General features: G+C 62.7%; 202 protein-coding genes, 7 tRNA genes, 3 rRNA genes and 7 pseudogenes (2 of these 219 only partly in view). 78 read left to right on the forward strand and 141 right to left on the reverse strand.

From position 1 onward, the window contains the following. Both istA and istB read left to right on the forward strand, forming a co-directional pair. Positions 1–560, forward strand: the final stretch of a protein-coding gene (istA, locus tag C3F42_RS14535; RefSeq protein WP_081273177.1) for an IS21 family transposase. Its footprint begins 961 nt before the window's first position; only the last 560 of its 1,521 coding nucleotides appear in the window; its start codon lies beyond the left edge, outside the window; it ends in the stop codon at positions 558–560. Further along, positions 557–1,297: an IS21-like element helper ATPase IstB gene (istB, locus tag C3F42_RS14540; protein WP_064491510.1), complete on the forward strand. Its 741-nt coding sequence runs from the start codon at positions 557–559 to the stop codon at positions 1,295–1,297. The genes istA and istB overlap by 4 nt, the downstream gene beginning before the upstream one ends. A gap of 60 nt (positions 1,298–1,357) precedes the next feature. On the opposite strand, the pseudogene C3F42_RS14545 reads toward istB, so the two are convergent. The 3 genes and pseudogenes from C3F42_RS14545 to C3F42_RS14555 all read right to left on the reverse strand — a co-directional run. Then, a pseudogene (locus C3F42_RS14545) lies at positions 1,358–1,774 on the reverse strand (site-specific integrase); the annotation flags it as partial. 132 nt (positions 1,775–1,906) lie between these two features. Beyond that, the gene (locus tag C3F42_RS14550) at positions 1,907–2,455 is read right to left on the reverse strand and encodes a single-stranded DNA-binding protein (protein WP_023629920.1); all 549 of its coding nucleotides are present in this window, start codon (positions 2,453–2,455) and stop codon (positions 1,907–1,909) included. A 9-nt stretch (positions 2,456–2,464) separates the two neighbouring features. Then, positions 2,465–3,859 carry an MFS transporter gene (locus tag C3F42_RS14555; protein WP_023629919.1) on the reverse strand — a complete coding sequence of 465 codons (1,395 nt, stop codon included), beginning with the start codon at positions 3,857–3,859 and terminating at the stop codon, positions 2,465–2,467. A 129-nt stretch (positions 3,860–3,988) separates the two neighbouring features. Here C3F42_RS14555 and uvrA point away from each other — a divergent pair, with 129 nt between their 5' ends. After that, a complete protein-coding gene (gene uvrA / locus C3F42_RS14560; RefSeq protein ID WP_177182944.1) occupies positions 3,989–6,823 on the forward strand; it encodes an excinuclease ABC subunit UvrA in 2,835 nt (944 codons plus the stop codon). Between the two features lie 72 nt (positions 6,824–6,895). On the opposite strand, the gene bfr is transcribed toward uvrA, so the two are convergent. From bfr to tyrS, 56 genes are all read right to left on the reverse strand, one after another. Beyond that, positions 6,896–7,360 (reverse strand): bacterioferritin, encoded by a 465-nt coding sequence (gene bfr / locus C3F42_RS14565; protein WP_028690240.1) that lies wholly within the window; start codon positions 7,358–7,360, stop codon positions 6,896–6,898. A 163-nt stretch (positions 7,361–7,523) separates the two neighbouring features. Beyond that, the gene (locus C3F42_RS14570; RefSeq protein ID WP_104444574.1) at positions 7,524–8,963 is read right to left on the reverse strand and encodes a catalase; all 1,440 of its coding nucleotides are present in this window, start codon (positions 8,961–8,963) and stop codon (positions 7,524–7,526) included. A gap of 170 nt (positions 8,964–9,133) precedes the next feature. After that, complete coding sequence (rplQ, locus tag C3F42_RS14575; RefSeq protein WP_003255451.1) at positions 9,134–9,520, reverse strand: 50S ribosomal protein L17; 387 nt, start codon at positions 9,518–9,520, stop codon at positions 9,134–9,136. Positions 9,521–9,562: 42 nt separating this feature from the next. Next, complete coding sequence (rpoA, locus tag C3F42_RS14580) at positions 9,563–10,564, reverse strand: DNA-directed RNA polymerase subunit alpha (protein WP_003255452.1); 1,002 nt, start codon at positions 10,562–10,564, stop codon at positions 9,563–9,565. Between the two features lie 22 nt (positions 10,565–10,586). Beyond that, on the reverse strand, positions 10,587–11,207 hold the full coding sequence (gene rpsD / locus C3F42_RS14585; protein ID WP_023629185.1) for a 30S ribosomal protein S4: 621 nt from the start codon (positions 11,205–11,207) through the stop codon (positions 10,587–10,589). 15 nt (positions 11,208–11,222) lie between these two features. Next, on the reverse strand, positions 11,223–11,612 hold the full coding sequence (gene rpsK, locus C3F42_RS14590; RefSeq protein WP_012270237.1) for a 30S ribosomal protein S11: 390 nt from the start codon (positions 11,610–11,612) through the stop codon (positions 11,223–11,225). 18 nt (positions 11,613–11,630) lie between these two features. After that, positions 11,631–11,987, reverse strand: a complete 357-nt coding sequence (rpsM, locus tag C3F42_RS14595; protein ID WP_003255457.1) for a 30S ribosomal protein S13 — start codon at positions 11,985–11,987, stop codon at positions 11,631–11,633. A 131-nt stretch (positions 11,988–12,118) separates the two neighbouring features. After that, the gene (gene rpmJ, locus C3F42_RS14600) at positions 12,119–12,235 is read right to left on the reverse strand and encodes a 50S ribosomal protein L36 (protein ID WP_002555468.1); all 117 of its coding nucleotides are present in this window, start codon (positions 12,233–12,235) and stop codon (positions 12,119–12,121) included. A 30-nt stretch (positions 12,236–12,265) separates the two neighbouring features. Continuing rightward, a complete protein-coding gene (secY, locus tag C3F42_RS14605; protein WP_003257108.1) occupies positions 12,266–13,597 on the reverse strand; it encodes a preprotein translocase subunit SecY in 1,332 nt (443 codons plus the stop codon). After that, complete coding sequence (gene rplO / locus C3F42_RS14610; protein ID WP_011531896.1) at positions 13,598–14,032, reverse strand: 50S ribosomal protein L15; 435 nt, start codon at positions 14,030–14,032, stop codon at positions 13,598–13,600. Positions 14,033–14,035: 3 nt separating this feature from the next. Beyond that, on the reverse strand, positions 14,036–14,212 hold the full coding sequence (gene rpmD, locus C3F42_RS14615; RefSeq protein WP_011531895.1) for a 50S ribosomal protein L30: 177 nt from the start codon (positions 14,210–14,212) through the stop codon (positions 14,036–14,038). A gap of 2 nt (positions 14,213–14,214) precedes the next feature. Then, entirely contained in the window at positions 14,215–14,715 is a 501-nt protein-coding gene (gene rpsE, locus C3F42_RS14620) for a 30S ribosomal protein S5 (RefSeq protein WP_023629184.1), read from the reverse strand. Positions 14,716–14,718: 3 nt separating this feature from the next. After that, positions 14,719–15,069, reverse strand: a complete 351-nt coding sequence (gene rplR / locus C3F42_RS14625; protein WP_023629183.1) for a 50S ribosomal protein L18 — start codon at positions 15,067–15,069, stop codon at positions 14,719–14,721. A gap of 10 nt (positions 15,070–15,079) precedes the next feature. Then, on the reverse strand, positions 15,080–15,613 hold the full coding sequence (gene rplF / locus C3F42_RS14630) for a 50S ribosomal protein L6 (RefSeq protein WP_038707244.1): 534 nt from the start codon (positions 15,611–15,613) through the stop codon (positions 15,080–15,082). Positions 15,614–15,625: 12 nt separating this feature from the next. After that, entirely contained in the window at positions 15,626–16,018 is a 393-nt protein-coding gene (gene rpsH, locus C3F42_RS14635; RefSeq protein ID WP_023629182.1) for a 30S ribosomal protein S8, read from the reverse strand. A 210-nt stretch (positions 16,019–16,228) separates the two neighbouring features. Beyond that, complete coding sequence (gene rpsN / locus C3F42_RS14640) at positions 16,229–16,534, reverse strand: 30S ribosomal protein S14 (protein WP_023629181.1); 306 nt, start codon at positions 16,532–16,534, stop codon at positions 16,229–16,231. Between the two features lie 13 nt (positions 16,535–16,547). Next, complete coding sequence (gene rplE / locus C3F42_RS14645; RefSeq protein WP_003255474.1) at positions 16,548–17,087, reverse strand: 50S ribosomal protein L5; 540 nt, start codon at positions 17,085–17,087, stop codon at positions 16,548–16,550. Between the two features lie 20 nt (positions 17,088–17,107). After that, positions 17,108–17,422 carry a 50S ribosomal protein L24 gene (rplX, locus tag C3F42_RS14650; protein ID WP_023629180.1) on the reverse strand — a complete coding sequence of 105 codons (315 nt, stop codon included), beginning with the start codon at positions 17,420–17,422 and terminating at the stop codon, positions 17,108–17,110. Between the two features lie 11 nt (positions 17,423–17,433). Next, a complete protein-coding gene (rplN, locus tag C3F42_RS14655) occupies positions 17,434–17,802 on the reverse strand; it encodes a 50S ribosomal protein L14 (RefSeq protein WP_008089810.1) in 369 nt (122 codons plus the stop codon). A 23-nt stretch (positions 17,803–17,825) separates the two neighbouring features. Beyond that, positions 17,826–18,092 carry a 30S ribosomal protein S17 gene (gene rpsQ, locus C3F42_RS14660; RefSeq protein ID WP_104444575.1) on the reverse strand — a complete coding sequence of 89 codons (267 nt, stop codon included), beginning with the start codon at positions 18,090–18,092 and terminating at the stop codon, positions 17,826–17,828. A 2-nt stretch (positions 18,093–18,094) separates the two neighbouring features. Next, positions 18,095–18,286 carry a 50S ribosomal protein L29 gene (gene rpmC, locus C3F42_RS14665; protein WP_002555481.1) on the reverse strand — a complete coding sequence of 64 codons (192 nt, stop codon included), beginning with the start codon at positions 18,284–18,286 and terminating at the stop codon, positions 18,095–18,097. Further along, positions 18,286–18,699: a 50S ribosomal protein L16 gene (gene rplP / locus C3F42_RS14670; protein WP_009397508.1), complete on the reverse strand. Its 414-nt coding sequence runs from the start codon at positions 18,697–18,699 to the stop codon at positions 18,286–18,288. The genes rpmC and rplP overlap by 1 nt, the downstream gene beginning before the upstream one ends. A 12-nt stretch (positions 18,700–18,711) precedes the next feature. Further along, complete coding sequence (gene rpsC / locus C3F42_RS14675; protein ID WP_011531889.1) at positions 18,712–19,398, reverse strand: 30S ribosomal protein S3; 687 nt, start codon at positions 19,396–19,398, stop codon at positions 18,712–18,714. 13 nt (positions 19,399–19,411) lie between these two features. Further along, a complete protein-coding gene (gene rplV, locus C3F42_RS14680; protein WP_003103908.1) occupies positions 19,412–19,744 on the reverse strand; it encodes a 50S ribosomal protein L22 in 333 nt (110 codons plus the stop codon). Between the two features lie 11 nt (positions 19,745–19,755). Continuing rightward, complete coding sequence (gene rpsS, locus C3F42_RS14685) at positions 19,756–20,031, reverse strand: 30S ribosomal protein S19 (protein WP_003255482.1); 276 nt, start codon at positions 20,029–20,031, stop codon at positions 19,756–19,758. 16 nt (positions 20,032–20,047) lie between these two features. Further along, entirely contained in the window at positions 20,048–20,872 is an 825-nt protein-coding gene (gene rplB / locus C3F42_RS14690) for a 50S ribosomal protein L2 (protein WP_003255483.1), read from the reverse strand. A 14-nt stretch (positions 20,873–20,886) separates the two neighbouring features. Continuing rightward, positions 20,887–21,186: a 50S ribosomal protein L23 gene (gene rplW, locus C3F42_RS14695; RefSeq protein WP_003255484.1), complete on the reverse strand. Its 300-nt coding sequence runs from the start codon at positions 21,184–21,186 to the stop codon at positions 20,887–20,889. Further along, a complete protein-coding gene (gene rplD, locus C3F42_RS14700; RefSeq protein WP_003255485.1) occupies positions 21,183–21,785 on the reverse strand; it encodes a 50S ribosomal protein L4 in 603 nt (200 codons plus the stop codon). The genes rplW and rplD overlap by 4 nt, the downstream gene beginning before the upstream one ends. A gap of 12 nt (positions 21,786–21,797) precedes the next feature. Further along, positions 21,798–22,433, reverse strand: a complete 636-nt coding sequence (rplC, locus tag C3F42_RS14705) for a 50S ribosomal protein L3 (RefSeq protein WP_011531887.1) — start codon at positions 22,431–22,433, stop codon at positions 21,798–21,800. 80 nt (positions 22,434–22,513) lie between these two features. Further along, positions 22,514–22,825, reverse strand: a complete 312-nt coding sequence (rpsJ, locus tag C3F42_RS14710) for a 30S ribosomal protein S10 (protein WP_003186070.1) — start codon at positions 22,823–22,825, stop codon at positions 22,514–22,516. A 141-nt stretch (positions 22,826–22,966) separates the two neighbouring features. Continuing rightward, the gene (tuf, locus tag C3F42_RS14715) at positions 22,967–24,160 is read right to left on the reverse strand and encodes an elongation factor Tu (protein ID WP_038707241.1); all 1,194 of its coding nucleotides are present in this window, start codon (positions 24,158–24,160) and stop codon (positions 22,967–22,969) included. A 27-nt stretch (positions 24,161–24,187) separates the two neighbouring features. Continuing rightward, positions 24,188–26,335 carry an elongation factor G gene (fusA, locus tag C3F42_RS14720; protein ID WP_023628751.1) on the reverse strand — a complete coding sequence of 716 codons (2,148 nt, stop codon included), beginning with the start codon at positions 26,333–26,335 and terminating at the stop codon, positions 24,188–24,190. Between the two features lie 30 nt (positions 26,336–26,365). Next, on the reverse strand, positions 26,366–26,836 hold the full coding sequence (rpsG, locus tag C3F42_RS14725; RefSeq protein WP_023628750.1) for a 30S ribosomal protein S7: 471 nt from the start codon (positions 26,834–26,836) through the stop codon (positions 26,366–26,368). 106 nt (positions 26,837–26,942) lie between these two features. After that, positions 26,943–27,314: a 30S ribosomal protein S12 gene (rpsL, locus tag C3F42_RS14730; RefSeq protein ID WP_003255492.1), complete on the reverse strand. Its 372-nt coding sequence runs from the start codon at positions 27,312–27,314 to the stop codon at positions 26,943–26,945. A 211-nt stretch (positions 27,315–27,525) separates the two neighbouring features. Further along, entirely contained in the window at positions 27,526–31,725 is a 4,200-nt protein-coding gene (rpoC, locus tag C3F42_RS14735; protein WP_038707242.1) for a DNA-directed RNA polymerase subunit beta', read from the reverse strand. A 62-nt stretch (positions 31,726–31,787) separates the two neighbouring features. Further along, a complete protein-coding gene (gene rpoB / locus C3F42_RS14740) occupies positions 31,788–35,861 on the reverse strand; it encodes a DNA-directed RNA polymerase subunit beta (RefSeq protein WP_031314438.1) in 4,074 nt (1,357 codons plus the stop codon). Positions 35,862–36,081: 220 nt separating this feature from the next. After that, positions 36,082–36,447 (reverse strand): 50S ribosomal protein L7/L12, encoded by a 366-nt coding sequence (rplL, locus tag C3F42_RS14745; protein WP_003255496.1) that lies wholly within the window; start codon positions 36,445–36,447, stop codon positions 36,082–36,084. Positions 36,448–36,524: 77 nt separating this feature from the next. Continuing rightward, positions 36,525–37,025, reverse strand: coding sequence for a 50S ribosomal protein L10 (gene rplJ, locus C3F42_RS14750; protein ID WP_023628748.1), 501 nt, complete (start codon positions 37,023–37,025; stop codon positions 36,525–36,527). Positions 37,026–37,223: 198 nt separating this feature from the next. Next, positions 37,224–37,919 carry a 50S ribosomal protein L1 gene (rplA, locus tag C3F42_RS14755; RefSeq protein ID WP_023628747.1) on the reverse strand — a complete coding sequence of 232 codons (696 nt, stop codon included), beginning with the start codon at positions 37,917–37,919 and terminating at the stop codon, positions 37,224–37,226. Further along, positions 37,919–38,350, reverse strand: coding sequence for a 50S ribosomal protein L11 (gene rplK / locus C3F42_RS14760; protein WP_011531881.1), 432 nt, complete (start codon positions 38,348–38,350; stop codon positions 37,919–37,921). The genes rplA and rplK overlap by 1 nt, the downstream gene beginning before the upstream one ends. Before the next feature lie 119 nt (positions 38,351–38,469). Then, positions 38,470–39,003: a transcription termination/antitermination protein NusG gene (nusG, locus tag C3F42_RS14765; protein WP_023628746.1), complete on the reverse strand. Its 534-nt coding sequence runs from the start codon at positions 39,001–39,003 to the stop codon at positions 38,470–38,472. 9 nt (positions 39,004–39,012) lie between these two features. Beyond that, the gene (secE, locus tag C3F42_RS14770; protein ID WP_023628745.1) at positions 39,013–39,381 is read right to left on the reverse strand and encodes a preprotein translocase subunit SecE; all 369 of its coding nucleotides are present in this window, start codon (positions 39,379–39,381) and stop codon (positions 39,013–39,015) included. A gap of 44 nt (positions 39,382–39,425) precedes the next feature. Continuing rightward, positions 39,426–39,501, reverse strand: a tRNA-Trp gene (locus C3F42_RS14775). Positions 39,502–39,555: 54 nt separating this feature from the next. Further along, a complete protein-coding gene (gene tuf / locus C3F42_RS14780; protein WP_038707241.1) occupies positions 39,556–40,749 on the reverse strand; it encodes an elongation factor Tu in 1,194 nt (397 codons plus the stop codon). A 79-nt stretch (positions 40,750–40,828) separates the two neighbouring features. Beyond that, positions 40,829–40,904 (reverse strand) — tRNA-Thr (locus C3F42_RS14785). A gap of 28 nt (positions 40,905–40,932) precedes the next feature. Then, positions 40,933–41,006 (reverse strand) — tRNA-Gly (locus tag C3F42_RS14790). A gap of 24 nt (positions 41,007–41,030) precedes the next feature. Then, a tRNA-Tyr gene (locus C3F42_RS14795) sits at positions 41,031–41,114 on the reverse strand. Positions 41,115–41,266: 152 nt separating this feature from the next. After that, positions 41,267–41,692: a hypothetical protein gene (locus C3F42_RS14800; RefSeq protein WP_023631086.1), complete on the reverse strand. Its 426-nt coding sequence runs from the start codon at positions 41,690–41,692 to the stop codon at positions 41,267–41,269. Positions 41,693–41,703: 11 nt separating this feature from the next. Continuing rightward, entirely contained in the window at positions 41,704–42,453 is a 750-nt protein-coding gene (locus C3F42_RS14805; RefSeq protein ID WP_023631085.1) for a pantothenate kinase, read from the reverse strand. Next, entirely contained in the window at positions 42,443–43,402 is a 960-nt protein-coding gene (birA, locus tag C3F42_RS14810) for a bifunctional biotin--[acetyl-CoA-carboxylase] ligase/biotin operon repressor BirA (protein ID WP_023631084.1), read from the reverse strand. Before birA ends, C3F42_RS14805 begins: the two co-directional genes overlap by 11 nt. A gap of 178 nt (positions 43,403–43,580) precedes the next feature. After that, positions 43,581–43,696: ribosomal RNA gene (gene rrf / locus C3F42_RS14815) — 5S ribosomal RNA — on the reverse strand. A 133-nt stretch (positions 43,697–43,829) separates the two neighbouring features. Continuing rightward, positions 43,830–46,723: ribosomal RNA gene (locus C3F42_RS14820) — 23S ribosomal RNA — on the reverse strand. 245 nt (positions 46,724–46,968) lie between these two features. Further along, positions 46,969–47,044 (reverse strand) — tRNA-Ala (locus tag C3F42_RS14825). 24 nt (positions 47,045–47,068) lie between these two features. Next, positions 47,069–47,145: transfer RNA gene (locus tag C3F42_RS14830), tRNA-Ile, on the reverse strand. 86 nt (positions 47,146–47,231) lie between these two features. After that, positions 47,232–48,768, reverse strand: a 16S ribosomal RNA gene (locus C3F42_RS14835). The 16S, 23S and 5S rRNA genes sit together here with 2 tRNA genes alongside, the layout of an rRNA operon. Before the next feature lie 624 nt (positions 48,769–49,392). Further along, positions 49,393–50,592, reverse strand: a complete 1,200-nt coding sequence (tyrS, locus tag C3F42_RS14840; RefSeq protein ID WP_023629315.1) for a tyrosine--tRNA ligase — start codon at positions 50,590–50,592, stop codon at positions 49,393–49,395. Between the two features lie 213 nt (positions 50,593–50,805). On the opposite strand from tyrS, the gene C3F42_RS14850 reads away from it, so the two are divergent. Both C3F42_RS14850 and C3F42_RS14855 read left to right on the forward strand, forming a co-directional pair. Next, positions 50,806–52,221 (forward strand): peptidoglycan DD-metalloendopeptidase family protein, encoded by a 1,416-nt coding sequence (locus C3F42_RS14850; RefSeq protein WP_094011451.1) that lies wholly within the window; start codon positions 50,806–50,808, stop codon positions 52,219–52,221. Positions 52,222–52,225: 4 nt separating this feature from the next. Beyond that, positions 52,226–53,317 carry an anhydro-N-acetylmuramic acid kinase gene (locus tag C3F42_RS14855; RefSeq protein ID WP_104444576.1) on the forward strand — a complete coding sequence of 364 codons (1,092 nt, stop codon included), beginning with the start codon at positions 52,226–52,228 and terminating at the stop codon, positions 53,315–53,317. A gap of 46 nt (positions 53,318–53,363) precedes the next feature. Here C3F42_RS14855 and erpA read toward each other — a convergent pair whose 3' ends face one another. Further along, a complete protein-coding gene (gene erpA, locus C3F42_RS14860) occupies positions 53,364–53,714 on the reverse strand; it encodes an iron-sulfur cluster insertion protein ErpA (RefSeq protein WP_023629312.1) in 351 nt (116 codons plus the stop codon). Positions 53,715–53,859: 145 nt separating this feature from the next. Continuing rightward, on the reverse strand, positions 53,860–54,894 hold the full coding sequence (gene argC, locus C3F42_RS14865; RefSeq protein WP_023629311.1) for an N-acetyl-gamma-glutamyl-phosphate reductase: 1,035 nt from the start codon (positions 54,892–54,894) through the stop codon (positions 53,860–53,862). Between the two features lie 140 nt (positions 54,895–55,034). Between argC and hemJ the strand changes: the two genes are divergently transcribed. From hemJ to C3F42_RS14900, 7 genes and pseudogenes are all read left to right on the forward strand, one after another. Further along, positions 55,035–55,460, forward strand: coding sequence for a protoporphyrinogen oxidase HemJ (gene hemJ / locus C3F42_RS14870; protein WP_023629310.1), 426 nt, complete (start codon positions 55,035–55,037; stop codon positions 55,458–55,460). Positions 55,461–55,490: 30 nt separating this feature from the next. Beyond that, positions 55,491–56,447, forward strand: a complete 957-nt coding sequence (locus tag C3F42_RS14875; protein ID WP_094011452.1) for a nitronate monooxygenase family protein — start codon at positions 55,491–55,493, stop codon at positions 56,445–56,447. Between the two features lie 51 nt (positions 56,448–56,498). Then, on the forward strand, positions 56,499–57,281 hold the full coding sequence (locus C3F42_RS14880) for an SDR family oxidoreductase (RefSeq protein WP_023629308.1): 783 nt from the start codon (positions 56,499–56,501) through the stop codon (positions 57,279–57,281). 64 nt (positions 57,282–57,345) lie between these two features. Next, entirely contained in the window at positions 57,346–57,684 is a 339-nt protein-coding gene (locus C3F42_RS14885; RefSeq protein WP_003255518.1) for a histidine triad nucleotide-binding protein, read from the forward strand. Between the two features lie 66 nt (positions 57,685–57,750). Next, entirely contained in the window at positions 57,751–58,398 is a 648-nt protein-coding gene (gene coq7 / locus C3F42_RS14890) for a 2-polyprenyl-3-methyl-6-methoxy-1,4-benzoquinone monooxygenase (protein ID WP_023629307.1), read from the forward strand. A gap of 10 nt (positions 58,399–58,408) precedes the next feature. Beyond that, positions 58,409–59,445: pseudogene (locus C3F42_RS14895) on the forward strand (DUF2157 domain-containing protein). A 2-nt stretch (positions 59,446–59,447) separates the two neighbouring features. Next, positions 59,448–59,873: a hypothetical protein gene (locus tag C3F42_RS14900; RefSeq protein WP_094011454.1), complete on the forward strand. Its 426-nt coding sequence runs from the start codon at positions 59,448–59,450 to the stop codon at positions 59,871–59,873. Between the two features lie 20 nt (positions 59,874–59,893). On the opposite strand, the gene C3F42_RS14905 is transcribed toward C3F42_RS14900, so the two are convergent. Next, positions 59,894–60,316: an OsmC family protein gene (locus C3F42_RS14905; protein ID WP_023532673.1), complete on the reverse strand. Its 423-nt coding sequence runs from the start codon at positions 60,314–60,316 to the stop codon at positions 59,894–59,896. Between the two features lie 190 nt (positions 60,317–60,506). Between C3F42_RS14905 and crp the strand changes: the two genes are divergently transcribed. Then, a complete protein-coding gene (gene crp, locus C3F42_RS14910) occupies positions 60,507–61,151 on the forward strand; it encodes a cAMP-activated global transcriptional regulator CRP (RefSeq protein WP_094011629.1) in 645 nt (214 codons plus the stop codon). A 138-nt stretch (positions 61,152–61,289) separates the two neighbouring features. On the opposite strand, the gene C3F42_RS14915 is transcribed toward crp, so the two are convergent. The 4 genes from C3F42_RS14915 to C3F42_RS14930 all read right to left on the reverse strand — a co-directional run bounded on the left by C3F42_RS14915 (position 61,290) and on the right by C3F42_RS14930 (position 64,626). Further along, positions 61,290–61,994 carry a lipoate--protein ligase family protein gene (locus C3F42_RS14915; RefSeq protein WP_094011455.1) on the reverse strand — a complete coding sequence of 235 codons (705 nt, stop codon included), beginning with the start codon at positions 61,992–61,994 and terminating at the stop codon, positions 61,290–61,292. Between the two features lie 149 nt (positions 61,995–62,143). After that, on the reverse strand, positions 62,144–62,977 hold the full coding sequence (trpC, locus tag C3F42_RS14920) for an indole-3-glycerol phosphate synthase TrpC (RefSeq protein WP_023629302.1): 834 nt from the start codon (positions 62,975–62,977) through the stop codon (positions 62,144–62,146). Next, positions 62,974–64,023: an anthranilate phosphoribosyltransferase gene (gene trpD, locus C3F42_RS14925; RefSeq protein ID WP_094011456.1), complete on the reverse strand. Its 1,050-nt coding sequence runs from the start codon at positions 64,021–64,023 to the stop codon at positions 62,974–62,976. The genes trpC and trpD overlap by 4 nt, the downstream gene beginning before the upstream one ends. 9 nt (positions 64,024–64,032) lie before the next feature. After that, a complete protein-coding gene (locus C3F42_RS14930) occupies positions 64,033–64,626 on the reverse strand; it encodes an aminodeoxychorismate/anthranilate synthase component II (RefSeq protein WP_023629300.1) in 594 nt (197 codons plus the stop codon). A 373-nt stretch (positions 64,627–64,999) separates the two neighbouring features. On the opposite strand from C3F42_RS14930, the gene estP reads away from it, so the two are divergent. Beyond that, positions 65,000–66,901, forward strand: coding sequence for an esterase EstP (gene estP, locus C3F42_RS14935; RefSeq protein WP_094011457.1), 1,902 nt, complete (start codon positions 65,000–65,002; stop codon positions 66,899–66,901). A 32-nt stretch (positions 66,902–66,933) separates the two neighbouring features. On the opposite strand, the gene trpE is transcribed toward estP, so the two are convergent. The 9 genes from trpE to C3F42_RS14980 all read right to left on the reverse strand — a co-directional run bounded on the left by trpE (position 66,934) and on the right by C3F42_RS14980 (position 77,824). Continuing rightward, positions 66,934–68,415 (reverse strand): anthranilate synthase component I, encoded by a 1,482-nt coding sequence (gene trpE, locus C3F42_RS14940; RefSeq protein WP_094011458.1) that lies wholly within the window; start codon positions 68,413–68,415, stop codon positions 66,934–66,936. Positions 68,416–68,485: 70 nt separating this feature from the next. Continuing rightward, positions 68,486–69,304, reverse strand: a complete 819-nt coding sequence (locus C3F42_RS14945; RefSeq protein ID WP_094011459.1) for a phosphoglycolate phosphatase — start codon at positions 69,302–69,304, stop codon at positions 68,486–68,488. Beyond that, complete coding sequence (gene rpe / locus C3F42_RS14950) at positions 69,301–69,975, reverse strand: ribulose-phosphate 3-epimerase (RefSeq protein WP_031315131.1); 675 nt, start codon at positions 69,973–69,975, stop codon at positions 69,301–69,303. Before rpe ends, C3F42_RS14945 begins: the two co-directional genes overlap by 4 nt. A 195-nt stretch (positions 69,976–70,170) precedes the next feature. Continuing rightward, positions 70,171–70,998, reverse strand: a complete 828-nt coding sequence (locus C3F42_RS14955) for an ABC transporter permease (RefSeq protein ID WP_023630658.1) — start codon at positions 70,996–70,998, stop codon at positions 70,171–70,173. 11 nt (positions 70,999–71,009) lie between these two features. Continuing rightward, positions 71,010–72,257, reverse strand: a complete 1,248-nt coding sequence (locus tag C3F42_RS14960; RefSeq protein ID WP_094011460.1) for an ABC transporter permease — start codon at positions 72,255–72,257, stop codon at positions 71,010–71,012. Positions 72,258–72,383: 126 nt separating this feature from the next. Beyond that, entirely contained in the window at positions 72,384–73,418 is a 1,035-nt protein-coding gene (locus C3F42_RS14965; protein WP_023630660.1) for an ABC transporter substrate-binding protein, read from the reverse strand. 40 nt (positions 73,419–73,458) lie between these two features. Next, positions 73,459–74,571: an ABC transporter ATP-binding protein gene (locus tag C3F42_RS14970; protein WP_046857370.1), complete on the reverse strand. Its 1,113-nt coding sequence runs from the start codon at positions 74,569–74,571 to the stop codon at positions 73,459–73,461. A 224-nt stretch (positions 74,572–74,795) separates the two neighbouring features. Further along, positions 74,796–75,428: a response regulator transcription factor gene (locus tag C3F42_RS14975; protein WP_172670942.1), complete on the reverse strand. Its 633-nt coding sequence runs from the start codon at positions 75,426–75,428 to the stop codon at positions 74,796–74,798. Next, complete coding sequence (locus C3F42_RS14980) at positions 75,422–77,824, reverse strand: PAS domain S-box protein (RefSeq protein ID WP_094011462.1); 2,403 nt, start codon at positions 77,822–77,824, stop codon at positions 75,422–75,424. The genes C3F42_RS14975 and C3F42_RS14980 overlap by 7 nt, the downstream gene beginning before the upstream one ends. 95 nt (positions 77,825–77,919) lie before the next feature. On the opposite strand from C3F42_RS14980, the gene C3F42_RS14985 reads away from it, so the two are divergent. Beyond that, positions 77,920–78,924, forward strand: a complete 1,005-nt coding sequence (locus C3F42_RS14985; RefSeq protein WP_094011463.1) for an alpha/beta hydrolase family protein — start codon at positions 77,920–77,922, stop codon at positions 78,922–78,924. A 51-nt stretch (positions 78,925–78,975) separates the two neighbouring features. Here the strand turns inward: C3F42_RS14985 and C3F42_RS14990 are convergent, their stop codons facing one another. From C3F42_RS14990 to C3F42_RS15000, 3 genes are read right to left on the reverse strand one after another with little or no spacing between them, the layout of a single operon-like run. Then, on the reverse strand, positions 78,976–79,740 hold the full coding sequence (locus C3F42_RS14990) for a TerB family tellurite resistance protein (protein ID WP_038707236.1): 765 nt from the start codon (positions 79,738–79,740) through the stop codon (positions 78,976–78,978). Position 79,741: 1 nt separating this feature from the next. Beyond that, the gene (gene murU / locus C3F42_RS14995) at positions 79,742–80,413 is read right to left on the reverse strand and encodes an N-acetylmuramate alpha-1-phosphate uridylyltransferase MurU (RefSeq protein ID WP_023632128.1); all 672 of its coding nucleotides are present in this window, start codon (positions 80,411–80,413) and stop codon (positions 79,742–79,744) included. Next, positions 80,410–81,429 carry an aminoglycoside phosphotransferase family protein gene (locus C3F42_RS15000; RefSeq protein ID WP_094011464.1) on the reverse strand — a complete coding sequence of 340 codons (1,020 nt, stop codon included), beginning with the start codon at positions 81,427–81,429 and terminating at the stop codon, positions 80,410–80,412. The genes murU and C3F42_RS15000 overlap by 4 nt, the downstream gene beginning before the upstream one ends. Before the next feature lie 132 nt (positions 81,430–81,561). Here C3F42_RS15000 and C3F42_RS15005 point away from each other — a divergent pair, with 132 nt between their 5' ends. The 11 genes from C3F42_RS15005 to C3F42_RS15055 all read left to right on the forward strand — a co-directional run bounded on the left by C3F42_RS15005 (position 81,562) and on the right by C3F42_RS15055 (position 95,486). Continuing rightward, a complete protein-coding gene (locus C3F42_RS15005; protein WP_094011465.1) occupies positions 81,562–84,372 on the forward strand; it encodes an LPS-assembly protein LptD in 2,811 nt (936 codons plus the stop codon). Beyond that, a complete protein-coding gene (locus tag C3F42_RS15010; RefSeq protein ID WP_023630735.1) occupies positions 84,353–85,672 on the forward strand; it encodes a peptidylprolyl isomerase in 1,320 nt (439 codons plus the stop codon). The genes C3F42_RS15005 and C3F42_RS15010 overlap by 20 nt, the downstream gene beginning before the upstream one ends. Beyond that, a complete protein-coding gene (gene pdxA, locus C3F42_RS15015; RefSeq protein WP_104444577.1) occupies positions 85,669–86,658 on the forward strand; it encodes a 4-hydroxythreonine-4-phosphate dehydrogenase PdxA in 990 nt (329 codons plus the stop codon). The genes C3F42_RS15010 and pdxA overlap by 4 nt, the downstream gene beginning before the upstream one ends. Beyond that, positions 86,655–87,446, forward strand: coding sequence for a 16S rRNA (adenine(1518)-N(6)/adenine(1519)-N(6))-dimethyltransferase RsmA (gene rsmA, locus C3F42_RS15020; RefSeq protein ID WP_094011468.1), 792 nt, complete (start codon positions 86,655–86,657; stop codon positions 87,444–87,446). The genes pdxA and rsmA overlap by 4 nt, the downstream gene beginning before the upstream one ends. A 137-nt stretch (positions 87,447–87,583) precedes the next feature. Further along, on the forward strand, positions 87,584–87,964 hold the full coding sequence (gene apaG, locus C3F42_RS15025; protein ID WP_104444578.1) for a Co2+/Mg2+ efflux protein ApaG: 381 nt from the start codon (positions 87,584–87,586) through the stop codon (positions 87,962–87,964). Next, a complete protein-coding gene (locus C3F42_RS15030) occupies positions 87,964–88,821 on the forward strand; it encodes a symmetrical bis(5'-nucleosyl)-tetraphosphatase (RefSeq protein ID WP_104444579.1) in 858 nt (285 codons plus the stop codon). The genes apaG and C3F42_RS15030 overlap by 1 nt, the downstream gene beginning before the upstream one ends. Positions 88,822–88,834: 13 nt before the next feature. Further along, the gene (gene glpE / locus C3F42_RS15035; protein ID WP_094011470.1) at positions 88,835–89,164 is read left to right on the forward strand and encodes a thiosulfate sulfurtransferase GlpE; all 330 of its coding nucleotides are present in this window, start codon (positions 88,835–88,837) and stop codon (positions 89,162–89,164) included. Positions 89,165–89,446: 282 nt separating this feature from the next. Then, on the forward strand, positions 89,447–91,369 hold the full coding sequence (locus C3F42_RS15040; RefSeq protein ID WP_104444580.1) for a PrkA family serine protein kinase: 1,923 nt from the start codon (positions 89,447–89,449) through the stop codon (positions 91,367–91,369). Positions 91,370–91,494: 125 nt separating this feature from the next. Beyond that, on the forward strand, positions 91,495–92,766 hold the full coding sequence (locus C3F42_RS15045; RefSeq protein WP_023629259.1) for a YeaH/YhbH family protein: 1,272 nt from the start codon (positions 91,495–91,497) through the stop codon (positions 92,764–92,766). After that, on the forward strand, positions 92,763–94,331 hold the full coding sequence (locus C3F42_RS15050; protein ID WP_023629258.1) for a SpoVR family protein: 1,569 nt from the start codon (positions 92,763–92,765) through the stop codon (positions 94,329–94,331). Before C3F42_RS15045 ends, C3F42_RS15050 begins: the two co-directional genes overlap by 4 nt. A 60-nt stretch (positions 94,332–94,391) precedes the next feature. Beyond that, positions 94,392–95,486 (forward strand): multifunctional CCA tRNA nucleotidyl transferase/2'3'-cyclic phosphodiesterase/2'nucleotidase/phosphatase, encoded by a 1,095-nt coding sequence (locus tag C3F42_RS15055; RefSeq protein WP_104444581.1) that lies wholly within the window; start codon positions 94,392–94,394, stop codon positions 95,484–95,486. 47 nt (positions 95,487–95,533) lie between these two features. On the opposite strand, the gene folK is transcribed toward C3F42_RS15055, so the two are convergent. Together folK and folB are read right to left on the reverse strand one after the other, a co-directional pair. Continuing rightward, on the reverse strand, positions 95,534–96,043 hold the full coding sequence (gene folK / locus C3F42_RS15060; protein ID WP_023629256.1) for a 2-amino-4-hydroxy-6-hydroxymethyldihydropteridine diphosphokinase: 510 nt from the start codon (positions 96,041–96,043) through the stop codon (positions 95,534–95,536). After that, positions 96,034–96,390: a dihydroneopterin aldolase gene (gene folB / locus C3F42_RS15065; RefSeq protein WP_046857386.1), complete on the reverse strand. Its 357-nt coding sequence runs from the start codon at positions 96,388–96,390 to the stop codon at positions 96,034–96,036. Before folB ends, folK begins: the two co-directional genes overlap by 10 nt. Positions 96,391–96,464: 74 nt before the next feature. On the opposite strand from folB, the gene plsY reads away from it, so the two are divergent. Continuing rightward, positions 96,465–97,034 (forward strand): glycerol-3-phosphate 1-O-acyltransferase PlsY, encoded by a 570-nt coding sequence (gene plsY / locus C3F42_RS15070; protein ID WP_046857387.1) that lies wholly within the window; start codon positions 96,465–96,467, stop codon positions 97,032–97,034. Between the two features lie 25 nt (positions 97,035–97,059). On the opposite strand, the gene tsaD is transcribed toward plsY, so the two are convergent. Then, the gene (gene tsaD / locus C3F42_RS15075; RefSeq protein WP_023629253.1) at positions 97,060–98,085 is read right to left on the reverse strand and encodes a tRNA (adenosine(37)-N6)-threonylcarbamoyltransferase complex transferase subunit TsaD; all 1,026 of its coding nucleotides are present in this window, start codon (positions 98,083–98,085) and stop codon (positions 97,060–97,062) included. A 205-nt stretch (positions 98,086–98,290) separates the two neighbouring features. Between tsaD and rpsU the strand changes: the two genes are divergently transcribed. From rpsU to C3F42_RS15115, 8 genes are all read left to right on the forward strand, one after another. Continuing rightward, the gene (rpsU, locus tag C3F42_RS15080) at positions 98,291–98,506 is read left to right on the forward strand and encodes a 30S ribosomal protein S21 (protein WP_003255575.1); all 216 of its coding nucleotides are present in this window, start codon (positions 98,291–98,293) and stop codon (positions 98,504–98,506) included. Between the two features lie 278 nt (positions 98,507–98,784). Further along, positions 98,785–100,773 (forward strand): DNA primase, encoded by a 1,989-nt coding sequence (gene dnaG, locus C3F42_RS15085; RefSeq protein ID WP_094011473.1) that lies wholly within the window; start codon positions 98,785–98,787, stop codon positions 100,771–100,773. 67 nt (positions 100,774–100,840) lie between these two features. Beyond that, positions 100,841–102,691 carry an RNA polymerase sigma factor RpoD gene (gene rpoD / locus C3F42_RS15090; protein ID WP_094011474.1) on the forward strand — a complete coding sequence of 617 codons (1,851 nt, stop codon included), beginning with the start codon at positions 100,841–100,843 and terminating at the stop codon, positions 102,689–102,691. A gap of 120 nt (positions 102,692–102,811) precedes the next feature. Then, positions 102,812–106,555 carry an EAL domain-containing protein gene (locus C3F42_RS15095; protein ID WP_104444582.1) on the forward strand — a complete coding sequence of 1,248 codons (3,744 nt, stop codon included), beginning with the start codon at positions 102,812–102,814 and terminating at the stop codon, positions 106,553–106,555. A 17-nt stretch (positions 106,556–106,572) separates the two neighbouring features. Beyond that, a tRNA-Ile gene (locus C3F42_RS15100) sits at positions 106,573–106,649 on the forward strand. 158 nt (positions 106,650–106,807) lie between these two features. Next, positions 106,808–107,062: a type II toxin-antitoxin system RelE/ParE family toxin gene (locus C3F42_RS15105; protein WP_104444583.1), complete on the forward strand. Its 255-nt coding sequence runs from the start codon at positions 106,808–106,810 to the stop codon at positions 107,060–107,062. Further along, entirely contained in the window at positions 107,046–107,372 is a 327-nt protein-coding gene (locus tag C3F42_RS15110) for a helix-turn-helix domain-containing protein (protein WP_094011513.1), read from the forward strand. Before C3F42_RS15105 ends, C3F42_RS15110 begins: the two co-directional genes overlap by 17 nt. A 130-nt stretch (positions 107,373–107,502) precedes the next feature. Continuing rightward, entirely contained in the window at positions 107,503–107,874 is a 372-nt protein-coding gene (locus tag C3F42_RS15115; protein WP_094011514.1) for a hypothetical protein, read from the forward strand. 54 nt (positions 107,875–107,928) lie between these two features. Here the strand turns inward: C3F42_RS15115 and C3F42_RS15120 are convergent, their stop codons facing one another. After that, positions 107,929–108,624 (reverse strand): CatB-related O-acetyltransferase, encoded by a 696-nt coding sequence (locus tag C3F42_RS15120; RefSeq protein WP_094011515.1) that lies wholly within the window; start codon positions 108,622–108,624, stop codon positions 107,929–107,931. A 146-nt stretch (positions 108,625–108,770) separates the two neighbouring features. Between C3F42_RS15120 and C3F42_RS15125 the strand changes: the two genes are divergently transcribed. After that, positions 108,771–109,232 carry an Lrp/AsnC family transcriptional regulator gene (locus C3F42_RS15125; protein WP_094011516.1) on the forward strand — a complete coding sequence of 154 codons (462 nt, stop codon included), beginning with the start codon at positions 108,771–108,773 and terminating at the stop codon, positions 109,230–109,232. A gap of 5 nt (positions 109,233–109,237) precedes the next feature. Here C3F42_RS15125 and C3F42_RS30095 read toward each other — a convergent pair whose 3' ends face one another. Then, positions 109,238–109,528, reverse strand: coding sequence for a DUF3077 domain-containing protein (locus tag C3F42_RS30095; RefSeq protein ID WP_094011517.1), 291 nt, complete (start codon positions 109,526–109,528; stop codon positions 109,238–109,240). 453 nt (positions 109,529–109,981) lie between these two features. Here C3F42_RS30095 and C3F42_RS15135 point away from each other — a divergent pair, with 453 nt between their 5' ends. From C3F42_RS15135 to C3F42_RS15185, 11 genes are all read left to right on the forward strand, one after another. Then, positions 109,982–110,344 carry a toxin gene (locus tag C3F42_RS15135; protein ID WP_094011518.1) on the forward strand — a complete coding sequence of 121 codons (363 nt, stop codon included), beginning with the start codon at positions 109,982–109,984 and terminating at the stop codon, positions 110,342–110,344. After that, positions 110,322–110,636, forward strand: a complete 315-nt coding sequence (locus C3F42_RS15140) for a DNA-binding transcriptional regulator (RefSeq protein WP_094011519.1) — start codon at positions 110,322–110,324, stop codon at positions 110,634–110,636. The genes C3F42_RS15135 and C3F42_RS15140 overlap by 23 nt, the downstream gene beginning before the upstream one ends. Positions 110,637–110,796: 160 nt before the next feature. Beyond that, positions 110,797–112,479 carry an NAD(P)/FAD-dependent oxidoreductase gene (locus tag C3F42_RS15145; RefSeq protein WP_094011520.1) on the forward strand — a complete coding sequence of 561 codons (1,683 nt, stop codon included), beginning with the start codon at positions 110,797–110,799 and terminating at the stop codon, positions 112,477–112,479. Positions 112,480–112,495: 16 nt separating this feature from the next. Beyond that, positions 112,496–113,278 (forward strand): carbon-nitrogen hydrolase family protein, encoded by a 783-nt coding sequence (locus C3F42_RS15150; protein ID WP_094011521.1) that lies wholly within the window; start codon positions 112,496–112,498, stop codon positions 113,276–113,278. 52 nt (positions 113,279–113,330) lie between these two features. Continuing rightward, entirely contained in the window at positions 113,331–115,646 is a 2,316-nt protein-coding gene (pqqF, locus tag C3F42_RS15155) for a pyrroloquinoline quinone biosynthesis protein PqqF (protein ID WP_104444584.1), read from the forward strand. Between the two features lie 170 nt (positions 115,647–115,816). Then, a complete protein-coding gene (gene pqqA / locus C3F42_RS15160) occupies positions 115,817–115,888 on the forward strand; it encodes a pyrroloquinoline quinone precursor peptide PqqA (RefSeq protein ID WP_003243383.1) in 72 nt (23 codons plus the stop codon). Between the two features lie 73 nt (positions 115,889–115,961). Further along, positions 115,962–116,873 carry a pyrroloquinoline quinone biosynthesis protein PqqB gene (gene pqqB / locus C3F42_RS15165; RefSeq protein ID WP_104444585.1) on the forward strand — a complete coding sequence of 304 codons (912 nt, stop codon included), beginning with the start codon at positions 115,962–115,964 and terminating at the stop codon, positions 116,871–116,873. A gap of 27 nt (positions 116,874–116,900) precedes the next feature. Continuing rightward, positions 116,901–117,638: a pyrroloquinoline-quinone synthase PqqC gene (gene pqqC, locus C3F42_RS15170; RefSeq protein ID WP_177182920.1), complete on the forward strand. Its 738-nt coding sequence runs from the start codon at positions 116,901–116,903 to the stop codon at positions 117,636–117,638. Further along, the gene (pqqD, locus tag C3F42_RS15175) at positions 117,635–117,910 is read left to right on the forward strand and encodes a pyrroloquinoline quinone biosynthesis peptide chaperone PqqD (protein WP_023629204.1); all 276 of its coding nucleotides are present in this window, start codon (positions 117,635–117,637) and stop codon (positions 117,908–117,910) included. The genes pqqC and pqqD overlap by 4 nt, the downstream gene beginning before the upstream one ends. Continuing rightward, positions 117,882–119,030, forward strand: a complete 1,149-nt coding sequence (gene pqqE / locus C3F42_RS15180; RefSeq protein WP_038707229.1) for a pyrroloquinoline quinone biosynthesis protein PqqE — start codon at positions 117,882–117,884, stop codon at positions 119,028–119,030. The genes pqqD and pqqE overlap by 29 nt, the downstream gene beginning before the upstream one ends. Further along, complete coding sequence (locus tag C3F42_RS15185) at positions 119,011–120,822, forward strand: S9 family peptidase (protein WP_094011524.1); 1,812 nt, start codon at positions 119,011–119,013, stop codon at positions 120,820–120,822. The genes pqqE and C3F42_RS15185 overlap by 20 nt, the downstream gene beginning before the upstream one ends. A 93-nt stretch (positions 120,823–120,915) precedes the next feature. Here C3F42_RS15185 and C3F42_RS15190 read toward each other — a convergent pair whose 3' ends face one another. After that, complete coding sequence (locus C3F42_RS15190) at positions 120,916–121,074, reverse strand: YqaE/Pmp3 family membrane protein (RefSeq protein ID WP_003177654.1); 159 nt, start codon at positions 121,072–121,074, stop codon at positions 120,916–120,918. 154 nt (positions 121,075–121,228) lie between these two features. Further along, positions 121,229–122,506 carry an aspartate aminotransferase family protein gene (locus C3F42_RS15195; RefSeq protein ID WP_094011525.1) on the reverse strand — a complete coding sequence of 426 codons (1,278 nt, stop codon included), beginning with the start codon at positions 122,504–122,506 and terminating at the stop codon, positions 121,229–121,231. Positions 122,507–122,716: 210 nt separating this feature from the next. Here C3F42_RS15195 and C3F42_RS15200 point away from each other — a divergent pair, with 210 nt between their 5' ends. Continuing rightward, complete coding sequence (locus tag C3F42_RS15200) at positions 122,717–123,640, forward strand: LysR family transcriptional regulator (RefSeq protein ID WP_023629202.1); 924 nt, start codon at positions 122,717–122,719, stop codon at positions 123,638–123,640. A 379-nt stretch (positions 123,641–124,019) separates the two neighbouring features. On the opposite strand, the gene C3F42_RS15205 is transcribed toward C3F42_RS15200, so the two are convergent. From C3F42_RS15205 to bioB, 9 genes are all read right to left on the reverse strand, one after another. Continuing rightward, the gene (locus C3F42_RS15205; RefSeq protein WP_104444586.1) at positions 124,020–125,798 is read right to left on the reverse strand and encodes an acyl-CoA dehydrogenase C-terminal domain-containing protein; all 1,779 of its coding nucleotides are present in this window, start codon (positions 125,796–125,798) and stop codon (positions 124,020–124,022) included. A gap of 130 nt (positions 125,799–125,928) precedes the next feature. Then, entirely contained in the window at positions 125,929–127,215 is a 1,287-nt protein-coding gene (locus C3F42_RS15210; protein WP_094011527.1) for a diguanylate cyclase, read from the reverse strand. 278 nt (positions 127,216–127,493) lie between these two features. Further along, positions 127,494–129,299: a phenylacyl-CoA dehydrogenase gene (locus C3F42_RS15215; protein WP_094011528.1), complete on the reverse strand. Its 1,806-nt coding sequence runs from the start codon at positions 129,297–129,299 to the stop codon at positions 127,494–127,496. Between the two features lie 250 nt (positions 129,300–129,549). Next, positions 129,550–129,846, reverse strand: a complete 297-nt coding sequence (locus C3F42_RS15220) for a hypothetical protein (protein ID WP_038707227.1) — start codon at positions 129,844–129,846, stop codon at positions 129,550–129,552. A 109-nt stretch (positions 129,847–129,955) separates the two neighbouring features. After that, on the reverse strand, positions 129,956–130,636 hold the full coding sequence (bioD, locus tag C3F42_RS15225; RefSeq protein WP_094011529.1) for a dethiobiotin synthase: 681 nt from the start codon (positions 130,634–130,636) through the stop codon (positions 129,956–129,958). Position 130,637: 1 nt separating this feature from the next. Further along, a complete protein-coding gene (gene bioC, locus C3F42_RS15230) occupies positions 130,638–131,462 on the reverse strand; it encodes a malonyl-ACP O-methyltransferase BioC (RefSeq protein WP_038707226.1) in 825 nt (274 codons plus the stop codon). Beyond that, positions 131,455–132,186 (reverse strand): alpha/beta fold hydrolase, encoded by a 732-nt coding sequence (locus C3F42_RS15235; protein ID WP_023633172.1) that lies wholly within the window; start codon positions 132,184–132,186, stop codon positions 131,455–131,457. Before C3F42_RS15235 ends, bioC begins: the two co-directional genes overlap by 8 nt. After that, on the reverse strand, positions 132,179–133,351 hold the full coding sequence (gene bioF, locus C3F42_RS15240) for an 8-amino-7-oxononanoate synthase (protein WP_094011530.1): 1,173 nt from the start codon (positions 133,349–133,351) through the stop codon (positions 132,179–132,181). Before bioF ends, C3F42_RS15235 begins: the two co-directional genes overlap by 8 nt. 2 nt (positions 133,352–133,353) lie before the next feature. Continuing rightward, entirely contained in the window at positions 133,354–134,412 is a 1,059-nt protein-coding gene (gene bioB / locus C3F42_RS15245; protein ID WP_094011531.1) for a biotin synthase BioB, read from the reverse strand. 89 nt (positions 134,413–134,501) lie between these two features. On the opposite strand from bioB, the gene C3F42_RS15250 reads away from it, so the two are divergent. The 4 genes from C3F42_RS15250 (at position 134,502) to rarD (ending at position 138,066) form a co-directional block, all read left to right on the forward strand. After that, positions 134,502–135,239, forward strand: a complete 738-nt coding sequence (locus tag C3F42_RS15250; RefSeq protein ID WP_094011532.1) for a ComF family protein — start codon at positions 134,502–134,504, stop codon at positions 135,237–135,239. Between the two features lie 57 nt (positions 135,240–135,296). After that, positions 135,297–136,061, forward strand: a complete 765-nt coding sequence (locus C3F42_RS15255; RefSeq protein WP_094011533.1) for a TOBE domain-containing protein — start codon at positions 135,297–135,299, stop codon at positions 136,059–136,061. A 78-nt stretch (positions 136,062–136,139) separates the two neighbouring features. After that, positions 136,140–137,114 carry a serine/threonine protein kinase gene (locus tag C3F42_RS15260; protein WP_094011534.1) on the forward strand — a complete coding sequence of 325 codons (975 nt, stop codon included), beginning with the start codon at positions 136,140–136,142 and terminating at the stop codon, positions 137,112–137,114. A gap of 64 nt (positions 137,115–137,178) precedes the next feature. Continuing rightward, on the forward strand, positions 137,179–138,066 hold the full coding sequence (rarD, locus tag C3F42_RS15265) for an EamA family transporter RarD (protein ID WP_104444587.1): 888 nt from the start codon (positions 137,179–137,181) through the stop codon (positions 138,064–138,066). Between the two features lie 252 nt (positions 138,067–138,318). On the opposite strand, the gene C3F42_RS15270 is transcribed toward rarD, so the two are convergent. After that, the gene (locus C3F42_RS15270; RefSeq protein WP_023630882.1) at positions 138,319–138,837 is read right to left on the reverse strand and encodes a glycine cleavage system protein R; all 519 of its coding nucleotides are present in this window, start codon (positions 138,835–138,837) and stop codon (positions 138,319–138,321) included. A 461-nt stretch (positions 138,838–139,298) separates the two neighbouring features. Here C3F42_RS15270 and C3F42_RS15275 point away from each other — a divergent pair, with 461 nt between their 5' ends. Further along, a complete protein-coding gene (locus C3F42_RS15275; protein WP_023630881.1) occupies positions 139,299–141,476 on the forward strand; it encodes a malate synthase G in 2,178 nt (725 codons plus the stop codon). 67 nt (positions 141,477–141,543) lie between these two features. On the opposite strand, the pseudogene C3F42_RS15280 reads toward C3F42_RS15275, so the two are convergent. Further along, positions 141,544–142,000: pseudogene (locus C3F42_RS15280) on the reverse strand (response regulator). 205 nt (positions 142,001–142,205) lie between these two features. Between C3F42_RS15280 and C3F42_RS15285 the strand changes: the two are divergent. From C3F42_RS15285 to C3F42_RS15315, 8 genes are all read left to right on the forward strand, one after another. Next, the gene (locus C3F42_RS15285; protein ID WP_104444588.1) at positions 142,206–144,143 is read left to right on the forward strand and encodes a putative nucleotidyltransferase substrate binding domain-containing protein; all 1,938 of its coding nucleotides are present in this window, start codon (positions 142,206–142,208) and stop codon (positions 144,141–144,143) included. Next, positions 144,140–144,850 (forward strand): PolC-type DNA polymerase III, encoded by a 711-nt coding sequence (locus C3F42_RS15290; protein WP_094011537.1) that lies wholly within the window; start codon positions 144,140–144,142, stop codon positions 144,848–144,850. Before C3F42_RS15285 ends, C3F42_RS15290 begins: the two co-directional genes overlap by 4 nt. Positions 144,851–144,974: 124 nt before the next feature. Beyond that, the gene (locus C3F42_RS15295) at positions 144,975–145,493 is read left to right on the forward strand and encodes an RNA polymerase sigma factor (RefSeq protein ID WP_038707220.1); all 519 of its coding nucleotides are present in this window, start codon (positions 144,975–144,977) and stop codon (positions 145,491–145,493) included. Further along, positions 145,490–146,434: a FecR domain-containing protein gene (locus C3F42_RS15300; protein WP_094011538.1), complete on the forward strand. Its 945-nt coding sequence runs from the start codon at positions 145,490–145,492 to the stop codon at positions 146,432–146,434. The genes C3F42_RS15295 and C3F42_RS15300 overlap by 4 nt, the downstream gene beginning before the upstream one ends. A gap of 148 nt (positions 146,435–146,582) precedes the next feature. Further along, positions 146,583–149,009 carry a TonB-dependent siderophore receptor gene (locus C3F42_RS15305; protein WP_104444589.1) on the forward strand — a complete coding sequence of 809 codons (2,427 nt, stop codon included), beginning with the start codon at positions 146,583–146,585 and terminating at the stop codon, positions 149,007–149,009. Positions 149,010–149,119: 110 nt separating this feature from the next. Continuing rightward, positions 149,120–150,232: a PepSY domain-containing protein gene (locus tag C3F42_RS15310; RefSeq protein ID WP_104444590.1), complete on the forward strand. Its 1,113-nt coding sequence runs from the start codon at positions 149,120–149,122 to the stop codon at positions 150,230–150,232. After that, the gene (locus C3F42_RS29635) at positions 150,229–150,405 is read left to right on the forward strand and encodes a hypothetical protein (RefSeq protein ID WP_177410838.1); all 177 of its coding nucleotides are present in this window, start codon (positions 150,229–150,231) and stop codon (positions 150,403–150,405) included. Before C3F42_RS15310 ends, C3F42_RS29635 begins: the two co-directional genes overlap by 4 nt. 65 nt (positions 150,406–150,470) lie before the next feature. Then, the gene (locus tag C3F42_RS15315; RefSeq protein WP_104444591.1) at positions 150,471–153,257 is read left to right on the forward strand and encodes a dermonecrotic toxin domain-containing protein; all 2,787 of its coding nucleotides are present in this window, start codon (positions 150,471–150,473) and stop codon (positions 153,255–153,257) included. On the opposite strand, the gene C3F42_RS15320 is transcribed toward C3F42_RS15315, so the two are convergent. From C3F42_RS15320 to glnE, 8 genes are all read right to left on the reverse strand, one after another. Beyond that, positions 153,218–154,660 (reverse strand): lipopolysaccharide kinase InaA family protein, encoded by a 1,443-nt coding sequence (locus C3F42_RS15320; protein ID WP_104444592.1) that lies wholly within the window; start codon positions 154,658–154,660, stop codon positions 153,218–153,220. The genes C3F42_RS15315 and C3F42_RS15320 overlap by 40 nt on opposite strands. Next, positions 154,660–155,412, reverse strand: a complete 753-nt coding sequence (locus tag C3F42_RS15325; RefSeq protein WP_104444593.1) for a lipopolysaccharide kinase InaA family protein — start codon at positions 155,410–155,412, stop codon at positions 154,660–154,662. Before C3F42_RS15325 ends, C3F42_RS15320 begins: the two co-directional genes overlap by 1 nt. Then, the gene (locus C3F42_RS15330; protein WP_094011544.1) at positions 155,409–156,143 is read right to left on the reverse strand and encodes a lipopolysaccharide kinase InaA family protein; all 735 of its coding nucleotides are present in this window, start codon (positions 156,141–156,143) and stop codon (positions 155,409–155,411) included. Before C3F42_RS15330 ends, C3F42_RS15325 begins: the two co-directional genes overlap by 4 nt. Further along, a complete protein-coding gene (rfaP, locus tag C3F42_RS15335) occupies positions 156,143–156,949 on the reverse strand; it encodes a lipopolysaccharide core heptose(I) kinase RfaP (RefSeq protein WP_094011545.1) in 807 nt (268 codons plus the stop codon). The genes C3F42_RS15330 and rfaP overlap by 1 nt, the downstream gene beginning before the upstream one ends. After that, positions 156,946–158,070 (reverse strand): glycosyltransferase family 4 protein, encoded by a 1,125-nt coding sequence (locus C3F42_RS15340; RefSeq protein ID WP_104444594.1) that lies wholly within the window; start codon positions 158,068–158,070, stop codon positions 156,946–156,948. Before C3F42_RS15340 ends, rfaP begins: the two co-directional genes overlap by 4 nt. After that, on the reverse strand, positions 158,070–159,128 hold the full coding sequence (waaC, locus tag C3F42_RS15345) for a lipopolysaccharide heptosyltransferase I (protein WP_038707212.1): 1,059 nt from the start codon (positions 159,126–159,128) through the stop codon (positions 158,070–158,072). The genes C3F42_RS15340 and waaC overlap by 1 nt, the downstream gene beginning before the upstream one ends. Further along, a complete protein-coding gene (waaF, locus tag C3F42_RS15350) occupies positions 159,129–160,178 on the reverse strand; it encodes a lipopolysaccharide heptosyltransferase II (protein WP_094011546.1) in 1,050 nt (349 codons plus the stop codon). Positions 160,179–160,395: 217 nt separating this feature from the next. Next, the gene (glnE, locus tag C3F42_RS15355) at positions 160,396–163,329 is read right to left on the reverse strand and encodes a bifunctional [glutamate--ammonia ligase]-adenylyl-L-tyrosine phosphorylase/[glutamate--ammonia-ligase] adenylyltransferase (protein ID WP_104444595.1); all 2,934 of its coding nucleotides are present in this window, start codon (positions 163,327–163,329) and stop codon (positions 160,396–160,398) included. A gap of 383 nt (positions 163,330–163,712) precedes the next feature. Here glnE and aceE point away from each other — a divergent pair, with 383 nt between their 5' ends. The 5 genes from aceE (at position 163,713) to C3F42_RS15380 (ending at position 172,356) form a co-directional block, all read left to right on the forward strand. Continuing rightward, a complete protein-coding gene (gene aceE / locus C3F42_RS15360; RefSeq protein ID WP_023630463.1) occupies positions 163,713–166,358 on the forward strand; it encodes a pyruvate dehydrogenase (acetyl-transferring), homodimeric type in 2,646 nt (881 codons plus the stop codon). A gap of 13 nt (positions 166,359–166,371) precedes the next feature. Then, on the forward strand, positions 166,372–168,003 hold the full coding sequence (aceF, locus tag C3F42_RS15365; protein ID WP_094011548.1) for a dihydrolipoyllysine-residue acetyltransferase: 1,632 nt from the start codon (positions 166,372–166,374) through the stop codon (positions 168,001–168,003). Positions 168,004–168,256: 253 nt separating this feature from the next. Next, positions 168,257–170,950, forward strand: coding sequence for a bifunctional diguanylate cyclase/phosphodiesterase (locus tag C3F42_RS15370; RefSeq protein WP_038707208.1), 2,694 nt, complete (start codon positions 168,257–168,259; stop codon positions 170,948–170,950). A 119-nt stretch (positions 170,951–171,069) separates the two neighbouring features. After that, complete coding sequence (gene msrA, locus C3F42_RS15375) at positions 171,070–171,738, forward strand: peptide-methionine (S)-S-oxide reductase MsrA (protein ID WP_023632108.1); 669 nt, start codon at positions 171,070–171,072, stop codon at positions 171,736–171,738. A 3-nt stretch (positions 171,739–171,741) separates the two neighbouring features. After that, positions 171,742–172,356, forward strand: coding sequence for a glutathione S-transferase (locus C3F42_RS15380; RefSeq protein ID WP_104444596.1), 615 nt, complete (start codon positions 171,742–171,744; stop codon positions 172,354–172,356). Between the two features lie 177 nt (positions 172,357–172,533). On the opposite strand, the gene creD is transcribed toward C3F42_RS15380, so the two are convergent. The 4 genes from creD to C3F42_RS15400 all read right to left on the reverse strand — a co-directional run bounded on the left by creD (position 172,534) and on the right by C3F42_RS15400 (position 176,714). Continuing rightward, the gene (gene creD, locus C3F42_RS15385) at positions 172,534–173,862 is read right to left on the reverse strand and encodes a cell envelope integrity protein CreD (protein WP_023632663.1); all 1,329 of its coding nucleotides are present in this window, start codon (positions 173,860–173,862) and stop codon (positions 172,534–172,536) included. Between the two features lie 129 nt (positions 173,863–173,991). After that, positions 173,992–175,425 carry a two-component system sensor histidine kinase CreC gene (creC, locus tag C3F42_RS15390; protein WP_094011549.1) on the reverse strand — a complete coding sequence of 478 codons (1,434 nt, stop codon included), beginning with the start codon at positions 175,423–175,425 and terminating at the stop codon, positions 173,992–173,994. Next, a complete protein-coding gene (gene creB, locus C3F42_RS15395) occupies positions 175,425–176,105 on the reverse strand; it encodes a two-component system response regulator CreB (RefSeq protein ID WP_104444597.1) in 681 nt (226 codons plus the stop codon). The genes creC and creB overlap by 1 nt, the downstream gene beginning before the upstream one ends. A 108-nt stretch (positions 176,106–176,213) precedes the next feature. Next, positions 176,214–176,714 (reverse strand): ATP-dependent zinc protease, encoded by a 501-nt coding sequence (locus C3F42_RS15400; protein WP_023630860.1) that lies wholly within the window; start codon positions 176,712–176,714, stop codon positions 176,214–176,216. Positions 176,715–176,896: 182 nt separating this feature from the next. Between C3F42_RS15400 and C3F42_RS15405 the strand changes: the two genes are divergently transcribed. Beyond that, complete coding sequence (locus C3F42_RS15405) at positions 176,897–177,784, forward strand: acyltransferase (RefSeq protein WP_094011551.1); 888 nt, start codon at positions 176,897–176,899, stop codon at positions 177,782–177,784. A gap of 170 nt (positions 177,785–177,954) precedes the next feature. Then, the gene (locus tag C3F42_RS15410) at positions 177,955–179,304 is read left to right on the forward strand and encodes an APC family permease (RefSeq protein ID WP_104444598.1); all 1,350 of its coding nucleotides are present in this window, start codon (positions 177,955–177,957) and stop codon (positions 179,302–179,304) included. Positions 179,305–179,357: 53 nt separating this feature from the next. Here C3F42_RS15410 and C3F42_RS15415 read toward each other — a convergent pair whose 3' ends face one another. Together C3F42_RS15415 and C3F42_RS15420 are read right to left on the reverse strand one after the other, a co-directional pair. Then, positions 179,358–179,921 (reverse strand): DUF2780 domain-containing protein, encoded by a 564-nt coding sequence (locus C3F42_RS15415; protein ID WP_104444599.1) that lies wholly within the window; start codon positions 179,919–179,921, stop codon positions 179,358–179,360. 209 nt (positions 179,922–180,130) lie between these two features. After that, positions 180,131–180,322: a hypothetical protein gene (locus tag C3F42_RS15420; RefSeq protein ID WP_104444600.1), complete on the reverse strand. Its 192-nt coding sequence runs from the start codon at positions 180,320–180,322 to the stop codon at positions 180,131–180,133. A gap of 517 nt (positions 180,323–180,839) precedes the next feature. Here C3F42_RS15420 and C3F42_RS15425 point away from each other — a divergent pair. After that, positions 180,840–181,691: an RHS repeat-associated core domain-containing protein gene (locus C3F42_RS15425; protein WP_104444601.1), complete on the forward strand. Its 852-nt coding sequence runs from the start codon at positions 180,840–180,842 to the stop codon at positions 181,689–181,691. 325 nt (positions 181,692–182,016) lie between these two features. Here C3F42_RS15425 and fdhA read toward each other — a convergent pair whose 3' ends face one another. The 7 genes from fdhA to C3F42_RS15460 form a co-directional block, all read right to left on the reverse strand. Beyond that, positions 182,017–183,216 carry a formaldehyde dehydrogenase, glutathione-independent gene (gene fdhA, locus C3F42_RS15430; RefSeq protein ID WP_104444602.1) on the reverse strand — a complete coding sequence of 400 codons (1,200 nt, stop codon included), beginning with the start codon at positions 183,214–183,216 and terminating at the stop codon, positions 182,017–182,019. Between the two features lie 207 nt (positions 183,217–183,423). Continuing rightward, positions 183,424–184,281, reverse strand: a complete 858-nt coding sequence (gene purU, locus C3F42_RS15435; RefSeq protein WP_023631289.1) for a formyltetrahydrofolate deformylase — start codon at positions 184,279–184,281, stop codon at positions 183,424–183,426. A gap of 11 nt (positions 184,282–184,292) precedes the next feature. Beyond that, the gene (locus tag C3F42_RS15440; RefSeq protein WP_038707202.1) at positions 184,293–184,925 is read right to left on the reverse strand and encodes a sarcosine oxidase subunit gamma; all 633 of its coding nucleotides are present in this window, start codon (positions 184,923–184,925) and stop codon (positions 184,293–184,295) included. A 144-nt stretch (positions 184,926–185,069) separates the two neighbouring features. Continuing rightward, on the reverse strand, positions 185,070–188,087 hold the full coding sequence (locus C3F42_RS15445) for a sarcosine oxidase subunit alpha (RefSeq protein ID WP_104444603.1): 3,018 nt from the start codon (positions 188,085–188,087) through the stop codon (positions 185,070–185,072). After that, a complete protein-coding gene (locus C3F42_RS15450; RefSeq protein WP_023631299.1) occupies positions 188,084–188,419 on the reverse strand; it encodes a sarcosine oxidase subunit delta in 336 nt (111 codons plus the stop codon). Before C3F42_RS15450 ends, C3F42_RS15445 begins: the two co-directional genes overlap by 4 nt. Positions 188,420–188,436: 17 nt before the next feature. Beyond that, positions 188,437–189,687 carry a sarcosine oxidase subunit beta family protein gene (locus tag C3F42_RS15455; RefSeq protein WP_094011556.1) on the reverse strand — a complete coding sequence of 417 codons (1,251 nt, stop codon included), beginning with the start codon at positions 189,685–189,687 and terminating at the stop codon, positions 188,437–188,439. 15 nt (positions 189,688–189,702) lie between these two features. Next, positions 189,703–190,956 (reverse strand): serine hydroxymethyltransferase, encoded by a 1,254-nt coding sequence (locus C3F42_RS15460; protein ID WP_023631298.1) that lies wholly within the window; start codon positions 190,954–190,956, stop codon positions 189,703–189,705. A gap of 294 nt (positions 190,957–191,250) precedes the next feature. On the opposite strand from C3F42_RS15460, the gene C3F42_RS15465 reads away from it, so the two are divergent. Then, positions 191,251–192,291 carry a low specificity L-threonine aldolase gene (locus tag C3F42_RS15465; protein WP_094011558.1) on the forward strand — a complete coding sequence of 347 codons (1,041 nt, stop codon included), beginning with the start codon at positions 191,251–191,253 and terminating at the stop codon, positions 192,289–192,291. Between the two features lie 70 nt (positions 192,292–192,361). On the opposite strand, the gene C3F42_RS30285 is transcribed toward C3F42_RS15465, so the two are convergent. The 4 genes and pseudogenes from C3F42_RS30285 to C3F42_RS15480 all read right to left on the reverse strand — a co-directional run bounded on the left by C3F42_RS30285 (position 192,362) and on the right by C3F42_RS15480 (position 194,980). Next, complete coding sequence (locus tag C3F42_RS30285) at positions 192,362–193,099, reverse strand: methyl-accepting chemotaxis protein (RefSeq protein ID WP_371920594.1); 738 nt, start codon at positions 193,097–193,099, stop codon at positions 192,362–192,364. 174 nt (positions 193,100–193,273) lie between these two features. Further along, a pseudogene (locus tag C3F42_RS30290) lies at positions 193,274–194,392 on the reverse strand (cache domain-containing protein); the annotation flags it as partial. 58 nt (positions 194,393–194,450) lie between these two features. Then, the gene (locus tag C3F42_RS15475; RefSeq protein WP_023630184.1) at positions 194,451–194,753 is read right to left on the reverse strand and encodes a cell division protein ZapA; all 303 of its coding nucleotides are present in this window, start codon (positions 194,751–194,753) and stop codon (positions 194,451–194,453) included. Continuing rightward, positions 194,750–194,980 (reverse strand): hypothetical protein, encoded by a 231-nt coding sequence (locus C3F42_RS15480; protein ID WP_104444605.1) that lies wholly within the window; start codon positions 194,978–194,980, stop codon positions 194,750–194,752. The genes C3F42_RS15475 and C3F42_RS15480 overlap by 4 nt, the downstream gene beginning before the upstream one ends. A gap of 342 nt (positions 194,981–195,322) precedes the next feature. On the opposite strand from C3F42_RS15480, the pseudogene C3F42_RS30295 reads away from it, so the two are divergent. Further along, positions 195,323–195,979: pseudogene (locus C3F42_RS30295) on the forward strand (MCP four helix bundle domain-containing protein); the annotation flags it as partial. A 306-nt stretch (positions 195,980–196,285) separates the two neighbouring features. Further along, positions 196,286–196,882 (forward strand): annotated as a pseudogene (locus tag C3F42_RS30300) (methyl-accepting chemotaxis protein); the annotation flags it as partial. An 87-nt stretch (positions 196,883–196,969) separates the two neighbouring features. Here the strand turns inward: C3F42_RS30300 and gbcB are convergent. After that, a complete protein-coding gene (gene gbcB / locus C3F42_RS15490; RefSeq protein WP_031314933.1) occupies positions 196,970–198,070 on the reverse strand; it encodes a glycine-betaine demethylase subunit GbcB in 1,101 nt (366 codons plus the stop codon). 297 nt (positions 198,071–198,367) lie between these two features. On the opposite strand from gbcB, the gene gbcA reads away from it, so the two are divergent. Then, the gene (gbcA, locus tag C3F42_RS15500) at positions 198,368–199,660 is read left to right on the forward strand and encodes a glycine-betaine demethylase subunit GbcA (protein ID WP_104444606.1); all 1,293 of its coding nucleotides are present in this window, start codon (positions 198,368–198,370) and stop codon (positions 199,658–199,660) included. Between the two features lie 142 nt (positions 199,661–199,802). On the opposite strand, the gene C3F42_RS29945 is transcribed toward gbcA, so the two are convergent. The 8 genes and pseudogenes from C3F42_RS29945 to C3F42_RS15535 form a co-directional block, all read right to left on the reverse strand. Further along, the gene (locus C3F42_RS29945) at positions 199,803–200,150 is read right to left on the reverse strand and encodes a hypothetical protein (RefSeq protein WP_256586327.1); all 348 of its coding nucleotides are present in this window, start codon (positions 200,148–200,150) and stop codon (positions 199,803–199,805) included. Between the two features lie 183 nt (positions 200,151–200,333). Beyond that, positions 200,334–200,585, reverse strand: a pseudogene (locus tag C3F42_RS29950) (RHS repeat-associated core domain-containing protein); the annotation flags it as partial. Between the two features lie 738 nt (positions 200,586–201,323). Continuing rightward, positions 201,324–202,094, reverse strand: a complete 771-nt coding sequence (locus C3F42_RS15510; RefSeq protein WP_104444608.1) for an electron transfer flavoprotein subunit beta — start codon at positions 202,092–202,094, stop codon at positions 201,324–201,326. A 10-nt stretch (positions 202,095–202,104) separates the two neighbouring features. Further along, positions 202,105–203,337 (reverse strand): electron transfer flavoprotein subunit alpha/FixB family protein, encoded by a 1,233-nt coding sequence (locus C3F42_RS15515; protein ID WP_104444609.1) that lies wholly within the window; start codon positions 203,335–203,337, stop codon positions 202,105–202,107. Beyond that, positions 203,337–205,289 carry a dimethylglycine demethylation protein DgcB gene (dgcB, locus tag C3F42_RS15520; protein ID WP_104444610.1) on the reverse strand — a complete coding sequence of 651 codons (1,953 nt, stop codon included), beginning with the start codon at positions 205,287–205,289 and terminating at the stop codon, positions 203,337–203,339. Before dgcB ends, C3F42_RS15515 begins: the two co-directional genes overlap by 1 nt. 176 nt (positions 205,290–205,465) lie before the next feature. After that, positions 205,466–207,526, reverse strand: a complete 2,061-nt coding sequence (dgcA, locus tag C3F42_RS15525) for a dimethylglycine demethylation protein DgcA (RefSeq protein ID WP_038707195.1) — start codon at positions 207,524–207,526, stop codon at positions 205,466–205,468. Between the two features lie 15 nt (positions 207,527–207,541). Then, positions 207,542–208,072: a DUF5943 domain-containing protein gene (locus C3F42_RS15530; RefSeq protein ID WP_012316656.1), complete on the reverse strand. Its 531-nt coding sequence runs from the start codon at positions 208,070–208,072 to the stop codon at positions 207,542–207,544. Positions 208,073–208,149: 77 nt separating this feature from the next. Further along, positions 208,150–209,127 carry a dipeptidase gene (locus C3F42_RS15535; protein WP_094011566.1) on the reverse strand — a complete coding sequence of 326 codons (978 nt, stop codon included), beginning with the start codon at positions 209,125–209,127 and terminating at the stop codon, positions 208,150–208,152. A 274-nt stretch (positions 209,128–209,401) separates the two neighbouring features. Between C3F42_RS15535 and C3F42_RS15540 the strand changes: the two genes are divergently transcribed. Continuing rightward, complete coding sequence (locus tag C3F42_RS15540; RefSeq protein WP_023629701.1) at positions 209,402–209,803, forward strand: lysozyme inhibitor LprI family protein; 402 nt, start codon at positions 209,402–209,404, stop codon at positions 209,801–209,803. A 55-nt stretch (positions 209,804–209,858) separates the two neighbouring features. Here C3F42_RS15540 and C3F42_RS15545 read toward each other — a convergent pair whose 3' ends face one another. Further along, on the reverse strand, positions 209,859–211,535 hold the full coding sequence (locus C3F42_RS15545; RefSeq protein ID WP_094011567.1) for a DUF4153 domain-containing protein: 1,677 nt from the start codon (positions 211,533–211,535) through the stop codon (positions 209,859–209,861). A gap of 461 nt (positions 211,536–211,996) precedes the next feature. Here C3F42_RS15545 and ilvD point away from each other — a divergent pair, with 461 nt between their 5' ends. Continuing rightward, positions 211,997–213,838, forward strand: a complete 1,842-nt coding sequence (gene ilvD / locus C3F42_RS15550) for a dihydroxy-acid dehydratase (RefSeq protein WP_104444611.1) — start codon at positions 211,997–211,999, stop codon at positions 213,836–213,838. A gap of 65 nt (positions 213,839–213,903) precedes the next feature. On the opposite strand, the gene C3F42_RS15555 is transcribed toward ilvD, so the two are convergent. After that, complete coding sequence (locus C3F42_RS15555; protein WP_023629699.1) at positions 213,904–214,962, reverse strand: phosphorylcholine phosphatase; 1,059 nt, start codon at positions 214,960–214,962, stop codon at positions 213,904–213,906. Between the two features lie 244 nt (positions 214,963–215,206). Between C3F42_RS15555 and C3F42_RS15560 the strand changes: the two genes are divergently transcribed. Continuing rightward, positions 215,207–216,598: an L-cystine transporter gene (locus tag C3F42_RS15560; RefSeq protein WP_038707193.1), complete on the forward strand. Its 1,392-nt coding sequence runs from the start codon at positions 215,207–215,209 to the stop codon at positions 216,596–216,598. 33 nt (positions 216,599–216,631) lie between these two features. Here the strand turns inward: C3F42_RS15560 and C3F42_RS15565 are convergent, their stop codons facing one another. After that, positions 216,632–217,147, reverse strand: a complete 516-nt coding sequence (locus tag C3F42_RS15565; RefSeq protein WP_038707192.1) for a dihydrofolate reductase — start codon at positions 217,145–217,147, stop codon at positions 216,632–216,634. A gap of 54 nt (positions 217,148–217,201) precedes the next feature. Between C3F42_RS15565 and C3F42_RS15570 the strand changes: the two genes are divergently transcribed. Together C3F42_RS15570 and C3F42_RS15575 are read left to right on the forward strand one after the other, a co-directional pair. After that, the gene (locus C3F42_RS15570; protein ID WP_094011571.1) at positions 217,202–218,593 is read left to right on the forward strand and encodes a DUF2868 domain-containing protein; all 1,392 of its coding nucleotides are present in this window, start codon (positions 217,202–217,204) and stop codon (positions 218,591–218,593) included. Then, on the forward strand, positions 218,586–219,950 hold the full coding sequence (locus C3F42_RS15575; RefSeq protein ID WP_038707190.1) for a GTPase/DUF3482 domain-containing protein: 1,365 nt from the start codon (positions 218,586–218,588) through the stop codon (positions 219,948–219,950). The genes C3F42_RS15570 and C3F42_RS15575 overlap by 8 nt, the downstream gene beginning before the upstream one ends. Before the next feature lie 7 nt (positions 219,951–219,957). Here the strand turns inward: C3F42_RS15575 and C3F42_RS15580 are convergent, their stop codons facing one another. The 8 genes from C3F42_RS15580 to C3F42_RS15615 form a co-directional block, all read right to left on the reverse strand. Next, complete coding sequence (locus C3F42_RS15580; protein WP_052062237.1) at positions 219,958–220,371, reverse strand: hypothetical protein; 414 nt, start codon at positions 220,369–220,371, stop codon at positions 219,958–219,960. Then, positions 220,368–220,802, reverse strand: a complete 435-nt coding sequence (locus tag C3F42_RS15585) for a hypothetical protein (protein ID WP_094011574.1) — start codon at positions 220,800–220,802, stop codon at positions 220,368–220,370. Before C3F42_RS15585 ends, C3F42_RS15580 begins: the two co-directional genes overlap by 4 nt. Continuing rightward, a complete protein-coding gene (locus C3F42_RS15590; protein ID WP_052062269.1) occupies positions 220,799–221,659 on the reverse strand; it encodes a hypothetical protein in 861 nt (286 codons plus the stop codon). Before C3F42_RS15590 ends, C3F42_RS15585 begins: the two co-directional genes overlap by 4 nt. Before the next feature lie 164 nt (positions 221,660–221,823). Then, positions 221,824–222,750: a type VI secretion system-associated lipoprotein TagQ gene (tagQ, locus tag C3F42_RS15595; protein ID WP_038707189.1), complete on the reverse strand. Its 927-nt coding sequence runs from the start codon at positions 222,748–222,750 to the stop codon at positions 221,824–221,826. 78 nt (positions 222,751–222,828) lie between these two features. Next, entirely contained in the window at positions 222,829–224,595 is a 1,767-nt protein-coding gene (locus C3F42_RS15600) for an SUMF1/EgtB/PvdO family nonheme iron enzyme (RefSeq protein WP_038707188.1), read from the reverse strand. After that, on the reverse strand, positions 224,588–225,790 hold the full coding sequence (locus C3F42_RS15605) for an FtsX-like permease family protein (protein WP_094011575.1): 1,203 nt from the start codon (positions 225,788–225,790) through the stop codon (positions 224,588–224,590). Before C3F42_RS15605 ends, C3F42_RS15600 begins: the two co-directional genes overlap by 8 nt. Continuing rightward, entirely contained in the window at positions 225,790–226,494 is a 705-nt protein-coding gene (locus tag C3F42_RS15610) for an ABC transporter ATP-binding protein (RefSeq protein WP_038707186.1), read from the reverse strand. Before C3F42_RS15610 ends, C3F42_RS15605 begins: the two co-directional genes overlap by 1 nt. Then, positions 226,494–228,630, reverse strand: partial view of a serine/threonine-protein kinase gene (locus tag C3F42_RS15615; protein WP_104444612.1) — the 3' portion only. It continues 866 nt past the right edge of the window; only the last 2,137 of its 3,003 coding nucleotides appear in the window; the start codon falls outside the window, past its right edge — the gene reads right to left on this strand; its stop codon occupies positions 226,494–226,496. The genes C3F42_RS15610 and C3F42_RS15615 overlap by 1 nt, the downstream gene beginning before the upstream one ends.

Here is a 228,630-nt window from a genome sequence, read left to right on the forward strand (position 1 = left end):
CCGGCTTGATCTCATGGCAGGCCAACAAGTACTCGGTACCCATGGCCTGGCAGCAAGCCCGTGTCGGTGTCAGCGCACAGGACAACCAGTTGCTGATCCATGACCTGGAGAGCGGTGAACTCATAGCCACCCATGACCTGTGCAAGGCCAAGGGCCGGATGATCAAGAACAACAACCATTACCGAGACCATGCCCAGCGCATTACCGACCTGGAGCGCGGCATCGACTCGATCCTGCCCGATGCCCTTGGGGCAACCCTGTGCCAACTGCTCAAGCGTACTTCGCCGCGTATCTACAAGGATCAGCTGGTTGCTGCACGCGACCTGCTCATGGCCCATGCGCCGGTTGATACGGCGTTGCTCGGCGAGTTGTGCGAGCGCAGTGAACTGACCGCCACCGGGCTCAAGCGCTACCTCGAAGCATGGCAGCAAGCCAAGGCGCGGGGCCGGATCATCGGCGACCATGACTATGCGCCAGAGGCCGGTAGCCAGGTTAGTCACGCCGACCTGAACGCTTATGCCCGCATTGGCCAGTCGACTGGCCACGGGGTGACCCAATGAGCCTGCTCGACAGCACTATCGCGCAGTACCGAAGCCTGCGCCTCAGCGCGACCGCGGGTGAGCTGGCCACCCTGCTGGCCAGAGCCGAAGCCAATGAACTGTCCTACCTGAGCTTCGCCCAGTCACTGGTCGAGCATGAGCTTAACGCCCGCTCCAGTAGCCGCGTAAGCCGCAACCTCAAGCAGGCGCAGTTCCCCTCGGAGAAGCATCTGGAGGCCTTCGATTACCGGCACCAGACCACCATCACCAAGCGCCAGGTCAGCACCTTGCTGGACTTCAGCTTTATCGACAACCGCGACAACCTGGTGTTCATCGGACCACCGGGTGTGGGCAAGACCCACTTGGCCATTGGGATTGGCCACAAGGCGGTTCAGGCGGGCTACAAGGTGCTGTTCCGCACGGCTCTGGCGTTGGTCGAGGATCTGGAGCTGGCGGAAATGAAGGGCGAGCTGAAGAAGCGCCTTAATCAGCTGAGCAAATACGACGTGCTGATCATCGATGAGCTGGGCTACCTGCCGATGACGCGCCAAGCCCGGTACAACCTGTTCCAGTTAATCAACAACCTGTACGAGTACCGCTCGGTCATCCTGACCACCAACAAGGACTTCACCAGCTGGGGCGAGTTCTTCCATGACGACAACGTGGCCGTGCCCATCATCGACCGCGTGATCCACCATTCACACATCTTTATGCTGGGAGGTGAGAGCTATCGTTTGAAGCAGAAAACCGGCGGTTAGCGGTGAGCAAGTGGGTCAATTCTATTGGCCAAAAGTGGGTCAAAATTAATGGCCATTGACAGTATGACCCGCCACCTCAGCGGGAACAGGTTGTCGTTGAAGAAGTCGCACACTTTCTGCGGAGGTTTTACGAATGGATTGCGGAGAAGGACAAAGTGAACTGTGCTTCAGCTGATCCGCGACAGGCCGCCTGCAGTGCCGGACAAGTTCGTCGAGCTCGCTTAGACGAAAAACCCCGCCCTGTCGGATCCGATGCTCAATATCAATCCCGCTCGAGTCGAGGAATAGCTGCAGTACCATGATCGACCGCAAGACCTGGTCAATCGTATTGCTTGCTCTGTTGGTAGCTCGAATCTCGCTGAGCACGTAAACAGATGGCTCGAATAGGGGAGCACCCGTGGCCAGTGCAATGAGCACCGGCAAGCGCTCCCCGGACGTCAACAAGAGCGTCTTTACCGCGTAGGAATTGAGGGCCATTTGTTTACACCTTCGAAAGGTAAACACTTAACAAATGTAGCCCTTACGCCACAAAAATCTGTTAACAACAAAAAAGCGAAGCCAAATCAATGGCTTCGCTTTTATTGTTTACAGTTCTGAAAAAGCTGGGTTTCAGAACGGAATATCGTCGTCGAAGCTGTCGAAGTCAGCGGCAGGCTGCGGAGCCGGCTGTTGCGGCGCTGGGCGCTGCGGCGCTTGTTGCGGGCGCTGGGCCTGCTGACGCGGAGCCTGGTTGTACTGTTGCTGCTGACCGCCCTGGTTGTAGTTGTTGCCACCACCCTGGTTGTACTGGTCGCCACCGCCCTGCTGGCCCTGCGGACGACCGCCGAGCAGCTGCATGGTGCCGTTGATGTCGACGATGATCTCGGTGGTGTAGCGCTTGATGCCGTCCTTTTCCCACTCGCGGGTCTGCAGCTTGCCCTCGATGTAGCACTGCGAACCCTTGCGCAGGTATTCGCCGGCGATTTCGGCGACCTTGCCGAACAGCGAGACACGGTGCCACTCGGTGCGCTCGACCTTCTGGCCCGACTGCTTGTCGGTCCACTGCTCGCTGGTGGCCAGGCTCAGGTTGGTCACGGCGTTACCGTTGGGCAGGTAGCGGACTTCGGGATCCTGACCGCAGGTACCGACCAGAATGACTTTGTTAACCCCACGGGCCATAACGTTCTCCTAGGCTTCGCACGCCGCAGAGGCTGGGTTCACCAGACGCTCGAGGGTCGCACGGTCCAAAATTTTCGTATCCAGTTTGATATAGATGGCGGCTTCTTCTGCCACCACCACAGCGTCGGTCACACCCGGCACGGCCATCAGGCGCTCGGTCAGCCCGGCTTCCCGGACCGCTTCCGGCGTCAGCGGCATGCGCAGGCTGGTCACGTACGGCGGCTCGTTCATGCGCAACGCCGTCAGCAGCCAGAAGGCGCACAAGCCAGCGCAGCCGAGGAACACCATGCTCAAGCCACCGTGCTGGAACAACCAGCCACCGAGGATGCCACCCAGTGCCGCGCCAAGGAACTGGCTGGTGGAGTACACCCCCATCGCCGTGCCCTTGCCGCCGGCAGGCGACACCTTGCTGACCAGCGAAGGCAAGGATGCCTCCAGCAGGTTGAATGCAGTAAAGAATACCACGGTGCCGATCACCAGTCCGCGCAAGTTGTCAGCCCACTGCCAGAAGAACACCTCCACCAGCAGCAGGACACTGACCGCGCCGAGCAACACGCGTTTCATCTTGCGCTTCTTTTCCCCGTAGATGATGAAGGGGATCATTGCAAAAAATGAAACCAGCAGCGCGGTCAGGTACACCCACCAGTGCTGCTCCTTGGGCAGCCCGCCTCGCTCGACGAAGGCCAGGGGCAGCGCCACGAAGCTGGCCATCAGGATGGCGTGCAGCACGAAAATACTGATGTCCAGGCGCAGAAGGTCCGGATTGCGCAGGGTCGGGCCGAGGGCCTGGCGGGCGACACCGGACTCGCGATGGCTCAGCACACTGTGCGAGCTGGGCACGACGAAGGCGATCAGCGCGATGCCGACCAGGGCAAGTCCTGCAGTGGCCAGGAATAATCCTGACAAACCAAAGGCGCGGGTCAACAGCGGGCCGACCACCATCGCCACGGCGAACGACAAGCCGATGCTCATGCCGATCATGGCCATGGCCTTGGTCCGGTGCTGTTCGCGGGTCAGGTCGGACAACAGCGCCATGACCGCCGCGGAAATCGCCCCCGCGCCCTGCAGGATGCGCCCGGCGATAACGCCCCAGATCGAGTCGGCCTGGGCCGCCAGCACACTGCCCAGGGCGAAGATCACCAGCCCCACATAGATCACCGGTCGGCGACCGATGCGGTCGGAAACCACCCCGAACGGAATCTGCAGCACCGCTTGCGTCAGACCATAGGCGCCGATGGCCAGGCCGATCAGGGCCGGTGTGGCGCCGGCCAGGTCCATGCCGTAGGTGGCCAGCACCGGCAGCACCATGAACATGCCCAGCATACGAAAGGCAAAGACCAGGGCCAGGCCGCTCGCGGCGCGGGTTTCGCTGCCACTCATGCGCTCGTTGTGGGTGTCGTGCATGGATTAACCTCGTGTGAACCGGCGGCGATTCTAACAGTCCGACGCCTTGACGGCATATACGCGACGCTTTGCCGCGTACTGGCAGCGCGCCGTATACTGCTTTGTTTATGCCCGCCGAGCGAGGCCGTAGTGGACAAGATCCTGATCCGTGGGGCGCGTACCCACAACCTGAAGAACATCGACCTGACCCTGCCCCGGGACAAACTGATCGTGATCACCGGCCTGTCCGGGTCCGGCAAGTCCTCGCTGGCGTTCGACACGCTTTACGCCGAAGGCCAGCGACGCTATGTCGAGTCGCTGTCGGCCTATGCCCGGCAGTTCCTGTCGATGATGGAAAAGCCCGACGTCGACACCATCGAAGGATTGTCGCCGGCCATCTCCATCGAGCAGAAGTCGACCTCGCACAACCCGCGCTCGACCGTCGGCACCATTACCGAGATCTACGACTACCTGCGCCTGCTCTATGCCCGCGTCGGCACCCCGCGCTGCCCGGACCATGACATCCCGCTTGAGGCGCAAACGATCAGCCAGATGGTCGACCTGGTGCTGGAAAAGCCCGAAGGCAGCAAGCTGATGCTGTTGGCGCCGGTGATCCGCGAGCGCAAGGGTGAGCACTTGGCGGTGTTCGACGAGCTGCGCGCCCAGGGTTTCGTACGCGCCCGGGTCAACGGCAAGCTCTACGAGCTCGACGAGTTGCCCAAGCTCGACAAACAAAAGAAACACAGCATCGATGTGGTGGTAGACCGCTTCAAGGTCCGCGCCGACCTGCAGCAGCGCCTGGCCGAGTCCTTCGAGACCGCGCTCAAGCTGGCCGACGGCATCGCCCTGGTGGCGCCGATGGACGACGAGGAAGGCGAAGAAGTGATCTTCTCGGCGCGCTTCGCCTGCCCGGTGTGCGGCCATGCGATCAGCGAGCTGGAGCCGAAGCTGTTCTCCTTCAATAACCCGGCTGGCGCCTGCCCGACCTGCGATGGCCTGGGGGTCAAGCAGTTCTTCGACACCAAGCGCCTGGTCAACGCCGAGCTGACCTTGGCCGAAGGCGCGATTCGCGGTTGGGACCGGCGCAACGTCTATTACTTCCAGATGCTCGGCTCGCTGGCCGCGCATTACGGCTTCAGCCTGGAAGAACCATTCGGCGAGCTGTCCGCCGAGCACCAGAAGGTCATCCTGAACGGCAGTGGCAAGCAAAGTGTCGACTTCAAGTACCTCAACGACCGTGGCGACATCGTCAAGCGCTCGCACCCGTTCGAAGGCATCGTGCCGAACCTTGAGCGTCGCTATCGCGAGACCGAGTCGGCCACCGTGCGTGAAGAGCTGGCCAAGTTCCTCGGCACCCAGCCCTGCCCTGATTGCCGCGGCACCCGCCTGCGCCGCGAAGCGCGCCATGTCTGGGTGGGCGAGAAGACCCTGCCGGCAGTGACCAACCTGCCGATCGGCGAAGCCAGCAACTACTTCGGCGCGCTGACCCTCACCGGTCGGCGTGGCGAGATCGCGGCGAAGATTCTCAAGGAGATCTGCGAGCGCCTGCAGTTCCTGGTCAACGTAGGCCTCGACTACCTCACCCTCGACCGCAGCGCCGATACCCTGTCTGGAGGCGAGGCCCAGCGCATCCGCCTGGCCAGCCAGATCGGCGCAGGCCTGGTGGGCGTGATGTACATCCTCGACGAGCCCTCGATCGGCCTGCACCAGCGCGATAACGACCGCTTGCTGGCGACGCTCAACCACCTGCGCGACCTCGGTAACACGGTGATCGTGGTCGAGCACGACGAGGACGCCATCCGCCTGGCCGACTACGTGGTGGACATCGGCCCGGGCGCTGGTGTGCATGGCGGGCAGATCGTCGCCGAGGGCTCGCCCGAGGAGGTGATGGCGCATCCCGACTCGCTGACCGGCAAATACCTGTCCGGGCGCAAGAAGATCGTCGTGCCGGCCAAGCGCACCCCGCGCAACAAGAAACTGTCGCTCAAACTCAAGGGCGCGCGCGGCAACAACCTGCAGAACGTCGACCTGGAAGTGCCGATCGGCCTGCTGACCTGCGTGACCGGTGTGTCCGGCTCGGGCAAATCGACGCTGATCAACAACACCTTGTTCCCCCTGGCCGCCACCGCCCTCAACGGCGCGAGCAGCCTGGAAGCGGCGCCGCACGCCAGCGTCGATGGCCTACAGCACCTGGACAAGGTGGTCGATATCGACCAAAGCCCGATCGGCCGTACGCCACGGTCGAACCCCGCGACATACACCGGCATCTTCACGCCGATCCGCGAGCTGTTCGCCGGCGTGCCGGAATCGCGCTCGCGCGGATACGGTCCGGGGCGCTTCTCGTTCAACGTCAAGGGTGGTCGCTGCGAGGCCTGCCAGGGCGACGGCCTGATCAAGGTCGAGATGCACTTCCTGCCTGACATCTACGTGCCGTGCGACGTGTGCAAGAGCAAGCGTTACAACCGCGAGACCCTGGAGATCAAGTACAAGGGCAAGAACATCCACGAAGTGCTGGAAATGACCATCGAGGATGCCCGCGAGTTCTTCGACGCAGTACCTGCCCTGGCGCGCAAGCTGCAGACCCTGATGGATGTGGGCCTGTCGTATATCAAGCTGGGGCAATCGGCGACCACGCTGTCGGGCGGCGAAGCGCAGCGGGTCAAGCTGTCTCGCGAGCTGTCCAAGCGCGACACTGGCAAGACCCTGTACATCCTCGACGAACCCACCACTGGCCTGCACTTCGCCGACATCCAGCAACTGCTGGATGTACTGCACCGCCTGCGTGACCACGGCAATACCGTGGTGGTGATCGAGCACAATCTGGATGTGATCAAGACCGCCGACTGGCTGGTGGACCTGGGGCCGGAAGGCGGGTCCAAAGGCGGCCATATCATTGCCTGTGGCACCCCAGAGGAGCTGAGCAAGATGAAGCAGTCGTACACTGGCCACTACCTCAAGCCGCTGCTTGAGCGTGACCGGGCCTGAGTGCCGCCGGCGACATGAAAAAGCCCCTGGTACCATCGGTGCCAGGGGCTTTTTCGTAGGGCTGTGGATAACTTACATCTGCGACTGCAGATAGTTCTCCAGGCCGATGGCCTTGATCAGACCCTGCTGCTTCTCCAGCCAGTAGGTATGATCTTCTTCGGTGTCGGCCAGCTGCGCGCGCAGGATGTCGCGGCTGATGTAGTCCTTGTGCAGTTCGCACAGCTCGATGCCCTTGCACAGCGCGGCACGTACCTTGTACTCGAGCTTGAGGTCGGCCTCGATCATTTCCGGCACGGTGCTGCCCACTTCCAGGTCGTCGGCGCGCATGTCCGGAGTACCTTCGAGCATGAGGATACGGCGCATCAGGGCATCGGCGTGCTGCGTCTCTTCTTCCATCTCGTGGTTGATACGCTCGTAGAGCTTGGTCAAGCCCCAGTCTTCGTACATGCGCGAGTGGATGAAATACTGATCGCGTGCTGCCAGTTCGCCCTTCAGCAACGTGACGAGATAGTTGATTACGTCCGGGTGACCTTGCATCGCCCTGCTTCTCCGTGTGAATACATCAATAGGGCCTAGTGTGAACCAGGTTTTGCTCGCGGTCACTGAAAAACGCGCAATTAGAAGCAAAAAATCGGCTAAACAGTAGTGATATTCATTGAAAAACCGCCCAAATGAGGGCGGTTCTTCTTATCACTTCGACTTAGGCGAGATTCACACCCAACGCCTTCGCGATCCCTTCTCCATAGGCCGGATCAGCCTTGAAGAAGTACTGCAGCTGACGCTGGATGACATCGTCGCTGACACCGGCCATGGTCCCGGCGATGTTGTTGATCAACAGCGCCTTTTGTTCATCGCTCATCAGGCGGAACAGTGCCCCGGCATGGCTGTAGTAATCGTTGTCCTCACGGTGATCGTAACGATCCGCCGAGCCGTTCAGCGCCAGAGCGGGCTCGGCATGCCGCGGATATTGCTTCGGCGCGCTCGCATGGCTGTTGGGCTCGTAGTTGGGAGCGCCGCCGTATGCGCCGATGGCCATGGAGCCGTCGCGCTGATAGCTGTTCACCGGGCAGCGCGGCGCATTGACCGGCAGTTGCTGGTGGTTGGTGCCTACGCGGTAGCGATGCGCATCGGCATAGGCGAACACACGGCCCTGCAGCATGCGGTCTGGCGACAGGCCAACCCCGGGGATCATGTTGCTGGGCCCGAACGCCGCCTGCTCGACCTCGGCGAAGTAGTTGAGCGGGTTGCGGTTGAGCTCCAGCACACCGACTTCGATCAACGGGTAGTCCTTCTGCGACCAGGTCTTGGTCACATCGAACGGGTTTTCGTCGCGGCTGGCCGCCTCGGCCTCGCTCATCACCTGGATGCACACGGTCCAACGCGGGAAATCGCCGCGCTCGATGGCCTCGAACAGGTCACGCTGGGCGTAGTCCGGGTCGCTCCCGGCCAGGCGTGCGGCATCGGCCGGCGCCAGGTTCTTGATGCCTTGCTGGGTCTTGAAGTGCCATTTGACCCAGCTCCGCTCGCCCTGGGCGTTGATCAGGCTGTAGGTGTGGCTGCCGAAGCCGTGCATGTGGCGGTAGCCATCGGGAATGCCGCGATCGGAGAACAGGATGGTGACCTGGTGCAGTGCCTCGGGCGAATGCGACCAGAAGTCCCACATCATTTGCGCGTTCTTCAGGTTGGTCTGTGGGTGGCGCTTCTGGGTGTGGATGAAGTCGGGGAACTTCAGCGGATCACGAATGAAAAACACCGGGGTATTGTTGCCGACGATGTCCCAGTTACCTTCCTCGGTGTAGAACTTCACCGCGAAACCACGTGGGTCTCGCTCGGTGTCCGCGGAGCCGCGCTCACCACCCACGGTGGAGAATCGCAGGAACGTCTCGGTCTGCTTGCCGATAGCCTCGAACAGCCTGGCACTGGTGAGCTCGGTGATATCACGAGTGACGGTGAAGGTACCGTAGGCGCCGGAGCCTTTGGCGTGAACGCGACGCTCCGGGATGTTCTCGCGGTTGAAGTGGGCAAGCTTCTCGAGCAGGTGGAAATCGTCGAGCAGCAGCGGGCCACGGGGGCCTGCGGAACGGGAGTTCTGGTTGTCGGCTACGGGTGCACCGCTGGCGGTAGTGAGAATCTTGCTCATGGGCTCTCCTGATCGGTCTTGAATTGCCGGCTAATCGGCTTGAGGAGAGTATTGTCGAGCGAAGTTACAAGAACAAATTCATTAGATGACTTACATCAATAGAAAATAACAATTCACCAGACAACAAAAAACCGGGCCTAGGCCCGGTTTCTTGTAGCAGACAGAACGTCTTACTCGGCAGCTTCTACAGCACCACCGACCGGACGATCAACCAGCTCGACGTACGCCATAGGCGCGTTGTCGCCAGCGCGGAAACCGCACTTCAGGATACGCAGGTAGCCGCCCTGACGGGTGGCGTAGCGCTTGCCCAGGTCGTTGAACAGTTTGCCAACGGCGGACTTCGAACGGGTACGGTCGAAGGCCAGACGACGGTTGGCAACGCTGTCTTCCTTGGCCAGGGTGATCAGCGGCTCGGCAACGCGGCGCAGTTCCTTGGCTTTCGGCAGGGTGGTTTTGATCAGCTCGTGCTCGATCAGCGACACAGCCATGTTCTGGAACATAGCTTTGCGGTGAGAGCTGGTACGGCTCAGGTGACGTCCACTTTTACGATGACGCATGATTCATTCCTTACCAAACACAACGTTCGGTGATTACGACGATCAGGCAGTCGCCTTGTCGTCTTTCTTAAGGCTTGCAGGCGGCCAGTTGTCGAGGCGCATGCCGAGAGACAGACCACGGGAGGCCAGGACGTCCTTGATTTCAGTCAGGGACTTCTTGCCCAGGTTAGGAGTCTTCAACAGCTCTACTTCGGTACGCTGAATCAGGTCGCCGATGTAGTAGATGTTCTCCGCCTTGAGGCAGTTGGCCGAACGTACGGTCAGTTCCAGGTCGTCAACCGGGCGCAGCAGGATCGGATCGATCTCGTCTTCCTGCTCGACCACAACCGGCTCGCTGTCACCTTTGAGGTCGACGAACGCGGCCAGCTGCTGTTGCAGGATGGTCGCGGCACGACGGATGGCCTCTTCAGGATCCAGGGTACCGTTGGTTTCCAGATCGATGACCAGCTTGTCCAGGTTGGTACGCTGCTCAACACGGGCGTTCTCGACCACGTAGGCGATACGACGCACCGGGCTGAACGAAGCGTCCAGCTGGAGACGGCCAATGCTGCGGCTTTCGTCTTCGTCGGTCTGACGGGAGTCGGCCGGCTCGTAACCGCGACCACGAGCTACAGTGAGCTTCATGTTCAGGGCGCCGTTGGACGCCAGGTTCGCGATTACGTGATCGGGGTTGACGATCTCGACATCGTGATCCAGCTGAATATCGGCAGCGGTAACCACCCCCGAACCCTTTTTCGACAAGGTCAGCGTAACTTCGTCACGACCGTGCAGTTTGATAGCCAGGCCTTTCAGGTTCAACAGGATTTCAATGACGTCTTCCTGTACACCTTCGATCGCGGAGTACTCGTGGAGTACGCCATCGATCTCGGCCTCGACTACTGCACAGCCAGGCATGGAGGACAACAGGATGCGGCGCAGCGCGTTGCCCAGGGTATGGCCGAAGCCACGCTCGAGAGGCTCGAGCGTGATCTTGGCGCGGGTTGGACTGACAACCTGCACGTCGATGTGACGGGGTGTCAGAAACTCATTTACCGAAATCTGCATGGATGCACCTATTTTCTAGCCCTTACTTGGAGTAGAGCTCGACAATCAGGTTTTCGTTGATGTCGGCGGACAGGTCGCTGCGAGCAGGAACGTTCTTGAAAACGCCCGACTTTTTAGCAGCATCCACATCAACCCACTCAACGCGGCCACGCTGGGCGCACAGTTCAAGGGCTTGAACAATGCGCAGCTGGTTCAGCGACTTCTCGCGAACCGAGACCACGTCACCCGGACGAACTTGGTAGGATGGAATGTTTACGGTTTTACCGTTGACGCTGATAGCTTTGTGCGAAACCAGCTGACGGGACTCGGAACGAGTCGAGCCGAAGCCCATACGGTAAACGACGTTATCCAGACGGCACTCGAGCAGTTGCAGCAGGTTCTCACCAGTTGCGCCTTTTTTCGAGGCAGCAGCTTGGTAGTAACCGCGGAACTGACGCTCCAGAACACCGTAGATACGACGAACTTTTTGTTTCTCGCGCAGCTGGGTACCGTAGTCGGACTGACGGCCACGGCGCTGGCCGTGGATACCTGGGGCTGCTTCGATGTTGCACTTCGATTCCAGAGCGCGAACGCCGCTCTTCAGGAACAGGTCAGTGCCTTCACGGCGAGACAGTTTGCATTTTGGACCAATGTAACGTGCCATTTATCTGTCTCCTGATTACACGCGACGCTTCTTCGGCGGACGGCACCCGTTATGCGGGATTGGCGTCACGTCGGTGATGCTGGCGATCTTGTAGCCGCAGCTGTTCAGTGCACGAACGGCGGACTCACGACCTGGACCTGGACCCTTGACGTTCACGTCGAGGTTCTTCAGACCGTATTCCAGCGCAGCTTGACCAGCACGCTCAGCAGCGATCTGTGCTGCGAACGGGGTGGATTTGCGCGAACCACGGAAACCCGAACCACCGGAAGTAGCCCAGGACAGCGCGTTGCCCTGACGGTCGGTGATGGTCACGATGGTGTTGTTGAAAGACGCATGGATGTGGGCGATGCCATCAACCACTGTCTTTTTGATTTTTTTACGAGGACGAGCAGCAGGTTTTGCCATGTCTATATTCCTGGGCGATTACTTGCGGATCGGCTTACGCGGGCCCTTACGGGTGCGTGCGTTGGTCTTGGTGCGCTGACCGCGAACCGGCAGACCTTTACGATGACGCAGGCCGCGGTAGCAACCCAGGTCCATCAAGCGCTTGATCTTCATGTTGATGTCACGGCGCAGGTCACCTTCGGTGGTGAACTTCGCGACTTCGCCACGCAGGGTTTCGATTTGCTCGTCGCTCAGATCCTTGATCTTAGCGGCTGGGTTTACACCAGCATCTGCACAGATTTTCTGTGCAGTTGTGCGACCGACACCATAGATGTAGGTCAGCGAGATAACAGTATGCTTGTTATCTGGAATGTTGACGCCTGCAATACGGGCCATTCAGTGGGACTCCAATTGACAGCTACCTACGCCCCGGAAGCCAAGAAATAGGGCGCGAGATAATATCGCTGTAGAAACGAATAATCAACCCAGCAGCACACTAGCTGCTGGGTTTGAAGCGCGGATCACACTCAGCCTTGGCGCTGCTTGTGACGCGGTTCCGCGCTGCAGATCACGCGCACGACACCTTCGCGACGAATGATCTTGCAGTTGCGGCACAGCTTTTTCACCGATGCACGAACTTTCATTACCGACTCCTCGAACCTTAAGGGGCTAAATCAGCGCAGCAGACCGCTGCCGCCGTAGCCTTTCAGGTTGGCTTTCTTCATCAGGGATTCGTACTGGTGCGAAACGAGGTGCGATTGTACTTGGGACATGAAGTCCATCACAACCACTACCACAATCAGCAACGAGGTCCCGCCAAGGTAGAACGGCACGTTTGCTGCTACCACCAGGAACTGGGGCAGAAGGCACACGGCCATCATGTAAAGAGCACCGAACATGGTCAAACGGGTCAGAACGCCATCAATGTAGCGCGCCGACTGCTCACCAGGACGGATGCCCGGAATAAAGGCACCGGACTTCTTCAGGTTTTCCGCTACGTCTTTCGGGTTGAACATCAACGCTGTGTAGAAGAAGCAGAAGAAAATGATCCCTGCACTAAACAGCAGAATGTTCAACGGCTGACCAGGAGCGATCGACTGCGAGATGTCCTGCAGCCAGCCCATACCTTCAGACTGACCGAACCAGGCACCCAGCGAAGCCGGGAACAGCAAGATGCTGCTCGCGAAAATGGCCGGGATTACCCCCGCCATGTTCACTTTCAGCGGCAGGTGGCTGGTCTGCGCAGCGAAGACCTTGCGGCCCTGCTGACGCTTGGCGTAGTGAACGGCGATACGACGCTGACCACGCTCGATGAACACCACGAAGCCGATAATCGCTACTGCCAGCAAACCGATTGCGACCAGGGCGAAGATGTTGATATCGCCTGTGCGTGCAGACTCGAAAGACTGCCCGATTGCTCTCGGAAGACCGGCAACGATACCTGCGAAGATCAACATCGAGATACCGTTGCCCACACCGCGCTCGGTGATCTGCTCGCCCAGCCACATCATGAACATCGCGCCCGCCACGAAGGTGGAGACGGCGACGACATGGAAGCCGAGGCCAACAGAAAACGCCACGCCCTGGTTGGCCAGGCCAATGGACATGCCAATGGCTTGGACCAGCGCCAGGATAACGGTGCCGTAGCGGGTGTACTGGCTGATCTTGCGACGGCCAGCTTCACCTTCCTTCTTCAACTGCTCCAGCTGCGGGCTGACAGCGGTCATGAGCTGCATGATGATCGATGCCGAGATGTACGGCATGATCCCCAGTGCAAAGATGCTCATGCGCTCCAGCGCGCCGCCGGAAAACATGTTGAACAAGCTAAGAATGGTCCCCTCATTCTGCCGGAACAGATCCGCGAGACGGTCCGGGTTAATGCCTGGTACCGGGATGTGCGCGCCAATCCGATAGACGATGATCGCCATGAACAGAAAACGCAGACGAGCCCAGAGTTCCGACATCCCGCCCTTACCGAGCGAAGAGAGAGCACCTTGCTTAGCCATTTATTCCTCGAACTTGCCGCCAGCTGCTTCGATAGCCGCACGTGCACCTTTGGTGACGGCGATACCCTTGAGGGTGACTGCGCGAGTGACTTCGCCCGACAGCATGATTTTCACACGCTGTACGTGCTGGCCGATCACGTTTGCGTCCTTCAGGGACTGAACGGTGATCAGATCGCCTTCCACCTTGGCCAGCTCGGACAGACGCACTTCAGCGCGGTCCATGGCTTTCAGGGAAACGAAGCCGAACTTCGGCAGGCGACGGTGCAGCGGCTGTTGACCGCCTTCGAAGCCTGGAGCGATGGAACCACCAGAACGGGAGGTCTGACCTTTGTGACCACGGCCACCGGTCTTACCCAGACCGCTACCGATACCACGGCCCGGACGGTGCTTCTCGCGACGGGAACCCGGCGCTGGACTCAGATCATTGAGTTTCATCGATTAACCCTCGACCTTCAGCATGTAGTAAGCCTTGTTGATCATCCCGCGGTTCTCGGGAGTATCCTGGACTTCTACAGTGTGACCGATACGACGCAGACCCAGACCCTTCACGCACAGTTTGTGGTTAGGGATACGGCCCGAGACGCTCTTGATCAGCGTAACTTTTACGGTTGCCATGATCAGATGATCTCCTCAACAGTCTTGCCGCGCTTGGCAGCAATGGACTCAGGGGATTGCATGGCTTTCAGACCCTTGAAGGTGGCGTGAACCACGTTCACCGGGTTGGTCGAACCGTAGCACTTGGCCAGGACGTTCTGAACGCCAGCAACTTCCAGGACGGCACGCATTGCGCCACCGGCGATGATACCGGTACCTTCCGAGGCAGGCTGCATGTAGACCTTCGAGGCGCCGTGGGCGGCCTTGGTGGCGTACTGCAGGGTGGTGCCCTTCAGGTCAACCTGAATCATGTTGCGACGAGCAGCTTCCATGGCTTTCTGGATCGCGGCAGGTACTTCGCGCGATTTGCCACGGCCAAAGCCAACACGACCCTTGCCATCACCTACCACGGTCAGCGCGGTGAAGGTGAAGATACGGCCGCCTTTAACGGTTTTGGCTACGCGGTTAACTTGAACCAGCTTCTCGATGTAGCCTTCGTCGCGCTTTTGATCGTTATTTGCCATAACTTAGAACTCCAGCCCGCCTTCACGAGCAGCATCAGCCAGCGCCTTGACGCGGCCATGGTACTTGAAGCCGGAACGGTCAAAGGCAACTTGAGATACACCGGCGGCTTTCGCGCGCTCAGCTACCAGCTTGCCAACCTTAGTGGCCGCGTCGATGTTGCCAGTGGCGCCATCACGCAGTTCTTTGTCCAAGGTCGAGGCGCTTGCCAGAACCTTGCTGCCGTCGGCCGAAATGACCTGGGCATAGATGTGCTGCGAGGAGCGGAACACGCACAGACGCACGGCTTCGAGCTCGTGCATTTTCAGGCGTGCTTTGCGAGCGCGACGCAGTCGAATAACTTTTTTGTCGGTCATTTGCTAGGCCCTACTTCTTCTTGGCTTCTTTACGACGGACTACTTCGTCCGCGTAACGCACACCCTTGCCCTTGTAAGGCTCTGGCGGACGGAAACCGCGGACTTCAGCGGCCACCTGACCCACCAGCTGCTTGTCGATACCCTTGATCAGGATGTCGGTCTGGCTTGGGGTTTCAGCGGTGATACCGGCTGGCAGTTCGTAATCCACTGGGTGCGAGAAGCCCAGAGCCAGGTTCAGGACGGTGCCTTTGGCCTGAGCTTTGTAACCAACACCGACCAGCTGGAGCTTGCGCTCGAAGCCTTGGCTTACGCCGTGGACCATGTTGTTCACCAGGGCGCGGGTGGTACCGGCCATGGCGCGAGCTTGCTGGTCACCGTTGCGAGCGACGAAACGCAGCTCACCAGCTTCTTCGGTAACTTCAACAGACGAGTGAACGTTCAGTTCGAGAGTGCCCTTGGCACCCTTTACCGAAAGCTGCTGACCGGCGAATTTGACTTCGACGCCTGCTGGCAGCTTAACGGGGTTCTTAGCGACGCGAGACATGCCTATCTCCCCTTAGAACACTGTGCACAGAACTTCGCCGCCGACACCGGCAGCGCGCGCAGCGCGGTCAGTCATCACACCTTTGTTGGTGGAGACGATAGACACGCCCAGGCCGCCACGTACTTTCGGCAGCTCAGAGACGGCCTTGTACTGGCGCAGGCCAGGACGGCTGGTACGCTTCAGTTCCTCGATGACCGGACGGCCTTCGAAGTACTTGAGTTCGATCGACAGGGAAGGCTTGGCTTCGCCGTTGACTTCGTAGCCGGCGATGTAACCTTCGTCTTTCAGTACTTTGGCAACCGCGACCTTCAGGGTAGAAGAAGGCATGCTTACGACAGACTTTTCAGCCATCTGGGCATTACGGATGCGAGTTAGCATGTCCGCTAACGGGTCCTGCATACTCATGGGCTAGATGCTCCTGATACAAGAATTATTAGCCTTGCGGCTATCACAACCACCCGAGCAGGCAGGGCAAAAAACCCGGGCTCAGGTGAGCCGGTCATTCTAGACACAAGGCAGAAACGAAACAAGCCCCATATAGGGGCTTGTTTCAATGCGAGGTCACCGGCGGTCGGAAGATCACTCCCCTTCCACCGGTGGTCACGCCAACCGGGATTACCAGCTGGCCTTGACCAGACCTGGCACGTCACCACGCATGGCGGCTTCGCGCAGCTTGTTACGGCCGAGGCCGAACTTGCGGTACACGCCGTGCGGACGACCGGTGATGCGGCAACGGTTACGCATGCGCGAAGCGCTGGCGTCACGTGGTTGCTTCTGCAGGGCGACAACGGCAGCGAAACGCTCTTCTGGAGAGGCGTTCAGGTTGACGATGGTCGCTTTCAGCTCGGCACGCTTTTTGGCGTACTTGGCTACCGTGAGCTGACGCTTCAGCTCGCGGTTTTTCATGCTCTTCTTGGCCATTTTCCTACTCCAATCAGTTGCGGAACGGGAACTTGAAAGCACGCAGCAGAGCGCGGCCTTCGTCGTCCGAACGAGCAGTGGTGGTCAGGGTGATGTCCAAACCGCGCAGAGCATCGATCTTGTCGTAGTCGATTTCCGGGAAGATGATCTGCTCTTTCACGCCCATGCTGTAGTTGCCACGACCATCGAAGGACTTGGCATTCAGGCCGCGGAAGTCGCGAACCCGAGGCAGGGAGATCGCCAGCAGGCGGTCCAGGAATTCGTACATCTTGTCGCTACGCAGGGTCACCTTGACGCCGATCGGCCAGCCTTCACGGACTTTGAAGCCCGCGATGGATTTACGAGCGAAAGTCACGACCGGCTTTTGACCGGTGATCTTTTCCAGGTCGGCAACAGCGTGCTCGATGACTTTCTTGTCGCCGATCGCTTCGCCCAGACCCATGTTCAGGGTGATTTTGGTAACGCGCGGAACTTCCATCACGTTCGACAGCTTAAGTTCTTCCTTAAGCTTGGGAGCGATTTCGTTCCGGTAAATCTCTTTCAGTCGTGCCATGGTCTTCTACCTAGCAGTGTTCAAGCATCAACCGCTTTTTGGGTCGACTTGAAGACACGAATTTTCTTGCCTTCTTCTACTTTGAAGCCAACGCGGTCAGCCTTGTTGGTTTCGCTGTTGAAGATGGCAACGTTGGAAGCGTGCAGTGGCGCTTCTTTTTCGACGATACCGCCCTGAACGCCCGCCATCGGGTTAGGCTTGGTATGACGCTTGACCAGGTTCACACCACCGATGACCAGACGGTCATCAGCCAGAACCTTCAGCACCTTACCGCGCTTACCCTTGTCTTTGCCGGCGATCACGATGATCTCGTCGTCACGACGAATCTTTTGCATGTCGGATCTCCTTAGAGCACTTCAGGGGCGAGCGAAACGATCTTCATGAACTTCTCGGTACGAAGTTCACGGGTCACTGGCCCGAAGATGCGAGTACCGATCGGCTCTTGCTTGGTGTTCAGCAGAACAGCAGCGTTGCCGTCGAAACGAATGATGGAACCGTCAGCGCGACGTACACCGTGACGGGTACGGACGACAACAGCGGTCATCACCTGGCCTTTTTTGACCTTACCGCGAGGAATTGCTTCCTTGACGGTAACTTTGATGATGTCACCGATACCGGCGTAACGACGGTGGGAACCGCCGAGCACCTTGATGCACATGACGCGACGAGCGCCGCTGTTATCGGCCACATCGAGCATGGATTGAGTCTGAATCATAAAATTTCTCCGACCCCTAGCCCTTAGACTTCAACAGCGCGTTCGAGGACTTCAACCAGTGCCCAGGACTTGGTCTTGGCCAGCGGACGGGCTTCACGGATGGAAACCTTGTCGCCGATCTTGCACTGGTTGGCTTCGTCGTGCGCGTGCAGCTTAGTCGAACGCTTAACGTATTTACCGTAGATCGGGTGCTTTACGCGACGCTCGATCAGAACGGTGATGGTCTTGTCCATTTTGTCGCTGACGACACGGCCAGTCAGCGTACGGACGGTTTTTTCAGCTTCAGCCATGATCACTTACCTGCCTGCTGGTTGAGCACAGTTTTCACGCGAGCGATGTCACGCTTAACTTGCGAGAGCAGGTGCGACTGCCCCAACTGGCCAGTTGCTTTCTGCATGCGCAGATTGAACTGGTCGCGCAGCAAGCCGAGCAGTTGCTCATTCAGTTGCTGTGCGGATTTTTCACGAAGTTCATTCGCTTTCATCACATCACCGTCCGCTTAACAAAGGAGGTGGCGAGTGGCAGCTTTGCAGCAGCCAGGGCGAAAGCTTCGCGCGCCAGCTCTTCAGAAACACCCTCGATCTCGTACAGGACTTTGCCTGGCTGAATCTGGGCAACCCAGTATTCCACGGAACCCTTACCTTTACCCATCCGCACTTCGAGAGGCTTCTTGGTAACCGGCTTGTCCGGGAACACACGGATCCAGATCTTGCCGCCACGCTTAACGTGACGGGTCAGGGCACGACGTGCCGACTCGATCTGGCGAGCGGTGAGACGACCGCGGGCGACAGCTTTCAGAGCGAACTCGCCGAAGCTGACCTTGCTACCGCGCAGTGCCAGACCACGGTTGTGGCCGGTCATCTGCTTGCGGAATTTTGTACGCTTTGGTTGCAACATTTGGCGTACCCCTTACTTAGCAGCTTTTTTACGAGGCGCTGGTGCTTGCGGCTTCAGCTCTTCCTGGCGACCACCAATAACTTCGCCTTTGAAGATCCAAACCTTCACACCGATCACACCGTAAGTGGTGTGAGCTTCGTAGGTGTTGTAGTCGATATCGGCACGCAGGGTGTGCAGGGGCACACGACCTTCGCGATACCACTCGGTACGTGCGATCTCGGCACCGCCGAGACGACCGCTCACCTGGATCTTGATGCCCTTGGCACCAATACGCATGGCGTTCTGCACGGCGCGCTTCATGGCGCGACGGAACATTACGCGGCGCTCCAGCTGCTGGGCTACGCTCTGAGCAACCAGCATGGCGTCGAGTTCCGGCTTGCGGATCTCTTCGATGTTGATGTGCACAGGCACACCCATCTGCTTGGTCAGGTCCTGACGCAGCTTCTCAACATCTTCACCTTTCTTGCCGATAACGATACCGGGACGAGCGGTGTGGATGGTGATGCGTGCAGTTTGAGCCGGGCGATGGATATCGATACGGCTAACGGACGCGCTTTTTAGTTTGTCTTGGAGGTACTCGCGAGTTTGCAGATCCTTCAGCAGGTAATCTGCGTAAGTCGCGCCGTCTGCGTACCAGACGGAGGTGTGCTCCTTGACGATTCCCAGGCGAATGCCAGTGGGATGTACTTTCTGACCCATCTGATCGACTCCGTTACTTGTCCGCAACCTTGACAGTGATATGGCAAGACCGCTTGACGATGCGATCAGCACGGCCTTTGGCACGTGGCATGATGCGCTTCAGCGAACGCCCTTCGTTGACGAAGACGGTGGAGACCTTCAGGTCATCAACGTCTGCGCCTTCGTTGTGTTCGGCGTTGGCAACGGCCGACTCGAGGACTTTCTTCATGATTTCAGCGGCTTTTTTGCTGCTGAAGGCCAACAGGTTGAGCGCTTCGCCCACCTTCTTCCCGCGGATCTGGTCGGCGACCAAGCGGGCTTTCTGGGCGGAGATGCGAGCGCCCGACAACTTAGCGGCTACTTCCATTTCCTTACCCCTTAACGCTTGGCTTTCTTGTCAGCCACGTGCCCGCGGTAGGTGCGGGTACCGGCGAACTCGCCCAGTTTGTGGCCGACCATGTCTTCGTTCACGAGAACTGGGACGTGTTGGCGACCGTTGTGTACCGCGATGGTCAGACCGACCATTTGTGGCAGGATCATCGAACGGCGCGACCAGGTTTTAACTGGCTTGCGATCGTTCTTCTCCACCGCCACTTCGACCTTCTTCAACAGGTGAAGATCGATAAAAGGACCTTTTTTCAGAGAACGTGGCACTGTCGTATCCCTCTAGTTACTTGCGACGACGGACGATCATGTTGTCGGTACGCTTATTACCACGGGTTTTAGCACCCTTGGTTGGGAAGCCCCATGGCGATACCGGATGACGACCACCGGAGGTACGACCTTCACCACCACCATGCGGGTGGTCAACCGGGTTCATGGCAACACCACGAACGGTTGGGCGAACGCCGCGCCAGCGTTTGGCACCAGCTTTACCCAGCGAACGCAGGCTGTGCTCGGAGTTCGAGACTTCGCCCAGGGTCGCACGGCACTCAGCCAGGACTTTACGCATTTCACCAGAGCGCAGACGCAGGGTCACGTAGACACCTTCACGAGCGATCAGCTGAGCCGAAGCACCAGCGGAACGAGCGATCTGAGCACCTTTACCCGGCTTCAGTTCGATGCCGTGAATGGTGCTACCTACTGGAATGTTGCGCAGTTGCAGGGAGTTACCGGCCTTGATTGGGGCCAGGGCACCTGCGATCAGCTGGTCGCCAGCGCTCACGCCTTTAGGGGCGATGATGTAGCGACGCTCACCGTCTGCGTAGCACAGCAGGGCGATGTGAGCAGTACGGTTTGGATCGTATTCGATACGCTCGACAGTGGCTGGGATGCCATCTTTGTCGTTGCGACGGAAGTCGACCAGACGGTAGTGCTGCTTATGACCACCACCCACGTGACGCGTGGTGATGCGGCCATTGTTGTTACGACCACCAGACTTCGATTTCTTCTCGATCAGCGGTGCGTGAGGAGCGCCTTTGTGCAGCTCCTTGTTGACCACCTTGACCACGAAACGGCGGCCAGGGGAAGTCGGTTTGCATTTAACGATTGCCATGATGCACCCCTTCCTTACTCAGCACTGCTGCTGAAATCGAGATCTTGGCCTGGCTGAAGGGAGACGATCGCCTTCTTCCAGTCATTACGCTTGCCCAGACCACGTGCGGTACGCTTGGTTTTACCCAGAACGTTAACGGTCGACACGTTTTCAACTTTTACGTTGAACAGGCCTTCGACAGCTTTCTTGATTTCCAGCTTGGTTGCATCGGTAGCAACCTTGAATACGAACTGGCCTTTTTTCTCAGCCAGAACGGTAGCCTTCTCGGAAACGTGCGGGCCAAGGAGGACTTTGAATACGCGTTCCTGGTTCATCCCAGCAGCTCCTCGAATTTCTTCACGGCCGAGACAGTGATCAACACTTTCTCGTATGCGATCAGACTGACCGGGTCGGAACCTTGAACGTCACGTACGTCGACGTGCGGCAGGTTACGAGCAGCCAGGTACAGGTTCTGATCAACAGCGTCCGAAACGATCAGTACGTCGCTCAGACCCATGCCGTTCAGCTTGTTCAGCAGGTCTTTGGTTTTCGGTGCTTCAACAGCGAAGTCCTGAACCACGACCAGACGGTCGCTACGCACCAGCTCGGCGAGGATGGAGCGCAGGGCTGCGCGGTACATCTTCTTGTTGAGCTTCTGCGAGTGATCTTGAGGACGAGCTGCGAAGGTTACACCACCGCCACGCCAGATCGGACCACGGGTAGTACCGGCACGAGCACGGCCAGTACCTTTCTGACGCCATGGGCGCTTACCGCCACCGGCTACGTCAGAACGGGTCTTCTGCTGCTTGGTGCCCTGACGGCCGCCGGCCATGTAGGCCACGACTGCTTGGTGTACCAGCGTCTCGTTGAATTCGCCACCGAAAGTCAGTTCGGAAACTTCGATCGCCTGAGCGTCATTTACATTAAGTTGCATGTCAGTTTCCCCTTACCCGCGAGCCTTGACAGCTGGACGCACAACCACGTCGCCGCCAGTAGCGCCTGGAACGGCACCCTTGATCAGCAGCAGGTTGCGTTCAGCGTCTACGCGTACTACTTCCAGGGACTGCACAGTCACGCGCTCAGCGCCCATGTGACCGGACATTTTCTTGCCCTTGAATACACGACCAGGAGTCTGGCACTGGCCGATGGAGCCAGGGACACGGTGCGATACGGAGTTACCGTGGGTGTTATCTTGACCACGGAAGTTCCAGCGCTTGATGGTACCGGCGAAGCCTTTACCTTTGGACTGACCGGTTACGTCTACCAGCTGGCCTGCAGTGAAGAGTTCAGCTTTGATCAGATCGCCAGCCTGGAAATCGCCTTCTTCAAGACGGAACTCCCAGACACCGCGACCAGCGGCAACGTTGGCCTTGGCAAAGTGGCCTGCCTGAGCGGCGGTCACACGCGAAGCACGACGCTCGCCGACAGTGACTTGCACTGCACGGTAGCCATCAGTTTCTTCGGTTTTGAACTGGGTGACGCGATTCGGCTCGATCTCGATGACCGTGACCGGAATGGAGACACCTTCTTCGGTGAAAATACGGGTCATGCCCGCTTTCCGACCGACTACACCAATAGTCATGTTGTAAACCTCATGAGTGTACGGGGCTTTCACCCGCTATGGCCGCCCATTTCAGAGCGTTACACGACCAGACCGAAGTCTTAGCCGAGGCTGATCTGTACTTCCACGCCGGCCGCCAGATCGAGCTTCATCAGCGCGTCAACGGTTTTATCCGTTGGCTGGACGATGTCCAGAACACGCTTATGAGTGCGGATCTCGTACTGGTCACGCGCGTCTTTGTTGACGTGCGGGGAGACCAGAACGGTGAAACGCTCTTTGCGGGTAGGCAGTGGAATTGGACCACGCACTTGTGCACCAGTACGTTTCGCGGTTTCCACGATTTCCTGGGTGGATTGGTCGATCAGGCGATGGTCGAAAGCCTTCAACCTGATACGGATTTGCTGATTTTGCATTGGATTTCAGACTCCAGGCTGTTCCCAACGGACGCACTACGCCCGCTAAAAGGAGGCGTGATTCTATAGACGCCCCAATTTAGTGTCAACCCAATAAAAAAAGCCCCCGCTGAGCGGGGGCTTTTTCAATCGGTCGAGTGATTACTCGATGATTTTGGCTACGACGCCGGCGCCGACGGTACGACCGCCTTCACGGATGGCGAAACGCAGACCGTCTTCCATTGCGATGGTCTTGATCAGGGTGACAGTCATCTGGATGTTGTCACCTGGCATTACCATTTCAACGCCTTCCGGCAGTTCGCAGTTACCGGTCACGTCAGTGGTACGGAAGTAGAACTGAGGACGGTAGCCTTTGAAGAACGGAGTGTGACGGCCGCCTTCTTCCTTCGACAGGACGTAGACTTCTGCGGTGAACTTGGTGTGCGGCTTGACCGAACCTGGCTTGACCAGAACCTGGCCACGCTCAACGTCGTCACGCTTGGTACCACGCAGCAGAACGCCGCAGTTCTCGCCAGCACGACCTTCGTCCAGCAGCTTGCGGAACATCTCAACACCGGTGCAGGTGGTGGTGGTGGTGTCACGCAGACCAACGATTTCCAGGGCGTCTTGAACGCGGACGATACCACGCTCGATACGACCGGTAACAACGGTACCACGACCCGAGATCGAGAATACGTCTTCGATTGGCATCAGGAACGGCTGGTCGATGGCACGAACTGGCTCAGGGATGTAGGCATCCAGAGTTTCTACCAGCTTCTTGACAGCGGTAGTGCCCATTTCGTTGTCGTCTTTGCCTTCCAGCGCCATACGAGCCGAACCGATGATGATCGGGGTGTCGTCGCCTGGGAAGTCGTAGGTGGACAGCAGGTCGCGAACTTCCATCTCGACCAGTTCCAGCAGCTCAGCGTCGTCTACCAGGTCAGCCTTGTTCAGGAAGACCACGATGTACGGAACGCCAACCTGACGGGACAGCAGGATGTGCTCACGGGTTTGTGGCATCGGACCATCGGCGGCCGAGCAAACCAGGATCGCGCCGTCCATCTGGGCAGCACCGGTGATCATGTTCTTCACGTAGTCAGCGTGACCTGGGCAGTCAACGTGAGCGTAGTGACGAATGTTCGAGTTGTACTCGACGTGCGCGGTGTTGATGGTGATACCGCGAGCTTTTTCTTCCGGAGCCGAGTCGATCTTGTCGAACTCAACGACGGCCGAACCGAAAACTTCGGAGCAGACGCGGGTCAGAGCTGCGGTCAGAGTGGTCTTACCGTGGTCAACGTGGCCGATGGTGCCGACGTTAACGTGGGGAAGGGAACGATCAAATTTTTCTTTAGCCACGACAGTGAACCTCTTGCCTAAAGGGGATTAGCCTTGTTTTTTAACGAGTGCTTCGACGATGTTCGACGGAGCTTCGGCGTATTTGGAGAATTCCATGGAGTAGCTTGCGCGACCCTGAGACATGGAACGAACGTCGGTTGCGTAACCGAACATCTCTCCGAGCGGTACCTCAGCAGTGATTACCTTGCCGGACACCGAGTCTTCATTACCCTGGATCATCCCGCGACGACGGCTCAGGTCACCCATCACGTCACCCAGGTAGTCTTCCGGGGTTACAACTTCGACCTTCATGATCGGCTCAAGGACCACGCCACCACCCTTCTGGGCCAGTTGCTTGGTCGCCATCGAAGCGGCGATCTTGAACGCCATTTCGTTGGAGTCGACATCGTGGTACGAACCGTCGAATACCGTAGCCTTCAGGCCGAGCAGCGGATAGCCGGCAACAACGCCGTTTTTCATCTGCTCTTCGATACCCTTCTGGATCGGGGCGATGAATTCCTTAGGAATCACACCACCAACGACTTCGTTGGTGAACACCAGACCTTCGGTGATGTTGCCCTTGTCGTCGACGTCCGGCTCCGAGAAACGGATCCAGCAGTGACCGAACTGACCACGACCACCCGACTGACGAACGAACTTGCCTTCGATCTCGACGTTGGACTTGGTGATCTTCTCGCGGTACGAAACCTGCGGCTTGCCGACGTTGCACTCGACGTTGAACTCGCGCTTCATGCGGTCAACGAGGATGTCCAGGTGCAGCTCACCCATACCGGAGATGATGGTCTGGCCGGTTTCTTCGTCGGTCTTGACGCGGAACGACGGGTCTTCCTGGGCCAGCTTGCCCAGCGCGATACCCATCTTCTCCTGGTCAGCCTTGGTTTTCGGCTCTACGGAGAGCGAAATTACAGGCTCAGGGAAGTCCATACGCTCGAGGATGATCGGCTTGTCGGCGTTGCACAGGGTGTCACCGGTAGTGACGTCCTTCATGCCGATCAGAGCAGCGATGTCGCCAGCGCGCACTTCCTTGATCTCTTCACGCTGGTTAGCGTGCATCTGCACCATACGACCAACGCGCTCTTTCTTGCCCTTGACCGAGTTGATGACGGAGTCACCGGAGGTCAGGAAGCCCGAGTAAACGCGGACGAAGGTCAGAGTACCAACGAACGGGTCGGTAGCGATCTTGAACGCCAGAGCCGAGAACGGCTCGTTGTCGTCAGCAGGACGCTCGTCGTACTGTTCTGCAGTGACTTCGTCCTTCGGCACGTCGATCAGATCAGGGTGGATACCCTTGATCGCAGGGATCTCGGTTGGCGCAGGCAGGAAGTCGATAACGGCGTCGAGAACCAGGGGAACGCCCTTGTTCTTGAACGAGGAACCGCAGACAGCAGGAACGATCTCGCTCGCCAGGGTACGGGCGCGCAGACCAGCCTTGATGTCTTCGACGGACAGGTCACCTTCTTCAAGGTACTTGTTCATCAGCTCTTCGTTGGCCTCGGCAGCAGCCTCGACCATGTTGCTGCGCCATTCGTTGGCCAGGTCCACCAGCTCGGCAGGAATTTCTTCCTCGCGGTAGGTAGTACCTTTGTCGTCGTCGTTCCAGTAGATGGCTTTCATCTTGATCAGGTCAACCTGACCCTGGAAGTCGTCTTCCGCACCGATAGCCAGCTGGACCGGAACCGGGGTGTGACCCAGACGGTTCTTGATCTGACCGACAACGCGCAGGAAGTTGGCACCAGCACGGTCCATCTTGTTCACGTAGACAACACGTGGAACGCCGTACTTGTTGGCCTGACGCCATACGGTTTCGGACTGCGGCTCAACGCCGGAGGTACCGCAGAACACAACGACCGCGCCGTCGAGTACGCGCAGCGAACGCTCAACTTCAATGGTGAAGTCAACGTGGCCGGGGGTATCGATGACGTTTACGCGGTAGTTGTCGTACTGACCACGGGAACCCTTCCAGAAGGTGGTAACGGCAGCGGAGGTAATGGTGATACCGCGCTCCTGCTCCTGCACCATCCAGTCGGTGGTCGCGGCGCCGTCATGCACCTCGCCCATCTTGTGGCTCAGACCTGTGTAGAACAGGATCCGCTCGGTAGTGGTGGTCTTGCCCGCGTCAACGTGGGCACAGATACCAATGTTACGGTAGCGGTTAATTGCTGTAGTACGAGCCATAAAGCCCTCGCAAAATGATTGATGCTTGAATTAGAAGCGGTAGTGCGAGAACGCTTTGTTGGCTTCAGCCATACGGTGAACGTCTTCACGCTTCTTGACTGCAGCACCTTTGCCTTCGGCAGCATCCAGCAGTTCACCGGCCAGGCGCAGAGCCATCGACTTCTCGCCGCGCTTGCGGGCGTAGTCTACGAGCCAGCGCATTGCCAGAGCGTTACGACGGGACGGACGAACTTCAACCGGGACCTGGTAAGTGGCACCGCCGACACGGCGGGACTTTACTTCGACCAGCGGAGCGATGGCGTCGAGAGCTTTCTCGAAGATTTCCAGGGGGTCGCTGTTCTTGCGTGCTTTGACTGCGTCCAGGGCACCGTAAACGATGCGCTCGGCCACGGCCTTCTTGCCGCTTTCCATCACGTGGTTCATGAACTTGGCGAGGATCTGGGATCCGTACTTCGGATCGTCCAGGATCTCACGTTTTGCTGCTACACGACGTCTTGGCATGATAAGCCCTCAAACGGTCTTCAGGTTAGCCCGGGACGTGGGTCTTCGACCCCTGCCCGACCTTACTCTTATCGACTCAAAAAATTGGATATGTGCAAACGGCCGATTACTTCGGACGCTTGGTACCGTACTTCGAACGACCCTGGTTACGGCCTTTGACGCCCGAAGTATCCAGAGAGCCGCGAACGGTGTGGTAACGAACACCTGGCAAGTCTTTTACACGGCCGCCACGAATCAGGACGACGCTGTGCTCTTGCAGGTTGTGGCCTTCACCACCGATGTACGAGGAAACCTCGAAACCGTTGGTCAGACGCACACGGCATACTTTACGCAGTGCCGAGTTAGGTTTTTTCGGCGTGGTGGTGTACACGCGGGTGCACACGCCACGACGCTGCGGGCAGTTCTGCAGCGCAGGAACGTCGGACTTCTCGACCGAACGCTTACGCGGCTGACGTACCAGCTGGTTGATAGTTGCCATCTACTAGCTCCACTGATTGTCTTGCGACTCTATTGTCTTGCAAGAAAGCCAAAAATTGGCGAGACGGAGCCTCACCAAATTTAAGGGTACAAAAGTCTAAAGAGGATCTTGCACCCAGTCAAGACGAGGCCCCGGCCCTCCTCGCCCGGTCATCGGCAACAAATCATGTCGCCGATGCCCGCCCGAGGCTTGCCGGGGCCCTGCCCTGTACTTAGTTACCGCTGGAATTCAGTGCTTCGGTCAGTGCGGCTTCCACCTCACTGGCGCTCACACGCAGCGGTTTGTCGGCATCACGGCGACGCTTGCGCTCGCTGTGGTAGGCCAGACCGGTACCGGCCGGGATCAGACGACCCACGACCACGTTCTCTTTCAGGCCGCGCAGGTAGTCACGCTTGCCGGTTACCGCCGCCTCGGTCAGTACACGGGTGGTTTCCTGGAAGGAAGCCGCCGAGATGAACGATTCGGTGGACAGCGAAGCCTTGGTGATACCCAGCAAAACACGGGTGAACTTGGAGATGAACTTGTCTTCGCCGGCGAGACGCTCGTTCTCTACCAGGACCTGAGTCAGTTCCATCTGGTCGCCCTTGATGAAGCTGGAATCGCCCGACTCGGAGATCTCGACCTTGCGCAGCATCTGACGCAGGATGGTCTCGATATGCTTGTCGTTGATCTTCACGCCTTGCAGACGGTAAACGTCTTGGATCTCGTTGACGATGTACTTCGCCAGCGCGCTCACACCCAGCAGACGCAGGATGTCGTGCGGATCGCTCGGACCGTCGGAGATAACTTCGCCGCGGTTGACCTGTTCGCCTTCGAAGACGTTCAGATGGCGCCACTTCGGAATCAGCTCTTCATACGGATCGCTACCGTCGGTCGGAGTGATGACCAGGCGACGCTTGCCCTTGGTCTCTTTACCGAACGCGATGGTGCCGCTGACTTCAGCCAGGATCGAGGCTTCTTTCGGACGGCGCGCTTCGAACAAGTCGGCAACGCGTGGCAGACCACCGGTGATGTCACGGGTCTTCGACGTTTCTTGCGGGATACGCGCGATAACGTCACCGACGCCGATCTGGGCACCGTCAGCCACGCCGACGAGGGCGTTGGCCGGCAGGAAGTACTGGGCAGGTACGTCGGTACCTGGCAGGTACAGGTCCTTGCCATTGGCGTCGACCATCTTGATTGCCGGACGGATTTCCTTGCCTGCGGCAGGGCGATCCTTGACGTCCAGAACTTCAATGTTGGTCAAACCGGTCAGTTCGTCGGTCTGACGCTTGATGGTGATGTTTTCTTCCATGCCCACGAAGGTCACGGTACCTTTCAGCTCGGTAACGATCGGGTGGGTGTGCGGGTCCCACTTGGCGACGATGGCGCCAGCTTCGACCTTGTCACCTTCCTTGACCGAAATCACGGCACCGTAAGGCAGCTTGTAACGCTCACGCTCACGACCGAACTCGTCGGCAATCGCCAGCTCGCCGGAACGCGATACGGCAACCAGGTTACCGTCGGCACGCTCAACCTGTTTCAGGTTGTGCAGGCGCACCATACCGCCGTTCTTCACCTGGACGCTGTCAGCAGCCGAAGTACGGCTTGCAGCACCACCGATGTGGAACGTACGCATGGTCAGCTGGGTACCCGGCTCACCGATCGACTGCGCAGCGATAACGCCGACAGCTTCACCGATGTTCACCTGGTGACCACGAGCCAGGTCACGACCGTAGCACTTGGCGCAGATGCCGTAGCGGGTTTCGCAGCTGATCGGCGAACGCACGACGACTTCGTCGATGCTGTTCAGCTCGATGAACTCGACCCACTGCTCGTCGACCAGGGTACCGGCCGGAACGATGACGTCCTCGGTGCCTGGCTTGAATACGTCACGGGCGATGACACGACCCAGTACGCGCTCACCCAGCGGCTCGACAACGTCGCCGCCTTCGATGTGCGGGGTCATCAGCAGGCCCTGGTCGGTGCCGCAGTCGATCTCGGTCACGACCAGGTCCTGGGCAACGTCTACCAGACGGCGAGTCAGGTAACCGGAGTTCGCGGTTTTCAACGCGGTATCCGCCAGACCTTTACGAGCACCGTGAGTCGAGATGAAGTACTGCAGTACGCTCAGACCTTCACGGAAGTTCGCGGTGATCGGCGTCTCGATGATCGAGCCGTCCGGCTTGGCCATCAGGCCACGCATACCGGCCAGCTGACGGATCTGAGCGGCGGAACCACGCGCACCGGAGTCGGCCATCATGTACATCGAGTTGAAGGACTCTTGCTCGACTTCCTTGCCCTCGCGGTCGACGACCTTCTCTTTCGAGAGGTTGGCCATCATCGCCTTGGACACTTCGTCGTTCGCCTTGGACCACAAGTCGATGACCTTGTTGTACTTCTCGCCCTGGGTGACCAGGCCGGAGGCGTACTGGCTCTCGATTTCCTTCACTTCGTCGGTAGCGGTACCGATGATGCGGGCTTTCTCGTCCGGGATAACGAAGTCGTTAACGCCGATCGAAACGCCGGAAATGGTCGAGTAGGCAAAACCGGTGTACATCAGCTGGTCAGCGAAGATCACGGTCTCTTTCAGACCCACCACGCGGTAGCACTGGTTGATCAGCTTGGAGATCGCCTTCTTCTTCATCGACTGGTTGACGACGTCGAACGGCAGGCCGGCCGGTACTACCTGGAACAGCAGCGCACGGCCGACAGTGGTGTCGACGATACGGGTGTTCTTGGTGATGCTGCCATCACGGTCTTTCACGGTTTCGTTGATACGAACCTTGATTTTCGCGTGCAGGGCGGCTTCGCCGGCGCGGAAAACGCGGTCGACTTCCTGCAGGTCGGCGAATACGCGACCTTCGCCCTTGGCATTGATGGCTTCACGGGTCATGTAGTACAGACCCAGTACCACGTCCTGCGACGGAACGATGATTGGCTCACCGTTGGCTGGGGACAGGATGTTGTTGGTCGACATCATCAGCGCGCGCGCTTCGAGCTGGGCTTCCAGGGTCAGCGGCACGTGAACGGCCATCTGGTCACCGTCGAAGTCGGCGTTGTACGCGGCGCAGACCAGCGGGTGCAGCTGGATAGCCTTACCTTCGATCAGTACCGGTTCAAAGGCCTGGATACCCAGACGGTGCAGGGTCGGCGCACGGTTGAGCAGTACGGGGTGTTCGCGGATCACCTCGGCGAGAACGTCCCACACCTCCGGCAGCTCGCGCTCGACCATCTTCTTGGCAGCCTTGATGGTGGTCGCCAGACCACGCATTTCCAGCTTGCCGAAAATGAACGGCTTGAACAGCTCGAGGGCCATCTTCTTCGGCAGACCGCACTGGTGCAGACGCAGGGTCGGGCCTACGGTAATTACCGAACGACCGGAGTAGTCCACGCGCTTACCGAGCAAGTTCTGACGGAAGCGACCTTGCTTACCTTTGATCATGTCGGCCAGGGACTTCAGCGGACGCTTGTTCGAGCCAGTGATGGCGCGACCGCGACGGCCGTTGTCGAGCAGGGCGTCGACCGCTTCCTGCAGCATGCGCTTTTCGTTGCGCACGATGATGTCCGGCGCCGACAGATCGAGCAGGCGCTTCAGACGGTTGTTACGGTTGATCACCCGACGATACAGGTCGTTCAGGTCGGAGGTCGCGAAGCGGCCGCCATCCAGCGGAACCAGCGGACGCAGGTCCGGCGGCAGTACTGGCAGGACGGTCAGGACCATCCACTCAGGCAGGTTGCCCGACCCCTGGAAAGCTTCCATCAGCTTCAGGCGCTTGGACAGCTTCTTGATCTTGGTTTCCGAGTTGGTCTGCGGAATTTCTTCGCGCAGGCGGCCGATCTCGTGCTCCAGGTCGATAGCGTGCAGCAGTTCGCGGACAGCCTCGGCACCCATGCGGGCGTCGAAGTCGTCACCGAACTCTTCCAGCGCTTCGAAGTACTGCTCGTCGTTCAGCAGCTGGCCCTTCTCGAGGGTGGTCATGCCCGGATCGATCACCACGTAGCTCTCGAAGTAGAGCACGCGCTCGATGTCACGCAGGGTCATGTCCATCAGCAGGCCGATACGGGACGGCAGCGACTTCAGGAACCAGATGTGGGCAACCGGCGAGGCCAGTTCGATGTGCGCCATGCGCTCACGACGAACCTTGGCCAGGGCAACTTCAACGCCGCACTTCTCGCAGATCACGCCGCGGTGCTTGAGGCGCTTGTACTTGCCGCACAGGCACTCGTAGTCCTTGACTGGGCCAAAGATCTTGGCGCAGAACAGGCCGTCACGCTCAGGCTTGAACGTACGGTAGTTGATGGTTTCCGGCTTCTTGACTTCACCGAACGACCACGAACGGATCATTTCAGGCGACGCCAGACCGATGCGGATGGCGTCGAACTCTTCGACTTGACCCTGGTTTTTCAGCAAATTCAGTAAGTCTTTCAAGGCCTTTCCTCCTGGCGGAGCAGGGAGCGGGCATTACCTGCCCACTCCCCTCGCGTCACGTGTTATTCGGTTTCCAGATCGATATCGATACCGAGGGAACGGATCTCTTTGATCAACACGTTGAAGGACTCGGGCATGCCCGGCTCCATACGGTGATCGCCATCCACGATGTTCTTGTACATCTTGGTACGGCCGTTCACGTCGTCCGACTTCACTGTGAGCATTTCTTGCAGGGTGTATGCCGCGCCATATGCCTCCAGCGCCCACACTTCCATCTCCCCGAAACGCTGACCACCGAACTGCGCCTTACCACCCAGCGGCTGCTGGGTAACCAGGCTGTACGAACCAGTGGAACGCGCGTGCATCTTGTCGTCCACCAAGTGGTTCAGCTTGAGCATGTACATGTAACCAACGGTCACCGGACGCTCGAACTTGTTGCCGGTACGGCCATCGAACAGCACCATCTGGCCGCTCTCTGGCAGATCAGCCAGTTTCAGCATGGCCTTGATCTCACGCTCCTTGGCACCGTCGAAGACTGGAGTGGCCATTGGCACGCCTTTCTTCAGGTTGTTCGCCAGGGCGATGATCTCTTCGTCGGTGAACTCTTCCAGGTTCTCCTGACGACCACCGATCTCGTTGTAGATCTCGGTGAGGAAGGTGCGCAGTTCAGCGGCTTTGCGCTGCTCTTCGATCATGCGGTCGATCTTCTCGCCCAGACCCTTGGCCGCGAGGCCCAGGTGGGTTTCAAGGATCTGACCGACGTTCATACGCGAAGGTACGCCCAGCGGGTTCAGTACGACGTCGACCGGAGTACCGTTGGCGTCGTGCGGCATGTCTTCGACCGGCATGATTACCGAGACGACACCCTTGTTACCGTGACGACCGGCCATCTTGTCACCCGGCTGGATGCGACGGCGAATTGCCAGGTAGACCTTGACGATCTTCAGTACGCCCGGAGCCAGGTCATCGCCCTGCTGCAGCTTGCGCTTCTTGTCTTCGAACTTGTCGTCCAGCAGGCGACGGCGATCGACGATGTACTGCTGAGCCTTTTCCAGCTGCTCGTTCAGTGCATCTTCGGCCATGCGCAGTTTGAACCACTGGCCGTGCTCCAGACCGTTCAGCACGTCGTCGCTGATCACGGTGCCTTTCTTCAGGCCCGCGCCACCGTCGACCACCTGGCCGTTCAGAGCCGAACGCAGACGCTCGAAGGTCGCGCCTTCGACGATGCGGAACTCTTCGTTGAGGTCCTTGCGGATCTCGTCCAGCTGCATCTTCTCGATGGCCAGGGCGCGACTGTCGCGCTCGACGCCATCACGGGTGAAGACCTGTACGTCGATGACGGTACCCTTGGTGCCGGTCGGCACACGCAGGGAGGTGTCTTTGACGTCGCTGGCCTTCTCACCGAAGATCGCACGCAGCAGTTTTTCTTCCGGAGTCAGCTGGGTCTCGCCTTTCGGAGTGACCTTGCCGACCAGGATGTCGCCAGCGCCGACTTCGGCACCCACGTAGACGATACCGGCTTCGTCCAGCTTGTTCAGCGCAGCTTCACCGACGTTCGGGATGTCCGCGGTGATTTCCTCTGGGCCAAGCTTGGTGTCACGGGCCACACAGGTCAGTTCCTGGATGTGGATCGTGGTGAAGCGGTCTTCCTGAACCACACGCTCGGACAGGCAGATGGAGTCTTCGAAGTTGAAGCCGTTCCACGCCATGAACGCGATGCGCATGTTCTGACCCAGTGCCAGTTCACCCATGTCGGTGGACGGGCCGTCGGCCATGATGTCGCCACGCGCAACCTTGTCACCCTTGCTCACCAGCGGACGCTGGTTGATGCAGGTGTTCTGGTTGGAGCGGGTGTATTTGGTCAGGTTGTAGATATCCACACCTGCTTCACCGGTCTCGACTTCGTCGTCGGCAACGCGCACGACGATACGGCTGGCGTCGACCGAGTCGATCACACCACCGCGACGAGCAACCACGCAGACACCGGAGTCACGGGCAACGTTGCGCTCCATGCCGGTACCTACCAGCGGCTTGTCGGCGCGCAGGGTCGGTACAGCCTGACGCTGCATGTTGGAACCCATCAATGCACGGTTGGCGTCGTCGTGCTCGAGGAACGGAATCAGCGACGCGGCAACCGACACTACCTGCTTCGGCGAAACGTCCATCAGGGTGACGTCTTCCGGCGCCTTGACGGTGAATTCGTTCAGGTGACGAACAGCTACCAGCTCATCGATCAACTGCTTCTTGTCGTTCATCGCGGCCGAAGCCTGGGCGATCACGTGATCGGCTTCTTCGATGGCGGACAGGAACACGATGTCGTCGCTGACCACGCCTTCCTTCACCACGCGGTACGGGCTTTCCAGGAAGCCGTACTGGTTGGTGCGGGCATAGGCCGCCAGGGAGTTGATCAGACCGATGTTCGGACCTTCAGGGGTCTCGATCGGGCACACGCGGCCGTAGTGAGTCGGGTGTACGTCACGGACTTCGAAGCCAGCACGCTCACGGGTCAGACCACCAGGGCCGAGTGCGGAAACGCGGCGCTTGTGGGTGATCTCGGAAAGCGGGTTGTTCTGGTCCATGAACTGCGAGAGCTGGCTGGAACCGAAGAACTCTTTCACCGCCGCCGCAACCGGCTTGGCATTGATCAGGTCCTGCGGCATCAGGCCTTCGCTTTCAGCCATCGACAGACGCTCTTTGACCGCGCGCTCAACACGCACCAGGCCAACGCGGAACTGGTTCTCGGCCATCTCGCCGACGCAACGGACGCGACGGTTACCCAGGTGGTCGATGTCGTCGACGATGCCTTTGCCGTTACGGATATCGACCAGGGTCTTGAGGACCTCGACGATGTCTTCCTTGCTCAGCACGCCCGAACCTTCGATCTCGGTGCGACCGATACGACGGTTGAACTTCATGCGGCCAACGGCGGACAGGTCGTAACGCTCGGCGCTGAAGAACAGGTTGTTGAACAGGGTCTCGGCGGCGTCCTTGGTTGGTGGCTCGCCTGGACGCATCATGCGGTAGATCTCGACCAGCGCTTCCAGTTGGTTGCTGGTGGTGTCGATCTTCAGGGTGTCGGAGATGAACGGACCGCAGTCGATGTCGTTGGTGTACAGCGTCTCGACGCGAACGACCTGGGCCTTGGCGATCTTCACCAGCAGGTCGGTGGTCAGCTCGGTGTTGCACTCGGCAATGATCTCGCCGGTAGCCGGATGCACGATCGCCTTGGCGGTGGTGCGACCCAGTACGTACTCCAGCGGAACGTCCAGCTCTTTCACGCCAGCTTTTTCCAGCTGGTTGATGTGGCGCGCGGTAATACGGCGGCCTTGCTCGACGATGACCTTGCCGCTGTCGTCATGGATATCCATGACCGCAACTTCACCCCGCAGACGCTGAGGCACCAGCTCCAGGCTGAGCTTCTCGCCGGAAAGGTGGAATACGTTGGTGGTGTAGAAGGTGTTCAGAACCTCTTCGGTGCTGTAACCCAGGGCACGCAGCAGTACCGAGGCCGGCAGTTTGCGGCGACGGTCGATACGTACGAACACGCAGTCTTTCGGGTCGAACTCGAAGTCCAGCCACGAACCGCGGTAAGGGATGATGCGCGCGGAGTACAGCAGCTTACCGGAGCTGTGCGTCTTGCCACGGTCGTGGTCGAAGAACACACCAGGCGAACGGTGCAGCTGGGATACGATCACACGCTCGGTACCGTTGATAACGAAGGTACCGTTTTCAGTCATCAGGGGGATTTCACCCATGTAGACTTCTTGCTCTTTGATGTCCTTGATCGCTTTATTCGACGATTCCTTGTCGAAGATGATCAGGCGCACCTTCACCCGCAGCGGGACCGCGAAGGTCACACCGCGCAGGACACATTCCTTCACATCGAAAGCCGGCTCGCCCAGGCGATAGCCGACGTACTCCAGGGCAGCATTGCCGGAGTAGCTGATGATCGGGAATACCGATTTGAAGGCCGCATGCAGACCGACGTCGCGGAACTGATCCTTGGATGCTCCCGCCTGCAGGAATTCGCGATACGAATCCAGCTGGATGGCCAGGAGGTACGGCACATCCATGACGTCCGGCAACTTGCTAAAGTCCTTGCGGATACGTTTTTTCTCAGTGTATGAGTAAGCCATCAGCATTCCCCAGCTTGGTCACCTGCTTGTTTGGCATCTCCCGGCGGGAGCAGCCAGAAAATCGTGCAAACCCTTTGGTTTGCGCCACCCTCTTGGGTGTCTTGCAGCTCGTTATCGGGGCCGACCTGATCGGCCACCAATAACGGAAAAAGGCCGGTGGCATAAGCCACCAGCCATCAGCCCTTCGCTTGACGCTCGGGCTGGCATCGCAAAGTCGAAATTACTTCAGCTCGACTTTAGCGCCTGCTTCTTCCAGCTTCTTCTTAGCGTCTTCAGCGGCTTCTTTCGAAACGCCTTCAGCTACAACCTGAGGAGCGCCATCGACTTTCTCTTTGGCTTCTTTCAGGCCCAGACCAGTCAGCTCGCGAACGGCCTTGATCACGTTTACTTTCTTGTCGCCGGCTTCAACCAGAACAACGTTGAACTCGGTTTGCTCTTCAACAACGGCAGCGGCAGCAGCTGGGCCGGCAGCGGCAACAGCAGCGGTAACGCCGAAGGTTTCTTCCATTGCTTTGATCAGCTCAACAACTTCCAGAACGGTTTTCTGGCCGATTGCTTCGATGATTTGCTCGTTAGTCAGAGACATGACTTAAATCCTGTATTGGGGTGACAGCCTACGCAGCTATCAAATTAAACGTATGATTTGAAAGAGTTTCCGGTGCCTTAGGCAGCGGTGGCTTCTTTCTGGTCGCGAATGGCTGCCAGGGTACGGGCCAGCTTGCTGGTAGCGCCTTGGATCACGCTCATCAGCTTCGCGATGGCTTCGTCGCGGGTCGGCAGGGTAGCCAACACGTCGATCTGGTTCGCTGCAATGAACTTACCGTCAAACGCAGCTGCCTTGATCTCGAACTTGTCCTGACCCTTGGCGAACTCTTTGAACAGACGAGCAGCGGCGCCCGGGTGTTCGTTGGAGAAAGCGATCAGGGTCGGGCCAGTGAAGGCGTCGTTGAGGACACTGAATTCAGTGTCGGCAACAGCGCGCTTGAGCAGGGTGTTACGTACGACACGTACGTATACGCCAGCTTCACGAGCCTCTTTACGGAGTCCGGTCATTGCGCCTACAGTCACACCACGGGCATCAGCCACGACAGCGGACAGAGCGACTTTGGCAGCCTCGTTGACTTCAGCGACGATGGCCTTCTTGTCTTCGAGTTTAATTGCCACGGGTAAAACTCCTGCTTGTTACCGTTTCATCTGGCCGAAGCCGGATGTCGTTTTGGTGTCTGATTCGGTAAGGAACCGGGAGCACCATCTGCGTAGGCTGGTTGTTTAAGGCTTGCGCCGCCTACGGTCTTGGATAGCCCCCGCCAGGCAGGGACCCCAATTTTTGCTGCCGGCGAGCTTACACCCGCCGGCATGGTCTTACACGTCCAGCGAGCTCTGATCGATGATCAGACCTGGGCCCATGGTGGTGCTCAGGGTAACGCGCTTGACGTAGATACCTTTCGAGGAAGCCGGCTTGATACGCTTCAGATCAGCGATCAGGGCTTCAACGTTTTCCTTCAGCTTGCCAGCTTCAAAGCCGATCTTGCCAACGGAGGTGTGGATGATACCGTTCTTGTCGGTACGGTAGCGAACCTGACCAGCCTTGGCGTTTTTCACGGCAGTGGCTACGTCTGGGGTAACGGTACCGACTTTCGGGTTAGGCATCAGGCCGCGAGGACCCAGAACCTGACCCAGCTGACCTACAACACGCATGGCATCAGGCGATGCGATGACGACGTCATAGTTCAGGTCGCCGCCTTTCATTTCGGCAGCCAGATCGTCCATACCTACGCGGTCAGCGCCGGCAGCCAGAGCGGCTTCAGCAGCCGGGCCCTGGGTGAAGACGGCAACACGTACGGTCTTGCCAGTGCCGTGCGGCAGCACGGTAGCGCTACGTACGACCTGGTCGGATTTACGCGGGTCAACACCGAGGTTGACGGCGATGTCGTAGGACTCGACGAACTTGGCAGCAGGCAGCGAGGCCAGCAGAGTTGCCGCTTCTTCGAAGTTGTAGGCCTTGCCTGCTTCGATTTTCTCGGCGATTGCCTTTTGGCGCTTGGTCAGCTTAGCCATTACACACCCTCCACGTTCAGGCCCATGCTGCGGGCAGAGCCAGCGATGGTGCGTACAGCAGCGTCCAGGTCAGCGGCAGTCAGGTCAGCCTGTTTGGCTTTCGCGATGTCTTCCAGCTGAGCGCGGGTAACGGTACCGACTTTAACGGTGTTCGGACGAGCCGAACCACTGGTCAGGCCAGCAGCTTTCTTCAGCAGAACCGAGGCAGGGGTGCTCTTGGTTTCGAAGGTGAAGCTACGGTCACTGTAGACAGTGATGATCACTGGAGTCGGCAGACCTGGCTCTTGACCCTGAGTACGGGCGTTGAAGGCCTTGCAGAATTCCATGATGTTAACACCGTGTTGACCCAGTGCTGGACCAACGGGTGGGCTTGGGTTGGCCTGGCCGGCCTTTACTTGCAGCTTGATGTAAGCCTGAATCTTCTTAGCCATGAGCTACTCCAAAATCGGGTACAAACGCCAGATGGCTCCCCGGATGACTTGCGTTTTATCCCAGTGACGACAAAACCCCGCAGCACATAGGGCTGCGGGGTATGGGATGCTTCGTCCTGCTAGACCTTCTCGACCTGGCCGAACTCGAGCTCCACCGGAGTAGAGCGACCGAAAATGAGCACTGCAACCTGCAGGCGGCTCTTTTCGTAGTTAACCTCTTCGACGGTGCCGTTGAAGTCAGCAAACGGACCATCAACGACTCGAACCACTTCACCCGGCTCGAACAACGTCTTCGGCTTCGGCTTGTCACTACCATCGGCAACGCGACGGAGGATGGCCTCGGCCTCTTTATCAGTGATCGGCGCAGGCTTGTCTGCGGTACCACCAATGAAACCCATGACTCGAGGGGTATCCTTGACAAGGTGCCAAGTCCCTTCGTTCATTTCCATCTGGACCAATACATAGCCAGGGAAGAATTTGCGCTCGCTCTTGCGCTTCTGGCCGTTGCGCATTTCAACGACTTCTTCGGTCGGGACCAGGATCTCGCCGAATTCGTCTTCCATGCCAGCCAGCTTGACGCGCTCGATCAGGGAGCGCATCACATGCTTCTCGTAACCCGAGTAAGCATGCACTACGTACCAACGCTTAGCCACGGGACACCCTTAGCCAACAATCAAGGAGACCGCCCAGCCGAGCAGGGAGTCGAGACCCCACAGCAGCAGCGCCATAACCAGAACAACAGCCACGACAATCAGCGTGGTCTGAGTGGTTTCTTGGCGGGTCGGCCACACGACTTTACGGATCTCGGTCCGCGCTTCCTTCGCCAGCGTGAAGAACGACTTACCCTTCGCAGTCTGCAAGGCAACGAAGCCAGCAACCGCAGCCAGGGCGAGAAGTGCAAGAACGCGGTACAGGATCGGCGACGCGGAGTAATACTGATTACCCACAACGGCGACAACCACCAAAGCCACTACAGCCAGCCACTTGAACAAGTCGAAACGCGATTCTTGGGCTTCAGTTTTGGGAGTCATCGGGGAGGATCCTGTAAGAAGAAAGCCAATCACACCGAGGTGAATGGCAGGTCAGGAGGGAATCGAACCCCCAACCTACGGTTTTGGAGACCGTCGCTCTGCCAATTGAGCTACTGACCTGTAACGCTGTATCAGGCCGGCCATTATACCGACCTGATCAAGTAAATCAACTACTTATTCGATAATTTTTGCTACGACACCAGCGCCGACGGTACGACCGCCTTCACGGATGGCGAAACGCAGACCGTCTTCCATTGCGATGGTCTTGATCAGGGTGACAGTCATCTGGATGTTGTCACCTGGCATTACCATTTCAACGCCTTCCGGCAGTTCGCAGTTACCGGTCACGTCAGTGGTACGGAAGTAGAACTGAGGACGGTAGCCTTTGAAGAACGGAGTGTGACGGCCGCCTTCTTCCTTCGACAGGACGTAGACTTCTGCGGTGAACTTGGTGTGCGGCTTGACCGAACCTGGCTTGACCAGAACCTGGCCACGCTCAACGTCGTCACGCTTGGTACCACGCAGCAGAACGCCGCAGTTCTCGCCAGCACGACCTTCGTCCAGCAGCTTGCGGAACATCTCAACACCGGTGCAGGTGGTGGTGGTGGTGTCACGCAGACCAACGATTTCCAGGGCGTCTTGAACGCGGACGATACCACGCTCGATACGACCGGTAACAACGGTACCACGACCCGAGATCGAGAATACGTCTTCGATTGGCATCAGGAACGGCTGGTCGATGGCACGAACTGGCTCAGGGATGTAGGCATCCAGAGTTTCTACCAGCTTCTTGACAGCGGTAGTGCCCATTTCGTTGTCGTCTTTGCCTTCCAGCGCCATACGAGCCGAACCGATGATGATCGGGGTGTCGTCGCCTGGGAAGTCGTAGGTGGACAGCAGGTCGCGAACTTCCATCTCGACCAGTTCCAGCAGCTCAGCGTCGTCTACCAGGTCAGCCTTGTTCAGGAAGACCACGATGTACGGAACGCCAACCTGACGGGACAGCAGGATGTGCTCACGGGTTTGTGGCATCGGACCATCGGCGGCCGAGCAAACCAGGATCGCGCCGTCCATCTGGGCAGCACCGGTGATCATGTTCTTCACGTAGTCAGCGTGACCTGGGCAGTCAACGTGAGCGTAGTGACGAATGTTCGAGTTGTACTCGACGTGCGCGGTGTTGATGGTGATACCGCGAGCTTTTTCTTCCGGAGCCGAGTCGATCTTGTCGAACTCAACGACGGCCGAACCGAAAACTTCGGAGCAGACGCGGGTCAGCGCTGCAGTCAGAGTAGTCTTACCGTGGTCAACGTGGCCGATAGTGCCGACGTTAACGTGAGGTAGCGAACGATCAAACTTTTCCTTAGCCATCGATACAGTCCTCCGCAGAAGAAATAGTCATACCGCTGATAAAACAAAGGCAGATATTTTCATATCTGCCTTGTTTATATGGAGCTCTTGAGCGGACTTGAACCGCTGACCTCACCCTTACCAAGGGTGTGCTCTACCAACTGAGCTACAAGAGCGAAACACTTTGTGCAACAACAGCAAACTTGGAGCGGGTAGCGGGAATCGAACCCGCATCATCAGCTTGGAAGGCTGAGGTTCTACCACTAAACTATACCCGCGGAGCTTGCGGCTCTCGCTAAAACTGGTGGAGGGAGAAGGATTCGAACCTTCGAAGCTCTCGCAACGGATTTACAGTCCGTCCCCTTTGGCCGCTCGGGAATCCCTCCAGATGTGGCCGGCATTATATTTGTCTGCCGTCCCAGTGTCAAGCGTTTTTTCAAATTTTTTCAATCAAATCTGAAACTTAGCTGCTTTGACACTGCCTCCAGATCTACCACCTAGGTGATGTTCCCTGTGAAGCGGGCGCCATTCTATCAAGCTATTCGGCAGTTGCAATACCCTCGCACAAAATAATTTTGTGTTTTAAGTCTTTGAAATCCTTGGAAAGAGTCGAGAGCACAGCCGGGTCCAGCAAACGCTCGCTTTCCGGGGCAACCTTGAGCCAGAGCCCGTCGGCACCCGGTAGCTGACCAACCACTGGCAGGGCAGCGATATCCAGACTGACCAGCCGCTGACGCAAGGCCTCGAGCTGCTCGGGCGCAGCCATGCCCCCAACCACCAGGCATTCGTCACGGCGCCGGACGGGCGCCGCAACTCCGGTTTCACGCAACAGGCGGATTTCCTGCTGAGAACCTTTGTACAAAGCCAACGGGGCGACTTCCTTGACCTTCAGGGGAGCTTCCTGCTGATGCCACACGTAATAAAAGACGTTGAGCACAACCAACAGCAGAAACAACCAGCGCATAGTCAGTCACCTCAGTTCAATGGACAGGCCATGGCCAAACCGACGAATACCAAGTCCGGCACGATCCGAGCCTTCGGTGCCGCCTCCTGTACCAAGGGCGCATCCCCACCGGTCAGAAACACAGTGAAGTCCTCACCCCACATCGCCCTGGCCTGCTCGATCTGGGTACGGGCGAAGCCCTGGAGCATCAGCACACAACCACGCTCGACCGCCTCGACGGTCGAGCGCCCCGGCGCCAGGCTGCTCAGGGCGCGCTCGGCCGACGCATCGTCATAGCGAATACGCCGGGTATGGGTGCGCAACTGGCTACGCATCAGCGGCATGCCCGGGCAGATGTAGCCCCCCAGGTGCTCACCATTGGCCGCGACGAAATCGGCCTTGGCCGCGGTGCCGAAATCGATGACCAGGCAAGCTCGCCCGGCCAGGTGATAGGCGCCCAGCGCGCCCAGCCAGCGGTCCATGCCCAGACGCTGATAATCGTCATAGCCATTGCGCACGCCGGCCATTTCCTGCACAGGCTGGGCCACGTTTACCTCGACCCCGAACGAGGCCTGGATCAATGCGCACAGCGATGAAGTTTCCTCCTCACTGCGCACGCTGACCATGCGGCAACCAGTCAGACTCAGGCTAGAGAGCCCTGCGACAGCTGCGACCAATGCCTGATCGGAGTCCACGATGCCGCCACCGTTGATGGTGCAGTCGGCTGCATGGATGACGCGCCACTTGATAAAGCTGTTTCCACAATCGAGCTCAAGAATCATCACGCAACCTCAGGCTCAGCTCGCCGCCGCTGAAGCTCTTCTCCACACCATCGACCTCCAGACGCAAGCCGCCCTGCCCATCCACCCCCAGCGCGACACCTTCGATACGCGAAGTGCCCGCGACAAGCGAAACTTTGCGCCCCTGCCACAGGTGCGCCTGCTCCCATTCCTCTTGGAACGCAGCGAAGCCATAGCGGCGATGGCGACCAAGTTCGTGTTGCAACTGCTGGCTGAGCACCGCCACCAGGTGGTTGCGATCCACCAGCTGCCCAGCTTCACCGCGCATCGAGGCCCATTGCTGATCGATCTGTTCGTTGCCCTGCATGTTTACATTGATGCCGATACCCAGCACCACATGGCAGACGTCCGCAGGATCCCCGACCAGCTCCAGGAGTATTCCGGTGATCTTGCGCCCGTCGGCAAGGACATCATTGGGCCACTTGAGCCCCACATCCTTTAGCCCGAACGCCTGCAGTGTACGCATCACCGCCAGGCCAACCACCAGGCTCAAGCCCTCCAGCTGACGCATGCCGCCATCAATGCGCAAGACCAGGCTGTAATAGAGGTTTTCCGCAAAAGGACTGACCCACGGACGCCCACGACGACCGCGACCTGCACTCTGGCGCTCGGCCAGCACCAGAAACGGCGCCGCTTGCCCTTGCGCAATCAGCCTCAGCCCTTCGGCATTGGTGGAGTCGATGGTGTCGTGAATGAACACCGGCCACGGCTCGCCCTGCGCGAACTTGGCGATTGCCTGCGCTTCGAGCAGGTTCAACGGCGCCGCCAGCTGATAGCCGCGGCCACGTACCTTGTGAATGGTCAGGTTCAGTTCGCTCTCCAGGTGCTGCAGCTGCTTCCAAACGGCGCTGCGACTCACCCCGAGGGCGGCCCCCAGGGCTTCTCCGGAATGGAACCGGCCATCCTTGAGGAGGTTCAACAACTTCAGCATGCCAATCTCGACTCGGAATAAGGCTGGCATGATAGCCACGCCCCGAGGGCTTGCATAGGAAAAGGGCTACCGCTGCCATTACAGGCGACGGGCTCCTACAAGGGTGGGTGTTAACTTGCCAAACGCGCAAAGACAAAACCCCTACCTGCTCGCGCAGATAGGGGTTTTGCGAAATGAATCTTGACGATGACCTACTCTCACATGGGGAAACCCCACACTACCATCGGCGATGCATCGTTTCACTGCTGAGTTCGGGATGGGATCAGGTGGTTCCAATGCTCTATGGTCGTCAAGAAATTCGGTTGCCAGTACGTCCTTGCAGACATGCCAGCCAATTCGGATATGTGATCTTGTGGTTCGTCGCGAACTTTCGGTTCGTTTCGTCTTCACCACCGCAATCTGCGTGAGCAAATTGCTTGGGTGTTATATGGTCAAGCCTCACGGGCAATTAGTATTGGTTAGCTCAACGCCTCACAGCGCTTACACACCCAACCTATCAACGTCGTAGTCTTCGACGGCCCTTCAGGGAGCTCAAGGCTCCAGTGAGATCTCATCTTGAGGCAAGTTTCCCGCTTAGATGCTTTCAGCGGTTATCTCTTCCGAACATAGCTACCCGGCAATGCCACTGGCGTGACAACCGGAACACCAGAGGTTCGTCCACTCCGGTCCTCTCGTACTAGGAGCAGCCCCTCTCAAATCTCAAACGTCCACGGCAGATAGGGACCGAACTGTCTCACGACGTTCTAAACCCAGCTCGCGTACCACTTTAAATGGCGAACAGCCATACCCTTGGGACCGGCTTCAGCCCCAGGATGTGATGAGCCGACATCGAGGTGCCAAACACCGCCGTCGATATGAACTCTTGGGCGGTATCAGCCTGTTATCCCCGGAGTACCTTTTATCCGTTGAGCGATGGCCCTTCCATACAGAACCACCGGATCACTAAGACCTATTTTCGTACCTGCTCGACGTGTGTGTCTCGCAGTCAAGCGCGCTTTTGCCTTTATACTCTACGACCGATTTCCGACCGGTCTGAGCGCACCTTCGTACTCCTCCGTTACTCTTTGGGAGGAGACCGCCCCAGTCAAACTACCCACCATACACTGTCCTCGATCCGGATAACGGACCTGAGTTAGAACCTCAAGGTTGCCAGGGTGGTATTTCAAGGATGGCTCCATGAGAACTGGCGTCCCCACTTCAAAGCCTCCCACCTATCCTACACAAGCAAGCTCAAAGTCCAGTGCAAAGCTATAGTAAAGGTTCACGGGGTCTTTCCGTCTAGCCGCGGATACACTGCATCTTCACAGCGATTTCAATTTCACTGAGTCTCGGGTGGAGACAGCGCCGCCATCGTTACGCCATTCGTGCAGGTCGGAACTTACCCGACAAGGAATTTCGCTACCTTAGGACCGTTATAGTTACGGCCGCCGTTTACCGGGGCTTCGATCAAGAGCTTCGCTTGCGCTAACCCCATCAATTAACCTTCCGGCACCGGGCAGGCGTCACACCCTATACGTCCACTTTCGTGTTTGCAGAGTGCTGTGTTTTTAATAAACAGTCGCAGCGGCCTGGTATCTTCGACCGGCGTGGGCTTACGCAGCAAGTGCTTCACCCTCACCGGCGCACCTTCTCCCGAAGTTACGGTGCCATTTTGCCTAGTTCCTTCACCCGAGTTCTCTCAAGCGCCTTGGTATTCTCTACCTAACCACCTGTGTCGGTTTGGGGTACGGTTCCCAGTTATCTGAAGCTTAGGAGCTTTTCTTGGAAGCATGGCATCAACCACTTCGCGCTCTAATGAGCACTCGTCATCAGCTCTCGGCCTTAAGATCCCGGATTTGCCTAAGATCTCAGCCTACCACCTTAAACTTGGACAACCAACGCCAAGCTGGCCTAGCCTTCTCCGTCCCTCCATCGCAATAACTGGAAGTACAGGAATATTAACCTGTTTTCCATCGACTACGCTTTTCAGCCTCGCCTTAGGGACCGACTAACCCTGCGTCGATTAACGTTGCGCAGGAAACCTTGGTCTTTCGGCGTGCGAGTTTTTCACTCGCATTGTCGTTACTCATGTCAGCATTCGCACTTCTGATACCTCCAGCAAGCTTCTCAACTCACCTTCACAGGCTTACAGAACGCTCCTCTACCGCATCACCTAAAGGTGATACCCGTAGCTTCGGTGCATGGTTTGAGCCCCGTTACATCTTCCGCGCAGGCCGACTCGACTAGTGAGCTATTACGCTTTCTTTAAAGGGTGGCTGCTTCTAAGCCAACCTCCTAGCTGTCTAAGCCTTCCCACATCGTTTCCCACTTAACCATGACTTTGGGACCTTAGCTGACGGTCTGGGTTGTTTCCCTTTTCACGACGGACGTTAGCACCCGCCGTGTGTCTCCCATGCTCGGCACTTGTAGGTATTCGGAGTTTGCATCGGTTTGGTAAGTCGGGATGACCCCCTAGCCGAAACAGTGCTCTACCCCCTACAGTGATACATGAGGCGCTACCTAAATAGCTTTCGAGGAGAACCAGCTATCTCCGAGCTTGATTAGCCTTTCACTCCGATCCACAGGTCATCCGCTAACTTTTCAACGGTAGTCGGTTCGGTCCTCCAGTCAGTGTTACCTAACCTTCAACCTGCCCATGGATAGATCGCCCGGTTTCGGGTCTATACCCAGCGACTAAAGCGCCCTATTAAGACTCGCTTTCGCTACGCCTCCCCTATTCGGTTAAGCTCGCCACTGAATATAAGTCGCTGACCCATTATACAAAAGGTACGCAGTCACCTAACAAAGTAGGCTCCCACTGCTTGTACGCATACGGTTTCAGGTTCTATTTCACTCCCCTCTCCGGGGTTCTTTTCGCCTTTCCCTCACGGTACTGGTTCACTATCGGTCAGTCAGTAGTATTTAGCCTTGGAGGATGGTCCCCCCATGTTCAGACAAAGTTTCTCGTGCTCCGTCCTACTCGATTTCACTGGCAAGAGATTTTCGTGTACGGGGCTATCACCCACTATGGCCGCACTTTCCAGAGCGTTCCACTAATCTCAAACCAGCTTAAGGGCTGGTCCCCGTTCGCTCGCCACTACTAAGGGAATCTCGGTTGATTTCTTTTCCTCAGGGTACTTAGATGTTTCAGTTCCCCTGGTTCGCCTCTTGCACCTATGTATTCAGTACAAGATAACCAGCTTGTGCTGGCTGGGTTCCCCCATTCAGAGATCTCTGGATCACAGTCTGTTTGCCGACTCCCCAAAGCTTATCGCAGGCTACCACGTCTTTCATCGCCTCTGACTGCCAAGGCATCCACCGTATGCGCTTCTTCACTTGACCATATAACCCCAAGCAATCTGGTTATACTGTGAAGACGACATTCGCCGAAAATTCGCACGTCGCTCTTTCGAGCAGAACTCACAAATTTTACCTTAGCCTGAATAACCAGCAGTGAAACTGGCATTCAGTCTATTTCTATCACATATCCGAATTTTTAAAGAACGATCTGACAAAAGTCAGAAATCAACATTCATCACCGAATGTTCATTTCTAAGTTCTGAGCAGTGCTGCGAAACCTGAAAGAGTGGTGGAGCCAAGCGGGATCGAACCGCTGACCTCCTGCGTGCAAGGCAGGCGCTCTCCCAGCTGAGCTATGGCCCCATTTGACCAGCCGCACCAAGTAATTGGTAGGTCTGGGCAGATTTGAACTGCCGATCTCACCCTTATCAGGGGTGCGCTCTAACCAACTGAGCTACAGACCTATAACAGGGTCGCGTTACAGCATCGTCTTTACACAATGAATCAAGCAATTCGTGTGGGAGCTCATCAGCAGGCTGATGTCTTCGATTAAGGAGGTGATCCAGCCGCAGGTTCCCCTACGGCTACCTTGTTACGACTTCACCCCAGTCATGAATCACACCGTGGTAACCGTCCTCCCGAAGGTTAGACTAGCTACTTCTGGTGCAACCCACTCCCATGGTGTGACGGGCGGTGTGTACAAGGCCCGGGAACGTATTCACCGCAACATTCTGATTTGCGATTACTAGCGATTCCGACTTCACGCAGTCGAGTTGCAGACTGCGATCCGGACTACGATCGGTTTTGTGAGATTAGCTCCACCTCGCGGCTTGGCAACCCTCTGTACCGACCATTGTAGCACGTGTGTAGCCCAGGCCGTAAGGGCCATGATGACTTGACGTCATCCCCACCTTCCTCCGGTTTGTCACCGGCAGTCTCCTTAGAGTGCCCACCATAACGTGCTGGTAACTAAGGACAAGGGTTGCGCTCGTTACGGGACTTAACCCAACATCTCACGACACGAGCTGACGACAGCCATGCAGCACCTGTGTCAGAGTTCCCGAAGGCACCAATCCATCTCTGGAAAGTTCTCTGCATGTCAAGGCCTGGTAAGGTTCTTCGCGTTGCTTCGAATTAAACCACATGCTCCACCGCTTGTGCGGGCCCCCGTCAATTCATTTGAGTTTTAACCTTGCGGCCGTACTCCCCAGGCGGTCAACTTAATGCGTTAGCTGCGCCACTAAAATCTCAAGGATTCCAACGGCTAGTTGACATCGTTTACGGCGTGGACTACCAGGGTATCTAATCCTGTTTGCTCCCCACGCTTTCGCACCTCAGTGTCAGTATCAGTCCAGGTGGTCGCCTTCGCCACTGGTGTTCCTTCCTATATCTACGCATTTCACCGCTACACAGGAAATTCCACCACCCTCTACCATACTCTAGCTCGCCAGTTTTGGATGCAGTTCCCAGGTTGAGCCCGGGGCTTTCACATCCAACTTAACGAACCACCTACGCGCGCTTTACGCCCAGTAATTCCGATTAACGCTTGCACCCTCTGTATTACCGCGGCTGCTGGCACAGAGTTAGCCGGTGCTTATTCTGTCGGTAACGTCAAAATTGCACGGTATTAACGTACAACCCTTCCTCCCAACTTAAAGTGCTTTACAATCCGAAGACCTTCTTCACACACGCGGCATGGCTGGATCAGGCTTTCGCCCATTGTCCAATATTCCCCACTGCTGCCTCCCGTAGGAGTCTGGACCGTGTCTCAGTTCCAGTGTGACTGATCATCCTCTCAGACCAGTTACGGATCGTCGCCTAGGTGAGCCATTACCTCACCTACTAGCTAATCCGACCTAGGCTCATCTGATAGCGCAAGGCCCGAAGGTCCCCTGCTTTCTCCCGTAGGACGTATGCGGTATTAGCGTTCCTTTCGAAACGTTGTCCCCCACTACCAGGCAGATTCCTAGGCATTACTCACCCGTCCGCCGCTGAATCAAGGAGCAAGCTCCCGTCATCCGCTCGACTTGCATGTGTTAGGCCTGCCGCCAGCGTTCAATCTGAGCCATGATCAAACTCTTCAGTTCAATACTGCTTGGGTTTTTAAGAAACCCTAAACTTGGCTCAGCAATCTCAAATGACTATGTGATTTCTCGCATGGCCACTTGTGATGCTGATAATCTTGGCGACTATCAGTCCATACTCACAAGCACCCACACGAATTGCTTGATTCAATTTGTTAAAGAGCGTTTGGCTAAGAGCGCTTCGTCTCAACCGAGGCGCGCATTCTACGCCTTCCTCATTTGCTGTCAAGCGTTTATTTTGAAGTATTTTGCGAGAAACCCGTTCAACTTCAAACACTTGACTCGCTGCGATCTCTCGTAGCGGGAGGCGAATCATACAGCGTTACAACCTGCTGTCAACTGCCTTTTTCACCGCTGCCGATCTGGCGATCGAAGCACCTCCGCAACCCTCTTGATCGATCAACTCATTGATATTCAAGGAATTTTTCGTTCCGATGTCGCTGGAAGTGGGGCGCATTATAAGGGGTTCTGAAAGCCCGTCAACCGTTAATTTCATAAAAATCAAAAAGATCGCACCAGGTGCTCGCCGACGCCCTACCATCCTGACACCTATAGTAAGCAGCGCTAAAACAAAAGCGGGGAGGCCTACCGGCCTCCCCGCTTCTATATAGCTACACCTGCAGGCAATCACTCAGCCTTGAGGGTAACCCGAGCAAACGCCTTCTTGCCCGCCTGGCACACGTGGGTCGCGCCGAGCACAAACATGAAGTCACGGTCGATCACCTCACCATCCACCTTGACCGCGCCAGCGCCGAGCAGATCCCGCGCCTGCGCCGAGTTCTTCACCAGGCCAGCCCGGTTCAGCACGGCGGCGATAGGCAGATTTTCAGCAGCGGCCACTTCGATCTCCGGCAGGTCTTCTGGCAGCTCGCCTTCCTTCATGCGGTTACCCGCAGCACGGTGCGCATTGGCCGCGGCCTCTTCACCATGGAAACGCGCCACGATTTCCTCGGCCAGCTTGATCTTGATGTCACGCGGGTTGGCACCGTTCTCGACATCCGCCCGGAACTGATCGATCTCTTCCATCGAACGGAAGCTCAGCAGCTCGAAGTAACGCCACATCAAGGTATCGGGAATCGACACAAGCTTGCTATACATCACCCCAGGGGCTTCCTGGATGCCGACATAATTGCCCAGCGACTTGGACATCTTCTTCACGCCATCCAGCCCTTCAAGCAGCGGCATGGTGACGATGCTCTGCGCCTCCTGGCCATAGGCGCGCTGCAGCTCGCGCCCCATCAGCAGGTTGAACTTCTGGTCGGTGCCACCCAGCTCGACATCGGCCTTCAAGGCGACGGAGTCGTAACCCTGGACCAGCGGATAGAGAAACTCATGGATCGCGATTGGCTGGTTGGTGGTGTAGCGCTTGTCGAAGTCATCGCGCTCGAGCATGCGCGCCACGGTGTACTGCGAGGCCAGACGAATAAAGTCGGCAGGCGTGAGCGTGTCCATCCAGGTGGAGTTGAACGCCACCTCGGTCTTCGCCGGGTCGAGAATCTTGAAGACCTGCTGCTTGTAGGTCTCGGCGTTGTCCAGCACCTGCTCGCGGGTCAGTGGCGGGCGAGTAGCGCTCTTGCCGCTGGGGTCGCCGATCATGCCGGTGAAGTCGCCGATCAGGAAGATGACCTGGTGGCCCAACTCCTGGAACTGACGCAGCTTGTTGATCAGCACCGTGTGCCCCAGGTGCAGGTCGGGCGCGGTTGGGTCGAAGCCCGCCTTGATGCGCAGCGGCTGGCCGCGCTTGAGCTTCTCCACCAGTTCCGACTCGACCAATACCTCTTCCGCACCGCGCTTGATAAGCGCCAGCTGCTCTTCAACCGACTTCATAGACAGACCCGCAACGCTAGGATTCAAGGGGAGCCAACCATACAAGATCGGCCATCAAATACAAGTTTCGCAACGGATTGTGACCCGAACGGCGCACCGCAACGTCTATGCGCCCTTGCGTGAGAATGGATTTGGTTATATTTTATACAGTTATTTCATCTTCATCATGTCATTCATCTTTTCCATTTCACCTTTTTCAAAGTCACCTTACCTATGACCAACGAAACGCCTAAAGCGCCCCCGCTTTATCCGAAAAGCCATCTGTTGGCCGCCAGCGGCATCGCCGCCCTTCTCAGTCTGGCTTTGCTGGTATTCCCGTCCAGCGAAGTGGAAGCCAAGAAAACCACCCTCAGCCTGGAGCTGGAAAGCCCGGCCGAACAGCTCAAGGACGAGTCCCGCGGCGCCCCGCTGGTACAGGCCGAGCAGAACAGCGACTCGCCCTTCGCCCAGATCGAAGGTGCAGAACCCGAAACGGCCAAGGCGGAACCCGCTCCAGCCCCTGCGGCCAAACCGGAGGACAAGGCCCCGGGTCACCGCGAAGTGGTCGTCAGCCGCGGCGATACGCTCTCGACCTTGTTCAACAAGGTCGGCCTGCCTGCCAACGTCGTTCACGACGTGCTGGCCAGCAACAAGCAGGCCAAGCAGTTCAGCCAGCTCAAGCATGGCCAGGTGCTGCAATTCGAGCTGGACAAGGACGGTCAGCTGGCAAGCCTGCACAGCAAGGTCAGCAACCTCGAGACCATCCGCCTGAACCGCACCGACAAGGGCTTCGCCTTCGAGCGCGAGGTCAGCAAGCCGGTGGTGCGCACCGCCTACGCCCATGGCGTGATCAAGAGCTCGCTGTCCGCCTCCGCCCAGCGCGCCGGCCTGTCCCACAGCATGACCATGGACATGGCGCGTATCCTCGGCTACGACATCGATTTCGCCCAGGACATCCGCCCGGGCGACGAATTCGACGTGGTCTACGAGCAGAAGATGATGGACGGCAAGGTGGTCGGCACCGGCAACATCCTCTCCGCCCGCTTCACCAACCGCGGCAAGACCTACACCGCCGTGCGCTACACCAACAAGCAGGGCAACACCAACTACTACACCGCCGACGGCAACAGCCTGCGCAAGGCGTTCATCCGCACCCCGGTGGATTTCGCCCGCATCAGCTCGCGGTTCTCCGCCGGCCGCAAGCACCCAATCCTCAACAAGATCCGCGCGCACAAGGGCGTGGACTACGCCGCGCCACGCGGCACGCCGATCAAGGCTGCAGGCGATGGTCGCATCGAGCTCGCCGGCCGCCGTGGCGGCTACGGTAACACCGTGATCATCGCCCACGGCAATTCTTACAAGACGCTCTATGGCCACATGCAGGGCTTCGCCAAGGGCATCAAGACCGGCTCCAGCGTCAAGCAGGGGCAGATCATCGGGTACATCGGCACCACCGGCCTTTCGACCGGTCCGCACCTGCACTACGAGTTCCAGGTCAATGGCGTGCACGTCGACCCACTGAGCCAGAAGGTGCCGATGGCCGATCCGATCGCCAAGGCCGAGCGCCAGCGCTTCAACCAGCAGAGCCAGCCCCTGATCGCCCGCATGGATCAGGAAAAGGCCACTCTGCTCGCAGCCAACAAGCGCTGAGCCCATGGCGCTCTACCTGGGGGTGATGTCCGGCACCAGCCTCGATGGCCTGGACATCGCCCTGATCGAGCAAGACGAGCAGCTGCGGCTGCTCGCCACCCACTACATCCTCATGCCCGTCGACCTGCGCCAGGACCTGCTCGGCCTCTGCGCCAGCGGCCCCGATGAGATCGCGCGTGCCGCCCTGGCAGAGAATCGCTGGGCCACGCTGGCCGCCCAAGGCATCAACAACTTGCTGAACGCTCAAGGGCTGGCACCCGAGGCCATTCGCGCCATCGGCAGCCACGGCCAGACCGTTCGCCATGAACCGGCTCGCGGCTTCACCGTGCAGATCGGCAACCCGGCCCTGCTGGCCGAGCTCACCGGCATCTGCGTAGTGGGCGACTTCCGCCGCCGCGACGTGGCGGCAGGCGGCCAGGGCGCCCCCCTGGTACCGGCATTTCACGAAGCCTTGTTCGGCCATCTTGGCCACAACCTGGCGATCCTCAACGTAGGCGGCTTCAGCAACCTCAGCCTGATCGAGCGGGATCAACCGGTACATGGTTTCGACTGCGGGCCGGGCAATGTGTTGCTGGATGCCTGGATCGAGCGCAAGCAAGGCCAGGCCTTTGATGCCAACGGCGCCTGGGCGGCCAGCGGCTGCGTGCAGAACGATCTGTTGAAGGCGCTGCTGAGCGATCCGTTCTTCGCTGGCAGCGGCCCGAAGAGCACCGGGCGCGAGGTATTCAACCTGCCGTGGCTGGATGCCCACCTGGCCCGGCTACCCGCTTATCGCGACGAAGACGTCCAAGCCACGCTGCTGGAGCTTACGGCCCACACCATCATCGACTCGCTACGCCAGGCTCAGTCAGGGACTGAAGCCCTGCTGGTCTGCGGTGGTGGCGCCCGCAACGGCGTCCTGATGGCTCGCCTGGCCGCCCTGCTGCCTGGGGCAAAGGTTGCCAGCACCGCCGCGCATGGCGTGGACCCCGACTGGGTAGAGGCCATGGCCTTCGCCTGGCTGGCCCACTGTTGCCTGGAAGGCATTCCCGCCAATCGGCCGAGTGTGACCGCCGCCATAGGCCTGCGCATCCTCGGCGCGATCTACCCCGCCTGAATGCAAAACGCCGCGCAAATGCGCGGCGTTTTTATGCCCGACCCGATCAGATCGAGAACGACGAACCGCAACCGCAGGTGGTGGTGGCGTTCGGATTCTTGATCACGAAGCGCGAGCCTTCCAGGCCCTCCTGGTAATCCACCTCGGCGCCGGCCAGGTACTGGTAGCTCATCGGGTCGACGACCAGCGCGACGCCTTCGCGCTCGACGATGGTGTCGTCATCGGCCACGTCCTCATCGAAGGTGAAGCCGTACTGGAAGCCCGAGCAACCGCCGCCGGTCACGAACACACGCAGCTTCAGCCGGTCGTTGCCCTCTTCGCTGACCAAGGTCTTCACCTTGTGCGCAGCCCCGGGGGTGAACTCCAAAGCCGTGGGGGTGAAGGATTCGACGCTCATGTTGATTCTCCCGGCGCAGTGCCGCCATAAAACTCGATGGGGCGTATTATCCGCTTGTCCGAGAAAATCGGTCAAGAATTGTGCGGCTTTAGTCGGCCCCACGAAAAAGGCCCGCACACGGCGGGACTTGGCAACGTACGCTGGCTTACGGCAGCAGGCCCGCGTGGGACAGGCCCATGCGTTCATCCAGGCCGAACAGGATGTTGAGGTTCTGCACCGCCTGGCCTGACGCGCCCTTGACCAGGTTATCGATCACCGACAGCACCACCACCAGGTCACCGCCCTGCGGCCGGTGCACGGCGATGCGGCAGACGTTGGCACCGCGCACGCTGCGGGTTTCCGGGTGGCTGCCGGCGGGCATCACGTCGACGAACGGTTCATTGGCATAGCGCTTCTCGAACAGCGCCTGCAGGTCGACAGAAGTGTCGGCGACCGTCGCATAGAGCGTGGCATGGATGCCGCGGATCATCGGCGTCAGGTGCGGCACGAAGGTCAGGCCGATGTCCTTGCCGGCTGCCTGGCGCAGGCCCTGGCTGATCTCCGGCAGGTGACGATGCCCCTTGACCGCGTAGGCCTTCATGCTTTCCCCAGCCTCGCAGAACAGCGAACCTACCGCAGCGCCACGCCCGGCGCCACTGACGCCCGACTTGCAGTCGGCGATCAGGCGCGACGGATCGGCCAGGCCAGCCTCCAGAAGGGGCAGGAAGCCGAGCTGGGTGGCGGTCGGGTAGCAACCCGGCACTGCGATCAGCTGCGCCTGGCGGATCTTCTCGCGATTCACCTCGGGCAAGCCGTAGACCGCATCCTTGAGCAGTTCTGGTGCACCATGGGGCTGGCCGTACCACTTGCCCCACTCGACAGCGTCCTGCAGGCGGAAGTCGGCGGACAGGTCGATGACCTTGGTCCCGGCGGCCAGCAGCTCACCGGCCAAGGCGTGGGCGACACCGTGGGGCGTGGCGAAGAACACCACATCGCAGGCCGCCAGGGTCTTGCTGTCCGGAACGCTGAACGCCAGGCCGTCGTAGTGGCCCCGCAGATTCGGATACATGTCGGCAACCGCCACGCCCGCCTCGGAGCGCGAAGTGATGACCGCCACTTCGGCCTGTGGATGCTGCGCCAGCAGACGCAGCAGTTCGACACCGGTGTAACCCGTGCCGCCGACGATACCGACCTTGATCATGACGCTTGCCCCTTATCAACGAGACCACTGGAAAGCGCACGATAATAGGGGGCCAAGGCGCCTGTAACAACTCTTGGGATGACCCTTCGGCCCCTTGGCCTCTACTATCTGACGACCGTGAAAACCTGAAGGAACTCCCCATGCTCTATCTATGGATCAAGGCGCTGCATATCGTCAGCGTGGTCTGCTGGTTCGCCGGCCTGTTCTACCTGCCACGGCTGTTCGTCTATCACGCCCAAAGCCAGGACAGCATCAGCCTCGAGCGCTTCGTCACCATGGAGCGCAAGCTGTACCGGGGCATCATGAACCCGGCGATGATCGCCACCTATGTGTTCGGCGGCTGGATGCTGTACCTGAACCCCGGCTGGCTGAGCCAGGGCTGGCTGCACGCCAAGCTCACCCTGGTCGCGCTGCTCACCGTCTACCATCACATGTGCGGCGCCCAGCGCAAACGCTTCGCCGCCGGCACCAACACCCGCAGCCACGTTTACTACCGCTGGTTCAACGAAGCACCGGTACTGATGCTGCTGGGCGTCGTAATCCTCGTGGTGGTCAAACCGTTCTGACGATATCCACCCGCCTACAGGAGTTTCGCCATGTCCCTGCCCGCCTCGCTCGCAAAACACCTGCGCTTGCCTCTGGTCGCGGCGCCGATGTTCCTGATCTCCAACCCCCGGCTTGTGCTGGCCTGCTGCGCCAATGGCGTGGTGGGCAGCTTCCCGGCCCTGAACCAGCGTGACAGTGCAGGGTTCAAGGCCTGGCTGGAGGAGATCGAAGCAGGGCTGGCCGAACTGCAGGCACCCGCTGCCTATGCGGTCAATCTCATCGTGCATCCGAGCAACCCGCGTCTACAGGCCGACCTCGCACTGTGCGTCGAGCATCGGGTCCCCATCGTCATCACCAGCCTTGGCGCGGTGAAGGAGGTGGTCGACGCGGTGCACGGCTATGGCGGCCTGGTGTTCCATGACGTGACCACCCGCCGCCACGCCGAAAAGGCCGCAGAGGCAGGTGTCGACGGGCTGATTGCCGTGGCGGCCGGCGCCGGGGGCCATGCCGGCACCTGGAGCCCGTTCGCCCTGGTTGCGGAGATCCGCCAGTTCTTCGACAAGACCCTGCTGCTGGCGGGCTGCCTCAACCATGGCCACGAACTGCTGGCCGCACAATTGCTGGGGGCGGACCTGGGCTACATGGGCACACGCTTCATCGCCACCCGCGAGAGCCAGGCCCAGGACGCCTACAAACAGATGATCCTGGGCGCGGGTGCGGCCGATATCGTGCATACCCCGGCGGTGTCCGGCATCCCCGCCAGCTTCCTGCGCCAGAGCCTCGAACAGGCCGGTTACGACCTGGCCGCGCTCAAGAGCAACCACGAGGCCGGTAAGCTCAAGCCGCTGGACGAGGAAGCCAAGGCCTGGAAGACGGTATGGTCGGCCGGCCAGGGTGTCGGCGAAATCCATGACCTGCCCACTGCCGGTGACCTGATCGCGCGCTTGCAGGACGAATACCGAGCGGCCCTCGAACGCAGCCAGCAGCTGCGCAGCAACGCCTTGTAGCAAAACGGCCACGCTGTACACTAGGCGCCCCTTTCGCCCCAGGAGCCTTGCATGACCCGTTACGCCATGATCACTGGTGCTTCCAGCGGCCTGGGCCTGGCCCTGGCGGAGGCTCTGGCGCGGCGCGGGCGCAACCTGATCCTGGTGGCACGCCAGCGTGAAACGCTGGAGCCGGTGGCCATCGAACTCACCCAACGCTTTGGCGTGGAAGTGCTGTTCCGTGCCTGCGACCTCAGCCAACCCTTGCGCCTTTCGGGCTTCGTGCTCGAGCTGGAGGAAGGCGAGCGGCGTATCGACCTTCTGGTCAACTGCGCGGGGCAGCGCACCTATGGGCCATTCCTGGCGCATGAATGGGCCGATGAGCAGGACCTGCTCGAGGTCAACATCCTCGCGCTCAGTCGCCTGTGCCATGCCATCGGCAACCTGATGGCGATCCAGGGTGGCGGGCAGATCCTCAATGTCGCGGGACTTGCCGGCGTCGCCCCCGGGCCGTGGATGGCCGCCTACGCGGCCAGCAAGGCCTATGTGCTGAGTTTTTCCGAGGCATTGCGCGAAGAGCTGAAACGCACCGGGATCAAGGTGTCGGTGCTGTGCCCGGGACCGGTGCGCTCAGCCAGACGTCGCATTCCCCGGCTGGAAGGCAACACCCGCTGCCTAAGCCCCGAGGAAATCGCCTTGTATGCGGTGCGCGCCCTGGACAAGAACCGCGCCCTGATCCTGCCCGGCAGGCGCAACCGCTGGCTGGCCTTCGCCCCACGCCTGCTACCGCGCTGGTTGGCGCGCAAGCTGGCCGGCGTTATCCATCGGCGCTACTGCCCGGTCGGCATGGAATAGCCACTGGGCGAGCAGCGTCGGGCTCAGTACACTCAGCCCCGACACTCACCATGGAGCACGTGCTGTGGACGATCTATTCCTCAAAATCATCAACCGGGAAATCCCGGCGGATATCATCTACGAAGATGACCAGATCCTGGCCTTCAAGGACATTGCCCCAGCGGCACCTGTGCATTTTCTGGTCATTCCGAAAAAACACATCCGCACCCTCAACGACCTGACCGAAGAGGACAAGGCCCTGGCCGGCCATATCCTGTTCACCGCCCAGCGCCTGGCCGTCGAGCAGGGCTGCGAGGAAGGCTTCCGCGTGGTCATGAACTGCAACCCGAAAGGCGGCCAGACCGTCTACCACATCCACATGCACGTGCTTGGCCAGCGCCAGATGAACTGGCCACCTGGCTGATCCAAGGCAAGCCCGTCCAAGGGGATTGAGGTAGACTGTCGGGCATCACTTCAGCGGAGGTGCCCGATGGCTACCGAACGTCACTACTCGCCGCTCGACCGCTTGTTGCTGCAGGCCGATACCGCCATGCGCACCTTGCTGCCCTTCAGCGGCCAACCCGCCCGCCCCTCGCCGGCCATCGTCCAGCCGGACGCCGAGCTCGATGAGCAGCAGTCCCGCCATATCGCCGGTCTGATGCGCATCAACCACACCGGCGAAGTCTGTGCCCAGGCGCTGTACCAGGGCCAAGCCCTGACCGCCAAGCTGCCCCAGGTGCGCAAGGCCATGGAGCATGCGGCCGAAGAAGAAATCGACCACCTGGCCTGGTGCGAGCAGCGTATTCGCCAGCTCAACAGCCACCCCAGCGTGCTCAACCCGGTATTCTACGGCCTGTCGTTCGGCATCGGCGCCCTCGCCGGGCTGGTCAGCGACAAGGTCAGCCTGGGCTTCGTCGCCGCCACCGAGCATCAGGTGTGCAAGCACCTGGACGAGCACCTTGAGCAGATCCCCGAGAACGACGGCAAGTCCCGCGCCATCCTCGAACAGATGCGCGTCGACGAGGAACACCATGCCGAGTCCGCGCTGGAAGCCGGCGGCTACCGCTTCCCCGCGCCCGTGCGCTTTGGCATGAGCCTGCTGGCCAAGGTCATGACCAAGAGCACCTACCGAATCTGAGACGCGCACCATGGAACGTTTCGACGCCAGGGACCTGGCACGCGCCGTAAGCGCCGGGGTGCTGCACCCGGGGCAGGACCAGGCCTTGCTGGCCTTCCTGCGCCAGCAGCCGGAAAGCCGCGCCAGCTTCCAGCTGGCCCATGTGGCGTTCTACTTCGGCGCACTGTTGATCATGGGTGCCATGGGCTGGTTGCTCACCGAGGCCTGGATGCGTATAGGCGACGGTGCACTGCTGGCCATCGCCCTGCTCTACATCGCCGGAATCACCCTGTTCGCCTTGTCGCTGCAACGACGCAACCAGCCTGTCGCCGCCGGCGTGCTGGCCGCCGTGGCGGTCAGCATCGTGCCGCTGGCGGTGTTCGCTATCGAGCGCCTGGCAGGCTGGTGGCCGCTGGACGACGCCCAGGGCGACTACCACCAGTACTACACCTACGTGCAGGGTGGCTGGTTGGCGATGGAGGCAGCGACGGTACTGGCTGGACTGCTGATGCTGCGCCTGATTCCCTTCCCTTTCATCGTCATGCCGATCGCGGTGGCCCTGTGGTTCATGTCCATGGACCTGAGCGAGTGGTTCCATGGCGACCTGTTCAGCTGGGAGCAACGGCGCACGGTCTCGCTGTGGTTCGGCCTGGGCCTGCTGCTGGTATTTCTGGTGATCGACGGACGCACCCGCCGGGACTATGCCTTCTGGGGCTATCTCGCCGGCCTGGCGGCGTTCTGGGGGGGCTGACGCTGATGGACAGCGGCAGCGAGTGGGGCAAGGCGCTGTACTGCCTGATCAACCTGGGACTGATGGGCCTGGCCGTCCTGCTGCGCCGCCCCGTGTTCATGGTGTTCGGAGCGATGGGGGTGGCGGCCTATCTGGGCTATCTGTCCTACGAGGTGTTCGCCGATTCCCTGCTGTTCCCGGTCATACTGACCTTGATCGGCCTCGGCGTGATCGGTCTCGGCGTGCTGTACCAGAAGCGACGTGAGGCATTGAGCGAGCAGCTTCGGGCACAGCTACCCGAACGCCTGTTGCAACTGCTGCCGGCATTGCGTCGCTGAACATGGGACGATCGCTCACCCGGCTGCTGCAGGGCCTTGGCCTGATCCCGGTCGCCTATCTGTTCGTTTGTCTGATGGTCGCCAGTGTCGGGCACAGTACTTTCAGCCTGGAACTGCCGACGCTTACCGACCCTGACAGCAACAGCACCGCTGAGCTGATGCTCGGCACACTGCCCGCGCAATTGCTGTTCCTGCTGCTCAGCGTGTTTTTAGCCAGCCGCCAACTGCTGATCGGCACGTTCGTGCTCGCTGGCACGTTGGCTGCGTGGCTGCAGTGCCAGGTGTTTGCCGAACACTTCGGCACCACCTGGAGCAGCAGCGAAATCCTCATCCTGCTCGGGGTGAATACGCCCTGGCTGGTGCTTGCGCTGATCCCGGGGCTCGCGTTGCTGCTAGGTGTCGAACGCCTGCACAAGCAAAGCGCCTGACCGGCAGGCGCTGCCTTCGATCAACCGAGTTCGACGATTTCGTAACCGTGGGTGATCTCCACACCGGCACGCTCGAGCATGATCGACGCCGAGCAGTACTTCTCGGCCGACAGTTCCACTGCGCGCTTGACCTGCGCCTCTTTCAGCCCTCGCCCTTTGACCACGAAGTTCATGTGGATCTTGGTGAACACCTTGGGGTCTTCACCGGCGCGCTCGGCTTCGAGGAAGGCTTCGCAGCTTTCCACGGCCTGGCGGGATTTCTTGAGGATGCTGACCACGTCGAAGCTGCTGCAGCCACCCAGGCCAAGCAGGAGCATTTCCATCGGGCGCACGCCCAGGTTGCGGCCTCCGGCTTCGGGCGGGCCGTCCATGACCACGACGTGGCCACTCCCCGACTCGCCAAGGAACATCGCTTCACCGGCCCACTGGATGCGTGCCTTCATCTATCCGGACTCCCGATCTCGTAAAAGGGTGTCAGCTTAGACCTTGCGAGGCTGTCGGAAAAGCTCAAGCCGCGTCGCTTTTGTGCCGATTCAAGTTGAAGTGTCTGATAAGCTGGCGCCAAATGACTGGCGCGTACTGCCAGGCAGCCTCTATAAAAAGCCAATGCGTCGCATCGAACAGGATTTCGTGATGGTCTCCTCAGCCCTGCCACCCAAGATCAAGAACATCGACAAGCTGCTGGCCCACTGCCAACGCCGCCGCTACGCCGCCAAGAGCAACATCATCTGCGCCGGTGACCGGGCCGAGACCTTGTCGTTCATCATCAAGGGTTCGGTGACCATCCTGATCGAGGACGACGACGGCCACGAGATGATCATCGCCTACCTCAACAGCGGTGACTTCTTCGGCGAGCTGGGGCTGTTCGAACCCGCCGGCCAGGAGCATCAGCGCAGCGCCTGGGTCCGCGCCAAGACCGAGTGCGAAGTGGCCGAGATCAGTTACGACAAGTTCCGGGAGCTGGCGCGCCTGGAGCCGGACATCCTCTATGCCCTGGGTAGCCAGATGGCCCAGCGCCTGCGCAACACCACGCGCAAGGTCGGCGACCTGGCGTTCTTCGACGTCACCGGCCGCGTCGCCCGCTGCCTGCTCGACCTGTGCAAGCAGCCTGATGCCATGACCCACCCCGATGGCATGCAGATCAAGATCACCCGCCAGGAGATCGGTCGTATCGTCGGTTGTTCACGGGAGATGGTCGGCCGCGTCCTCAAGGACCTCGAGGAACGCAGCCTGGTGCAGGTCAAGGGTAAGACCATGGTGGTCTACGGCACCCGCTAGGCTCTGTACGTAATGTATCTGCACTCGCCCATACTGCGTTGAAACGGGGCTCGGAATGCTCATGTACTCCAGTACATTCCGCTTCCTCCCCCCGTTTCGCCTTGTCTGGCCTTCGCGCAGACACATTTCGTACAGACCCTAGTCCGTAGGTAGCGCCGCGAGCACTTGCGCATAGGCCTGGTTCAGACGCTCGAACCACGGCGCGGCGGGCGCCACTTCGTGCAGGGCGATATGGCTGTCGGCGCGGCAGCGCTGCTCCAGTTCGCAGCATTCATTGAAGCGATTGACCGCCGCCACCATCGATTCGCGTTCGTTGTCCAGCAGCAACGCTCCATGTACCAGCACCACCGGGCGCTTGCCGCCCAGGCCCTGGCGCCAGCGCTGGGCCGTGCCGACCAGCTTGCGACCGTTGAGGTTAACGTTGTAACGGCCGTCGCAGAAAGCCCCGTCGATCTCGCCCACCGACGCCACTCCACCCCATTCGCGCAGCACTTCGCACAGCGGCAGGCACAGGCGTTCGTAGGCATTTTCGATACGGCCATGGTCGCCTTCGCTACGCGGAGCCACATAGACCAGCGCGACGTTGACCGTCGAGTGCGACTGCGGCACCGGCTCGCCACCGGTTTCGCGCAGCAGTACCGGCCAACCGGCGATGGCCAGTTCCGCGCAGGCGGCTTCGAAGTTATCCAGTCGGCTCATGCGCCGGGGCATGACCAAGGCGTGGTCGGTGGGGCGCCAGAACAGCACGCCGGAATCGCGTTCGCCGCGGCAGACGGCGGCCAGCAGGTCTTGTTCGGCGTGCAGGCCCTGCTCGACGGTCAGGGCTAGAGGTTGATCGCTCATCGAGCCACCTTGCGTGTTGGATTCACCGGCCTCATCGCCGGGCAAGCCCGCTCCCACGCCAATACGGGACAACGTGGGAGCGGGCTTGCCCCGCGATGAGGCCGGTACAGGTATGAAAAAGCCGGCAAAAACGCCGGCTTTCGGTTCGATCAGTCCAGTTGCTGAACGGTCTTCTTCACTTGCTCGGGGAAGAACAGCCGCTGCAGCTCCAACCCTGGCTGCTCCGCGCGCATGAACGCCTCGCCGACCAGGAAGGAATACACCTCGTTGATTTCCATCAGCTCGACATCGGCCCGGTTGAGGATGCCGCTTTCGGTAATCGCCAGACGGTCACGCGGGATGCGCGGCAGCAGGTCGAGGGTGGTCTCCAGGCTGACCTCGAAGGTGTGCAGGTTACGGTTGTTGACCCCGACCAGCGGTGTGTCGAGGGTCTTCAGCGCACGCTCCAGTTCATCGCCGTCATGCACTTCGACCAGCACGTCGAGGCCGACGTCCTTGGCCGTGGCCGCCAACTCGGCCATTTTCACGTCGTCCAGCGCCGACACGATCAACAGCACGCAGTCGGCACCCAGGGCGCGGGCCTCGACGATCTGATAAGGATCGACCATGAAGTCCTTGCGGATCACCGGCAGCGAAACGGCGGCACGCGCCTGCTGCAGGTAGATGTCAGCGCCCTGGAAGTAGTCCACGTCGGTCAGCACCGACAGACAGGTCGCGCCACCCTTCTCGTAGCTGACGGCAATTTCCGCCGGCACGAAGTTTTCGCGGATCACGCCCTTGCTCGGCGAAGCCTTCTTGATTTCGGCGATGACCGCCGGCTGCTTGCGCCTGGCCTGCTCGATCAGGGCATTGGCAAAGCCACGCGGGGCATCGGCCACCTTGGCCAGGCGCTCGAGCTCGCCCAGGCTGACCCGCGCGCTGCGCTCGGCCACTTCCTGGAACTTGCGGGCGATGATCCTTTCCAGCACCGTCGGTACACTCATGCTTCGTTCTCCACCTTGAATACCGCGGTAAAGGCGCCCAGTTCCTGGAGTTTTTCCCAGGCCAAGCCGGTGTGCAGGACATCGTGAGCCAGCTCGACACCCTGGGCCAGGGTCATCGCGTGATCAGCGGCATACAGCGCCGCGCCAGCGTTGAGCACGATCATCTCGGCGGCCTTCTGGCCGTTCTCGGTCTTGCGTCGGCCCAGGGCATCGCGGATCAGTTCCAGCGAGGCCTGCGGGCCCTCGACCGCCAGGCCATGGAGGCTCTGGCTCTTCATGCCGAGGTCTTCCGGCTCGACCCAATACTCGGTGATCTGGCCGTTCTTCAGTTCAGCGACAAAGGTTGGCGCAGCCAGGCTGAACTCGTCCAGGCCATCCTTGGAGTGCACCACCAGCACATGCTTGCTGCCCATCCGCTGCAGCACTTCGGCCAATGGGCGGCACAGGGCCTGGGTGAACACGCCGACCACCTGGTGCTTCACACCGGCCGGATTCGTAAGCGGGCCGAGCATGTTGAACAAGGTACGCAGCCCCAGCTCGCGACGCGGGCCGGCGGCGTGCTTCATCGCGGTATGGTGGGTCTGGGCGAACATGAAGCCGATGCCGAGGCTGTCTATGCAGCGGGCCACCTGCACCGGGGTCAGGTTCAGGTAGATGCCGGCGGCTTCCAGCAGGTCGGCGCTGCCGCTCTTGCCGGAAACGGCGCGGTTGCCGTGCTTGGCCACCGTGCAGCCCGCAGCCGCCAGCACGAAGGCCGAGGCGGTGGACACGTTGAAGATGTTGGCGCCGTCGCCGCCGGTGCCGACGATGTCGACCACGCCGTCGAGGGTCTTGAGCTCGACCTTGTCGGCCAGCTCACGCATCACCGACACCGCGCCGACGATCTCGTCGATGCTCTCGCTCTTCATGCGCATGCCCATGAGGAAGGCGCCGATCTGCGCCTCGGTGCACTGGCCGGTCATGATCTGGCGCATGACGTCGCGCATTTCCTCTGTGGACAGGTCCAGGTGGCCGACAATGCGGCTCAAAGCGGTCTTGATTTCCATGATCGGTCCTTAACGGCGTCCGCCGGTCTGCTTGAGGAAGTTGGCGAACAGCTCGTGTCCCTGCTCGGTGAGGATGGATTCCGGGTGGAACTGTACCCCCTCCACGTTCAGGGTTTTATGACGCAGGCCCATGATCTCGTCGACGGAGCCGTCTTCATGCGCGGTCCAGGCGGTCACTTCCAGGCAGTCGGGCAACGTGTCGCGCTTGACCACCAAGGAGTGGTAGCGGGTCACGGTGAGCGGGTTGTTCAGGCCCGAGAACACACCCAGGTCGCGGTGGAACACCGGGCTGGTCTTGCCGTGCATCACCTGGCGGGCACGCACCACGTCACCGCCATAGGCCTGGCCGATGGACTGGTGACCCAGGCACACGCCGAGGATCGGCAGCTTGCCGGCAAAATGCAGGATGGCCTCGATGGACACACCCGCTTCGCTCGGCGTGCAGGGGCCCGGGGAGACGACGATGCGTTCGGGGTTCAGGGCTTCGATCTGGGCGATGGTCATTTCGTCATTGCGAATGACCTTGACCTCGGCACCGAGCTCGCCGAGGTACTGCACGACGTTGTAGGTGAAGGAGTCGTAATTGTCGATCATCAGTAACATCTGGAACGAACCTCTTGAATACTGACTTTTGATTCGAGCCTTCCCTGCTGCCGTGGGCGCGGGAAAATTCCGCGGTGGGCGGCGGTTAAAGCGAAGGGAAGGCAAACAGGAGCGGGCCGGGCATGCCGGCAAGAGATAAAGTCAGGCGCGCCAACGCCAACGGGCGACGGCCTTGATAACGCGCATCAAGAGTTTGCTGACGATCAACACGGGGTAGGTCTCGTTCATACGTCAGGGCACAGTAGCCTACCGGGGCGACGGGCGCAATACGCCCGTAAACACTGGGAAACCAATGCGATGGTGGGCGAAGACCGGCGATTTGCTAAGGTCATGCGGCTTGCTTCGATAAAAACAACGAAAAGGATATTCATGCATGCGCAAGACTCCCTTCCTGTACTCCGCCCTCGGCATCCTCGCCCTGGCTTGCAGCCAGGCGATGGCCGGCCCCTCCCCTTATTCATCGCTCATCGTCTTTGGCGACAGCCTCAGTGATGCCGGGCAGTTTCCCGACCTGACCGGCGGCACGCCAGGCATGCGTTTCACCAACCGCGATGCCGATGGCAACTACGCGCCCGTCTCGCCGATGATCCTGGGGGGCAGGTTGGGCTTTTCGGGAACTGCCCTGGGACCATCGACATCACTCACCAACCAGTTGCAAGGCACGCCCGACGGCAACAACTGGGCCGTGGGCGGCTACACCACCCAGCAGATCCTCGACTCGATCACCGACACCTCGAAAGCCGTCATCCCGCCCGGGCGCCCTGGCGCGGGGGTGGTCCTGCGCGAGCGTGACGGTTACCTGGCCAACGGCCTGCGCGCCGACCCCAATGCCCTGTACTACCTGACCGGTGGCGGCAACGACTTCCTCCAAGGCCTGGTCAACAGCCCCGCGACCGCAGCCGCAGCAGGTGCCCGCCTGGCGGCCAGCGCCCAGGCGCTGCAACAGGGCGGCGCGCGTTACATCATGGTCTGGCTGCTGCCAGACCTGGGACAGACACCGAACTTCAGCGGCACCCCCCAGCAAGGACCGCTGTCGCAGCTGTCCGGCGTGTTCAACCAGTCATTGGTCAGCCAGCTGGGGCAGATCAACGCCGAGATCATTCCGCTCAACATCCCAACCCTGCTGCAAGAGGCCCTCACCAGCCCCGCCCAGTTCGGCCTGGCCGCCGACCAGAACCTGGTCGGCACCTGCTACAGCGGCGACGGCTGCGTGGGCAACCCGGTCTACGGGCTGAACGGTACTACCCCGGACCCGACCCGGCTGCTGTTCAACGACTCGGTACACCCGACCATCGCCGGCCAGCAGCTGATCGCCGACTATGCCTATTCGATCCTGGCCGCGCCGTGGGAACTGACCCTGCTCCCGGAAATCGCCCACGCCAGTATCCGCGCCCACCAGGATGAACTGCGCAACCAGTGGCAAACACCCTGGCAGGCCGTCGGTCAATGGCAGGCCTTCGTCGCCACCGGCGGCCAGGACCTGGACTTCGGCAGCCAGCGCAGCGCCGCCAGTGGTGACGGGCGCGGTTACAACCTGACCCTCGGCGGCAGCTACCGGCTCGACGACGCCTGGCGCGTGGGGCTGGCGGCCGGCGTGTACCGGCAAAAACTCGAGGCGGGCCAGGATGACTCGGACTACAAGCTCGACAGCTACCTGGCCAGCGCCTTCGCCCAGTACCGCCAGGATCGCTGGTGGGCCGATGCGGCATTGACCGCCGGTCACCTGGATTACCGCGACCTCAAGCGCACCTTCGCCCTGGGTGTGAACGACCGCAGCGAGAAAGGCGACACCGATGGCGAGGCCTGGGCCGTCACCGGCCGGGTGGGCTACAACCTGGCGCCCGAGAGCAGCCACTGGCAACTGGCGCCGTTCATCAGTGCCGACTACGCGCGGGTCAAGGTCGATGGCTACGACGAGAAGAGCGGCCGCTCCACAGCGCTCGGTTTCGACGACCAGGAACGTACGTCACGCCGGCTCGGAGCCGGCCTGCTGGGTAGCGTGCAAGTGCTGCCGACGACAAAGCTGTTCGCCGAGGTGGCCCGCGAGCATGAGTTCGAGGATGACCAGCAGGACCTGCGCATGCATCTGACCAGCCTGCCGGCAAACGACTTCACCCTCACCGGCTATACACCACACAGCAACCTGACGCGGGCCAGCCTGGGGGTGAGCCATGAACTGGTGCCGGGATTGAACCTGCGGGGGAACTACAACTGGCGCAAGAGTGATGAGTTGCGCCAGCAGGGAGTGAGCGTGGCATTGAGCCTGGACTTCTGATTTGTCGGGGCCGCGTTGCGGCCCCGATCAATCTACTTGGAGCAGCTCTGCTCGGCCAGCGCCACCGCACGGAACATCGCCCGGCGCTTGTTGATGGTCTCTTCCCACTCCAGCGCCGGCACCGAGTCGGCGACAATGCCGCCACCGGCCTGCACATGCAGTTCGCCGTCCTTGATCACCGCAGTGCGGATGGCGATGGCGGTATCCATGTTGCCATTCCAGGCAAAATAGCCCACCGCGCCACCGTAGACACCGCGCTTGACCGGTTCGAGCTCATCGATGATTTCCATCGCGCGGATCTTCGGCGCACCCGACAGGGTGCCGGCCGGCAGGATCGCCCGCAGTGCGTCCATGGCGGTCAGGCCTTCCCGCAGCTGACCAGTGACGTTGGACACGATATGCATGACGTTCGAGTAACGCTCGATCACCATCTTCTCGGTCAGGCGCACACTGCCGGTGGACGATACACGGCCCACGTCGTTGCGCCCGAGGTCGATCAGCATCAGGTGCTCGGCGATTTCCTTGTCGTCCGACAGCAGGTCGTCTTCCAGGGCCCGGTCGGCTTCTTCGGTGGCGCCACGCGGGCGGGTACCGGCGATCGGGCGCACGGTCACCAGGTTGTCTTCGACCCGCACCAGCACTTCCGGCGAGCTGCCGACCACATGGAAGTCGCCGAAATTGAAGAAGTACATGTACGGCGTCGGGTTGAAGCAACGCAGCGCCCGGTAAAGGTCGATGGGCGCGGCCTTGAAGTCGATGGACATGCGCTGGGACGGCACCACCTGCATGCAGTCGCCGGCCAGGATGTATTCCTTGATCCGGCCCACCGCACTTTCGTAGTCGTCACGGGTGTAGCTGGAGCGGAACTCGGGCTCGGCCGCCTGCGGCCCGCTCAAGTCCAGGCCGCGCCGCGGGGTGATCGGCTGGCGGAGGGTGTCCAGCAAACCTTGCAGGCGGGCCTGGCCCTGCTCGAACGCTTGTTCTTCGGCCGGATCGACCAGCACGATCGCGTGCATCTTGCCGGCCAGGTTGTCGAACACCACCACCGCGTCGGAGACCATCAGCAGGATATCCGGCACGCCAAGCGGATCGGGGTTCGGGCTGGCACCCAGGCGTTTTTCCACATAGCGCACGCAGTCGTAGCCGAAGTAACCGACCAGGCCACCATTGAAGCGCGGCAAGCCTGGGATGTCAGCGACCTTGTAACGGTCCTTGAACGCCTCGACGAAAGCCAGCGGGTCTTCGACGTCGTGGCTTTCGACCTCGACGCCATCCTGCAGGATGCTCACATGGTAGCCATGCACACGCATGACGGTGCGCGACGGCAAGCCGATCATCGAGTAGCGGCCCCACTTCTCGCCACCTTGCACGGACTCGAGCAGGTAGGAGTTGGGCTGGTCAGCCAGTTTCAGGTAGATCGACAGCGGCGTGTCGAAGTCAGCCAGGGTTTCGCAGGCCAGGGGGATGCGGTTGTAGCCGGCAGCGGCCAGGCGCAGGAATTCTTCGCGGGTCATGTGTAGCCTCGGGGCAAGCAGCAATGGGGTCGGGCAAACGGATGTACCGGCAGGCGCCGGCGGGCGGGAGTCAGGCGCGCCAGCGCCAGCGGGCCAGGGCCTTGATGACTTTCATCCAGAATTTGCCAGTAACCACCACGTCGTTGTCTCTGCTTTGCGGGGCTTGAAGGTCCGCCAACGTTATCCCAGTGTCGGTGACTAAGCAACCGGGCAGCAGCAGGCGCAGGTCGCTGAGCACCAGGCTGGGCGACTCCTCGTCGATGGGGCGGCCATGGTTGTAGCCATAGCTCAGGCCGACGCACTGCACCCCCGCGGCCTTGGCGGCCAGCACGTCGCTGCGTGAATCGCCGACGAACAGCGCCTGCTCGGCGCTGACGCCGGCCATTTTCATGACAAACAGCAGCGCCGCAGGGTCGGGCTTCTTCTGTGGCAGGGTGTCGCCGCCGATGATCCAGCGGAAGTAGCGCCCGATCTTCATCTGGTCGAGCAAAGGGGCAACGAAGCGCTCGGGCTTGTTGGTGATCAGCGCCATTTCCACACCCTGCTTGCGCAACCAGCGCAGGGTGTCGCGCACACCGGGGTAGACCACGGTGAGTTCATGATTGTCGGCATAGGCCTCCATGAACAGCGCCAGCGCGCGCTCGGCCAGTTCGTCGTCCACTGCGGCGTGGTCGATACCACCGGCCAGCGCCCGGCGCACCAGCACCTGGGCACCGTTACCGACCCAGTGGCGCACGGCCTCAAGGCCTGCAGGCGGTCGCCCGAGTTCGAGCAGCGTTTGGTCGACGGCTGCGGCCAGGTCGGGTACCGAATCGATCAGGGTGCCATCCAGATCGAACATCACCAGCCTGGGCAGTGTCCCCGGGAACAGCTGCTCGAAGCCGCTCATGCGCGTGCCAGCGCCATTTCAGCACGCATCTTGTCGATGACTTCCTTGTAGTCCGGGGCATTGAAGATCGCCGAGCCGGCGACGAAGGTGTCAGCACCGGCGGCGGTGATCTCGCGGATGTTGTTGACGTTCACGCCACCGTCGATCTCCAGGCGGATGTCACGACCGCTGGCGTCGATCAGGGCACGGGCTTCGCGCAGCTTGTCGAGGGTGCCGGGGATGAACTTCTGGCCGCCGAAACCCGGGTTGACGCTCATCAGCAGGACCATGTCGATCTTGTCCATCACGTACTTCAACGCATCCAGGCTGGTGGCCGGATTGAACACCAGGCCAGCCTTGCAGCCGCCGTCCTTGATCAGTTGCAGCGAGCGGTCGATGTGCTGCGAGGCTTCCGGGTGGAAGGTGATGTAGGTGGCGCCGGCCTCGATGAAGTCACCGATGATGCGGTCGACCGGGCTAACCATCAGGTGCACGTCGATGGGTGCGGTCACGCCGTACTTGCGCAGGGCGCTGCAGACCATCGGACCGATGGTCAGGTTGGGCACGTAGTGGTTGTCCATGACATCGAAGTGGACGATGTCGGCCCCGGCGGCCAGGACCTTGTCGACGTCCTCGCCCAGGCGGGCGAAGTCGGCGGACAGAATGGAGGGGGCAATAGCGTAGGGCTGCATGGCGCACCTGTTGGGCAGAATCACGGTGGCGCGCATTGTAACTCAGGGAAGCGAATCGGGGCTGATTGGTATCAACGCCGGCGCAGCAGATGGTCGAACGGATGGCGCGGGAGCGGGTTTGCCCCGCGATTGCGATCGCGAATTCGGTATGCCATCGCGGGGCAAGCCCGCTCCTACGTCACCCGCGCCGAAGATTCAACCTGGCTGCTGGGTCCTCAGTTTTTCACTGCGCCCACGCAGCCACTCCAGGGTCAGCAGCAGGATCACCGAGAAGGCGATCAACAAGGTGGCCGCCGCCGCGATGGTCGGGCTCAGGTTCTCGCGGATGCCGCTGAACATCTGCCGTGGCAGGGTCGCCTGCTCGGGCCCGGCAAGGAACAGGGTCACCACCACCTCATCGAACGACGTGGCGAAGGCGAACAGCGCACCGGAGATCACCCCAGGGGCGATCAACGGCAAGGTCACCCGACGGAAGGCCAGTAGAGGCGAGGCCCCAAGGCTCGCCGCCGCGCGCACCAGGTTGTAGTTGAACCCCTGCAGCGTGGCCGACACGGTAATGATCACGAACGGCACACCCAGCACCGCATGCACCAGGATCAGCGAGGTGAAGCTGTTACCCATGCCCAACGGCGCGAAGAACAGGTAGCTGGCCACACCGATGATCACCACCGGCACCACCATCGGCGAGATCACCAGCGCCATCACCAGCGACTTGCCGGGGAAGTCGCCACGGGTCAGGCCGATGGCCGCCAGGGTGCCGAACACCATGGCCAGCAGCGTGGCTGCCGGGGCCACGATGATGCTGTTCTTCAGGGCGCGCATCCATTCGGCGGAGGCGAAGAAGTCCTGGTACCAGTGCAACGAAAAGCCTTGCAGGGGATAGACCAGGAAGCTTCCGCTGTTGAACGACAGCGGGATGATCACCAGCACCGGCAACACCAGGAACAGCAGGATCAGGCCGCACAGGATGCGCAGGCTGTAGAACCACACCCGCTCCACGGGCGACATGTAAGGGCTCAGCATGACAAGGCTCCTCAGCTCAGGCGCAGGCGGCTGGCGCCGACCAGCCAGCTATAGATCAGGTACAGCAGCACGGTGGCCAGCAGCAACAACCCGCCCAGGGCGGTGGCCATGCCCCAGTTGATGCTGGTGTTGGTGTAGAAGGCGACGAAGTAGCTGACCATCTGGTCGTTCGGGCTGCCCAGCAGCGCCGGGGTGATGTAGTAGCCGATGGCCAGGATGAACACCAGCAGGCAGCCGGCGCCGACACCGGCGTAGGTCTGCGGGAAGTACACCCGCCAGAAACTGGCGAACGGATGGCAGCCGAGGGAGATCGCCGCCCGCATGTAGCTGGGCGAGATGCCTTTCATCACGCTGTACAGCGGCAGGATCATGAACGGCAGCAGGATGTGCACCATGGAGATGTACACGCCGGTACGGTTGAACACCAGTTCCAGCGGCTGGTCGATGATGCCCACGGCCATCAGCGCACTGTTGATCAGCCCGCCTGACTGCAACAGCACGATCCATGCAGCCACCCGCACCAGGATGGAGGTCCAGAACGGCAGCAGCACCAGGATCATCAGCAGGTTGCTCTGCCGGGTCGGCAGGTTGGCCAGCAGGTAAGCCAGGGGATACGCCAGCACCAGGCAGATCACGGTGATCACCACCCCCATCCACAGGGTGCGAGCGAAGATGTCCAGGTAGATGGCCTGATCGGGGGTGGCCTTGGCCAATTCGCCCAGGTCGTCGATACGGTGGTCCAGCGCGGCCAGCAGGTAGAACGGCGTGACACTGCTGGTGTTGCGACGGATCGCCTGCCAGTAGGCAGGATCGCCCCAGCGCTCGTCGAGCGTCTGCAAGGCTTCTTTATAGGAGGCAGGCTCGGCCTTGAACGGCAGCGCCCGCGCGGTCTTGGCCAGCAGGCTGCGGTAGCCGGCCAGCTCCATGTTAAGGCGCTTGGAAAGGTCACCCAGGGTCTGGTTCTTGCGAGACTCGGCCAGGTCCTGACTCAGGGCCTTGTAGACCTCCTCGCCCGGCAGGCTCTTGCCATCCCACTGCGCGACTGCCTCGACGGTGCGCGGAAGGCCGGCGACAACCTCGGGGTTGCCGACGCTCTTGTACAACAGTGCCGCGATCGGCACCAGGAACACCAGCAGGAGGAACAGCGCCAGCGGCGCGATCAACGCCTGGGCCTTCCAGCGGTTGACCCGCTCGGCATGCTTGAGGCGCTGCTTGAGGCTTTTACCCGCGCCTTCGTTGAGGGGCACTGCAATGGCCATGGCGAACTCCGCGATACAGGCTGAAATTGGGGCTGCTGCGCAGCCCATCGCCGGCAAGCCGGCTCCCACAAGTACTGCACAGGTTTTATGGGAGCCGGCTTACCGGCGATGAAGGCTCCAGATGGTTTACTTCTTCGCCGCCCAGGCGTTGAAGCGTTGCTCCAGCTGTTCGCTGTTGTCGGCCCAGAAGGCCACGTCGATCTGCACCTGGTTGGCGATGTTCTCAGGGGTGGTCGGCATGTCCTTCTTCACCGCGTCGGCCAGCAGCGGGACGGCCTTGGAGTTGGCCGGGCCGTAGGCAATGTTCTCGGAGTAAGTCTTCTGCTGCTCGGGCTGGACGGTGTAGGCAATGAATTTCTTCGCCTCCTCCGCATCCTTGGCGCCTTTCGGGATGGCCCAGGCATCGAAGTCGTAGATGCCGCCGTTCCACACCACCTTGAGGTTGCTTTCCTTCTGCACCGCGGCGATACGACCGTTGTATGCCGAGCTCATGACCACGTCACCCGAGGCCAGGTACTGCGGCGGCTGGGCACCGGCTTCCCACCACTGGATGCTCGGCTTGAGTTCGTCGAGCTTCTTGAAGGCGCGGTCCTGGCCTTCCTTGGTGGCCAGCACCTTGTACACCTCTTTGGGTGCGACGCCGTCAGCCATCAGGGCGAATTCGAGGGTGTACTTGGCGCCCTTGCGCAGGCCGCGCTTGCCCGGGAATTTCTTGGTGTCCCAGAAATCGGCCCAACTGGCAGGCGCGCTCTTGAGTTTGTCGGCGTTGTAGGCCAGCACCGTGGACCAGACGAAGAAGCCCACGCCGCACGGCTGAATGGCCCCGGGCACGAAGTCGCCTTCATTACCGAACAGTGCGGGGTCAAGCTCTTCGAACATGCCTTCATCGCAACCCCGGGCCAACTCCGGCGACTCCACCTCGACCAGGTTCCAGCTGACGCTCTTGGTGTCGACCATGGCTTTGACCTTGGCCATCTCGCCGTTGTACTCCCCGGCGACAATCTTGCCCTTGCCCGCCTTTTCCCAAGGCTCGTAGAACGCCTTGGTCTGGGCCGCCTTGTTGGCGCCGCCGAAGGAAATCACGGTCAGGTCGGCCGCCATGGCCTGGCCGGCGGCGAACAGGCCAAGGGCCAGGGCGGTCAGTTTCAACTGCTTGCGCATTATTATTCTCTCCACAGTTCAGGGTTGGTGAAGCAAACCATTAATGGGCCTCGGCAATCGGATCGAGCGCGCGGGCGTGCTCCACCTCCCAGCCCAGCGGTACCACGTCGCCCACAGCCAGGGCCGGGTCGAGCTCGGCGATCGGCTGCTTGACGAAGAAATCGGCCTTGCCACAGACCTCCAGGCGTACCCGCACGTGGTCACCTAGGTAGATGAACTCGGCGACACGACCGGAGAAGCGGTTGACGCAGTTCTCGCTGTGGCCGTTCAAGCGTACCCGCTCGGGGCGGATCGACAGGGTCACCGGGTCACCGGCCTGGCCGACATTCACCGCCAGCGCATCGACCCGCTCGCCACGGGCCAGTTGCACCTGGCAACGATTACCGTCACTGGCCAGCAGGGTGCCGTTGATGCGGTTGTTCTCACCGATGAAGTTGGCGACGAAGGTGTTGCAAGGCTCTTCGTAAAGGGTGCGCGGGTCGGCGATCTGCTGGATCTCGCCCTGATGGAACACCGCCACCCGGTCGGACATGGTCAGCGCTTCGCCCTGGTCGTGGGTCACGTAGACCACGGTCACGCCCAGGCGCTGGTGGATGTGCTTGATCTCCATCTGCATGTGTTCACGCAGCTGTTTGTCGAGGGCGCCAAGCGGCTCGTCCATCAGCACCAGTTGCGGCTCGAACACCAGGGCGCGTGCCAGCGCCACGCGCTGCTGCTGGCCACCGGAAAGCTGGCCGGGATAGCGTTTGGCGAAGGCATCAAGCTGAACCATGCCGAGCACGCGCTTGACCCGCTCGCTGACGTCTGTCTTGCTGAGGTTGCGCACGGTCAGCGGGAAGGCCAGGTTCTCGGCCACGGTCATGTGCGGGAACAGTGCGTAGTTCTGGAACACCATGCCGATATCGCGCTTGTGCGGCGGCACATTGTTGATCGAGCGCCCGGCCAGCTGGATCTCACCGGCGGTGGGGGTCTCGAAACCTGCCAGCATCATCAGGCTGGTTGTCTTGCCCGAACCGGAAGGGCCGAGCAGGGTCAGGAACTCGCCCTTGCGGATGTCCAGGTTGAGGTCCTTGACGATCAGCGATTCGCCGTCGTAGCTCTTCTGCACACCTCGGAAGCTGACCAGCGTCTCGTTCGAATTCGCCTCGCTCATGCCCTGCACCTTCTTGTTGGAATGACTGCGTAGGCAAAAGCGTAGAAGACGCGTAAAGCCCCGGAAATCGGGGGCGCTGAGAGAATGCCATCATCCGGATGGAAGACTTGTTGTAGGGATCGCCCTACAAGGATGGCGTTTTCAGGTAACTCGAGCTTTGCAGAAGCGGCTTTAGCCGCTCCTGCGGTGAGATCGCGTAAAAGCCATTGTCGTAACCAGAACACTCACACTAACTTGTGCTCCATGGCGTATTTCACCAGCTCCGCCAGCGAGTTGACCTTGAGCTTCTGCATCAGCCGCGCCTTGTGGGTGCTGATGGTCTTGCTCGACAGCGCCAGTTGCAGGGCGATGTCGTTGACGTTGGCGCCTTGGGCCAGGCGCTCGAACACCGAGAACTCACGCTCGGACAGCAGGGTGTGCAGCGGCCGGGTTTCGGTCAGGCCCACCTCGAATACCATGCGGTCGGCCAGGGCCGGGTCGATGTAGCGCCCTCCCCCCGCCACTCGACGGATGGCCGTGAGCAACAGCGCCGGATCGCTGTCCTTGGTCGCATAGCCCGCCGCTCCGGCCTTGAGCGCCCGCGCCGCCATCTGCGCCTCGTCATGCATCGACAGCATCAGGATCGCCGGCGGGTTGTTCAGCGCGCGGATCCGCGGGATCGCTTCCAGGCCATTCACCCCAGGCATGGAGATATCCAGCAGCACCACCTCGCAGGGCGTGTGGCGCAGGGTCTCCAGCAACTGCTCGCCATTGCCCGCCTCGCCCGCCACCTGCATGTCCTTGGCCAGGCCGATCAATTGCTTGATGCCTTCCCGGACGATGGTGTGGTCTTCCGCCACCAGCACTCGAATCACGATTGTTTCTCCTGCTTCAAAGGAATCGCCACGCTCAGGCTGGTGCCCTCGCCCGGCTCGCTGTCCAGGCTCATGCTGCCACCGTGCATCAGCACCCGCTCACGCACACCCACCAGGCCGAACGAAGTCGGCCGCGCCGCCTCCATGGCAAACCCCACGCCGTCGTCGATCACGGTCATGCGCAACTGCCCGGCCTCGTGAACCAGCTCGATCTGCACCGTGTGCGCCTGGGCATGGCGCATGACGTTGGTCAGCGCCTCCTGCAAGATACGGAACAGGCCGATGGCCTTGGCATCGCTCAAGGGTGGCAGATTGTCCGGTACCTGCACCAGGCAGGGGATCTGCGTGCGAGCCTCGAAACGCCGCGCCTGCCACTCGATGGCCGAGGCGATGCCGGCGTCGAGGATAGGCGGGCGCAGGGCCGTAGCCACGTCGCGTACCAGCTGGAACAGCTGGGCGATCAGGCGCTTCATGCTGGCCAGGCGCTCGTTGAGGGCGGGATCCAGTTCGGCGAAGGCAAGCTCGCACATCGACACCTCAAGCTTGAGCACCGTGAGCATCTGCCCCAGTTCGTCGTGGACTTCGCGGGCAATCCGCGCCTTCTCCTCTTCGCGCACGCTTTCCAGGTGCGCCGACAACTCGCGCAATTGCTCCTGGGACCCGGCCAGCGCCAGCTCGGCCTGCTTGCCCTGGGTGATGTCCCAGACCACGCCATCCCACACCATGCGCCCATCGGCCAGGCGGCGAGTGGTCGCCTTGATGTCGGCCCAGCGCTGCTCGCCCTGGCGGGTGAGGATACGCCCCTGCCAGGACCAGTCCCGGTCGCTGGCCAAGGCCAGGTCCTGGACCCGATGGTAGTCGGCGCGATCCTCCGGGTGGACCAGGTTGCGCAGCCCCATCTGCGGGTGCTGGATCGCCGCCGGGGTGTAGCCGACCAGCGCCTCGCTGCCTTCGCTGATGTAGGGAAATTCCGGGTCGCCTTCGGCCGGATCGCGCTCCAGGCGGAACACCAGCCCCGGCACGTTGCCAGCGATCCCCTTGAGCCGCGCCTCGCTTTCGCGCAACGCGGCCAGGTCGCGCCGGCGCTCGGTGACGTCGGCGAGGAACACCACCAGGTACTCGGCATCGCGAAAACGCAGGAACGACAGCGACAACTCGACCGGGAACAGGCTGCCATCGGCGCGCCGACACTGGCTTTCGAACTGCTGTTCGCCGCCATCTCCGGTACGGGCACGCTTCCACAGTTCCAGCCAGCGATCCATCTTCAGGTTCGGCTCGATAACGACCAGTGGCAGCTCCAGCAACGCCCCCTCGGCAAAGCCCAGCATGCGCTCGGCGGCATGGTTGGCGTAGCGCACATGGCTGTCCCAGTTGACCCAGAGGATGCCCACCGTGCTCTGGTCGATGGAAAACTGACTCAGACGCAAAGCCTCCTCACGCACCTGGCGCTCGACCAGGCTCTCCCGGGCCGCCAGCAACCCACGCTCCAGGCCGCGCTGCTGACGACGCTGCCAAGCCAGGGTGGCCAAGGCGCACAGCAGCAGCAGGCCGAACAGCAAGGCCAGGTTCTGCCAGAACCCGGCGGATTCGGAGAACCGTGGATACCTGGGCTGCAACCAGCGCTGGTGCATCTGCTCCAGAGTCTTGGCCGGCAGGACCTGCAAGGCACGCTCAAGAATATCGGCCAGCATTGGCCAATCGCGCCGTGAGCCGACCCGCAGCAGTTGCGGCAGACCGATATCACCCACCACCGCGAGGTCGGCGAACTCGCCTTCGCGCGACAGCCGGCTGAGCTGCGCCTCGTCCAGCACGGCGAAGCTGGCCTGCCCGCCCAACACCAACTGCAGGGCCTCGCGCTCGTCGGGTACACCCTGCAGGTTCAGATTGCCGTAGTTGCCGCGCAGGTAATCCGCCAAGGTACCGGGCATGCGTACCGCCACGCGGTCATTGGCGTTCAGTTTTTCCAGTTCCACGGCTACCGCGCCGCTGCGCATCCCCACCACCAGCTGCGGCACACGCATGTAAGGGTCACTGAACAGCCACAGCCGCAGGCTGGTCGGCGTTTGCATAAGGCCTGGGGCGAAATCGATCTCGCCCGCCTGCAAGGCATGCTCAAGGGCGGCCTGATCGGCAAAGCCGCGCCAGGTCAAATCCAGGCCCAACGCCTGGGACAGGGCGCCGACCAGTTCGACGTTGGCCCCGTAGAATTGCTGCAGGCGGCGGTCGAACTGGGCATAGGGCGCCTGCAGTACCAGGCCGACGCGCAAGCCGCGGTGTTCGTCCAACCATTGCTGCTGGGCTGGATCCAGTACCACTGCGGGCGGCGCCGGCGGCTTGGCCAGGGCGATCAAGGGTAGACACAACCAGCCGATAACCCACAGGCAACGCACTCGCTTCATCTCTACGCTCGTCTTGGCAATGACGGCCACCTGGCGTGGCCGTCGCGGGCAAATACCATTAGGCTGCCAGTATGATTCTGGCCTTGGATTGATCGATGTTCACACTTTATCGCACGACGCTGGCAATGTTCTGCCTGGCTTCGGCCCTGCCGTTCGCGGCTCAGGCCGACGACGCCGAGAAACCCGAAGCGCCCGTCGAGGCGGCCGCCTCCGCCCCCGCTCCGCGCCCACCGCTGCTCGAGCGTAGCCAGGACGATGCACTGGCCCTCGAGCGCCAGGTACCCAAGGCAGAACAACAGACCTTGCAGGCCAATGGTGAAAACTTCCTGGCGCTGTGGAAGCCGGCCAACGACAGCGACCCGCAAGGCGCGGTGATCATTGTCCCTGGCGCGGGCGAAAGCGCCGACTGGCCGACCACCGTTGGCCCGCTGCGCCGTGGTTTCCCCGATGTCGGCTGGGGCACCTTGAGCCTGAGCATGCCCGACCTGCTGGCCGAGCGCCCGCAGGCGCGGGTCGAGGCCAAGCCTGCAGTCGAACCGAAAAAAGAGGACGGCGAGTCGGCTCCGGCCAAGGACACGCCTGCCGATGCCAACGCCAACGTCGCCCAGGCGACCGCGCCGGAAGCGGATACCGCCGAGAGCACCGACGCGGTCGAAGCCGACGAACACACCAGCGAGGAGGACGCCGAGCGTATCTTCGCCCGCCTCGACGCCGCCGTGGCCTATGCCCAGCAGCAGAAGGCGCGCAGCATCGTGCTGCTGGGCAGCGGCAGTGGCGCATACTGGGCCGCGCGCTATCTCAGCGAGAAGCAGCCGCCTCAAGTGCAGAAACTGGTGATGGTCGCCGCGCAGACACCGGCGCGGGTCGAGCATGACCTGCTGAGCCTGACGCCGACCCTCAAGGTGCCGACCGCCGACCTCTACTACGCCACCCGCACAGCCGATCGGCTCGCGGCCCAGCAGCGCCTGCAAGCTAGCAAGCGGCAGAAGAGCAGCCTGTACCGACAGCTTTCGCTGATGGCCGTGCCTGGCAACAAATCGGCGGAGCAGGAACAACTGTTGCGTCGGGTACGCGGCTGGCTGACGCCGAAGGCAGAGTAAGAGTGACCGCGCCTGCCTACTCCGGCAGGCGCGACCTTGCCCACAATGGCGTTACAAGCCCCGCCGCTTGCGGATCATGGCATAGGCCTGATGCAGCTCGCGGGTAAGCTCGGTCGCCTCGCGCACCTTCGCTTCGCTGGCGCCACTGCCCACCAGCTTGTCCGGATGATGCCGGCTGAGCAATCGCCGATAGGCCTGCTTGACCCGGTCGGCCTCGGTGTCCGGCTCCACCCCCAGCAACCTCAGCGCCGCCGCATAGGTCATGACGCCACCTTCTATCGACGACCGGCGAGGCTCATACTCCAGCGACAAGGCCTGCACCTGGTTGCGACTGAGCCCCAGTTGCTGGCCCCAGCCCAGCAACAGGTCGCGTTCCTGCCGCCCGGCCTTGCCGTCGGCCCAGACCATGCGCCAGCAGGCGCGCAAGGTACCTTCGGCGCCGTGGGGCTGCACCCTGATACGGCGCAGGTAGTGCCCCAGGCGCTCCTTGCCCGACTTCCCGCGGTTGAACGCGGCAATCGCTCGCATCCGAGCAGGTTCCGCCAGGTCCAGACGGGACATCTCCTGTCGCGCCTGCTGGATGTGACCCTCGACAACCCTGCCATCACTCTTGGCCAAGCGGCCGAGCAACACAAACAACAACTCTTCGTCACGCAGCGCCGGGCGCCCGCCCAGGCGCTCGCGCACGTCTTCCCAACCCTGCAGCCGCAGGCGCCGATCCATGGCCTGGCCCAGCAGCGCCCCCAGCAACGCGCCGGGGATGCTGGCCACGGCGAAACCGGCACCGGCACCAATCACTGTGCTCGGCCACCACATATCAGGCACGCTCCCCGATCAGGCGCTCGACATCGGCCAGACGCTCGAGGGTGCCGACATCGATCCAGTGGCCACGGTAGTGCTCACCACTCACTCGACCGTCGGCCATGGCCTTGCGCAACAACGGGGCCAGTTTGAATGCGCCGGGCTGGCAACCTGCGAACAGCGCCGGGTCCAGTACAGAGATACCACTGAAAGTCAGCGTTCCCGGGGCGTCATCGCCATCGCTCACCTGCCCGTCCGCCAGGCGGAAGTCGCCCCGGCCGTGGTGGCCGGGGTTGTCCACCAGCACCAGATGCGCCAGGCCGTGCAACGGCGCATTCAGGCCGGCGAAGTCGTAGTCGGTCCAGACATCGCCATTGACCAGGATGAACGGCGCATCACCCAGCAACGGCAGCGCCTTGAAGATCCCGCCACCGGTCTCCAGCGGTTCGCCCTCCGGCGAATAGCTGATCACCAGGCCGAAGCGGCTGCCATCGCCCAGGTGATCCTCGATCTGCTGGCCAAGCCAGGCGTGGTTGATGACCACCTCGCCAATACCGGCACGGGCCAGCGCCTCGAGGTGATACTCGATCAACGGCTTGCCGGCGGCTCGCACCAGCGGCTTGGGCGTGTGCAGGGTCAGCGGGCGCATGCGCTCGCCCTTGCCTGCCGCCAGGATCATCGCCTTCATGAACGCGCCCCGGCCTGGAGTTCGGCAATCAGCTGGCCCAGCTCGGCCAGCTCAGGCCGGCGGCTGATCACCTCATCTATATAGGCAAAGAAACGCGGCACGTCGGCCAGGTAGCGTGGCTTGCCGTCGCGGTGGCAGATGCGCGCGAAGATACCGATCACCTTGAGGTGGCGCTGCACCCCCATCAGGTCGCTGGCACGCTGGAAGGCTTCGAAGTCTGCCTGTACCGGAATCCCGGCGGCCTGCGCCTTGCGCCAGTAATCACGCAACCAGCCCTCGATGCGGGCCTGGGGCCAGCTGAGGAAAGCGTCCTTGAACAGGCAGGTGATGTCGTAGGTGACCGGGCCATAGACCGCATCCTGGAAATCCAGCACGCCTGGATTTTGCGCACTGTGCATCAGGTTGCGCGGCATGTAGTCGCGGTGCACCAGTACCTTGGGCTGGGCCAGGGCACTGTCGATCAGCAGCTGGCTGACCCGCTGCCAAATGGCCTGTTGCGCGTCGCTGAAGCTCAGGCCAAGCGCGCGGCCCACGTACCACTCGGGGAACAGCTCGACCTCACGGCGCAGCAGGGCGACATCGTAGCTGGGCAGTGCCGCGTCCATCGGCAAGCGCTGGAACGCCAGCAGCGCATCGATGGCGTCGGCGAACAGGGCATCGGCATTGCCCTGATCAATGATGTCCAGGTATGTCTGGCGGCCGAGATCCCCCAGCAGCAGGAAACCGCGCTCCAAGTCCTGGGCATGGATGACCGGCACGTTCACGCCGGCCGTGGCCAGCAAATGGTCGATGTCGACGAACGGGCGGCAGTTCTCCTGGGGCGGCGGCGCATCCATGATCACGAAGCTGTGCCCGGCGCCCTCCCAGCGGAAGTAGCGGCGGAAACTCGCATCGCTGCTGGCGGCGGTCAGGCTGCCGGCGGGCACTTCGCCCCAGGCATTGGTACGGAAGAGGTTCTCCAGTTGCCCGGCAAGCCAGGCGGTCAGTTGTTGCAGGCGTACATCGTGATCGGGCATTACAAGGGTTCTCCGACGGCCCTAGCCGTCAAGCGGGTCATGCTTTATTATCCAGCATCTTTTTCAGACCATCGAGAGGCGTGCGGCCCCCACACGCGGGCAGATGGCACGCAGGAAGCCCGGACTAATAAGATGGCATTGAAATCCCCCGCGTTTCGTAGAAAGTTTCCGTTGCTCGTGACTGGCGGTTTGCTGGCCCTGCAACCCCTGGCCACGTCGTACGTGGTAGCGGCCGAGCAGTTCGACTGCCAAGTGTCCGCTTCCGGTGGCTGGGACTGCAAGCCCAAGACCGCTGCCAACTTGCCTCCGCGCCCGGTACACCCGGGCGCTGCCGCGGCCAGCACGGGTGCCGAGGCATCCGGCGAAGTCGCCGCGACCGAGGCCGACAAGCCGATGCTGGTCACCGAGGCCAAGGGCCGCGGCCTGAAGTCGCGCAGCGAAGACTACAGCCATCTGGACTGGGTCCCGCGCGAGAAGCTCACTGCCGCGCAGCTGGCCGAGACCGGCCCGTACTGCGGCGGCGCCTACATCGAGCCGACCCGCCCGGGCATGAACGACTCCACGCCCAAGGACGAGTCGCCGACCTACATCAACGCCAAGGTCTCCAAGTACCAGCAGGAGCAGCAGATCGCCACCCTCGCCGGTGACGTGGTCATGCGCCAGGGCAGCATGCAGGCCGAAGCCGACGAAGCCAACCTGTACCAGGCCGAAAACCGCGGCGAGCTCAAGGGCAACGTCAAGATCCGCGACAACGGCTCGCTGGTGGTCGGCGACGAAGCGCAGATCCAGCTCGATACCGGCGAGGCCCGGGTCGACAACGCCGAATACGTGATGCACAAGTCGCACATCCGCGGCAACGCGCTGTACGCCAAGCGTGCGGAAAACGCCATCATCCGCCTCAAGGACGGTACCTATACCACCTGTGAGCCGGGCAGCAACGCGTGGCAACTCAAGGGCAACAACATCACCCTGAACCCGGCCACCGGCTTCGGCACCGCGACCAACGTGACGCTGCGGGTCAAGGATTTCCCGGTGTTCTACACACCGTACATCTACTTCCCGATCGACGACCGTCGCCAGTCCGGCTTCCTGCCGCCGTCGTTCAGCTCCAGCAGCGACACCGGCTTCATGCTGGTCACGCCGTATTACTTCAACCTGGCACCGAACTACGATGCCACGTTGTACCCGCGCTACATGACCAAGCGCGGCATGTTGATGGAAGGCGAGTTCCGCTACCTGACCAAGTCCAGCGAAGGGCAGTTCGGTGGCGCGTTCCTGAACGATCAGGACGATGACCGCAAGAAGCAGACGGACTACAAGAAAGACCGCTGGATGGTCAACTGGCAGCACAAGGGCGGCCTCGACGAGCGCCTGATGACCGAGGTGGACTACACCGACATCAGTGACCCGTTCTATTTCCAGGACTTGGAATCTGACCAGATCGGCATCAAGACCCAAGACATCGTCAACCAGCAGGGCGCGCTGACCTACCGGGGTGACAGTTATACCGCACGTCTGAACGTGCATGCCTACGAGATGGCGACCATTTCGCAGACCACTCCATACGACCGACTGCCGCAGATCACTTTCAACGGCATGCTGCCCTACCATCCGGGTGGCTTCGACCTGACCTACGACAGCGAAGCGGTACGCTTCGATCGTGACTTGAAGGACGACTTCGTTCTTGACAAGGACGGCAAACCCGACGCGTCTGCCGGTCGTGCAGGTCGTCGCCTGGACGAGAACATCTTCGGTGTTGCTCGCTCCAATGGCACTCGCCTGAATCTTGCACCGGCGATCAGCCTGCCCATGCAGGCAAGCTATGGTTTCATCACCCCGAAACTGAAATACGTCTACACCCATTACGATCTGGATCTGGACAGCAAGGGCAAACAGGACCTGATCGACAATCCAGGCCGGACTGAACTCTACGGCGACTTCAAGAGCAACCAGAATCGCGACATTCCGGTCTTCAGTGTCGACAGTGGCCTGTATTTCGATCGCAACACCCAGCTGTTCGGTACCAACTACCGCCAGACCCTGGAACCACGCCTGTTCTACCTTTATGTGCCGTACAAAGACCAGACCGATATCCCGCTCTTCGACACCGGCGAGAACACGTTCAACTACTCTTCGCTTTTCCGCGACAACCGTTTCGTTGGCACCGACCGTATTGGCGACGAGAACAAGCTGTCGCTGGGCGTAACCAACCGCTGGATCGAAGACAACGGCTTCCAACGCCAGCGCTTCAGCATCGGCCAGGCGTTCTACTTCAAGGATCGCAAGGTCCAACTGCCAGGGATCGACTACCGTACCCGAGTGGACAGCAAGTCGGATGTGTCGCCGTACGCGCTTGAATACGAATACGCTTTCAACCGCGACTGGCGCTTCAATTCGGCCTACAACTGGGACCCGGACACCCACAGCCCTCGCTCAGGCAGCGCGATGTTCCACTACCAGCCCGAGGACAACCCGAACAAGGTCGTCAATCTCGGCTATCGCTACCGAAACGACCTGATCACCTACGACTCGCAGACCGGTAACTGGAAGGTCGGCGGTGGTGACTACGGTACGCCGGGCACGCCGGGTTACATCAAGGACTACTACAAGATCCAGCAGCACGACTTCTCGGTCATCTGGCCGATCGTGCCGCAATGGAGCGTCATTGCCCGCTGGCAGCATGACTACAACCGTAACCGCACACTGGAAGCGATGGGCGGCTTCGAGTACGACAACTGCTGCTGGAAACTGCGCCTGATCAGTCGCTACTGGATGGACTACGACGACTTCAGCCAGGCCCTACCTGAAAACGAAAAGGGCGACCACGGCATCTTCCTGCAGATCGTGCTCAAAGGGCTCGGTGGTGTAGTCGGCAACAAGGTCGAATCGTTCCTGGACCAAGGCATTCAAGGTTACCGTACCCGTGAAGAGCAAGCTTATTGATCGTCTGCGCCCGCTGATGCTGGGCGCCGCATTGTTGAGTGGCGCGGTGCATGCCGCGGTACAACCCATCGACCGCATCGTGGCCACCGTCGACAACGACGTGGTCATGCAGAGCCAACTGGACCAGCGCGTTCGCGAAGTGCAGCAGACCATCGCCAAACGTGGCGGCGGCGTGCCGCCCACCAGCGCACTGGAACAGCAAGTGCTGGAACGCCTGATCGTCGAGAACCTGCAACTGCAGATCGGCGAGCGCTCAGGCATCCGCATCACCGACGAAGAACTGAACCAGGCCGTCGGTACCATTGCCCAGCGCAATGGCATGTCGCTGGAACAGTTCCGTGCAGCCCTGGCCCATGATGGCCTGTCGTACGATGACGCCCGCGAGCAGATCAAGCGCGAGATGATCATCAGCCGTGTGCGCCAGCGCCGCGTGGCCGAGCGCATTCAGGTGTCCGAGCAAGAAGTGAAGAACTTCCTCAACTCGGACCTGGGCAAGATGCAATTGTCAGAAGAATACCGCCTGGCCAACATTCTCATCCCGACCCCGGAAGGTGCCAACTCGGAGGCAATCCAGGCTGCAGCGCGTCAGGTAGGTGATGTCTACCAGCAACTCCGTCAAGGCGCGGACTTCGGCCAGATGGCCATCGCCCGCTCGCGCAGTGAAAATGCCCTGGAAGGCGGCGAAATGGGCTGGCGCCAGGCAGGCCAACTGCCTCCAGACTTCGCCAAGATGCTCAGCGGCATGGCGGTCGGCGATATCACCCAGCCAATCCGCATCCCCACCGGTTTCATCATCCTCAAGCTGGAAGAGAAGCGCGGCGGGAGCCAAAGCGTGCTGCGCGACGAAGTGCATGTTCGCCACATCCTGATCAAACCGAGCGAAATCCGCAGCGAAGCCGCCACCGAGCAACTGGCCGAGCGCCTGTACGACCGCATCCAGAACGGTGAAAACTTCGCCGATTTGGCGAAGAGCTTCTCGGAAGACCCGGGCTCGGCACTCAACGGCGGCGATCTCAACTGGGTCGACCCGAACAGCCTGGTACCTGAGTTCCGCGAGCAGATGGCCAATGCCGAGCAAGGCGTGGTGACCAAGCCGTTCAAGACCCAGTACGGCTGGCATGTGCTGGAAGTGCTTGGCCGCCGCGCCACCGACAGCACCGAACAGGCTCGCGAGCAGCAGGCCATGAACGTCCTGCGCAACCGCAAGTATGACGAAGAGCTGCAGAACTGGCTGCGCCAGATCCGCGACGAAGCCTACGTTGAAATCAAGCTGCCTGGCGCCGACCAGGCCGCCCAGTGAAACCCCTGCGCTTCGCCGTCACCCCCGGCGAGCCTGCCGGCATCGGTCCCGACCTGTGCCTGCTGCTCGCCACCGAGGTACAGCCCTACCCCCTGATCGCCATCACCAGCCGTGACCTGCTCGCCGAGCGGGCCACGCAGCTGGGCCTGAACGTCAAGCTGATCACGGTTGTGCCGACCGCCTGGCCGGAGCAACCGGCTGCCGCCGGCAGCCTGTATATCTGGGATACCCCCCTGGCCCGCCCGGTGACAGCCGGGCAGCTGGACAAGGCCAACGCCGCATTCGTCCTGGAAACCCTGACCCGTGCCGGGCAAGGCTGCCTGGACGGGCACTTCGCCGGGATGATCACCGCGCCGGTGCACAAGGGCGTGATCAACGAAAGCGGTATCGCCTTTTCCGGGCATACCGAGTTCCTCGCCGACCTCACCCACACCACGCAAGTGGTGATGATGCTGGCCACCCACGGGCTGCGTGTGGCACTGGTGACCACCCACCTGCCACTGCGGGACATTGCCGAGGCCATTACTGGCGAGCGCCTGGAGCGCGTCACCCGCATCCTGCATGCGGACATGCGCGACAAGTTCGGCATCGCCAACCCACGCATCCTGGTCTGCGGGCTCAACCCGCATGCCGGAGAAGGCGGCCACCTGGGCCGCGAAGAAATCGACATCATCGAGCCGGCGCTGCAACGCCTGCGTGCCGAAGGCATGGACCTGCGCGGCCCACTGCCGGCCGATACCCTGTTTACCCCCAAATATCTGGAGCACTGCGACGCGGTGCTGGCGATGTACCACGACCAAGGCCTGCCCGTGCTCAAGTACAAGGGCTTCGGCGCCGCGGTCAACGTGACGCTGGGCCTGCCGATCATCCGCACATCGGTCGACCACGGCACAGCCCTGGGCCTGGCCGGCACCGGCCGGATCGACACCGGCAGCCTGCGCGTCGCCCTGCAAACCGCCTACCAGATGGCCGAGAACCGACCATGACCGAGCAATACCAACACCGGGCGCGCAAGCGCTTCGGCCAGAACTTCCTGCATGACGCCGGAATCATCGACCGTATCCTGCGGGCGATCAACGCCAAGGCCGGCGAACACTTGCTGGAGATCGGCCCGGGCCAGGGCGCCCTGACCGAGGGCCTGCTGGGCAGCGGCGCTCAGCTGGACGTGGTCGAGCTGGACAAAGACCTGGTGCCGATCCTGCAACACAAGTTCGCCGGGCGCGACAACTTCCGCCTGCACCAGGGTGACGCCCTGAAGTTCGACTTCAATCAGCTGGGTGTGCCGGAGCGCAGCCTCAAGGTGGTGGGCAACCTGCCCTACAACATCTCCACGCCACTGATCTTCCATCTCCTGGCCCACGCCAACCTGATCCGCGACATGCATTTCATGCTGCAGAAGGAAGTGGTCGAACGCATGGCTGCGGGCCCTGGCGGCGGCGACTGGGGCCGTCTGTCGATCATGGTGCAGTACCACTGCCGCGTGGAGCACCTGTTCAACGTCGGCCCGGGTGCCTTCAACCCGCCACCAAAGGTGGACTCGGCAATCGTGCGCCTGGTGCCCCACGAAGTGCTGCCCTTCCCGGCCAAGAACCCCAAGCTGCTGGAGCACGTGGTGCGCGAAGCCTTCAACCAGCGCCGTAAGACCCTGCGCAACACGCTCAAGGGCGTGCTCGACAGCCAGGCCATCGAGGCCGCTGGCGTCGACGGCAGCTTGCGCCCCGAGCAGCTCGACCTCGCCGCCTTCGTGCGCCTGGCCGACAAGCTGGCCGAATAGCAGGCCTGACCGAGCCTGCGCAGGACAAGCCCGTCCCACCCTGGGGGTGGGCTTGCCCCGCGCTCAGGCATGACTGGCCTCCACCCCCGCCAATGGCCTAGACTGCGTTATTGCGTCAGTTCGCCCAAGGCCCTTGCATGTCCGACCCCCGCTACCAGATCGACGTCAGCGTCGTGACCCGCTATCTCAAAGAACAATCCGACCCCGAAAGCAGCCGCTTCGCCTTCGCCTACACCATCACCGTGCAGAATAACGGCACGCTCAAGGCCAAGCTGATGTCCCGCCACTGGCTGATCACCAACGGTGACGGCGAAGTCGAGGAGGTGCGCGGTGCCGGTGTGATCGGCCAACAGCCGCTGATCGAGCCAGGCCAGAGCCACACCTACAGCAGCGGTGCGGTGATCAGCACCCGCGTCGGCACCATGCAGGGCAGCTATCAGATGTTCGCCGAAGACGGCAAACGCTTCGATGTCCAGATCGCCCCGTTCCGCCTGGCCGTGCCCGGGGCGCTGCACTGATGGCCACCTATGCCGTCGGGGACCTGCAAGGCTGCCTGCAACCACTCAAGTGCCTGCTCGAGCGCGTGCGCTTCGACCCGGCTGTCGATCGCCTGTGGCTGGTGGGCGACCTGGTCAACCGTGGCCCAGAGTCCCTCGAGACGTTGCGTTATCTCTACTCGATCCGCCATGCGCTGGTCTGCGTGCTGGGCAACCATGACCTGCACCTGCTGGCCGCCTGGCACAATGTCGAGCGCCTGAAGAAAAGCGATACCCTGCGCGAAGTCATCGAAGCCCCGGACGCCGACCAGCTGTTCGACTGGCTCCGCCAGCAGAAACTGCTGCACTACGACGAAGCACGCGGCATCGCCATGGCCCATGCCGGCATCCCGCCGCAGTGGACCCTGGGCAAGGCGCTGGAGCTGGCGGCGGAGGTCGAGGAGGTGCTGCGCGACGACAGTCGCCTGAAACTGTATCTGGACGGTATGTACGGCAACGAGCCGAACAAGTGGAGCAAGGATCTGGCCGGCGTCGAACGCCTGCGAGTGATCACCAACTACTTCACCCGCATGCGCTTCTGCACCGCCACCGGCAAGCTCGACCTCAAGAGCAAGGAAGGCGCCGACAGCGCGCCCAAAGGCTATAAACCATGGTTCGCTCACCCGGACCGCCGCTCGCGCCATGTGAAGATCATCTTCGGCCACTGGGCAGCCCTCGAAGGCCGGGTCGACGTCCCCGGTGTGATTGCCCTGGACACCGGCTGTGTCTGGGGGGGCGCGATGACCCTGTACAATGTCGACAGCGGCGAATTCCACCGCTGCGACTGCACCCGCGAAGGCACACCTCGCCCGCCGGCATCTCTCAACGATCAGCCATGAAGGAACCGCACCCATGAGCGAATTCAAGCGTATCTCCCCAGAACAAGCCCTCGCCCTGCGTGCCGAAGGTGCGATCGTTGTCGATATCCGCGACCCACAGGCGTTTGCCGCCGGCCATATCGCCGGCGCCACTCATCTGGATAATCACTCGGTAGCCGACTTCATCCGCAGCGCCGACCTGGACGCGCCTACACTGGTAGTCTGCTACCACGGCAATTCCAGCCAGAGTGCCGCCGCCTACCTGGTCGGCCAGGGCTTCTCCAACGTCTACAGCATCGATGGTGGCTTCGAACTGTGGCGTAACACCTACCCGGGGGAAACCGCCCAGGGCAGCGCCGAATAATTTTTTCATTTTTCCTGCAGCCCGCGCTTGGCGCGGGCTAGGGCCCGACCTGACGAACGGTCGTAGGCGTCTTCTCCGCTCCCCGCCCTTGACCTCTCGTATAACCAACTATCCTTAAGCCCAGGCCATCCAAAAAAGGGGAGAGCCGGTACACCGGCGTGCGGGTCATCGGTAGCGTTACAGGGTGTTCTGGGGGGTATACAGCAACCGACAAAACCGGTTGCATGCCAGCATCGGCTGACTGATCCGGCGTCGTCTCCACGTATCGAGCGAGGTGACGTCATGAGCATTTTTAGCCACTTCCAACAACGTTTCGAGTCCACCCGCCAGGAAGAACTTTCGCTGCAGGAGTACCTTGAGCTGTGCAAAGAGGATCGCAGCGCCTATGCCTCGGCGGCCGAGCGGCTGTTGCTGGCCATCGGTGAACCAGAGCTGATCGACACCTCAAGTAACTCCCGGCTGTCGCGGATCTTCTCCAACAAGGTGATCCGCCGCTATCCGGCCTTTGCCGATTTCCATGGCATGGAAGAGTGCATCGACCAGATCGTCTCCTACTTCCGCCACGCCGCTCAGGGCCTGGAAGAGAAGAAGCAGATCCTCTACCTGCTGGGTCCGGTGGGCGGCGGCAAGTCGTCGCTGGCCGAAAAACTCAAGCAATTGATGGAAAAGGTACCGTTCTACGCCATCAAGGGCTCGCCGGTCTTCGAGTCGCCACTCGGGCTGTTCAACGCCACCGAGGACGGAGCGATCCTCGAGGAAGAATTCGGCATTTCGCGCCGCTATCTGAATACCATCATGTCGCCCTGGGCCACCAAGCGCCTGCAGGAGTTCGGCGGCGACATCAGCAAGTTCCGGGTGGTGAAGCTCTATCCATCGATCCTCAACCAGATCGCCATCGCCAAGACCGAACCAGGTGACGAGAACAACCAGGATATCTCGGCCTTGGTCGGCAAGGTGGATATCCGCAAGCTCGAGGAGTTTCCGCAGAACGACGCCGACGCCTACAGCTACTCGGGCGCGTTGTGCCGGGCCAACCAAGGCCTGATGGAGTTCGTCGAGATGTTCAAGGCGCCGATCAAGGTGCTTCACCCGCTGCTCACCGCTACCCAGGAGGGCAACTACAACAGTACCGAAGGTCTGGGGGCGATCCCCTACACCGGTATCCTGTTGGCCCACTCCAACGAATCGGAATGGCACACCATCCGCAACAACAAGAACAACGAAGCGTTCATCGACCGTATCTATATCGTCAAGGTGCCGTACTGCCTTCGCGTCAGCGACGAGATCAAGATCTACGACAAGTTGCTGATCAACAGCTCGCTGGCCAAGGCTCATTGCGCGCCCGACACACTGAAGATGCTCGCCCAGTTCACAGTGCTTTCACGCCTCAAGGAGCCGGAGAACTCCAACATCTACTCGAAGATGCGCGTCTACGACGGCGAGAACCTCAAGGACACCGACCCCAAGGCCAAGTCGATCCAGGAGTACCGCGACTCCGCCGGCGTCGACGAGGGCATGAACGGCCTGTCGACCCGCTTCGCCTTCAAGATCCTCTCCAAGGTATTCAACTTCGATCCGCATGAGATTGCCGCCAACCCGGTGCACCTGCTGTACGTGCTGGAACAGCAGATCGAGCAGGAGCAGTTCCCTGCCGAAGTACGCGAGCGCTACCTGCGCTACCTCAAGGAGTACCTGGCGCCGCGCTACATCGAGTTCATCGGCAAGGAAATCCAGACCGCTTATCTGGAATCCTACAGCGAGTACGGCCAGAACATCTTCGACCGCTACGTGCTGTATGCCGACTTCTGGATCCAGGACCAGGAGTACCGCGACCCGGAGACTGGCGAAATCCTCAACCGTATCGCCCTCAACGAGGAGCTGGAGAAGATCGAGAAGCCGGCCGGTATCAGCAATCCGAAGGACTTCCGCAACGAGATCGTCAACTTCGTGCTGCGCGCCCGTGCCAACAACAATGGCAAGAACCCCAGCTGGCTCAGCTACGAGAAGCTGCGGGTGGTGATCGAGAAGAAAATGTTCTCCAACACCGAAGACCTGCTGCCGGTCATCAGCTTCAACGCCAAGGCCAGCAAGGAAGACCAGCAGAAGCACAACGATTTCGTCACCCGGATGGTGGAACGTGGCTACACCGACAAACAGGTACGCCTGCTGTCGGAATGGTACCTGCGGGTCAGGAAATCGCAGTAAAAGCCGCACGCACCGGCCGCTTGGCGGTGTGCCCCGGCACACCGCTGGCCTGTGGCGGCAGCGATTGCTTTTACTTGCAGCTCGTAGCTTGAAGCTTGCAGCTGTACCCAGCTACCGGAGGGCCCATGAGCTACGTTATCGACCGACGCCTGAACGGCAAGAACAAGAGCACGGTCAACCGCCAGCGCTTCTTGCGGCGTTACCGTGAGCACATCAAGAAAGCCGTCGAAGAGGCCGTGAGCCGCCGCTCCATCATGGACATGGAACACGGCGAGCAGATCAGTATCCCGGGGCGTGACATCGACGAACCGGTGCTGCACCACGGCCGCGGCGGCAAGCAGACCATCGTTCACCCAGGTAACAAGGAGTTCACCGCTGGCGAACACATTGCCCGGCCCCAAGGTGGCGGCGGTGGCGGCGGGCGCGGCAAGGCCGGCAACTCCGGCGAGGGCATGGACGATTTCGTGTTCCAGATCACCCAGGAAGAATTCCTCGAATTCATGTTCGAAGACCTGGAACTGCCCAACCTGGTCAAACGCCACCTTACTGGTGCCGACACCTTCAAGACCGTGCGCGCCGGTATTGCCAACGAGGGCAATCCTTCGCGCATCAACATCGTGCGTACGCTGCGCTCGGCCCACGCCCGCCGTATCGCCCTGACCGGCAGCAGCCGCGCGCTGTTGCGCGAGGCGCAAAAGGAACTGGAACGGCTCAAGGTCGAGGAGCCGGACAACTTCACCGACATCCAGGATACCGAGGCCGAGATCGAGCGCCTCAAGGCGCGCATCAATCGCCTGCCCTTCCTCGACACCTTTGACCTCAAGTACAACCTCCTGGTCAGGCAACCCAACCCCAGCTCCAAGGCAGTGATGTTCTGCCTGATGGATGTCTCAGGCTCCATGACACAGGCTACCAAGGACATCGCCAAGCGCTTTTTCATCCTGCTATACCTGTTCCTCAAGCGTAATTACGACCGCATCGAGGTGGTGTTCATCCGTCACCACACCAGCGCCCGCGAAGTGGACGAGGAAGAGTTCTTCTACTCCCGCGAGACCGGCGGCACCATCGTCTCCAGCGCGCTCAAGCTGATGCAGGAAGTCATGGCCGAGCGCTACCCGGCCAGCGACTGGAACATCTATGCCGCCCAGGCATCGGACGGTGACAACTGGAACGACGATTCGCCGATCTGCCGCGACATCCTCGCCAACCAGATCATGCCGCATGTGCAGTACTACACTTACGTCGAGATCACCCCACGCGAACACCAGGCGCTGTGGTATGAGTACGAGCGCATCGGCGAAGCATTTCCCGACACCTTCGCCCAGCAGCAGTTGGTATCGGCCGGCGATATCTACCCGGTCTTCCGTGAACTCTTCCAGCGCAGGTTAGCCACATGACCGCCAGAGAGCAGAGACGCCAACCCATTTCCACCGGCTCCGAATGGACGTTCGAGCTGATCCAGACGTACGACCGCGAGATCAGTCGCCTGGCCGCCCGCTACGCCCTGGATACCTACCCCAACCAGATCGAAGTCATCACCGCCGAACAGATGATGGACGCCTACGCCTCGGTGGGCATGCCACTGGGCTATCACCACTGGTCCTACGGCAAACAGTTCCTCAGCACCGAGAAGTCCTATAGTCGGGGCCAGATGGGCCTGGCGTACGAGATCGTTATCAATTCCGATCCGTGCATCGCCTACCTGATGGAAGAAAACACCATGTGCATGCAGGCACTGGTGATCGCCCACGCCTGCTATGGCCACAACAGTTTCTTCAAGGGCAACTACCTGTTTCGCACCTGGACCGACGCCAGTTCGATCATCGACTACCTGGTGTTCGCCAAGCAGTACATTGCCCAGTGCGAGGAGCGTCATGGCATCGACGCCGTCGAGGACCTGATCGACTCCTGTCATGCGCTGATGAACTATGGCGTGGATCGCTACAAACGCCCCTACCCCATCTCCGCCGAAGAAGAACGGCGCCGGCAGAAGGAGCGTGAAGAGCACCTGCAACGACAGATCAATGACCTCTGGCGGACCATTCCCAAAGGCGTGGAAAAAGGCGGCGACAGGGACGATGCGCGATTCCCCGCCGAGCCCCAGGAGAACATTCTCTACTTCATCGAGAAGCACGCCCCGCTGCTCGAACCCTGGCAGCGCGAGGTGGTGCGCATCGTGCGCAAGATCGCCCAGTACTTCTATCCACAACGCCAGACCCAAGTGATGAACGAAGGTTGGGCGACCTTCTGGCACTACACGCTGATGAACGACCTCTATGACGAGGGCCTGATCACCGAGGGCTTCATGATGGAGTTCCTCCAGTCTCATACCAGCGTGGTGTTCCAGCCTGGCTTCGACAGCCCCTACTACAGCGGCATCAACCCGTACGCCCTTGGCTTTGCGATGTACACCGACATCCGTCGCATGTGCGAGGCCCCCACCGAGGAAGATCGCCGCTGGTTCCCGGATATCGCCGGCAGTGACTGGCTTTCGACCATCAAGTTCGCCATGAGCAGCTTCAAGGACGAAAGCTTCATCCTGCAGTACCTGTCGCCCAAGGTGATGCGCGACCTCAAGCTGTTCAGCATCCTCGACGATGACCAGCGTGACGACCTGCTGGTCCCGGCGATCCATGACGAAGCCGGCTACCGCACCATCCGCGAGCAACTGGCCGCCCAGTACAACCTGGGCAACCGTGAACCCAACGTGCAGATCTGGAGCATTGATCGCCGCGGCGACCGCTCGCTCACCCTGCGCCACCAGCAGCACAACCGCAAACCCCTGGGTGATTCCACCGAAGAGGTGCTCAAGCACCTGCACCGCCTGTGGGGCTTCGATATCCACCTGGAGACCGTTCAGGGCGACCAGGTGATGAAGACCCACCACATGCCGCCACGGGGCGAGCACAGCGAGGCCGGCGACTACGGGCGCATGGACCTGGCCGTGGTGCACCACCTCTAGCGGCAGCCCACCTCCATTGCCGTCGACAAGGTATCCTGTCGCCAGTAATGGAGGTTCCACATGCAGATCTACAAGGTTGGCGGCGCCGTGCGCGACCGTCTGCTCGGCCGTCCGGTCAGCGACGTCGACTGGCTGGTGGTCGGCGCCACGGTCGAACAAATGCAGGCCGAGGGCTTTCGTCCGGTCGGTGCCGATTTTCCGGTATTCCTTCACCCCAGGACGGGCGAGGAATATGCCCTGGCCCGTACCGAACGCAAGAGCGGGCGCGGGTATGGTGGTTTCACCTTCCACGCGAGCCCCGAAGTCACCCTCGAGGAGGATCTGGTTCGTCGCGACCTGACCATCAATGCCATGGCCGAGGACGAGCACGGCAACCTGCACGATCCCTACCATGGCAAGGCAGATCTCGAGCAGCGCCTCCTGCGCCATGTTTCCCCGGCATTCGCCGAAGATCCCCTGCGGGTGCTGCGCGTTGCCCGCTTTGCCGCGCGCTACGCGCCCCTGGGCTTTCGTGTAGCCGATGAGACCTTGCAGTTGATGCGCCAGATCGCCGAATCAGGCGAACTGCAGGCGTTGACCGCCGAGCGCAGCTGGAAGGAGATCGAGCGCGCATTGATGGAAAGCGAGCCGCAGGTGTTCATTGAGGTGCTACGCAGCTGCGGCGGGCTGAGCGAGCTGACGCCCGAGCTTGAGGGCGCCAGTACACTGGCCGCGCTGCACCAGGCGGCAAGGCACCAGCAGCCGCTGGCGGTGCGCTGGGCGTGCCTGCTACGCGGGCTGCAGCCTGCCGCGCTCAAAGCGCTGAACCAGCGCTTCAAGGCCCCGCGTGAGTGCCAGGAACTGGCGATGCTGGTGGGGGAGTTTGCCGAGCGAGCGGACCAGGCTCCGCAGCTGGAACCTGCAAGCCTGCTGGAGATGCTGCAGAAGTTTGATGTGTACCGACGGCCGAAGCGCTTCGAGGACTTCATCGCCGCCTGCGAGATGGCGGCGCTGGGTTCAGAGTATCCACAAGGCGAGTATTTGCGCGGGGCCGCTGAAGCTGCACGCGCCGTGGATGTCAAGCCGTTGCTCGAAGCCGGGCTTGCCGGCCAGGGCCTGGGTGAAGCGCTCAAAGGTGAGCGACTGAAGGCGCTCGAAGCCTACAAGGCTGCTTGATCTGCCCGGCCTCTTCGCAGGTAGAACCGCGAAGAGGCCGGGGCAGGCTAAGCGGGGGTCAACTGCAACCCGCGCCATTCGAACGGTACCGGCGCCAGTACCTGCTCGATGCGCGCCTCCCGCCACAACTGCCCCATGGACCTGCCCTCGCCCGGGTGCACCAACTCCGGGGCCAGCAAGGACAGCGGCCAGAGCACGAAGGCGTTCTTCAGGATCTCCGCGCGCGGCAGCACCAGGCCATCGAAGGTCCCGCACAGGTCATCGAACATCAGTACGTCGATATCCAGTGGCAGCCCCTTGCGGTCCGGCGCGTAGCGGCCATTGTCGGCCTCGATGAACTTGAGCCGGCGATCGAGTTCCAGCAGCGGCAGTTCGGTGCGCCCGCGCACCACCAGATTGTAGAACGGGCCACTCTTGATCCCCACGGCCTGGCTCTCGAACACCGCGGAACACTGCATGTCTTTGAGGATGCCGGCGAGGGCATCGAGCCCGGCGCACAAGTGCCGCTCACGCTCGATGTTGCTGCCCAGCCCAAGGTATACCGTGCTCAGAGACATCCGCGCTCGATCTCCACGCCAACACCACCACGGGCCGCCGGTACCGCGCCCGGCTTGGTGAGTTTCAGGCGCACCCAGGGAATGTTGAATTCCGCCATCAACACCGCGACCAAGCGCTCGGCGAAGGTCTCGACCAGCTCGAAACGGGCCTGTTCGGCGAACGCCTGGATACGTGCCGAGACACTGGCATAGTCCAGTGCCAGCGACAGGTCGTCACCGGCCGCCGCCGGACGGTTGTCCCAGGCGAAGCTCAGGTCCAGGCGCAGGCACTGGCGAATATCCCGCTCCCAGTCATAGGCGCCGATCACGGTATCGACTTCCAGGCCTTCGATGAACACTCTGTCCAAGCACTTCTCTCCACAGCACGACAAGGGCGACGGGCGCCGTTAGAATCAGGGCGTCCTCGCCCGGAATAGTTAGCATGTTTTGGTCACTGGCGCTGCTTGCCTACCTGCTCGGCTCTCTGTCCTTCGCCATTGTCCTGAGCCGCCTCAGTGGCAGCCCCGACCCGCGCTCCAGCGGTTCCGGCAATGCCGGCGCCACCAACATGCTACGCCTGGCGGGCCGCAAACTGGCGATCCTGACGCTGCTCGGCGACCTGTGCAAGGGCATGTTGCCTGTGCTGCTTGCTCGCCTGGCCGGACTCGACCAGCAAGAGCAGGCCTGGGTGGGCATCTGCGCAGTGCTCGGTCACCTGTTCCCAGTGTACTTCCGCTTCAAAGGCGGCAAAGGGGTGGCCACCGCCGCCGGCATGCTGATGGCGCTGTACTTTCCAGCGGCCCTGCTGGCCATTGGCGCCTGGCTGCTGACCTTCTACCTGACCCGCACCAGTTCGCTCGCGGCGTTGATCGCCACACCGCTGACGCTGCCCTTGCTGGCCTGGCGCGAGCCTGAAGCACTGCTGCCGATGACCGTGCTGACGGTGCTGATCGTCTGGCGCCACCGCCGCAACCTGCGTGACCTGTTCGCCGGGCGCGAACGCCACTTCTGATGCATTCGCACAAGCCCGGCTCACTTCATACTGCCGGCAACTGCTCCATCGGCCAGCGCGCCTGCACGCTGATCGCCAGGTCCTGCTGCTGCCCGGCCAACAGACGCTGGCAACCGGCATAGGCGATCATCGCACCGTTGTCGGTGCAGAAACGTGGGCGGGCGTAGTAGACGTTGCCCTTGATGCTGGTCAGCATCTCTTCCAACGAAACACGCAAGGCCTTGTTGGCGCTCACGCCGCCGGCGATGACCAGGCGCTTGAGGCCGGTCTGCTTGAGGGCGCGCTTGCACTTGATGGTCAGAGTTTCCACCACCGCCTGCTGGAACGCCAGCGACACGTCGCAACGGGTTTGCTCGTTGTCGTCCCCGGCATCGCGGCATTGCTGCCAGGTATTCAGGGCAAAGGTCTTGAGGCCGCTGAAGCTGAACTGCAGCCCGGGGCGGTCGCACATCGGCCGCGGGAACACGAAGCGCCCGGGCGTGCCTTGTTCGGCCAGACGGGCGATCTCGGGGCCACCCGGATAATTGAGGCCGATCAGCTTGGCGGTCTTGTCGAACGCCTCGCCGGCGGCGTCGTCGAGGCTCTCGCCCAGCAGTTCGTACTGGCCGATGCCATCGACCCGCACCAGCTGGGTATGGCCACCTGAAACCAACAAAGCGACGAACGGAAACTGCGGCGGTTGCTCTTCGAGCATCGGCGCCAGCAGATGGCCCTCCATATGGTGCACACCGATCGCCGGAATATCCCAGGCGAACGCCAGTGCCTGGGCGCAAGAGGCGCCCACCAGCAGCGCGCCGACCAGTCCCGGGCCTGCGGTATAGGCGATGGCGTCTATCTCGGTGGCGACGCAGTCGGCCTCCTGCAACACCTGGCGAATCAGGGGCAACATGCGTTTGACGTGATCGCGCGAGGCGAGCTCGGGCACCACGCCGCCATAGACGCGGTGCAGGTCGATCTGGCTGAACAGCGCGTCGGCCAGCAGGCCGCGTTCACTGTCGTATAATGCGACGCCAGTTTCGTCGCAGGATGTTTCCAATCCCAGTACTAGCATGGGTCCGTGCCTTGTTGAGGCTGAATTCGAAGGCGCGCATGATAGTCCCCGTGCCCGGTGCCGACCAGCGGTTTTCGATCAGAGGCTTTGCATTCCGGCCAGCTAAGGGTTAACATCCGCAACCCTTGAAAACCGACGTTCTCCAGCACACCTTATGTTTTGCCAGGAGCACGTCTACCCCGGTAATGAATTAAGGTAGCCCTGGATGCCAGCCGTCAAAGTTAAAGAGAACGAACCCTTCGACGTAGCTCTGCGTCGTTTCAAGCGCTCCTGCGAAAAAGCCGGTGTACTGGCTGAAGTTCGTAGCCGCGAGTTTTACGAGAAGCCGACCGCCGAGCGTAAGCGCAAAGCCGCTGCCGCTGTTAAGCGTCACGCGAAGAAAGTTCAGCGCGAACAGCGCCGAGCCGTTCGTCTGTACTAAGTACAGCCGTTCTACGCAAAGCTTCTGCCATGCCCGGCCTCGTGCCGGGCTTATGGTAGCGGTTGCTTGAAACCCTTGGCCATGCGCCTGGGGTGCCCCGGCAAAAGCCATGGGCAACCTGCCTCAACGCGTCAGAACTGGTCTTTGGCCAGGCGTGCACGTCTTTTCTGACGAGCCTTCACCGGCTACCGACGAGCACACACCTCTTCCTGCGACACCCCACGCCAAACCCGCGCACAAGCGTTTAGACTTGCCAGTTGCCAGATGACGAGACTGCCATGGCCGGGCTAATTCCCCAGAGCTTTATCGATGACCTTCTCAACCGCACCGACATCGTCGATGTGGTGAGTTCGCGCATCCAGCTGAAAAAGACCGGCAAGAATCTTTCCGCCTGCTGCCCGTTCCACAAGGAAAAGAGCCCCTCCTTCACTGTCAGCCCCGACAAGCAGTTCTACTATTGCTTCGGTTGCGGCGCTGGGGGTAACGCCCTCGGCTTTGTCATGGACCACGACAACCTGGACTTCCCCCAGGCAGTCGAGGAGCTGGCCCGCGCGGCCGGCATGGAAGTCCCCCGCGAGGAAGGCCGCCGCGGGCAGAAGCCGCGCCAGCCGACAGACTCGCCGCTGTACCCCTTGCTCGAGGCGGCCAGCGAGTTCTATCGCCAGGCCCTGCGCAGCCACGCCACCCGCAAGGCGGCAGTGGAGTATCTCAAGGGGCGCGGCCTGTCCGGCGAGATCGCCCGCGACTTTGGCCTGGGCTTCGCGCCGCCGGGCTGGGACAACCTGCTCAAGCACCTGGGTGCCGACTCGCTGCAACAGAAAGTGATGATCGACGCCGGCCTGCTGATCGAGAACGCCGAAAGCGGCAAGCGCTATGACCGCTTCCGCGACCGAGTGATGTTCCCGATCCGCGACAGCCGCGGCCGGGTCATCGCCTTCGGCGGCCGGGTACTGGGCGACGACAAGCCCAAGTACCTGAACTCCCCGGAAACCCCGGTGTTCCACAAGGGCCAGGAGCTCTACGGCCTGTACGAGGCGCGCAAGCACAACCGCAACCTCGACGAGATCATCGTCGTCGAAGGCTACATGGACGTCATCGCCCTGGCCCAGCAGGGCTTGCGCAACGCCGTGGCCACCCTCGGCACGTCCACCAGCGAGGAACACCTCAAGCGCCTGTTCCGCGTGGTGCCCAGCGTGCTGTTCTGTTTCGACGGCGACCAGGCTGGCCGCAAGGCCGCCTGGCGTGCCCTGGAGGCGACCCTGTCGAGCCTGCAGGACGGTCGCCGCGCACGCTTCCTGTTCCTGCCCGAAGGCGAAGACCCGGACAGCCTGGTGCGCGCCGAAGGCACCGATGCCTTCCAGGCCCGTATCAACCAGCACGCCCAGCCACTGGCCGATTATTTCTTCGAGCAGTTGAGCAACGAGGCCGACCCGCGCTCACTGGAAGGCAAGGCGCACATGGTGACGCTGGCCGCACCGCTGATCGAAAAGGTCCCGGGCGCCAACCTGCGCCAACTGATGCGCAACCGCCTGAAAGACATCACCGGCCTCGACCCGCAGCAGATGGAGCAACTGGCCCAGAGCGCGCCAGCACCCAGCGCGCCTGATTACGACCCCGGTTACGACTACGACGCCATGGCAAGCTACGTGCCTGACCATGGCGACATGCACTACCAGCCCGACTACTCGGCGCCACAACAGGAGCAACGCCCCTGGACGCCGAACAAAGGTGGCGGCAAGAAGCAGTGGGACGGCAAACCCTGGGACAAGAAAGGTGGCAAGCCGTGGCAGCGCGATGGCCAGCGCGGCGAAGCGCCGCCACGGGTGCCCGCGCCAGTGGAACCACCGACGCTCTCGGCCTTGCGCACCTTGCTGCATCACCCGCTGCTGGCGGGCAAGGTCGAGGATGCCAGCCACTTCGCCGACGAAGAGCAACTGTACAGCCAGCTGCTGGTGGCCCTCATCGAGGCCGCGCAGAAGAATCCTAAGCTAAGCTCAATGCAGCTGATCGCGCGCTGGCACGGGACCGAACAGGGTCGCCTGCTGCGCGCTCTGGCGGAAAAGGAATGGTTGATCGATGCCGACAACCTTGAACAACAGTTTTTCGACACTATAACTAGCTTGTCCGCTCGCCAGCGCGAGCGCAGCCTGGAACATCTGCTCAGGAAAGCGCGTCTAAGTGAACTGAGTACAGAGGAAAAATCTCAGCTGCTTACCCTGCTGAGCCGTAATGTTCCCGCACAAAACCCGACCTCATCTGGCGCGTGAGGTCCATGCTCGGGTATAATCCTCGGCTTGTTTTTTGCCCGCCAAGACCTTCAGTGGATAGGGTGTTATGTCCGGAAAAGCGCAACAGCAATCTCGTATCAAAGAGTTGATCACCCGCGGTCGTGAGCAGGGCTACCTGACTTACGCGGAGGTCAACGACCACCTGCCAGAGGATATTTCAGATCCGGAGCAGGTGGAAGACATCATCCGCATGATCAACGACATGGGGATCAACGTATTCGAGAGTGCTCCGGATGCGGATGCCCTGTTGTTGGCGGAAGCCGACACTGACGAGGCCGCAGCCGAAGAGGCCGCCGCCGCATTGGCGGCTGTCGAGACCGATATCGGCCGCACGACCGACCCGGTGCGCATGTACATGCGCGAAATGGGTACCGTCGAGCTGCTGACCCGCGAAGGCGAGATCGAAATCGCCAAGCGTATCGAGGAAGGCATCCGTGAAGTCATGGGCGCCATCGCTCACTTCCCGGGTACTGTCGACTACATCCTCGGCGAATACGACCGTGTCACCTCCGAAGGCGGCCGTCTTTCCGACGTCCTCAGCGGCTACATCGACCCTGACGACAACATCGCCGCACCGACCGAAGAGGTACCAATCCCGGGTGCCAAGGCCGCTGCCGCGAAGGAAGAAAGCGACGAAGAAGACGAAGAGAACGCCGATGGCGACGACGAGGAAGAGGCCGAAAGCGGTCCGGACCCGGTCGTTGCCGCCCAGCGTTTTGGTGCAGTCAAGGATCAGCTGGTCGATACCCTCAAAGTGCTGAAGAAGCACGGTCGAGGCCATAAAGACAGCATCAGCGCCATGCAGGCGCTGGCCGACCTGTTCATGCCGATCAAGCTGGTGCCCAAGCAGTTCGACGTTCTGGTCGAGCGCGTACGCAGTGCCCTGGATCGCTTGCGCCAGCAAGAACGCGCCATCATGCAACTGTGCGTGCGTGACGCGCGCATGCCGCGTGCCGACTTCCTGCGCCTGTTCCCGAGCAACGAGACCGACCAGACCTGGTCCGGTGACCTGGCCAAGCGCAACACCAAATGGGCCGCCGCCCTGGGTGAGAAAAACGCCGCCATCGTCGCTTGCCAGCAAAAACTGATCGACCTCGAGAGCGAGACCGGCCTGACCGTCGCCGAGATCAAGGACGTCAACCGCCGCATGTCCATCGGTGAAGCCAAGGCTCGCCGCGCCAAGAAGGAAATGGTCGAGGCGAACCTGCGTCTGGTGATCTCGATCGCCAAGAAGTACACCAACCGCGGCCTGCAGTTCCTCGATCTGATCCAGGAAGGCAACATCGGCCTGATGAAGGCGGTGGACAAGTTCGAATACCGTCGCGGCTACAAGTTCTCGACCTACGCCACCTGGTGGATCCGCCAGGCGATCACCCGCTCGATCGCCGACCAGGCGCGCACCATCCGTATCCCGGTGCACATGATCGAGACGATCAACAAGCTCAACCGTATTTCCCGCCAGATGCTGCAGGAAATGGGTCGCGAACCGACCCCGGAAGAGCTGGGCGAGCGCATGGAGATGCCTGAGGACAAGATCCGCAAGGTCCTGAAGATCGCCAAAGAGCCGATCTCCATGGAAACCCCGATCGGTGACGACGAAGATTCGCACCTGGGCGACTTCATCGAGGACTCCACCATGCAGTCCCCGATCGACGTGGCCACGGTCGAAAGCCTCAAGGAAGCGACCCGTGACGTGCTCTCGGGCCTGACCGCACGCGAAGCCAAGGTGCTGCGCATGCGTTTCGGCATCGACATGAACACCGACCACACCCTCGAAGAAGTCGGCAAGCAGTTCGACGTGACCCGTGAGCGGATCCGTCAGATCGAAGCCAAGGCGCTGCGCAAGCTGCGCCACCCGACGCGAAGCGAGCACTTGCGCTCCTTCCTCGACGAGTAAAGAAAAACCCCGGCCCAGGCCGGGGTTTTTCTTATGTGACAGAAGGTCGTGGCCCCTGTCTACCCAGCGGGCGGCAAGCCCGTCTACACTCGAATCAGACCCCCTGATCGAGAGGCCGCTATGCCCCTGATGCCGGCCTTCCTGTTGCTGATCCTGCTCGCCTGGAACACAACGGCCGGCGCCCTGACCCTGACCGACGAGGAACAAGCCTGGCTCAGCGCCCACCAGCAGCTGCGCCTGGGCGTCGATGCTTCATGGCCGCCGTTCGAATTCCGCGACCAGGAAGGTCGCTACCAGGGATTAGCCGCCGATTACATCGCTTTGATCCAGGAACGCCTGGGGATAACCCTCAAGCCGATCGAGCCCAGCAGTTGGACCGAAGTCCTGGCACAGGCACGTAGCAACCAGCTCGACCTGCTCCCCGGAATCATGTCCACCCCGGAACGGCAAGCCTACCTGGCCTTCACCCGTCCTTACCTGGACTTCCCGATCGTCATCCTCGCCCACTCCGGCGGCGCGCAACCGCGCAACCTCAAGGACCTCTATGGCCTGAAGATCGCCGTAGTGGAGAACTATGCCCCTCATGAGCTGCTGCGCACCCACCACCCGGACCTCAACCTGGTGGCCATGCCCAATGTCAGCTCCGCCTTGCAGGCCCTGGCTACTGATGAGGTAGACGCCGTGGTCGGCGACCTCGCTTCGAGCATCTGGAGCCTTCGCCAACTCAAGCTGGATGGTTTGTATGTAAGCGGTGAAACGCCATACCGCTACCAGCTGGCCATGGCCGTGCCGCGGGAACAGAAGATGCTCGTTGGCATCCTCGACAAGGTCATCGCCGACATGAGCAGTAGCGAAGTCAGCCACATACAGCAGCGCTGGGTAGGCAACGTCGTCGACCAAAGGACTTTCTGGCACGACGTGCTGCTCTACGGCCTGCCGGCCATGCTGGTGCTCATGGCGATTCTGGCAGTGGTGATCCGTATCAACCGCCGGCTGAGCTCGGAGATTTCCCGGCGCATCGCCCTGGAACAGGAACTGCGCAGCAGCGAGTACCACTACCGCGGCCTGATCGAGAGCCTGTCAGCGGTGGCCTGGGAAGCCGATGCCAACGACTTCAGCTACAGCTATGTATCGCCGCACGCCGAGGACCTGCTCGGCTACCCGACGGGAGAATGGCTCAAGCCGGGCTTCTGGCGCAGCATCCTGCACCCGGAAGATGCCCTGTGGGCGCAGGCCTACTGCGACAGCGAAACAGCCGCCGGGCGCGACCACAGCCTGGACTACCGGGTGATCCGCGCCGACGGCCATACGCTATGGGTACGCAACATCGTCAGCATGATCGAACACGGCCACAAGTCGCTGATGCGCGGCTTGATGATCGACATCAGCGAAACCAAGCACACCGAAGATGCCCTGCGCCTGTCGGAGCAGAAGTTCGCCTCGGTGTTCCAGCAGTGCCCGGACATCCTGATCATCGCACGGCACAGCGATGGCTGCCTGCTGGAGGTCAACGAGGCCTTCGAAGAACTGATCGGCCTGAGCCCGGCGCAAGTGATCGGCCGCACCGCCACCGAGCTCGGCCTGTGGGGCGTGGCCGGTACCGGCCCGGCCCTGCTCGAACGCCTGCATCGCGGCGGCATCCGCAACCTGGAAATGACCTTCCGCCGCAACAACGGCGAGTTGTTCACCGGGCTGACCTCGGCCGAGACCTTCGACCTCGACGGCATGCCGGCGCTGGTGGTGGCGATCCGCGATATCAGTCAGTTGAAGGAAACCCAGCAGCAACTGCAGACCTCCGAGGAGAAGTTCGCCAAGGCCTTCCATGCCTCACCCGATGGCCTGTTGCTGTCACGCCAGAGCGATGGCCTGCTGCTGGAGGTCAACGAAGGCTTCTGCCGCCTCACCGGCTACGACATCAGCCCAACGGTTGACCAGACCTCGCTGGACCTGGGTATCTGGGTCGACCTCAACGAGCGCCAGCGCCTGGTCGATCAACTGCAGCGTGACGGTTTCGTGCGCGATTTCAGTTGCCACATCCGCCGCAGCGACGGCCAGATCCGCCTCTGCGAACTGTCCGCCCGACCACTGCCCATTGGCGGCGTCGACTGCATGCTGACCATCGCCCGCGATATCACCGAACGCCACCTGATGCAGGAGAAACTGCAACTCGCCGCCACGGTGTTCGAGAACACCGCCGAAGGCGTGCTGATCACCGACACCGACCAGCGCATTAGCGCAGTCAACCGCGCGTTCAGCGAAATCACCGGCTACAGCGAAATCGAAGCCCTCGGCCAGACCCCGCGCCTGCTCGCCTCCGGCCAACATGACAGCGCCTTCTACGTCGCCATGTGGCACCAGTTGACCGCCGAAGGTCACTGGCAGGGGGAAATCTACAACAAGCGCAAGAACGGCGAACTCTACCCCGGCTGGCTGACCATCAGCGCCGTGCGCAACCACGAACGCGAGATCACCCACTTCGTCGCCGTGTTCGCCGACATTTCCAGTCTGAAGCACGCCCAGGCCAAGCTCGACTACCAGGCCCACCACGACCCGCTGACCGGCCTGCCCAATCGCGCCCTGTTCGAAAGCCGCCTGCAGGCCGCACTCAGTTGCGCCCAGGTCTCCAACCGCCAGGGCGCGGTGCTGTTCCTCGACCTCGACCGCTTCAAGCACATCAACGACAGCCTCGGGCACCCGGTGGGCGACCTGTTGCTCAAGGGTATCGCCCAGCGCCTCAAGGAGCAGGTGCGTGATGTCGACACCGTGGCCCGCCTGGGCGGCGACGAATTCATCATCCTGCTGCCCGGCCTGCACAAGCCCAGCGATGCCAGCGCCATCGCCAACAAGTTGCTGGCCGGCTTCCACGCACCGTTCCAGGCCGGCGAGCACGAGTTCTTCACCAGTGCCAGCATCGGCATCAGCCTATACCCACAAGACGGCACCGATGTCGCCAACCTAATCCGCAACGCCGACGCCGCCATGTACCGCTCCAAAGCCAAGGGCCGCAACCGGGTCGAGGCCTACACTCGCGAACTGACCACCCAGGCCAGCGAGCGCATTGCCTTGGAGCACGAACTGCGCCGCGCCATCGAGCGCAACGAGCTGAGCCTGTGCTACCAGCCCAAGTTCAGCCTCAAGACCCAGAGCCTGGTGGGCGCCGAGGCCCTGATTCGCTGGACCCATCCAACCTTCGGCGACGTGCCCCCCGAGCAGTTCATTCACCTGGCCGAGGAGAACGGCACCATTCTCCAGCTTGGCGACTGGGTACTTGAACAGGCCTGCCGGCAGATGCACAGCTGGAAGAAGACCTACCACGCCTTCGGCCCGCTCTCGATCAACCTCGCCGGAGCCCAGCTGCGCCAGCCCAACCTGGCCCGGCGCATCGAGCAACTGCTGCGCAACTACCAGCTCAAGGCGGGCGATCTGCAGCTGGAGATCACCGAAAACTTCATCATGAGCCAGGCCGAGGAAGCCCTGAGCGTGCTCCATCAGCTCAAGCAGCTGGGCGTGCAGCTGGCCATCGACGACTTCGGCACCGGCTACTCCTCGCTCAGCTACCTCAAGCGCCTGCCGCTGGACATCCTCAAGATCGACCAGTCGTTCATCCGCGGCCTGCCCGACGATCCCCACGACGCCGCCATCGCCCGCGCGATCATCGCCCTGGGCCGCAGCATGCAATTGACGATCATTGCCGAAGGCGTGGAGAACCAGGCGCAGCAGCGCTTCCTCGCCGCCGAAGGCTGCGAGCAGATTCAGGGCTATATCGTCAGCCTGCCCCTGCCGCCGGACGAATTCGCGGCGACCTTTCTTCGCATAGCACAAACGGATCTTTCGGATGGCACGCTATCGAAACCCTCGTTATAATCCAGCGCTCCTGCTGAGGGCCTATAGCTCAGTCGGTTAGAGCAGAGGACTCATAATCCTTTGGTCCACGGTTCGAGTCCGTGTGGGCCCACCACCTTCAAAGCCGCGCATTGCGCGGCTTTCGTGTGTTTGGCAGCCGTACCCCGCCCCGACCCCAGATCGCCCCTTCATGCCAACTGCGACCACCTGCCCCATCTCGACAAAACTTATAAATAACTTATAATTCAACCTTGGGAGCAAGGTGAAATGGGCATGGGCACGATCAGCTGGTCACGCAAGGCAGTCAAACAGCTCAGAAAGATCAACAAGGCCGATCAGCCCAAGATCTACGATGCCGCCCAGGCACTGGCTCACATGCCGAACGTCCAGAACGTCAAGACGTTGGTCAACCATCAGTATGGCTACAGGCTACGGGTCGGGAACTACCGCATCCTTTTCGACTGGGACGGCGGGGTGAAGATCGTAAATATCGAAGAGGTCAAGAAGCGCGATGAGCACACCTACTAACGTACAGATCATCAACGGGGCGGATGGCCGGCCAGCCTTCGTTGTGCTCCCTTACGCCGACTACATCTCCAGCCGCCCAAAGGATGACTTGGTGCCCAATGCAGTCGTGGGCTACATGGTCAAAGACGGTTTGACCCCCATCGGCGCGTGGCGCAAGCATCTGGACCTCACCCAGGCTCAAGTGGCAGAGCGCCTGGGTATATCCCAGTCAGCCTACGCCCAACAAGAAGCGGCCGAACGGCCACGCAAGGCTACCCGCGAGAAGATCGCGGCAGCGCTGGGTATACCGGTGCAGTCTCTGGATCTGTAGTTCGGGTCGCTCTGACCAGCGGCAAAGTGCCTCTAGCACACCCGTTCTATTTCGCCATCACGGCCGCGTTTCTAGAATCCCTCCATCGCTTCGGCACCGGGTCGGAGCCCAGTGATCGAGGGAACGTCACATGAACATCCAAGGAACGCTTGGAACCCTGCTCGTTGTACCGATGCTGGCCACGCTCGCAGGTTGCGTGGCACCGGGCTCCTACAACCAGGGCCAGCAGCCCAGTCAGATGGCTGGCGGCAATGCCCCGTGCACGCCCAGCGCAACCGACAACCTGATCTCCACAGGCCGCAGCCTGCTCAGCATCGCCAACTCCGTGCTCGAAACCAAGAACAGCATGAATGGCACTTCAGCCACCTATGACCAACGCATGCAGCTTGCCGAGAACGCGCAGAAGGTCAACAAAGGCAACCAGATGCTCGACAATGTCGAGAGCATGACTGCTGGCCTGAAGTCGCCTTGCGCCACGGCGCAGACCAGCGCGTCACGTTGATCAAATCCGATCAGGGCTGCGCAGCAGCCCCGGTCGTAAACGTCTCTCGGCGATTCAAACCGACGCCAGCACCTTGCAGCCCCGCCGCGAAATTTCGATCCTCGTGTAACTTGCCTCACCGAGCCCGCTGATCCGGTCAAGACAGGCGGCAGGGTCGTGCAGCGGCAGCTCCAGCAACTGCCGGGTATCGCGCTCCCACCAGCGCGATGCGAGCAGACGCTCGATCATCGCTTCCGGGTATCGATAACGCACCACCTTGGCTGGAAAGCCCGCCACCACGGCATAGGGCGGCACGTCCCGAGTCACCAGGGCGCGAGTGGCGACAATCGCGCCCGTGCCCACTTCGACGCCCTCCATGATCATCGCACCTTCGCCGATCCACACGTCATGGCCAATGCGTGCCGGCGTGCTCGGCGGCTCGTATTGCCACTGGGTGCCGGTGAACTGGAAAGGGTGGGAACTCAGCCAGTCGGTGGGATGAGCGTATTTTTCCTGGCCGATGACCACCGCGCTGCCGATCGAGCAATAGCGCCCGATCGACTCGACCACCTGCAGCGAGCCGCCACTGCGGATATAGGTGTGAGCCCCGATCGAGACATCCAGGGTGGCGGCGCTGACCGCCACATCGCCGATGCGCACCTCGGCCTCGAGCGCCAGCCTGGCGCGCTTGCCGAACTTGGAAATGCCCGTGCTCACCTTGCAACCGTGTTGGCGAATCCATCGCCGCCAGTACCAGTCCTTGAACTTCATGGGTCAATCACTCCTGCCATGGTCCAGGCTGCCGAGCGGCAGCGGCCCGCTATCGTACCGCCTTGCCAACGTAATGCCAGCCTTGGGCGCCTTGCGCGAATCGGTCGCGCTTGCATAGGCTAGCAGCTCGACAAAAGAGACCTACCATGCCGGCCACCTCCTCCATCACCCTCGACGCCATCGATCGCCAGTTGATCTCCCTGTTGCAGATCAACGCCCGCGAAAGCGTCGCCACGCTCGCCCGCCAACTGGGGATCGCCCGTACCACGGTGAACTCGCGCCTCGAACGCCTGGAGCGCAACAAGGTGATCACCGGCTATGGCGTGCGCCTGGGGCAGCGCCTGATCGGCGGCGGTCTGCAGGCGTACGTGGGGATCAAGGCGCAGCCGCGCTCAGGCAAGGACATCGTACGCCACCTGAGCGCCATGGGGCAGGTCCAGCAGTTGTGCGCGGTCAGTGGCGAATTCGACTATGTGGCCTGGCTGCTCAGCGACTCACCGGAGCAACTGGACCAGTTGCTCGACCTGATCGGCAGCCTCGACGGGGTGGAGAAGACCACCACGTCGATCATCCTCAGCAGCAAGGTGGACCGCGGGCAGCCAGGCTGAGGTCCTCAGGCCTCCATCGCGTCGAGCAACCCCTCCAGCAGCGCCCGTACCGTTTCCGCCGAATGCAGGATCGACCAGATCATCGCCCGCCCCGCCTCGGGGGCATGATGCTGGGCATAGTCGTCGGCGATTTCCTGGATGGCCTGGGCCAGCATGCTCGCGTGGACCAGGGCGTCGGCGGCATCGACGCCGGGGCGTACGGTGAAGATAGGGGGATGGCTGGACTGGCAGGAGCAGAAGGACTGCTCGGTGGTTGGGTTCAAAGTGAGGGGTGGGTCGGGGACGACCTTTTTCATGGTGTTGCCTCCATTACCGGCTCAAGCAGGCCACCACGCAACCTTCTCACGGGAATGGGTGGCAGCCATGGGCGGGGTGAGAACCGGCGAAGTTGGAGGCTACATTCCGGCCAGGCAGAACCTGCCCGCGCACAGCTGCCATGACAGCATGCCTCCAGTTTGATCGCCGGGTTCTCACGCCCGATCACCGAATATGCGGTGACCGGCTGAAGTTAACCGCGAAGGTTTACCCGCACAGCCAGACCGGAGCGACAGGGCTTGTAGGATAGGTCTCGTTAAATTTCACGTCTGTAGGAAATGGTCTGACAAACAAAAACCTAGCATCCTCCCAATGACATATCCGGCAACTCTCCCCCGCCAGCACTCCCTCGATCCACGTTTAGGCTGATGACATCTGCCCTATTGACGTAGCACAAACCTCATCACAAACTATACGCGGATCACGTACAAAAAATGGATGCCCTATTTATCGAGCTGCCCGCTTTCGAGCGCTTTCGCAGCCAGTATCTGGACGATGAAGATTTCCGGTCTCTGCAACGCGTACTGCTTCTGCATCCCCATGCGGGTGACGTCATCAAGGGAACGGGCGGCCTCAGGAAGGTGCGTTTCGCCGATGCACTACGCCATAAAGGCAAGCGAGGCGGCACCCGGATCATCTACTACTGGTGGCAGGCTGGGCTGCAGTTCTGGCTTTTCACGCTTTACGGAAAGGAAGTCCAGGATGACCTGACACCGCAGCAACGCCAGGCCCTGAAGAACCTGCTTGAACGCGAATACCTGATGAGGACGACCAATGCCACGCAACATCTTCACTGAACTCACCGAAGGTTTCGATGCCCTTGCCGATGTGCGCTCCGGCAAACTGACCCTGCGTTCGCACAAGGTAACCTTCGAGGAACTGGCCCCGCTGGCCCCCAATGAACTGACCGAGCTGCGCCAGCGCCTGAACATGTCCCGGGCGGTGTTTGCCGCGTACCTGCGCACCAACGCCCGCACCCTGGAGAGCTGGGAGCAAGGCCGCTCCAAGCCCAACGCCCAGGCCGTGGCACTGATCCGGCTGGTGCAGAAGTACCCTGAAACCGTCGAGCACTTGGCATCATTGAGCTGATTCGTCATTTTTTAATGAACATCAATCATCAAGACGAAACAAATCACATAACGACGTCAGTTTTCACCTTAATAACGAACACCCCGCTTCATAAAATGGCCACCAGGCATTCTCTATACTCAGGCTCCGCCCCCTGCGCAGCCCCTGGCAAGGTCATTACATGAACAAGAAAAACCGCCACCCCGCCGACGGCAAGAAACCCATCACCATCTTCGGCCCGGACTTCCCCTTCGCCTTCGACGACTGGCTGGAGCACCCGGCCGGCCTGGGCAGCATTCCCGAGGCGCGCCATGGCGAAGAGGTGGCGATCGTCGGTGGCGGTATTGCCGGGCTGGTGGCGGCCTACGAGTTGATGAAGCTGGGCCTCAAGCCCGTGGTGTACGAAGCTTCCAAGCTGGGTGGCAGGCTGCGTTCGCAGGTGTTCAACGGCACCGACGGCATCGTCGCCGAACTGGGCGGCATGCGCTTCCCGGTGTCGTCCACCGCCTTCTACCACTACGTCGACAAGCTGGGCCTGGAGACCAAGCCCTTCCCTAACCCGCTGACGCCGGCCTCGGGGAGTACGGTGATCGACTTGGAAGGCCAGACCTACTACGCCGAGAAGTACGCCGACCTGCCACACCTGTTCCACGAAGTGGCCGACGCCTGGGCGGACGCCCTGGAGAGCGGCGCGCAGTTCGCCGACATTCAGCAGGCCATTCGTGACCGCGACGTGCCGCGCCTGAAAGACCTGTGGAACAAGCTGGTGCCTCTGTGGGACGACCGCACTTTCTATGACTTCGTCGCCACTTCGCGCTCGTTCGCCAAACTGAGCTTCCAGCACCGCGAGGTGTTCGGCCAGGTGGGCTTCGGCACAGGCGGCTGGGACTCGGACTTCCCCAATTCGATGCTGGAAATCTTCCGCGTGGTGATGACCAACTGCGACGACCATCAGCATTTGGTGGTCGGCGGCGTCGAGCAGGTGCCGCAGGGCATCTGGCGCCATGTACCGGAGCGCTGCGCCCACTGGCCGGCCGGCACCAGCCTCAGTACGCTGCATGGCGGCGCGCCGCGCACCGGGGTCAAGCGCATTGCCCGCGCCAGCGATGGTCGCCTGGCGGTCACCGACAACTATGGTGACGTGCGCCACTACGCTGCTGTACTCACCACCTGCCAAAGCTGGCTGCTGACCACCCAGATCGACTGCGAGGAGTCGCTGTTCTCACAGAAAATGTGGATGGCCCTGGACCGCACCCGCTACATGCAGTCGTCGAAGACCTTCGTCATGGTCGATCGCCCGTTCTGGAAGGACAAGGATCCGCAGACCGGCCGCGACCTGATGAGCATGACCCTCACCGACCGTCTGACCCGCGGCACCTACCTGTTCGACAACGGCGACGACAAGCCGGGAGTGATCTGCCTGTCCTACGCCTGGATGAGCGACGCCCTGAAGATGCTGCCGCACCCGACCGAAAAGCGCGTGCAACTGGCCCTCGACGCGCTGAAGAAGATCTACCCCAAGACCGATATCGCCGGGCATATCATCGGCGATCCGATCACCATCTCGTGGGAGGCCGACCCGCACTTCCTCGGCGCCTTCAAGGGCGCGCTGCCGGGCCACTACCGCTACAACCAGCGCATGTACGCACACTTCATGCAGGCCGACATGCCCGCCGAGCAGCGCGGCATCTTCATCGCCGGTGACGACGTGTCGTGGACCCCGGCCTGGGTCGAAGGCGCGGTGCAGACTTCGCTCAATGCCGTGTGGGGTATCATCAACCACTTCGGTGGCCAGACCCACCCGGACAATCCCGGCCCAGGCGATGTGTTCCACGAGATCGGTCCGATCGCCCTGGCCGACTGAGCGAAGGAGTAGCGCCATGCGCATCGCCCTCTACCAGGGTACGCCAAAGCCATTGGACGTGCCCGGCAACCTCGAGCGCCTGCAGCACCAGGCCCAGCTGGCCGCTGCCCGCGGCGCGCAGTTGCTGGTATGCCCGGAGATGTTCCTCAGCGGCTACAACATCGGCCTGGACCAGGTGGAACGCCTGGCCGAGGCCGAGGACGGCCCCTCGGCGATGAGCGTCGTCGAGATTGCCCAAGCGCACCGGATCGCCATCGTCTATGGCTATCCGGAGCGGGCCGAGGACGGGGCGATCTACAACAGCGTGCAACTGATCGATGCCCATGGCAGCAGCCTGTGCAACTACCGCAAGACCCACCTGTTCGGTGAGCTCGACCGCTCGATGTTCAGCCCAGGCGCCGATCACTTCCCGGTAGTCGAGCTGGACGGCTGGAAGGTAGGTCTGTTGATCTGCTACGACATCGAGTTCCCGGAGAACGCCCGGCGCCTGGCGCTGAACGGCGCTGAGCTGATCCTGGTGCCGACGGCGAACATGGCGCCCTACGACTTCGTCTGCCAGGTGACCGTGCGCTCGCGGGCGCAAGAGAACCAGTGCTACCTGGTGTACGCCAACTACTGCGGCAGCGAGAGCGAGATCCAGTATTGCGGGCAGAGCAGCATCATTGGGCCGGACGGGGATGTGCTGGCAATAGCCGGCCACGAAGAAGGACTGTTGCTGGCAGATCTGCAGCGCGAGCGGGTATTGAAAGGGCGGGAAGCATTTCCCTACCTGGCGGACCTGCGTCGGGATCTGCATTAACTGCGGCAGGGCCAGACCAGACAACCTCAGCATTGCGCGCTAGCATGGCGTCATGTCCGACGCCATTCGCCACCTCACCCTCGCCAACGGCCTGCACCTGACCCTGCGCCATGCCCCACGCCTCAAGCGCGCTGCGGCAGCGCTGCGGGTGCATGCAGGCAGCCACGACGCCCCGGCGCGCTGGCCGGGCCTGGCGCACTTTCTCGAACACCTGTTCTTCCTCGGCACCGCGCGCTTCCCGCTGCACGACGGCCTCATGCGCTATGTCCAGGGCCTGGGTGGCCAGGTCAACGCCAGCACCCGCGAGCGCACCACCGACTTCTTCTTCGAAGTGCCGCCCATGGCGCTGGCCGGCGGGCTGGAGCGTCTGTGCCAGATGCTCGCCGAACCGGACTTTGCCATCGAGCGCCAGCGCCGCGAACGCGAGGTGATTCATGCCGAGTTCATCGCCTGGTCGCGCAACCCCGAAGCCCAACGCCAGTTCACTCTGTTGCAATCGGTGTCGGCGCGCCATCCGCTGAGCGCTTTCCATGCGGGCAACCGCTACAGCCTGCCGCTGGAAAGCCCGGCCTTCCAGCAAGGGCTGAGACTGTTCCATCAACACCACTATCAAGGCACGCAGCTCACCTTGAGCCTGGTCGGCCCGCAGTCACTGGATGAGCTGGCACAACTGGGCAGACGTTACGGCAAGTTGTTCGCCCAGGGTCCGGGCGCCGTCCGCAATCCGCCGCCCGCCTTGCTCGAAGCGCCTTTGCGCCAGCCAACCGCATGGGGTGCCCGTCAGGACTGGCTGTTCGCCCATGACCGCATGCCGGAAGGCGCGGAGCAGGCGCTTGAATTGTTACTGGCCCAGCTCACCGACAGCCGGCCTGGCGGTTGGCTGGATGCCTTGCGCAAACGGGGCTGGCTGCAGGACTGCAAGGCGCAACAACTCCACGCCCATGCCGGGCAGCTGCTCTGGCATGTCCAGTTGCAGCTGTCGGACGAGGCCTGCCTGGCCGAGGCCCGGGCGCTGCTGCATGGCTGGCTGGGCTTTCTACGCCAGCAGGATCCTGGACAGCTGAACCTGCGCTTCACTCAACTACAGCAGCGCCGGGAACAAGCTGGAAGCGCGCTCGAACTGGCCCAGCGCGACAGCGCCGGCCGGTCGTTCAGCGGTCTGTCGGGCCAAGGACTGGCCGCCTTCGATGCACTGTTGGCCGACCTGCCATCCATGGCTGCAGGGGACTGGCAACTGCCACCCGAGGAAGCACTGCTGGCAGACGCCCTGCCCACGATCGGCAGTGCATTGCCAGCCGCGCTCGCTATCGGCCACTGCCTGCCGCCAGCACGCCAGTTCGCGGCCCTGGACCTGCGCTGGCAGGTTCCGTCACCTCTGCGCCAACGCCTGTGGACCGTTCTCGAGCACAGCCTTCGACCGTTGCGCGAGCGTGCCACGCAGGCGGCATTGCACCTGGGCTTCGAGGCCTGCGGCGAGTACTGGCAGTTGCACCTGGCGGGGCATCCCCTGGCCGTGATCAACGCCACACAGGAGGCGCTTGCGTTGCTGCGCGCGCCTGCCAGGCAGCATTGGCAGGCACCAACGGCAGCCGAAGCCCCCTTGATACCGATCCGCGCGTTGCTCAAGGCACTGCCGAACACCTTGCTGATGGGCGCAATGCAACCACTACCGGCCTGCACGCCGGACCAGCCGCAGCTCGATTCACTCTGGCAGCAGGCCCGGTGGCAGGGGTTGGCGCAAGGATTCGACGCGGCGCAACAGGGGGCGCTGGGAACGGTACTGCAAAGCCTCATGGGTCAACCTGCCGAGCCCTCAGAGCCTCATCCGTTCCACGAGCGCCACTGGCGGCAGATCCCGACCAAGGGCAGCGAGCCCGCACTGTTGCTGTTCTGTCCATTGCCTGCGCACCTGCAGCCCACCGGCCGCCTGCTCGCCCATCTGTTGCAAGGCCCCGTCTATCAACGCCTGCGCGTTGATCTGCAATTGGGTTATGCGGTGTTCAGCGCCTTTCGTCAGATCGAAGGCTACGGTGGGCTCCTGTTCGGCGTGCAATCCCCGCACGCCAGCCACGCGCAGATCCTTGGCCACCTGCTGGATCTGCTGGGTCAAGGCGTCGCGCTGGACGCCGATGCCCGCACGCAACTGGCCAATCAGTTCGACGAAACGGCGATGAGCAATGCCGATGTCGCTCAATGGGCCTGGCAGGCACATATGGCGACCCACAATCCGGACCTGTCGCGGATGCGCCGGTCTATTCTCAATGTCGAGCAAGTTCAGTTGGACGAACTACTGCAGCAACTCATCGACGCCAGGCACGGTTGGCTTTGCCTGGCCAATGTCGTCGCGCCGGACGCCAAATGGCGGTGAGGGCGGAAATGATTGTTACCGTTTGTGCAAGGGCACATTTCGAATAATTAACCTTTCGGTACAATTTTTTCTTGTAAGATAGCGCAATCTCGGTCAATGGAACCTCTCGTGCCTGAGAGAACCCAATAATGAACCGACCACCTCAAATCCCATCCGGAAGGAGCAAACCCATGTGGACCAAACCTGCATACACTGACCTGCGTATCGGCTTCGAAGTTACCATGTACTTCGCCAACCGCTGAGCGGCAGTGCGTTACGACGCCTCGGCCCGCCGGGGCGTTGTCGTTTTTCGGATCAGCGTTTACGAGGGCGCGCATGTACATCCAGATTCTCGGTTCCGCCGCCGGTGGCGGCTTCCCCCAGTGGAACTGCAACTGCGTCAACTGCAAGGGCTACCGCGACGGCACCCTGCGCGCCACGGCGCGTACCCAGTCGTCCATCGCCCTGTCCGACGACGGCGAGGACTGGATCCTGTGCAATGCCTCACCGGACATCCGCGCCCAGCTCCAGGCCTTCGCGCCGATGCAGCCGGCCCGTGCCCTGCGTGACACCGGTATCGATGCCATCGTCCTGCTCGACAGCCAGATCGACCACACCACCGGCCTGCTCAGCCTGCGCGAAGGCTGCCCGCACCAAGTGTGGTGCACCGACATGGTCCACCAGGACCTGTCCACCGGCTTCCCGCTGTTCAACATGCTCAGCCACTGGAACGGCGGGCTGGTGTGGAACCGCATTGAGCTGGCTGGCAGCTTCGTCATCAATGCCTGCCCTAACCTTCGCTTTACCCCCTTCCCACTGCGCAGCGCCGCACCGCCCTACTCGCCGCACCGTTTCGACCCGCACCCGGGCGACAACCTCGGGCTGCTGGTGGAGGACACCCGCACCGGCGGCAAGCTGTTCTACGCGCCGGGCCTGGGCCAGGTCGACGCCAAGCTGCTGGAGAAGATGCATGGCGCCGACTGCCTGCTGGTCGACGGCACCCTGTGGGAGGATGATGAGATGCAGCGCCGCGGCGTCGGCACCCGCACCGGCCGCGAGATGGGCCACCTGGCGCAGAATGGCGCGGGCGGCATGCTCGAGGTGCTGGACGGTTTCCCACGTCAGCGCAAGGTGCTTATCCACATCAACAACACCAACCCGATCCTCGACGAAGACTCGCCGGAACGCGCCGAAGTACAGCGCCGGGGCGTGGAAGTCGCCTTCGATGGCATGAGTATCGAGCTGTAAGGAGGCCCCGTGAGCGACGCAACGCCGATGTCCCCTACCGAGTTCGAGCAGGCCCTGCGCGCCAAGGGTGCCTATTACCACATCCATCACCCCTACCACGTGGCGATGTATGAAGGCCGCGCCAGCCGCGAGCAGATCCAGGGCTGGGTGGCCAACCGCTTCTACTACCAGGTCAACATCCCGATGAAGGATGCGGCGATCCTGGCCAACTGCCCGGACCGCGAAATCCGCCGCGAGTGGATCCAGCGCCTGCTCGACCACGATGGCGCACCCGGCGAGGACGGCGGCATCGAGGCCTGGTTGCGCCTGGGCCAGGCCGTGGGCCTGGACCCGGACCAATTGCGTAGCCAGGAGCTGGTGTTGCCCGGCGTGCGCTTCGCCGTCGACGCCTACGTCAACTTCGCCCGCCGCGCCAGCTGGCAGGAGGCCGCCAGCAGCTCGCTGACCGAACTGTTCGCCCCACAGATCCACCAGTCACGCCTGGACAGCTGGCCGCAGCACTACCCGTGGATCGACCCGGCCGGCTACGAATACTTCCGCACCCGCCTGGGCCAGGCCCGGCGTGATGTAGAACACGGTCTGGCGATCACCCTGCAGCACTACACCACCCGCGAAGGGCAGGAGCGCATGCTGGAGATCCTGCAGTTCAAGCTGGATATCCTGTGGAGCATGCTCGATGCCATGAGCATGGCCTATGAACTGAACCGCCCGCCGTATCACAGCGTCACCGCCGAGCGGGTCTGGCACAAGGGGATTGCCCTATGAGTTTCGACCGTCAACAAGTGCCCGCCTGGCGCCCCGGCTATCGTTTCCAGTACGAGCCCGCGCAAAAGGGCCATGTGCTGCTGTACCCCGAGGGGATGATCAAGCTCAACGACAGCGCGGGCCTGATTGGCGGACTGATCGATGGCCAGCGCAGCGTCGCCGCGATCATTAGCGAGCTGCAACAGCAGTTCCCCGGTGTGCCCGAAGTCGCCGACGACATCGAGCAGTTCATGGAGGTGGCCCGTGCCGAACACTGGATCACCCTCGCCTGAGGTGCCGGTCGGCCTGCCGTTGTGGCTCCTGGCCGAACTCACCTACCGCTGCCCGCTGCAGTGCCCGTACTGCTCGAACCCGCTGGATTTCGCCGAGCAGGGCAAAGAGCTGAGCACCGAGCAGTGGTTCAAGGTGATGGCCGAAGCCCGCGAGATGGGCGCCGCGCAAATCGGTTTTTCCGGCGGCGAACCGCTGGTGCGCCAGGACCTCGCCGAGCTGATCGGCGAGGCCCGGCGCCTGGGCTACTACACCAACCTGATCACCTCCGGCATCGGCCTGACCGAGCAGAAGATCGCCGCGTTCAAGCAGGCCGGGCTGGATCATATCCAGATCAGCTTCCAGGCCAGCGACGAGCAGGTGAACAACCTGCTGGCCGGCTCGAAGAAGGCCTTCGCGCAGAAACTGGAGATGGCCCGGGCGGTGAAGGCCCACGGCTACCCGATGGTGCTCAACTTCGTCACCCATCGGCACAACATCGACCGGATCGACCGCATCATCGAGCTGTGCATCGCCCTTGAGGCCGACTTCGTGGAGCTGGCCACCTGCCAGTTCTACGGCTGGGCGCACCTCAACCGCCTTGGCCTGCTGCCGACCCGCGCCCAGCTGGAACGGGCCGAGCGCATCACCAATGAGTACCGCGACAAGCTCAAGGCCGAAGGCAGCCCGTGCAAGCTGATCTTCGTCACCCCCGACTACTACGAAGAGCGCCCCAAGGCCTGCATGAATGGCTGGGGCAGCCTGTTCCTGACCATCACCCCGGACGGCACCGCCCTGCCCTGCCATGGCGCGCGCCAGCTGCCGGTGCAGTTCCCCAATGTGCGCGACCATGACCTGCGCCACATCTGGTACGACTCGTTCGGCTTCAACCGCTTCCGGGGCTATGACTGGATGCCCGAGCCGTGCCGCTCGTGCGACGAGAAGGAAAAGGACTTCGGCGGCTGCCGCTGCCAGGCCTTCATGCTCACCGGCGATGCCAGCAAGGCCGACCCGGTGTGCGCCAAGTCACCGGACCACGGCATCATCCTCAAGGCCCGCGAAGAAGCCGAGCACGCTACGCTGGAGATTGAACAGATGACCTTCCGCAACGAGCGCAACTCCCATGTCATTGCCCGCGGCTGAGTTCAGCGCCACCCAGGCGGTGGCCGCCGGGACCGACTTCGCCGAACTGAAGGTCGGCGAACACGGTGTGTTCTGGAACGAGTTCCGGCCGGCCGATGGCGCTTGTCGGATCTGGCATTGGCGCGACCACCAGGCACGTTGCCTGACCCCGGAGGGGTTCAGTGTGCGCAGCCGGGTCTACGAGTACGGCGGCGGCAGTTTTTGCCTGAGCGACGAAGGGCTGGTGTTCGTCAACGAACAGGACCAGCAGGTCTATCTGCAGGCACTGGACGGCAGCTTGCCGCACCGGCTCACCCATGCTGACGACCGCCGCTACGGTGATGTGCAGTGGCATGCGGGCCTGGTTCTGGCCGTCGAGGAACACCACGGGGAGCAGGTCGAGCATCGCCTTGTGGGTCTCACCGCAGAGCATCGACAGATCCTGGCAGAAGGCGCCGACTTCTATGCCTCCCCCACACTGAGCCACGATGGATGCCGCCTGGCCTGGATCGAGTGGGACCGGCCGGCGCAACCCTGGACCGTCACCCGCCTGATGTGCCGGGAACGCGAACCTTCTGGCGCCTGGGGCGCGGTACGCTGCGTCGCCGCGCAGGACGAATCCTTGCAGCAGCCCCGCTTCGATGAGCAAGGCCGCTTGTACTGCCTTTCCGATCGCGACGGTTTCTGGCAACCCTGGGGCGAGCTCGACGGACACTGGCAACGTCTGCCCGCCGCATCCGCAGACCACGCCGCAGCTCCTTGGCAGCTGGGCGCCAGCACTTGGCTGGCCCTCGGCCCCGCCAGCTATCTGGCCAGCTGGTTCGAGGACGGCTTCGGAGAACTGGGGTTGCGCCGCGACAGCGGCGAAGTGGAACGCTATGCCAGTGCATACACGCGGTTCCGTGGCCTGGCCTTGGATAACGAGCGCATCTATGCAGTGGCCGCCTCGCCGATCAGCCCAGCGGCGGTGATCGCCATCGACCAGCGCAGCCACGCAGTCGAAGTACTGGCAGGCGGCGCCGAGGTGCTACCGGTGGAACACATCAGCCGCCCCCAGCCGATCCACTATGCCAGTGGCGATGGTTCGGCCCACGGCTTCTTCTACCCAGCCATGCAAGGTACGGCCGGCCTACCCCCACTGGTGGTGTTCATCCATGGCGGCCCGACCTCGGCCTGCTACCCGGTGCTCGACTCGCGTATCCAGTATTGGACCCAACGCGGCTTCGCCGTCGCCGACCTCAACTACCGAGGCAGCAGCGGCTACGGTCGCGCTTATCGCCAGGCGCTGTACCTGCGCTGGGGCGAATGCGACGTCGAGGACGCCTGCGGGGCAGTCAGGCATCTTGCCGAGCTGGGCCTGATCGACCCGGCCCAGGCCTTCATCCGCGGTGGCAGCGCGGGGGGCTACACTACCCTATGCGCCTTGGCCTTCCAGGATGTGTTCCGTGGCGGCGCCAGCCTGTACGGCGTCAGCGACCCCGAAGCGCTGGGCAGGGCCACCCACAAGTTCGAAAGCGACTACCTGGACTGGCTGATCGGCGACCCGCAACGCGATGCCGATCGATATCGCCAGCGCACACCATTGCTGCACGCCGGACGGATCAAGGTACCGGTGATTTTCTTCCAGGGTGAGCTGGATGCGGTGGTGGTACCGGGGCAGACACGCTTGATGCTCGAGGCCCTACAGGCCAATGGCATCCAAGCCGAGGGGCATTTTTATGCGGGCGAGCGGCATGGGTTTCGCCAGGCGGCGAATCTGGCGCATGCGCTCGACGAAGAGTGGAAGTTCTACTGCCGGTTGCTAGGCCGGTAGGGCAAAACAGAGTTTCAGGCTTCAACTGCAACTGCGTGGGAGCGGCGGTGCGCCGCTCCCACGCAGTTCATGCTTGCAGAGCGGTCTTTGCTCTCAGCGCTTGGCAATGATGTACACCGCGTGCACGATCCCGGGGATATAACCCAGCAGGGTCAGCAGGATGTTCAGCCAGAACGCGCCACCGAATCCCACCTGGAGAAATACGCCCAGCGGTGGCAGGAGGATAGCGATGATGATGCGAATGAAGTCCATGCGGTGCGCTCCTTGAAAGTGTATCAACACAGACTAGTCGCACCGCCCGGAGGTTCCACCGGGCAAAAAAACGCCCCTGGCCATGTATTTCAGACCAGAGGCGATGCGCAGGAACGCGAGACGGTTCGTTGAAATTCTGTATGCCGGTGCCAAGTCAGGCCGGAACTTCGCGGCGATTGTGCTGGTGGGCATGCAGCCGGGTGAACGCCCGGGCCAGGCGCTGAAGCATTTCGTCGATGTTGCCTTTGCTCACGGTCAGCGCCGGCGAGAAGCGCACAACATCGGCCTGCGGGGCATTGAGCAGCAAGCCTTCCTGCAATGCCGCCTCGACCAGCGGCACTGCGGTCCCCTCACGCAGTTGCAGCCCCCACAGCAGCCCCTGGCCACGCACTTCGCCCTGGCCATAGCGGCCAGCCAGGCGGCTGAGGCCATCGCGCAGGTGGCGACCACTGTCCATCACCTGCTCGAAGAACCCCTTCTCCAGCACGGTCTGCAGCACAGCCATCCCGGCAGCGCTCATCAGTGCGTTGCCATGGTGGCTGCCTTCCAGCTCGCCCGGTTCGGCGCAGCAGGCGCGTCCGCGGGCCAGCAGCGCGGCCAACGGCACACCGCCGCCCAGGCCTTTGCCGAGAGTGATGATGTCGGCCCGCACGCCGTAGGTTTCCTCTGCCAACAGGGCGCCGCAACGTCCTACACCGGTCTGCACCTCATCGAGGATCAGCAGAATGCCCAGCTCACGGCACAACCGCTCGACACCCTGGAGGTACTCACGGGTGGCCGGAATCACGCCGGCCTCACCCTGTATCGGCTCGAGCATGATCGCCACGGTGCGCGAGTCGACCGCCGCATGCAGCGCCGCCAGGTCGTTGAAAGGCACCTTGCTGAAGCCCGGCAAGCCGGGCTCGCAACGGTTGCATGGCAGCGGGTCGGACGCCGACAACGCCCCGAGCGTGCGCCCATGGCAACCTTGGCTGGCGGTAATGATGTGATAGGCGCCGTTGCGGTGCAGCTGGCCCCATTTGCGCGCCAGCTTGATCGCCCCCTCGCAGGCCTCGGCGCCACTGTTGAGCAGGTAGGCCTGATCACTGTCGGTGCGCTGGCACAGCAACTCGGCCAGGTTCAGCAGGCCGCGGCTGTGGTAGCCCGCGCCTGGATTGATCAAGGCCTGGGCCTGGTCGCCCAGGGCCTTGACCAGCACGCTCGGGCTGTGGCCCAGACTGTTCACCGCGCAACCCTGGGTGAAGTCCAGGTAGGCGTGACCCTCGTCGTCCCACAACCACGATCCCTGGCCTCGCACGAACACGTGCGGCGCACGTTCGATGCTGGGCATCAGCCGCTCGCGGGAGCACTGCGCGGCGGCCGGCACGCTCACCGAGGCACCCTTGGGCTCGGCGACGGCGGGTGCCGAACGGCGCAGGTTGAACAGGTTCATCGGGACTCCGGCCAATCACGGTGGTGGGCGGTCAAGGCTCCGGTCTGACGCCGGAATTGAATATTCTGCCTTGCCTATCAAAAGTGTTTCTCAGCTGCGGTAACAATCGCCGGGTTGAGCGCTGTAACCCGTTGGAATACGGCGATAGACTAGGGCTCTAGTCGTTTCCCGGCCATTTCGATTTCTCAGCTTTTTCGATAAGTATCACTTATGGATTTTCGCCAACTGCGTTACTTCGTCGCGGTCTATGAAGAAGGCCATGTGGGCCGCGCCGCCGAACGCCTTTCGCTGTCCCAGCCAGCGCTGTCCCAACAGATTCGCCAGCTGGAGCACAGCCTCGACCTGAGCCTGTTTGAACGCAGCAACAAACGCCTGCTGCCCACGCTCGCCGCGCATACCCTGTACAACCACGCCGTGCCCTTGCTCGAAGGCCTTCAACGGGCCCACGAGGCCATGGGCAACTTCAAGGGCCAATCACTGCGCACCCTGGCTATCGGGGTACTGCAGACCGTGCGGCCAAGCCTGGTGCCGCAACTTCTGGAGCGGGTGCGCAAAGCCCAGCCGCACCTGGTGGTACAGATCTATGAACTGTCGGGGTCAGAGATCGAGCGGCGCCTGCTCAACGGCAGCCTGGACATCGGCATCAGCTACCTGCCGCCACGCCAGCCTGGCCTGCATGGCTTGCTGCTGTACGAAGATGAACTGCAATTGGTCATTCCCCGTGCCCACCCGTTGAAGGACTTCAAGAAAGTCTCGATGCGTCAGGCTGCCGAGTTACCGATGCTGATGCTTGGCGAAGAATTCCAGATCCGCCAGATCTGGAAGGCGCAGCTGGCCAGCCAAGGGCGCAGGCCGCAGGTGCAGGCCGAGATGAACAACATGGCGGGTATCCTCGACAGCCTGGCGCACACTGCGCTGGCGACCATCCTGCCGGGTCGGGCCAAGGAAGCCACCCAGGACGACCAGGAGCTGCTGTGGAAACCTCTCAGCGAGCCACGTATTCCGTTGAAGGTAGGCCTGGTGTTTCGTGACGCACAACGTCAACAGGCCTCGGTCGAGCTGCTGCGCAGCTTGTTGGAGGAAGAAGCCGACCCACGCCAGCTGGGGATTTCACCGTTGGACGTGCTTGGCTGAAACGCGCCCATAAAGAAAACCCCGCCTAAGCGGGGTTTTCCAGACTGTTTCCCTTCGACATCCCTATCACCCCGCCATCCTGGCAGGAAATCCTTCTTGTCCCTGTTCTATCTTTTCGCGCTTCCTGCGCAACTTCCTTGTAAGGCGTCCTGCTCTGTCCATTGCGCGTCCTGCGCTACGTCCATGTAAGAAAGAGTAACCGTGGATCCAATCTCAGGAAAGAGGCGAAACGTCACCACGTCGTGTAAGCCAAAGCTTACAAAAGAGGTTTGTTCACAAACATGTGCCGCCGGCAAAACAAAAAGCCGCCCGGCACCGGATGTATCCGGTGCGGGGCGGCCTCATGCCGCAATCAGGTTATCAAGCAGTCCGCTCGGGGTCAGAACTGCGCAGCGTCCAGCAGGTACAGCGATTCGCTACCAGCTTTCACCGACGCCGCCAGCGAATGGACTCGCGGCAACAGGCGTGCAAAGTAGAAACGTGCCGTGCCCAACTTGGCGCCATAGAAGTCCGCATCGCCTTCGCCGGCCTTGGCAGCCCGCGCCATCAGTGCCCACATGTAGGCGTAGGCGACATAACCGAATGCGTGCAGGTATTCGACCGAAGCCGCGCCGATCTCGTTGGGGTTGCCCTTGGCCTGATCCAGCACCCAGTTGGTCAGCTCGTCGAGCTGGTCGAGGGAGGCTGCCAGGGGCTTGGTGAACTCGCCAAGGTCAGCAGCGCTGACGGCGATGAACTCGCGAATCTCGTCGGCGAACAGCTTGTAGTAAGCGCCACCACTGGCCACCACCTTGCGACCGACCAGGTCCAGTGCCTGGATACCATTGGTGCCTTCGTAGATCTGGGTGATGCGCACATCGCGCACCAGCTGCTCCTGGCCCCACTCACGGATGTAGCCATGGCCGCCGAAGACCTGCTGGCCATGCACCGTGCACTCCAGACCCAGGTCAGTGAGGAAGGCCTTGGCCACCGGGGTAAGCAGCGCCACCAGTTCCTCACTGCGCTTGCGGGTCGCGGCGTCTTCGCTGTACTTGGCGCTGTCGAGCTGCATCGCCACATAGGTGGAGAACGCCCGGCCGCCTTCGGTCAGCGCCTTCATGGTCAGCAGCATGCGGCGCACGTCCGGGTGGACGATGATCGGGTCGGCCACCTTGTCCTTGGCCTGCGGGCCGGTCGGGGCGCGGCTCTGCAGACGGTCGCGGGCATACTCCACGGCGTTCTGGTAGGAGCGCTCGGCCGAGGCCAGGCCCTGGATGCCAACCCCCAGGCGCTCGTAGTTCATCATGGTGAACATGGCTGCCAGGCCTTTGTTCGGCTCGCCGACGATATAGCCGACCGCTTCGTCGAAGTTCATCACGCAGGTGGCCGAGCCCTGGATGCCCATCTTGTGCTCGATCGAGCCGCAAGTGGCCGGGTTGCGCGCGCCGAGACTGCCATCTTCGTTGACCAGGAACTTGGGCACCAGGAACAGCGAGATGCCTTTCGGGCCTGCCGGTGCATCCGGCAGCTTGGCCAGTACCAGATGGATGATGTTCTCGGTGAGATCGTGCTCGCCACCGGTGATGAAGATCTTGGTGCCGCTGACCTTGTAGCTGCCATCAGCCTGGGGCTCGGCCTTGGTGCGGATGATGCCCAGGTCGGTACCGGCGTGGGGCTCGGTGAGGCACATGGAGCCGGCCCAGACACCCGAGTACATGTTCGGCAGGTACTTTTCCTTGAGCGGTTCACTGGCGTGGGCGTTGATCGACAGGCAGGCGCCGGCGGTCAGCATCGGGTACAGGCCGAAGGCCAGGCTCGAGGCATTGACCATTTCCTCGACCTGGGCCGAAACGACCTTGGGCATGCCCATGCCACCGAAGAGCGGATCGCCGCCAACGCCGACCCAGCCACCTTCGGCATAAGTGTTGTATGCCTCGATGAAGCCCGCCGGGGTGCGCACCGAGCCGTTGTCCCAATGGCAACCCTCTTCGTCGGCGGCACGGCTCAGCGGCGCGATGGTCTTGCCGGTGACCTTGCCGGCCTCCTCCAGCACCGCCATGGCCGTATCGGCATCGACTGCCTCGGCAAGGCCGGGCAGTTGCGACCAGAGCGTGGCCACGTCGAAGACTTCATTGAGGACGAAGCGCATATCGCGCAGGGGCGCTTTATATTCAGCCATGACAACCTCTCGCTATCGGGGTCGGGGCGGCCGATGAGGGCCGCAGCACTGGGATGACCGCAGTGTAACCGAACAACTTTTACGAGACATAGGGTCATCATGCGACCGAATGGTCTACCATAGTCACTCACTAACCTGCCATGCGCACAGCACCACGACGCGACTGCTGGCCGAAGGTCATGACGCAGTTACGTCCCGCGCCTTTGGCGCTATACAGCGCCTGGTCGGCCGACTTGAGCACTTCATCGGGGTTGCGGTGCTCGGCCTGGCGCTCGGCCACGCCGATGCTGATAGTCACCGACACCGTGGTGTTTGCGCCGCCCCCGCGACGCTGGCGACCGGTTGAGTCATCCTGCGGCCGGCTGTTCTGGTCACGCAGTTGGATCGCATAGTTGGCGATCATCTCGCGTACCGCCTCCAGGTGGGGCAAGCATTCTTCGGCAGTCTTGCCGGCAAACACCAAGGCGAACTCTTCGCCACCATAACGGTAGGCGCGACCGCCGCCGGTCACCTTGGACAAGCGGCTTGCAACCAGGCGCAATACCTGGTCGCCGACATCATGACCATGGGTATCGTTGAATTTCTTGAAGTGGTCAACGTCGGTCATGGCGATTACATAGTTGCGCCCCAGGCGTTGCATACGCTCGTTCAAGGCCCGTCGTCCCGGCAGGCCGGTCAACTCATCGCGGAAGGCCATCTGGTAGGCCTCGTGGGACACCGCCGCGGCAATCATCAGCATCACCTGGCTGCACATGATGTTCAGGGTGAAGGGGAGGATGAAAGTCTTGGGCAGCATCCAGAAGATACCCACCAGGCCGATGATCTGTGCGGCATGCAACGGCCTGGGCTCACGCAGGTACTGCGCCACCAACAGGATGAACACCGCCAGGAACAGCGGATAGGCCAACTGGATTAGGCTCATCCACTGGCCATGCAACGAGGGCCAGCGGATCTCGGCCAGCCAGCCAAGTAGCGCCTCGGGGAAACTTTGCTCCAGCGCCACGGCCACGCTGCTAACCGCGAACAGCACGGCGAAACGGGCCAGAAGGTCCTGGGCCAGGTGCGTACGTTCCTGCCAGGCGCCATACAGGCCAAACAGCGCCGGCAACAACAGGCAAACCAAGTGGAAGATCACCGCGGCATCGTCACGGACCCGGCCGTTGTCGCGGTAGAAGTCGGTCTGGGTGTCGAGCAGGAAATAGGCGATGTACACCGTGACCATCAGGAACAGCTCACGCTGGCGGCGATACACCGCGCAGTAGGCGCCGCCCAGTAACAGAACCAAGGTGGGCAAAACATTGAACAGCGATGTGAAAAAGACACTGAGGTCCCTCACATAGGCTGCAGCGAGCCCCGCCAGCAGAAGGATCAGCGATGGCAGAAAGTGGCTCGCACGTACAGCGGATAGACGAAACAAGGGTAATCTCCGACCCGGCAGATCAATAATGGCATTGTGCCCCTACTTCATCGGCAGCGCACATGAATAGATGAATTTACGGACGCTTTAACGGCAAGGATGGCGGCCAGCTTGAGACTTTCTCGTAACTGGATGCGACATTGGCCTGTTGGCAAGGCCCATCGCGGGCCTCTGCCTAACTTGTAGGCTTGCCCCGCGACAGGCTCCTGGAGCCAAAATCACAGGCAAAAAAAACCGCCTGCCGGTAACGGCAGGCGGTTTCGTGCAACCGTCTGGGCTTAGATGGACAGACCGAAGTCTTCTTCCTTCATCGCCATCAGGTTGTCGGCGCCGGACAGAATGGCCGCCACGTGGGTGCGGGTACGCGGCAGGATGCGCTGGAAGTAGAAGCGCGCAGTCTGCAGTTTGGCGGTGTAGAACGCCTCTTCGCTGGTGCCGGCTGCCAGTTTCTCGGCTGCCAAGCGGGCGATGTCGGCCCAGAAGTAGGCCAGGCACGCATAGCCGGAGTACATCAGGTAGTCCACCGAAGCGGCACCCACTTCCTCGCGGTCCTTCATCGCGGCCATGCCGATCTTCATGGTCAGCTCGCCCCATTCCTTGTTGATCGCGGCCAGCGGCTCGACGAACTCCTTGGTGGCGGCGTTGCCTTCCTGGGATTGGCAGAACTTGTGAACGATCTTGGTGAAGCCTTTGAGCGCCTCGCCCTGGGTCATCAGCACCTTGCGGCCGAGCAGGTCAAGCGCCTGGATGCCTGTGGTGCCTTCGTACAGCATGGAAATGCGGCTGTCGCGTACGTTTTGCTCCATGCCCCATTCGGCGATGAAGCCATGACCGCCGTAGATCTGCACACCGTGGTTGGCCGACTCGAAACCAACTTCGGTCATGAACGCCTTGGCGATCGGGGTCAGGAAAGCCAACAGCGCGTCGGCCTTCTTGCGCTCTTCCTCATCCTGGCTGTACTTGACGATGTCCACCTGCTTGGCGGTGAAGTAGACCATGGCGCGGTTGCCTTCGGCGAACGCCTTCATGGTCAGCAACATGCGGCGCACGTCCGGGTGGACAATGATCGGGTCAGCGGCTTTATCCGGGGCTTTAGGGCCGGTCAGCGAGCGCATCTGCAGGCGGTCACGGGCATATTTCAGACCACCCTGGAACGCCACCTCGGCGTGGGCCAGGCCTTGCAGCGCGGTGCCCAGGCGAGCGGTGTTCATGAAAGTGAACATGCAGTTCAGGCCCTTGTTGGCGGGGCCGATCAGATAGCCGGTGGCGCTGTCGAAGTTCATCACGCAGGTGGCGTTGCCGTGGATGCCCATCTTGTGCTCAAGCGAGCCGCAGCTCACGCCGTTGCGCTCGCCCGCGCCTCCTTCGGCGTTGGGCAGGAACTTCGGCACGATGAACAGCGAGATACCCTTGGTGCCGGCCGGCGCATCGGGCAGGCGGGCCAGGACGATGTGCACGATGTTGTCGGCCATGTCGTGTTCACCGGCCGAGATGAAGATCTTGGTGCCGGACACTTTGTAGCTACCGTCGGCCTGAGGTTCGGCCTTGGTGCGCAGCATGCCCAAGTCGGTGCCGCAGTGCGGTTCGGTCAGGCACATGGTGCCGGTCCATTCGCCGGACACCAGCTTGGTCAGATAGGTTTCCTGCTGCTCTGGGGTTCCGTGCTCGGAGATGGTGTTCATTGCACCGTGGGAGAGGCCTGGATACATGCCCCACGACCAGTTCGCTTCACCGACCATTTCGCTCAGGGCCAAGCCCAACGATTCTGGCAGGCCCTGACCGCCGTGCTCGACGTCATGGGCCAGGCTCGGCCAGCCGCCTTCGACGAACTGTTGGTAGGCTTCCTTGAAGCCGGTCGGGGTCTTCACGCCCGCCTCGCTCCAGGTGCAGCCTTCCAGGTCGCCGACGCGGTTCAGCGGGGCCAGTACCTCTTCACAGAACTTCGCGCCTTCCTGCAGGATCGCGTCGACCATGTCGGGCGTGGCGTCCTGGCAGCCCGGCAGGCTCTGATAATGCGCCTCATAGCCGAGCAGTTCGTCGCGGACGAAGCGGATATCACGCAAGGGGGCTTTGTAATCAGGCATTGCGATGAACCTCTGTGATGAGTTCGGTAGGGAGACCGCGGGTACCGACCAGCTCTTGGCGGCTTTCGGTCAAACAGTTGTTTGAAACTTACGTTTAGGACGCCTCGCTGTCAAGGTGGGCTAACAATGGCATTTATGCCGCCTAATATGACAATTCGGCCAAACACCCTCAAACGTATCGCGGGGCAAGCCCGCTCCCACGAATGGAAGCGGGCTTGCCCCGCGAAGTAAGCGAATGTGGTTCAGCGAGTCAGGCGTAGGTGTCGATGAATCGGCCGAGCATTTCATCGGAAGCCTTGGCGACTTTGGCACCCAGTTCGACTTCGTGCTTGCCCAGGGCCAGTTGCACGGTGCTGGTGGCCAGATCCATCTGTTGGCTGCGGTCAACGCTGCGCAGACGCTCTGCCTGGTAGTCGCTGGACTGCCCGCTGGTGCCACGCTCGACGGCGCCGCTGGCGATCTGCTGGGCGGCCTGATCGACCCGGTTCTGCCCGTTCTGGATGGCACCCAGGCCCGCGTAGAAGGCGGAACTCGCATTGATTTCCATGTCAGGACTCCATGACGCTGGATGATGAACAGACCTTATTAAAGCAGCAGACCGGGAAAAAGGCCCGTTTAAATCCCTAATAGCCTAGTGCCAGCTGATAGGCAAAGGCCTAATCCAGCAGGTCCAGGTGCAAATGCTCCGCCACCGCAGCGGCGCTCGCTTGTTTCAACCAGGGTATGCGCCCCAGGCATGGCGCGGGCAGCCGCTCAGCTAGGCTCGACAGGTTCTCCTCCAGGCGCGATGTCCGCGGATCGACGATGTTCGCCACCCAACCGGCCAGTTGCAGGCCGTCGCGGGCGATGGCTTCGGCGCTGAGCAAGGCGTGGTTGATACATCCCAACCGCACCCCTACCACCAGGATTACCGGCAGTTTCAGGGCAATGGCCAGGTCTGACAGGTTGGCATGGTCGGACAACGGCACCCGCCAGCCGCCGGCCCCTTCGATCAAGGTGAAGTCGGCGTGCTGCGCCAGCACCTGCTGCATCGCATCACGCAGCACCGGTACGCTCAACACCACCCCCGCCTCGTGCGCCGCCACGTGTGGAGCGATGGCCGGCTCAAAAGCGAAAGGATTGACCGCTTCATACGGCATTTTGACCGAGCTTTCATCGATCAACGCCAAGGCATCGCTGTTGCGCAACCCTCTGGGCGTCACCATGCACCCGGATGCCACCGGCTTGGCCGCCAGCGTGCTCAGCCCCGACTGCATCGCCGCATGCAGCAGACCCGCGGCGATGGTGGTCTTGCCGACATCGGTGTCGGTGCCGGCAACAAAATAGGCCTGGCTCATGTCACTGCTCCCCGGCCAGCGGTTTGCGCAAGACGCCATACACCACCTGATAGGTGGCAGGCAGCCCCTGAGGCTGGCGGAACTGTTCATAGGCCTGCAACAGGCCCTGCATCCGCGCGCGTCCGGTCAACCCCGATGGGCGCCCTGGATTGAGGTTGTGCGCACCCAGTGCCTTGAGCTCGTGGGTCAGGCTGCGCACGTCGAGGTAATGCAGTACATGGGGACGTCGCTCCAGGTCGATCAGCTCCAGGCCGCTGTCCCCGCATAGACGCTGGTAATCCTCGAAACGCCGGAAGCGATTGACATGCACCATGCCATCGACGGCTTGCCAGCTGGCACGCAACTCATCGAGGGTGCCCACGCACAAGCTGCTGAATGCCAACACCCCGCCTGGGCGCAGCACCCGTCGTGCCTCACCCAGCACGCTGGCGAACTGGCCGCACCACTGCACCGCCAGGCTGCTGAACAGCAGATCTACACTGCCATCGAGCAACGGCAGACGCTCGGCGTCACCTGCCACATGGTGCCGGGCGCCGCCGTGCTCACGGGCATGGCGCAACATGCCCTCGGCGATGTCCACCGCCACACCATCGGCATCGTTGAAGCACTCGGCCAGGACCCGGCTGAAATGGCCGGTGCCACTGCCCATGTCCAGCCAGCGCGCTGGGGCGAGCCCTGCGGGCAGTTTATCCAGCAGCGCCATGCCTACGGCGCGCTGCAGGGCCGCGACACTGTCGTAGCTGGCCGCGGCGCGGGAAAACGAAGCCGCCACCTGGCGCTTGTCCGGCAGGGCACCGGGCAAGGTGGGCTGGGAAAGATCAGTCATCACCACTCTCATGCAGGAAACTCTTGATGCCCGCCGCCAGCTCCTGCGGGTACTCCAGCAGGAAGGCGTGGGAACTGTCTTCGACCAGGCCGACTTCCACGTCAGGCAACAGGTCGCTCAGGGCCTTGGCAGCCTCCACCGGTACCAGCGCGTCACTACCGGCGAACAGGTGCAACTGCGGGCCGCCGTATTGCTCCAGGGCAGCGCGTGTATCAAGGCTGGCCAGCACCTCCAGCCCAGTGGCCAGGTACAGCGGATCGGTGTCGGGCACGCCGACGCCCAGCTGGCGCAGCAAGGTGCGCGGTTGCAGCGCGCCGTCGCTGCACAAGGTACGAAAGCGCTTGAGTGTCACCTGGGTATGGCTGCGGCAGCCATCAAGGAAGGTGCCGAAGGTATCCGGCGCCATTCCGTGCGGCCAGTCCGGCCGAACGACGAAACTGGGGTTGCTGGCCAGGGTGAGCAAGCCGCAGCAATGATCGCCGCGCTTGTGCGCCAGGGCGCTGGCAAGCATGCCACCCAGCGACCAGCCGCCCAGCCACACGTCGTTGGGCAGCTTGCGGTCGAGGTAGTCGACCCAGGCCAGCGGGTCGTTGTCAGGCAGATCCGGCAACGGCATCAGTTCGACCTGCAGGCGCGGGTCCTGGGCACGCAGGCTGGCGGCCAGCGGCTCCAGTGAGGCGGTGCCCAGCCCCCAGCCGGGCAGAAGGATCATTCGGTTACGCATCGGCGGACTCCAGCTGTGGATAACACTCGGCCAATGCATTCAACAATAGCTGCACCTGCGCCTCACTGTGGGCAGCGCTCAGGGTCACCCGCAGACGGGCACTGCCGGCGGGTACGGTGGGCGGGCGAATCGCTGTGACCAGCAGGCCGCGTTCGCGCAGCAAGCGGGACAATGCCAGCGCCCGCCCCGCATCGCCGATAAGGATCGGCTGGATTGCAGTGTGGCTATCCATCAGGGTCAGGCCGATCGCCTCGGCCCCGGCACGGAACTGCCGGACCAGCGCGGCCAGGTGCTCACGCCGCCAGCGCTCCCGGCGCAGCAGCTCCAGCGCCTTGAGCGTGGCGCACGCCAATGCCGGCGGCTGGCTGGTGGTGTAGATGTACGGCCGGGCGAACTGCACCAGCGCCTCGATCAGGTCCTCGCTGCCGGCAACGAAGGCGCCGGCGGTACCACAGGCCTTGCCCAGCGTGCCGATCAGCACCGGCACATCATCGACACCCAGACCGAAATGCTCGACCAGGCCGCCGCCGTTGACGCCCAAGGTACCAAAGCCATGGGCATCGTCGACCATCAGCCAAGCGTCGCGGCTGCAGGCGGCATTGGCCAGGGCCGGAAGGTCGGCGCAATCGCCATCCATACTGAACACGCCGTCGGTAACCACCAGGGTATTGCCGGTAGCTTTCTCTAGACGACTGGCCAAGCTGGCCGGGTCGTTGTGCAGGTAGCGGCTGAAACGGGCGCCACTGAGCAGCCCGCCGTCGAGCAGGGAAGCGTGATTGAGGCGGTCCTGCAAGACTGTGTCGCCCTGCCCCACAAGCGCGGTGATAGCCCCCAGGTTGGCCATGTAGCCGGTGGAGAACAGCAATGCCCGGGGCCGCCCGGTCAACTCGGCCAGCGCTTCTTCAACGGCATGGTGCGGCGTGCTGTGGCCGATCACCAGATGCGAGGCACCACCGCCGACACCCCAGCGCTCGGCGCCATCGCGCCAGGCCTTGATCACCTCGGGGTGATTGGCCAGGCCCAGGTAGTCATTGCTGCAGAAGGCCAGCAGCGGCTGGCCATCGACCACCACCTGCGGCCCTTGCGGGCTTTCCAGCAGCGGCCGTTGACGATAGAGGTCCGCGGCACGCCGTTCGGCCAGCCGCGCGGCGAGATCGAAGGCCATGCTCAGGCCGAGGCTGCGTCGTAGAACAGCTCGCTGCTGCGCTGCTCGACCAGCGCCTGCTCGATAGCGGCCTGGTGCACTTCGTCGGCGTGCTCTTCGCGAGCTTCCGGCTGGATACCCAGGCGGGCGAACAGCTGCATGTCCTTGTCAGCCTGCGGGTTGGCCGTGGTCAGCAGCTTCTCGCCGTAGAAGATCGAGTTGGCTCCGGCCATGAATGCCAGGGCCTGCATCTGCTCGTTCATCTGCTCACGGCCTGCCGACAGGCGCACGTGGGACTTGGGCATGAGGATCCGGGCCACGGCAAGCATGCGGATGAAGTCGAACGGATCGACGTCTTCCTCGTCGGCCAGCGGCGTGCCGGCAACCTTGACCAGCATGTTGATCGGCACCGACTCCGGGTGCTCGGGCAGATTGGCCAGCTGGATCAACAGGCCTGCGCGGTCGTCCAGCGACTCGCCCATGCCAAGGATGCCGCCGGAGCAGATCTTCATGCCGGCGTCACGCACGTAGGCCAGGGTCTGCAGGCGGTCGCTGTAGGTACGGGTGGTGATGATGCTGCCGTAGAACTCCGGCGAGGTGTCGAGGTTGTGGTTGTAGTAGTCCAGGCCGGCCTGGGCCAGGGCCTGGGTCTGCTCCTGGTCGAGCTTGCCGAGGGTCATGCAGGTTTCCAGGCCCATGGCCTTGACCCCTTTGACCATCTCCAGCACGTAAGGCATGTCCTTGGCCGAAGGATGCTTCCACGCCGCGCCCATGCAGAAGCGGGTCGAACCGATGGCCTTGGCCCGGGCGGCCTCCTCCAGCACCTTCTGCACTTCCATCAGCTTCTGTTTTTCCAGCCCGGTGTTGTAGTGGCCGGACTGCGGACAATATTTGCAATCTTCCGGGCAGGCGCCGGTCTTGATCGACAGCAGCGTGGAGACCTGCACACGGTTGGGGTCGAAATGCGCGCGGTGCATGGTCTGGGCCTGGAACAGCAGGTCATTGAACGGCTGCTGGAACAGTGCCTTGACCTCGGCCAGGGACCAGTCGTGACGGGTTGTTGCAATTGCGCTAGCGCTCATCGGCGTTTCCTTATCTATGGTCTGACTGACGCCGGGACAGGAAAACCTTCCAGCGCATCACGGATAGCTCGCATAGTCACGGAAGGCCCATGAACTGTCAACCAATCAAGAACATACTGGTTTACATCTGTACAAATATCGATCAACCCTGTTTGCTCTGCGACGAGCCCGCAGGGCAGCCCTATTCCCTGTGCCTCGCCTGCGAACAGGCGCTGCCCTGGCTGCAAGAGCAATGCCGCCGATGCGCGCTGCCACTGGCCTTGGACGACCTTCTCTGTGGCAGCTGCAGCCGCCACCCACCGGCATTCAAACGGGTAATCGCGCCCTGGCATTACGGCTTTCCCGTCGACACCCTGATAAGCCGCTTCAAGCACAACAGCCAGTGGCCCTTGGGGCGGTTACTGGCCCAATTGCTCGGCCAGAGCCTGAACCAGCACTATTACGAAGGCTTGCCACGGCCTGACTGCTTGTTGCCCGTTCCCCTGGCCGGACGACGACTGCGCCAGCGCGGCTTCAACCAGGCAGCGATGCTCGCCCGCTGGCTGGGCAGACAATTGCGCCTGCCCTGCGACGAGCACCTGCTGCAGCGGGTGCGTGATACAACGGCGCAACAGGCGCTCGGCGCCAAGGCCCGGCAACGCAACCTGCGGCAGGCTTTCGCCCTCATCCCCGGCAGGGAACTGCAAGGCCTGCACCTGGCGCTGGTCGACGACGTGCTGACCACCGGGGCGACCGCGCAGACCATCGCCCGGTTGCTGCGCAAAGCCGGTGCCCGGCGGGTGGACATCTACTGCCTGGCACGCACACCGCGCCCGGGGCAGGCTTGACTTGCCCCTGTGGCGGCGGCAACGTCGCAGGACCTACACCACGCCTGATGTCCGCCCATGTCCCTACCCGCCTTGCTCGCCCAGCACATCACCCGCCGCCCACAGCGCATCGCCCTGCTGCAACATGTCGCCGAGCAAGGGTCCATCACCCGCGCCGCCAAGGCTGCCGGTATCAGCTACAAGGCCGCCTGGGATGCCATCGACGAACTCAATAACCTGGCGGCGCAGCCGCTGGTGGAGCGCAGCACTGGGGGTCGGGGGGGCGGTGGTGCCCGGCTGTCCGCCGAAGGCGAACGCATCCTGCGCCTGTACCAGCGGCTGCAGGCGTTGCAGGCAGAGATCCTGGAATCCGCCGAGGACAGCAACGACCTCGCGTTGCTCGGCCGGCTGATGCTGCGCACCAGTGCGCGCAACCAGTTGCAAGGGCGGATCAGCGGGCTGCGCCGCGAAGGCCGGCATGACCGCATCAGCCTGGACTTGGGCGGCGGTCTGGAGATCGAGGCCTTGATCACCCGGGGCAGTACCGAGCGCCTGGAACTGGCGCTGGGCGGCACCGTCGTGGCATTGCTGAAGGCGGGGTGGGTACAGTTGCTGGGGCCGGACGAACTGGCGGCGCAAGGCAGCAATTGCCTGCAGGCCAAGGTCGAGGAGCTTGTCGGTGAGCAGGACGGTCCCGTCGAGGTGCGCCTGGCGCTGGGTAACGGACAGACTTTGTGCGCTTTCGCCGAGGCTGACTGGCTGGCGCAGTATCAAGTCGTGCCGCAGAGCATGATGCGGGTGCAGTTCCATCCGTCGTTCGTGTTGCTGGGGGTGCCAGTCTAACCGTATACGACAAGGGCGGGGCCTGCCACGTGATTGGGGTAACATGCAGCCACGCCGTTCCCGCGCCTGGAGCCTTTCATGTCCCACCCCTTCGACACCCTCACCCCCGACCTCGTGCTGGACGCCGTGGAAAGCCTGGGCTTTCTCAGCGATGCGCGGGTGCTGGCGCTCAACAGCTACGAAAACCGTGTCTATCAGGTGGGCATCGAGGGGGAACAACCGCTAATCGCCAAGTTCTACCGCCCTGGGCGCTGGAGCGATGCGGCAATCCTCGAAGAACACGCCTTCACCGCCGAGCTGGCGGAGTGCGAAGTGCCCGTGGTGGCTCCGCTGCTGCACGAGGGTCGCTCCCTGTTCGAGCACCAGGGGTTTCGCTTTGCCCTGTTCCCGCGCCGTGGCGGCCATGCTCCGGAGCCGGGCAACCTCGACCAGCTGTATCGCCTGGGTCAGTTACTCGGGCGTTTGCATGCCGTGGCGGCCATCCGGCCATTCGAACACCGTGAACAGCTGACTGTGGACAACTTTGGCCATGCTTCGCTCAACACCCTGCTGGACGGGGGCTTCGTTCCTCGCGAGCTGCTGCAGGCCTTCGAATCCGTGGCCCGCGACCTGCTCAAGCGGGTCGAGGATATCTACGCCCGCACCCCGCACCAGCGGATCCGCCTGCACGGCGACCTGCACCCCGGCAACCTGATGCACCGCGACGACGTCTACCATGTGGTCGACCTCGACGACTGCCGCATGGGCCCGGCGGTGCAGGACCTGTGGATGATGCTTGCCGGCAGCCGCGAGGAGCGCCTCGGCCAACTGGCCGAGCTGATCGACGGTTACAACGAGTTCCACGATTTCGACCCGCGCGAGCTTGCCCTGATCGAGCCACTGCGCGCCCTGCGCCAGCTGCACTACAGCGCCTGGCTGGCACGGCGCTGGGATGACCCGGCGTTCCCGCCGAGCTTCCCGTGGTTCGGCCAGCCGCGTTACTGGGGCGACCAGATCCTTGCCCTGCGCGAACAGATGGCCGCGCTGGATGAACAACCGTTGAAATTGTTCTAGAAGCGCGCCGCGCTCTGTCTACAATAGGCGTCGCTTTATTTAGCTACCTAAGCAAGGATTCTGCATGCACGCCGCAAACCCGCGTCGCGGGTATATTCTGGGCCTTGGCGCCTACATCATCTGGGGCCTGTTCCCCCTGTACTTCAAAGCGATCCAGAGCGTCCCGGCGGTGGAGATCATCGTCCATCGGGTGCTTTGGTCGGCGCTGTTCGGCTCGCTCCTGCTGCTGGTATGGAAACACCCCGGCTGGTGGCGCGAACTGCGCGACAACCCCAGGCGCCTGGCCATTCTGGCCCTGAGCGGCACGCTGATCGCAGGCAACTGGCTGACCTATGTATGGGCGGTGAACAACGGGCGCATGCTCGAAGCAAGCCTGGGCTACTACATCAACCCGCTGATCAACGTACTACTGGGCATGTTGCTGCTCGGTGAGCGCCTGCGCCGCCTGCAATGGCTGGCAGTGGGCCTGGCGGCCCTGGGCGTGGCGCAACAGGTCTGGCAGGTCGGCAGCCTGCCCTGGGTATCGTTGGCGCTGGCCCTGTCGTTCGGCTTCTACGGCCTCATCCGCAAGCAGGCGCCGGTAGCGGCGCTGCCCGGTCTGGTGGTCGAGACCTGGATGCTGGTACCCCTGGCGATCGGCTGGCTGCTGCTGCACCCGACGGCCAACAGCGCCAGCCTGGCGTTTTTGAATAGAAGCGAGGCCCTGTGGCTGATCGCCGCCGGCCCGGTCACCCTGATACCCCTGGTGTGCTTCAACGCCGCCGCGCGCCACCTGCCCTACACCACCCTGGGCTTCCTGCAGTACCTGGCGCCGACCTTGGTGCTGCTGCAAGCGGTGTGGCTGTTCGATGAGCACCTGACCTCCAGCAACCTGCTGGCGTTCGCGTGCATCTGGGCGGGGCTGGCGGTGTACAGCGTCGATGCCTGGCTGAGTTTGCGCAAGCGCGCCTGATCAATTAATAATCAAACAGCTACACGCCACGAAATTCGTGGCCTGTAGCGAGGTCTCCAGAGGTTATCCACACCCTCGTCCCCGTGGTTTGTGCACAAGCGACTGATTACTGAGTGTTTTTTGCTCAATGCTGGCTAACCAGCGTGGTTATTGGGCTGTAGCGGTACGCCCCCAGGTTATCCACAGGGGCGTCCCCGTTAAATCGGGATAACCGTGGGAGCCGTCTTGCCCCGCGATTGCCCGCTATGGCTATCAATCCTCCGACCGTAACTTCAACTCCACCATCAGATCATCCGCCAGGCTCTCCAACCTTGCCTGCAAATCATCCAGCGACAGGGTCAACGGCAGCGCCAGCAGCGCATCGGCCTGGAACAACGGCTCGCTGCTCATCGGCGCCGGGCGCACCTCGGTGCTAAGACGCTCCACGTTCACCCCAAGCTCTGCCAGCAAGCGGGTAATGTCGCGAACGATGCCGGGCCTGTCGTTGCCCACCAGCTCCATCGCGATCGGTTTCCAGGTGCAGGACGGTTCTATGCCGCTTTCGGCGATCAACACGCGAATGCCGTGGTCGCCCAGTTTCTGCAACGACTCGACCAGTTCGGCGTAGTTCTCCGCCGGTACCGCCACCCGCAAGATCCCGGCGAACTGGCCGGCCATGCGTGACATGCGGCTTTCCAGCCAGTTGCCGTTGTGATCGGCGATGCACTGGGCGATACGTTCTACCTGCCCGGCCTTGTCAGGGGCAATCACGGTCAGTACAAGATGGTCCACGGGGCCACTCCTTCATTGCTCTGCAAGCGCCGCCGCAGATGGGGGCGATACGGGGATCAAATCAGTATAGGCAAGGCGCGGCAACCTGCCGCAGGACAGTCAAGGCAACTAATCGTGTACTGTTTCAAGATTTATCTGGAACAATCCACCTGTTTTTTGCGAACATATCGTCTCCCAGCGTGACCCCATGCGACCAATCGGTCGCAGAGCGACGCTTTTAGTCTGATGTTTACCTGCCTGCTGCTTCATGTAGTATGCATCGGCGCGGACTACAAAAACGTCGTTTCGATGTCTGCCAAGGCGCCTGTGAAAATACGCCAACCGCCCGCCGGCCCGTCTGGCGAGCCGCACCCAGCCGCCCCGGATCACGCGGGCATGCACTGGTGCCGTGTTTAGAGAAGCGCTACAGGCTTAATACAGAAGAGCGAAAGCGAAATAGCTGAGCAGAGGTGAGGCAAGCAATGACTGGATACGTTCAAGTCGGTGGCCTTCAGGTCGCCAAGGCCCTGTACGACTTCGTCAACGACGAAGCGATCCCTGGAACCGGCATCAAGGCCGATGCGTTCTGGGCCGGGGCGGCAGAGATCATTAAAGACCTCGCTCCGAAGAACAAAGCCCTGCTCGCCAAGCGCGACGAGCTGCAAGCCAGGATCGACGCCTGGCACCAGGCCCGCAAAGGCCAGGCCCACGACGCCGTGGCCTACAAGGCGTTCCTCGAGGAAATCGGCTACCTGCTGCCAGCCGTCGAGGACTTCCAGGCCACCACCCAGAACGTCGATGAAGAGATCGCGGTCATGGCCGGCCCGCAGCTGGTGGTGCCGGTGATGAACGCCCGCTTCGCCCTGAACGCCGCCAACGCCCGTTGGGGCTCGCTGTATGATGCGCTGTACGGCACCGATGCCATCAGCGAGGAAGGCGGCGCTGAAAAAGGCCAGGGCTACAACAAGGTCCGTGGCGACAAGGTGATCGCTTTCGGCCGCGCCTTCCTCGACCAGGCCGCGCCACTGGCCGCCGGCTCCCATGTCGACTCCACCGCCTACCGCATCGAAGGCGGCAAGCTGGTAGTCGCGCTCAAAGGCGGCAGCAACAGCGGGCTGCGTGACGATGCCCAGCTGATCGGTTTCCACGGCGATGCCGCTGCGCCGACCGCGGTGCTGCTCAAGCACAACGGCCTGCACTTCGAGATCCAGGTCGACGCCAGCACCCCTGTCGGCAGCACCGACGCCGCCGGACTGAAAGACATCCTGATGGAATCGGCACTGACCACCATCATGGACTGCGAAGACTCGGTCGCCGCCGTCGACGCCGACGACAAAGTGATCGTCTACCGCAACTGGCTGGGCCTGATGAAAGGCGACCTGGCTGAAAGCGTGAGCAAAGGCGGCAAGACCTTCACCCGCACCATGAACCCGGATCGCGAATACGCCGCGCCCAATGGCGGCAGCGTGACCCTGCACGGCCGCTCGCTGCTGTTCGTGCGCAACGTCGGGCACCTGATGACCAACCCGGCGATCCTCGACGCCCAGGGCAACGAAATCCCCGAAGGCATCCAGGACGGCCTGTTCACCAACCTGATCGCCCTGCACAACCTCAACGGCAACACTAGCCGCAAGAACACCCGAACCGGCAGCGTCTACATCGTCAAGCCGAAGATGCATGGCCCTGAAGAGGTGGCGTTCGCCGCCGAGATCTTCAGCCGCGTCGAAGATCTGCTCGGGATGAAACGCAACACCGTCAAGGTCGGCATCATGGACGAGGAGCGCCGTACCACGGTCAACCTCAAGGCCTGCATCAAGGCCGCGGCCGAGCGCGTGGTGTTCATCAACACCGGCTTCCTCGACCGCACCGGTGACGAGATCCACACCTCCATGGAAGCCGGCGCCGTGGTGCGCAAGGGCGCCATGAAGAACGAGAAGTGGATCGGCGCCTACGAAAACAACAACGTCGATGTCGGCCTTGCCACCGGACTTCAGGGCCGCGCGCAGATCGGCAAGGGCATGTGGGCCATGCCCGACCTGATGGCCGCCATGCTCGAGCAGAAGATCGCCCACCCGCTGGCCGGCGCCAACACCGCCTGGGTACCGTCGCCGACCGCCGCCACCCTGCACGCCCTGCACTATCACAAGGTCGATGTGCAGGCCCGTCAGCGCGAGCTGGCTTCGCGCACCCCAGCTTCGGTCGACGATATCCTCACCATCCCGCTGGCGGCCAACACCAACTGGTCGGCCGAAGAGATCCGCAACGAGCTGGACAACAACGCCCAGGGCATCCTCGGCTACGTGGTGCGCTGGATCGACCAGGGCGTGGGCTGTTCGAAAGTGCCGGACATCAACGATGTCGGCCTGATGGAAGACCGTGCCACCCTGCGGATTTCGGCCCAGCTGCTGGCCAACTGGCTACGCCATGGCGTAGTCACCCAGGAGCAGGTGCTGGAAAGCCTCAAGCGCATGGCCGCGGTGGTGGACAAGCAGAACGCCGGTGACGCCCTGTACCGCCCGATGGCGCCGAACTTCGATGACAACATCGCGTTCCAGGCGGCGATCGAGCTGGTGATCGAGGGTGCCAAGCAACCGAACGGCTACACCGAGCCGGTCCTGCACCGTCGTCGTCGCGAGTTCAAGGCGCGCAACGGGCTGTAAGCCGCCAGTAACACATCGCGGGGCAAGTCGCATCGGAGCATCGATGCGACTTGCCCCGCGATCGTTTTCAGCCCTGATCCATCCTCAGTTCGCGGCGCACCAGCTCCAGCAACTTGCCCAGGTCCACCGGCTTGAGCAGAAAATCCACCACCCCCAGGTGCATCACGTCCACCGCCTCCTTCACATCGGTGTCGCCCGACACCACGATGATCGACAGCGCCGCCCGCTCGGACTCGCGAACCTGGCGAATCAGCTCCAGGCCATCCTTCGGCTCCATGCGCAGGTCGGTGATCATCAGCGCGATCCGTGGTTCGTAATGCAGCTTCAACATCGCTTCCTGCACACCGTCTGCCGTCATGCAGGCGATGCCTCGGCTCTTCAGGTACAGGCTCAGCGCCTCGCTGTTCACCGGATTGTCGTCCACCACCAGTACCACGGGACGAGCCGCGACAGGCGCACTCACCCCGGCCAGTGCCTCGCGCTCGGCGTCACTCAGTATGTCTTCATGCTCGGCCATGGCCCATCTCGTCAAAAAAATCTCGTTCACAGCTTAGGACCGCGAAATTTACATAGCCCGGTTCGCCTTTCGTCGGATCCTTGACAGCCTCGCTCTAGACTTACGTCCAATGGGCACCACAGTACGGCCAGCCGACCATGGGGGCCGAGAACAACAAAGCCGACCCCTATAGATAGATATATATAGTTCGGCGTAGCGATACGGTCAGCTTCATGAGCAAAAAGGACGCCTATACCCAGGCCGGCAGGACAGCGGTACTGCAAAACATCCAGGGCACCCTGCAGTTCCTGCAGCGTTTCCCGCCGTTCAACCAGATGGAACACAGCCACCTGGCCTACCTGGTGGAACAGTGCCAGCTGCGCTTCTACGCGGGCGGCGAAAGCATCATCACGCCGGCAGAGGGCCCGGTCGAGCACTTCTATATCGTCAAGCAGGGGCGCGTGGTCGGCGAACGTCACCATGTCACCAGGCCAGGCACCGAGACCACCTTCGAGATCACCAGCGGTGAATGCTTCCCGCTGGCGGCTTTGCTCGGCGAGCGGGCCACCCGCACCGAGCACCTGGCCGGCGAAGACACCTTCTGCCTGCAACTGGACAAGGCCGCGTTCATTCGTGTGTTTTCCATGTCCGAGGTGTTCCGCGACTTCGCCCTGCGCGGCGTCAGCAGCCTGCTCGACCAGGTCAACCAGCAAGTGCGCCAGCGCGCCGTGGAAACCCTGGGCACGCAGTACTCGCTTAACACACCGCTGGGCGAACTGGCGCTGCGCCACCCGGTGGTGTGCACGCCAGACCTGGCACTGCGCGAAGCCGTGCGCCTGATGCACGAGCAACAGGTCGGCAGCATCGTGATCATCGATGAGCAGCGCCACCCCATCGGCATCTTCACTCTGCGCGACCTGCGCCAGGTGGTGGCCGACGCCAGCGCCGAACTGACCGCGCCCATCGAGCGCTACATGACCGCCAAACCGTTCTACCTGAGCCCACAGGCCAGTGCGTTCGACGCCGCCATGGCGATGACCGAACGCCACATCGCCCACGTCTGCCTGGTGGACAACCAGCGCCTGTGCGGGGTGATTTCCGAGCGCGACCTGTTCTCTCTGCAACGCGTCGACCTGGTACACCTGGCCCGCACCATCCGCCATGCACCGCGGCTGGACAGCCTGGTGTCACTGCGCGGCGAAATCGGCCAGTTGGTCGAACGCATGCTCGCCCACGGCGCGTCCTCGACGCAGATTACCCAGATCATCACCCTGCTCAACGACCACACTGTATGCCGGATGATCGAACTGGCCATCGCCGAGCGCGGCGACCCCGGCGTGCCGTTCAGCTGGTTGTGCTTCGGCAGCGAGGGCCGCCGCGAGCAGACCCTGCACACCGACCAGGACAACGGCATTCTTTTCGAGGCCCGTGACGGCGCCGAAGCCGAGGCGATCCGCGCACGCTTGCTGCCGTTGGCCCAGCATATCAACCACAACCTGGCCCAGTGCGGCTTCACCCTGTGCAAGGGCAACGTGATGGCCGGCAACCCCGAGCTGTGCCTGTCGCGTGGCGAGTGGGCGCGGCGCTTCGCCGGCTTCGTACGCGAAGCCAGCCCCGAGAACCTGCTGCGCTCGAGCATCTATTTCGACCTGCGCGTGGTCTGGGGCGACGAGCAAGGCTGCGAGCAACTGCGCCAGGGCCTGCTGGAGCAGGTCGCGGACAACCGCATCTTCCAGCGCATGCTGGCCGACAACGCCCTGCGCCAGCGTCCGCCGGTCGGGCGCCTGCGCGAGTTCGTGCTGACCCGCCAGGGTGACGACAAGGCCGCCACCCTCGACCTCAAGGTGCAAGGCCTGACCCCGTTCGTCGATGGCGCTCGGCTGCTGGCCCTAGCCCATGGCATAACGGCCTGCAACACCCTCGAACGGCTGCGTCAGCTGATTACTAAGGGGGTAATCGACCCGCTCGACGGCGCCGCCTATGAAGAGGCCTACCACTTCATCCAGCAGACCCGCATGCAGCAGCACCAGCGCCAGAGCCGCGAGAACATGCCTTACTCCAACCGGCTCGACCCCGACAGCCTCAACCACCTGGATCGGCGCATCCTGCGCGAGTCCCTGCGCCAGGCCCAGCGCCTGCAGAGCAGCCTGGCCCTGCGGTACCAGTTGTGAACCTGTTCGCCTGGTTGCGCCCCACAGCACCCGAACTCGATGCGGCGCTGCAGCGGCGCCTGGACGCGCTGCCCGGCCCTGCTCCCCTGGGCGTGTGCTCCCTGCGCGAACAGCGCTGGGTGGTGCTGGACCTGGAGACCAGCGGCCTGAATCTCAATCGCGACCAGGTGCTGTCGATCGGCGCGGTGGCCATCGAGGACGGTGCCATCGACCTCGGCCGGCCGTTCGAACGGACCCTGCGCCGCCCCGAACAGAAGACCAACGCCAGCGTGCTGATCCACGGCCTGGGCCCCAGCGCCCTGGCCGCCGGCTGCGAACCGGTCGAAGCCCTGCTCGACCTGATGACGTTCATTGGCGACAGTCCGGTACTGGCGTTCCATGCCCCGTTCGACCAGCGTATGCTGGCCCGGGCGTTGAAGGACAGCCTGGGCCTGCGCCTGCAGCATCCGTTTCTCGACGTGGCGGAGCTGGCGCCGATGCTCAACCCCGACACCGTGCTGCGCGAGGCCGGGCTGGACGACTGGATCGCCCGTTTCGGTCTCGAAGTCCAGGCCCGCCACCATGCCAGCGCCGATGCCCAGGTGACCGCGGAACTCGCGTTGATCCTGTTCAGCCAGGCGCGCCGCCAGCAACTGGACAGCCCGCTGCAGCTGGAGCAGCGGGTGCGCCAGTGGCGACGACGCAAGGCGCAGCACCACGGCCTCTGACTTTTATCGCGCTCCCCTCACATGCTGGCAATCCGATAAGCGTCAATTGCGCCCTCCCCCCTGCCTCTGCCACAATCGCGAATAATTATCGTTAGTTAACGCATTCTTTCCCGGGGAACGCTTCTTGACGTCTGCGCACAGTCCACATGCCGAACTGGTCGGAGCGCTGTACCGCGACCATCGCACCTGGCTGCTGGCTTGGCTGCAGCGCAGCACCGCCTGCCGCCAGCGTGCCGAGGACCTGAGCCAGGACACCTTTGTGCGCCTGCTCGGCCGCGAGCGCTTGGACGCCCCTCGCGAACCGCGCGCCTTTCTGGTCGCCGTGGCCAAGGGCCTGTTGTTCGACCACTTCCGTCGTGCCGCCCTCGAGCAGGCCTACCTCGCGGAACTGGCGCTGCTGCCCGAAGCCGAGCACCCGTCACCGGAACAGCAACACCTGATCCTCGAAGACCTCAAGGCCATCGATCGCTTGCTGGGCAAGCTGTCGAGCAAGGCCCGGGCAGCCTTCCTGTACAACCGCCTGGACGGCCTGGGGCACGCCGAGATCGCCGAGCGCCTCGGGGTGTCGGTCTCGCGCGTGCGCCAGTACATCGCCCAAGGCCTGCGCCAGTGCTATGTCGCTCTTTACGGTGAGCCGACATGAGGCATGCCCCGGTTTCCAGCAAGGTGCTGGAAGCGGCCATCGCCTGGAAGCTGTGCCTCGACGAAGGTAGCGGTACCCCGGACGAACGCAGCGAGTTCACGCGCTGGCATGCCGCCCACGAGGAGCACGCCCGCGCCTGGCTGCAACTGGGCATGCTCGACCAGCGCGTCAACGCTGCCGCCGGACCGGTACGCCACGCCCTGCTGCAATCCCGGGCCGGGTTGCGCCAGCGCCTGGGCGGCCTGGCCGGCATGCTGCTACTCGGCGGTCTGCTGGCCTGGGCTGGCGCACCGTCACTGTCGCCCACCTACTGGCTGGCCGACCAAAGCACCAGCACCGGCGAGTTGCGTACCCTGCGCCTGGAAGACGGAACCCTGCTCAGCCTCAACAGCCAGACCGCGGTGGACATCGACTTCCAGGGCGAACAACGGCTGATCGTCCTGCACCAGGGCGAGATCTCGGTGGAAACCGGCCACAAGGACAGCCGCCCGTTGCTGGTGCGCACCGAGGAAGGTCGCCTACGCCCGCTGGGCACCCGCTTCCTGGTCAAGCGCGAGAAGGCCGGCACACGCCTGGAGGTGCTGCAGGCATCGGTAGCCGCCAAACCCCAGCACAGCGGCGACGAGCAGGTGCTGCGCGAAGGCCAGCAAGTGCTGATGAGCGCCGACGGCCTGGGCAGTGTCAGCCCCGTGGCGGTCGGCAGCGACGCCTGGACCCGTGGCATGCTGGTGGTGGACAACGTGCGCCTGGCCGACCTGGTGGCCACCCTCGGCCAGTACCGCAGCGGCCACCTGGGCGTCAGCGACGCAGTGGCCGAGCTGCGCGTGAGCGGCAGTTTCCCGCTGACCGACACCGACCTGGCCCTGGCCTCGCTGCAACCGGTGCTGCCGGTGAAGATCGAACGGCATACGCCGTGGTGGGTCACCGTTACCGCCAAATAGCCCCAGCCAGACCGCCCTTTGGCAGCCGGCTTGCCGCCTCCCAAAGGGTTTTGCAAATCAGTCGTATTTTTTTTCACGCCCCCCTGTCACTTTTCCACTCTCGCTCGGCAAGGAAGCAGTCAGCACTATTTCGTCGAGGAGCCGCTGAATGTCCCGTGCCGTTGATGCTTTGCTTCGCCCCAGCCTGATGGCCCTGGCCATCGGCCTGGCCACCCCGTTGGCCAGCACCGCCCTGTTCGCCGCCGAACAGTCCGCCATGCGTGCCTACAACCTGCCCACCGCACCGCTGGCCAGCACCCTGAACCAGATCGCCAGCCAGGCCGGTATCGCCCTGGCGCTGGATCCGGCGCTGGTCAGTGGGCGCAATTCGGCACCGGTAAGCGGCCAGTACAACGGTATCGGCGCGCTACAGGCAGCCCTGCGTGGTACCGGCCTGCAGTTGCAGCAAAGCAGCGCCGGCAGCTACAGCCTGGTGGCGGAAGGCAGCCTGGCGCTGCCGGAAACCAACATCGATGCCAACAGCAGCTTTGAAAGTGCCTGGGGCCCGGTGGAGGGCTATACCGCCAAGCGCACAGCCGCCGGCACCAAGACCGATACCGCGCTGGTCGAAGTCCCACGCTCCATTTCCATCGCCACCCGCCAGCAGATGAGCGACCGCGGCGTGCAGAGCCTGGATGATGCGGTGAAGTACATGCCCGGCATCGTCTCCGCCAGTTTCGGCAGCGACACCCGCTATGACTGGATGCGCGTGCGCGGCTTCGAGCCGACGCAGTTCCTCGACGGCCTGCCCCTGCCCCGCGGCGTCTATGCCAACGCGAAAGCCGAAACCTGGAACCTCGACCGCCTTGCGCTGCTGCGTGGCCCGGCCTCGTCGGTGTATGGCCAGACCCCGCCCGGCGGCCTGCTGGACATGGTCAGCCGCCGCCCCCAGGCCGAGAGCAGCCACGAGATCCAGCTGCAGTACGGCAGCGACAACCACCGCCAGATCAACTTCGCCAGCACCGGCAAGCTTGATGAGCAGGGCCAGTTCCTCTATGGCGTCAGCGGCGTGGTGCGCGACAGCGGCACCCAGATCGACCATATCGACAACAAACGCTACAACATCGCCCCAAGCTTGACCTGGAACATCGACGAAGACACCTCACTGACGTTCCTCAGCCAGTTCACCCGTGACGATACCGGCGCCACCAGCCAGTTCTATCCGATCCAAGGCACCAAGATCGACATGCCGTTCGGCAAGGTATCCCGCCACAAGAACCTGGGCGACCCGGATTACGAATACTACGACCGCACCTACTACGCGTTGGGCTATGCCTTCGAACATCGTTTCAACGATGTCTGGCAGTTCCGCCAGGACGTGCGCTACACCAAGAGCGAGTTGTCGTTCCAGACGATCACCGTTGGTAGCTACTACCAACCCGGCGGCCCGGTGGACAACGAGGGCAATGCCAGCCGCATGTCCACCAACGTCGATGAGGACATCAGCCAGTTCGCGCTCGACAACAACTTCCAGGCCGACTTCACCACAGGCGATATCAGCCATACCGTGCTGATCGGCCTGGACCACCAGCGCACCGAGTCCGACTTCCTCTCCATCTATGGCTTCAACGTACCGCCCACCAACGTCAACAACCCGGAGTACGGCTTGCCGATCACCCGCCCGGACCGCGCCTCGGCCTATCTGGACTACAACCAGAAAACCGTGCAGACCGGGCTCTACATCCAGGACCAGATGGCGCTCGACAAATGGCGCCTGACCCTGGGCGGGCGTGAGGACTGGGTGCATACCGGCACCACGTTCCTCAACAAGGGCAATGCCACCAATACCCAGCGCGACAAGCAGTTCAGCGGTAACGCGGCACTGAGCTACGTGTTCGATTCAGGCTTTGTTCCCTACCTGTCCTATGCCGAGTCGTTCCAACCAAGCGCCGGCTCGAACGCGGATGTCGAGAAGTCATTCAAACCGACCGAAGGCCAGCAATGGGAGCTGGGTATCAAGTACCAGCCACCTGGCTCCAACACGCTGTTGTCTGCGGCCATGTATGACCTCACCCAGAAAAACGTGACCGTCACCAACAATGTGGGCGGGGTGCCGATCTCCAGCCAGACCGGTGAGGTCAAGGTCCACGGCCTGGAGCTGGAAGCCGTCTCCGACGTCACCGACAACCTGAAAGTGATCGCCGCCTATACCCTGGCCAAGTCCGAAGTCCAAAAAGGGCAGTACAAAGGCAACCGTCTGCAACAGATGCCTAATCAGCAGGCCTCCGTGTGGGCCGACTACACGTGGCATACCGGTGTGCTTGACGGTTTCGGCATTGGCCTGGGCGCGCGTTACACCGGCAACCGCTACGGTGACGAGGCCAACACCTGGCTCGGCAAGAGCAAGGCCTACACAGTGTTCGACGCTGCCGTGCACTACGACCTGGGTCGCCTGGACAACAGCCTCAAGGGGGCCTCGGTGGCGGTCAACGCCAGCAACCTGCTGAACAAGGACTATCTCTCGACCTGCGACGGCTACTACTGCTACTACGGCGACCAGCGCAGTGTCGTCGCCAGCGCCACCTACAAGTTCTGAGTGACCGAAGCCATCGCGGGGCAAGTCGCATCGGCGCACCGCCGCTCCCACGGATGGTGGGAGCGGCGGTGCGCCGATGCGACTTGCCCCGCGATGCGTAAGGAGCCGTGATGAAAAGCCAAACCATCCGCCGCTGGTCAGCGATCCACACCTGGAGCAGCCTGGTGTGCACGCTGTTCCTGCTGCTGCTGGCCCTGACCGGCCTGCCGCTGATTTTCCACCACGAGCTGGAACACCTGCTGGGCGATGCCCCCGAACTGCGCGAGATGCCCGCCGGCACCCCGCATCTAGACCTGCAGCAACTTGTGCTCAAGGCCGAGCAACACCGCCCTGGCGAAGTCATGCAGTACTTCGGCTACGAAGCGGACGAACCCAACGGCGTGGTGGCGATCATGGCCGCCACCGCCGGCACCCACCCGGACCAATCGCACACCTTCATGCTCGATGCGCGCACCGGCGAGGCCGTGGCCATGCCGGCAGCCAACGGCGGTTTCATGATGCTGATGCTGCGTCTGCACGTGGACATGTTCGCCGGGCTGCCCGGCAAATTGTGGCTGGCCTGCATGGGCCTGCTGTTCATCATCGCGATCATCTCCGGCACGGTGCTGTACGCGCCGTTCATGCGCCGCCTGGAGTTCGCCACGGTGCGCCACGACAAATCCCGCCGCCTGCGCTGGCTCGACCTGCACAACCTGATCGGCGTGGTGACCCTGACCTGGGCCCTGGTGGTCGGCGTCACCGGGGTAATCAGCGCCCTGTCCGACCTGGTGATCGCCGCCTGGCGCAATGACAGCCTGGCGGCCATGGTCGCCCCCTACCGCGATTCCCCGCCGCTCACCGAACGCGCCCCGGCCACGCAGTTGCTGAAGATCGCCGAACAGGCCGCGCCAGGCATGCGTCCGGACTTCATCGCCTTCCCCGGCACGCGCTTCTCCAGCGAACACCATTACGCGGTATTCATGAACGGTGCCACGCACCTGACATCCCACCTGTTTACCCCGGTACTCATCGACGCCCGCACCCTGGAAGTGACCGCGGTCGGCGCCCGGCCCTGGTACATGGACGCCATGGGCCTGTCCCAGCCCCTGCATTTTGGTGACTACGGTGGCCGCCCCATGCAGATTCTGTGGGCGGTGCTGGACGTGCTGACCATCGTCGTGCTCGGCAGTGGTCTGTACCTGTGGTGGGGCAAGCAACGCAAAGCCAGGGAGGCACGTGCATGAGCCACAAGTCACAGCCAACCCTGCGGATTTTCGCCTGGCCCCTGCTCATCGGCTTGCTGGCCGCCGCCGGGCTGTTCGCCGCCCTGCTGGGTGATGGGCCCTGGGACGCGCTCGCCTGGCTGGGTCTGGGCGTCCCCGCCGTGCTCGGCGTGCGCAGCCTGTGCGGTCGATAGCCGGATACCACAGGCCGCCCGCAAGGGCCCAGTAGCGTGGACGCTCCCCACAGCAAGGAGCGGCCATGCGTCCCCTGGAACGTATCGAATTCATCGACCAACAGATTCTCACGCTGCTCGCCGCAATGCCCGTACCCGGCCGGCACGCGCAGGCTAGGCCCCGACTCCACCATGAGATCGCCAGTTTCTGGACGGCTACCGATACCCAGGGGCGCTCACGCCGTCTGCGGCTGGTGGACCTGCGCAGGGCATTGATGCAGGCCGAGCTCGGTTTGCGCGTCCACGACCAGACGCTGAGCGAGCAGCAGGCGCAGCTCGTCAGTAGCTGCCTCGACCTGCCCTGCGCCTGGCAACGCCACCGCCAGCCGGTGGCGCAGCGCGTACAGGTGTACCGACCGGTCCTGAGCCGCGACCGCCCCCAATGGCGGGCCGCACTCCCTGGCACCTTCGTGCTCATGGCCGGCACAGCGGAAGGCGCAAACCAGGTTCCTGCACAAGCACATGGGCCGGCGTACCTGTTCGGCCTGCCCCAGGGCATCGAGGTCTACACGTCGCTGGCCGAGCTGCATCAGGAGCTGTGCGAGCGGCTCGACGACCCGATCCAGAGCACTCCACTGTTGCAACTGCTGGTCGAGCCTGAGCAGATCGCCAACGCCCGTCTCGCTGACCGCCTGCGCTACCAATGGTACGCAGACGACCCTATCGAGGCCCAGGTGGACAGCCTGATAGAGGCGCAACGGCGGCGTCTCCACACTGCCTGGGCGACAGCAGATGCGCAGGCCGACATCGGCAAGGCCGTTGCTCTTGGCGATGAATGTGGCAAGCGTCCGCTGCTCGAGACCCGCTATGCCCTGCTGCTGGAAAAGCACCTGCCCAACTGGCTGCGCCAGGCAGGCCCGCAAGCCCTGGCGCATATCATGCAGACCCTGCAAGTACTGGTGGCCACCGGTCAGCAGGTAGCCGCCCCCGGGATTCTCACCCTGCGCCAGTTCCAGGAACAGAACCGCCTCGAGGACTGGGCACGCCAGCGCGTGCAACAACACTTGCGCAATGACCTGGGGTTGACCATTGCGCCTGCGGATATCGAGGTCTACGTCACCCAAACCCGGCAGGTCGGCCCCCACCTGAATCCATTCAACCCATCCAGCTACATCACCTGGCGCGGGCTGGAAAAGGTCGGCGGCCAGCTTGTCGAGAACATCCACGAGCGCTACTCCCTTGATCAACTGGCGCTGCGCAACGTGGCCTGGTTCGATTTTGACTATTGGCTCACCGCCCGCATCGTCCACCGCCTTGGCAAGCCATTGCCAGCCGAACTGTCGCCAGGCTACATCAAGCGCATGGTGCGGCATCTGAGCGTAGGGGGCAGCTATGTCGAGTACCTGAGGGCGCAACTGATCGATTCGACCGTTGGCGCCTGGCGTCTGCATGCCCATTGCCGGATCAACCGTGCGCGGATGCGCGCCGAAGCGGCCAAGGCGCGCTATGCTGGGCATCTAGCCGCTGGTGGCAGCGAACGTGGCTATGCATGGGTACGCCAGGTGCTGGACTACCCTCACAACGCCTTGCGCCCACCGGTGGATGGCGACTCTCTCACCGTGCGGCAATTGTTGATCGGTGGCCATACTGTGCAAGGCGTATTGCTCATCAACTGCAGCACGCCTCGGGTAGGCCTGTTCGTGCTGTACACCCCCGACGCGCCAGACCGCAGGGCCTGGCGTGCGTTCGCCAGCCCACGCGAACTGCTACGACTGCTCAAGCGCAAACCCGCCTTGCGCAGCTATGTCACCAGTCGCATGGCGCAACGTTCCAAGGCCGCCACTGAAGGATTATTGGTCAAAGGTCGCCTGGGCCCAGTGCTGAGTACACCCGCAATCGCCGACGATCTGTTCTTCGCCTACTACATGGCCGAAGTCCACGGCATGCTGGCAGTCGCCGATGCCAACAGCCGCACTTCGGCTGAAGCAGACGCGCAACAAGCTGTCGCCATCTCCTGGCGGGTACTCGACCTGATCAGCCTGATACTGCCGTCGAGGTTACTGGTCCCGATGTCGCTGGGGCGCATGGCGATCGAGATCTGGGGCAGCGCGGAGGCCTATCGCGCCGAAGACCTCAATGGTGTGCTGCAGCATGTGTACAGCGCACTCGGTCACTTCAACGATGCGACCACCAGCTTGGCCACCACCGGCCTGATGCGCCGCCTGCTACGCGGCATGCCGGCGCAGCCGCCGTTGCCGATGCCCAGCCACTACAGCGTCGCGGCCCCAGCCGAACACCTGCGCTATCGAATCGATGGCATCTATGGCGAGGGGGTCTTCGAAAAAGCTTCGGAATTCGAAGGCCTGAGCCACTACTTCATCCAGGATGCACAGCAGCGACACTACCGGGTCACCTTCGATGGCCAGCGCTGGCGCGTGATCGACCCCGCCCAGCCGGATGCTTACCAACTACAGCCGCTCAAGCGCCTGGCCGATGGCCGTTGGGTGATCGACTCACCACTGCTCTGGTATGACGGCCTGCCAGACCTGGAGCGGCTGTTCGATGACTGCCGCCTACCCGAAGAGCTCGACGGGACAGCGATCGGCGACATCGACGGGCTTTACCTGGCCCATGAGCAGCTGTACCTGCAAACCCGCGGCGGCCAGCTGGCGCTGCGCCGCCATCTGCTTCAGGGCCGCTACCACCTGCCGATCCCGGCTACCCGCAGCACCGGCGTGGAGCCTTGGGCAGTGTTACGCTGGCAGGATCATCAGTGGCGTATCCAAGTTCGCCAGGCCGGGCGCAGCAGCGCCTGGCTGACGCTGCCGCAGGCTTACGCTGTCAGCCGAGGCAGCACAGCGTCCAGGCGCTGATGCAAGGCGCTGCCGCTCGGCCAGTTGCGCAGCAAGCGCGCCCGGTCACGGGCAAACGCCGGAGCGAAGCTGAGCTGGGTGGCATGTTGGCACATGGCGTCGAGGTCGATCAGCGACCATTGGCCGTCCTGCCAGAACAGGTTGTGGCCCTTGAAGTCGCCATGGCTGATGCGCTCGCGGATCAGTTGCTGCATTACCAGCACCAGGGCCTCGACCTGCGCGTCGGGCGCCTCGCCACTTTGCACGTAGGGTGCAAAGCATTCGATCAAGTCCGGCCCGTCGGCGTACTCGGTCACCAGATAGGCCGTGCTGCGCAGCCCCATCACCCGCTGCTCCAGCACCGCCAGGGGGCGAGGCGTGGCGATGTCGAGAAACTCAAGACGGTGCCCTTCGATCCACGAATGCCAGGCCCGGCTGGGGCGCCAGAAGCGCTTGAACCAGTGGGCGGTATTCTTGATGTTGTAGCGCTTGAGCACCAGCGTGCGGCCGCCCACCTCGATACGCGCCACACTGGCCGCCCCACCGGTCTTGTACAGGTGGCCCTGGTCAATCAGTACATCGGCCTTCTCGAGCACCGCCAGCAGCGCCTCGACTTCGCCGCGACGGATGGCGCGCAGGCCCGACAGACTACGTTCGACGCTGAACAGCGTACATTCGCGCCCGGCCTTGTCCAGGTAGTCTTTCAGGCGCCAGTTGCGCACCTTGTCCACCTGCTTTTGCAACGCCTCCAGCGGCAGCGCATGCTCGGCGTTGGCCAGGATGTAGTGCACCAGCGCCTCCTCGATGAAAGGCTCCAGGCGCTTGGGCAACTGGGCGAAGAACACCCCGAGGTTTTCCAGCACGCGCTGACGCGACAGCTGCTGGCCGGGGGTTTCGGCCTTGATACCGGCGCCGTCGATCAGGTACAGCGTGCCGTCCTGGCGCAGCAGGTTGTCCAGGTGCAGGTCCTCCTGCCACAACCCCTTGGCGTGCATGTGCGCAACAGCGGTCAACGCCTCGCCAAGCACCAGGTGCTGCTCGTCGGCGAGCATCGGCAATGACTCCACCTCGGCCCAGGCGTCACCCAGGCTTTCGGCATGATCGAGGTATTCGAACAACAGCCAGCCACCCTCGCCATCCTTGAGGCCATCGACCAGCAGCCGCGGAGTGGTCAGGCCCTGATCGGCCATCAGCCGGGCTCCATCGCGTTCGCGCTGGAAGTGGCGGGCGGCGTTGCCGCCGACCAGCAACTTGGCCAGGACCTTGGTGCCACGCCAGATGCCGGCGCCGACATAGCGCTGGCCCGGCAGCACGCGCAGCAGGCTGAGCAGTTGCAGGTCGGCGCTGCCCGCCGCGTCAGCGAGGGTGATGGTCAGGGGCAGGCTTGGTCTGCGCCCGGCCTCCTTCAATTCGGACAGGCGCATCAGCGGGCCTCTTTGTGACGGCGGCGTTGGGTCAGGCGTTGCAGCCAGGTGGAAACCAGGGCGCTGTCTGCCGGCTGCTCCAGGTAGGCGGCCAGCAGCACAAGCACGTCTGCCTCGCTCCAGGCACGGGCACGCCTTAGCAGCGGCTCGAGGTCCTTGACCCGGTCACGCATGCCGAACAGCAGCGGGCGGGTCTTCTCCAGGTCGATCAGCTGTGCCTGCCAGCCCTCGCGGCGCTCACGCAGGAAGATATGCTTGGGGTAGAAGCAACCGTGCATCTGCCCGGCGGCGTGCAGGGTGCGGGCCAGTCGTCCACAGGCTTGGAGAATCGCCTCGCGCTGCGGCGCAGCCATCTGCGACCAGCGGGCAAGCAACTGCTCGAGATCAATCCATTCGTCCAACGCGCGGGTCATGAGAATCGCGCGATGCTGCCCAGCCTGTTTGCGCTCGCCGTAGAACACCGCCTGCAAGGCAGGGATGTCGAGCTTCTGGTAGCGGCTGATGTTGCGGAACTCGCGGGCGAACGTCGGCTCGCCAAATGGCCGCTGCAGGCTGCGAGTAAAGTAGTCGCTCTGGCGCTTGAGGTAGAAGCCCTTGCCCTCCAGCTCCAAACGGAAAACGCTGCTCCAGCCACCACGGCCAGTGTTGGGTTCATCGACAGCGTCCAGTTGCAAAGCCCAGAGCGCCTCGAAGTCGCCCAGTCCGTGGCGTTGCAGCAGTGCCTGATCGGCACTGGCCAGGTAGTCGGTCATTCTCTTCCCTCGAAAAAACCCAGGACCTGACGGATACGCTTCTTGTCGCGGCCATGCAGACGCGCATGTCCACGGTATTGCAGATAAAAGCGCAGGCGCTGGGTCGCCGACAAATGATATTTGGCAACCTTGTCCAGGCATGCCAGATCCTTGATCAACCGATGGCGCAGCATGAAGCCGCGCCAGAAGTCACCGGTTGGGCAATCGATGAAGAACAGCGTGCCCTGGTCATCGACCAGCAGGTTGCGCCACTTCAGATCGTTATGGGCGAAATGATGGTCGTGCATCACCCGCGTATGCCGCGCCAGCTGGCGGCTGACATGGTCGACCCAGGCCGCGTCACGCAGGCGCGGATCATTGCGCTCAGCCAACGCCGAAAGGTCCTCGGTGCGTGGCAGTTCGCGAGTGATCATCGCCCCACGGCCAAACGCCAGGCCCTGGCGCTCGAGGCCCCAGGCGACCACGTCGGCGGTGGGGATGCCCCACTTGGCGAACTGCTTAAGGTTCTGCCACTCGGCCTTGACGCGCGGGCGCCCCAGGTAGCGACGCATGTGCTTGCCGGCGCCAGTGTAGCGTTTGACGTAGTAGTTGACCCCGTCCCGTTCGATACGGATGACCTCGCTCAGCGGGTCGCGGGTCAGGCGCTCGCCCTTGATCGCGAACACCGCGTCGATACTGCCGAAATCGGCCGCCAGGTGCGCATACTCAGGCGCCAGGTTCCAGCTCGCCATCAGAGTGCGTCCCCGTAACGTTGCTTGCGGTCATAGAGTTTCTGCGCCTTGCGCTCCAGCCAGGCGAGCAGTGCGGCCTCGTCCTTGAGCACCTGGCGCAACGGGCGCTGGAAGTAGCCACGCAAGAAGCGCAGCTTGTCGCGGCGGGTCAGGCCGATGTCCAAGGCCGAGAAATACAGGGCGGCCAGGTCCTTGTCGCGCCAGCGGCGGGTAATTTTCGCCCGTGTCTGAGCGCGGTGCAGGTCGATCACCGACAGCTTGAAGTCTTCCGGCGTCACCGGGCGGTCGGTGTGCAGCAGGAAATGACAGATGTAGCAGTCGCGGTGATTGACCCCTGCGCGGTGCATGCCGCCGGTCATCTTCGCCACCTCGGCGATCAGTGCGCGCTTCAGGCGCGGCGCTGGCGGCTGCTTCACCCAATCGATGCTGAAGTCTTCCAGGCTGACGGTCGGCGCCAGCTCCTCGGTGACGATGAACGAATGCTGGGTGGCCGGATTGCCACCGCGCTCGCCGTAGGCCACGGCGGTCATGGTTGGCACGCCAGCTTCATGCAGGCGCTGGATCGCACGCCACTCCTGGCCGGCACCGAGCACCGGCAGCTTGGCGCTGAGCAGGTTCTTGAAAATCTCGCCCCAGCCGATGCCACGGTGGATCTTGACGAAGAAGCCCGCGCCATCGACCTCGGTACGCAGGGTGCGACGGCCTTCCAGCTCGCGATATACCTCGCCCTGCAGGGCCTCGACGGCATCGAAGGGGTCACGCCCGGCCCACAGGCGCTTGAACGGTTCGGCCAGTATCAGCTTCATGCGGTCTCCTGCCCAAGGATCACATCGGCGGCATGCTGCGGCATGCTGTACAGGTCGGCGGTGGCGGCGAACGCCACGCCGTTGCTCGCCCAGGATGCACGGGCCGCGGCGTCTTCGAGCATGCGTTGCAGATAGGCGTTGAGCTGGTCCTGCTCGAATGGCTCGTCCAGCACCAGGCCGCTGTCGGCCTCGGCGATGTAGTGGGCATAGCCGCACACCTGCGACACCAGCACCGGCAGGCCGGCGACCAGCGCCTCTAGCAATACGGTACCGGTGTTTTCGTTGTAGGCAGGGTGGATCAGCAGGTCGGCGCCAAGCAGGAAGCGCGGAATATCGCTGCGCCCCTTGAGGAACTGCACCTGGTCGCCCAGGCCGAGAGCCGTGCTCTGCACCTGGAACAGCTTGGGGTCGTCCTGGCCGATGACCATCAGTTTCGTACGCTTGCGCAGGGCCGACGGCAGCGCCGCGAGGGCCTTGAGGCTGCGGTCGACGCCCTTGGTCTTGAAGCCCGAGCCGATCTGCACCAGCAGCAACTCGTCGTCGGCCAGGCCGAACTCCTGGCGGAAGGCGGCGCGGATGGCCTCGGCGTCGGCCGGGCGCCGGCGGTCCTGGGAAATGCCCGGCGGCAGCAGGTGGAAACGCGCCTCGGGCGTACCGTAGTGCTTGATGAACAGCGGCTGCTGCACCTCGGAGATCATCAGGATCTCGGTACGTGCATCCTTGGCGAACACCGCCCGCTCGTACTCGGCGAAGTGGCGATAGCGGCCCCAGCGGCGGTAGAGGCCGCCGCGCAGGGTCTGGGCCTTGTCCTCGAAGCAGCCATCGGCGGCGTAGTAGACATCCAGGCCGGGCATCTTGTTGAAGCCGATCAGGCGATCGACCGGACGCTTGACCAGGTCCGCCGCCATCCACGCACTGAGCTTCTCGTTGCGGCGATGGTTGAACAGCGCCTTGACCGGCGCCACCAGCACCTCGAAGCCCGGCGGAATATCGCCTTCCCAGATCAGCGTGTACACACGGATCTGGTGGCCACGCTTCTGGCATTCGAGGGCGATGCGCATGAAGTCACGCTGCAACCCGCCAAAGGGGAAATACTTGTAGAGCACAAAAGCCAATTGCATCAACGAACATCCTCAGCCAGCAGCAGCGCGCTCAAGCGGCCCGCCACATGCTCGGGATTCAGGCGAGTGAAGCACAGCGGCCACTCGCGTTTGAGATCGAACCGGCGCAGGTCCTCGGCACTCGGTTTATAGGTGCACTTCTTCTGCAGGCACGGGGCGCAGGGGAAGTCGCTCGCCTGGTGGATCTGGGCGCGTCCGTAGGCACCGGTCAGACCAGGGTTGGTGGGGCCGAACAGGGAGATGGTCGGCACATCCAGGGCCGCGGCCAGGTGGCCCAGGCCGGTGTCCACCGCCACGCAGGCCTTGGCGGCGGCCAGCACACGGGCCACGCCCGCCAGGTTCAATTTGGGCAGCACCTGGCAATTGCTCAAGCCCTGGGCGATGCGCTCGGCGCGGGCTTTTTCCGCAGGATTGCCCCACGGCAGCATCACCTGCAGCTTGCGCCGGCCCATGCGCTCGGCCAGCTCGCGCCAGTAGGCCTCGGGCCAATGTTTGGTGGCCCAGGTGGTGCCATGCAGGAACACCACGTAGGGCGCGGCGGGCGGCAGTTGCAAGCGGTTGAGGTCAAGGCCGTAGTTGCCCAGCCCTTCCGGCAGATCGTAGGCAAGGGCCAGGGCGAACAGTTGGCGCACGCGTTCAACGGCGTGCTGGCCGACAGCGACCGACAGCCGCCGGTCATAGAAGCGGCTGGCCCAGCCCTCACGAGCCGAGTAACGGTCCAGGCCGGCTACCGGCGCTTTCACGTAACGGGTCAGCCAGGCCGACTTGACCAGGCCCTGGGCATCGATCACCAGGTCGTACTTGCGCTCGCGCAGGCGCTGCTTGAAGGCCTTCCACTCGCCGCTCTTGAGCGTCTGCCAGATATTCTTGCGCCAGCGCCGGATAGCCACCGGAATCACCTGATCGACCGCCGGGTGCCAGCTGGGGATCTCGGCGAAGCCTTCCTCCACCACCCAGTCGAAACGGATGCCGGGGATGGCGTGGGCGGCGTCGGTAAGGGCCGGCAAGGTATGGATGACGTCACCCAGCGACGACGTCTTGATGATCAGGACCCGCACTCAGTCGACCTCGGCCACGGTTGCGATCAGGTCGGAACCACCCAGGCTGTGCAAGGCGGCGATCACTTTCGCCGGCTCCAGCAGCCGCAGGCAGTTGTAGTGGCCGAAGCGGCAGGTGCGGTCGAAGCATGGGCTGCATTCGATACCGGTGCGCACCACTTCCACCTGGTCGGCCAGCGGCGGGGTGAAGCCCGGCGAGGTCGAGCCATACACCGCCACCAGCGGACGGTTGAGAGCGGCAGCCACGTGCATCAGCCCGGAGTCATTGGACACCACCGCGCTGGCGCAGGACATCAGGTCGATGGCCTCGGCCAGCGAGGTCTCGCCGGCCAGGTTGCAGGATTCCTCACGCAGGCCCGGGATCAGTCGGTCGCGGATCTGCTCACCGACAGGGTGGTCGTTCTTCGAACCGAACAACCACACCTGCCAGCCCTGGCGGATCATCGCCTCGGCCACTTCGGCGTAATGCTCGGCGGGCCAGCGCTTGGCCTCGCCGAACTCTGCGCCGGGGCACAGGGCGAGCACCGGGCGGTCCAGCTCCAGGCCGAACTTGGCCAGGGCGGCCTCGCGGCTGGCCGCCTCGATTTGCAGGGCCGGGCGCGGATACGGCTTGGGCAGTTCGCTACCCGGTGCGTAGGCCAGGGCCATGAAGCGCTCGATCATCAGCGGGTAGCGCGCCTTGTCCAGCTTGCGCACATCGTTGAGCAGCAGGTAGCGCATCTCGCCGCGCCAGCCGGTGCGCTTGGGGATGCCAGCGAAATACGGCACCAGCGCCGACTTGAGCGAATTGGGCAGCAGGATCGCCTGGTCGTACTGGCCGGCCAGCGACTTGCCGATGCGCCGCCGCGTGGCCAGCTCCAGCGCGCCGTGGCCGAGCGGAAAGCTCAAGGCCTGGCGCACCTCGGGCATGCGTTCGAGGATCGGCCGGCTCCACTCGGGTGCCAACACGTCGATCACACAGTCGGGGTGCTGCTGTTTGAGGCTCTGGAACAGGGTCTGCGCCATTACCATGTCGCCGACCCAGCTGGGGCCAATGATCAGTATTCTCATGCTTTATCCAGAAACATTCGGGGAGGCTGCAGGCTGCGCTACAACCTGGCCTCCCCTCTTTATATTCAGGCTATGTGGCGGACAGTGTACCACCGAGGGCGCGCTGCGCCCTTTTCGCCGGCAAGCCGGCTTCCACATGGACCGCATTCACCTGTGGGAGCCGGCTTGCCGTGGCGACGAACCGCGACGAAAAGGCCGCAAAGCGGCCCCGACAATCTCAGCTCAAACCCAACTGCCCCCAGATCCGCCGCACCTCGCGACGCTCCTCGGCGAACTGCGCCGCGTCGATCACCCCGGCCTGCTTCTGCAAGGCCTGGCGGTGCGAGGCCGAGCGGAACGCCTTGTACAGCTCGCGCAGCAGCACGGCGTCGGCGGCGGGCATCAACCCGGCCTGTTCGAGCTCTTCGAGGATACGGATGTTGTCGGTCCAGCGCAGTATGGCCGGATGGTCGTGGGACCAGGCCAAAGCGGCGTATTGCACCATAAATTCGATATCCACGATACCGCCGGCATCCTGCTTGATATCGAAGGGTTGCCCGGCATCGAAGGCATTGCCCGCCGTGCCCGCGGCGGTGGCCTTGGTGCCCAGGTTGTCGCGCATCTTGGCGCGCATCTCGCTCACTTCGGTGCGCAGCTTGTCCAGGTCACGGGGCTGGCCGAGCACCTTGGCCCGCACGCTCTCGAACGCACTCGCCACCTGTGGACAACCCACCAGCACCCGGGCCCGCACCAGGGCCTGGTGCTCCCAGGTCCAGGCCTCGTTCTGTTGGTAGCGCTCGAAGGCGCCCAGCGAGCTCACCAGCAACCCCGAGGCGCCGGACGGGCGCAAGCGCATGTCCACGTCATAGAGCTGGCCGGAGTTGGTCTGGGTGGTCAGCAGGTGGATGATGCGCTGGCCCAGGCGGGTGTAGAACTGCGCGCTGTCGATCGGCTTGGCGCCGTCGGTCTCGGCGTTCGGGTCACCGTCGTGGATGAACACCAGGTCCAGGTCCGAGCCGTGACCCAGCTCGAGGCCGCCGACCTTGCCGTAGCCAACGATGATGAAGCCAGGGTCGCATAGGCTGCCGTCGCTGCGCTTGGGCTGGCCATGGCGTGCTACGGTCTGGCGCCAGGCCAGGGCCAGCACCTGGTCGAGAATGGCCTCGGCGAGCCAGGTCAGGTAGTCGCTGACCTTCATCAACGGCAGGTTGCCACTGATCTCCGAGGCCGCCACGCGCAGGCTGTGGGCCAGCTTGAAGTGGCGCAGGGCCTCCATCTGCTGTTCCAGGTCATCCTCGGGGATACGGGTGAGCCGTTCGCGCAGCTCGGCGGCCAGCTCCGGTGCCAGCGGCGGGCTGAACAGTCGGCCTTCGTTGAGCAACTCGTCGAGCAGCAGGGGGTAGCGCGCCATCTGTTCGGCGATCCATGGGCTGGCCGCGCACAGGGTCAGCAGACGGCGCAGCGCGCCGGGGTTTTCAGTGAGCAGCACCAGGTAGGCCGAGCGGCGCGCCACCGCCTCGACCAGGGGCAGCACCCGCTCCAGCACCAGGTCCGGGTTGTCGTGCTCGACCGCCTGGGCCAGCAGCCGCGGGATGAAGGCATCCAGGCGTTCACGACCGATGCGCTGCATCGAACGCAGTGTCGGGCTGACCCGCAAGGCATTGAGCCGGCGCAGCGCCTCGGCAGGCTGGTGGAAACCGGCCTCCTGCAACTGGCGCCCGGCGGCTTCTTCATCCTGAGCCTGCTCCCACAGGGGCGACCATTCGCCACCGACTACCAGTTCGCCCTCGGCCTCATCCTCATCCGGATCGGCGATCACCTGGCGGAAATGCCAGTCGATCCGCCCACGCCAGTTCATCAGTTGGGCATGGAAACCATCCCAATCGGCAAAGCCCAGCATATAGGCGATGCGCGCGCGGTCGGTCGGGTCGTCCGGCAGCATCTGGGTCTGGCGGTCGGCGATGGCCTGGATCGCGTGCTCCGTGTAACGCAGGAACTCGTAGCCGTCGCGCAGCTCGGTGACCACCGCCGACGGCAGGTAGCCCTGGCCCTCCAGGGTGGTCAGCACTTTCAGCAATGGCCGCTGCTGCAGGCTCAGGTCGCGCCCGCCATGGATCAGCTGGAATGCCTGGGCGATGAACTCGACCTCGCGGATGCCACCGGCCCCCAGCTTGATGTTGTCGGCCATGCCCTTGCGCCGCACTTCCTGCTGGATCAGTTGCTTCATGGTGCGCAGCGCCTCGATGGCGGAGAAGTCAAGGTAGCGCCGATAGACGAATGGCCGCAGCATCTCCTGCAACTGCGCGCCGGCCGCCTGGTCGCCGGCCACTACCCGCGCCTTGATCATGGCGTAGCGTTCCCAGTCGCGCCCCTGGTCCTGGTAGTACTGCTCCAGGGCATTGAAGCTGAGCACCAGCGCGCCTGCAGAGCCGTAAGGGCGCAGGCGCATGTCGACACGGAACACGAAGCCATCGACGGTGACCGGGTCGAGCGCCTTGATCAGGCGCTGGCCGAGGCGGGTAAAGAACTCCTGGTTGTCCAGCGAGCGCTTCACGCCTTCGGTTTCACCGCCCTCGGGGAAGGCGAAGATCAGGTCGATGTCCGACGACAGGTTCAACTCCACCGCGCCCAGCTTGCCCATGCCCAGCACCACCAGGTGCTGGGGCTGGCCGCTGCGGTTGCCGATGGGTGTGCCGAACTGCTGGCAATGGCGCGGGTACAGCCATTGATAGGCTTCGTCGATGCTGGCATCGGCGAGGTCGGACAGGTCGCGGCAGGTCTCGGCCAACGCCGCCTGGCGGGTGACGTCGCGCCAGATGATGCGCAGCTGCTGGCGATTGCGCTCGCGGCGCAGGTTGCGCGCCAACTCGTCCTCGGATTGCGCGGCCTGGGCGGCGCCCTTGATGCGCGCACGCAATTCGCCTGGTGCGAAGGCACGTGCCATCTCGCCGCCGGCCAACAGGTCGAACAGCATCGCCGGCTCGCGTTGGGCCTGGGTGAGCACGAATTCGCTGGCCGCCGCCACCTGGTCGAACTGCCGACGCTGATCTTCTGTCCAGCTGCTTGTCGCCAGGTCAGGGTGCGCAACCAGTGCGTCTGCTAGGAACTGTCGATTACGAACGACCAGTGGTTGGAGAGCGGCAGGCAGATCGAGCGGCAAAGGCAGGCGCATGGTCTATCCTTGATCGGCGTGAATGAGAGGGGTTGAGGGGGTCAAGCGCAGGCTGGACCACGGTTGGACTGTCGTACAAAAGTTGGAAATAGCCGAAAAAACCGAAAGATTGGCAAAAAACATCAAGATCCACCCGTTAGCAACACAACGCCAACCAACATGAACGTTTTTCCTCACAACCCAGGGTGCGACCAAACGTCGCATTTGTGTAGTTTTACTACTACGCCCAACGTGCAAAAGCATGAAATGCGAAAGCATTTGTAGTAAAACTACACCGCGCCGGATGACTGTCCGGTAATCCAAGAATTCACGACGTCTGCCCATAAGGCCAGTCGCAAACTCAGGCCATCGATTCTGGTGGCCTTTCCGCCCTGGAGCAAGCCATGCAAGACCTCGATCCAATCGAAACCCAGGAATGGCTGGATGCCCTGGAGTCGGTCCTCGACAAAGAAGGCGAAGACCGCGCTCATTACCTGATGACCCGTATGGGCGAGCTGGCCACCCGCAGTGGCTCGCAGCTGCCGTATGCCATCACCACGCCGTACCGCAACACCATCCCTGTCACCCACGAAGCACGCATGCCCGGCGACCTGTTCATGGAACGCCGCATTCGCTCGATGGTGCGTTGGAACGCCCTGGCCATGGTCATGCGTACCAACCTGAAAGACTCGGACCTGGGCGGACACATCTCCAGCTTCGCCTCCAGCGCCACCTTGTATGACATCGGCTTCAACTACTTCTTCCAGGCCCCGACCGACGAACACGGCGGCGACCTGATCTTCTTCCAGGGCCACGCCTCCCCAGGCGTCTACGCCCGCGCCTTCATGGAAGGCCGCATCAACGAAGAACAGATGAACAACTTCCGCCAGGAAGTGGACGGCAACGGCCTGTCTTCGTACCCGCACCCATGGCTGATGCCTGACTTCTGGCAGTTCCCGACCGTTTCGATGGGTCTGGGGCCGATCCAGGCCATCTACCAGGCGCGCTTCATGAAGTACCTGGAAGCCCGTGGCTTCATCCCGGCCGGCAAGCAGAAGGTCTGGTGCTTCATGGGTGACGGCGAGTGCGACGAGCCGGAATCCCTGGGCGCGATCGCCCTGGCCGGCCGCGAGAAGCTGGACAACCTGATCTTCGTCATCAACTGCAACCTGCAGCGCCTCGACGGCCCGGTTCGCGGCAACGGCAAGATCATCCAGGAACTCGAAGGCGTGTTCCGTGGCGGTGGCTGGAACGTCAACAAGGTCGTCTGGGGCCGCTTCTGGGACCCACTGCTGGCCAAGGACACCAATGGTGCCCTGCAGCGCCGCATGGACGAAGTCATCGACGGCGAGTACCAGAACTACAAGGCCAAGGACGGCGCGTACGTCCGTGAGAACTTCTTCAACACCCCAGAGCTCAAGGCCATGGTCGAAGACCTGTCCGACGAGGAGATCTGGAAGCTCAACCGTGGCGGCCACGACCCGTACAAGGTCTACGCGGCATACCACCAGGCTGTGAACCACAAGGAGCAGCCGACCGTCATCCTGGCCAAGACCATCAAGGGTTACGGTACCGGTGCCGGCGAAGCCAAGAACACCGCGCACAATACCAAGAAGGTCGATGTCGAAAGCCTGCGTCACTTCCGTGACCGCTTCGACATCCCGGTCAAGGATGCCGACCTTGAGAACCTGCCGTTCTTCAAGCCTGAAGAAGGCTCTGCCGAAGCCAAGTACCTGGCCGAGCGTCGTGCTGCCCTGGGCGGTTTCGTGCCTCAGCGTCGCGCCAAGAGCTTCAGCGTGCCGACCCCGCCACTGGAAACGCTGAAAGCGATCCTCGACGGTTCGGGCGACCGCGAAATCTCCACCACCATGGCCTTCGTGCGCATCCTGGCGCAACTGGTCAAGGACAAGGACATCGGCCAGCGCATCGTCCCGATCATCCCGGACGAAGCCCGTACCTTCGGTATGGAAGGCATGTTCCGCCAGCTGGGCATCTACTCGTCGGTTGGCCAGCTCTACGAGCCAGTCGATAAAGACCAGGTGATGTTCTACCGCGAAGACAAGAAGGGCCAGATCCTCGAGGAAGGCATCAACGAAGCCGGCGCCATGTCGTCGTTCATCGCTGCCGGTACCTCGTACAGCTGCCACAACCAGCCGATGCTGCCGTTCTACATCTTCTACTCGATGTTCGGCTTCCAGCGCATTGGCGACCTGGCCTGGGCCGCTGGCGACAGCCGCACCCGTGGCTTCCTGATCGGCGGTACTGCCGGCCGTACCACCCTCAACGGTGAAGGCCTGCAGCACGAAGACGGTCACAGCCACATGATGGCGGGCACCATCCCGAACTGCCGCACCTACGATCCGACCTACGGCTACGAGCTGGCGGTGATCATCCAGGACGGCATGAAGAAGATGACCGAAGAGCAACAGGACATCTTCTACTACATCACCGTGATGAACGAATCCTACCAGCAGCCAGCCATGCCGGCCGGTGTCGAGGAAGGCATCATCAAGGGCATGTACCTGCTGGAAGAAGACACCCGCGAAGCCGCGCACCACGTACAGCTGATGGGCTCCGGCACCATCCTGCGCGAAGTCCGCGAAGCCGCGAAGATCCTGCGTGAAGAGTTCAACGTCGGCGCCGACGTGTGGAGCGTCACCAGCTTCAACGAACTGCGTCGCGACGGCCTGGCCGTGGAACGCGCCAACCGCCTCAAGCCTGGCCAGAAGCCTCAGCAGACCTACGTCGAAGAGTGCCTGGCCGGTCGCAAGGGCCCGGTCATCGCCTCCACCGACTACATGAAGCTGTTCGCCGAGCAGATTCGCCAGTGGGTGCCGAGCAAAGAGTTCAAAGTCCTGGGTACCGACGGTTACGGTCGCAGCGACAGCCGCAAGAAGCTGCGTCACTTCTTCGAAGTCGACCGCCACTTCGTGGTGCTGGCTGCCCTGGAAGCCCTGGCTGACCGTGGCGAGATCGAACCCAAGGTTGTGGCTGACGCCATCGTCAAGTTCGGCATCGACCCGGACAAGCGCAACCCACTGGACTGCTGAGGAGTATTTTTAAGTGAGCGAACTCATTCGCGTACCTGACATCGGCAGCGGTGAAGGTGAAATCATCGAGCTGTTCGTCAAGGTCGGTGACCGTATCGAGGCCGACCAGAGCCTGCTGACCCTGGAGTCCGACAAGGCCTCCATGGAGATCCCGGCCCCCAAGGCCGGCGTGGTCAAGGAACTGAAGGTCAAGCTGGGCGACCGCCTGAAAGAAGGCGACGAGCTGCTGGTCCTGGAAGTCGAGGGTGCCGCTGCCGCGGCACCTGAGGCGCCTGCCGCTGCTGCTCCGGCGCCAGCTGCTGCCCCAGCGCCTGCCGCCGAAGCCGCCCCTGCTCCGGCCGCAGCCCCGGCTGCCGCCAGCGTGCAGGACATCCACGTGCCGGACATCGGCTCATCGGGCAAGGCCAAGATCATCGAAGTACTGGTCAAGGTCGGCGACACCGTCGAAGCCGACCAGTCGCTGATCACCCTGGAGTCCGACAAGGCCTCCATGGAGATCCCGTCGCCCGCCGCTGGCGTGATCGAAGCCGTGCTGTGCAAGCTGGAAGACGAAGTCGGCACCGGCGACCTGATCTTCAAGATCAAAGCCGCCGGCGCTGCCCCTGCTGCCGCGCCAGCGCCAGCCGCCGCTCCGGCCAAGGCTGAGGCTGCTCCAGCCGCGGCACCTGCCGCTGCTGCTCCGGCTGCCGCCCCCGCACCGGTCGCCACCGCGCCGGCCGCCGGCAGCAACGCCAAGGTCCATGCTGGCCCTGCCGTTCGCCAACTGGCCCGTGAATTCGGCGTCGACCTGGGTTCGGTCGCGGCTACCGGTCCGCACGGTCGCATCCTCAAAGAAGACGTGCAGGTCTACGTCAAGGCCATGATGCAGAAGGCCAAGGAAGCCCCGGCTGCCGGTGCTACCGGCGGCGCTGGCATCCCGTCGATCCCGGCTGTTGACTTCAGCAAGTTCGGTGAAGTCGAAGAAGTCGCCCTGACTCGCCTGATGCAGGTCGGTGCCGCCAACCTGCACCGCAGCTGGCTGAACGTACCGCACGTGACCCAGTTCGACTCCGCCGACATCACCGAGCTGGAAGCTTTCCGCGTTGCGCAGAAGGCCGTGGCCGAGAAGGCTGGCGTCAAGCTGACCGTGCTGCCGCTGCTGCTCAAGGCCTGCGCCTTCCTGCTCAAGGAACTGCCGGACTTCAACAGCTCGCTGGCGCCAAGCGGCAAGGCGATCATCCGCAAAAAGTACGTGCACATCGGCTTCGCCGTGGACACCCCGGACGGCCTGCTGGTCCCTGTGATCAAGAACGTCGACCAGAAGAGCCTGCTGCAACTGGCTGCCGAAGCCGCCGCCCTGGCCGAGAAAGCTCGCACCAAGAAGCTCTCGGCCGACGACATGCAAGGCGCCTGCTTCACCATCTCCAGCCTCGGCCATATTGGCGGTACCGGCTTCACGCCGATCGTCAACGCGCCGGAAGTGGCGATCCTGGGTGTCTCCAAGGCAACCATGCAGCCTGTCTGGGACGGCAAGGCCTTCCAGCCCAAGCTGATGCTGCCGCTGTCGCTTTCCTACGATCACCGAGTGATCAACGGCGCCGCCGCCGCGCGCTTCACCAAGCGCCTGGGCGACGTGCTGGGCGATATCCGCACCATGCTGCTGTAATCGCTGCACGCTGCCCCTCAAGCGAGGGGCAGCACCGTTTTCGAGCTGCCACGCTCGTACCTCAACCCCGCCAATTGGCGGGGCTTTTTTTATTGGGCCCGCTCCCACCAAGGACCTCGCTTCAGATTTCATCCTGTTGGCCGACAACCTGTTCACAGCATCCCGCATGGGCGCTTGCCAGCCCACGGGACATGATGCAACCTTGCCCGATACGCCGTGCCTCAGGCCGCGCCCCAGTTCAAGCGAGTCTTCGATGAAAAGCCAACCCGATGCCGCCAGCCGTGTGGCGGCCGAGGTCGTGACGCAGCTCCCCGTGCCCTCGCGGCTCGGCATGCTGCGTTTCGAACGGCTGAACGAAGCCAGTTGGGCGATGCTCTACCTCGATCCGGCGTGCGACCGCCAATTCGGCCTGCCCGCTGCCGAGCTCTGCGCCCTGATCGGCTCGCCCTATGCCAGCCTCATGGAGCCTCAGGCCCGCTATAAGCTGCACGACGAGATCCAGCTGCAACTGGCTCAGCGCGGCCACTACCGGGTGCACTACACCCTGCACGCCAGCCCAGCGCCACTGCGCCTGCTGGAAGTCGGCGAAAGCTACAAACAGCACAGCCGCCAACTGCTGCGTGGCTACCTGACGGTGTTCGACGATCACCCGCAAGACGCCCCCGACCTCGATGCGAACGACCTGGAATCGCGCAACAATCGCCTGCAACTGGCGCTACAGCTGAACCAGCGCGCCCAGCAGGAGCAGCTCGAGCACCTGGATCGGGTACGCGCCCAGCAGGACCTGATCCTGCGCCTGGCACGCCAGCGCTACAGCGTCGGCAACTCGCTGCTCGAAGCCGCCGAACTGATCACCCGCAGCGCCTGCGAGATCTACCGGGTCGACTGCGCCAGCATCTGGTACCTGAACGATCAGCGCCTGGAGCCGATCAGCGCCTGGTACCGCCGCGAACAACAGCACCGCATGCCCGAGGCGATCGACGCCAGCCGCTTTCCCGACTACCTCGAGGCCTTGCACGCCAGCCGCGCCATCGACGCCCACAACGCCAGCCACGACCCGCGCACCCGCGAGATGGCCGAGTCGCTGTACAGCACCGACGACAACGCGATGCTCGATGCCAGTATCCGCATCGATGGCCAGGTGGTCGGCGTGCTGTGCCTGGAACAGACCGGCCAGCCGCGGGCCTGGCAGTCGGACGAGATCGCCTTCGCCGGCGAGCTGGCCGACCAGTTCGCCCAGGTCATCAACAACCACAACCGACGCACCGCCGCCAGCGCCCTGCACCTCTTCCAGCGGGCCGTGGAGCAGAGCGCCAGCGCCTTCCTGCTGGTCAACCGCGACGGCGTGGTGGAATACGTCAACCCCAGCTTCACGGCGATCACCCAGTACAGCACCGAGGAAGTCCAGGGCCACCACCTGGCCGAACTGCCGGCCCTGGAAAACCTCAGCGAGCTGCTGTTCGACTCGCCGTCGAGCCTGGCCATGGGCAACAGCTGGCAGGGCGAGTTCAAGAGCCGGCGCAAGAACCTCGAGCCCTACTGGGGGCAACTGTCGATCTCCAAGGTGTACGGCGACAACCGCGAACTGACCCACTACATCGGCATCTACGAAGACGTCACCCAAAGCAAGCTGGCCCAGCAGCGCATCGAGCGCCTGGCCTACACCGACAACCTGACCAACCTGGGCAACCGCCCGGCTTTCATCCGCAACCTCGACGAGCGCTTCGCCCGCGACAGCAACAGCCCGATCTGCCTGCTGCTGGTGGACATCGACAACTTCAAGCGGATCAACGACAGCCTCGGCCACCAGACCGGCGACAAGCTGCTGATCAGCCTGGCCCGGCGCCTGCGCAACAGCCTGGCCAACGGCGGCAGCCTGGCGCGCTTCGCCAGCAACGAGTTCGCCGTGCTGCTCGACGACACCAGCCTAGATGACGGCCAGGGCGTGGCCCACCAGCTGCTGCGCACCCTCGACAAGCCGATGTTCGTCGACAACCAGCTGATCAACGTCACCGCTTCCGTGGGTCTGGCCTGCGCGCCATTGCACGGCAGCGACCCGGCCACGCTGATGAAGAACGCAGGCCTGGCCCTGCACAAGGCCAAGGCCAACGGCAAGCACCAGGTCCAGGTGTTCACCGAGGTGCTCAACGCCGAGGCCAGCTACAAGCTGTTCGTCGAGAACAACCTGCGCCGCGCCCTGACCCAGAACGAACTGGAGGTGTTCTACCAGCCCAAGCTGTGCCTGCGCAGCGGTCGCCTGCTGGGCCTGGAGGCGCTGCTGCGCTGGAACCACCCCGAGCGCGGCATGATCCGCCCCGACCAGTTCATCAGCGTGGCCGAGGAAACCGGCCTGATCATCCCCATCGGCAAGTGGGTGGTGCGCCAGGCCTGCCGCATGAGCCAGCAGCTGCGCGAAGCAGGTCTTGGCAACCTGCACGTGGCCATCAACCTGTCGCCCAAGCAGTTCTCCGACCCGGAGCTGGTCGGCTCGATCGCTGGCATCCTCAAGGAGGAAGCCTTGCCACCGCACCTGCTGGAACTGGAGCTGACCGAAGGCCTGCTGCTCGAAGCCACCGAAGACACCCACCGCCAGCTCGACGAGCTCAAGGCGCTGGGCCTGACCCTGGCTATGGACGACTTCGGCACCGGTTACTCCTCGCTGAGCTACCTGAAGAAGTTCCCGATCGACATCATCAAGATCGACCGCAGCTTCATCAACGAGATCCCCGACAACCAGGACGACATGGAGATCACCTCGGCGGTGGTGGCCATGGCCCACAACCTCAAGCTCAAGGTGGTCGCAGAAGGGATCGAGACGCCCGAGCAGCTGGCATTCCTGCGCCGCCACCGCTGCGACGTCGGCCAGGGCTACCTTTTCGACCGCCCTATTCCGGGGCGCGAGCTGAGCGAAAAACTGCGCCGCTATCCCCGTGGTCCGGTGGACTGACAGCAGCGTAAAGCTCGGGCACTATAGAAGCCATTCGGTCCCCATCGCGGTGCGCCGATGCGACTTGCCCCGCGATGGGTCCAACACCTATCCCACTGAAAAAACACAGAGGAACGGCCATGGTCCTGCGTTCGGAAATCCTGGTGAACAAAAACGTCCTGCCCACCGCGGAACAGGCCCTGCCTGGCCGCGAAACCCCGATGACCCTGCCCGAGTTCCACTACGTGTTCGAAGGCACCCCGCTGCTCGGCCCGTTCTTCGAAGGCGACATCGACTTCGCCATCTTCGGCCTGGGCTGCTTCTGGGGCGCCGAGCGGCGCTTCTGGCAGCGCGAAGGCGTGGTCAGCACCGTGGTCGGCTACGCCGGTGGCTTCACCCCCAACCCGACCTATGAAGAAGTCTGCTCGGGCCTGACCGGCCACACCGAAGTGGTGCTGGTGGTGTTCGACAAGAACAAGGTCAGCTACCGCGAACTGCTGGCGATGTTCTGGGAGCTGCACAACCCGACCCAGGGCATGCGCCAGGGCAACGATGTCGGCACCCAGTACCGCTCGGCGATCTACTGCACCTCGCCGCAGCAACTCGAGGAAGCCCAGGCCAGCCAGGCCGCCTTCCAGGCCGAACTGAGCAAGGCAGGCTTCGGCGAGATCACCACCGAGATCGCCCAGGCGCCGACCGTGTACTTCGCCGAGGCCTACCACCAGCAGTACCTGGCCAAGAACCCGGACGGCTACTGCGGCATCGGCGGCACCGGCGTGTGCCTGCCGCCCAGCCTGCAGGGCAACTGAGCCATGATCCTGTTCCATTCGCCGTTGTCACCGTTCGTGCGCAAGGTGATGATCGTCCTGCACGAGACCGGCCAGTTGGAGCGCGTCAGCGTGCAGGGCGTGAACATCAGCCCGCTGAACGGCGACGAGCAGCTCAACCGCGACAACCCGATCGGCAAGATCCCGGCCCTGCGCCTGGGCGATGGCAGCGTGTTGCACGATAGCCGGGTGATCTGCGAATACCTCGACAGCCAGCATGTCGGCCTGCCGTTGATCCCCCGCGAGGGCTCGGCGCGCTGGCGGCGCCTGACCCTGGCCGCGCAGGCCGACGCGATCATGGATGCCGCCGTGGCCACGCGCTACGAGACCTTCCTGCGCCCGATGGACAAGCAGTGGGACGGTTGGGTGACAGCGCAGGGCGAGAAGATCCGCCGCGGGCTGGCGAGCCTGGAGCACGAGCACCTGGCAGAGATCATCTCCGGCTTCGATATCGCCGCGATCGGTGTGGCCTGCGCCTTGGGTTATCTGGACTTGCGCCAGCCGGAGTTCGACTGGCGCGGAGAGTATCCGGGGCTGGCGGCGTGGTACGCCGAGGTCAGCCAGCGGGCGTCGATGCTGGCCACCGCACCGGCAGCCTGACCGGGCCCTATCGCGGGGCAAGTCGGGCCGCCGCATCGCCGCTCCCACGCCAAAATCTGGATCGAAACCTGGATTTGCGTGGGAGCAGGCTTGCCCCGCGATGGCCTCACCTCGGCAGCACAGGAAACAACTGCCCGATCCGCTGGGCCAACCACCGCCCGATCTCTCTATCCTCCCTCATCCCAACCTCCCCACCCGCGACCAGTCCAGCCGGCGGGTCAGCACCATGAACACACCCAGCAGGCCAAAGCACAGCAACGAGCCCATCAGCAGTGCGTAGTCCTCGGCGCTGAGCAGCCCGTAGAGCATGCCGTACAACGCCGCCAACCCCGCCGCAAAGCCCACCCCGCGCCCCAGGCTGCGCAGCACGTGCACCAGGTAGAAGCCGATCAGCAGCACACAGCCCGACGCCGACAGCCCATAGGCCAGGCCGAACCCCAGGTGCTCCGACAACGACAGCAGCAGCAGGTAGAAGAACGCCAGGGCCACGCCCACCAGGATGTACTGCACCGGGTGCACGCTGAGGTTCTTCAGCACCTCGAACAGGAAGAAGCCGGCGAAGGTCAGGGCGATGAACAGCAGCGCGTACTTGATCGCCCGCTCGCTCTTGAGGTACTGGTCCACCGGGTCGACGAAGCTGACGCCGAAAGCCCGGTCGGTGAAGTCAGCGCACTTCTGCGCAGTGGCGCACAGGCGCACCGCCTCCTCCAGGTTGGTGGCGAAGAACGTGGTCTGCCAGTGGGCGCTGAAGCCTTTCTCGTCGATGGCGCGGCGGCTGGGCAGGAAGTTGCCGATGAAGCTCGGGTGCGGCCAGTTGGCGCGCATGTCCACGGTACTGCTGCGCCCGACCGGCAGCACGGCCAGTTGCCCGGTGCCCAGCAGGTCCAGGTCGAAGGCATAGGTGAACTCCCGGGCCTGCGGCTCGCTGAACTGCGGCAGGTCCACATGCACGCCGCCAGGCAACCAATCGACTCCGTTGCCGGGCTGGAACGGCAGGCGCTGGTCGTCCAACTTCAGTTCAAGGCTGTTCTCGATGCCGCGGATATCACTGATGCCGACCATCAGCCGCGGCTTGTCGAAGCGATAGTCGTCGTAGTCTTTCTCGATCCCCCAGCGCTCGGGCAGCTTGAAGCGGCCGCTGATCCTGCTCTTGGCATGGAACAGGCGCGCCTGGTAGATGCCCCGGGCACGCAGCTCGGTATCGACGCCCACATCCATTTCGAAGGTTTCCGGCAGGAAATACAGCTGGCCGTGGACCGTGCTGGTTTCCTGGACGCTCTTGCCGTCCTTGTCGATCCAGCGGCGCTCGTACTTGCGATAGGGCACTACCACGACCGGGCCACTGACCAACTGGTCGAAACTGGAGCTCGCGGCGATCTCGCCGAGCACGTTGTTGCGCAGTTGCTGACGTTCGTCGATCAAGCCGCCGATCATCAGCAGGGGAATCAGCAGCAGCAGGATCAGCACGGCAATCAGGCCGAGCTTGAAACCTAGGGTCTTGTTCATGGGGTTGGGCTCCGTTTGCGATGGGGGCAGTGTCTGCCCGCTGCGTGGAGCCCTTGGGGAGGGAATGTGGAGATTGTGTGGAGATTGGAGCGGTCAGCAGAAAGTCTGTGGGAGTGGGCGACTTGCCTCTCAGGTAAGTCGCCGCGCCGGCAGCCACAACCTCACTCGCACGCCACCCTCGACGTTGTCCACCGCCAGCGCCCCGCCATGCAACTGCATCACCTCGGCCACGAAGTTCAGCCCCAGCCCGGTGCTCTTGCGCCCGGTGCCGGGCCTTGGCAGCGAATAGAAGCGCTCGCTGACCCGGCCCAGGGCATATTCGGGGATCGCCTGCCCCTGGTTGAACAGGCTTAAGGCCACCCGCTCGCCATCGCGCTCCAGCTCGAAGGCCAATGCGCCTTGCTGCGGGGTGAAGTCCAATGCATTGTCCAGCAGGTTGGCCAACGCCTGGCGCATCAGGAATGGATCGCACAGTAGCCTGAGGCCCGCCGGGATCCGCTGGCGCACCTGCAACCCGGCACCGTCGATCCTTGTACCTTGGGCCAGCAACAGTTCGTCGATCAACGCCGCCACCGCCACCTGCTGCTCGTCCTCCAGGGCCTGCATCTGTTCGACCCGGGCCAGGTTGAGCAACCGCTCGATCATCTGCTGCAGGCGGTCGCTCTCGCGCTCGATGTTGCCGGCAAAGCGCGCCCGCTGCTCTTGCGGCATGTCGCCCTGCAGCAGCTCAGAGGCGCCACGGATCGCCGCCAGCGGGCTCTTGAGTTCATGGGTGAGCGTGTGCACATAACGTTCGACGTAGGCCTTGCCTTCGAGCTGGGTGCGCATGCGCTCCACCGCCGTGGCCAGTTGCAGCAGCTCGCCGCCCTTGTAGTGCGGCAGCGCGGCGCGCTGGCCCTCGCTGACCGCCTGGGCATAGTGGGTGAGGCGGCGCAGCGAACGGGTCAACCACCACGACAGCGCCGCACCGACCAACAGGCCGAGCACGATCAGCCCGAGGCCGAGGATCAGCAGGCGCCGCTCGGAGCGGTCGATGTATGGCTGCAGCGAGCTGTTGGGCTTGGCCACGGTGACCACGCCGATGATCTGGCCACCGTCGAGGATCGGCGCCGCCACATGCATCACCGAAGTGCTTTCGTCATCCGGGTCGCTGCGGGTCGAACGTGCGCCGTACTGGCCACGCAAGGTCAGGTAGACGTCATTCCAGCGCGAATAGTCCTTGCCCACGTCCCGGCCGCTGGAGTCGAGCAGGACGATGCCCTTGGCATCGGTCACGTAGATCCGGTGGCTGACCTGGTTTTTCGCCAACCCCCAGATCTGCGCGCTCGGGCGCCGCTCGCCATAGGAGGCCAGTACCTGCGACAGGCGGCTCTGGGTCAGGGTGCCGTTCTTCACATCGTCATGCAGAATCTCGGCCAGCAGGTTGGCGGTGTCCACCAGGGTTTCTTCCGATGACTGACGCACCACCGGGCGGATCTGCTCGCGCACCGTATTGAGCAGGAAATAACCCGCCAGGCCGACGAACAGGAAGTACACCAGGAAGATGCGAATCCCCAGGCGCATCAGGCGTGCTCCGGGCTGTAGCTGTAGCCCAGGCCGCGGTGCGTCTGGATCGCCTCGGCGTCAGGGGCAACCTGGCGCAGCTTGGCGCGCAGGCTCTTGATATGGCTGTCGATGGTGCGCTCGTAGCCCACATCCGAGGCCACGCCCAGACCATCGAGCAGTTGCTCGCGGCTGAACACCCGCCGCGGTTGCTCGAGCAGGCTTTGCAGCAAGCGGAACTCATGGCGGGTGAGCGCCAGCGCCTGACCCCGGTAGCTGATACGCATCGCCAAGGTATCGAGCTGGAACGGTGTGCTGTCGCTGGCCACTTCAACCCTCGGCGCCATGCGCTTGAGGATCGCCCGCACCCGCGCCGCCACCTCGCGGGGGCTGAATGGCTTGACCACGTAGTCGTCGGCGCCGATCTCCAGGCCCAGCACGCGGTCGATCTCGGCGTCGCGAGCGCTGAGGAACATCACGGGCACCTCGCTGAAGCGGCGCAGCTGGCGGCAGGTCTCGAAGCCACTGATATCGGGCAGGCCGATATCGAGGATCACCAGGTCGGCCGGGCACAGGCGCTGCTGCTCGACGGCGGCGCTGCCGAGGGTCACCCACTCGGTGCTGTGGCCGTCGGCCTGCAAGGCGTAGATGAGGGTGTCGGCGATGGCGGATTCGTCTTCGACGATGAGGATGTGGGGCATCTGAGCGGCAAGCCTCGAGCTGCAAGCTTCAAGTGAAAGCGGATCGCGGCAACTTACACCGATCCGCCGTTTCTTGCAGCTTGTCGCTCTATGCTTGCAACTGCTGCATCAGCAGCCCGGATTGCCTGCCGTGAACTTCTCGCGCGGGTCCACCGCCGCCTTGAACTTGCGCAGGGCCTTGGAACCGATCAACAGCGGATAGCGGAAATTGCTGCGGTCGACCAGGTTGACCTCCACGGTGCGTTTCACATCGCCCAGACACATTTCCAGGTCGATCACCGGGCGATGCGAGAGCGCGGGCGACTCCTCCTCGTCATCTTCCTCGGCGCGGTTCTTGATCTTGCTGATACGCGACACTTCATGCTCGTAGAGCTTGTCGCTGGCGCCCTCGGTCGCCAGGCGGAAGCGCACCCACTCGTTGCCATCACGTTTGAACATCTCGATGTCCTTGGCCGACAGCGAAGCGGTCCAGGCGCCGGTATCCATCTTGGCTTTGAGGGTCTGGCCGATCTCCGGCAGCTTGATGTTCTCGTAACGGCCATAGAGCGTCGGTTCGGCGGCCATTACCGGCAGCGCCAGAAGGGACAACAGGGCAAGCAACGGTTTCACAGGGCAGGCTTCCTTGAGAGGGGTCAGTGCTTAGACTGTGCGGGCAGGATAGGTTCGTCGCCACAGGTTAAACAACATAATGTGAAACATTTGTCCCAGTTAATGGACGTACGACGTTTGGCTAAGGGCCATACCCTGCTTATCATTGCCAACCGTTCACCTCACACAACAAGAGTCCCCTTATGCGTCGCCTGCTGACCGGCATCCTCACCCTCACCCTGCTGCTGCTCAACACCCTGGTGCTGATCGGCCCGCTGCTGGTCTTTGCCCTGCTCAAGCTGGTGCTGCCGGGCCGTGGCCGCGACTACGCGTCGGCCGCGGTGATGTGGATCGCCGAAACCTGGTCGGAAATCGACAAGGCCATCTTCGCCCTGTGCATCCCCACCCAGTGGGACATTCGCGGCGTCGACACGCTGCGCCAGGACACCTCGTACCTGTGCGTGAGCAATCACCAGACCTGGGTGGATATCCCGGCGCTGATCGAGAGCCTCAACCGCCGCGTGCCGTTCTTCAAGTTCTTCCTCAAGAAGGAGCTGATCTGGGTACCACTGCTGGGCCTGGCCTGGTGGGGGCTGGATTACCCGTTCATGAAGCGCTACAGCAAGGCCTTCCTCGACAAGCACCCCGAACTCAAGGGCAAGGACCTGGAGATCACCAAGGCCGCCTGCGAGCTGTTCAAGCGCCAGCCGGTGACCGTGGTCAACTACCTCGAAGGCACCCGCTTCACCGAGGCCAAGCGCGCCGAGCAGCAATCGCCCTACCGTCACCTGCTCAAGCCCAAGGCCGGCGGCGTGGCTTTCGTACTGGCGGCGCTGGGCGAGCAGCTGGATGCGCTGCTCGATGTGACCATCGTCTACCCGGGCGACAAGGCGCCGGGGTTCTGGGATCTGCTCAACGGCAGTATCAGCCGGGTGATCATCGACATCCGCGTGCGCGAGCTGGACCCGGCGTTGTGCGCGGGCGATTACGAGAACGATCCGACGTTCCGTCAGACGGTGCAGGCCTGGGTCAACCAGCTGTGGCTGGACAAGGACCAGCGGATCGCGCAGTTGCGCGCAGAGATGCGCTGAAACCAATGGCCCTGGCGCGCTCTTGCCCGCGATAGGGCCTACAATACCTCACCAAACCCCGATTAAAATCCAGATTTATAATCGACATAAGGAACTCTTTGTTTGTCACCACCCACCTGAGTGGATAAAAATCGATCAACCACAACTACAAGAAAAGCCAGGATCGATCGATGGCCAACCCTCCCTGCTCCGCCCCCGCGCAACTGCGCCGCGTCCTGGGCCTGCCCGCCCTGGTGTTCTTCGGCCTGGTGTACATGGTCCCGCTGACCATCTTCACCACCTACGGCATCGTCACCGAACTCACCGGTGGCCGCACCGCCGCTGCCTACCTGGTCACCCTGCTGGCCATGCTGTTCACCGCCACCTCCTACAGCTTCATGGTCAAGCGCTTCCCGGTCGCGGGCTCGGCGTACTCCTACACCAACATGGCGTTCGGCCCCAACGTGGGTTTCCTGGCGGGCTGGTCCCTGCTGCTCGACTACCTGTTCATCCCGATGATCAATTACCTGCTGATCGGGCTGTTCCTCAACATCGCCTTCCCGGCCATCCCGGCTTGGGCCATCGTGCTGGCGGCCATCGCCGTGGTGACCGTGCTCAACGTGGTCGGCATCCACTCGGTGGCCAAGACCAGCAACCTGATCGTCGGCGCGCAGATCGTCTTCATCGGCGTATTCGTCGCCCTGTCCTGGCAGGGCCTGGCCGGCCAGCCGGTGGACCTGCTGGCGCCGCTGCGCGGTGATGGCAGCGCGCCGGGCTTCGCTGCCTTGATGGCAGGGGCTGCGGTGCTGTGCCTTTCGTTCCTCGGCTTCGATGCCGTGTCGACCCTGGCCGAAGAATGCAAGGACGCCCGCCGCGACGTGCCGCGAGCGATCATCCTCACCACCCTTGGCGCCGGGCTGCTGTTCACCGTGCTGGCCTATGTCAGCCAGCTGGTGCTGCCGGGCAGCGCCTTCGCCAACACCGATGCCGCCGCCAACGAAGTGATGATGAAGGCCGGCGGGCAGTTCCTCGCCAACTTCTTCACCGCTGCCTTCGTTGCCGGCAGCCTGGGCTCGGCGCTGGCCTCGCAGGCGGCGGTGTCGCGCATCCTGTTCACCATGGGCCGCGACCACGTACTGCCGCAGCGCAGCTTCGGCTACCTGTCGCCGCGCTTCGGCACGCCGGTGTTCGCCACCCTGCTGGTATCGGCGTTCTCGCTGCTGGCACTGGTGATCGACCTGGCCACCCTCGCCTCGCTGATCAGCTTTGGCGCGCTGGTGGCGTTCTCGGCGGTGAACCTGGCGGTGGTGAAGACGCACCTGATGGATGACGCGGGACAGCGCACGCCGCTGGGCCTGCTGCGCTATGGCGCGGTACCGCTGGTGGGGTTGGGCCTGACCTTGTGGCTGTGGACCAGCCTGTCGGCGCTGACGCTGGTGATCGGCTTGTGCTGGTTTGCGTTGGGGCTGGCGTACCTGGCGGTGCTGACTGCCGGTTTTCGTCGGCCAGTGCGGTTGGTGGATTTCTCCGAAACCGCGTAGCCCCGCATGTCTCCTGCAGGAGTGGCAGTGCAAGCTCCTGCAGAGGGTGGGGGTCAGACCGACGGGGTATGTACCGCCGGGCTACCCCACAAACTCCCCAGGTTTTGCAGCAACGACCCGGCAATCCCCTGCTGGCCCAGGTACTGCAGGATCAACGGCGCGAACTGGCCGATCATCCCGGTATCCATGCCCAGCGCCTTGAAGGCGTTGTCCAGGTCATTGCGGTTCTCGACTTCACCGCCCAGCGCATTGCTCAGGGCCGAGCTGTTCTTGTCATTGCCCAGCAACTGCCCCAAGCCGTTCAGCCCACCCAGCGCATTGTTGCCCGACAGCAGGTCGAGCCCCGGCACGGCCTTGGTCAACTGCCCGTAGTCATCGCCGCTGAGGTTGTTGCGCGCCAGGCCCAACATGGCCCCCGCGCCGCCGATGGCTTGCTCCGGAGTGATCTTCAATTCGCTACCCAGCGTGTTGAGCAGGTTGGCCTGGGCGGCTGGCGCTTGTCCCTGAACCTGCTGGTTCTGCATGGCCGAGACGGCATTGGCCGCGTCGCTGAGGTTGAAGGCGAACACCGGGCTTACGGCCAGGGTCATCAGGGTTGTCAGGGTGAATGCTTTCATCGGGAGGGACCTCGTCGGCCGGAATGGCCGGGAAACGAAGGGTTGGACTGGGGTGCCGGAGGTTTGTTCCGGGCCGGCCATCGGTGTTCATCCCAAGGCCCAATCGCTGGCAAGCCAGCTCCCACAGTGGATTGCACAACAGCCTAAGGCCTGCGCTGTACCTGTGTGTGGGCTTGCCGGCGATGGGCCGCACAGCGACCGCGGCTATTTCAATCCGGCTGATAAAAGCCCGAGGCAGGCACCTGCTTCAACGCCCCCACCAGCGCATCTGACTGCCCCCAGGCGACAGTCAGATGCTGCAGGCTCGACGCCTGGAGCTGCTTCACATCGCCGTCGGTCGCCAGCTCTTGGGCGTGATAGCCGTCGGTATAGGCGATGAACATGAAATGGCAGACGTTCATCAGCACCTCCTCGATGGGCACGGCGCCTTCGAGGAGGGCAGTGGAAAGGGATTGGCCGGGTGGGAGTTGTAATTTGGCGTGGAGGTCTTCGGGCGGGTCGGGGACGATTTTTTCATGACAGTCACCTGAATGCAGTGATGCTGCACAATTCGTTTCCACACAAAAGGGTTGCAGCTGTACACGGGGTGGACTCGGATGCATTCAGGAAAACCCGGTAGGCACTAAGCCTCCCGCACACAGCCGCCATAACGACACGTTCCAGGACGCATATCCGGGTTTCCACACCCGATCGCTGAACCGACAGCGACCGGGAAAGCCTAGTGGGCAGGATTTCCCCGGACAATCAGACGTGCATCGACATATCGCGCAGGATATTTCCTGCAACCTCAAGCAGTATGTGGGGTATAGCCTCATTCTGGGTAGGATTCTTTTTGAGACCTAGCATTTTTGCCAGTAGCGGGCCTAGCTCCATTGCCGCAAATTTGTGAAGGAGACCCAAGATCATTTGGAGACAGTCATGCAACCGAAGCACCTCTCCCCCTCGGCAACATCGTTACTGGCAACAGACATGCAAGGTTCAATATTGCGTGCGCATACAAAACAAGAGCCTCTTTCACTATCGTATGCGACCTACGGGTTCGACCCACATGCAATCTCGGACAGCCCCCAGCTCCGATTCAACGCGGAACTTCGCACAGTTGCAGGTTTCTACCTACTTGGCAGCTACAGAGCCTACAATCCAATACTGATGCGTTTTCACTCGCCCGATCGCTTAAGTCCTTTCGGAGCCGGTAACATCAATGCTTACGCTTACTGTTCTAATGACCCGGTAAATTATACTGACGCCTCCGGCTATATGAAAAATCCGCTACGAAGCCCAGCGGGCTTAACGCTAATCGGCGATAAAAGCAATATAAACGGGAAGCTCTACAGAAATGCACAAATCAGCGGTCAAACAAAACTAGTACCAGCTCCTAAATTCACCGAATCAGAAACTATCCATCTACAAAATTTAAGTCAAGAACAAACGCAAGAAATTCAGAAAACGAGCCAAAACATTCAAGATTACAAAAAAAAATATGGTCGCGGCATTAAAAAAATGCTTGAAGCGGAAGCCACCATAGATGACCTTAACACGAAGCGCAAAAAATACGTTGAGTTACTTAAAAGGACTCAAGACCTTGGCACAATAACAGACAAAATCTCTGCTATAGATGACAAAACAAAAACAAATCGCATAATATTTGCAGAATTATCAGCACAGTATTCAGCCCCAAAAAAAAATCTTATTCTACTCACCCATCATCTAAAGCAGCTTGAAGCCGACCTTGACTACGCGCAAAACCTTATGCGAACCAACACCAAATAATACTTTTAATTATACATAAACCGTCAGATTTCTGGCTTCACAGCAGCTTCAGGCGCAAAGTCTCTCAACATAGGTTTCCCGTATGACACAGACACATAAGCGCATGACCTCCACGACATTACTAGCAACTGATATGCAGGGCTCAGTGCTCCGTCATTCCCCCCAAAAAACCGTAATACTTTTTACGAAAGGCTCTCTGAAAAAGACGAAACATCTCCAACTGCAAATTCATCAGAGCCGAAAAAGTCGCACACTTAAAGTGCCTATCGAACATGAGCAATACAAAAAACAGAGCCCCTATATACGGGGCTCTGATTATTCCGACCTACGCCGCACTAAACGTCTTATGCGGATCAATCACAAACTTCTTCGGCACCCCTGCATCAAACTCGCCATACCCCTCGGGCGCCTGATCCAGGCTGATCACCTGCACCCCCACCACTTCGGCGATATTGATGCGGTCCCACATGATCGCCTGCATCAGCTGGCGGTTGTACTTCATGGTCGGGGTTTGCCCGGTGTGGAAGCTGTGGGACTTGGCCCAGCCCAGACCAAAGCGGATGCTCAGCGCGCCGATCTTGGCGGCAGCATCCACCGCGCCCGGGTCTTCGGTCACATAAAGACCCGGGATGCCGATGTTGCCGGCGACGCGGGTCACTTGCATCAGCGAGTTGAGCACGGTGGCCGGGGCTTCGTGCTTGGCGCCTTCATGACCATGGCCACGGGCCTCGAAGCCGACGGCATCGACGGCGCAGTCCACTTCCGGCTCGCCGAGGATATCGACAATCTGCTCATGCAGCGGGGTGTCCTTGGACAGGTCGACCACCTCGAAACCCTGGGACTTGGCATGGGCCAGGCGCAGCGGATTAAGGTCGCCGACGATCACGCAGGCGGCGCCCAGCAGGCGGGCGGACGCTGCGGCAGCCAGGCCGACTGGACCGGCACCTGCAACGTAGACGGTGCTGCCCGGGCCAACGCCTGCGGTGACGGCACCGTGATAGCCAGTGGGCAGGATGTCGGACAGGCAGGTCAGGTCGCGGATCTTCTCCATGGCCTTGTCGCGGTCCGGCAGTTTCAGCAGGTTGAAGTCGGCGTACGGCACCAGCACGTATTCGGCCTGGCCGCCGGTCCAGTCGCCCATGTCGACATAGCCGTAGGCGCCGCCGGCGCGGGCCGGGTTGACGGTAAGGCAGACGCCGGTGTGCATCTCTTTGCACGAGCGGCAGCGACCGCAGGCGACGTTGAACGGCACCGACACCAGGTCGCCGATTTTCAGGCGCTCGACATCACGCCCCATCTCGACGATTTGACCAGTGATTTCGTGGCCCAGCACCAGGCCGACCTGGGCGGTGGTGCGGCCGCGGACCATGTGCTGGTCGGAGCCGCAGATGTTGGTGGAGACCACCTTGAGGATGACACCGTGCTCGATCTTCTTGCCGCGCGGGTCCTGCATCTTGGGGTAGTCGATCTTCTGCACCTCGACCTTGCCCGCGCCGAGATACACCACTCCACGGTTACCAGACATGCTCTTACCTCGCTTGATTTGTATTTATGCAGCGGTGGTGGAAAGCGCCGCCTTTCCGTGGGCGGCCTGTGTTACTGGAATGAAGGGATTGTGGGCTTGATGGGGGATGGGGCGGTGACTGGATGCGACAGGGGGATACCTGTTTGCGGCGCACCATCTGTCGTAAAAAAACCATCGCGATGCGACTTGCCCCGCGATGGTTTCGGCTTAGAGAACGACAGTCCTATTCGCGTTTAGGAACACCCTTCTTTCGATGTGATAGCCAACCGCCCGTGCCAGGGTCAGGCACTCGATATCCCGCCCCTTGGCGATCAGGTCTTCCGGATAGTGGCTGTGATCCACCACCTCCACGCCCTGGGCGATGATCGGCCCTTCGTCCAGGTCGTTGTTGATATAGTGCGCGGTGGCACCCACCATCTTCACGCCCTTGTTGTAGGCCTGGTGATACGGCTTGGCGCCCTTGAAGCCAGGCAGCAGCGAGTGGTGGATGTTGATCGCCCAGCCATCCAGCCGGCGGCACAGCTCCGGCGACAGCACTTGCATGTAGCGGGCGAGGATCACCAGTTCGGCACCGCTCTCCTCGATCACCTGCAGCACCTTGCGCTCCTGCGCCGGTTTGTCGTTGGGGTCGAGGGCGAAGTGGTAGTACGGAATCTTGTGCCAGTGCGCCAGGGGCTCCAGGTCGGGGTGGTTGGACACCACCGCTACCACGTCCATGGCCAACTGGCCGATGCGTTGGCGGTACAGCAGGTCGTTCAGGCAGTGGTCGGCCTTGGACACCATGATCACCACCTTGGGGCGGTGATTCGGCGCGGTCAGCTCGAAAGCCATGCCGAAGGCTTCGCTGCGTTCGGCGAGGCCGGCACGGAAGCCCTCCTCGTCGAAGCCGTCCGCGGCGCGGAACTCCACACGTATGAAGAACCGCCCCGATAGCCGGTCATCAAAGGAATGGTGCTCGGTGACGTAGCAGCGCTGCTCGTAGAGGTGACGCGTCACCACATCGACCGTGCCGAGCATGCTCGGGCAGTCGGCGGTGAGAATCCAGGTGTCCGGTGCCCGACTCATGGTGCTGCTCCTTAGGCTTCGATGGCCAGGCCGTACTCGGCCGACGCGTCCTGCAGCCACAGCCACCAGTAGTCGGAGAAGCTGCGGCGAATCACCAGCTCCCAGGTGTCCTCGGCGGTGCGGCGTATCACCAGTTGCGACTTGGCGAACACGGTGCCGACGGCCTTGCCGACCGGGAAGTTGTTCGGGTGTACATCATAGCTGGTGGATTTCATCAGCACGTCGCGCACGTTGGGGCCGCGCAGCTCGAGCAGGGTCTGCCCACCGGTGACGTTGACCACCTGGATATGCTGGCCGTCGAGGGCATCGCGCAGCTTCTGCTCGACGGCGAACTCCTGGCCGCCGGGGACGATCAGCAACCACTCGTCCGGGCCGACCCATTGCAGCGACATCTCGCTGTTGGCGACCACGGTCAGGGCCACCGGCAGCTCCAGGCCAAGGGCCTTGTGCACGCCGCCGGCGAAGGCCTGGTCATGGCCGTCGCCACGCAGGGTCAGGTGGCCGAGGAATTTCTTTTCGCGCAGGGTCACGCCTGCATTCTTGCGGCCCTTGCCGACCAGGCTGGCCAGGTCGGCGTGGTGCAGTGGCGACTGAGCCTTGGCTTCAGGGCCTGGGTTTTGCTGGAAGACGTTGATAGCGCTCATTTCTTACCTGCCTTGAATTCTTGTAGGTCAGAGCGGCATCGGCACCGTGGGAGCGTGCTTGCCCCGCTATGGGGGCGCCAAGGCCTCCATCGCATCGCGGGGCAAGCCCGCTCCCACAGTATCCGGTGTCGCCAGCCGGAAGCCTTAGACGTTCTGCCGCTCACCCTTCGGGTCGAAGAACACCGAAGGCACGATTTCCGCCTCGATCACGCTGCCATCGGCCTGCGGCGAATACACCCGCTCGCCCATGCGCTTGAGGCCGCCCTTGACCACGCCCATGGCGAACGAATAGCCCAGGGAGTTGGCCGCGTAGCTGGAGGTGACGTGGCCGACCATGTCCATCGGGATCGGCTGCTTGGGGTCGAACACCAGCTGGGCACCCTCCGGCAGCCACACGTTCGGGTCCACGGGCTTGAGGCCCACCAGCTGCTTGCGATTGTCGCGGGTGGTGTCTTCACGGTTCATGCCGCGCAGGCCGATCCAAGAGAAGGCCTTGTTGCGGCCCACGCACCAGCTCATGTTGAGGTCGTCCGGGGTCATCGAGCCGTCGGTGTCCTGGCCGACGATGATGAAGCCCTTCTCGGCGCGCAGCACGTGCATGGTCTCGGTGCCGTACGGGGTCAGGTTGTACTTTTTGCCCGCCTCGACGATCTGCTCCAGCACACCCATGGCGTAGTTGGCCTGCACGTTGATCTCGTACGACAGCTCGCCGGTGAACGAAATGCGGAACACCCGCGCCGGCACGCCGCCGACCAGGCCTTCCTTCCAGCTCATGAACGGGAAACCGTCCTTGTCCAGGTCGATGTCGCTGACCTCGGCCAGCAGCTTGCGGCTGTTGGGGCCGGACAGGGTCATGGTCGCCCAGTGGTCGGTGACCGAGGTGAAGAACACCTTCATTTCCGGCCATTCGGTCTGGTGATACAGCTCCAGCCACTGCAGCACGCGGGCCGCGCCGCCCGTGGTGGTGGTCATGATGAAGTGGTTGTCGCCGACGCAGGCGGTCACGCCGTCGTCGAAGACCATGCCGTCTTCCTTGCACATCAGGCCGTAGCGGGCCTTGCCCACGTCGAGCTTGGTCCAGGCGTTGCTGTAGATGCGGTTGAGGAACTCGCGGGCGTCCGGGCCCTGGATATCGATCTTGCCCAGGGTCGAGGCGTCCAGCAGGCCGACGCTGTCACGCACGGCCTTGCATTCGCGGGCCACCGCGGTGTGGATGTCTTCGCCGGGCTTGGGGAAGTACCACGGGCGCTTCCACTGGCCGACGTCCTCGAACTCGGCGCCGTTCTTGATGTGCCAGGCATGCAGGGCGGTGAAGCGCACCGGCTCGAACAGGTGGCCGCAGTGCCGGCCGGCTACCGCGCCGAAGGTCACCGGCGTGTAGTTGGGGCGGAACATGGTGGTGCCCATTTCCGGGATGCCGATCCCGAGCGAACGGGCGGCGATGGCCAGGCCGTTGATGTTGCCCAGCTTGCCCTGGTCGGTGCCGAAGCCCAGCGCGGTGTAGCGCTTGACGTGCTCGACCGACTCGAAGCCTTCGCGGGTGGCCAGCTCGATGGCCGCGGCGGTGACGTCGTTCTGCTGGTCGACGAACTGCTTCGGCGCACGGGCGGTGCCTTTGTCGTGGGGCACCTGGAACAACGCCACGGTGGCTTCTTCCTTGCGCGCCAGGGTTTTCGGCAAGGTCCCGACGCTGGCCTTGAAGCCCGCCTCGGTGGCGGCGCGAACACCGCCTTCGAAACCGTCGGCGATCACGTCACCGAGGGCGTAGACACCGTTCACGCCACCGACGCACACGCGCTTCTGCGGCGCATCGCCCGGCACGAAGCCGAGGATGTCCTCACGCCAGACCGGGCGACCGCCCAGGTGCGAGGCCAGGTGCACCACCGGGCTGTAGCCGCCGGAGGTGGCGATCAGGTCGCAGTCGAGGGTTTCACCGGGGCTGGTGACCTTGTGCGCCTGCACATCGATGGCGGCCACGCGGGCGCCGGTGACGTGCTTGCTGCCCTTGGCCTCGATCACGGCGCTGGAGGTGAGGATGCGGATGCCCTTGGCACGCGCCTCTTCGACCAGCGAACCGCGTGGGTTGTGGCGCGCGTCGGCGATGGCGACCACTTGCAGGCCGGCGTCGTGCCAGTCCAGCGCGGCGCGGTAGGCATGGTCGTTGTTGGTCGACAGCACCAGCTTGCGGCCTGGGGCCACGCCGTAACGGCGCACGTAGGTCGATACGGCGCCAGCAAGCATGTTGCCCGGCAGGTCGTTGTTGCCGTACACCAGCGGGCGCTCGTGGGCACCAGCCGCCAGCACCACGCGGTTGGCGCGCACGCGATGCACCCGCTGACGCACCTGGCCTATCGGGGCGCGGTCGCCGAGGTGGTCGGTGAGGCGTTCGTGGATGGTGAGGAAGTTGTGGTCGTGGTAGCCGTTGACCGTGCTGCGCGGCAGCAGGGTGACTTCCGGCAGGCTCTCCAGCTCGGCCACCACGGCGCTGACCCAGTCGGCGGCCGGTTTGCCGTCGAGGGTTTCGCGGCTGTCGAGCAGGGTGCCACCGAACTCTTCCTGTTCATCGGCGAGGATCACCCTTGCACCACTACGCGCGGCGGCCAGCGCAGCGGCCAGGCCGGCGGGGCCGGCGCCGACGATCAGCACGTCGCAGTGCTGGTTCATGTAGTCGTAGCTGTCGGGGTCGTTCTGCAGCGGCGCGCGCCCAAGGCCCGCCGCCTTGCGGATGTACTTCTCGTAGGTCATCCAGAACGACTTGGGGTACATGAAGGTCTTGTAGTAGAACCCGGGCGGCATCATGCTGCCGCCGACCTTGCCGATGATGCCCATCATGTCGTTATTGACGTTCGGCCAGCCGTTGGTGCTGGTGGCCACCAGGCCTGCATACAGGGCCTGCTGGGTGGCGCGCACGTTGGGGATCTGGGTGGCTTCGCTGGCGCCGATCTGCAGGATCGCATTCGGCTCTTCGGTGCCGGCGGCGATGATCCCGCGGGGACGCGAGTACTTGAAGCTGCGCCCGACGATATCGACGCCGTTGGCCAGCAGCGCGGCGGCCAGGGTGTCGCCGGCATAGCCCTGGTAGGTCTTGCCGTTGAAGGTGAAGTTCAGCACCTTGCTGCGGTCGATACGGCCGCCGCTGGCGAGGCGATAGGTCTGGCTCATACTTTTTCCCCTTGGCCCTTGGCGGTCGCTGGCGCGCTGCTCTGTTTCGAGGCGGCGGTGACCTGAGGCTTCTCGCCGATCTTGTAGGTTTCCAGAATCTCGTAGGTCACGGTGTCGCGGGTGACGTTGAAGTACTGGCGGCAGCCGGCAACGTGATCCCACAGCTCGTGGTGGATGCCACGCGGGTTGTCGCGGAAGAACATATAGGTGCCCCACTCCTCGTCGGAGCAGGCGTTCGGGTCCAGCGGGCGGGCGATATGGGCCTGGCCGGACGCGTGGAATTCTTCCTCGGAGCGCAGCTCGCCGCAGTGGGGACAGAAGATGTGCAACATGACGGTTGTCTCCGGGGTCAGTGGGCGACGGCAGCGGCGCCGTGTTCGTCGATCAGCGCGCCGTTGTAGAAACGGTCGATGGAGAATGGCGCGGCCAGCGGGTGCATCTCGCCCTTGGCCAGGCTGGCGGCAAACACGTTGCCCGAGCCCGGGGTGGCCTTGAAGCCGCCAGTGCCCCAGCCGCAGTTGAAGAACATGTTCTTCACCGGGGTCTTGGAGATGATCGGGCAAGCGTCGGGGGTGGTGTCGACGATGCCGCCCCACTGGCGGTTCATGCGTACGCGGGAGAGGATCGGGAACATCTCGACGATCGCCTGCAGGGTGTGCTCGATGACCGGGTACGAGCCGCGCTGGCCGTAGCCGACCCAGCCGTCGATGCCGGCGCCGATCACCAGGTCGCCCTTGTCGGACTGGCTGATGTAGCCGTGCACGGCGTTGGACATGATCACGCTGTCGATGATCGGCTTGATCGGCTCCGATACCAGCGCCTGCAATGGGTGCGACTCCAGCGGCAGGCGGAAGCCGGCGAGCTTGGCCATGTGCCCGGAGTTACCGGCGGTGACCACGCCGACGCGCTTGGCGCCGATGAAGCCCTTGTTGGTCTCGACGCCGATCACCGCGCCGTTTTCCTTGCGGAAGCCGATCACTTCGGTCTGCTGGATCAGGTCCACGCCCAGCGCGTCAGCGGCACGGGCATAGCCCCAGGCCACGGCATCGTGGCGAGCCACTCCGCCACGCCGTTGCACGGTGGCCCCGAGGATCGGGTAGCGGGTGTTCTTCGAGCAATCCAGATAGGGGATCTCGGCCGCTACCTGTTCGGTACGGATGAGCTCGCCATCGACGCCGTTGAGGCGGTTGGCGTTGACCCGGCGCTCGGAGTCGCGGATGTCCTGCAGGGTATGGCACAGGTTGTAGACGCCACGTTGGGAGAACATCACGTTGTAGTTGATATCCTGCGAGAGGCCTTCCCACAGCTTCATGGCGTGCTCGTACAAGTGCGCAGACTCGTCCCACAGGTAGTTGGAACGCACGATGGTGGTGTTGCGGGCGGTGTTGCCGCCGCCCAGGTAACCTTTCTCGATCACTGCGACATTGGTGATGCCGTGCTCCTTGGCCAGGTAGTAGGCGGTGGCCAGGCCATGGCCGCCACCGCCGACGATGACCACGTCATAGACCTTTTTCGGCGTCGGCGTGCGCCACATGCGCTGCCAGTTCTCGTGGTGGCTGAGGGAGTGCTTGAAGAGGCCGAAGCCCGAATAACGTTGCATGGTGTTCTGCTCCACTCAGCGGTAGACCGGGAAGTCGGCGCACAGCGCGGCGACGTTCTTGGCCACATCGGCCTCGACATCGGCGTCGCCCAGGTTGTCCAGCACATCGCAGATCCAGCCGGCCAGCGCCACGCACTGGGCGACCTTGAAGCCGCGGGTGGTGACGGCCGGGGTGCCGATGCGCAGGCCCGAGGTGACGAACGGCGACTGCGGGTCGTTGGGCACGGCGTTCTTGTTGACGGTGATATGGGCGCGGCCCAGGGCGGCGTCGGCGTCCTTGCCGGTCAGGCCCTGGCGGATCAGGCTGACCAGGAACAGGTGGTTGTCGGTACCGCCCGACACCACGTCGTAGCCGCGCTCGATGAACACCTGGGCCATGGCCTGGGCGTTTTCGATGACTTGTTTCTGGTAGGCCTTGAACTCGGGCTCCAGTGCTTCCTTGAAGCACACCGCCTTGGCGGCGATCACGTGCATCAGCGGGCCGCCCTGGGCACCGGGGAACACGGCGGCGTTGAGCTTCTTCTCGATCTCTTCGTTGGACTTGGCCAGGATCAGGCCGCCACGCGGACCGCGCAGGGTCTTGTGGGTGGTGGTGGTGACCACGTCGGCGAAGGGGATGGGGTTTGGGTACAGGCCGGCGGCGACCAGGCCGGCGACATGGGCCATGTCGACGAACAGCAGCGCGCCGACTTTATCGGCGATCTGGCGGAAACGCGGGAAATCCAGGGTCTTGGAGTAGGCCGAGAAGCCGGCGACGATCATCTTCGGCTTGTGTTCCACGGCCAGACGCTCGACTTCGTCGTAGTCGATCAAGCCGGTTGCGGTGTCGATTCCGTACTGCACGGCGTTGTACAGCTTGCCCGAGGACGACACCTTGGCGCCGTGGGTCAGGTGGCCGCCGTGGGCCAGGCTCATGCCCAGGATGGTGTCGCCGGCCTGCAGCAGGGCCAGGTACACGGCGCCGTTGGCCGAGGAGCCGGAGTGCGGCTGGACGTTGGCGTAGTCGGCGCCGAACAGCTGCTTGGCGCGCTCGATGGCCAGCGCCTCGACTTTATCCACATGTTCGCAGCCGCCGTAGTAGCGCTTGCCCGGATAGCCTTCGGCGTACTTGTTGGTCAGGCCGCTGCCCTGGGCCTGCATCACGCGCTTGCTGGTGTAGTTCTCCGAGGCGATCAGCTCGATGTGATCTTCCTGGCGCTGTTCCTCGGCATTCATCGCCGCCAGCAGTGCGTCGTCGTAACCCTGGATCTGGTCTTGCTTGCTGAACATCGTGTATCTCCCGGCAGCGATCGTTTCTTGTCTGGTGAGGGTTTTCCCACCCTTTGCAGCGATGGTATGACCGGGCACGGCGGTACAGATGCCTGCGCGCGCCTTGCAATGGCGCGTTTACGACATTGTTCAAGGCACTGTGGAAAACAGCGCGGGAGCGGGCTTGCCCCGGATGGCCTCATCGCGGGCAAGCCCGCTCCCACGAGGCCTGCGCTGCCTTTGGACAACCTGTATAGGCAACCGCCGAATCGATGGTTTAGAGTGCGTGCCTGCGTCGTAAAAAGGACAGGCGTCATGACCAACAACAACCAGCAATTCGCCAGCGACAACTATTCCGGCATCTGCCCCGAAGCCTGGGCCGCGATGGAAAAGGCCAACCAGGGCCACGAACGCGCCTACGGCGACGACCAGTGGACCGAACGGGCCTCGGAGTACTTCCGCAAGCTGTTCGAGACCGACTGCGAAGTGTTCTTCGCCTTCAACGGCACCGCTGCCAACTCCCTGGCACTCGCCTCGCTGTGCCAGAGCTACCACAGCGTGATCTGCTCCGAGACCGCTCACGTCGAGACCGACGAATGCGGCGCGCCGGAGTTCTTCTCCAACGGCTCCAAGCTGCTCACCGCGCCTAGCGTCAACGGCAAGCTCACCCCCGAGTCGATCCGCGAAGTGGCGCTCAAGCGCCAGGACATCCACTACCCCAAGCCGCGGGTGGTGACCCTTACCCAGGCCACCGAAGTGGGCACCGTCTACCGCCCCGACGAGCTCAAGGCGATCAGCGCCACCTGCAAGGAGCTGGGCCTGAACCTGCACATGGACGGCGCGCGCTTCACCAATGCCTGCGCGTTCCTCGGCTGTTCGCCGGCCGAGCTGACCTGGAAGTCTGGCGTCGATGTGCTGTGTTTTGGCGGCACCAAGAACGGCATGGCGGTGGGCGAGGCGATCCTGTTCTTCAACCGCGACCTGGCCGAGGACTTCGACTACCGCTGCAAGCAGGCCGGGCAGTTGGCGTCGAAGATGCGCTTCTTGTCGGCGCCATGGGTCGGGCTGCTCGAAGACGGCGCGTGGATGCGCCATGGCCAGCACGCCAACCACTGCGCGCAGCTGCTGGCGTCGCTGGTGAGTGACCTGCCGGGGGTGGAGCTGATGTTCCCGGTTGAGGCCAACGGGGTATTCCTGCAGATGCCGGAACCTGCGCTGGAGGCGTTGCGCAACAAAGGCTGGCGTTTCTATACCTTCATCGGTAGCGGTGGTGCTCGGTTCATGTGCTCGTGGGATACCCAAGAATCCCGCGTGCGGGAGTTGGCGGCGGATATCCGCGCCATCGTTGGTGCCTGACAGACCCTAATCGCGGGGCAAGCCCGCTCCCACGCAACTGTCGTGGGAGCGGGCTTGCCCCGCGATTGTTTTACAGCCTGAACCCACCCATCTGTCGCGCCAGGTCATCGGCCAAACCACGCAGCGCCTGGCACTCCTCGCGGCAATCCTGCACCTCGGCCGCCGTCTGCCGCGCCAGGTCGGAAATGCCCTGTACCGTCCGGTTGATCTCCTCGGTCACCGCCGACTGTTCCTCGGTGGCCGTGGCTACCTGCTCGTTCATGCCGCTGATGCGCTCGACCTGATCGGTGATCGCGCCGAGCGAGGTACCAGTGCGCTGGCTCGACTCGACACCGTTGCCGGTGGCCGTTTGCCCGGCCTGCATCGACGCCACCGCCATGCCTGCGCCCTGCTTGAGACGCTGGATCATCTGCTGCACTTCGTCGGTGGACACCTGGGTGCGGCGCGCCAAGGTGCGTACTTCATCGGCGACAACCGCGAAGCCCCGGCCCATCTCACCGGCCCGCGCTGCCTCGATGGCGGCGTTGAGCGCCAGCAGGTTGGTCTGCTCGGATATGCTGCGGATCACCGCCAGCACCTCATCGATCGAGGCAACCTCGTCGGCCAGCTGGGTCACGGCCTCGGCGGCGCGGCCGATCTCCCCGGACATGCCCTCGATGTTGTGGATCGAGCGGCGCACCACCTCCCGCGCCTGCAGCGCTTCGTCCCGCGCCGATTGCGAGGCGTGGGCGGCGGAGCCGGCGTTCTGGGCGATATCCTGCACGGTCAGGCCCATTTCATGCACCGCGGTGGCGACCATTTCGGTCATCTCCTGCTGGCGGCCCGAGCGCTCGGCGGTGTTGTCCACCACCTGGGTCACCTGCTCCACCGACCGGTGCAGGCGTTCGGTGGTGCGCAGCACCTCGCCAATCAGGCCGCGTTGACTGTCGAGAAAGCGGTTGAAACCCCGGGCCAGATCGCCCAGTTCGTCCTGGCGCGCATCGTCCAGGCGATGGCTGAGGTCGCCCGCGCCACCGCCGATCTGCACCAGCGCCGCTGTGACCTGGCGGATCGGCCGTACCAGCCCGCGCGCCAGCAGCACCACCAGCAACAACGAGATCAGCGCCACGGCGCCGCCAATCAGGCAGGTCTGCCAGATGGCCTGGCGCGCCTGGGCGTAGATCTCGGTTTCCGGCACCTCGGCCACCAGCGTCCAGTTCAGGTCGCGCAAGGGCAGGCCCAAGGCCAGGTAGTCCTCGCCATCACGTTGGAAACGGCTGCTGCGCAGGCCCTCGCCGCCCATCAGCACAGCGTTTGCCGCCTCGACGTCCAGCTGCTCGGCAAGTTGACGCTTGCCGCTGAACTGCTGGTCGGGATGAACCTGGATCAGCCCGTCGTTGCGCACCAGGAACACCTTGCCGTGCTCGCCGAAGCTGAAGTCGTGGATCAGCTTGGACAGCTCGGTCATGCGCAGGCCCATGCCTGCCACGCCCACCAGCTGGCCGGCCTTTTCCACGCGATAGTCGATGAACAGCGCCAGTTCCCCCGTGGAGCCATCGATGTCGATGTTCAGCATGCGTTCGGCGCCGCTGTCGATGTAGCCGTAGAACCAGTTGTCCTTGGGATTGGCACGGCTGAGGGTGCGGTCCAGGCCTTTTTCGTTGTAGTAGTTGCCGCTCACCGTGGAGGCGAACAGGGTGGTAAAGGCGTGGTTGCGCTGCTTGGCGGCGTCGAGGTATTCGATGAACGCCTGCAGGGCGGCGGGATCTTCACCGGCAGCCAGCCAGTCGCGCAGGAGGGTGTTGCCGGCGATATCCGCGGCCGCCACCAGAGGGCGGCCGAGCATGCGCTCAATATCGTTGCGGATGGCTTCGATGCTGGCCGGCAAGGCCGTGTCCACCAGATAGCGCTCGGTGAGGCGGTTGAGCGCCACCGTATAGATCGCCACCACCACCAGGATGCTCGCCAGCAGGGCGGCGCCCATGCTTGCGATCAGTTGCCACTGGATGCTCCGCTGCCAGATGCGCATGTGCCACTCCCCGATAATTATTGTTTTTCGGGAAGTGTATACACTTAAGTATCCAGTTGTTCCAGTGATCTGCGACAGACTGGACGTCCGCATCGCGGGGCAAGTCGGGTCGCCGCATCGCCGCTCTCACGAAGGCGCACGACGACGTCAGTCAGACGTCGGAGACGGCCTTGCTGATAGCATCGACCGTAGCGTCGATCTGCGCCTGGGTGCGCTCGAGGGTGCGGTCGTGCTCGCGCTGCAGTTCGATCTGCTTGGAGCACAGGTTCAGGGCTGCCAGCACCAGCAGCTTGTCGCCGATCAGGGTCGGGTAGCTGCGCTTGGTCTCGGCCAGGGCGACATTGAGCATGCGCACGGCCTGGTTCAGGGTTTCTTCCTGGCCCTCGGGGGCCTTCAGCGAATAGTCGTTGCCCAGGATCGACACGACGTTGACCGGCTGCGCTTGCAGTCTCATGCGTTCACGACACCTGCGCTGGCGCGCTCGACCAAGGCCTGGATGCGCGCGGCGGTGGCGCCGTGCTTCTCTTCCTGCTCCATGAGCGACAACTGCAGGCTGTCGTTCTCTTCCTTGGCTTGCGCCAGTTCCTGGCTGAGGGTGGCGTTCTGTTCGGCCAGCTGTGCGTTCTTGTGCATCAGGTCGCTGACCAGTTGCTCGAGTTGATTCAGGGAAGTTTCCAACATACGTCTATCTCGGTTGTTGCAAAGGGCGCACACGATAAGGAAAAACCTGCGCCCCCGCCATTAAATATCGGATTCAAAAGGTGTTCGCCGGGTTGAGGTTGACCCAGGATCAGCCCCCTTGTTCCGACCTGGGTCAACCGCTGGTCAGGAAAATAGTTAGCTGCCTCACAATTTCATCAAGTCAGCCTAAAGACTGGCCGGTCACGACCGATAGGCAGGCAGGTCTTCTTCCGTCGCATGGATCGCGGCACCTCCTCTGCCTTGGAAACCGCCTCCATGTCCTTACGCAATATGAATATCGCGCCCCGCGCGTTGCTCGGGTTCGCCGTGATCGGTGTGCTGATGCTCGGCCTGGGTATCTTCTCGCTGATCCAGATGGGCAACATCCGCCAGGCCGGCGTGACCATCGAAGAAGTCAGCGTGCCCAGCATCAAGACCCTCGACGAGCTGACCGCACTGAACCTGCGCCTGCGCACCCTCTCCTACCGCCTGCTGCTCAACCGCGAGCCGGCCACCCAGCAAGACACCCTGCGCCTGCTGGACGAGCGCAACGCGCAGATCGACAAGGCGCGCCGCGCCTACGAGCCGCTGGTGACCGCCGCCGACGAGAAGGCCGCCTTCGACCAGTACGGCCTGCTGCTCAACCAGTACCGCCAGCTCGAGGCGCGCATGCGCAGCCTGAGCCAGGCCGGCGACCTCGATGCCCTGCGCGAACTGCTCAACCGCGACCTGCTGGACAACTCCGAGCAGATCAACAAGGTCATGGACGCGCTGGTGCGCATCAACACCGAGCAGACCAGCGCCACCAACGCCCAGGCGGCCGAGCAGTACAGCGGCGCCTTCACCCTGGTCATCAGCCTGCTGGTAGCGGCCACGGTGCTGACCTTGCTGTTCGCCTTCCTGCTCACCCGCAGCATCGTCAAGCCCATCGACGAGGCGCTCAAGGCCGCCGAGCAGATCGCCGAAGGCGACCTGACCCATGGCATTCACGCCGACGGCACCGACGAGGCCGCGCGCCTGCTCAAGGCCATGGCTAAGATGCAGGACAAGCTGCGCGACACCCTGCAGCTGATCGCAGGCTCCGCCACCCAGCTGGCCTCCGCCGCCGAAGAGCTGAACAGCGTCACCGACGAAAGCGCCCGTGGCCTGCAGCAGCAGAACAACGAGATCGAGCAGGCCGCCACCGCCGTTACCGAAATGACCAGTGCCGTCGAAGAAGTGGCCCGTAACGCGGTCAGCACTTCGGAAGCCTCCAGCGAAGCCAGCCGCTCGGCCGGCGATGGCCGCGACCTGGTACTGGAGACCGTGGGCGCCATCGAGCGCATGAGCGGCGATGTGCAGGCCACCGCCAAGCTGATCGCACACCTCGCCGAGCAGTCCCGTGATATCGGCAAGGTGCTCGACGTGATCCGCGGCCTGGCCGACCAGACCAACCTGCTGGCGCTCAACGCCGCCATCGAGGCCGCCCGCGCTGGCGAGGCAGGCCGTGGTTTTGCCGTGGTTGCCGACGAAGTGCGTGCCCTGGCTCACCGCACCCAGCAGTCCACCAGCGAGATCGAGCGGATGATCGGCAGCATCCAGGGTGGCACCGAGCAGGCCGTGGACTCGATGCGCACCAGCACCGAGCGCGCCGAATCGACCCTGAACATCGCCCGTGGCGCGGGCCTGGCACTGGACACCATCGCCGGCGCGGTGGCGCAGATCAACGAGCGCAACCTGGTGATTGCCAGCGCCGCCGAGGAGCAGGCCCAGGTGGCCCGCGAGGTGGACCGCAACCTGGTGAACATCAACGACCTGTCGGTGCAGAGTGCCACCGGGGCGCACCAGACCAGCGCGGCAAGTGCCGAACTGTCGCGGCTGGCGGTGGATCTGAATGGGTTGGTGGCGCGATTCCGTACCTGATCCTCAAACGCATCGCGGGGCAAGCCCGCTCCCACCAGCCTCACTGCGTGGGAGCGAGCTTGCCCCGCGATCGCATCCGATCGAGGATCAATACTCGATCCGCACATCCCCCTTTGGCACGCTGCAGCACGACAGGATGTAGCCCTCGGCCTCGTCCTCCTCGGTGATCCCGCCGTTGTGCTCCATCTCCACCTCGCCGCCGAGCTTGAGCACCTTGCAGGTGCCGCAGATGCCCATGCCGCAGGCCTTGGGGATCATCAGCCCGACCTTGGCCGCCGCCGCATGCACGGTTTCGCCCGGGGCCACGCGGATGCTCTTGTCACTGCCGACGAACTCCACCAGGTTGAGGTCGGCTGCATCCACTTCCGGCGCATCGGCCGCCGCTTCGGCGTGCTCCACTGCGTCGGCCTTGGCTTCAGGCGGCGTCGCGCCGAACGATTCCTCGTGGTAGTTCTTCATGTCGAAGCCGACCGCTTCGAGCATGCGCTTGACCGCGCTCATGTAGGGCGTGGGGCCGCAGCAGAAGATGGTGCGCTCAAGGTAGTCCGGGGCGATCAGCTCCATCAGCCGCTGGTTGAGGTAGCCGCGATAACCCGCCCACGGCTCGCCCAACCCGTGCTTCTCGCAAATGATATGCAGGCTGAAGTTGGGGATGCGCGAGGCCATCTGTTCCAGCTCGCGGTGGTAGATGATGTCTTTCGGCGAGCGGGCGCTGTGCACGAAGACCATGTCGACATTGGCGTTGGTGTCGTAGAACCAGCGCGCCATGGACATCACCGGGGTGATGCCGACGCCGCCGGACAGATAAAGGGTCTTGCCGGCCGGGAAGTCGATGGCGTTGAACAGCCCCACCGGCCCGTGCACCGGCAACTCGGCGCCTTCGTGCATGGTGTCGTGGAGGAAGTTGGAGACCAGCCCGCCCGGCACCCGCTTGACGGTGATCGAGAAGCTGTAAGGCACCGACGGCGAGCTGGAGATGGTGTACGAACGCATCACCGGCTTGCCTTCGATCTCCAGCTCAAGGGTGACGAACTGCCCGGGCTTGAAGAAGAACATGATCGGCTGGTCGGCCATGAAGCAGAAGGTGCGCACGTCCCAGGTTTCCTGGATGACCTTGACGCAACGCACGATGTGGCGGCCATTGGCCCAGGTCTGGGTGGTAACCGGATTGAGGAAGGTATCGGACATGTTCATCTCCAGCAGCCGACTGTCGGCCTTTCTTATGGCTCCGATAATGCGCATAGCGCCGTCTACGTACATTCCCATCCGCGACATCGGCGTGCTTATCGCGACCAGCCCCGCGCTACAAGGGCTGGCGCGTCGGAATTCGATGCGGCCATGTCGCCCGTGGATATGGTCCTTTCCCGGCCCGGACGCACACTCCTCGGCAAAACAACACGCTGTTTATCCCAAAGAACAGCCTTGCGGCACTACAACAACGATTAGCCACTTCAGCCGGCCGCACGCGGCCACGAGGACCACACGATGGACGTCACCGCAACCCTGAGCCTGGGCGATCCACTGGAACCTGCACGCAAGGCCACCGCCGAGATGCTGCAGACCCGCGAGCGCACCTACTCGCTGCCGCAACCGTTCTACTGCGATGAGCGCCTGTTCCAGATCGACATGCAGGAGATCTTCCACAAGGAGTGGCTGATCGCCGGCATGGTTTGCGAGATCCCGACCAAGGGCAACTACATCACCCTGCAGATCGGCAAGAACCCGATCATCGTGATACGCGGTGCCGAAGGTAAGGTGCATGCCTTCCACAACGTCTGCCGCCACCGCGGCTCGCGCCTGTGCGTGAGCGACAAAGGCAAGGTGGCCAAGCTGGTCTGCCACTACCACCAGTGGACCTATGAACTCGATGGCCGCCTGCTGTTCGCCGGCACCGAGATGGGCGCCGACTTCGACATGAACCAGTACGGTCTGAAACCGGTGAACGTTAAGGTGGCCGGAGGCTACATCTTCATCAGCCTGGCCGAGAATCCGCCGGCCATCGACGAGTTCCTCGCCACCCTCGACCACTACATGGAACCGTACGACATGGAGAACACCAAGGTGGCGGTGCAGACCACCTTGATGGAAAAGGCCAACTGGAAGCTGGTGCTGGAGAACAACCGCGAGTGCTACCACTGCAACGGCTCGCACCCGGAGCTGCTGAAAACCCTGCTGGAATGGGACGACACCAACGACCCGCGCGCCAGCCAGGAATTCAAGGATCACGTGGCCGCCTCGGCCGCTGCCTGGGATGCCGAGAAGATCCCTTACCTGCACAAGAGCCATGGCCTGCGTAACCGCATCGTGCGCATGCCGCTGCTCAAGGGCACCGTGTCGATGACCATGGACGGCAAGGTGGCTTGCAAGAAGCTGATGGGGCGCATCAAGAACCCGGACCTCGGCTCGATGCGCATCCTGCACCTGCCGCATTCGTGGAACCACTGCATGGGCGATCATATGATCGTGTTCACCGTGTGGCCGATCAGTGCGCAGGAGACCATGGTCACCACCAAGTGGCTGGTGCACAAGGATGCGGTGGAGGGGGTGGATTACAATCCTGAAGAGATGCGCAAGGTGTGGGACGCCACCAATGACCAGGACCGGCGGTTGGCGGAGGAGAACCAGCGGGGGATCAACTCCACGGCGTATCAGCCGGGGCCGTATTCGAAAACTTACGAGTTTGGGGTGGTGAATTTTATTGATTGGTATAGTCAGCGACTGTTGAACAACTTGGGGGCGGAGCCGGCGCCGTATCTCAAGGAAGTTCTGGCACAGTAGCGAGAGCATCAGCCATGCCTGCGCCTATTGGCAGCAGGCGTGGCTTTTGAAATGCAGGACGTGTATTCACTTATGACTCATAAACCACATATTGCGTAGAAAAATGCAATACCAATAATCATTACTTAACTTCAGCTGACTTCTAACCCCCGCCACCCGCCTCAACATCAAAATCAACTATAGCTGACTCCTCGTAATTGGGCTCCTCTCGGACATCTGAAGCATGCTTTGCTAAAACTTTTTTCTGCCTCGCCCTGTCTAGATCCACACTATTCACCCACGCATCCAGACCACTTGAACCAATAGCACTTAACATGGCAAAGCCTTTGATAATATCGGCATCTTTAGTCACCCAATCTCTCGCCATGGTCTGGAATGTATCGACAGGGTCTGTTACAGTCGGAGCGTTCCTCTTAACAATCTCGCTAGTGCCCAAGAGACCCAACGATAAACCCTTTAACGCCCTACTAGTAATCTCGGGATACTTCATAGGATCGCTCCAGGGGCGAGCCGAGCCACTCACCCTCTGCTTCCACCATTTCAAGCCGATATTTACAATATCAAACGAGACCTTTGCGCCGAGATAAAGAGTGGCAATCTGCGACGCAAACCTTCCACTCGAGTCAACCCTGTTTATCGGGTCACGAACACAATATGCATAAGTATTGGCTCCACCTTTACCGAAAGGACTTAGCCTGTCAGGTGAGTGAAAACACATCAATGCTGGATTGTAGACCCTATAGCCATTGCCCAGGGAATACCAACCTACTGCGGGCTCGCATAGCTGGCCGGTGAAACCGAGACTTGGCTTCGCGGTGAGCCCATGCTTGTAACCATATGGCAAGTACGCGGCAGTGCTATTGCATGCACCAAACCGGGCAAGTGGACTGTGTAGGCGATCAACTGCCAGTAGTGTGCTCGACATTAACCAGAACTCCTACAAGGAAATGACAACCGATGAGGTCGATGCCTGTCCCGCGAAGGGCCTGCACAGCCCTGTAGCAGGCCTACTCGAAGCACGCTATCACCGACGCTAATTTTTGATAACTGGTAAAAATGCCAGGTCAGCGGCAAGCTGCCTGACCTTCACCTCAATTGTTATCCACAAGATGTCTAGGTGGCGGCGGCTGCGAGCCAACGGATCAAAAAATGATCAACTTGCTGAACGCCATGTAAATCGGGGCTCGTAGCACTCATCAAACATGTTATCCACAGAGACGCCAACAGCATTTGTTGAAAACAGTCAGCTAACCATCACGCACTCTGTGGATATCATCCGCCAGACCCTTTGCCGCATAGCTTTACAGTATCCTGAACAGCGTTGCTCATTTTCTGAACAACTACATGCAAGCCAACAAATACGCTGGTTTCAAGCATTTCTTTACATATTATCCACAGGCCGACCAACAGTATTTGTGGGCAAATACCGGCTCACGGCCTCCAATCTGGATTAATGCCCTGCAACTCGCCAAAGCCTGGACTGATTATTTTTTGACCAGCCGGCTGTACGCCTTGAATCTCGCACACTCCAGCAAATGGCGAACACTTTATCCACAGTGTGGCAAACAGAAACGGTGGGCAAAAAGCAACGATCGCCCCTACAGTCGACACGCAAGGCCAGTAGGAGCGGAGCTATACGGAGACGACGTGCCCCCTGGTGGCATCAACGCAGGACCCCCTCCTCCACCAACAACTTGAGGATCGCTTCGGCGCCCTCCTCTGGAGAGACATCCTTGAGCACCTTGCCGCCCCCGCCACTGGCCTTGGCCGTGGCGGCCTTCATGCGATCGGCGCCGCTCTTGGCCTTGATCACCTTGAGCCGCTTGGGGCGTGGGCGGGCCGGTTGCAGGGCATCTTTGGCCAGCAACGGATCGTCCACAACCTCTACAGTGCGCGCCGCCAGCACCCCACGCCGGGCCGGGCCGAAGGCTGATTGTCGTGGCTTGGGCGCGGCGTTATCCACAGTCGCCAGCAATGGCAGGCGCACTTTCAGGCGACGCCGCTGGCCGCGTGGCAGTGCCTGCAGCACCTGGGCAGTGCCGTTGTCGATGGACTCGACCTCGGCCAACCCCACCACCAGCGGCCAGCCCAGTTTCTCGGCCAGAAGGAATGGCAGCATGCCCGAGCCTTCACCGGTTTCGGCCTGGCTGCCGGCCAGCACCAACTGGGCGCCAGCATCGCGCAGGTAATCGCCCAGCACACCCAGCACATCGGCGCCAGCAGGCTGTTCCAGCACATCCAGATGATCCAGCCCCATCCCCAGGTAAGCACGCAGCGCCTCTTCGTGGGGATCTCCGGCATGCACCACCTGCAAGTTATCCCCAGCCAGCTGCAGGCCCAGTTCGACGGCGCGGGCATCCTGCTCGGCGCGACGGGCGCGCCCGGAACTGGGGTGGGCACCGATGGAAACCAGGCTGATGACTTTCGTACTCATGCGCGTGCCCCTATGCCGCGTCGCGCTGGCCGCCGCTGCGGAAGTTATCCACAGCCTCGATCAGTGCCTGGAGAATCGCCGAGCTGTCGCCAATCACCGACAGGTCGGCCCGTTTGATCATGTCGCATCCCGGGTCCATATTGATCGCCACCACCTTGTCGCAGGCGCCGATGCCCTGCAGGTGCTGGATGGCGCCGGAGATACCCACAGCCACGTAAACCCGTGCGGTAACCCAGGTGCCGGTAGCGCCGACCTGGCGGTTGCGCGGCATGAAGCCGTCATCCACCGCCACCCGCGAGGCGCCTTCGGTGGCGCCCAAGGCAGCGGTGGCCTGGTGATACAGGTCCCAGTCCTTGACGCCGTTGCCGCCGGATACGATGAACTCGGCCTCTGCCATGGCGATGGCCGCCGGGTCCACGGCCACCGAGCCGAGGTCTTCGATGCGCGACAGGCTGCGCGCCACGCCTGTGGACAACTCCACTGGCAGGGCTTCATGGCGGGTTTCACTGACCGGCTCGGCGCATTCGGCGGCGGCCAGGATCAGCCTCGGCATGGCGCGCTGGATATCTTGCTGGCCCGCGCCAGCACGGCCGATGCACTGGCCATCCTTGACCTGCCACACCCTTGTTGCCGGGCGCTCACCCAGGGCCGCGGCGAAGCGTCGGCCCAGCTCTCCGCCGCCGCTGCGGCTGTCAGGCAATAGCCAGTGGCGTGGTGCGAACTGGTTATCCACAGCCCGCAGGCCCTGGACCAGTTGTTCCGGTGCATAACCCTCGAAGGCCTCACCCTCGACGACCAGCAGGCGGTCGACGCCGGCTGTGGAAAAGTTGCTTTCCTTGTGCTCGCCGAACACTACGGCCAGCACCGCACCGTCGCTACCGGCCAGGCTGTGGGCCAGGCCCAGCAGGTCGCGGTCGTGGCTGCCGAGACGACCGCCGACCATGTCCGGGACCACGGCGATATAGAACGCAGGCGCGGCAACTTGGTGCAGCGGCAGCTGCACCTCGGCGGCGGCTGTGCGCCGCCCACCCACACCGGTGCCCTGCTGGGCGCCGCTGCGGTCGATACGCTTTAGGCCGTTGGGGCCGATGAAGCCGGCAGCAATCGCATGGGGATTCTTGCGCATCAGCCCATTGGTGCCCATCCAGCTGGTTTGTTGCGTCTGCATGGCCGCATGCAGCGGGTGCAGGCGGTTACGGGCGATCCACTCGGCGCGTGGGTCACGGCGGATGATGTCGCTCATCAGTGCACCTCCGCAGGTTCACGTTTGGCCGCTGGCGACTTTGCGCTGGCTGGGGCCTCATCTTCGATCAGTACATCGGCGACCAGCTCGGCCAGGTCCTTGATCTGCGGGCGCGGTTCGACCACGCCTTCGAGCATCGCCGTGCACTGCGGGCAGCCCACGGCCACCAACTCGGCCTCGGTCTCGCGGATATCGTCCATGCGCATGTCGGGGATACGCTGCTTGCCGGGGATATCGGTGATCGGCGCACCGCCGCCTCCGCCACAGCAACGGGAACGGAAGCCCGAGCGCTGCATTTCGCGTACCTCGATACCGAGGGCCTTGAGCACGTCGCGCGGGGCTTGGTACTCGCCGTTGTAGCGGCCCAGGTAGCAGGGATCGTGATAGGTGACGCTGCCGCCCTTGTGCTGGCCGAGGTTGAGCTTGCCGGCGGCGATCAGTTCGGCGATGTAGGTGCTGTGGTGCTGCACCTGGTACTCGCCGCCAAGGGCGCCGTATTCGTTCTTCAGCACATGGAAGCTGTGCGGGTCGCAGGTGACGATGCGCTGGAACTGGTACTTGGCGAGGGTCTGGATATTGCGCTTGGCCAGTTGCTGGAAGGTCGCTTCATCGCCCAGACGGCGCGCCACGTCACCGCTGTCTCGCTCTTCCAGGCCGAGCACGGCAAAGTCCACTCCGGACGCCTTGAGCACTTTGACGAAGGCGCGAAGGGTGCGCTGATTGCGCATGTCGAAGGCGCCATCGCCGACCCAGAACAGCACCTCGGTGGTTTTCACCTCTGAGAGCAGCTTCAGGTTGAGGTCAGCCGCCCAGTTCATCCGCCCGCCGGGGGCGAAGCCGCCGGGGTTGTCGGTGGCAATCAGGTTGTCCAGCACCTCGGCGCCCTTGTTCGGCGTGGCGCCCTTTTCCAGGGTCAGATGGCGGCGCATGTCGACGATGGCATCGACGTGCTCGATCATCATCGGGCATTCCTCGACGCAGGCGCGGCAAGTCGTGCACGACCACAGCGTCTCGGCATCCACCAGGCCGTTGACGATCGGCTGGTGCGGGTGGCCGCCATGCTCGCCGATCGGCTTGCCCGGGTACGGGCTGCCGGCGAAGCGCGCGTCGGTGCCACCGGCCAGGCCGATGACCATGTCCTGGATCAGTTTCTTCGGGTTCAGCGGCTGGCCAGCGGCGAACGCCGGGCACATGGCCTCGCATTTGCCGCACTGCACGCAGGCGTCGAAACCGAGCAACTGATTCCAGGTGAAGTCCACCGGTTTTTCCACGCCCAGCGGCGCATTCGGGTCTTCCAGATCCAGCGGCTTGAGGCCCGTGGAGCGGCCACCGCCAAAGCGTTCGGCGCGGCGGTGCCAGGCCAGGTGCAGGGCGCCGGCGAAGGCGTGCTTCATCGGCCCGCCCCAGGTCATGCCGAAGAAAAGCTCGGACACGCCCCACAGCACACCGATACCCAGCAGTGCCACCAGTACCCAGCCGCCCGTGCCTTCAGGCAGGATTCCCGCCACCGGCAAGGTGGCAATGAAGAAGCTCGCCGCGAACATCAGCAGGCTCTTGGGCAGGCGCATCCACGGGCCCTTGGACAGCCGGGAGGGCGGGTTCAGCCGGCGTTTGAAGACAAACAAGGCGCCACTGAACATGACCACCGTGGCCACCAGCAAGGCGTAACCGAGGATCTTGCTGTGCAGGCCAAAGCCATGCACCAGGATCGCCAGCACGGCCGAGAGCACGAAGCCGCCGGCGGTGGCCACGTGGGTCTTGGACATGTACTTGTCGCGCTCGACCACATGATGCAGGTCCACCAGGTAGCGTCGTGGCATGGCCAGCAGGCCGCCAAGCAGGTCGACCTTGCTCGGCCGCCCGCGCCGCCACATGCGCACCCGGCGCAGGGCGCCGAGCACCGCCAGGGCGAGGGCGGTGAACAGCAGGATGGGTAGAAGGGTGTTCAACATGGGAGGCTCCCACAACAGCGGTAAGCGTGCGCCGGTCCCTGTGGGAGAGGTCGGTGGGAGCGGGCTTGCCCCGCGATAGCGTCCGATCGGCCAATCAGGTTGCACCTGCTGGCGCTATCGCGGGGCAAGCCCGCTCCCACCGTGTTCTCCCTACAGGAACCGCGTTGGTCCTGGGCTCAGAAATCCTTGCACAGCCGCAAGGCGTCGTAGATCGCCGCATGCACGTTGCGCTGGGCCACGCAGTCGCCGATGCGGTACAGCAGATAGCCCTCGCCCGGCTGGCTGAGGATCGGCTGCGGCTTGATGGCGAACAGCGCCTCCACGTCGATCTGGCCCTTGTTGCGCGAACCGTCTTTGAGCGCGTAGTACAGCTGCTCGTCGGGACGCACACCGTTCTCCACCACCACCTGGTCGACCACCCGTTCTTCCTTGGCGCCGGTGTACTCGTTCTCGAGCACCGCCACCAGCTTGTCGCCTTCGCGGTAGACCTTCTCCAGCATCATGTCGCCGGTCATGATCACTTCTTTCGGGTACATGCTGCGGTAGTAGGTCGGGAAGGTGGTGCCGCCCATGGCCACGCCCGGTTTGATGTCGTCGGTGACGATCTCGACCTGGCTGCCCTTGTCGGCAATGAAGTCGGCCACCGACATGCCGGTGAATTCGCAGATGGTGTCGTACACCAGCACGTTCTTGCCCGGCGCGACCTTGCCGTCGAGCACGTCCCAGCTGCTGACCACCAGGCCTTCGGCAGCGCCCCAGTGCTCGTTCTGTTCAAGGAACGAGTGCCCACCCACCGCCAGCACGATCACATCCGGGCGCAGGTCCTGGATGGTCGCCACGTCGGCGGCAGTGCCCAGGCGCAGGTCGACCTTCAAGCGCGCCAGCTCCAGCTGGTACCAGCGGGTGATACCGGCAATCTGGTCACGCTGCGGGGCCTTGGCGGCGATGGTGATCTGCCCGCCAATCTGCTCCTTCTTCTCGAACAGAGTTACGTCGTGGCCACGTTCAGCTGCCACGCGGGCCGCTTCCATGCCGGCCGGGCCTGCGCCAACCACCACCACCTTGCGCTTGACCCCGGTGGTCTTCTCGATGATGTGCGGCACGCCCAGGTATTCACGGGAGGTAGCGGCGTTCTGGATGCACAGCACATCCAGGCCCTGGTACTGGCGGTCGATGCAGTAGTTGGCACCGACGCACTGCTTGATCTGGTCGATCTGGCCCATCTTGATCTTGGCGATCAGGTGCGGGTCGGCCATGTGCGCGCGGGTCATGCCGACCATGTCCACGTAGCCGCCTTCGAGAATGCGCGTGGCCTGGTTCGGATCCTTGATGTTCTGCGCGTGCAGCACCGGGACCTTGACCACTTCCTTGATGCCGGCCGCCAGGTGCAGGAACGGCTCCGGCGGGTAGCTCATGTTGGGGATGACGTTGGCCAGGGTGTTATGGGTGTCGCAGCCCGAGCCAACCACGCCGATGAAATCGAGCATGCCAGTGGCGTCGTAGTAGGCGGCGATCTGCTTCATGTCCTCGTGGCTGAGGCCATCGGGGTGGAACTCGTCGCCGCAGATACGCATGCCCACGCAGAAGTCGTCGCCGACTTCCTTGCGCACGGCCTTGAGCACTTCCAGGCCGAACTTCATGCGCCCTTCGAAGGTGCCGCCCCATTCATCGGTACGCTTGTTGACCCGAGGGCTCCAGAACTGGTCGATCATGTGCTGGTGCACGGCCGACAGCTCGACACCGTCCAGGCCGCCCTCCTTGGCCCGACGCGCAGCCTGGGCGTAATTGCCGATCACCCTCCAGATCTCTTCCACCTCGATGGTCTTGCAAGTGGCGCGGTGCACCGGTTCACGGATGCCCGATGGTGACATCAGCGTTGGCCAGTTGAAGCCGTCCCAACGCGAGCGCCGGCCCATGTGGGTAATCTGGATCATGATCTTGGCGCCATGCTTGTGCATGGCGTCGGCGAGGTTCTGGAAGTGCGGGATGATGCGGTCGGTGGACAGGTTGACCGAGGCCCACCACTCCTGCGGACTGTCGATGGCCACCACCGACGAGCCACCGCAGATCGCCAGGCCGATCCCGCCCTTGGCCTTCTCTTCGTAGTACTTCACATAGCGGTCGGTGGTCATGCCGCCATCGGTGGCATACACCTCGGCGTGCGCGGTGCTGAGCACGCGGTTGCGGATGGTCAGCTTGCCGATCTGGATCGGCTGGAACATTGCTTCGAAGGCCATGACGCTATCTCCGGCTTACAACGGCTTTGTAACGAACAGGCCATCTTCGTGGCCTTCTTCCGACCCGCCGTAGACCTGCTCGGCCACGGTGCGGATCGAGCTGCCGCGAGCGGCGAGAATCTGGTCCATGGCGCCGGCGAACCAGCCGGTGAACATGTAGTCGACCTTGCGGCCGCACTTGCCGTACACGTACACGAACGCCGAGTGCTTGAGCTTGACGCTGCAGGTGCCTTTATCCAGGTCGATGTCCTGGATCTCGAACAGGCCCCAGCCACGCTGGCTCAGGCGCTTCATGTAATGCTCAAACACCGCCACGCCTTCGAGGCCATGGCATTCGGCTTCCTTCTCGCACCAGTGCCAGGCGGACTTGTAGCCGGCCTTGTAGAGGATCTCGGCATAGGCGTCGGCGCCCAGCACTTCCTCGATGCCCATGTGGTTGTTGACGAAGAAATGCCGCGGCACGTAGAGCATCGGCAGGGCGTCACTGGTCCAGACACCGGTCTCGCTGTCGACTTCGATTGGCAATTGCGGGGCGATCTTGGCCATGGAAACTCAACTCCATACAAATTTTTATTGGTGTGCCCCGGCGTTGCTGGCAGGGGCTTTCAGACTTGGAGAGCGGCTTACTCGCCCCAGACGTCTTTCAATACGTTGACCCAGTTTTCGCCCATGATCTTGCGTACCACGCGCTCGGAATGGCCACGCTTTAGCAGCGTCTCGGTCAGGTTGGGGAACTCGCCGACGGTGCGGATGCCCAGCGGGTTGATGATCTTGCCGAAATTGGTCAGGCGCCGGGCGTAGCCCTTGTCGTGCGTGAGGTACTCGAAGAAGTCCTGGCCGTGGCCCTGGGTGAAGTCGGTACCGATACCGATGGCATCTTCACCGACGATGTTCATGGTGTATTCGATGGCTTCGGCGTAGTCGTCGATGGTCGAGTCGATGCCCTTGGCCAGGAACGGCGCGAACATGGTCACACCGACGAAACCGCCGTGGTCGGCGATGAACTTCAACTCTGCGTCGGACTTGTTGCGCGGATGTTCCTTGAGGCCCGAGGGCAGGCAGTGGGAATAGCAGACCGGCTTCTTCGACTCGAGGATGACTTCCTCGGAGGTTTTCGAGCCGACATGGGACAGGTCGCACATGATGCCGACCCGATTCATCTCGGCGACGATCTCGCGGCCGAAGCCCGACAGCCCGCCGTCGCGCTCGTAGCAGCCGGTGCCGACCAGGTTCTGGGTGTTGTAGCACATCTGCACGATGCCCACGCCCAACTGCTTGAACACCTCGACGTAGGCGATCTGGTCCTCGAACGCGTGGGCGTTCTGGAAGCCGAAGAGGATGCCGGTCTTGCCCAGTTCCTTGGCCTTGCGGATGTCGGCGGTGGTACGCACCGGCATCACCAGGTCGCTGTTTTCGCGGATCAGCTTCTGGCTGGAAGCGATGTTGTCGACAGTGGCCTTGAAGCCCTCCCACACCGACACCGTGCAGTTGGCCGCGGTCAGCCCGCCCTTGCGCATGTCCTCGAACAGCTCGCGGTTCCATTTGGCAATGATCAGGCCGTCGATGACGATGCTGTCGGCGTGAAGTTCGGCTGGGCTCATCAGGCTGTCCCCTTTTATTGAAGTTTGCAGACGCCGAACCTTGTGCCGACGCTTTGGGGCCAGCATATGCCTGCGGCCCGAGGCGCCCCGATGCAAAAACGACAGGGGGTTTGCCGAAAGCGTCAATGGCTGACCTGGCACGCTCTAACGCGCCCCTCGGCAATGAGAGCGAGTCTCGACAACGCTGTTTCATGAACATTTTCTCGGGGAGCTATCGCCCGGGCCTGGGCTGAGCGAGAATCCAGCGACTCGCAGCCTCTTCAGGAGAAACCCGATGAAATCAATGGCATGGCTGGTCTTGCTGGCAGTGGCTTTCGGCGCGCACGCCGCCGAAGAGGAGAGTACCCCCTGCGACAACGTCGAGACCGACCAGCAGGGCTATGCCTGCGCCGCCTACAACAAGCAGACCGCCGAACGCGAGCTGAAGGCGGCCTATGACGACCTCATGCAGCGCATTCGCGACCAGTACGCGGATGAAAGCGACAAGGCCGCGGCGCTGAGCGGCAAGCTGGAAGCCGCCGAGAAACTCTGGACGCAGCTGCGTGACGCCGACTGCAAGGTCGAGACCTGGGCCGAGAAACCCGGCAGCAAGGCGTTCGAGGCGGCGTGGGACACCTGCGTGGCGCAGCGTAGCGATGAGCGCTCTGAGTACCTGCAGGGCATCGGCCAGCAATGACCTTTTGCCCGCGACGGGCCGCCAAGCGGCCCCCGGGGAGTTTCTGCGCCGGGCGCTAGCGCCTGAAGTCAGGCCGCAGCTCCTGGCCATCGATGCTCAGCGTCTTGTAACGCGGCGCCACCAGCTTCACCGCCCCCTCGCGAATACCGTTGGCCAGGCCTTCGAGGTTTTCCATGTTGCCGCTCAGGCTGCCCACCTCACGCCACTCGCGGTCCTCCCAGGTGAAGACGAACAGCTGCGATGCATAGGTGTGCCGGGGGATCATCAACACCTCGTTGTGCCCGTCGCCATCCAGGTCGACTGCCCACAGGTAGCAGCCCTTGCCACCGCACTGGCTTTGCGCAAGCGTGGCGTCGGCCAATGACTCGCTGCTCGATTGCACCGACCCGAGCCACTCGAACTTCGGGCCATGGTCTTCGGCCACTGTCGGTTGACGCACCTGGGCCATCTGCGCCAGCAACTGCTGGCGGCGGCCCGCATCGAACAGCTCATCCGTCTGCAGCCGCTGCTCGAGCTGCTCGAAGGCTTCACGCCCCGGCTGGCCGAGGTCGCGATACAAGGTCTCGGCGTCGAACTCGGTGATCGGCGTGTGCCCGTTGACCAGGCGCTGCACCTGGCTCCTCGCACTCAATGCCTGCGGATCGAGCAGAGGCGTATAGAACACCACCACCAGCAGCGCACTGAGCAGGGCGATCCATGGATTGCTCAGCCGCAGGCTGTGCAGCCAGGCCTGGCGCGAACCCAGCACCGCCCATACCGCCGCCAGGCCATGCGCCAGCATTACGGCCACCAGCATCGACGCCATGATCCGTGTCGGTGTCAGCCCGTACTGGTCGATACGCAGCCAGCTCGCATAGGCCGCCAGGCCCACCAGCACCGGCAGGCACAGCAGGCTGGCCTCCACCAGGCGCTTGAGCGGCGCGGGGTAGACGCTACCTTGCCGGCCATCCTGGAACACGCCGTTGACCAGGAACAGGTTGATGCCCGCCAGTACCAACAGAAGAGTGGTCGAATAGCCGGTGTCCCACACCGGTTGCAGGCCGGAGAACGGCAATGTCAGGGTGAACAGCACGGCGATCAGCGCGCTGAGCGGCAGCAAGAAGCGGCACAGCGTCAACAGGATGCCGCGCAGCAGGCCGATGATCTTTTCGTTTTCCCGGCCCATGCGCATGCCCAGCGAAAACACCACCGGCAACACCAGCCAGAGAAACACCGGTGACTCCACCGCGTCCTTGACCTGCGCAACGCCCAGCATGCTGAACAGCAGCGCGCACAACCACAGCAGTTGCCAGAACAGTCCGGTCAGCAGCTGTGCCAGGAAGACGATGAAAACGTTGTTCCAGGCATGCCGGAACAGGTCTTCGTAGCGCGGGCGCAACCCTTCGCCGGTCGGCCAGGCGAGAATGAACGCGGTTCCGATATAGGCCAGCACGATGGCGGCCAGGCACCAGGTCTGCTGCAGCCAGTCCATATGCCCGGTATCGAGGAGCCAGGCACTGATCCCGCTGAGCAGCACGGTCAGGCCCAGTACCAACCAGCCGGTGCCACGCTGCAGCACCGCGCTGCCAAGCAACTGCAGGTTCACGCCCGCTACCGCCACCGCGACGCACAGGGCTACCGACAGGCTGAAACCCAGCAGCTGACCCTCCCCCTTCACGGTGGTGAGCCACACCAGGCCCTGGATCAGGCCGATGACGACGTAGAACAATAAGGAGCGACTTGGCGCTGGCATTGCAAATCCTTTTGGCCAGTGAGGTAGGAGGCGCGCAAGTCTACCGAAACCGGCTCGTACCACGCCAAGGCCTTTACCTTGCGGGCTGGCGGAAGCCAATTATCACAACGCCATTCCCTCACGAGCGCGGCGGTGTAGAATCGGGCTATTCATCGCCAGACATCCCCGGCGGGTTTATGAGCTCTGGTCGAGCCTGCGGCGATCCCGCGCGGTCCTTCGACCCCCATCCGTGCCTGTGGCAACCGGCCTTCGGCGTTTTTAGGACAAGAGAAGCTCACTCCCTTATTTGGCTTTGCGCGAAAAGTCGCCGAGCGGCGATCAGGCAAGGCGAGAACAGGCGAGGAAGCGGAGTTGACTGGTTGTCAATGCGCATTCCGAGCCTGTTTTCAACGCAGCATGATCGTCGCGCAGGCATTTTTCGCGCAAAGCCAGTGACCTGATTAAGCCGCCAGGAGCGCTATATGCCTGATTATCGTTCCAAGACCTCCACCCATGGCCGCAACATGGCCGGCGCCCGTGCCCTGTGGCGCGCCACTGGGATGAAGGACGAAGACTTCAAGAAACCGATCATCGCCATCGCCAACTCGTTCACCCAGTTCGTCCCGGGCCACGTGCACCTGAAGGACCTGGGCCAGCTGGTTGCCCGCGAGATCGAACGCGCCGGTGGCGTGGCCAAGGAATTCAACACCATTGCCGTGGATGACGGCATCGCCATGGGCCACGACGGCATGCTGTACTCGCTGCCCAGCCGCGAGATCATCGCCGACGCCGTCGAGTACATGGTCAACGCCCACTGCGCCGACGCCATCGTCTGCATCTCCAACTGCGACAAGATCACCCCCGGCATGCTGATGGCCGCCCTGCGCCTGAACATCCCGGTGATCTTCGTCTCCGGCGGCCCGATGGAAGCCGGCAAGACCAAGCTGGCCAGCCACGGCCTGGACCTGGTCGACGCCATGGTCATCGCCGCCGACTCCTCGGCCAGCGACGAGAAGGTCGCCGAGTACGAGCGCAGCGCCTGCCCGACCTGCGGTTCGTGCTCCGGCATGTTCACCGCCAACTCGATGAACTGCCTGACCGAGGCCCTGGGCCTGGCCCTGCCGGGCAACGGCTCCACGCTGGCGACCCACTCCGACCGCGAGCAGCTGTTCCTTACCGCTGGCCGCACCATCGTCGAACTGTGCAAGCGCTACTACGGCGAGGGCGACGCGTCCGTGCTGCCGCGCAGCATCGCCAACTTCAAGGCGTTCGAGAACGCCATGATGCTCGACATCGCCATGGGCGGCTCGACCAACACCATCCTGCACCTGCTGGCCGCGGCCCAGGAAGGCGAGGTGGACTTCGACCTGCGCGACATCGATCGCCTGTCGCGCAAGGTGCCGCAGCTGTGCAAGGTGGCGCCGAACATCCAGAAGTACCACATGGAAGACGTGCATCGCGCAGGCGGCATCTTCAGCATTCTCGGCTCGCTGGCCCGTGGCGGCCTGCTGCACACCAACCTGCCGACCGTGCACAGCGCCAGCATGGAAGAAGCCATCGCCAAGTGGGACATCACCCAGACCGATGACGAAGCCGTGCACACCTTCTTCAAGGCAGGCCCGGCCGGTATCCCCACGCAAACCGCGTTCAGCCAGTCGACCCGCTGGGAAACCCTGGACGACGACCGCGAAAACGGCTGCATCCGCAGCTTCGAGCACGCCTACTCGCAAGAGGGCGGCCTGGCCGTGCTGTACGGCAACATCGCCCTGGACGGCTGCGTGGTGAAGACCGCCGGCGTGGATGAGTCGATCCACGTGTTCGAGGGCAACGCGAAGATCTTCGAAAGCCAGGACAGCGCGGTACGCGGCATCCTCGCCGACGAAGTGAAGACCGGCGATATCGTCATCATCCGCTACGAAGGCCCGAAAGGCGGCCCGGGCATGCAGGAGATGCTCTACCCGACCTCGTACCTGAAGTCCAAGGGCCTGGGCAAGGCCTGCGCGCTGCTCACCGATGGCCGCTTCTCCGGCGGCACCTCGGGCCTGTCCATCGGACATGCCTCGCCGGAAGCCGCCGCAGGCGGCGCCATTGGCCTGGTTCGCGATGGCGACAAGGTGCTGATCGACATCCCCAACCGTTCGATCAACCTGCTGGTCAGCGATGAAGAGCTTGCCGCGCGTCGTGTCGAGCAGGACAAGAAGGGTTGGAAGCCGGCGGAAGTGCGTCCACGCAAGGTTACTACCGCATTGAAGGCCTATGCCCTGCTGGCCACCAGCGCCGACAAGGGCGCGGTGCGCAACAAGGCAATGCTCGAAGGGCTGTGATGGCCTGAAAAAAGCCGGCGCCTGGTGCGCCGGTTTTTTTATGTCTGCGAAGCCCCGCGATTGCTCTACTGAATCTGCTCCGGCGTCACAATCACCCAGTTCTTGTCCGCCGTCACCGGCAAACCTTCCTTGGCCTGGGCCGCTGCATTCTTCGCGATCATGCCGTTGAGCTGATCCATGTACTTGGCCTTGCGGTTTATCCACAGGTGGATGCCGCCTTTGTTCACATCGACGCCATGGAACTGCATGTAGCCATCGCTCGTCGGGGTGTCGCCCCCCACCAGCACCGGTTTCTTCCACTCATCGATGTAAGTCAGGATCGCCGCCTGCTTGCCCGCCATCCAGGTAGCCGGCGTCCACAGGTACGGGGTCAACTCCAGGCCCTCGTTGGCCTTGGGATCGTACTGCCCGGCGCTGATCTGCTTGCGTGCGGTGGTCAGTTGGCCATTGGCCCGGTCCTTGAGCAGCAGGCTCACACCGATCACGTTCTGTGGTTTGACGTTGTAGCCGTACTTGGGATCGGAGGCGACCATGCGTACCAGCTCTTCGGACGCCGCCGAGATCACATAGACCTCGATGCCGTTCTCCATCAGCTTGTTGTACAGCTCGGCCTGGCCAGTGAACACCTTCGGCGGCTGCACCTCGATACTCTTGACCTGGTCGCCCTCGAAGTAGGTGCTGGGGATCGGCTTGCCCGAGGCCATCAGCTCGTCGACCTGCTGCTTCAGTTCCTTGAGAGTGAAGCCCGAGAACACTTGGGCCACCCAGGGGTAGCAGACCATGTCGTCGAGTTCGCACAAGCGGTAGTAGTAACTGAACAGGCTCTCCTTGTGCTCGGCGCTGTCCTTGAACGGAATCAACTTGAGCGAGGGATCGAGCTTGTCGCGGGTCAGCAGGCCCTTGTTTTCCATGAACGGCAGCAGCGCCTCTTCGAGGTCGAAGCGGTAGCTGGTGTTGTCCATGTCGAATACCGCGTAGTTACCCTTGTTGGCGTTGGCGGCAATCATCGCGTCGAGCTTCTGTGCGGCTTCGGCCGGCCAGTGCTTGAGCTCGGTGGCCGCCCAACTGCTGGCACTGAGCAACAGGGCAAGGCCGCCGGCAAGGATTTTCGGAGCTGACTTCATGTGCGGTTCTCCCAAGGACGTGGCCGCTCAACCCTAGACCTGATTTGTGACAGGCAGGCATGCGCCACCGACCTCGAAGCAACCGCAAACGCCATGTGTATTGCCAAAAACGACCAGGCGTTATTCCATAAACGACTATGCAAATTCCTTTTAGGTATAAATTCGTTTGTTTTCAGGCTGTTAGCATTTCCGTTCGTAATCGCTCAAAGAGGCGATGCCTCTTTTGCCTTTTTCCGGAGCTTCAATGAACCTGCCGCTGTCACTCAACCTGCTGGCGTTCCTGACCCTGCTGCTGGGCCTGGCGCAAACCCGTCGCACCGACTGGAGCCTGGCCAAGAAGGTGCTGCTGGGCCTGGCCTTCGGCGTCGGCTTCGGCCTGGTGCTGCACACCATCTACGGCGCCGGGCACCCGGTGCTCAAGGCCACCATCGGCTGGCTCGACCTGGTCGGCAATGGCTACGTCGGTTTGCTGCAGATGATCGTCATGCCGCTGATCTTCGCCTCGATCCTCAGCGCCGTGGCCCGCCTGCACAACGCCTCGGCGCTGGGCCGCATCAGTGTGCTGAGCATCGGCACCCTGCTGCTGACCACCGCGATTGCCGCGCTGCTCGGTATCGCCCTGACCAACCTGTTCGGCCTGAGTGCCGAGGGGCTGGTGGCCGGTGCCCAGGAAAGCGCCCGCCTGCAGGCCATCCACAGCGACTACGCGGGCAAGGTCGCCGACCTCAACATCCCGCAACTGCTGCTGTCGTTCATCCCGACCAACCCGGTCGGCGACCTGGCCCGGGCCAAGCCGACCTCGATCATCAGCGTGGTGATCTTCGCCGTGTTCCTGGGCCTGGCCGCTTTGCAGTTGATCAAGGACGACAAGGACAAGGGCGAGCGCGCCCTGTCGGCCATCGACGTACTGCAGGCCTGGGTCATGCGCCTGGTGCGCCTGGTGATGAAACTCACCCCCTACGGTGTGCTGGCCTTGATGACCAAGGTAGTGGCCAGCTCCAACCTCGACGACATCCTCAAGCTGGGCAGCTTCGTGGTGGTGTCGTACATCGGCCTGGGCCTGATGTTCGTGGTCCACGGGGTGATCCTGGCGCTGACCGGCGTCAACCCGCTACGCTTCTTCCGTAAAGTCTGGCCGGTGCTGACCTTCGCCTTCACCAGCCGCTCCAGCGCCGCCAGCATCCCGCTGAACATCGAGGCGCAGACCCTGCGCCTGGGCGTGCCGCAGTCGATCGCCAGCTTCAGCGCGTCGTTCGGTGCCACCATAGGCCAGAACGGCTGCGCCGGCCTGTATCCAGCGATGCTGGCAGTGATGGTCGCCCCGGCAGTGGGCATCGATACCTTCGACCCGCTGTGGATCGCCACGCTGGTGGCCATCGTCACCCTCAGCTCGGCAGGCGTTGCCGGCGTCGGCGGCGGCGCGACCTTCGCCGCGCTGATCGTGCTGCCGGCCATGGGCCTGCCGGTGGAACTGGTGGCGCTGCTGATCTCGGTGGAACCGCTGATCGACATGGGCCGCACGGCGTTGAACGTGAACGGTTCGATGACTGCCGGCGTTGTGACGAGCCAGCTCTTGAAGCAGACCGACCAGCAGGTGCTGAGTGGGGACCAACATGCTGAGCTGAGTCACTCCTGACACATTACCGGGGGCTGCTGAGCAGCCCCATTTTCAGACCTGGTCCCAGACTTCGAAGTGATAGGCCGGCTTGTCCGCTTCGGACTGCGCCTCGCTTGAGGTCAACTGCCACTGCCCGTTGTCGAATTCCGGGAACCAGGCATCACCCTGCGGCGACAATTCCACCCGGGTCAGGTACATCCGGCTCACCAGCCCTTTCTCCAACGCCTGCCCATACAGCTGCGCACCGCCAATCAGCATCAATTCCCCGACGCCCTGCTGCCGCGCCCACTGCTCGGCGCGCACCAGTGCCGCCTCCAGCGAGGCGAACACTTCGGCACCGGCCAGTTGCAGCCCCGGCTGACGGCTGACGACGATATTCAGCCGCCCCGGCAATGGCCGGCCCAGCGAATCCCAGGTCTTGCGCCCCATGATGATCGGCTTGCCCAGGGTAGTGGCCTTGAAGTACTTGAAGTCCCCCGGCAGGTGCCAGGGCATGGTGTTGTCGATGCCGATCACACGGTTCTCGGCGAGCGCCGCGATCAGGCTTAGGGGGAGTGATGTATTCATGCCGGCGAGGATAGCACCGGGCGCGTGGGTTATGCTTGCGGCCAGACCTGTGCAATGGAAGAGCTTGTGACTGCACCCACTCCACTCGACAAGCGCTGGCTCACCGAAGCGGTACGCCTGCGCGAGGAACACGCCGGCCCCCTGGAAGACCAGGAAGCCAACCGCCGCGCCCGCCACCAAGGCGGCGACCTGGCCACGCGCATCGAGGCACGCGCCTTGTGGCTGGCCGAGCGCGACGGCATGGACACGGCGCTGCACCACTGGAAGCAGGGCGCACGGCTGGCATTGCTGAGCTTGATGGTCCTGGCCTTGTTCAGTGGCGCCGGCCTGGGGCTGGCGGCCCTGGGCGACGGCCAGCGGCCGGTGAACGTGTTCTGGGCCCTTGGCAGCCTGCTCGGGCTGAACCTCGTGCTGCTGCTCGGCTGGGCCGTGGGTTTCTTCTTCGCCGGTGAGCATGGCGCGGCGCTGGGCCGCCTGTGGCTGTGGCTAAGCGAGCGTTTTGCCCGTGACGCCAAGGCCGCGCAACTGGCCCCCGCGCTGCTGGTGCTGCTGCAGCGCCAGCGCCTGAACCGCTGGCTGCTCGGCCTGCTGGTGCATGGCCTGTGGTCGCTGGCGATGCTCGCGGCGCTGGGCATGCTCCTGGCCCTGCTGGCGACCCGACGCTACGGCTTCGTCTGGGAAACCACGCTACTTGCCGCCGAACCCTTCATCAGCCTCACCCAGGCCCTGGGCGCACTGCCCTCGCTGCTGGGTTTCGCCGTGCCGGACGAGGCGATGATTCGCGCCAGCGGCGACACCCTGCCGGCACTCGACCTGGCGCGCCAGGCCTGGGCCAGCTGGCTGCTCGGCGTGGTCCTGGTCTACGGCCTGCTGCCCCGCCTGCTGCTGGCCGCGCTGTGCCTGTGGCGCTGGCGCCAAGGCCGCGAGCGCCTGGCGCTGGACCTCAACCTGCCCGGCTACGCGCAGCTGCGCGAAGCGCTGATGCCGCGTAGCGAGCGCCTCGGCGTGCAGGACCCAGCCCCCGACACCCTGCCCCGCTTCGAGGCCGGCCAGCTGGAGCGTGACAGCGGCGGTGCCCTGCTGGTCGGCCTGGAGCTGGACGACCAGCGCCCCTGGCCACCGGCCCTGCCCGGATCGGTCACCCACGCGGGCGTGCTCGACAGCCGCGAGTCGCGCAACAAATTGCTCGAGCAACTCAGCCGCTTCCCCCCGGCGCGTCTGGCCATTGCCTGCGACCCGCGTCGCTCGCCCGACCGTGGCAGCCTGGCCTTGCTTGCGGAACTGGCGCGCAACGCCGGTGCCACGCGCATCTGGCTGCTGCAGGCGCAACCCGGACAGGCCTTGGACGCGGCACGCCTGGGCGACTGGCACGAGGCCCTCGACCGCCTGGGCCTGTCCCATGCCGACACCTCGCCCTTGACCTGGCTGGAGCATGGCCATGACTGAGCCGCTGAAACTGGCCGTGGTCGGCCACACCAACGTCGGCAAGACCTCGCTGCTGCGCACCCTCACCCGCGACGTCGGCTTCGGCGAGGTCTCGCACCGCCCCAGCACCACCCGGCATGTCGAAGGCGCCCGCCTGTCGGTGGACGGCGAACCATTGCTGGAGCTGTACGACACCCCTGGACTGGAGGACGCCATCGCCCTGCTCGACTACCTGGAGCGCCTCGAACGCCCGGGTGAGCGCCTGGACGGTCCCGCTCGGCTTGAACGTTTCCTCCAGGGCAGCGAGGCGCGCCAGCGCTTCGAGCAGGAAGCCAAGGTGCTGCGCCAGCTGCTGGCGAGCCATGCCGGGCTGTACGTGATCGACGCCCGCGAACCGGTGCTGGCCAAGTACCGCGACGAGCTGGAGGTGCTGGCCAGCTGCGGCAAGCCGCTGTTGCCGGTACTCAACTTCGTTGCCAGCAGCCAGCACCGCGAGCCCGAGTGGCGCGAGGCCCTGGCGCGCCTGGGCCTGCATGCGCTGGTGCGTTTCGACAGCGTGGCCCCACCCGAGGATGGCGAGCGCCGCCTCTACGAAAGCCTGGCCCTGCTGCTGGAAGAGGCCCGCCCTGCCCTGCAACGGCTGATCGATGACCAGCAGGCTCAGCGTGAAGCCCGCCGCCACAGTGGCAAGCGTTTAGTCGCTGAGCTGCTGCTCGACTGTGCCGCCTGCCGACGCAGCGTAGAGGCCGAGCCCGCCGCCGAAGCACAGGCCGTCGAAGCCCTGCGCCAGGCAGTGCGCCAGCGCGAGCAACGCTGTGTCGAGGCACTGCTCAAGCTGTATGCGTTCCGGCGCGAGGACGCCAATGCCGGCGACCTGCCGCTGCTCGATGGGCGCTGGGGCGACGACCTGTTCAATCCGGAGACTCTGAAGCTGCTCGGTGTGCGCCTGGGCAGCGGCGTGGCGGCGGGCGCGGCGGCAGGTGCTGGCGTCGACCTGCTGGTTGGCGGCCTCACCCTGGGTGCCGCCGCGCTCGCCGGGGCCATTGCCGGCGGCGCCTTGCAGACCGCACGCAACTATGGCTCGCGCCTGATGGGCAAGCTCAAGGGCCAGCGCGAGCTGACGGTGGATGACGCCGTGCTGCGCCTGCTGGCCCTGCGTCAGCAACAGTTGATACTGGCCCTGGAGGCACGCGGGCACGCAGCGCAGGACAGCATCCGCCTGGCGGCGCCGGAGGACAAAGGCTGGCGCGAAGGCAAGCTGCCCGAGGCCTTGCGCAAGGCGCGGGCGCATCCGCAGTGGTCCACGCTCAATCCCGGGGCGCGGGTCAACCAGGCCGAGCGGCAGGAGCAAATCGACGCCCTTGCGGCGGACCTGTAGAAACGGGCTAGCACCTCTTCTTGCGCAGTTCCACCAACAGCCGGCGCATCTCCCGATGCCGCTGGCTGTTGAACACCAGCATTGCCAGTAATGGCAGCACCAGCGCCGCGAGCTGCAACACTGTATGCAGACTGCTCCCGATCAAGCTCAACGCCGTCAGCAAGGCAACCGCCAGCACTGGCAATATCATCCACAGTGCCCCATTCAGCCCGCGAACCATCGCGATATGACCCAGGCACAACAGCACTACCAGCCCACCAGTGACCATCACGGTGTAGAGAGGGTTGTCCGGATGGTTACGCCAGTAGGTGTCGAACCAAAGCGTCGCCGTCATGGCCACCGGAAGGATCGACATGAAAATGCCCAGCAAGAAGACAGGAAAGTAACGGGCCATGAACCGTGCCGAGCTATCCGAGCTCATCGGCGCGCCTGTCGCGCCAGGCGTCTCTTCGCCCGATACTCCGCCAGGCGGATACGCATCTCCCGGTATCGTTGGCAGTTGAGCAACAGCAAGGTCACCAACGCAGCCAACAGGCTGCTGGTGTAGATGAACAGGTTGGGACGATGCCCATAGGTCGCAAGCGTGAGCACCATGCATCCCACGCACAGCCCTGCCACCAACCACGCGCCCCATGCGCGCCCGCGAACCACGGCGCCGTGTCCCAGCATGAAGACTGTCAATGTCGCCAGCAGGCTCCAGGGAAGTACCCCGTCCTTCGAGCAGCTTCGGCAATAGGTGCTCCACACCAATGCAAAGGTCCAGGCGACGGCGATGATCGACGAAAAGTAGGCAGCGATGAACACACCGAAGTAACGCTGGAGAAAACCCTTCAGCTCAGGATGCCGGGTCATTCGGTGATTTCCTCGTAAAGCCCTACGGCCATCCCCTGCACAGTACCGCTGCCGGCAAGGCCAATGAAGCCACCCAGTGAGTCCTTGATCAGCGTCTGCGTGGAATGACTGATCTGCGTAGGCGTGAAACGTTTGACCAGCTCACCCGCACTTTGGCGGAGCTTCAACTGCTTGGCCGTCAGGGTCGGATGCTTGATCATCAGCAATTCCGTGGTGAGTGCCTTGCGTTGCTGTCGACTCAGCGAACGGGTCAGCTGATACCAGCTGTTGCCGGTCGCCGCCTTGCGCACCTGGAGAAACTTCAGCGTCGTAAGCCCTGAAGCCCCCACGCCCATCAGCGACACGGCATCGAGCACAGGAGTGGCCGCCTGGTACCACGCCTCCTGGTCCAGCGCGTCATTGAGCGAAGGGTCGGTTGCCTCGAAAGCGGTCCGCACCAGGCCTATCCCGCATTGCGCGGTACTGGCGGTTGCCGCGGCATAGCCTGCGACAGTCAACGCCAAGCTGGCTCCGCCGGAAAACGGCACGGCGATGGTGCCGCTGAACATGACGATCCAGCCCAGCACGGCGCCGGCGCAGGACAATGTGGTGTTGACTGCTTCCTTCACCACCCGAGCTTCGCGTGGGTTGGTCTGCAACTGGTTCATGAACTGCTCGGGCGAGGTGTAGCGAGGCGCCTCGCGCAGAATGATGCGCTTGGGCTTGATGCTGCAGATAGGCTGGAACTCGCGCAGGGTGATGACGTTGTAATCGGCATCGATGTACACGACACCTGCGCCGACGATGCCGGGGTCGGCGTCGATGGCCTTGAACAGCTTCTGCTGATCGATGCGGCCCTGCATGCGCTGGCGCGCCATGAATTGCGAAGTACTGCCCAGGGGATTGGAGAGCAGGTCTGTCACGAATCGTTTTCCTTACACAATGCTCGGTGTCCTCGGGGCTGCTTCGCAGCCCATTCGCTGAGGCTTGTCGTGGCGACGAACCGCAGCGAATGGGGCGCAAAGCGCCCCCTGCTGCGGTATCACACGTTCGGGCACGGCACCGGCGCCCAGTCACCCATATCCGGGTTGCGGCACATGGCGTTGACCTGGTCGGTACCCGCCTTGGCCACCTGCTGGGCCTCGGCTTTCTTGCCGTTGGCGTTCTGCAGGGTCTTCTCGGTGGCCACCGCTTCCTGTGGCACCTTGGTGTTGGTCTTGGCCGGCTGGACCTTCTTCACATCCTTCTTCTTGCCGGTGGTCGCCACCTTCGGCGGCTCGGCCACGGCGACCACTTCGGTGCGCTGCACGCCCACCTGCTTGAGGTCCTGCTCGTAGGCCTGGGTGTAGTTGTTGAGGTTTTCACCCAGACGCCCATTCACGGCAGTCAGCAGGTTGTTCGACTCCTGCAGGCCGGCGACGATCTCGGCCAGGCGCTTGCGGCCCTCGGTGTCGTTGATGCGGCCAGCCTTGCGGTTCTGGATCAGGCTGGCGAACTCGCGCTGGTAGCAGCTCTGCGACGACTTGGCGTAGGCAGTGGTGCGGTCCATGTCGGCCGCGCTCTTGTTGATGTCGGTGGCGTACGAAGCGATGCGCTGCTTGTCGTCGCTGATCTGTTTCTGGCGCTCGGTGTAGTAGCCGGCGGCACCACCGACCAGGGCGCCGCCAGCGGCACCGATGGCGGCATTACGGCCGCGTTTTTCCTTGTCGACCAGGGCGCCGGTGAGGGCGCCGCCGACCGCGCCGAGCAGCGCGCCAGTGGCGACCGAGCGGGTCATGTCGCCGTCGGTGGAGCGCAGGTGCTGCACCGGCTCGTAGCAGTTGGGGTAGTACTCGACCTTGGTCGTGGCGCCAACCTTGGACGCCGGCGAGCTGGCGCAACCGCTCAACAGCACGGTGCTGAAACCGGCTGCCAGCAGCAGTGCGGTACGGGCCTGGGATGCGGTAATCAGGGGTTTGCGGGTGAACATGGTCTGGTTTCTCTTCTTGGGTTTCTGGGTGACCGGGGGCTTCGTGCCACCCGGGAGTCCTTTCTGTCGAAGCTGTCCTTAGGGTCGCGGGGCGGCCGATGCCAGCAGCTCCTTGAGGATCGTCGCCGGATCGGCCCGCCGGTTCTGGCGGTACTCCCCGACGTGGCGGACGAACAGGGTGGCGCGGGTGACCAGGCTGTTGCCCAGCACAGGCTTGCGATTGAGCTCTTCCTTGACCCGCTGGAACTGCGCCTGGATCACCGCGTCGGTGTAGCGCGTGCCGCTGGCCAGGTTGTCGATGTAGATCGCCACGGCGCCGTCGAGGGCGGCGCGGCCATTGGCGATGGCCGCGCCGTACATGCGCGCGCTGGTCTGGTCGCCGGCAGCCTCGGCCTTGGCCTGGGTGTTCTGCAGGTTGGTCAGGCGAATGTTGTAGTTATTGACGGTTTCGGCCACCAGGGCGGCGGACTGGATCAGGTTGCCGGCCGCTTCCTCGCGCTGGCGGGCGATCAGCGACACATTGCGCTTGAGCTCTTCGTTGACCAGCCCCAGCTCGGCCTGCTGGCGCGGGTCGGTGGCGGCGGCGATGATGCTGTCCAGGCGCTTGGTCGGATCCTGGGCGGCGTCGATGTCGTCGGTCAGGCCGGCCAGGCGACCTTCCTTTTGCCACTGCTCGAACAGTTCCTGGTAGCGCGAGCGCGGCGCCGACAAGGCGCCGATGGCCACGCGGAAACCAGTGGTCTCGTTGCGCTGCTCGGTGCCGTCGACGCCGAACAGCGGGTACTCGCGGCGCATGCCGGTGAACAAGGTGCCCTCGCCTTCGAGGTAGTTGCCGCCCTTGACCACGAAGCCGCCGTAGGCGCCTTGCAGGCGCCCGGCGTTGACCAGCTGGAACGACTCCTGGACCATCTCGGCGGCATTGCCGATCACGTCGAACAAGCCCAGCGGATTGGGCTGTTTGGTGCCGATCGGCATCAGCCGCGCCGCCTGCCCGGTACCACCGGCGACCTGGTTGAATACCGCGAAGTCGCCCAGCGGCCCTTCGCTGTCGGCGCCTTCGACCTTACGCGGGAACAACCGCCCTTCCAGCTCCTGGCGGCTGACCGCCGAACCGCCACGGGCGGCGAACTCCCATTCCACCTCGGTGGGCAGGCGCACGAAGCCCACGCCACCATCCTCGGCCTTGCTGCCTCGGCCGCTGACCGGCAGCAGGTCGCGGTGATGCTTCATCAGCCAGGCGCTGTAGACGGCGGCGAAGCGTTCGGCCTCGAAGCGCGACAGTTTTACCTTGGGCAGACGCCCCGCCGCGTCGTTGTTCGCCTCGCAGGCCGGTGCCGCGTCACCACCGGCCAGCGACGGCGCCTGGGCCATCACCTGGGCGTATTGGCGGGCAGTCACTTCGTACTTGCCGATGAAGTACATCATCGGCGTGAGCGGCCCACCTTTCTCGACCTTCGGCAGGCTTGGCGCAACCGCCTTCTGCCACTGTGGCGCCAGGTCCTGCAGGCTGAACTGGCCATTGATGAAGTCGCGTCGGTAACCGGAGATGAACGACTGCTTGTAGCCGGCCTCGCCTTCGCTGAACGGGTAGCCAAGGTTGACCTCGCGGTCGTCGAGGCTGCCCTGGGCCAACACATAGACACTGCGCAGCACCAGCTCACCGCCACACGGCAGCGGCAGGCTGACATCGCCCGGCAACGGCTTGGGGTTGTCGAACTTGCTTTCAGTCCCCGGCTGCGCCTGGGCAACTGGCTTGGCTTTGTCGTCACCATCGGCCGGGGAGCAGGCGCCCAGGCTCAAAGCGGTCAGGAGCAGGGCGGCAGCCCCGAGGCGGCGATCAGACATCACGTATTCCTTGGCAAGCCTCGATGCGCGCCACCCGCCAGCCGCCCAAGGCGGCGGCGGCGGTGCTGGCCAGCAGCACGGCACACAACGCAACGAGGTAGTGCATGGGCAGCAGGTGGCTGGCGAACTCGCCGGGCACCTGCATGAAAAGTCGGTTCAGGCCATGTTCGGCCAGCAGGTACAACAGCCCCGCCACGGCGGCGGCCAGCAGCCCGCTGTAGAGCGCCTGGAGCATCACGAACAACAGCAGTGCGGCCGTGCCGAAGCCCAACAGACGCAGCACTGCCAGCTCGCGCTGCTTGCGCTCGACCGCCGCCACTGCGCCTGCGGCGATTGCCGCTACGGCGCCGGCCACGGCCAGGCTGGCAATGATCCAGAACACCAGGTCGAGATTGCGGCTGAGCGATTGCACCTGGGCGATCTGCGCGGCCTGTGTGGAAACCAGCAGCTTGCGTTCGGCGAAGAACTGGCGAAGCGGCTCGACATCGTTCAGTTCGCGGGCATACAGGCGCAAGGCCGGGTACACCCGCGCTGACGCGCTGCCTTGCTCCTCCCCCTGCCAGCCCAGCGCAGCCACGGCGCGGCCATCGCGGTAATCCTCGACGGCTTCGAGCAGTTGCAGCGAGGCAAACAGGCCATCGCGCTCGAACGCTGCCAGAGGCAGCACGCTGCTGACCTGCAGGCGCGTGCGTCGCCATTGCATCTGCCCGGCCTGTTGGCGGCTGAAGCTGGCCTGCAGTTCGTCCCCGGCCCTGGCACCGAGCTTTTCCGCGGCGGTAAAGCTCAGCACCACCTGTTGCAGGCCGTCTGGCGGAGCTACCTGCGCCAGCAAGGGGTCGCCCTCGGCGGTGGGCAGCATTTCCACCGTCAGGCCACGCCCATGGGCCGGCAGCAACAGCTCGGCAGTGGCAGCAATCTGCCGGGTGCGCGGAATGGCAAAGGCCACTCGCGGGTGCTGGGCCAGTTCCTCGATGAACTCGGCGCGAAAGCGTCCACCGCCCAGCGGAATGATCTCGCGCACACCCGGGTCGCGCTGCAGCCGCTCGGTCAGGCTGCCGACCAGGCCGAACTTCAGCCCGAACAGCACCAGCAACGGCGCGATCACCGCCACCAGCGCCAGCACGGCGCACGCCGACAACCGCGCATCGTTGCGGAAGTCCTGCCAGGCCAGCCCGGCGATCAGCAGCGGGCGCATCAAGCGGCCCTCTCCAGGCTCGCCGTGACGCCGCCGTCGGTGTCGCGCCGGCAGGCCATGCGCAGCACCGTCAGCCCGGCCTTGTGAGCCAGGGCTTCGTCATGGGTGGCGACCACGCAGGTCACCTGGCACGCCTCGGCTTCGCGCAACAGCAATTGCATCACCCTATCGGCGTTCACCGGGTCCAGGGACGCCGTGGGTTCATCGGCCAGCAACAATGCCGGGCCATGGGCCAGGGCACGGGCACAGCTGACCCGCTGGCGCTGGCCGATGGACAGGGTCGCGGGCTTCTTGCCCAGCTGGTCGTGCACATCCAGCGCTTCGGCCAGACGCTCGACGCTGCCGTCATCGCCGAGCCCCAGCAACTGGCGTGGCAGGCGGATATTGCCGCGCACATCGAGAAAACCCAGCAACCCACCGGCCTGCAGCACATAGCCCAGGTGACGGCTGCGCCAGCTGGCCAGGCGGTCGAGCTGCCGGGCACGCCACAGCCCGGCGACATCCTCGCCGCCCAGGGCAAAGCCCTGCGCCGCGTCCGGCGCCAGCACCAGCGCCAGCAGGTCGAGCAAGGTGCTCTTGCCACAGCCGCTGGGCCCGACCAGCGCCACCCGCTCGCCCGCCGCCAGATGCAGCCGGTCAATCTCCAGGCTGTAACGCTGGGCACCCTGCCCGCGTGTCTTGCGCACCCCGTCCAGACGGATCATCACGGCAGCGTCGACAGCGGGACACGGTACAGGGCGTCGCCCGGCTCGGCCTTGCCGAAGCGCACCCAGTTGGCCATGTCGTTGTGGAAGGTTTCGTACAGGCGGATCTTCGAGTCCAGCTCGTCGATGAAGTCCTCCTGCTCGGCCACCGACAGCGACAGCCACAGGTCCTGGGTCATGCTCAGGGACTTGCTGCGGTACGGCAGGCCGTCGAGGTATTCGCCGAGCACGCCGCCCTGGGCCAGGTTGGCGCCCTTGCGCAACGCGCCGGGGTCGCGGCTCATGTAGGCACTGGCGCTGGCGATTTCGTTGAAGAAGTCGCCCGGCGAGCTGCGGGTCTTGCGCGCGGCATCGACGATCAGCTTGAGCGACTGCTGCAGGTCGTTGAGCTGCAGCTTGGTCAGCATCACGCACACCTGCAGGGTCGGCAGCGTCGGGTTGGTCAGGTCGCGGTCGGCGGTCCAGGCGCTGACCAGTTGCGGCGCCTGGCTGGCGCCATGGCGGCCCAGGAAGTCCATGTGCATGGCGTAGCCGATGGCCTGCGACTTGGCCGCCAGGCTCGAGGCCGAGGTCAGCAGCGGTACGGGTTGCGGTTGCTGGTTGCGCACCTGGTGCACCAGCTCGGCGAAGGTCGAGCCGATCTCGCGCACGCGGTCGCCGAAAGCACCGACTTCACCGCCCGGCACGCTGACGTAGAGGTCGCCGATCTGCGGGTTGCTGTCGGCGGTAAGCACGCGGTACTGGGACTCGGCCGCGCCGTGGTTCTTGACCCCGGCGGGGGTGCGCAGGTGCAGGGCGTAGATCTTGATCTGCTTGCTCAGCGCGGCCTGGCGCACTTCGGCTTCGTTCATCTGGGTGCTGCTGAACGGGTCGTTCTTGCGCAGTGCGCCGGCATCGCTGACCAGCAGGATCAGGCGCCCGCCGTAGCCGGACCAGTCCATGCCCTCGACCGCCTGCATCACGCCGGCGAAGGCGTCCTCGTTGAACGAGTGGCTGGAAACACTGGTGGCCTTGACCTGCGAGGCGGCCTTGAGGAAACGCGCCGGGTCGCGGCCCTGCTCCAGGCTGACCAGGGTCTTGCTCAGGTACTCCAGGCCCGGGGTGCGCTTGACGCTGTTGCGAAAGCCGACCAAGCCGAAGCTGACGCTGTCCAGCTCGCCACGGGCCGCCAGTTGCTGCTGCAGCTCGCTGACCACCTGGCGTACCCGATCGATGTACGGCTGCATGGACACCGAGGTGTCCACCACCAGGACGATGCCGGTACGGAAGCTGTTGTCGCCGACCGCCGCGACGCCGGCCACCTGGGGCGCGCTGTCGCGGGCGCTGGCACCGGGGTCGATGGAGGCGATGTTGAGCAGTTGCACCGGCTGGCCACCGGCGTCGAAGCTTTCGCGGTAGTCGAAGATCGGCATCAGGTAGAACTGGTTCTGCGGCACGGCGCTGGCCGCCGGTTCCAGGGCCATCACCTGGGGCACCTGGTCGGGGTTGTTCTGCGCCTTGAGCAGGCTGTCGCGAGCCAGCGGGGTGTCGTCGAGCAGATGCTGCACATCGTCCACCTGGCGCATGAACATCACCGGCGAGCGGCCCGAGCGTTCGGTGAACTTGAGCACCAGGCTCTGTTTCCAGTCGCTGGTCTGCGCCGCCGGCAGCCAACCCTCGCGCTGGCCGTCGCTGGCGGCGCCGACCTGGACCCAGGCCTGGCCGCCGACGTCCTTGCGCTGGTAGACATAGAGCACGGAGAAAGCCGGCAGTGTCTCGCCCGAGGCATCGCCGGGCTGGGCAACCAGCTGGGCATCGGGCTTGGTCAGCACACGCTGGAACAGGGTCTTCTTGCCGGGCATCAGCAGTGGACGACCGTCGTCCGAGGCGGCCACCGGCGTGACTTTGGGTTCGGTGGGGACCACGCTGTCGGCGGGCGCCTGCACCACCGGCGTTTCAGGCGCGGGCGCGTCATTGCCGCCGAGCAACCAGAAGAACGCGCCCCCCAGACCCAGCGCCGCCGCTATCGCCACCGCCAGCACGGCCTTGGCCGGCTTGTTCGAGGCGGGCTTCACAGCAGGCGCGGGCTTGGGTTCGGACCGCCGGGCAGGCTCGCTCACCGGAGCGGCAACGGCCTGCGGAATATCGATGGACACC

The sequence above is a fragment of the Pseudomonas sp. PONIH3 genome, from assembly GCF_002934345.1.
Classification (GTDB): Bacteria; Pseudomonadota; Gammaproteobacteria; order Pseudomonadales; family Pseudomonadaceae; genus Aquipseudomonas; species Aquipseudomonas soli.

Bases quoted from the DNA above. Each gene is read 5' to 3' on its own strand.
- istB (WP_064491510.1), top strand. From the start codon at position 557: ATGAGCCTGCTCGACAGCACTATCGCGCAGTACCGAAGCCTGCGCCTC.
- C3F42_RS14550 (WP_023629920.1), bottom strand. From the start codon at position 2,455: ATGGCCCGTGGGGTTAACAAAGTCATTCTGGTCGGTACCTGCGGTCAG.
- C3F42_RS14555 (WP_023629919.1), bottom strand. From the start codon at position 3,859: ATGCACGACACCCACAACGAGCGCATGAGTGGCAGCGAAACCCGCGCC.
- bfr (WP_028690240.1), bottom strand. From the start codon at position 7,360: ATGCAAGGTCACCCGGACGTAATCAACTATCTCGTCACGTTGCTGAAG.
- C3F42_RS14570 (WP_104444574.1), bottom strand. From the start codon at position 8,963: ATGAGCAAGATTCTCACTACCGCCAGCGGTGCACCCGTAGCCGACAAC.
- rplQ (WP_003255451.1), bottom strand. From the start codon at position 9,520: ATGCGTCATCGTAAAAGTGGACGTCACCTGAGCCGTACCAGCTCTCAC.
- rpoA (WP_003255452.1), bottom strand. From the start codon at position 10,564: ATGCAGATTTCGGTAAATGAGTTTCTGACACCCCGTCACATCGACGTG.
- rpsD (WP_023629185.1), bottom strand. From the start codon at position 11,207: ATGGCACGTTACATTGGTCCAAAATGCAAACTGTCTCGCCGTGAAGGC.
- rpsK (WP_012270237.1), bottom strand. From the start codon at position 11,612: ATGGCAAAACCTGCTGCTCGTCCTCGTAAAAAAATCAAAAAGACAGTG.
- rpsM (WP_003255457.1), bottom strand. From the start codon at position 11,987: ATGGCCCGTATTGCAGGCGTCAACATTCCAGATAACAAGCATACTGTT.
- rpmJ (WP_002555468.1), bottom strand. From the start codon at position 12,235: ATGAAAGTTCGTGCATCGGTGAAAAAGCTGTGCCGCAACTGCAAGATC.
- secY (WP_003257108.1), bottom strand. From the start codon at position 13,597: ATGGCTAAGCAAGGTGCTCTCTCTTCGCTCGGTAAGGGCGGGATGTCG.
- rplO (WP_011531896.1), bottom strand. From the start codon at position 14,032: ATGAAACTCAATGATCTGAGTCCAGCGCCGGGTTCCCGTCGCGAGAAG.
- rpmD (WP_011531895.1), bottom strand. From the start codon at position 14,212: ATGGCAACCGTAAAAGTTACGCTGATCAAGAGCGTCTCGGGCCGTATC.
- rpsE (WP_023629184.1), bottom strand. From the start codon at position 14,715: ATGGCAAATAACGATCAAAAGCGCGACGAAGGCTACATCGAGAAGCTG.
- rplR (WP_023629183.1), bottom strand. From the start codon at position 15,069: ATGACCGACAAAAAAGTTATTCGACTGCGTCGCGCTCGCAAAGCACGC.
- rplF (WP_038707244.1), bottom strand. From the start codon at position 15,613: ATGTCTCGCGTCGCTAAGAACCCCGTTAAGCTGCCAGCAGGCGTCGAA.
- rpsH (WP_023629182.1), bottom strand. From the start codon at position 16,018: ATGAGTATGCAGGACCCGTTAGCGGACATGCTAACTCGCATCCGTAAT.
- rpsN (WP_023629181.1), bottom strand. From the start codon at position 16,534: ATGGCCAAGAAGAGCATGAAAAACCGCGAGCTGAAGCGTCAGCTCACG.
- rplE (WP_003255474.1), bottom strand. From the start codon at position 17,087: ATGGCACGACTGAAAGAGATTTACCGGAACGAAATCGCTCCCAAGCTT.
- rplX (WP_023629180.1), bottom strand. From the start codon at position 17,422: ATGCAAAAGATTCGTCGTGACGACGAGATCATCGTGATCGCCGGCAAA.
- rplN (WP_008089810.1), bottom strand. From the start codon at position 17,802: ATGATTCAGACTCAATCCATGCTCGATGTGGCCGATAACAGCGGCGCT.
- rpsQ (WP_104444575.1), bottom strand. From the start codon at position 18,092: ATGGCTGAAGCTGAAAAAACCGTCCGTACGCTGACTGGCCGTGTCGTC.
- rpmC (WP_002555481.1), bottom strand. From the start codon at position 18,286: ATGAAAGCGAATGAACTTCGTGAAAAATCCGCACAGCAACTGAATGAG.
- rplP (WP_009397508.1), bottom strand. From the start codon at position 18,699: ATGTTGCAACCAAAGCGTACAAAATTCCGCAAGCAGATGACCGGCCAC.
- rpsC (WP_011531889.1), bottom strand. From the start codon at position 19,398: ATGGGTCAGAAAGTACATCCCACTGGCATTCGCCTGGGAATCGTCAAG.
- rplV (WP_003103908.1), bottom strand. From the start codon at position 19,744: ATGGAAGTAGCCGCTAAGTTGTCGGGCGCTCGCATCTCCGCCCAGAAA.
- rplB (WP_003255483.1), bottom strand. From the start codon at position 20,872: ATGGCAATCGTTAAATGCAAACCGACTTCCCCTGGCCGCCGTTTCGTG.
- rplW (WP_003255484.1), bottom strand. From the start codon at position 21,186: ATGAACCAGGAACGCGTATTCAAAGTCCTCCTTGGCCCGCACGTTTCC.
- rplD (WP_003255485.1), bottom strand. From the start codon at position 21,785: ATGCAACTTAATGTAAATGACGCTCAGGCGATCGAAGTTTCCGAACTG.
- rplC (WP_011531887.1), bottom strand. From the start codon at position 22,433: ATGACTATTGGTGTAGTCGGTCGGAAAGCGGGCATGACCCGTATTTTC.
- rpsJ (WP_003186070.1), bottom strand. From the start codon at position 22,825: ATGCAAAATCAGCAAATCCGTATCAGGTTGAAGGCTTTCGACCATCGC.
- fusA (WP_023628751.1), bottom strand. From the start codon at position 26,335: ATGGCTCGTACTACAGCAATTAACCGCTACCGTAACATTGGTATCTGT.
- rpsG (WP_023628750.1), bottom strand. From the start codon at position 26,836: ATGCCAAGACGTCGTGTAGCAGCAAAACGTGAGATCCTGGACGATCCG.
- rpsL (WP_003255492.1), bottom strand. From the start codon at position 27,314: ATGGCAACTATCAACCAGCTGGTACGTCAGCCGCGTAAGCGTTCGGTC.
- rpoB (WP_031314438.1), bottom strand. From the start codon at position 35,861: ATGGCTTACTCATACACTGAGAAAAAACGTATCCGCAAGGACTTTAGC.
- rplL (WP_003255496.1), bottom strand. From the start codon at position 36,447: ATGTCTCTGACTAACGAGCAAATCATCGAAGCAATCGGCCAGAAAACC.
- rplA (WP_023628747.1), bottom strand. From the start codon at position 37,919: ATGGCTAAGCTGACCAAGCGCCAAAAGGCAATCGCCGAGAAAATCGAA.
- rplK (WP_011531881.1), bottom strand. From the start codon at position 38,350: ATGGCTAAGAAGATTCAGGCTTACATCAAGCTGCAAGTAAAGGCCGGC.
- secE (WP_023628745.1), bottom strand. From the start codon at position 39,381: ATGACTCCCAAAACTGAAGCCCAAGAATCGCGTTTCGACTTGTTCAAG.
- tuf (WP_038707241.1), bottom strand. From the start codon at position 40,749: ATGGCTAAGGAAAAGTTTGATCGTTCGCTACCTCACGTTAACGTCGGC.
- C3F42_RS14800 (WP_023631086.1), bottom strand. From the start codon at position 41,692: ATGCGCTGGTTGTTTCTGCTGTTGGTTGTGCTCAACGTCTTTTATTAC.
- C3F42_RS14805 (WP_023631085.1), bottom strand. From the start codon at position 42,453: ATGATTCTTGAGCTCGATTGTGGAAACAGCTTTATCAAGTGGCGCGTC.
- birA (WP_023631084.1), bottom strand. From the start codon at position 43,402: ATGCTGAAGTTGTTGAACCTCCTCAAGGATGGCCGGTTCCATTCCGGA.
- tyrS (WP_023629315.1), bottom strand. From the start codon at position 50,592: ATGAAGTCGGTTGAAGAGCAGCTGGCGCTTATCAAGCGCGGTGCGGAA.
- C3F42_RS14850 (WP_094011451.1), top strand. From the start codon at position 50,806: ATGACCAACGAAACGCCTAAAGCGCCCCCGCTTTATCCGAAAAGCCAT.
- C3F42_RS14855 (WP_104444576.1), top strand. From the start codon at position 52,226: ATGGCGCTCTACCTGGGGGTGATGTCCGGCACCAGCCTCGATGGCCTG.
- erpA (WP_023629312.1), bottom strand. From the start codon at position 53,714: ATGAGCGTCGAATCCTTCACCCCCACGGCTTTGGAGTTCACCCCCGGG.
- argC (WP_023629311.1), bottom strand. From the start codon at position 54,894: ATGATCAAGGTCGGTATCGTCGGCGGCACGGGTTACACCGGTGTCGAA.
- hemJ (WP_023629310.1), top strand. From the start codon at position 55,035: ATGCTCTATCTATGGATCAAGGCGCTGCATATCGTCAGCGTGGTCTGC.
- C3F42_RS14875 (WP_094011452.1), top strand. From the start codon at position 55,491: ATGTCCCTGCCCGCCTCGCTCGCAAAACACCTGCGCTTGCCTCTGGTC.
- C3F42_RS14880 (WP_023629308.1), top strand. From the start codon at position 56,499: ATGACCCGTTACGCCATGATCACTGGTGCTTCCAGCGGCCTGGGCCTG.
- coq7 (WP_023629307.1), top strand. From the start codon at position 57,751: ATGGCTACCGAACGTCACTACTCGCCGCTCGACCGCTTGTTGCTGCAG.
- C3F42_RS14900 (WP_094011454.1), top strand. From the start codon at position 59,448: ATGGGACGATCGCTCACCCGGCTGCTGCAGGGCCTTGGCCTGATCCCG.
- C3F42_RS14905 (WP_023532673.1), bottom strand. From the start codon at position 60,316: ATGAAGGCACGCATCCAGTGGGCCGGTGAAGCGATGTTCCTTGGCGAG.
- crp (WP_094011629.1), top strand. From the start codon at position 60,507: ATGGTCTCCTCAGCCCTGCCACCCAAGATCAAGAACATCGACAAGCTG.
- C3F42_RS14915 (WP_094011455.1), bottom strand. From the start codon at position 61,994: ATGAGCGATCAACCTCTAGCCCTGACCGTCGAGCAGGGCCTGCACGCC.
- trpC (WP_023629302.1), bottom strand. From the start codon at position 62,977: ATGAGTGTACCGACGGTGCTGGAAAGGATCATCGCCCGCAAGTTCCAG.
- trpD (WP_094011456.1), bottom strand. From the start codon at position 64,023: ATGGAAATCAAGACCGCTTTGAGCCGCATTGTCGGCCACCTGGACCTG.
- C3F42_RS14930 (WP_023629300.1), bottom strand. From the start codon at position 64,626: ATGTTACTGATGATCGACAATTACGACTCCTTCACCTACAACGTCGTG.
- estP (WP_094011457.1), top strand. From the start codon at position 65,000: ATGCGCAAGACTCCCTTCCTGTACTCCGCCCTCGGCATCCTCGCCCTG.
- trpE (WP_094011458.1), bottom strand. From the start codon at position 68,415: ATGACCCGCGAAGAATTCCTGCGCCTGGCCGCTGCCGGCTACAACCGC.
- C3F42_RS14945 (WP_094011459.1), bottom strand. From the start codon at position 69,304: ATGAGCGGCTTCGAGCAGCTGTTCCCGGGGACACTGCCCAGGCTGGTG.
- rpe (WP_031315131.1), bottom strand. From the start codon at position 69,975: ATGCAGCCCTACGCTATTGCCCCCTCCATTCTGTCCGCCGACTTCGCC.
- C3F42_RS14955 (WP_023630658.1), bottom strand. From the start codon at position 70,998: ATGCTGAGCCCTTACATGTCGCCCGTGGAGCGGGTGTGGTTCTACAGC.
- C3F42_RS14960 (WP_094011460.1), bottom strand. From the start codon at position 72,257: ATGGCCATTGCAGTGCCCCTCAACGAAGGCGCGGGTAAAAGCCTCAAG.
- C3F42_RS14965 (WP_023630660.1), bottom strand. From the start codon at position 73,418: ATGCGCAAGCAGTTGAAACTGACCGCCCTGGCCCTTGGCCTGTTCGCC.
- C3F42_RS14970 (WP_046857370.1), bottom strand. From the start codon at position 74,571: ATGAGCGAGGCGAATTCGAACGAGACGCTGGTCAGCTTCCGAGGTGTG.
- C3F42_RS14980 (WP_094011462.1), bottom strand. From the start codon at position 77,824: ATGAAGCGAGTGCGTTGCCTGTGGGTTATCGGCTGGTTGTGTCTACCC.
- C3F42_RS14985 (WP_094011463.1), top strand. From the start codon at position 77,920: ATGTTCACACTTTATCGCACGACGCTGGCAATGTTCTGCCTGGCTTCG.
- C3F42_RS14990 (WP_038707236.1), bottom strand. From the start codon at position 79,740: ATGTGGTGGCCGAGCACAGTGATTGGTGCCGGTGCCGGTTTCGCCGTG.
- murU (WP_023632128.1), bottom strand. From the start codon at position 80,413: ATGAAGGCGATGATCCTGGCGGCAGGCAAGGGCGAGCGCATGCGCCCG.
- C3F42_RS15000 (WP_094011464.1), bottom strand. From the start codon at position 81,429: ATGCCCGATCACGATGTACGCCTGCAACAACTGACCGCCTGGCTTGCC.
- C3F42_RS15005 (WP_094011465.1), top strand. From the start codon at position 81,562: ATGGCATTGAAATCCCCCGCGTTTCGTAGAAAGTTTCCGTTGCTCGTG.
- rsmA (WP_094011468.1), top strand. From the start codon at position 86,655: ATGACCGAGCAATACCAACACCGGGCGCGCAAGCGCTTCGGCCAGAAC.
- apaG (WP_104444578.1), top strand. From the start codon at position 87,584: ATGTCCGACCCCCGCTACCAGATCGACGTCAGCGTCGTGACCCGCTAT.
- C3F42_RS15030 (WP_104444579.1), top strand. From the start codon at position 87,964: ATGGCCACCTATGCCGTCGGGGACCTGCAAGGCTGCCTGCAACCACTC.
- glpE (WP_094011470.1), top strand. From the start codon at position 88,835: ATGAGCGAATTCAAGCGTATCTCCCCAGAACAAGCCCTCGCCCTGCGT.
- C3F42_RS15040 (WP_104444580.1), top strand. From the start codon at position 89,447: ATGAGCATTTTTAGCCACTTCCAACAACGTTTCGAGTCCACCCGCCAG.
- C3F42_RS15045 (WP_023629259.1), top strand. From the start codon at position 91,495: ATGAGCTACGTTATCGACCGACGCCTGAACGGCAAGAACAAGAGCACG.
- C3F42_RS15050 (WP_023629258.1), top strand. From the start codon at position 92,763: ATGACCGCCAGAGAGCAGAGACGCCAACCCATTTCCACCGGCTCCGAA.
- C3F42_RS15055 (WP_104444581.1), top strand. From the start codon at position 94,392: ATGCAGATCTACAAGGTTGGCGGCGCCGTGCGCGACCGTCTGCTCGGC.
- folK (WP_023629256.1), bottom strand. From the start codon at position 96,043: ATGTCTCTGAGCACGGTATACCTTGGGCTGGGCAGCAACATCGAGCGT.
- plsY (WP_046857387.1), top strand. From the start codon at position 96,465: ATGTTTTGGTCACTGGCGCTGCTTGCCTACCTGCTCGGCTCTCTGTCC.
- tsaD (WP_023629253.1), bottom strand. From the start codon at position 98,085: ATGCTAGTACTGGGATTGGAAACATCCTGCGACGAAACTGGCGTCGCA.
- rpsU (WP_003255575.1), top strand. From the start codon at position 98,291: ATGCCAGCCGTCAAAGTTAAAGAGAACGAACCCTTCGACGTAGCTCTG.
- dnaG (WP_094011473.1), top strand. From the start codon at position 98,785: ATGGCCGGGCTAATTCCCCAGAGCTTTATCGATGACCTTCTCAACCGC.
- rpoD (WP_094011474.1), top strand. From the start codon at position 100,841: ATGTCCGGAAAAGCGCAACAGCAATCTCGTATCAAAGAGTTGATCACC.
- C3F42_RS15095 (WP_104444582.1), top strand. From the start codon at position 102,812: ATGCCCCTGATGCCGGCCTTCCTGTTGCTGATCCTGCTCGCCTGGAAC.
- C3F42_RS15105 (WP_104444583.1), top strand. From the start codon at position 106,808: ATGGGCACGATCAGCTGGTCACGCAAGGCAGTCAAACAGCTCAGAAAG.
- C3F42_RS15110 (WP_094011513.1), top strand. From the start codon at position 107,046: ATGAGCACACCTACTAACGTACAGATCATCAACGGGGCGGATGGCCGG.
- C3F42_RS15115 (WP_094011514.1), top strand. From the start codon at position 107,503: ATGAACATCCAAGGAACGCTTGGAACCCTGCTCGTTGTACCGATGCTG.
- C3F42_RS15120 (WP_094011515.1), bottom strand. From the start codon at position 108,624: ATGAAGTTCAAGGACTGGTACTGGCGGCGATGGATTCGCCAACACGGT.
- C3F42_RS15125 (WP_094011516.1), top strand. From the start codon at position 108,771: ATGCCGGCCACCTCCTCCATCACCCTCGACGCCATCGATCGCCAGTTG.
- C3F42_RS30095 (WP_094011517.1), bottom strand. From the start codon at position 109,528: ATGAAAAAGGTCGTCCCCGACCCACCCCTCACTTTGAACCCAACCACC.
- C3F42_RS15135 (WP_094011518.1), top strand. From the start codon at position 109,982: ATGGATGCCCTATTTATCGAGCTGCCCGCTTTCGAGCGCTTTCGCAGC.
- C3F42_RS15140 (WP_094011519.1), top strand. From the start codon at position 110,322: ATGCCACGCAACATCTTCACTGAACTCACCGAAGGTTTCGATGCCCTT.
- C3F42_RS15145 (WP_094011520.1), top strand. From the start codon at position 110,797: ATGAACAAGAAAAACCGCCACCCCGCCGACGGCAAGAAACCCATCACC.
- C3F42_RS15150 (WP_094011521.1), top strand. From the start codon at position 112,496: ATGCGCATCGCCCTCTACCAGGGTACGCCAAAGCCATTGGACGTGCCC.
- pqqF (WP_104444584.1), top strand. From the start codon at position 113,331: ATGTCCGACGCCATTCGCCACCTCACCCTCGCCAACGGCCTGCACCTG.
- pqqB (WP_104444585.1), top strand. From the start codon at position 115,962: ATGTACATCCAGATTCTCGGTTCCGCCGCCGGTGGCGGCTTCCCCCAG.
- pqqC (WP_177182920.1), top strand. From the start codon at position 116,901: ATGTCCCCTACCGAGTTCGAGCAGGCCCTGCGCGCCAAGGGTGCCTAT.
- pqqD (WP_023629204.1), top strand. From the start codon at position 117,635: ATGAGTTTCGACCGTCAACAAGTGCCCGCCTGGCGCCCCGGCTATCGT.
- C3F42_RS15185 (WP_094011524.1), top strand. From the start codon at position 119,011: ATGTCATTGCCCGCGGCTGAGTTCAGCGCCACCCAGGCGGTGGCCGCC.
- C3F42_RS15190 (WP_003177654.1), bottom strand. From the start codon at position 121,074: ATGGACTTCATTCGCATCATCATCGCTATCCTCCTGCCACCGCTGGGC.
- C3F42_RS15195 (WP_094011525.1), bottom strand. From the start codon at position 122,506: ATGAACCTGTTCAACCTGCGCCGTTCGGCACCCGCCGTCGCCGAGCCC.
- C3F42_RS15200 (WP_023629202.1), top strand. From the start codon at position 122,717: ATGGATTTTCGCCAACTGCGTTACTTCGTCGCGGTCTATGAAGAAGGC.
- C3F42_RS15205 (WP_104444586.1), bottom strand. From the start codon at position 125,798: ATGGCTGAATATAAAGCGCCCCTGCGCGATATGCGCTTCGTCCTCAAT.
- C3F42_RS15215 (WP_094011528.1), bottom strand. From the start codon at position 129,299: ATGCCTGATTACAAAGCCCCCTTGCGTGATATCCGCTTCGTCCGCGAC.
- C3F42_RS15220 (WP_038707227.1), bottom strand. From the start codon at position 129,846: ATGGAAATCAATGCGAGTTCCGCCTTCTACGCGGGCCTGGGTGCCATC.
- bioD (WP_094011529.1), bottom strand. From the start codon at position 130,636: ATGAGCCAGGCCTATTTTGTTGCCGGCACCGACACCGATGTCGGCAAG.
- bioC (WP_038707226.1), bottom strand. From the start codon at position 131,462: ATGACTGATCTTTCCCAGCCCACCTTGCCCGGTGCCCTGCCGGACAAG.
- C3F42_RS15235 (WP_023633172.1), bottom strand. From the start codon at position 132,186: ATGCGTAACCGAATGATCCTTCTGCCCGGCTGGGGGCTGGGCACCGCC.
- bioF (WP_094011530.1), bottom strand. From the start codon at position 133,351: ATGGCCTTCGATCTCGCCGCGCGGCTGGCCGAACGGCGTGCCGCGGAC.
- bioB (WP_094011531.1), bottom strand. From the start codon at position 134,412: ATGAGCGCTAGCGCAATTGCAACAACCCGTCACGACTGGTCCCTGGCC.
- C3F42_RS15250 (WP_094011532.1), top strand. From the start codon at position 134,502: ATGAACTGTCAACCAATCAAGAACATACTGGTTTACATCTGTACAAAT.
- C3F42_RS15255 (WP_094011533.1), top strand. From the start codon at position 135,297: ATGTCCCTACCCGCCTTGCTCGCCCAGCACATCACCCGCCGCCCACAG.
- C3F42_RS15260 (WP_094011534.1), top strand. From the start codon at position 136,140: ATGTCCCACCCCTTCGACACCCTCACCCCCGACCTCGTGCTGGACGCC.
- rarD (WP_104444587.1), top strand. From the start codon at position 137,179: ATGCACGCCGCAAACCCGCGTCGCGGGTATATTCTGGGCCTTGGCGCC.
- C3F42_RS15275 (WP_023630881.1), top strand. From the start codon at position 139,299: ATGACTGGATACGTTCAAGTCGGTGGCCTTCAGGTCGCCAAGGCCCTG.
- C3F42_RS15285 (WP_104444588.1), top strand. From the start codon at position 142,206: ATGAGCAAAAAGGACGCCTATACCCAGGCCGGCAGGACAGCGGTACTG.
- C3F42_RS15300 (WP_094011538.1), top strand. From the start codon at position 145,490: ATGAGGCATGCCCCGGTTTCCAGCAAGGTGCTGGAAGCGGCCATCGCC.
- C3F42_RS15305 (WP_104444589.1), top strand. From the start codon at position 146,583: ATGTCCCGTGCCGTTGATGCTTTGCTTCGCCCCAGCCTGATGGCCCTG.
- C3F42_RS15310 (WP_104444590.1), top strand. From the start codon at position 149,120: ATGAAAAGCCAAACCATCCGCCGCTGGTCAGCGATCCACACCTGGAGC.
- C3F42_RS29635 (WP_177410838.1), top strand. From the start codon at position 150,229: ATGAGCCACAAGTCACAGCCAACCCTGCGGATTTTCGCCTGGCCCCTG.
- C3F42_RS15315 (WP_104444591.1), top strand. From the start codon at position 150,471: ATGCGTCCCCTGGAACGTATCGAATTCATCGACCAACAGATTCTCACG.
- C3F42_RS15320 (WP_104444592.1), bottom strand. From the start codon at position 154,660: ATGCGCCTGTCCGAATTGAAGGAGGCCGGGCGCAGACCAAGCCTGCCC.
- C3F42_RS15325 (WP_104444593.1), bottom strand. From the start codon at position 155,412: ATGACCGACTACCTGGCCAGTGCCGATCAGGCACTGCTGCAACGCCAC.
- C3F42_RS15330 (WP_094011544.1), bottom strand. From the start codon at position 156,143: ATGGCGAGCTGGAACCTGGCGCCTGAGTATGCGCACCTGGCGGCCGAT.
- rfaP (WP_094011545.1), bottom strand. From the start codon at position 156,949: ATGAAGCTGATACTGGCCGAACCGTTCAAGCGCCTGTGGGCCGGGCGT.
- C3F42_RS15340 (WP_104444594.1), bottom strand. From the start codon at position 158,070: ATGCAATTGGCTTTTGTGCTCTACAAGTATTTCCCCTTTGGCGGGTTG.
- waaF (WP_094011546.1), bottom strand. From the start codon at position 160,178: ATGAGAATACTGATCATTGGCCCCAGCTGGGTCGGCGACATGGTAATG.
- glnE (WP_104444595.1), bottom strand. From the start codon at position 163,329: ATGCGCCTGCCTTTGCCGCTCGATCTGCCTGCCGCTCTCCAACCACTG.
- aceE (WP_023630463.1), top strand. From the start codon at position 163,713: ATGCAAGACCTCGATCCAATCGAAACCCAGGAATGGCTGGATGCCCTG.
- C3F42_RS15370 (WP_038707208.1), top strand. From the start codon at position 168,257: ATGAAAAGCCAACCCGATGCCGCCAGCCGTGTGGCGGCCGAGGTCGTG.
- msrA (WP_023632108.1), top strand. From the start codon at position 171,070: ATGGTCCTGCGTTCGGAAATCCTGGTGAACAAAAACGTCCTGCCCACC.
- C3F42_RS15380 (WP_104444596.1), top strand. From the start codon at position 171,742: ATGATCCTGTTCCATTCGCCGTTGTCACCGTTCGTGCGCAAGGTGATG.
- creD (WP_023632663.1), bottom strand. From the start codon at position 173,862: ATGAACAAGACCCTAGGTTTCAAGCTCGGCCTGATTGCCGTGCTGATC.
- creC (WP_094011549.1), bottom strand. From the start codon at position 175,425: ATGCGCCTGGGGATTCGCATCTTCCTGGTGTACTTCCTGTTCGTCGGC.
- creB (WP_104444597.1), bottom strand. From the start codon at position 176,105: ATGCCCCACATCCTCATCGTCGAAGACGAATCCGCCATCGCCGACACC.
- C3F42_RS15405 (WP_094011551.1), top strand. From the start codon at position 176,897: ATGCGTCGCCTGCTGACCGGCATCCTCACCCTCACCCTGCTGCTGCTC.
- C3F42_RS15410 (WP_104444598.1), top strand. From the start codon at position 177,955: ATGGCCAACCCTCCCTGCTCCGCCCCCGCGCAACTGCGCCGCGTCCTG.
- C3F42_RS15415 (WP_104444599.1), bottom strand. From the start codon at position 179,921: ATGAAAGCATTCACCCTGACAACCCTGATGACCCTGGCCGTAAGCCCG.
- C3F42_RS15420 (WP_104444600.1), bottom strand. From the start codon at position 180,322: ATGAACGTCTGCCATTTCATGTTCATCGCCTATACCGACGGCTATCAC.
- C3F42_RS15425 (WP_104444601.1), top strand. From the start codon at position 180,840: ATGCAACCGAAGCACCTCTCCCCCTCGGCAACATCGTTACTGGCAACA.
- fdhA (WP_104444602.1), bottom strand. From the start codon at position 183,216: ATGTCTGGTAACCGTGGAGTGGTGTATCTCGGCGCGGGCAAGGTCGAG.
- purU (WP_023631289.1), bottom strand. From the start codon at position 184,281: ATGAGTCGGGCACCGGACACCTGGATTCTCACCGCCGACTGCCCGAGC.
- C3F42_RS15440 (WP_038707202.1), bottom strand. From the start codon at position 184,925: ATGAGCGCTATCAACGTCTTCCAGCAAAACCCAGGCCCTGAAGCCAAG.
- C3F42_RS15445 (WP_104444603.1), bottom strand. From the start codon at position 188,087: ATGAGCCAGACCTATCGCCTCGCCAGCGGCGGCCGTATCGACCGCAGC.
- C3F42_RS15450 (WP_023631299.1), bottom strand. From the start codon at position 188,419: ATGTTGCACATCTTCTGTCCCCACTGCGGCGAGCTGCGCTCCGAGGAA.
- C3F42_RS15455 (WP_094011556.1), bottom strand. From the start codon at position 189,687: ATGCAACGTTATTCGGGCTTCGGCCTCTTCAAGCACTCCCTCAGCCAC.
- C3F42_RS15460 (WP_023631298.1), bottom strand. From the start codon at position 190,956: ATGTTCAGCAAGCAAGACCAGATCCAGGGTTACGACGACGCACTGCTG.
- C3F42_RS15465 (WP_094011558.1), top strand. From the start codon at position 191,251: ATGACCAACAACAACCAGCAATTCGCCAGCGACAACTATTCCGGCATC.
- C3F42_RS30285 (WP_371920594.1), bottom strand. From the start codon at position 193,099: ATGACCGAAATGGTCGCCACCGCGGTGCATGAAATGGGCCTGACCGTG.
- C3F42_RS15475 (WP_023630184.1), bottom strand. From the start codon at position 194,753: ATGAGACTGCAAGCGCAGCCGGTCAACGTCGTGTCGATCCTGGGCAAC.
- C3F42_RS15480 (WP_104444605.1), bottom strand. From the start codon at position 194,980: ATGTTGGAAACTTCCCTGAATCAACTCGAGCAACTGGTCAGCGACCTG.
- gbcB (WP_031314933.1), bottom strand. From the start codon at position 198,070: ATGTCCGATACCTTCCTCAATCCGGTTACCACCCAGACCTGGGCCAAT.
- gbcA (WP_104444606.1), top strand. From the start codon at position 198,368: ATGGACGTCACCGCAACCCTGAGCCTGGGCGATCCACTGGAACCTGCA.
- C3F42_RS29945 (WP_256586327.1), bottom strand. From the start codon at position 200,150: ATGAAGTATCCCGAGATTACTAGTAGGGCGTTAAAGGGTTTATCGTTG.
- C3F42_RS15510 (WP_104444608.1), bottom strand. From the start codon at position 202,094: ATGAGTACGAAAGTCATCAGCCTGGTTTCCATCGGTGCCCACCCCAGT.
- C3F42_RS15515 (WP_104444609.1), bottom strand. From the start codon at position 203,337: ATGAGCGACATCATCCGCCGTGACCCACGCGCCGAGTGGATCGCCCGT.
- dgcB (WP_104444610.1), bottom strand. From the start codon at position 205,289: ATGTTGAACACCCTTCTACCCATCCTGCTGTTCACCGCCCTCGCCCTG.
- dgcA (WP_038707195.1), bottom strand. From the start codon at position 207,526: ATGGCCTTCGAAGCAATGTTCCAGCCGATCCAGATCGGCAAGCTGACC.
- C3F42_RS15530 (WP_012316656.1), bottom strand. From the start codon at position 208,072: ATGGCCAAGATCGCCCCGCAATTGCCAATCGAAGTCGACAGCGAGACC.
- C3F42_RS15535 (WP_094011566.1), bottom strand. From the start codon at position 209,127: ATGAGCCCAGCCGAACTTCACGCCGACAGCATCGTCATCGACGGCCTG.
- C3F42_RS15540 (WP_023629701.1), top strand. From the start codon at position 209,402: ATGAAATCAATGGCATGGCTGGTCTTGCTGGCAGTGGCTTTCGGCGCG.
- C3F42_RS15545 (WP_094011567.1), bottom strand. From the start codon at position 211,535: ATGCCAGCGCCAAGTCGCTCCTTATTGTTCTACGTCGTCATCGGCCTG.
- ilvD (WP_104444611.1), top strand. From the start codon at position 211,997: ATGCCTGATTATCGTTCCAAGACCTCCACCCATGGCCGCAACATGGCC.
- C3F42_RS15555 (WP_023629699.1), bottom strand. From the start codon at position 214,962: ATGAAGTCAGCTCCGAAAATCCTTGCCGGCGGCCTTGCCCTGTTGCTC.
- C3F42_RS15560 (WP_038707193.1), top strand. From the start codon at position 215,207: ATGAACCTGCCGCTGTCACTCAACCTGCTGGCGTTCCTGACCCTGCTG.
- C3F42_RS15565 (WP_038707192.1), bottom strand. From the start codon at position 217,147: ATGAATACATCACTCCCCCTAAGCCTGATCGCGGCGCTCGCCGAGAAC.
- C3F42_RS15570 (WP_094011571.1), top strand. From the start codon at position 217,202: ATGGAAGAGCTTGTGACTGCACCCACTCCACTCGACAAGCGCTGGCTC.
- C3F42_RS15575 (WP_038707190.1), top strand. From the start codon at position 218,586: ATGACTGAGCCGCTGAAACTGGCCGTGGTCGGCCACACCAACGTCGGC.
- C3F42_RS15580 (WP_052062237.1), bottom strand. From the start codon at position 220,371: ATGAGCTCGGATAGCTCGGCACGGTTCATGGCCCGTTACTTTCCTGTC.
- C3F42_RS15585 (WP_094011574.1), bottom strand. From the start codon at position 220,802: ATGACCCGGCATCCTGAGCTGAAGGGTTTTCTCCAGCGTTACTTCGGT.
- C3F42_RS15590 (WP_052062269.1), bottom strand. From the start codon at position 221,659: ATGGCGCGCCAGCGCATGCAGGGCCGCATCGATCAGCAGAAGCTGTTC.
- tagQ (WP_038707189.1), bottom strand. From the start codon at position 222,750: ATGTTCACCCGCAAACCCCTGATTACCGCATCCCAGGCCCGTACCGCA.
- C3F42_RS15600 (WP_038707188.1), bottom strand. From the start codon at position 224,595: ATGTCTGATCGCCGCCTCGGGGCTGCCGCCCTGCTCCTGACCGCTTTG.
- C3F42_RS15605 (WP_094011575.1), bottom strand. From the start codon at position 225,790: ATGCGCCCGCTGCTGATCGCCGGGCTGGCCTGGCAGGACTTCCGCAAC.
- C3F42_RS15610 (WP_038707186.1), bottom strand. From the start codon at position 226,494: ATGATCCGTCTGGACGGGGTGCGCAAGACACGCGGGCAGGGTGCCCAG.